Source organism: Demequina lutea, assembly GCF_013409005.1.
Lineage (GTDB): Bacteria > Actinomycetota > Actinomycetes > Actinomycetales > Demequinaceae > Demequina > Demequina lutea.
This window is the reverse complement of the sequence record NZ_JACBZO010000001.1, coordinates 2,175,569-2,406,254: the sequence shown is the minus strand read 5'-3', so window position 1 is coordinate 2,406,254 and position 230,686 is coordinate 2,175,569. Positions and strand designations below refer to the sequence as shown.

At 65.9% G+C, this 230,686-nt stretch carries 216 protein-coding genes, 3 tRNA genes, 1 other RNA gene, 1 pseudogene and 1 CRISPR repeat array (2 of these 222 cut by a window edge); of the genes and pseudogenes, 155 read left to right on the top strand and 66 right to left on the bottom strand.

Annotated elements, in window-relative coordinates; translation table 11 throughout:
• Positions 1–2,713 carry the 5' portion of a multifunctional oxoglutarate decarboxylase/oxoglutarate dehydrogenase thiamine pyrophosphate-binding subunit/dihydrolipoyllysine-residue succinyltransferase subunit gene (locus BKA03_RS11580; protein WP_373366734.1) on the bottom strand. The gene continues 938 nt to the left of window position 1, outside the view, so the window shows 2,713 of its 3,651 coding nt (coding positions 1–2,713); its start codon is at positions 2,711–2,713; its stop codon lies beyond the left edge, outside the window.
• 284 nt (positions 2,714–2,997) lie between these two features.
• Between BKA03_RS11580 and BKA03_RS15735 the strand changes: the two genes are divergently transcribed.
• From BKA03_RS15735 to BKA03_RS15585, 3 genes are all read left to right on the top strand, one after another.
• Positions 2,998–4,296 carry a hemolysin family protein gene (locus BKA03_RS15735; RefSeq protein ID WP_062074082.1) on the top strand — a complete coding sequence of 433 codons (1,299 nt, stop codon included), beginning with the start codon at positions 2,998–3,000 and terminating at the stop codon, positions 4,294–4,296.
• Positions 4,293–5,330 (top strand): hemolysin family protein, encoded by a 1,038-nt coding sequence (locus BKA03_RS11570; RefSeq protein WP_062074081.1) that lies wholly within the window; start codon positions 4,293–4,295, stop codon positions 5,328–5,330. Before BKA03_RS15735 ends, BKA03_RS11570 begins: the two co-directional genes overlap by 4 nt.
• Before the next feature lie 271 nt (positions 5,331–5,601).
• The gene (locus BKA03_RS15585; protein WP_218856028.1) at positions 5,602–6,669 is read left to right on the top strand and encodes a M15 family metallopeptidase; all 1,068 of its coding nucleotides are present in this window, start codon (positions 5,602–5,604) and stop codon (positions 6,667–6,669) included.
• Positions 6,670–6,813: 144 nt separating this feature from the next.
• On the opposite strand, the gene BKA03_RS11560 is transcribed toward BKA03_RS15585, so the two are convergent.
• The gene (locus BKA03_RS11560; RefSeq protein ID WP_062074079.1) at positions 6,814–7,020 is read right to left on the bottom strand and encodes a hypothetical protein; all 207 of its coding nucleotides are present in this window, start codon (positions 7,018–7,020) and stop codon (positions 6,814–6,816) included.
• A 158-nt stretch (positions 7,021–7,178) separates the two neighbouring features.
• Positions 7,179–7,251, bottom strand: a tRNA-Arg gene (locus BKA03_RS11555).
• Positions 7,252–7,347: 96 nt separating this feature from the next.
• Between BKA03_RS11555 and argS the strand changes: the two genes are divergently transcribed.
• The 3 genes from argS (at position 7,348) to BKA03_RS11540 (ending at position 10,662) form a co-directional block, all read left to right on the top strand.
• Positions 7,348–9,021, top strand: coding sequence for an arginine--tRNA ligase (gene argS, locus BKA03_RS11550; RefSeq protein WP_062074078.1), 1,674 nt, complete (start codon positions 7,348–7,350; stop codon positions 9,019–9,021).
• A 2-nt stretch (positions 9,022–9,023) separates the two neighbouring features.
• On the top strand, positions 9,024–10,352 hold the full coding sequence (gene lysA, locus BKA03_RS11545; RefSeq protein ID WP_062074077.1) for a diaminopimelate decarboxylase: 1,329 nt from the start codon (positions 9,024–9,026) through the stop codon (positions 10,350–10,352).
• A gap of 133 nt (positions 10,353–10,485) precedes the next feature.
• Entirely contained in the window at positions 10,486–10,662 is a 177-nt protein-coding gene (locus BKA03_RS11540; protein ID WP_179398088.1) for a hypothetical protein, read from the top strand.
• 53 nt (positions 10,663–10,715) lie between these two features.
• Here the strand turns inward: BKA03_RS11540 and BKA03_RS11535 are convergent, their stop codons facing one another.
• Positions 10,716–11,540, bottom strand: a complete 825-nt coding sequence (locus BKA03_RS11535) for a class II aldolase/adducin family protein (protein WP_062074076.1) — start codon at positions 11,538–11,540, stop codon at positions 10,716–10,718.
• 243 nt (positions 11,541–11,783) lie between these two features.
• Complete coding sequence (locus BKA03_RS11530) at positions 11,784–12,503, bottom strand: response regulator (RefSeq protein ID WP_202965704.1); 720 nt, start codon at positions 12,501–12,503, stop codon at positions 11,784–11,786.
• Between the two features lie 227 nt (positions 12,504–12,730).
• Between BKA03_RS11530 and BKA03_RS11525 the strand changes: the two genes are divergently transcribed.
• The 4 genes from BKA03_RS11525 (at position 12,731) to BKA03_RS11510 (ending at position 17,617) form a co-directional block, all read left to right on the top strand.
• Entirely contained in the window at positions 12,731–13,588 is an 858-nt protein-coding gene (locus BKA03_RS11525) for an ABC transporter ATP-binding protein (protein WP_083971089.1), read from the top strand.
• Positions 13,585–14,457, top strand: coding sequence for an ABC transporter permease (locus BKA03_RS11520; protein ID WP_062074074.1), 873 nt, complete (start codon positions 13,585–13,587; stop codon positions 14,455–14,457). Before BKA03_RS11525 ends, BKA03_RS11520 begins: the two co-directional genes overlap by 4 nt.
• A 71-nt stretch (positions 14,458–14,528) precedes the next feature.
• Positions 14,529–15,641 (top strand): ABC transporter substrate-binding protein, encoded by a 1,113-nt coding sequence (locus BKA03_RS11515; protein ID WP_062074073.1) that lies wholly within the window; start codon positions 14,529–14,531, stop codon positions 15,639–15,641.
• A gap of 311 nt (positions 15,642–15,952) precedes the next feature.
• Positions 15,953–17,617, top strand: a complete 1,665-nt coding sequence (locus BKA03_RS11510; protein WP_083971086.1) for an ATP-binding protein — start codon at positions 15,953–15,955, stop codon at positions 17,615–17,617.
• A gap of 89 nt (positions 17,618–17,706) precedes the next feature.
• On the opposite strand, the gene BKA03_RS11505 is transcribed toward BKA03_RS11510, so the two are convergent.
• The 5 genes from BKA03_RS11505 to BKA03_RS11485 all read right to left on the bottom strand — a co-directional run bounded on the left by BKA03_RS11505 (position 17,707) and on the right by BKA03_RS11485 (position 24,140).
• Positions 17,707–18,999 carry an alpha-hydroxy acid oxidase gene (locus BKA03_RS11505; protein ID WP_062074402.1) on the bottom strand — a complete coding sequence of 431 codons (1,293 nt, stop codon included), beginning with the start codon at positions 18,997–18,999 and terminating at the stop codon, positions 17,707–17,709.
• Between the two features lie 8 nt (positions 19,000–19,007).
• Positions 19,008–20,432 (bottom strand): rhamnulokinase, encoded by a 1,425-nt coding sequence (locus BKA03_RS11500; RefSeq protein ID WP_062074072.1) that lies wholly within the window; start codon positions 20,430–20,432, stop codon positions 19,008–19,010.
• Complete coding sequence (locus BKA03_RS11495) at positions 20,429–22,462, bottom strand: bifunctional aldolase/short-chain dehydrogenase (RefSeq protein ID WP_373366733.1); 2,034 nt, start codon at positions 22,460–22,462, stop codon at positions 20,429–20,431. The genes BKA03_RS11500 and BKA03_RS11495 overlap by 4 nt, the downstream gene beginning before the upstream one ends.
• 24 nt (positions 22,463–22,486) lie before the next feature.
• Positions 22,487–23,653, bottom strand: a complete 1,167-nt coding sequence (rhaI, locus tag BKA03_RS11490) for an L-rhamnose isomerase (protein WP_062074070.1) — start codon at positions 23,651–23,653, stop codon at positions 22,487–22,489.
• Between the two features lie 133 nt (positions 23,654–23,786).
• Positions 23,787–24,140, bottom strand: a complete 354-nt coding sequence (locus tag BKA03_RS11485) for an L-rhamnose mutarotase (protein ID WP_306457107.1) — start codon at positions 24,138–24,140, stop codon at positions 23,787–23,789.
• 88 nt (positions 24,141–24,228) lie between these two features.
• Here BKA03_RS11485 and BKA03_RS11480 point away from each other — a divergent pair, with 88 nt between their 5' ends.
• Together BKA03_RS11480 and BKA03_RS11475 are read left to right on the top strand one after the other, a co-directional pair.
• Positions 24,229–25,254 (top strand): LacI family DNA-binding transcriptional regulator, encoded by a 1,026-nt coding sequence (locus BKA03_RS11480; RefSeq protein ID WP_062074068.1) that lies wholly within the window; start codon positions 24,229–24,231, stop codon positions 25,252–25,254.
• 103 nt (positions 25,255–25,357) lie between these two features.
• Positions 25,358–25,666, top strand: coding sequence for a hypothetical protein (locus BKA03_RS11475; RefSeq protein WP_062074067.1), 309 nt, complete (start codon positions 25,358–25,360; stop codon positions 25,664–25,666).
• 28 nt (positions 25,667–25,694) lie between these two features.
• Here the strand turns inward: BKA03_RS11475 and BKA03_RS11470 are convergent, their stop codons facing one another.
• Entirely contained in the window at positions 25,695–26,243 is a 549-nt protein-coding gene (locus BKA03_RS11470; RefSeq protein WP_062074066.1) for an arsenate reductase/protein-tyrosine-phosphatase family protein, read from the bottom strand.
• A 72-nt stretch (positions 26,244–26,315) separates the two neighbouring features.
• Between BKA03_RS11470 and BKA03_RS11465 the strand changes: the two genes are divergently transcribed.
• Positions 26,316–27,068 (top strand): MBL fold metallo-hydrolase, encoded by a 753-nt coding sequence (locus tag BKA03_RS11465; RefSeq protein ID WP_062074065.1) that lies wholly within the window; start codon positions 26,316–26,318, stop codon positions 27,066–27,068.
• On the opposite strand, the gene BKA03_RS11460 is transcribed toward BKA03_RS11465, so the two are convergent.
• A complete protein-coding gene (locus tag BKA03_RS11460; RefSeq protein WP_238579354.1) occupies positions 27,065–27,931 on the bottom strand; it encodes a DUF817 domain-containing protein in 867 nt (288 codons plus the stop codon). The genes BKA03_RS11465 and BKA03_RS11460 overlap by 4 nt on opposite strands.
• Before the next feature lie 64 nt (positions 27,932–27,995).
• Here BKA03_RS11460 and BKA03_RS11455 point away from each other — a divergent pair, with 64 nt between their 5' ends.
• The 3 genes from BKA03_RS11455 to thrB are packed head-to-tail and all read left to right on the top strand — an operon-like array spanning position 27,996 to position 31,287.
• Positions 27,996–29,294, top strand: a complete 1,299-nt coding sequence (locus BKA03_RS11455) for a homoserine dehydrogenase (protein ID WP_062074064.1) — start codon at positions 27,996–27,998, stop codon at positions 29,292–29,294.
• Positions 29,295–29,296: 2 nt separating this feature from the next.
• Complete coding sequence (thrC, locus tag BKA03_RS11450) at positions 29,297–30,355, top strand: threonine synthase (protein WP_062074063.1); 1,059 nt, start codon at positions 29,297–29,299, stop codon at positions 30,353–30,355.
• Positions 30,356–30,363: 8 nt separating this feature from the next.
• A complete protein-coding gene (thrB, locus tag BKA03_RS11445; RefSeq protein WP_062074062.1) occupies positions 30,364–31,287 on the top strand; it encodes a homoserine kinase in 924 nt (307 codons plus the stop codon).
• An 86-nt stretch (positions 31,288–31,373) separates the two neighbouring features.
• Here the strand turns inward: thrB and BKA03_RS11440 are convergent, their stop codons facing one another.
• Together BKA03_RS11440 and BKA03_RS11435 are read right to left on the bottom strand one after the other, a co-directional pair.
• Complete coding sequence (locus BKA03_RS11440) at positions 31,374–32,330, bottom strand: endonuclease domain-containing protein (RefSeq protein ID WP_062074061.1); 957 nt, start codon at positions 32,328–32,330, stop codon at positions 31,374–31,376.
• 109 nt (positions 32,331–32,439) lie between these two features.
• Positions 32,440–33,195, bottom strand: a complete 756-nt coding sequence (locus BKA03_RS11435; protein ID WP_062074060.1) for a trimeric intracellular cation channel family protein — start codon at positions 33,193–33,195, stop codon at positions 32,440–32,442.
• A gap of 137 nt (positions 33,196–33,332) precedes the next feature.
• Between BKA03_RS11435 and BKA03_RS11430 the strand changes: the two genes are divergently transcribed.
• From BKA03_RS11430 to BKA03_RS11420, 3 genes are read left to right on the top strand one after another with little or no spacing between them, the layout of a single operon-like run.
• Positions 33,333–33,920, top strand: coding sequence for a TetR/AcrR family transcriptional regulator (locus tag BKA03_RS11430; protein WP_202965702.1), 588 nt, complete (start codon positions 33,333–33,335; stop codon positions 33,918–33,920).
• Between the two features lie 3 nt (positions 33,921–33,923).
• Entirely contained in the window at positions 33,924–35,681 is a 1,758-nt protein-coding gene (locus BKA03_RS11425; RefSeq protein WP_062074058.1) for an ABC transporter ATP-binding protein, read from the top strand.
• Complete coding sequence (locus tag BKA03_RS11420; RefSeq protein ID WP_062074057.1) at positions 35,678–37,552, top strand: ABC transporter ATP-binding protein; 1,875 nt, start codon at positions 35,678–35,680, stop codon at positions 37,550–37,552. Before BKA03_RS11425 ends, BKA03_RS11420 begins: the two co-directional genes overlap by 4 nt.
• Before the next feature lie 16 nt (positions 37,553–37,568).
• Here BKA03_RS11420 and BKA03_RS11415 read toward each other — a convergent pair whose 3' ends face one another.
• Positions 37,569–38,666: a LacI family DNA-binding transcriptional regulator gene (locus tag BKA03_RS11415; RefSeq protein WP_062074056.1), complete on the bottom strand. Its 1,098-nt coding sequence runs from the start codon at positions 38,664–38,666 to the stop codon at positions 37,569–37,571.
• Positions 38,663–40,546 carry a heparinase II/III domain-containing protein gene (locus BKA03_RS11410; RefSeq protein ID WP_062074055.1) on the bottom strand — a complete coding sequence of 628 codons (1,884 nt, stop codon included), beginning with the start codon at positions 40,544–40,546 and terminating at the stop codon, positions 38,663–38,665. Before BKA03_RS11410 ends, BKA03_RS11415 begins: the two co-directional genes overlap by 4 nt.
• A 203-nt stretch (positions 40,547–40,749) precedes the next feature.
• Here BKA03_RS11410 and BKA03_RS11405 point away from each other — a divergent pair, with 203 nt between their 5' ends.
• From BKA03_RS11405 to BKA03_RS11345, 13 genes are all read left to right on the top strand, one after another.
• Positions 40,750–42,789 carry a DUF2264 domain-containing protein gene (locus tag BKA03_RS11405; RefSeq protein ID WP_083971077.1) on the top strand — a complete coding sequence of 680 codons (2,040 nt, stop codon included), beginning with the start codon at positions 40,750–40,752 and terminating at the stop codon, positions 42,787–42,789.
• On the top strand, positions 42,786–44,111 hold the full coding sequence (locus tag BKA03_RS11400) for an extracellular solute-binding protein (protein WP_062074054.1): 1,326 nt from the start codon (positions 42,786–42,788) through the stop codon (positions 44,109–44,111). Before BKA03_RS11405 ends, BKA03_RS11400 begins: the two co-directional genes overlap by 4 nt.
• A gap of 67 nt (positions 44,112–44,178) precedes the next feature.
• Positions 44,179–45,093: a carbohydrate ABC transporter permease gene (locus BKA03_RS11395; RefSeq protein ID WP_062074053.1), complete on the top strand. Its 915-nt coding sequence runs from the start codon at positions 44,179–44,181 to the stop codon at positions 45,091–45,093.
• An 83-nt stretch (positions 45,094–45,176) separates the two neighbouring features.
• Positions 45,177–45,986: a carbohydrate ABC transporter permease gene (locus BKA03_RS11390; protein WP_062074052.1), complete on the top strand. Its 810-nt coding sequence runs from the start codon at positions 45,177–45,179 to the stop codon at positions 45,984–45,986.
• A gap of 4 nt (positions 45,987–45,990) precedes the next feature.
• The gene (locus BKA03_RS11385; RefSeq protein WP_062074051.1) at positions 45,991–46,674 is read left to right on the top strand and encodes a DUF624 domain-containing protein; all 684 of its coding nucleotides are present in this window, start codon (positions 45,991–45,993) and stop codon (positions 46,672–46,674) included.
• A 43-nt stretch (positions 46,675–46,717) separates the two neighbouring features.
• Complete coding sequence (locus tag BKA03_RS11380; protein ID WP_062074050.1) at positions 46,718–47,893, top strand: glycoside hydrolase family 88 protein; 1,176 nt, start codon at positions 46,718–46,720, stop codon at positions 47,891–47,893.
• A gap of 25 nt (positions 47,894–47,918) precedes the next feature.
• The gene (locus BKA03_RS11375) at positions 47,919–48,782 is read left to right on the top strand and encodes a fumarylacetoacetate hydrolase family protein (protein WP_062074049.1); all 864 of its coding nucleotides are present in this window, start codon (positions 47,919–47,921) and stop codon (positions 48,780–48,782) included.
• A 29-nt stretch (positions 48,783–48,811) separates the two neighbouring features.
• Positions 48,812–49,630, top strand: coding sequence for a 5-deoxy-glucuronate isomerase (iolB, locus tag BKA03_RS11370; RefSeq protein ID WP_062074048.1), 819 nt, complete (start codon positions 48,812–48,814; stop codon positions 49,628–49,630).
• Between the two features lie 10 nt (positions 49,631–49,640).
• Positions 49,641–50,405 (top strand): 2-dehydro-3-deoxy-D-gluconate 5-dehydrogenase KduD, encoded by a 765-nt coding sequence (gene kduD, locus BKA03_RS11365; protein ID WP_202965701.1) that lies wholly within the window; start codon positions 49,641–49,643, stop codon positions 50,403–50,405.
• Positions 50,402–52,057 (top strand): DapH/DapD/GlmU-related protein, encoded by a 1,656-nt coding sequence (locus tag BKA03_RS15580; RefSeq protein WP_062074047.1) that lies wholly within the window; start codon positions 50,402–50,404, stop codon positions 52,055–52,057. The genes kduD and BKA03_RS15580 overlap by 4 nt, the downstream gene beginning before the upstream one ends.
• The gene (gene eda, locus BKA03_RS11355; protein ID WP_062074046.1) at positions 52,054–52,698 is read left to right on the top strand and encodes a bifunctional 4-hydroxy-2-oxoglutarate aldolase/2-dehydro-3-deoxy-phosphogluconate aldolase; all 645 of its coding nucleotides are present in this window, start codon (positions 52,054–52,056) and stop codon (positions 52,696–52,698) included. Before BKA03_RS15580 ends, eda begins: the two co-directional genes overlap by 4 nt.
• A complete protein-coding gene (locus BKA03_RS11350) occupies positions 52,695–53,816 on the top strand; it encodes a sugar kinase (protein ID WP_062074045.1) in 1,122 nt (373 codons plus the stop codon). Before eda ends, BKA03_RS11350 begins: the two co-directional genes overlap by 4 nt.
• Positions 53,803–55,584 carry a glycoside hydrolase family 35 protein gene (locus BKA03_RS11345; RefSeq protein WP_308477976.1) on the top strand — a complete coding sequence of 594 codons (1,782 nt, stop codon included), beginning with the start codon at positions 53,803–53,805 and terminating at the stop codon, positions 55,582–55,584. Before BKA03_RS11350 ends, BKA03_RS11345 begins: the two co-directional genes overlap by 14 nt.
• Positions 55,585–55,734: 150 nt before the next feature.
• Here the strand turns inward: BKA03_RS11345 and BKA03_RS11340 are convergent, their stop codons facing one another.
• Entirely contained in the window at positions 55,735–56,799 is a 1,065-nt protein-coding gene (locus tag BKA03_RS11340; protein WP_062074044.1) for an ABC transporter permease, read from the bottom strand.
• Entirely contained in the window at positions 56,796–58,316 is a 1,521-nt protein-coding gene (locus BKA03_RS11335; protein WP_238579353.1) for a sugar ABC transporter ATP-binding protein, read from the bottom strand. Before BKA03_RS11335 ends, BKA03_RS11340 begins: the two co-directional genes overlap by 4 nt.
• A gap of 279 nt (positions 58,317–58,595) precedes the next feature.
• On the opposite strand from BKA03_RS11335, the gene BKA03_RS11330 reads away from it, so the two are divergent.
• The 3 genes from BKA03_RS11330 to BKA03_RS11320 all read left to right on the top strand — a co-directional run bounded on the left by BKA03_RS11330 (position 58,596) and on the right by BKA03_RS11320 (position 61,912).
• Positions 58,596–59,633: a substrate-binding domain-containing protein gene (locus BKA03_RS11330; protein ID WP_062074043.1), complete on the top strand. Its 1,038-nt coding sequence runs from the start codon at positions 58,596–58,598 to the stop codon at positions 59,631–59,633.
• Between the two features lie 81 nt (positions 59,634–59,714).
• On the top strand, positions 59,715–60,884 hold the full coding sequence (locus BKA03_RS11325) for a Gfo/Idh/MocA family protein (RefSeq protein ID WP_238579352.1): 1,170 nt from the start codon (positions 59,715–59,717) through the stop codon (positions 60,882–60,884).
• A 26-nt stretch (positions 60,885–60,910) separates the two neighbouring features.
• The gene (locus tag BKA03_RS11320) at positions 60,911–61,912 is read left to right on the top strand and encodes a sugar phosphate isomerase/epimerase family protein (RefSeq protein ID WP_062074041.1); all 1,002 of its coding nucleotides are present in this window, start codon (positions 60,911–60,913) and stop codon (positions 61,910–61,912) included.
• Positions 61,913–61,918: 6 nt separating this feature from the next.
• Here BKA03_RS11320 and BKA03_RS11315 read toward each other — a convergent pair whose 3' ends face one another.
• Positions 61,919–63,127 (bottom strand): ROK family transcriptional regulator, encoded by a 1,209-nt coding sequence (locus tag BKA03_RS11315; protein ID WP_062074397.1) that lies wholly within the window; start codon positions 63,125–63,127, stop codon positions 61,919–61,921.
• A gap of 378 nt (positions 63,128–63,505) precedes the next feature.
• Here BKA03_RS11315 and rho point away from each other — a divergent pair, with 378 nt between their 5' ends.
• A complete protein-coding gene (gene rho, locus BKA03_RS11310) occupies positions 63,506–65,302 on the top strand; it encodes a transcription termination factor Rho (protein ID WP_083971227.1) in 1,797 nt (598 codons plus the stop codon).
• Positions 65,303–65,411: 109 nt separating this feature from the next.
• On the opposite strand, the gene BKA03_RS11305 is transcribed toward rho, so the two are convergent.
• From BKA03_RS11305 to BKA03_RS11295, 3 genes are all read right to left on the bottom strand, one after another.
• Positions 65,412–66,344 carry an endonuclease domain-containing protein gene (locus tag BKA03_RS11305; RefSeq protein ID WP_062074039.1) on the bottom strand — a complete coding sequence of 311 codons (933 nt, stop codon included), beginning with the start codon at positions 66,342–66,344 and terminating at the stop codon, positions 65,412–65,414.
• Positions 66,345–66,454: 110 nt separating this feature from the next.
• A complete protein-coding gene (locus tag BKA03_RS11300; protein ID WP_062074038.1) occupies positions 66,455–66,943 on the bottom strand; it encodes an RNA polymerase sigma factor in 489 nt (162 codons plus the stop codon).
• Positions 66,940–67,662 carry a hypothetical protein gene (locus BKA03_RS11295; RefSeq protein ID WP_152649452.1) on the bottom strand — a complete coding sequence of 241 codons (723 nt, stop codon included), beginning with the start codon at positions 67,660–67,662 and terminating at the stop codon, positions 66,940–66,942. The genes BKA03_RS11300 and BKA03_RS11295 overlap by 4 nt, the downstream gene beginning before the upstream one ends.
• A 202-nt stretch (positions 67,663–67,864) precedes the next feature.
• Here BKA03_RS11295 and rpmE point away from each other — a divergent pair, with 202 nt between their 5' ends.
• From rpmE to BKA03_RS11205, 18 genes are all read left to right on the top strand, one after another.
• On the top strand, positions 67,865–68,071 hold the full coding sequence (gene rpmE, locus BKA03_RS11290; protein WP_062074036.1) for a 50S ribosomal protein L31: 207 nt from the start codon (positions 67,865–67,867) through the stop codon (positions 68,069–68,071).
• Positions 68,072–68,086: 15 nt separating this feature from the next.
• Positions 68,087–69,172, top strand: coding sequence for a peptide chain release factor 1 (gene prfA, locus BKA03_RS11285; protein WP_062074035.1), 1,086 nt, complete (start codon positions 68,087–68,089; stop codon positions 69,170–69,172).
• Positions 69,172–70,035, top strand: a complete 864-nt coding sequence (gene prmC / locus BKA03_RS11280) for a peptide chain release factor N(5)-glutamine methyltransferase (RefSeq protein ID WP_062074034.1) — start codon at positions 69,172–69,174, stop codon at positions 70,033–70,035. Before prfA ends, prmC begins: the two co-directional genes overlap by 1 nt.
• 88 nt (positions 70,036–70,123) lie before the next feature.
• Complete coding sequence (locus BKA03_RS11275) at positions 70,124–70,786, top strand: L-threonylcarbamoyladenylate synthase (RefSeq protein WP_083971072.1); 663 nt, start codon at positions 70,124–70,126, stop codon at positions 70,784–70,786.
• Positions 70,783–72,501 (top strand): Cg1360 family ATP-synthase-associated protein, encoded by a 1,719-nt coding sequence (locus BKA03_RS15575; RefSeq protein WP_083971071.1) that lies wholly within the window; start codon positions 70,783–70,785, stop codon positions 72,499–72,501. Before BKA03_RS11275 ends, BKA03_RS15575 begins: the two co-directional genes overlap by 4 nt.
• 82 nt (positions 72,502–72,583) lie before the next feature.
• The gene (atpB, locus tag BKA03_RS11265; protein ID WP_062074032.1) at positions 72,584–73,384 is read left to right on the top strand and encodes a F0F1 ATP synthase subunit A; all 801 of its coding nucleotides are present in this window, start codon (positions 72,584–72,586) and stop codon (positions 73,382–73,384) included.
• A 34-nt stretch (positions 73,385–73,418) separates the two neighbouring features.
• Entirely contained in the window at positions 73,419–73,658 is a 240-nt protein-coding gene (gene atpE / locus BKA03_RS11260; RefSeq protein WP_062074031.1) for a F0F1 ATP synthase subunit C, read from the top strand.
• On the top strand, positions 73,658–74,221 hold the full coding sequence (locus BKA03_RS11255) for a F0F1 ATP synthase subunit B (protein WP_083971068.1): 564 nt from the start codon (positions 73,658–73,660) through the stop codon (positions 74,219–74,221). Before atpE ends, BKA03_RS11255 begins: the two co-directional genes overlap by 1 nt.
• A 3-nt stretch (positions 74,222–74,224) precedes the next feature.
• Positions 74,225–75,037 (top strand): F0F1 ATP synthase subunit delta, encoded by an 813-nt coding sequence (locus BKA03_RS11250; RefSeq protein ID WP_083971066.1) that lies wholly within the window; start codon positions 74,225–74,227, stop codon positions 75,035–75,037.
• Between the two features lie 52 nt (positions 75,038–75,089).
• Positions 75,090–76,739: a F0F1 ATP synthase subunit alpha gene (gene atpA / locus BKA03_RS11245; RefSeq protein ID WP_062074029.1), complete on the top strand. Its 1,650-nt coding sequence runs from the start codon at positions 75,090–75,092 to the stop codon at positions 76,737–76,739.
• Between the two features lie 3 nt (positions 76,740–76,742).
• The gene (locus BKA03_RS11240) at positions 76,743–77,636 is read left to right on the top strand and encodes a F0F1 ATP synthase subunit gamma (RefSeq protein ID WP_062074028.1); all 894 of its coding nucleotides are present in this window, start codon (positions 76,743–76,745) and stop codon (positions 77,634–77,636) included.
• A 17-nt stretch (positions 77,637–77,653) separates the two neighbouring features.
• Complete coding sequence (atpD, locus tag BKA03_RS11235) at positions 77,654–79,180, top strand: F0F1 ATP synthase subunit beta (RefSeq protein WP_083971064.1); 1,527 nt, start codon at positions 77,654–77,656, stop codon at positions 79,178–79,180.
• Positions 79,181–79,183: 3 nt separating this feature from the next.
• Positions 79,184–79,441, top strand: a complete 258-nt coding sequence (locus tag BKA03_RS11230) for a F0F1 ATP synthase subunit epsilon (protein WP_062074027.1) — start codon at positions 79,184–79,186, stop codon at positions 79,439–79,441.
• Between the two features lie 11 nt (positions 79,442–79,452).
• Complete coding sequence (nucS, locus tag BKA03_RS11225; protein ID WP_062074026.1) at positions 79,453–80,148, top strand: endonuclease NucS; 696 nt, start codon at positions 79,453–79,455, stop codon at positions 80,146–80,148.
• A gap of 65 nt (positions 80,149–80,213) precedes the next feature.
• On the top strand, positions 80,214–81,659 hold the full coding sequence (locus tag BKA03_RS11220; protein WP_062074025.1) for a GH1 family beta-glucosidase: 1,446 nt from the start codon (positions 80,214–80,216) through the stop codon (positions 81,657–81,659).
• Positions 81,660–81,758: 99 nt separating this feature from the next.
• The gene (locus BKA03_RS11215; RefSeq protein ID WP_083971062.1) at positions 81,759–82,070 is read left to right on the top strand and encodes an Rv1322 family protein; all 312 of its coding nucleotides are present in this window, start codon (positions 81,759–81,761) and stop codon (positions 82,068–82,070) included.
• 16 nt (positions 82,071–82,086) lie between these two features.
• On the top strand, positions 82,087–82,812 hold the full coding sequence (locus BKA03_RS11210) for an alpha/beta hydrolase (protein ID WP_238579377.1): 726 nt from the start codon (positions 82,087–82,089) through the stop codon (positions 82,810–82,812).
• Complete coding sequence (locus BKA03_RS11205) at positions 82,809–83,570, top strand: alpha/beta fold hydrolase (RefSeq protein WP_062074023.1); 762 nt, start codon at positions 82,809–82,811, stop codon at positions 83,568–83,570. Before BKA03_RS11210 ends, BKA03_RS11205 begins: the two co-directional genes overlap by 4 nt.
• 11 nt (positions 83,571–83,581) lie before the next feature.
• Here BKA03_RS11205 and BKA03_RS11200 read toward each other — a convergent pair whose 3' ends face one another.
• Both BKA03_RS11200 and BKA03_RS11195 read right to left on the bottom strand, forming a co-directional pair.
• The gene (locus BKA03_RS11200) at positions 83,582–83,992 is read right to left on the bottom strand and encodes a hypothetical protein (protein WP_062074022.1); all 411 of its coding nucleotides are present in this window, start codon (positions 83,990–83,992) and stop codon (positions 83,582–83,584) included.
• An 18-nt stretch (positions 83,993–84,010) separates the two neighbouring features.
• Positions 84,011–86,401: a hypothetical protein gene (locus BKA03_RS11195; RefSeq protein WP_062074021.1), complete on the bottom strand. Its 2,391-nt coding sequence runs from the start codon at positions 86,399–86,401 to the stop codon at positions 84,011–84,013.
• 129 nt (positions 86,402–86,530) lie between these two features.
• On the opposite strand from BKA03_RS11195, the gene BKA03_RS11190 reads away from it, so the two are divergent.
• The 3 genes from BKA03_RS11190 to BKA03_RS11180 are packed head-to-tail and all read left to right on the top strand — an operon-like array spanning position 86,531 to position 89,370.
• The gene (locus BKA03_RS11190; protein ID WP_062074020.1) at positions 86,531–87,463 is read left to right on the top strand and encodes a hypothetical protein; all 933 of its coding nucleotides are present in this window, start codon (positions 86,531–86,533) and stop codon (positions 87,461–87,463) included.
• Positions 87,460–88,440 (top strand): DUF8094 domain-containing protein, encoded by a 981-nt coding sequence (locus BKA03_RS11185; RefSeq protein ID WP_062074019.1) that lies wholly within the window; start codon positions 87,460–87,462, stop codon positions 88,438–88,440. Before BKA03_RS11190 ends, BKA03_RS11185 begins: the two co-directional genes overlap by 4 nt.
• 27 nt (positions 88,441–88,467) lie before the next feature.
• Positions 88,468–89,370: a co-chaperone YbbN gene (locus BKA03_RS11180; RefSeq protein ID WP_062074018.1), complete on the top strand. Its 903-nt coding sequence runs from the start codon at positions 88,468–88,470 to the stop codon at positions 89,368–89,370.
• An 81-nt stretch (positions 89,371–89,451) separates the two neighbouring features.
• Here the strand turns inward: BKA03_RS11180 and glgB are convergent, their stop codons facing one another.
• The 3 genes from glgB to glgX all read right to left on the bottom strand — a co-directional run bounded on the left by glgB (position 89,452) and on the right by glgX (position 95,951).
• On the bottom strand, positions 89,452–91,620 hold the full coding sequence (gene glgB / locus BKA03_RS11175; protein WP_062074017.1) for a 1,4-alpha-glucan branching protein GlgB: 2,169 nt from the start codon (positions 91,618–91,620) through the stop codon (positions 89,452–89,454).
• 57 nt (positions 91,621–91,677) lie between these two features.
• Positions 91,678–93,675, bottom strand: a complete 1,998-nt coding sequence (locus tag BKA03_RS11170) for an alpha-1,4-glucan--maltose-1-phosphate maltosyltransferase (RefSeq protein WP_062074016.1) — start codon at positions 93,673–93,675, stop codon at positions 91,678–91,680.
• An 86-nt stretch (positions 93,676–93,761) separates the two neighbouring features.
• Positions 93,762–95,951, bottom strand: coding sequence for a glycogen debranching protein GlgX (gene glgX / locus BKA03_RS11165; RefSeq protein WP_062074015.1), 2,190 nt, complete (start codon positions 95,949–95,951; stop codon positions 93,762–93,764).
• 63 nt (positions 95,952–96,014) lie between these two features.
• Here glgX and BKA03_RS11160 point away from each other — a divergent pair, with 63 nt between their 5' ends.
• Positions 96,015–96,809, top strand: a complete 795-nt coding sequence (locus BKA03_RS11160; RefSeq protein WP_062074014.1) for an electron transfer flavoprotein subunit beta/FixA family protein — start codon at positions 96,015–96,017, stop codon at positions 96,807–96,809.
• Positions 96,806–97,777, top strand: a complete 972-nt coding sequence (locus tag BKA03_RS11155) for an electron transfer flavoprotein subunit alpha/FixB family protein (RefSeq protein WP_062074013.1) — start codon at positions 96,806–96,808, stop codon at positions 97,775–97,777. Before BKA03_RS11160 ends, BKA03_RS11155 begins: the two co-directional genes overlap by 4 nt.
• Positions 97,778–97,787: 10 nt before the next feature.
• On the opposite strand, the gene BKA03_RS11150 is transcribed toward BKA03_RS11155, so the two are convergent.
• Together BKA03_RS11150 and BKA03_RS11145 are read right to left on the bottom strand one after the other, a co-directional pair.
• Entirely contained in the window at positions 97,788–98,222 is a 435-nt protein-coding gene (locus BKA03_RS11150; RefSeq protein ID WP_062074012.1) for a DUF1003 domain-containing protein, read from the bottom strand.
• Between the two features lie 75 nt (positions 98,223–98,297).
• Positions 98,298–99,128, bottom strand: coding sequence for an oxidoreductase (locus tag BKA03_RS11145; RefSeq protein WP_062074011.1), 831 nt, complete (start codon positions 99,126–99,128; stop codon positions 98,298–98,300).
• A 99-nt stretch (positions 99,129–99,227) separates the two neighbouring features.
• Between BKA03_RS11145 and BKA03_RS11140 the strand changes: the two genes are divergently transcribed.
• On the top strand, positions 99,228–100,418 hold the full coding sequence (locus BKA03_RS11140) for a cysteine desulfurase family protein (protein WP_062074010.1): 1,191 nt from the start codon (positions 99,228–99,230) through the stop codon (positions 100,416–100,418).
• A 76-nt stretch (positions 100,419–100,494) separates the two neighbouring features.
• Here the strand turns inward: BKA03_RS11140 and BKA03_RS11135 are convergent, their stop codons facing one another.
• Genes BKA03_RS11135 through BKA03_RS11125 form a run of 3 tightly spaced genes read right to left on the bottom strand, consistent with a single transcriptional unit; the run spans position 100,495 to position 102,337 of the window.
• Entirely contained in the window at positions 100,495–101,247 is a 753-nt protein-coding gene (locus BKA03_RS11135) for a hypothetical protein (RefSeq protein WP_062074009.1), read from the bottom strand.
• Positions 101,244–102,140, bottom strand: coding sequence for an ABC transporter ATP-binding protein (locus BKA03_RS11130; RefSeq protein ID WP_062074008.1), 897 nt, complete (start codon positions 102,138–102,140; stop codon positions 101,244–101,246). Before BKA03_RS11130 ends, BKA03_RS11135 begins: the two co-directional genes overlap by 4 nt.
• A complete protein-coding gene (locus BKA03_RS11125) occupies positions 102,137–102,337 on the bottom strand; it encodes a PLDc N-terminal domain-containing protein (RefSeq protein WP_062074007.1) in 201 nt (66 codons plus the stop codon). Before BKA03_RS11125 ends, BKA03_RS11130 begins: the two co-directional genes overlap by 4 nt.
• A 232-nt stretch (positions 102,338–102,569) precedes the next feature.
• Between BKA03_RS11125 and mnmA the strand changes: the two genes are divergently transcribed.
• Entirely contained in the window at positions 102,570–103,655 is a 1,086-nt protein-coding gene (gene mnmA / locus BKA03_RS11120) for a tRNA 2-thiouridine(34) synthase MnmA (RefSeq protein ID WP_062074006.1), read from the top strand.
• On the opposite strand, the gene BKA03_RS11115 is transcribed toward mnmA, so the two are convergent.
• Positions 103,652–103,963: a hypothetical protein gene (locus BKA03_RS11115; protein WP_062074005.1), complete on the bottom strand. Its 312-nt coding sequence runs from the start codon at positions 103,961–103,963 to the stop codon at positions 103,652–103,654. The genes mnmA and BKA03_RS11115 overlap by 4 nt on opposite strands.
• A gap of 357 nt (positions 103,964–104,320) precedes the next feature.
• Between BKA03_RS11115 and BKA03_RS15845 the strand changes: the two genes are divergently transcribed.
• The 12 genes from BKA03_RS15845 to BKA03_RS11060 all read left to right on the top strand — a co-directional run bounded on the left by BKA03_RS15845 (position 104,321) and on the right by BKA03_RS11060 (position 116,216).
• Positions 104,321–104,911 carry a hypothetical protein gene (locus tag BKA03_RS15845; RefSeq protein WP_369345557.1) on the top strand — a complete coding sequence of 197 codons (591 nt, stop codon included), beginning with the start codon at positions 104,321–104,323 and terminating at the stop codon, positions 104,909–104,911.
• A gap of 57 nt (positions 104,912–104,968) precedes the next feature.
• Complete coding sequence (locus BKA03_RS15840) at positions 104,969–105,646, top strand: extracellular solute-binding protein (protein WP_500778310.1); 678 nt, start codon at positions 104,969–104,971, stop codon at positions 105,644–105,646.
• Between the two features lie 73 nt (positions 105,647–105,719).
• A complete protein-coding gene (locus BKA03_RS11105; RefSeq protein WP_062074004.1) occupies positions 105,720–106,748 on the top strand; it encodes a carbohydrate ABC transporter permease in 1,029 nt (342 codons plus the stop codon).
• Positions 106,748–107,599 (top strand): carbohydrate ABC transporter permease, encoded by an 852-nt coding sequence (locus BKA03_RS11100; protein WP_083971060.1) that lies wholly within the window; start codon positions 106,748–106,750, stop codon positions 107,597–107,599. Before BKA03_RS11105 ends, BKA03_RS11100 begins: the two co-directional genes overlap by 1 nt.
• Before the next feature lie 90 nt (positions 107,600–107,689).
• Positions 107,690–108,706, top strand: coding sequence for a LacI family DNA-binding transcriptional regulator (locus BKA03_RS11095; RefSeq protein ID WP_062074002.1), 1,017 nt, complete (start codon positions 107,690–107,692; stop codon positions 108,704–108,706).
• Between the two features lie 163 nt (positions 108,707–108,869).
• A complete protein-coding gene (locus tag BKA03_RS11090) occupies positions 108,870–109,568 on the top strand; it encodes a phosphatase PAP2 family protein (protein WP_062074001.1) in 699 nt (232 codons plus the stop codon).
• 85 nt (positions 109,569–109,653) lie between these two features.
• Positions 109,654–111,171 carry an amidohydrolase gene (locus tag BKA03_RS11085; protein WP_062074000.1) on the top strand — a complete coding sequence of 506 codons (1,518 nt, stop codon included), beginning with the start codon at positions 109,654–109,656 and terminating at the stop codon, positions 111,169–111,171.
• Positions 111,172–111,568: 397 nt separating this feature from the next.
• The gene (locus tag BKA03_RS11080; protein ID WP_238579351.1) at positions 111,569–112,786 is read left to right on the top strand and encodes an amidase family protein; all 1,218 of its coding nucleotides are present in this window, start codon (positions 111,569–111,571) and stop codon (positions 112,784–112,786) included.
• Positions 112,787–112,988: 202 nt separating this feature from the next.
• Entirely contained in the window at positions 112,989–113,948 is a 960-nt protein-coding gene (locus BKA03_RS11075; RefSeq protein WP_062073999.1) for an SseB family protein, read from the top strand.
• A 136-nt stretch (positions 113,949–114,084) separates the two neighbouring features.
• Entirely contained in the window at positions 114,085–114,603 is a 519-nt protein-coding gene (locus BKA03_RS11070) for a COG4315 family predicted lipoprotein (RefSeq protein ID WP_062073998.1), read from the top strand.
• Between the two features lie 207 nt (positions 114,604–114,810).
• Complete coding sequence (locus BKA03_RS11065) at positions 114,811–115,254, top strand: 2-oxo-4-hydroxy-4-carboxy-5-ureidoimidazoline decarboxylase (RefSeq protein ID WP_062073997.1); 444 nt, start codon at positions 114,811–114,813, stop codon at positions 115,252–115,254.
• Between the two features lie 305 nt (positions 115,255–115,559).
• Complete coding sequence (locus BKA03_RS11060) at positions 115,560–116,216, top strand: DsbA family oxidoreductase (protein WP_062073996.1); 657 nt, start codon at positions 115,560–115,562, stop codon at positions 116,214–116,216.
• Here BKA03_RS11060 and BKA03_RS11055 read toward each other — a convergent pair.
• The 8 genes from BKA03_RS11055 to BKA03_RS11020 form a co-directional block, all read right to left on the bottom strand.
• Complete coding sequence (locus BKA03_RS11055; protein ID WP_062073995.1) at positions 116,213–116,848, bottom strand: DUF4328 domain-containing protein; 636 nt, start codon at positions 116,846–116,848, stop codon at positions 116,213–116,215. The genes BKA03_RS11060 and BKA03_RS11055 overlap by 4 nt on opposite strands.
• Before the next feature lie 48 nt (positions 116,849–116,896).
• Positions 116,897–117,655: a heliorhodopsin HeR gene (gene heR / locus BKA03_RS11050; RefSeq protein ID WP_062073994.1), complete on the bottom strand. Its 759-nt coding sequence runs from the start codon at positions 117,653–117,655 to the stop codon at positions 116,897–116,899.
• Positions 117,656–117,732: 77 nt separating this feature from the next.
• Positions 117,733–118,548, bottom strand: a complete 816-nt coding sequence (locus BKA03_RS11045) for a COG4705 family protein (protein ID WP_238579350.1) — start codon at positions 118,546–118,548, stop codon at positions 117,733–117,735.
• A gap of 47 nt (positions 118,549–118,595) precedes the next feature.
• Positions 118,596–119,222, bottom strand: coding sequence for an HAAS signaling domain-containing protein (locus BKA03_RS11040; RefSeq protein ID WP_062073993.1), 627 nt, complete (start codon positions 119,220–119,222; stop codon positions 118,596–118,598).
• Positions 119,219–119,557 carry a PadR family transcriptional regulator gene (locus BKA03_RS11035; protein WP_062073992.1) on the bottom strand — a complete coding sequence of 113 codons (339 nt, stop codon included), beginning with the start codon at positions 119,555–119,557 and terminating at the stop codon, positions 119,219–119,221. The genes BKA03_RS11040 and BKA03_RS11035 overlap by 4 nt, the downstream gene beginning before the upstream one ends.
• Positions 119,558–119,629: 72 nt before the next feature.
• On the bottom strand, positions 119,630–119,941 hold the full coding sequence (locus tag BKA03_RS11030; RefSeq protein ID WP_062073991.1) for a hypothetical protein: 312 nt from the start codon (positions 119,939–119,941) through the stop codon (positions 119,630–119,632).
• Between the two features lie 201 nt (positions 119,942–120,142).
• Complete coding sequence (locus tag BKA03_RS11025) at positions 120,143–120,661, bottom strand: acyl-CoA thioesterase (RefSeq protein WP_062073990.1); 519 nt, start codon at positions 120,659–120,661, stop codon at positions 120,143–120,145.
• Between the two features lie 172 nt (positions 120,662–120,833).
• The gene (locus BKA03_RS11020; RefSeq protein ID WP_062073989.1) at positions 120,834–121,121 is read right to left on the bottom strand and encodes a hypothetical protein; all 288 of its coding nucleotides are present in this window, start codon (positions 121,119–121,121) and stop codon (positions 120,834–120,836) included.
• A gap of 246 nt (positions 121,122–121,367) precedes the next feature.
• Between BKA03_RS11020 and BKA03_RS11015 the strand changes: the two genes are divergently transcribed.
• From BKA03_RS11015 to BKA03_RS10995, 5 genes are all read left to right on the top strand, one after another.
• Positions 121,368–121,871 carry a Fur family transcriptional regulator gene (locus tag BKA03_RS11015; RefSeq protein WP_062073988.1) on the top strand — a complete coding sequence of 168 codons (504 nt, stop codon included), beginning with the start codon at positions 121,368–121,370 and terminating at the stop codon, positions 121,869–121,871.
• A 39-nt stretch (positions 121,872–121,910) separates the two neighbouring features.
• Positions 121,911–124,253: a catalase/peroxidase HPI gene (gene katG, locus BKA03_RS11010; RefSeq protein ID WP_062073987.1), complete on the top strand. Its 2,343-nt coding sequence runs from the start codon at positions 121,911–121,913 to the stop codon at positions 124,251–124,253.
• 88 nt (positions 124,254–124,341) lie between these two features.
• The gene (gene deoD / locus BKA03_RS11005; RefSeq protein WP_062073986.1) at positions 124,342–125,058 is read left to right on the top strand and encodes a purine-nucleoside phosphorylase; all 717 of its coding nucleotides are present in this window, start codon (positions 124,342–124,344) and stop codon (positions 125,056–125,058) included.
• A 116-nt stretch (positions 125,059–125,174) separates the two neighbouring features.
• A complete protein-coding gene (locus BKA03_RS11000; protein ID WP_062073985.1) occupies positions 125,175–125,462 on the top strand; it encodes a type II toxin-antitoxin system Phd/YefM family antitoxin in 288 nt (95 codons plus the stop codon).
• Between the two features lie 64 nt (positions 125,463–125,526).
• The gene (locus BKA03_RS10995; RefSeq protein ID WP_062074392.1) at positions 125,527–125,907 is read left to right on the top strand and encodes a type II toxin-antitoxin system RelE family toxin; all 381 of its coding nucleotides are present in this window, start codon (positions 125,527–125,529) and stop codon (positions 125,905–125,907) included.
• Between the two features lie 47 nt (positions 125,908–125,954).
• On the opposite strand, the gene BKA03_RS10990 is transcribed toward BKA03_RS10995, so the two are convergent.
• From BKA03_RS10990 to BKA03_RS10980, 3 genes are all read right to left on the bottom strand, one after another.
• On the bottom strand, positions 125,955–126,710 hold the full coding sequence (locus BKA03_RS10990) for a hypothetical protein (protein ID WP_062073984.1): 756 nt from the start codon (positions 126,708–126,710) through the stop codon (positions 125,955–125,957).
• Entirely contained in the window at positions 126,707–127,270 is a 564-nt protein-coding gene (locus tag BKA03_RS10985; protein ID WP_238579349.1) for an RNA polymerase sigma factor, read from the bottom strand. Before BKA03_RS10985 ends, BKA03_RS10990 begins: the two co-directional genes overlap by 4 nt.
• Before the next feature lie 293 nt (positions 127,271–127,563).
• Positions 127,564–128,916 (bottom strand): NRAMP family divalent metal transporter, encoded by a 1,353-nt coding sequence (locus BKA03_RS10980; protein WP_202965699.1) that lies wholly within the window; start codon positions 128,914–128,916, stop codon positions 127,564–127,566.
• Positions 128,917–129,460: 544 nt separating this feature from the next.
• Between BKA03_RS10980 and uppS the strand changes: the two genes are divergently transcribed.
• Both uppS and BKA03_RS10970 read left to right on the top strand, forming a co-directional pair.
• Positions 129,461–130,120 carry a polyprenyl diphosphate synthase gene (gene uppS, locus BKA03_RS10975; RefSeq protein ID WP_062073983.1) on the top strand — a complete coding sequence of 220 codons (660 nt, stop codon included), beginning with the start codon at positions 129,461–129,463 and terminating at the stop codon, positions 130,118–130,120.
• Positions 130,121–130,157: 37 nt separating this feature from the next.
• Positions 130,158–130,433, top strand: a complete 276-nt coding sequence (locus BKA03_RS10970; protein WP_062073982.1) for a hypothetical protein — start codon at positions 130,158–130,160, stop codon at positions 130,431–130,433.
• 70 nt (positions 130,434–130,503) lie between these two features.
• On the opposite strand, the gene BKA03_RS10965 is transcribed toward BKA03_RS10970, so the two are convergent.
• Positions 130,504–130,914 (bottom strand): MarR family winged helix-turn-helix transcriptional regulator, encoded by a 411-nt coding sequence (locus tag BKA03_RS10965; protein WP_062073981.1) that lies wholly within the window; start codon positions 130,912–130,914, stop codon positions 130,504–130,506.
• Between the two features lie 62 nt (positions 130,915–130,976).
• On the opposite strand from BKA03_RS10965, the gene BKA03_RS10960 reads away from it, so the two are divergent.
• Positions 130,977–131,768 (top strand): alpha/beta fold hydrolase, encoded by a 792-nt coding sequence (locus BKA03_RS10960; protein WP_062073980.1) that lies wholly within the window; start codon positions 130,977–130,979, stop codon positions 131,766–131,768.
• A 65-nt stretch (positions 131,769–131,833) separates the two neighbouring features.
• On the top strand, positions 131,834–132,538 hold the full coding sequence (locus tag BKA03_RS10955; RefSeq protein ID WP_152649451.1) for an alpha/beta fold hydrolase: 705 nt from the start codon (positions 131,834–131,836) through the stop codon (positions 132,536–132,538).
• Positions 132,539–132,731: 193 nt separating this feature from the next.
• On the opposite strand, the gene BKA03_RS10950 is transcribed toward BKA03_RS10955, so the two are convergent.
• Positions 132,732–133,268, bottom strand: coding sequence for a type IV toxin-antitoxin system AbiEi family antitoxin domain-containing protein (locus BKA03_RS10950; protein ID WP_062073978.1), 537 nt, complete (start codon positions 133,266–133,268; stop codon positions 132,732–132,734).
• Positions 133,269–133,556: 288 nt separating this feature from the next.
• On the opposite strand from BKA03_RS10950, the gene BKA03_RS10945 reads away from it, so the two are divergent.
• On the top strand, positions 133,557–133,817 hold the full coding sequence (locus BKA03_RS10945; protein ID WP_062073977.1) for a type II toxin-antitoxin system Phd/YefM family antitoxin: 261 nt from the start codon (positions 133,557–133,559) through the stop codon (positions 133,815–133,817).
• A 3-nt stretch (positions 133,818–133,820) separates the two neighbouring features.
• On the top strand, positions 133,821–134,078 hold the full coding sequence (locus tag BKA03_RS10940; RefSeq protein WP_062073976.1) for a type II toxin-antitoxin system RelE family toxin: 258 nt from the start codon (positions 133,821–133,823) through the stop codon (positions 134,076–134,078).
• Positions 134,079–134,593: 515 nt separating this feature from the next.
• Here BKA03_RS10940 and BKA03_RS10935 read toward each other — a convergent pair.
• Positions 134,594–137,449: a sensor domain-containing protein gene (locus BKA03_RS10935; protein ID WP_179398087.1), complete on the bottom strand. Its 2,856-nt coding sequence runs from the start codon at positions 137,447–137,449 to the stop codon at positions 134,594–134,596.
• Positions 137,442–138,104: an MEDS domain-containing protein gene (locus BKA03_RS10930; protein WP_202965773.1), complete on the bottom strand. Its 663-nt coding sequence runs from the start codon at positions 138,102–138,104 to the stop codon at positions 137,442–137,444. The genes BKA03_RS10935 and BKA03_RS10930 overlap by 8 nt, the downstream gene beginning before the upstream one ends.
• Before the next feature lie 242 nt (positions 138,105–138,346).
• Here BKA03_RS10930 and BKA03_RS10925 point away from each other — a divergent pair, with 242 nt between their 5' ends.
• Together BKA03_RS10925 and BKA03_RS10920 are read left to right on the top strand one after the other, a co-directional pair.
• Entirely contained in the window at positions 138,347–139,267 is a 921-nt protein-coding gene (locus tag BKA03_RS10925; protein ID WP_062076247.1) for a hypothetical protein, read from the top strand.
• A gap of 295 nt (positions 139,268–139,562) precedes the next feature.
• Complete coding sequence (locus tag BKA03_RS10920; protein ID WP_238579488.1) at positions 139,563–140,327, top strand: rolling circle replication-associated protein; 765 nt, start codon at positions 139,563–139,565, stop codon at positions 140,325–140,327.
• Between the two features lie 166 nt (positions 140,328–140,493).
• On the opposite strand, the gene BKA03_RS10915 is transcribed toward BKA03_RS10920, so the two are convergent.
• Positions 140,494–141,894: a recombinase family protein gene (locus BKA03_RS10915; protein WP_062076245.1), complete on the bottom strand. Its 1,401-nt coding sequence runs from the start codon at positions 141,892–141,894 to the stop codon at positions 140,494–140,496.
• A 222-nt stretch (positions 141,895–142,116) separates the two neighbouring features.
• On the bottom strand, positions 142,117–143,187 hold the full coding sequence (locus tag BKA03_RS10910; protein WP_062076244.1) for a threonine aldolase family protein: 1,071 nt from the start codon (positions 143,185–143,187) through the stop codon (positions 142,117–142,119).
• A 145-nt stretch (positions 143,188–143,332) separates the two neighbouring features.
• Between BKA03_RS10910 and BKA03_RS10905 the strand changes: the two genes are divergently transcribed.
• Positions 143,333–144,526 (top strand): Fic family protein, encoded by a 1,194-nt coding sequence (locus BKA03_RS10905; protein WP_083972117.1) that lies wholly within the window; start codon positions 143,333–143,335, stop codon positions 144,524–144,526.
• Between the two features lie 217 nt (positions 144,527–144,743).
• Here BKA03_RS10905 and BKA03_RS10900 read toward each other — a convergent pair whose 3' ends face one another.
• Positions 144,744–145,988: a mechanosensitive ion channel family protein gene (locus BKA03_RS10900; protein ID WP_062076243.1), complete on the bottom strand. Its 1,245-nt coding sequence runs from the start codon at positions 145,986–145,988 to the stop codon at positions 144,744–144,746.
• A gap of 182 nt (positions 145,989–146,170) precedes the next feature.
• Positions 146,171–146,590, bottom strand: coding sequence for a DoxX family protein (locus BKA03_RS10895; protein ID WP_062076242.1), 420 nt, complete (start codon positions 146,588–146,590; stop codon positions 146,171–146,173).
• Positions 146,591–146,785: 195 nt separating this feature from the next.
• Here BKA03_RS10895 and BKA03_RS10890 point away from each other — a divergent pair, with 195 nt between their 5' ends.
• Positions 146,786–147,226, top strand: coding sequence for a hypothetical protein (locus BKA03_RS10890; RefSeq protein ID WP_152649647.1), 441 nt, complete (start codon positions 146,786–146,788; stop codon positions 147,224–147,226).
• Positions 147,227–147,290: 64 nt separating this feature from the next.
• On the top strand, positions 147,291–148,127 hold the full coding sequence (locus BKA03_RS10885) for an aldo/keto reductase (protein ID WP_062076240.1): 837 nt from the start codon (positions 147,291–147,293) through the stop codon (positions 148,125–148,127).
• 108 nt (positions 148,128–148,235) lie between these two features.
• Here BKA03_RS10885 and BKA03_RS10880 read toward each other — a convergent pair whose 3' ends face one another.
• From BKA03_RS10880 to BKA03_RS10870, 3 genes are read right to left on the bottom strand one after another with little or no spacing between them, the layout of a single operon-like run.
• Positions 148,236–148,841 carry a mobile mystery protein B gene (locus tag BKA03_RS10880; RefSeq protein WP_062076239.1) on the bottom strand — a complete coding sequence of 202 codons (606 nt, stop codon included), beginning with the start codon at positions 148,839–148,841 and terminating at the stop codon, positions 148,236–148,238.
• Positions 148,838–149,332: a mobile mystery protein A gene (locus BKA03_RS10875; RefSeq protein WP_062076238.1), complete on the bottom strand. Its 495-nt coding sequence runs from the start codon at positions 149,330–149,332 to the stop codon at positions 148,838–148,840. Before BKA03_RS10875 ends, BKA03_RS10880 begins: the two co-directional genes overlap by 4 nt.
• A 9-nt stretch (positions 149,333–149,341) precedes the next feature.
• Positions 149,342–149,899, bottom strand: coding sequence for a nucleotidyltransferase family protein (locus BKA03_RS10870; RefSeq protein ID WP_062076237.1), 558 nt, complete (start codon positions 149,897–149,899; stop codon positions 149,342–149,344).
• A gap of 173 nt (positions 149,900–150,072) precedes the next feature.
• Here BKA03_RS10870 and BKA03_RS10865 point away from each other — a divergent pair, with 173 nt between their 5' ends.
• The 4 genes from BKA03_RS10865 to BKA03_RS10850 all read left to right on the top strand — a co-directional run bounded on the left by BKA03_RS10865 (position 150,073) and on the right by BKA03_RS10850 (position 155,076).
• Positions 150,073–150,516 carry a hypothetical protein gene (locus BKA03_RS10865; protein ID WP_062076236.1) on the top strand — a complete coding sequence of 148 codons (444 nt, stop codon included), beginning with the start codon at positions 150,073–150,075 and terminating at the stop codon, positions 150,514–150,516.
• A 259-nt stretch (positions 150,517–150,775) separates the two neighbouring features.
• Positions 150,776–152,152, top strand: coding sequence for a bifunctional glycosyltransferase family 2/GtrA family protein (locus tag BKA03_RS10860; RefSeq protein WP_179398086.1), 1,377 nt, complete (start codon positions 150,776–150,778; stop codon positions 152,150–152,152).
• Positions 152,149–154,278 (top strand): glycosyltransferase family 39 protein, encoded by a 2,130-nt coding sequence (locus BKA03_RS10855; RefSeq protein ID WP_062076175.1) that lies wholly within the window; start codon positions 152,149–152,151, stop codon positions 154,276–154,278. The genes BKA03_RS10860 and BKA03_RS10855 overlap by 4 nt, the downstream gene beginning before the upstream one ends.
• 66 nt (positions 154,279–154,344) lie before the next feature.
• Positions 154,345–155,076 carry a hypothetical protein gene (locus tag BKA03_RS10850; RefSeq protein ID WP_152649639.1) on the top strand — a complete coding sequence of 244 codons (732 nt, stop codon included), beginning with the start codon at positions 154,345–154,347 and terminating at the stop codon, positions 155,074–155,076.
• On the opposite strand, the gene BKA03_RS15730 is transcribed toward BKA03_RS10850, so the two are convergent.
• A complete protein-coding gene (locus BKA03_RS15730) occupies positions 155,073–156,710 on the bottom strand; it encodes a PucR family transcriptional regulator (RefSeq protein WP_238579482.1) in 1,638 nt (545 codons plus the stop codon). The genes BKA03_RS10850 and BKA03_RS15730 overlap by 4 nt on opposite strands.
• An 86-nt stretch (positions 156,711–156,796) precedes the next feature.
• Here BKA03_RS15730 and BKA03_RS10840 point away from each other — a divergent pair, with 86 nt between their 5' ends.
• From BKA03_RS10840 to BKA03_RS10695, 30 genes and pseudogenes are all read left to right on the top strand, one after another.
• Positions 156,797–158,284 carry a CoA-acylating methylmalonate-semialdehyde dehydrogenase gene (locus BKA03_RS10840; protein ID WP_062076177.1) on the top strand — a complete coding sequence of 496 codons (1,488 nt, stop codon included), beginning with the start codon at positions 156,797–156,799 and terminating at the stop codon, positions 158,282–158,284.
• Complete coding sequence (locus BKA03_RS10835; RefSeq protein WP_373366743.1) at positions 158,284–159,675, top strand: aspartate aminotransferase family protein; 1,392 nt, start codon at positions 158,284–158,286, stop codon at positions 159,673–159,675. Before BKA03_RS10840 ends, BKA03_RS10835 begins: the two co-directional genes overlap by 1 nt.
• A 146-nt stretch (positions 159,676–159,821) precedes the next feature.
• Positions 159,822–160,226 carry a rhodanese-like domain-containing protein gene (locus tag BKA03_RS10830; RefSeq protein ID WP_238579483.1) on the top strand — a complete coding sequence of 135 codons (405 nt, stop codon included), beginning with the start codon at positions 159,822–159,824 and terminating at the stop codon, positions 160,224–160,226.
• A 314-nt stretch (positions 160,227–160,540) separates the two neighbouring features.
• Positions 160,541–163,270, top strand: a complete 2,730-nt coding sequence (gene adhE, locus BKA03_RS10825) for a bifunctional acetaldehyde-CoA/alcohol dehydrogenase (RefSeq protein ID WP_062076179.1) — start codon at positions 160,541–160,543, stop codon at positions 163,268–163,270.
• Between the two features lie 253 nt (positions 163,271–163,523).
• Complete coding sequence (gene prfB / locus BKA03_RS10820) at positions 163,524–164,630, top strand: peptide chain release factor 2 (protein ID WP_062076180.1); 1,107 nt, start codon at positions 163,524–163,526, stop codon at positions 164,628–164,630.
• Positions 164,631–164,739: 109 nt separating this feature from the next.
• Positions 164,740–165,432 (top strand): cell division ATP-binding protein FtsE, encoded by a 693-nt coding sequence (gene ftsE / locus BKA03_RS10815; RefSeq protein WP_062076181.1) that lies wholly within the window; start codon positions 164,740–164,742, stop codon positions 165,430–165,432.
• On the top strand, positions 165,429–166,340 hold the full coding sequence (ftsX, locus tag BKA03_RS10810; RefSeq protein WP_062076182.1) for a permease-like cell division protein FtsX: 912 nt from the start codon (positions 165,429–165,431) through the stop codon (positions 166,338–166,340). The genes ftsE and ftsX overlap by 4 nt, the downstream gene beginning before the upstream one ends.
• Positions 166,337–167,653 (top strand): M23 family metallopeptidase, encoded by a 1,317-nt coding sequence (locus tag BKA03_RS10805; RefSeq protein ID WP_062076183.1) that lies wholly within the window; start codon positions 166,337–166,339, stop codon positions 167,651–167,653. The genes ftsX and BKA03_RS10805 overlap by 4 nt, the downstream gene beginning before the upstream one ends.
• A 102-nt stretch (positions 167,654–167,755) precedes the next feature.
• Positions 167,756–168,238: an SsrA-binding protein SmpB gene (smpB, locus tag BKA03_RS10800; RefSeq protein ID WP_062076184.1), complete on the top strand. Its 483-nt coding sequence runs from the start codon at positions 167,756–167,758 to the stop codon at positions 168,236–168,238.
• 74 nt (positions 168,239–168,312) lie between these two features.
• Positions 168,313–170,175 (top strand): DUF2207 domain-containing protein, encoded by a 1,863-nt coding sequence (locus tag BKA03_RS10795; RefSeq protein ID WP_062076185.1) that lies wholly within the window; start codon positions 168,313–168,315, stop codon positions 170,173–170,175.
• Between the two features lie 42 nt (positions 170,176–170,217).
• The gene (locus tag BKA03_RS10790) at positions 170,218–170,637 is read left to right on the top strand and encodes an acyl-CoA thioesterase (RefSeq protein WP_179398085.1); all 420 of its coding nucleotides are present in this window, start codon (positions 170,218–170,220) and stop codon (positions 170,635–170,637) included.
• 77 nt (positions 170,638–170,714) lie between these two features.
• On the top strand, positions 170,715–171,542 hold the full coding sequence (locus BKA03_RS10785) for a formate/nitrite transporter family protein (protein WP_062076187.1): 828 nt from the start codon (positions 170,715–170,717) through the stop codon (positions 171,540–171,542).
• 49 nt (positions 171,543–171,591) lie between these two features.
• Positions 171,592–171,960, top strand: a transfer-messenger RNA (tmRNA) gene (gene ssrA, locus BKA03_RS10780).
• A 148-nt stretch (positions 171,961–172,108) separates the two neighbouring features.
• Positions 172,109–173,272, top strand: coding sequence for a tyrosine-type recombinase/integrase (locus BKA03_RS10775; protein WP_062076188.1), 1,164 nt, complete (start codon positions 172,109–172,111; stop codon positions 173,270–173,272).
• A 47-nt stretch (positions 173,273–173,319) separates the two neighbouring features.
• Entirely contained in the window at positions 173,320–173,739 is a 420-nt protein-coding gene (locus tag BKA03_RS10770; RefSeq protein WP_062076189.1) for a hypothetical protein, read from the top strand.
• Positions 173,740–173,868: 129 nt separating this feature from the next.
• Entirely contained in the window at positions 173,869–174,108 is a 240-nt protein-coding gene (locus tag BKA03_RS10765) for a helix-turn-helix domain-containing protein (protein ID WP_062076190.1), read from the top strand.
• A gap of 348 nt (positions 174,109–174,456) precedes the next feature.
• Complete coding sequence (locus tag BKA03_RS15570; protein WP_218856026.1) at positions 174,457–175,659, top strand: DUF3631 domain-containing protein; 1,203 nt, start codon at positions 174,457–174,459, stop codon at positions 175,657–175,659.
• Positions 175,656–175,832, top strand: coding sequence for a hypothetical protein (locus tag BKA03_RS10755; RefSeq protein ID WP_179398084.1), 177 nt, complete (start codon positions 175,656–175,658; stop codon positions 175,830–175,832). The genes BKA03_RS15570 and BKA03_RS10755 overlap by 4 nt, the downstream gene beginning before the upstream one ends.
• Positions 175,833–175,846: 14 nt before the next feature.
• Positions 175,847–176,137 carry a WhiB family transcriptional regulator gene (locus BKA03_RS10750; RefSeq protein WP_062076192.1) on the top strand — a complete coding sequence of 97 codons (291 nt, stop codon included), beginning with the start codon at positions 175,847–175,849 and terminating at the stop codon, positions 176,135–176,137.
• Between the two features lie 264 nt (positions 176,138–176,401).
• Positions 176,402–176,671, top strand: a pseudogene (locus BKA03_RS10745) (integrase core domain-containing protein); the annotation flags it as partial.
• Positions 176,672–176,842: 171 nt separating this feature from the next.
• The gene (locus tag BKA03_RS15330; RefSeq protein WP_062076194.1) at positions 176,843–179,812 is read left to right on the top strand and encodes a CRISPR-associated helicase/endonuclease Cas3; all 2,970 of its coding nucleotides are present in this window, start codon (positions 176,843–176,845) and stop codon (positions 179,810–179,812) included.
• On the top strand, positions 179,802–181,439 hold the full coding sequence (casA, locus tag BKA03_RS10735) for a type I-E CRISPR-associated protein Cse1/CasA (RefSeq protein ID WP_062076195.1): 1,638 nt from the start codon (positions 179,802–179,804) through the stop codon (positions 181,437–181,439). Before BKA03_RS15330 ends, casA begins: the two co-directional genes overlap by 11 nt.
• Positions 181,436–182,152 (top strand): type I-E CRISPR-associated protein Cse2/CasB, encoded by a 717-nt coding sequence (gene casB / locus BKA03_RS10730; RefSeq protein WP_062076196.1) that lies wholly within the window; start codon positions 181,436–181,438, stop codon positions 182,150–182,152. The genes casA and casB overlap by 4 nt, the downstream gene beginning before the upstream one ends.
• Positions 182,149–183,279 carry a type I-E CRISPR-associated protein Cas7/Cse4/CasC gene (cas7e, locus tag BKA03_RS10725; RefSeq protein ID WP_062076197.1) on the top strand — a complete coding sequence of 377 codons (1,131 nt, stop codon included), beginning with the start codon at positions 182,149–182,151 and terminating at the stop codon, positions 183,277–183,279. Before casB ends, cas7e begins: the two co-directional genes overlap by 4 nt.
• Complete coding sequence (cas5e, locus tag BKA03_RS10720; RefSeq protein ID WP_062076198.1) at positions 183,276–183,992, top strand: type I-E CRISPR-associated protein Cas5/CasD; 717 nt, start codon at positions 183,276–183,278, stop codon at positions 183,990–183,992. Before cas7e ends, cas5e begins: the two co-directional genes overlap by 4 nt.
• Positions 183,992–184,645, top strand: coding sequence for a type I-E CRISPR-associated protein Cas6/Cse3/CasE (gene cas6e / locus BKA03_RS10715; RefSeq protein ID WP_062076199.1), 654 nt, complete (start codon positions 183,992–183,994; stop codon positions 184,643–184,645). Before cas5e ends, cas6e begins: the two co-directional genes overlap by 1 nt.
• The gene (gene cas1e, locus BKA03_RS10710) at positions 184,645–185,589 is read left to right on the top strand and encodes a type I-E CRISPR-associated endonuclease Cas1e (RefSeq protein WP_062076200.1); all 945 of its coding nucleotides are present in this window, start codon (positions 184,645–184,647) and stop codon (positions 185,587–185,589) included. Before cas6e ends, cas1e begins: the two co-directional genes overlap by 1 nt.
• Before the next feature lie 4 nt (positions 185,590–185,593).
• Entirely contained in the window at positions 185,594–185,998 is a 405-nt protein-coding gene (gene cas2e, locus BKA03_RS10705) for a type I-E CRISPR-associated endoribonuclease Cas2e (RefSeq protein ID WP_062076201.1), read from the top strand.
• 66 nt (positions 185,999–186,064) lie between these two features.
• Positions 186,065–187,435: direct repeats of the CRISPR family, unit length 29 nt; unit sequence GCCGTCCCCGCGCGAGCGGGGGTGATCCC.
• Positions 187,436–187,735: 300 nt separating this feature from the next.
• Entirely contained in the window at positions 187,736–188,425 is a 690-nt protein-coding gene (locus tag BKA03_RS10700) for an IS110 family transposase (protein WP_062075966.1), read from the top strand.
• A gap of 764 nt (positions 188,426–189,189) precedes the next feature.
• The gene (locus tag BKA03_RS10695; RefSeq protein WP_083972005.1) at positions 189,190–189,981 is read left to right on the top strand and encodes a DUF2510 domain-containing protein; all 792 of its coding nucleotides are present in this window, start codon (positions 189,190–189,192) and stop codon (positions 189,979–189,981) included.
• 318 nt (positions 189,982–190,299) lie between these two features.
• Here BKA03_RS10695 and BKA03_RS10690 read toward each other — a convergent pair whose 3' ends face one another.
• The 3 genes from BKA03_RS10690 to BKA03_RS10680 all read right to left on the bottom strand — a co-directional run bounded on the left by BKA03_RS10690 (position 190,300) and on the right by BKA03_RS10680 (position 192,123).
• Positions 190,300–190,878 carry a hypothetical protein gene (locus BKA03_RS10690; RefSeq protein WP_062075968.1) on the bottom strand — a complete coding sequence of 193 codons (579 nt, stop codon included), beginning with the start codon at positions 190,876–190,878 and terminating at the stop codon, positions 190,300–190,302.
• On the bottom strand, positions 190,875–191,159 hold the full coding sequence (locus BKA03_RS10685; protein ID WP_238579470.1) for a helix-turn-helix transcriptional regulator: 285 nt from the start codon (positions 191,157–191,159) through the stop codon (positions 190,875–190,877). Before BKA03_RS10685 ends, BKA03_RS10690 begins: the two co-directional genes overlap by 4 nt.
• A gap of 67 nt (positions 191,160–191,226) precedes the next feature.
• Positions 191,227–192,123 (bottom strand): VOC family protein, encoded by an 897-nt coding sequence (locus BKA03_RS10680; protein ID WP_062075969.1) that lies wholly within the window; start codon positions 192,121–192,123, stop codon positions 191,227–191,229.
• Positions 192,124–192,201: 78 nt separating this feature from the next.
• Here BKA03_RS10680 and BKA03_RS10675 point away from each other — a divergent pair, with 78 nt between their 5' ends.
• The 5 genes from BKA03_RS10675 to BKA03_RS10655 all read left to right on the top strand — a co-directional run bounded on the left by BKA03_RS10675 (position 192,202) and on the right by BKA03_RS10655 (position 195,544).
• Positions 192,202–193,164, top strand: a complete 963-nt coding sequence (locus tag BKA03_RS10675; protein WP_062075970.1) for an aldo/keto reductase — start codon at positions 192,202–192,204, stop codon at positions 193,162–193,164.
• A 118-nt stretch (positions 193,165–193,282) separates the two neighbouring features.
• The gene (locus BKA03_RS10670; protein ID WP_062075971.1) at positions 193,283–193,612 is read left to right on the top strand and encodes a PadR family transcriptional regulator; all 330 of its coding nucleotides are present in this window, start codon (positions 193,283–193,285) and stop codon (positions 193,610–193,612) included.
• Between the two features lies 1 nt (position 193,613).
• A complete protein-coding gene (locus BKA03_RS10665) occupies positions 193,614–193,979 on the top strand; it encodes a DUF1048 domain-containing protein (RefSeq protein WP_062075972.1) in 366 nt (121 codons plus the stop codon).
• A complete protein-coding gene (locus BKA03_RS10660) occupies positions 193,976–194,773 on the top strand; it encodes an ABC transporter ATP-binding protein (protein ID WP_062075973.1) in 798 nt (265 codons plus the stop codon). Before BKA03_RS10665 ends, BKA03_RS10660 begins: the two co-directional genes overlap by 4 nt.
• Positions 194,774–194,782: 9 nt before the next feature.
• Positions 194,783–195,544, top strand: coding sequence for an ABC transporter permease (locus tag BKA03_RS10655; RefSeq protein WP_062075974.1), 762 nt, complete (start codon positions 194,783–194,785; stop codon positions 195,542–195,544).
• Positions 195,545–195,681: 137 nt separating this feature from the next.
• Here the strand turns inward: BKA03_RS10655 and BKA03_RS10650 are convergent, their stop codons facing one another.
• The 3 genes from BKA03_RS10650 to BKA03_RS10640 form a co-directional block, all read right to left on the bottom strand.
• The gene (locus BKA03_RS10650; protein ID WP_062075975.1) at positions 195,682–198,537 is read right to left on the bottom strand and encodes a sulfide/dihydroorotate dehydrogenase-like FAD/NAD-binding protein; all 2,856 of its coding nucleotides are present in this window, start codon (positions 198,535–198,537) and stop codon (positions 195,682–195,684) included.
• Positions 198,534–203,567, bottom strand: a complete 5,034-nt coding sequence (locus BKA03_RS10645) for a 2-oxoacid:acceptor oxidoreductase family protein (protein ID WP_062075976.1) — start codon at positions 203,565–203,567, stop codon at positions 198,534–198,536. Before BKA03_RS10645 ends, BKA03_RS10650 begins: the two co-directional genes overlap by 4 nt.
• Positions 203,568–203,904: 337 nt before the next feature.
• Positions 203,905–204,981 carry a fatty acid desaturase family protein gene (locus BKA03_RS10640; RefSeq protein ID WP_062075977.1) on the bottom strand — a complete coding sequence of 359 codons (1,077 nt, stop codon included), beginning with the start codon at positions 204,979–204,981 and terminating at the stop codon, positions 203,905–203,907.
• Positions 204,982–205,152: 171 nt separating this feature from the next.
• Here BKA03_RS10640 and BKA03_RS10635 point away from each other — a divergent pair, with 171 nt between their 5' ends.
• The 21 genes from BKA03_RS10635 to trhA all read left to right on the top strand — a co-directional run bounded on the left by BKA03_RS10635 (position 205,153) and on the right by trhA (position 222,460).
• On the top strand, positions 205,153–206,115 hold the full coding sequence (locus tag BKA03_RS10635) for a calcium/sodium antiporter (protein WP_062075978.1): 963 nt from the start codon (positions 205,153–205,155) through the stop codon (positions 206,113–206,115).
• Positions 206,116–206,157: 42 nt separating this feature from the next.
• Positions 206,158–206,922 carry an ABC transporter ATP-binding protein gene (locus BKA03_RS10630; RefSeq protein ID WP_062075979.1) on the top strand — a complete coding sequence of 255 codons (765 nt, stop codon included), beginning with the start codon at positions 206,158–206,160 and terminating at the stop codon, positions 206,920–206,922.
• Positions 206,904–208,508 (top strand): hypothetical protein, encoded by a 1,605-nt coding sequence (locus BKA03_RS10625; protein WP_062075980.1) that lies wholly within the window; start codon positions 206,904–206,906, stop codon positions 208,506–208,508. Before BKA03_RS10630 ends, BKA03_RS10625 begins: the two co-directional genes overlap by 19 nt.
• Positions 208,509–208,545: 37 nt before the next feature.
• Positions 208,546–208,824 carry a DUF3039 domain-containing protein gene (locus BKA03_RS10620; RefSeq protein WP_062075981.1) on the top strand — a complete coding sequence of 93 codons (279 nt, stop codon included), beginning with the start codon at positions 208,546–208,548 and terminating at the stop codon, positions 208,822–208,824.
• Between the two features lie 73 nt (positions 208,825–208,897).
• Complete coding sequence (clpS, locus tag BKA03_RS10615; RefSeq protein WP_062075982.1) at positions 208,898–209,185, top strand: ATP-dependent Clp protease adapter ClpS; 288 nt, start codon at positions 208,898–208,900, stop codon at positions 209,183–209,185.
• Positions 209,182–209,820, top strand: coding sequence for a DUF2017 family protein (locus BKA03_RS10610; protein ID WP_062075983.1), 639 nt, complete (start codon positions 209,182–209,184; stop codon positions 209,818–209,820). Before clpS ends, BKA03_RS10610 begins: the two co-directional genes overlap by 4 nt.
• Complete coding sequence (murI, locus tag BKA03_RS10605; RefSeq protein ID WP_062075984.1) at positions 209,813–210,619, top strand: glutamate racemase; 807 nt, start codon at positions 209,813–209,815, stop codon at positions 210,617–210,619. Before BKA03_RS10610 ends, murI begins: the two co-directional genes overlap by 8 nt.
• Positions 210,616–211,392 (top strand): MBL fold metallo-hydrolase, encoded by a 777-nt coding sequence (locus BKA03_RS10600; RefSeq protein WP_062075985.1) that lies wholly within the window; start codon positions 210,616–210,618, stop codon positions 211,390–211,392. The genes murI and BKA03_RS10600 overlap by 4 nt, the downstream gene beginning before the upstream one ends.
• Positions 211,393–211,412: 20 nt before the next feature.
• Positions 211,413–212,138, top strand: coding sequence for a ribonuclease PH (gene rph, locus BKA03_RS10595; protein WP_062075986.1), 726 nt, complete (start codon positions 211,413–211,415; stop codon positions 212,136–212,138).
• Positions 212,138–212,770 (top strand): RdgB/HAM1 family non-canonical purine NTP pyrophosphatase, encoded by a 633-nt coding sequence (gene rdgB / locus BKA03_RS10590; RefSeq protein WP_062075987.1) that lies wholly within the window; start codon positions 212,138–212,140, stop codon positions 212,768–212,770. The genes rph and rdgB overlap by 1 nt, the downstream gene beginning before the upstream one ends.
• Positions 212,771–213,136: 366 nt before the next feature.
• Positions 213,137–213,571: a hypothetical protein gene (locus BKA03_RS10585; RefSeq protein WP_062075988.1), complete on the top strand. Its 435-nt coding sequence runs from the start codon at positions 213,137–213,139 to the stop codon at positions 213,569–213,571.
• A complete protein-coding gene (locus BKA03_RS10580; protein ID WP_062075989.1) occupies positions 213,568–214,485 on the top strand; it encodes a hypothetical protein in 918 nt (305 codons plus the stop codon). Before BKA03_RS10585 ends, BKA03_RS10580 begins: the two co-directional genes overlap by 4 nt.
• Entirely contained in the window at positions 214,472–215,764 is a 1,293-nt protein-coding gene (locus tag BKA03_RS10575) for a V-type ATPase 116kDa subunit family protein (RefSeq protein ID WP_202965765.1), read from the top strand. Before BKA03_RS10580 ends, BKA03_RS10575 begins: the two co-directional genes overlap by 14 nt.
• Positions 215,761–216,198 (top strand): ATP synthase subunit C, encoded by a 438-nt coding sequence (locus tag BKA03_RS10570; protein WP_062075990.1) that lies wholly within the window; start codon positions 215,761–215,763, stop codon positions 216,196–216,198. Before BKA03_RS10575 ends, BKA03_RS10570 begins: the two co-directional genes overlap by 4 nt.
• 7 nt (positions 216,199–216,205) lie before the next feature.
• The gene (locus tag BKA03_RS10565) at positions 216,206–216,439 is read left to right on the top strand and encodes a hypothetical protein (RefSeq protein WP_062075991.1); all 234 of its coding nucleotides are present in this window, start codon (positions 216,206–216,208) and stop codon (positions 216,437–216,439) included.
• On the top strand, positions 216,436–216,960 hold the full coding sequence (locus tag BKA03_RS10560) for a hypothetical protein (protein WP_062075992.1): 525 nt from the start codon (positions 216,436–216,438) through the stop codon (positions 216,958–216,960). The genes BKA03_RS10565 and BKA03_RS10560 overlap by 4 nt, the downstream gene beginning before the upstream one ends.
• A complete protein-coding gene (locus tag BKA03_RS10555) occupies positions 216,948–218,693 on the top strand; it encodes a V-type ATP synthase subunit A (RefSeq protein ID WP_062075993.1) in 1,746 nt (581 codons plus the stop codon). The genes BKA03_RS10560 and BKA03_RS10555 overlap by 13 nt, the downstream gene beginning before the upstream one ends.
• Before the next feature lie 140 nt (positions 218,694–218,833).
• Positions 218,834–220,195, top strand: coding sequence for a V-type ATP synthase subunit B (locus BKA03_RS10550; RefSeq protein ID WP_202965766.1), 1,362 nt, complete (start codon positions 218,834–218,836; stop codon positions 220,193–220,195).
• Positions 220,188–220,814, top strand: a complete 627-nt coding sequence (locus BKA03_RS10545) for a V-type ATP synthase subunit D (protein ID WP_062075994.1) — start codon at positions 220,188–220,190, stop codon at positions 220,812–220,814. The genes BKA03_RS10550 and BKA03_RS10545 overlap by 8 nt, the downstream gene beginning before the upstream one ends.
• Positions 220,811–221,248 carry a universal stress protein gene (locus BKA03_RS10540; RefSeq protein WP_062075995.1) on the top strand — a complete coding sequence of 146 codons (438 nt, stop codon included), beginning with the start codon at positions 220,811–220,813 and terminating at the stop codon, positions 221,246–221,248. Before BKA03_RS10545 ends, BKA03_RS10540 begins: the two co-directional genes overlap by 4 nt.
• Before the next feature lie 573 nt (positions 221,249–221,821).
• Positions 221,822–222,460, top strand: coding sequence for a PAQR family membrane homeostasis protein TrhA (gene trhA, locus BKA03_RS10535; protein WP_308477975.1), 639 nt, complete (start codon positions 221,822–221,824; stop codon positions 222,458–222,460).
• Between the two features lie 61 nt (positions 222,461–222,521).
• On the opposite strand, the gene BKA03_RS10530 is transcribed toward trhA, so the two are convergent.
• Positions 222,522–223,067 carry a DUF4916 domain-containing protein gene (locus BKA03_RS10530; RefSeq protein WP_062075997.1) on the bottom strand — a complete coding sequence of 182 codons (546 nt, stop codon included), beginning with the start codon at positions 223,065–223,067 and terminating at the stop codon, positions 222,522–222,524.
• A gap of 177 nt (positions 223,068–223,244) precedes the next feature.
• Between BKA03_RS10530 and trxA the strand changes: the two genes are divergently transcribed.
• Complete coding sequence (gene trxA / locus BKA03_RS10525) at positions 223,245–223,616, top strand: thioredoxin (RefSeq protein WP_062076059.1); 372 nt, start codon at positions 223,245–223,247, stop codon at positions 223,614–223,616.
• A 57-nt stretch (positions 223,617–223,673) separates the two neighbouring features.
• Here trxA and BKA03_RS10520 read toward each other — a convergent pair.
• Positions 223,674–223,755, bottom strand: a tRNA-Leu gene (locus BKA03_RS10520).
• 346 nt (positions 223,756–224,101) lie between these two features.
• Between BKA03_RS10520 and BKA03_RS10515 the strand changes: the two genes are divergently transcribed.
• Positions 224,102–225,229, top strand: a complete 1,128-nt coding sequence (locus BKA03_RS10515) for an EAL domain-containing protein (protein ID WP_062075998.1) — start codon at positions 224,102–224,104, stop codon at positions 225,227–225,229.
• A gap of 15 nt (positions 225,230–225,244) precedes the next feature.
• On the opposite strand, the gene bcp is transcribed toward BKA03_RS10515, so the two are convergent.
• Positions 225,245–225,712, bottom strand: coding sequence for a thioredoxin-dependent thiol peroxidase (gene bcp / locus BKA03_RS10510; RefSeq protein WP_062076060.1), 468 nt, complete (start codon positions 225,710–225,712; stop codon positions 225,245–225,247).
• A gap of 113 nt (positions 225,713–225,825) precedes the next feature.
• On the opposite strand from bcp, the gene BKA03_RS10505 reads away from it, so the two are divergent.
• The 3 genes from BKA03_RS10505 (at position 225,826) to BKA03_RS10495 (ending at position 228,532) form a co-directional block, all read left to right on the top strand.
• Positions 225,826–225,898 (top strand) — tRNA-Lys (locus BKA03_RS10505).
• Positions 225,899–226,130: 232 nt separating this feature from the next.
• Positions 226,131–226,334 carry a hypothetical protein gene (locus tag BKA03_RS10500; RefSeq protein ID WP_152649623.1) on the top strand — a complete coding sequence of 68 codons (204 nt, stop codon included), beginning with the start codon at positions 226,131–226,133 and terminating at the stop codon, positions 226,332–226,334.
• 41 nt (positions 226,335–226,375) lie between these two features.
• Positions 226,376–228,532 (top strand): alpha-galactosidase, encoded by a 2,157-nt coding sequence (locus tag BKA03_RS10495; RefSeq protein ID WP_062075999.1) that lies wholly within the window; start codon positions 226,376–226,378, stop codon positions 228,530–228,532.
• On the opposite strand, the gene BKA03_RS10490 is transcribed toward BKA03_RS10495, so the two are convergent.
• Positions 228,529–229,512, bottom strand: a complete 984-nt coding sequence (locus BKA03_RS10490) for a LacI family DNA-binding transcriptional regulator (protein ID WP_308477982.1) — start codon at positions 229,510–229,512, stop codon at positions 228,529–228,531. The genes BKA03_RS10495 and BKA03_RS10490 overlap by 4 nt on opposite strands.
• Before the next feature lie 496 nt (positions 229,513–230,008).
• Between BKA03_RS10490 and BKA03_RS10485 the strand changes: the two genes are divergently transcribed.
• Positions 230,009–230,686: the 5' portion of an extracellular solute-binding protein gene (locus BKA03_RS10485; RefSeq protein ID WP_218856025.1), read on the top strand. The gene runs 462 nt beyond the window's last position; 678 of the gene's 1,140 nt are visible here — the first part of the coding sequence; it begins with the start codon at positions 230,009–230,011; its stop codon lies off the right edge, out of view.

Sequence of the window (230,686 nt, the reverse complement as noted above, 5' to 3'; positions counted from 1 at the left end):
CCTGACCCGCCATCCTGATGGGCACACCCTCCTGCAACAGGGTGCCGAACGCAATCAGTTCCCCATAGCCCCAGTCGATGCCGCCCTCGCGGCTCATGAGCTCACGTCGTTCGAGCAATTTCTCAAGTTTGGGGTGGACCTGGAAGCCCTCCGGCGGGCGCATGTGGGCGCGCCCGATTCTTTCGATCTGGCTGGCACTCACGGCGGTGCGCCAGCCGACCATCATGCCAGCATCGGACGACTGGGAGGAGGGGAGTTCGAGCCCGGCGACGGTTTCGGGGTGGGAGGCCTTGAAGCCCTCCCGCGTCTCGAGGAACACGCGCTCGAGTTGAGCTAGGTAGTCCTGCGACATTTGCTCGGCCTCGTCGGTGGTGATGTCGCCACGGCGAATCAGCGCCTCGGTGTACAGGTGGCGCACCGATCGCTTTGCCTCGATGAGGTCGTACATGCGCGGCTGAGTCATCGACGGGTCGTCGCCCTCGTTGTGGCCGCGGCGGCGGTAGCAGACCATGTCGACGATGACGTCTCGACCAAATTGTTCGCGGTATTCGAAGGCGAGGCGCGCGGCGCGCACACATGCCTCCGGGTCGTCTCCGTTCACGTGGAAGATGGGGATCTGGTAGCCCTTGGCGATGTCCGTGCAATAACGCGTGGAGCGGCTGTCTTGCGGTCCGGTGGTGAATCCCACCTGGTTGTTGATGATGACGTGGATGGTGCCGCCGGTCTTGTAGCCGCGCAGCTGGGCCATATTGAGTGTCTCTTGGACGATGCCCTGGCCAGCGAACGCCGCATCGCCGTGGATCAGGATGGGCAAGATGGGGTAGCCGTCCGTCGTCGTGTCGGCGCCCAAAGCGTCGAGCTTGGCGCGGACGGTGCCGAGCAGCACCGGGTTGACGGCCTCAAGGTGTGAGGGGTTGGCGGACAGATAGACCCTGGTCGTCTCGCCGGTGTCGGCAGTGAAGACGCCCTCGGTGCCGAGGTGGTACTTGACGTCCCCGGATCCCTGCACGGAGCCAGGAAGCGCCGTCCCGTCAAACTCGCTGAAGATCTGGGAGTACGACTTTCCGGCCAGGTTGGTCAACACGTTGAGGCGACCGCGGTGGGCCATGCCCACGCACACCTCGTGGATTCCGGCGCGTGCGGCAGACGACAGGATCGCGTCCATGAGGGGGATGAGGGATTCGCCGCCCTCGAGAGAGAAGCGTTTCTGGCCCACGTACTTGGTCTGCAGGAACGCCTCGAATGCCTCTGCGGCGTTGAGGCGACCAAGGATGCGCAAGTGCTCCTCGCGGGCGGGCTTGGTGTAGCCGTGCTCGAGCCGCTCTTGGAACCATGAGCGCTGCTGGCGGTCGGCAAGGTGCATGTACTCGACACCCATGGTGCGGCAGTACGCGTCGCGAAGCCTGCCGAGCACCTCGCGCATCTTCCAGCGATGTTGACCGGCAAATCCAGGGGTCGCGTACGAGCGGTCGAGGTCCCACAGGGTCAGGCCGTGCGTCTGCACGTCGAGGTCGGGGTGCCTGCGCGGGCGTGAACTCAGCGGATCGACGTCGGCCATGAGGTGTCCGCGCGAACGGTAGGCGTGAATCAGTTCGGCGATGCGAGCGGGCTTGCCCTGTTCCGTGTCCTCATCGGGCGTGGTGTCGGCAACCCAGCGCACGGGTTCGTAGGGCACGCGCAACGCCACGAACACCCGGTCATAGAATCCATCTAGGCCGAGCAGCTTCTTGTGAACGAGCCCCAGGAACTCGCCGGATTGGGCGCCCTGGATGACCCTGTGGTCGTACGTCGAGGTCAGCGTCAGCACCTTGGAAACGCCCAGGCGGGCGATCGTCTCGGCGGACGCGCCCTGGAACTCGGCGGGGTAGTCCATCGAGCCGACGCCGACGATCGCGCCCTGCCCTTGCATGAGGCGCGGCACGGAGTGGACGGTGCCGATGGTGCCCGGGTTGGTCAGGGAAAATGTCGTGCCTTGGAAATCGGATGGCTGGATCGTGCCCCCACGTGCATGGCTCACGAGCGCCTCGTAGGCGTCCCAGAACTGCGCGAAGTCCATGTCGTCGGCGCCCTTGATGTTGGGCACCAAGAGTTGCCGTTGGCCCTCCGACTTGGGAAGGTCGATCGCGAGGCCGAAGTTGACATGAGCCGGAGTCATGATGGCCGGCTTGCCGTTTTCGGTCGTGTACGCGACGTTCATTGCCGGGTATTCGGCGAGGGTTTCCACGATCGCGTAGCCGATGAGGTGAGTGAAGCTCACCTTGCCGCCGCGGGTCCGCGCCAAGTGGTTGTTCATCACCACCCTGTTGTCCATGAGGAGCTTGGCTGGCACCGTGCGCACGCTCGTCGCGGTGGGCACGTCGAGGCTTGCCTCCATGTTGGCGACGACTCTCGCGGCGGGTCCGCGCAAGCGCTCGACACCTTGGTGCACATCGGTGTGGAGCCGTTGGGGGTGCTCGGGGCGCTGCAGGTATGCGGCGCTTGGGGCCACCGCCGTGGCAATGGGTTGGGTGGGCAGCAACTCGTGCTGCACGTCCGCTACGGGAGTGGGGGCCCGCTCGGTGACCGATGCGGGTGCCGACGCCTGGACGGCAGCGGCAGGAGGCGACTCTTCGGCAGGAGTCGCGTCGCTTGGTGGTTGTTCTGAAACTGGCTCAGCTGGCACAACGGTGGACGCATCGTCGCGTCCGGCGCCGCCGAGGACTAGCGACGCCACCGATGGCGCGCCGTCTACTCTTGCGACTGAAGTGCGGGCTTCCGAGTTGGGGTAGGTGGGGGACACAACCGGCCGCTCTCTTTCTCAACGTCGTCCGAGGAAAACAGGGATTTCCTTGTCATCCTCCAGCCTAAACGACCGCACCGGCCGCATCGTCGCGCTGTTTGGGGAAATCGTTACAAACTCTGAGGCTCGCAAGGACCTGCGGTGACAGAGGGCGCCCGGCTGTCTTGAGGGGCGCTCGGTTATGCTGAGTTCACGATGGCAGGCGAAAGGCGCACCTTGTGACGCAATGGCTCCTTGTCGCGCTCGGCGTGGGTCTCACGCTTGGCACGGCGCTTTTCGTCGCGGCCGAGTTCGCCTTTGTGGCCCTGGACCCGTCGAGCGTCGGTGACCAGGATCGAGCCACCCGCCGCGTCGGCACCGCCTTGAGATCGTTGTCTACCCAACTGTCGGGCGCTCAAGTGGGAATCACCTTCACGACAGTGCTATTGGGATATTCCGCGCAGCCCGCACTGGCGTTCCTTCTCCAGGGCCCCGCCGCCGCGACGCCCCTCGTGCGAGGAGCGTCGGTCACCGTTGCGACTGTCGTCGCGTTGGTCGTGGTCAATGCCTTCTCGATGATCGTCGGCGAACTCGTGCCAAAGAACGCCGCGATCGCCAATCCGTTGGGAACGGCCAAGGCGGTCGCCCCATTCATGCTCGCTTTCACCGTGGTACTCCGGCCGCTCATCGCCGCACTCAACGGCGCGGCGAACGCGGTCGTGAGGCTTGTTGGACTTGAGCCGCAAGAGGAGCTCGCTGGCGGGCGCTCGCGGCAAGAGCTTGCAGCGCTGGTGCGACGTTCCGCCGAGGTGGGGACCTTGTCGCCCGGAACGGCACTGCTTCTCAAGAACACTCTCGATCTCGATGACCTCGAGGCTGTCGACGTCATGACGGACCGAACGCGAATGCACACCGTCGGTGCCGACGCGTCGGCCGCCGATGTACTCGCGCTCGCCAGGGGCACGGGCCACTCGCGTTTTCCGGTGGTCGGCGAGGGCATCGACGACATCATTGGCCTGGTGCACGTGCGTCAAGCGATTGCGGTGAGCGCGCACGAGCGCGATACGACGGCAGCGCGGGATCTCATGGTCGCGGCACCCCGCGTTCCGGAGACGATGCCGCTGCGTCCGCTGCTGGTGGAGCTCAAGGATCTTGGATTGCAGTGCGCGGTGGTTGTCGACGAGTACGGAGGCACCGCAGGAATCGTCACTCTTGAGGACGTCGTGGAGGAGATTGTTGGTGAGGTCGCCGACGAGCACGACTCGCGTCGGGCCCAGGTCTTTAGGGCGCCAGGAGGTGCGTGGATCATTCCAGCCGTGCTGCGCCCGGATGAGGTGGCGGAACGCACCGGAATCACGCTTCCCACTTCCCACGTGTACGAGACGGTGGGAGGGCTCGTCATGGCGACGCTCGGCAGGCTTCCAAGGAACGGAGACGTCGTCGAACTCGACGCAGTGACGCTCACGGTCGAGCGTATGGAGGGTCGACGAATCGACCGCTTGCGGGCCGTAGTCGCTCCGGTCGAGGCGGCGCCATGAATATAGGTCTCGTTTTCGGCGTGATCGGGCTGCTGCTTGCCAATGCGTTCTTCGTCGGCGCCGAGTTCGCGATCATTTCCGCTCGTCGCAGTTCGATCGAGCCGCTCGCCCAATCGGGGTCTCGTGCGGCCCACACGGTGTTGTGGGCCATGGAAAACGTGTCGCTCATGCTCGCCACGGCGCAATTGGGCATCACGGTGTGTTCCGTTTCGCTGGGCATCGTTGCGGAACCCGCTATCGCCCACTCCCTTGAGGGGGTGCTCCACGGCGGCATCTCGGAGGCCGTCGCACATAGCATCGCAGTGGCGTTTGCGCTGTTCATCATCGTGGGGCTCCATGTGATCTTCGGCGAAATGGTGCCCAAGAACGCGGCGGTATCGAGCCCTGACAAGGCCGCGCTCCTGTTTGGTCCTCCCCTCGTGTGGATCGCGCGCATCGCAAGACCGCTCATCGCGGTCCTGAACGCGATGGCGAACGCGCTACTGAGGCTCATCGGCGTTGAACCGCGCGATGAGGTGACGTCCGCTTTTACGGCCGCTGAAGTGCAGTCAATCGTCGAGCGGTCAAGCCAAGAAGGCACGCTCACCGACGCGGAGGGCCTGCTCCAGGGGGCGATCGAGTTTTCGGATCACACGGCCGTCGACGTCATGGTTCCGCTGGATGACGTGGTGTGTGTGCGTGCGGGGGCGTCTGCTGAGGCGCTTGAGTTGCTGTGTGTCGAGACCGGCTATTCGCGCTTTCCGGTTCGCGACGCAGACGACACGGTGGTGGGCTATATGCACATCAAGGACGCGCTCCAGGTGCGCCCTGGGGAGCGGGAAGAACCCATGGCGGACTGGCGCATCCGGGACATCGCCGAAGTTGACGTTGACGAAGAGGTGGAGTCTGTTCTTGCGAGAATGAGGAGGTCCGGCGCGCACGTCGCCCTCGTCCGCCGAGACGCTTCGGTTGCGGGGGTAGTGTTCCTTGAGGACATCATCGAGGAGCTTGTAGGAGAAGTCCGGGACATTGTTGCCAGGTTCGAGGGCGACTAGTCGGGGTCCTGGGACTGGCCACAAAGGTCACAGAATGGTTACACTGCATCAGTACCGCCCGGTTGCACGTTGGGTGGATGGCGGGGGCCGGACGGATTTTCGGAGGGCGCGAGTGACAGCAGATACCTCTCTGCGGCTCGACGCTGGCGACCCCAATCCAGATATTGACCAGGTCATGAGTCTTTTGAGTGATACCACCGGACCGTCTACAGGGTCTTTGTCGTCCGCAGACACTTTGTTGTCCATGGGCACTTTGTTGTCCACAGATCTGGTGTCGACTGATTCTCTGTCCCTTTTCGTCGGCAACACGGCCGTCACGGGTGTGATCCCCGCGGGTCCATACCGCCCCATTGCTCAGCCGGTGGCCGCCACCCGCAGGTTTGCGGCGTCGCGCAGGATCAAGCGCCTCACGGAGACGCGCGAAATCAGAGTTCGCACCACACACAAGCGCCGCAAGTTTGTCGCCCGTGGCGGAGTGCTCGCTGGCTTCGGCTTGGCAATGGTCGTCTATCCGATTATGGGCAATGTGGTTGAGTATCACCGCAACGCCGCGGAGGCGGTCCCAGGTGTCGTCCTTGGCCAGAACCCGACGACGGGCCGCGCCCTGTTGGGTGACGGCCCCGTGTTGATTCCCACGGTGCTCGCCCTCCCAACCATCGACGAGAAGTCCAAGCTCGCCGCGATGGCCGACACGGCCTACATCGGCAGCTCACTGCTTCCCAATTGTGCCCTTCCTGTCAGTTTTGATGGCGAGGTCAACGGCGAGTTGGGCCTCGACCAGTTGTGCCTCTTGCCAGACGGAAAGAACTACTTGCGCGCTGACGCGGCCCAGAATTTCGCCCAAATGAACGCGCAGTTCAAGGCCGCGTTCGGCAGGGACATTTGCCTCCTTCAGGGCTACCGTACCTACGCCCAACAGGTGCAGATGAAGGCCACCCGCGGTTACTTGGCGGCGTCTCCCGGAACCTCGATGCACGGCTTCGGCGTGGCATTTGACTTGTGCGGTGGCGATGACCACGGCGCGCCGGACGCGTGGTTAAAACAGAACGCCGCCACGTACGGTTTCGACCACCCAGACTGGGCCGTGTTCCGCACGTACGAGCCGTGGCACTGGGAGTACAAGCCCGCGACGGACGCCATCTACGCCTCGAGAGGAATCACCGGGGTCGCCGATGGCGGAACGACAGCCATAGCTCCTGCACCTGCGACGACTGCACCTGCGACGACTGCACCTGCGACGACTGCACCTGCCTCGCCTGCACCTGTGGCGAAGGCCCCCGCGACGACGGCACCCGCCTCGCCTGCACCAGCGGCGACGAAGCCGGCGCCTGCACCGTAGCGACGAGGCAGGCGACTGCACCGTAGCGACGAGGCAGGCGACTGCACCGTAGCGACGAGGCAGGCGACTGCACCGTAGCGACGAGGCAGGCGACTGCACCGTAGTGACGATCCGGCGCGGTGAGTTTCCTGATCCCGCGAAGTGTCAACCGACCGCACGGTCCGCGAAGTCGTTGATGTGCTTCTGCAAGCCGGAGTCGGCCGTCACCGACACGGAGAAGGAGTTGCCGTGGTTCACGGTGCGCTCGGTGCGACTGATCCAGGGTCCGCCGCCGTTGATCGAGCAACCGACGAGCGCTCCTGCCGCGAATGCGGCGATCGCCAAGATGAAAAGTAGGTGGCACGCCTTCACGTGTTCTCCCTCGTAGACCTTCCGAAAGCACGTTGGCCAGGGTCGGCGACGCTCGGCATCGTCCGGGGGAGTGAATCGTGCGGGGACCGCGTGGGGGAGGACCTCTGTCAACGATGTCCCGACACATCGGTCAACGATGTCTTGAGACATCACAAGTGTGCCCTCGACAGGAATCGAACCTGCGACCTACGGTACCGGAAACCGGCGCTCTATCCTCTGAGCTACGAGGGCGACGATGACAGGGTACCAGCGGGCTCCCACTGGGCTTGCCGTCCGAGTGGCGTCGCACGCATCGGCCGCAGACCCAGGCGCGGATAGACTCGTACTGTGACCCCTGAAGAGCTTTCCGCGACCATTGCCGTCTGCATCGAGGAGGGCATCGCCGTCGGCGAGTTCGCTCTCACCAATGAGGACATCGTTGAGGTGCGCGTCGAGCGCCCGAAGGTGCGAGAGCACGGGGACTGGTCGACCAACGTCGCCATGCAACTCGCCAAGAAGGCGGGCACCAGCCCGCGTGCCTTCGCGGAGGCGCTCGCGGCGCGCTTGGTGACGGTAGACGGCATCGGCGTGGCCGACGTCGCGGGGCCGGGCTTCCTCAACATTCGCCTCACGGCGGGTGCCGCCGGGGAACTTGCTCGGGCGATCGTCGAGGCGGGAGACGACTTTGGGCGCGGCGTCTCCTTCGAGGGCACGCACGTCAACGTGGAGTTCGTTTCGGCCAACCCGACGGGCCCCATCCACTTGGGCGGCACGCGCTGGGCCGCAGTGGGCGACTCGCTCAGCAGACTGCTCGAATTCCACGGCGCGAAGGTGACGCGCGAGTACTATTTCAACGACCACGGAGTGCAGATCGACCGCTTTGCCGCTTCACTGCTTGCGGCGATCAAGGGTGAGGACGCGCCCGAGGACGGCTACGGGGGACAGTACATTCTCGACATCGCCGACCAGATCCTCGTCGATGCCATGGAGGTGGGCGAGACGAATCCGCTCGAACTCCCGCACGACGAGGCCCTCGAGTTCTTCCGCTCACGCGGGACGCTGCTCATGTTCGCCCAGATCAAGCAGTCGCTCAAGGACTTCGGTGTCGAGTTTGACGTGTACTTCCACGAGAACTCGCTGCACGAGTCCGGCAAGGTCGACCGCGCACTCAAGGAACTCAAGGCCTCAGGCTCGCTGTACGAGGCCGAGGGTGCCTGGTGGCTGCGATCGAGCGAGTTTGGCGACGAGAAGGACCGCGTGGTCATCAAGTCCGACGGCAACGCCGCGTACATCGCGGGCGACATCGCGTACATCCGCGACAAGCGCGAGCGCGGCGCGGACCTGTGCATCTTCTTGCTTGGCGCCGACCACCACGGTTACATCGCTCGCCTCAAGGCGGCCGCGGCCGCGCTCGGCTATGACCCCGACTCGGTCGAGGTCATCATCGGGCAGATGGTCAACCTGGTAAAGGACGGCCTTCCCGTGCGGATGTCAAAGCGCGCAGGCAACGTCGTGACGATGGAGGACCTCGTCGAGAACGTCGGCGTCGACGCGGCGCGGTATGCGCTCGCGCGTTCCTCGGCGGACTCGACTCTCGACATCGACGTTGACCTGCTCGCGTCGTCGTCGAATGCCAACCCCGTCTTCTACGTCCAGTACGCCCACGCGCGCACATGCGGAGTGGCGCGCAATGCCGCCGAATACGGCATTAACAGGGACGATGCCTTCGACGCCACGCTGCTGACGCACGAGTCGGAGTCGGCACTTCTCGGCCTGCTGAGCGAGTTCCCGCGCGTCGTCGCCCAGGCGGTCGACCTGCGCGAGCAGCACCGCGTGGCCCGCTATCTCGAGGAAGTGGCCGCCGCGTTCAACCAGTGGTACGACCGCACGCGCGTCACCCCGCAGGGCGACGAGGACGTCACTGACCTCAACCGCACGCGCCTGTGGCTCAACGACGCGACCGGCCAGGTGCTGCGCAACGGCCTGGGCCTGCTCGGCGTCGGCGCCCCCGAGAGGATGTAGCCGTGCCCGTCTGGTCGGCGACCGTGGTGCGCACCGACGATGGCGCGCTGGGCGTTGGCGGCTGCGACGTGCGGGCGCTTGCCGCCGAGTACGGCACGCCGGTCTACGTCGTCGACGAGGCCGACTTCCGCGCGCGCGCCGCGGGTTTTCGCGACCACTTTGCGGCCGCCTTCGGTCGCCACGGCGCGCACTGCGACGTGTTCTACGCGTCCAAGGCACTGCTGAGTTCGCAGATCGCTGGCTGGGTGCTCGACGAGGGCCTCGGCATCGATGTGGCGAGTGGCGGAGAGCTCGAGCTCGCGTTGCGCGGCGGCGCCCCCGGTGCCCGTATCACGCTGCACGGCAACAACAAGTCCGATGCCGAACTGATCCGTGCGCTCGAGGTGGGCGTCGGCCGCATCGTCGTCGACTCGATGACGGAGATCGGGGTGCTTGACGCGCTCGCCGCCGCCGCCGGTGTGGTCGCTCCCGTGCTGATTCGCGTGACGACGGGCGTGCACGCCGGTGGCCACGAATACATCGCCACCTCGCATGAGGACCAGAAGTTCGGGCTGTCGCTCGCGACCGGCGCGGCGCTCGATGCGCTGCGCGCAGTGCACGCCTCGCCGCACCTTGAGCTGCTCGGGATCCACACGCACATCGGTAGCCAGATCCTGTCGATCGGGGCCTTCAAGGATTCGGCCGAGCGGATGCTGCGCCTGCGCGCCGACTTTGCCGCCGAGACCGGCTTCGAGATGCCCGAGGTGGACCTGGGCGGCGGATACGCGATTGCGTACACGCCCGAGTCGGAGTCGATGGACGTCGAGAAGGCGTCCCTCGAGATCGCCGACGTCGTGGCGCAGGGCGTCGACGCGGCGGGCGGCGGCTGGCCGCACATCTCAATCGAGCCGGGAAGGGGTATTGCCGGGCCCGCGGGCATGACGCTCTACACCGTCGGCGTCACCAAGAACGTGTCGCTCGAAGAGGGCGGCCAGCGGCAGTACGTCGCGGTCGACGGCGGCATGAGCGACAACATGCGCACCATCACGTATGGCGCGGAGTACACCGCGGCGATCGCGTCGCGGGTGTCGTCGGCGCCGCCCGTGCTGTCCCGCGTCGTGGGAAAGCACTGCGAGTCGGGCGACATCCTCGTGCGCGACGTTCAGTTGCCATCCGACATCGCGCGCGGGGACCTGCTCGCGGTGCCCGCGACGGGCGCCTATGGCCGCGTCATGGCGAGCAACTACAACTCGGTGCTCCGGCCCGCGGTCGTTGGGGTGCGGGACGGGAAGTCGCGCGTGTTGATCAGGCGCGATACCTTGGCTGACCTGCTCGATTGGGACGTTCTTTGAGCGCGTGAGCGGTGACCCGCCGTGGTAAGAGGCGCATACTTGAAGTGGCTCCAACGTTCGACTTCGCCCCCCGTGGGGCCACGCGAGTGGCTCGTGCCGCTTGCACAAGGGACACACGAAGGAGGTTCGACTCATGAGCGAGTCAACGGAGAGCGAAGAGCAGTTCCAAAAGGCCACGCTGGCACTTGAGGCGATTGCGGAAGAGACCGAGCACGAGCGTGGAGTTCACGACGGAAAGAAGTTCGTGTTGCCCGAGGGTCAGCACGAGATCGAACCGCTGAAGGGCCCTCACCACACTCCTGCGGAGTAGCGGCCTACCGTGAGGGCGGTGCTGCGGCGGTTAGGTCCTGCCCGGCGCCGCGTCTAGAGCCAGGGCGAAACGATGCCGAACTCGTCGGCGACGGAGCGGATCTCGGCCTTGGACAGGCCCTCCGCGCGGCCGCCTGCAACGATATCCATGTACTCGTAATGCGCGGCGGTTTCCGCATACTCGACGCGGTCGACGGCGCGATACACGGAGACATCCGAGCGGGACATGGTGCCGTGCTTGCTCCACAGGACGATCTCGTGCTCACGGAGCCCCGCGACATTGGCCAGACCCATCTCGACAGAGCCGGGGATCATAAATTCGAGTACTCCGATGCCTTGCGAAAGACTCACGATGGTCTCCGGCTCCCAGCGCAGGATCGCGGCGTTTATGCGGGCCGTGTCGCGGTAGGCGGGGATGTGGCTGAGATACGTCAGGTGCGGCGGCTGGGCGTGAACCACGGCGTGAAAGTCGATACCACGGCGCGCCACCTGGTCCTGGTGCACGGCGAGGTGCGAGTTGAACTCGGACGTGAGCCTTGCGAATCGGCGGGTGTTCGACGTGTACAGAGTGCCCGTGACGCCATCGGCGTGCACGCGCACGGCTCCGATGGCGGACAGGGGTTCGTCCTTGATCTGGCGAAGACGACGGCCGGAACCGGTGACAAGCAGGGTTCCGCCTGCGAGCGCGGGTGCGGGATCGGGGAGGGTCATCTCCTCGGCGTTCGGGAAGTGGCGGCGGACCTCGATATCCCAGCCGATGTAGAGCGAGATGTTGCCCGCTCCGGCCTCGGAGGCGTCGATGTCGCAGATGCGGGCACCCGATTCGCCCATCTGGGCGATGAGCTCGTCGATGGTGGGGCGGGGCTGGTCGGTGGCCATGCGGGTTCTCCTTGGTTGGGCGCGCGACGCCGGTGTCGTGGTCGATACATGCCGAGATGAAACGATTCAATCACGCTCGAACGAAGGGGGAGTGCGCCCAACGTCCTTATCCGAGGAAGCTCGCGTTTGCGCCTCCTGGCGCGACTAGAGCGAACTGATGGTGTTGTAAGCCGTCGAGAGTTGCACACCAGGCCCGGGGGAGTGACCACGAGCACCCCGACAGCGGCTTACCACCTCGTACTCCTACGGCAAGGTGTATGTGTTCAGCGGCCGGCCGGTGCCGCCGTACGTGAGGTCCAGGATGAGCAGGCCCCGACGCTCCAGTGCGCCGAGGTAGCGCTGGGCCGTCGGGCGGCTGACGCCGAGTTGGTCAGCGATCTCCGCCGCGCCGACCGGACCACCGGCGGTGCGGACGGCGTTGAGCACCTTCTGCATGGTGGGCTGCAGGCGTGGTGTCAGGGTGGCGGGGCTGATCCCAACCGAGCGAGAGTTGTAGAGGCTGTCCACGGTTGCCTGGTTTGCGGTTGAGGCGGATGCCAACTCCTGACGCCACGTCCGGTACGCCTCCAACTGTGTTCGGAGCCGGTCGAAGCTAAATGGCTTCACGAGGTAATAGACCGCTCCGCTGGTCATCGCCGACTTGACGGTGGCCACGTCCTGGGCGGCAGTGATGATGATGCAATCAACCTGGGTTCCCGCCGCCTGCAGGGATCGCAGCAGGGAGAGCCCATCTTCGTCTGGGAGGTGCACATCCAGCAGGAGCAGGTCAGGGTCCAGACGAGCGATTGCCTCCCGCGCGGTTGCGGCGTTGTATGCCTGGCCCACGCATTCAAAGCCGTCGACCTTAGCCACGTGGGCCGCGTGAATTCCGGCGACCCTGAAATCGTCGTCAATCACCAGTGTCTTGATCAACGCCTGCGCGCGCTTACCTGAGCCGCTCGCGGCGCCTGGTCCGATAGTCACACGTCAAAGGTACCTCCGGCTGCGATATCACCTAAGGGGGCTCACCGGCCACGGCATGCCGACCGCGCACTTGCCCTGTTGCGGAAAACGCACACAACGTGCACTTGCGCGGAAAAGACGAACAACTGACTGAAGCCTTCCGGCACCAACGATCACCTCTTAGCGTTCACGGTAACTTCCGTGGTCCCCTCACGGTCGTGAAGCGAAAGACAAAGAGGTCTTTGCACATGGATGCTCATTTTGCGCACCGGCCGCCCGCTGACCGCGTGAGAGTCGACGAAGCGGCAGGAATCGACATTCGCGGCCTGACGAAGCGGTACCTCACGCCGAAGGGCGAGACGTTCACTGCTATCCAGGATGTGACGCTCACCGTCGAACCCGGCCAGTTCTGCGCCATCGTCGGGCCGACCGGCTGCGGAAAGTCCACGACGCTGGCGCAGATCTCCGGTTTGGAGCGGCCAAGCGCCGGCTCGGTGAGAGTCCGCGATCAGATCGTCGATGGCGTCACCAGCGGCGTCAGTTACATGTTTCAGGCGGATGCGCTCTTCCCCTGGAAGACCGTCCTCGACAATGTGTCGATCGGCCCCGTGCTTCTCGGCACGCCCAAGCGAGAAGCCACCACGCTCGCCATGGATTGGCTGCGCCGTGTTGGCCTGACCGGCTTCGAGGACCGCTTCCCGCACCAGCTGTCCGGCGGCATGCGCAAACGCGTCGCCATGGCAGCGGCACTGATCAACAATCCAAGAATCTTGTTGATGGACGAGCCGTTTGGCGCTCTCGACGTGCAAACCAAGGCCATCATGCAGAACGAACTGCTCCACCTCTGGGAGGAGCTGCGTCCATCTGTCTTGTTCATCACGCATGATCTCGACGAGGCGGTGGCGCTCTCCGATCGGGTAGTCATCATGACGAGCAGCCCTGGCACGATCAAGGACGTCTTCGATATCGACCTTCCCAGGCCGCGTGGCAACGTCCAGCAGATCCGTCATGAGAAGCGCTTCCTAGAGATACAGAGCCGGATATGGGAGTCCCTGAAGGACGAGGTCACCCGTGCCTATGAGCAAACTGCAGGTTCAGCAGCATGACTACCACCATGCTCAAAGACTCTCTCGCCCAGGAGGAGGCGGCTGAACTTCGGTTCTCTGCTCGGCGTGCCATGAAGAGGCGCGCGACATCGATCTGGCTTGGCCGGATCGGCTTCGCGGTGTTCATGATCGGGGGCTGGCAATGGTTCACCACTGAAGGGTGGGTCGACAAGTTCTTCTTCGGCCAGCCCACCGAAGTCTGGAACAGCTTGTTCCGGCTCTTCACCAAGGGCACGGTATTCGGCAGCATCTGGCTCAACCTCCGGATCACCATGGAAGAGGCGCTCTACGGCTTCGCTTTGGGCACGGTCGTGGGCGTCGTCCTTGGCATCCTCTTGGGTTCCAATAAGTACTTGTCTGCAGTCGCCGGCCCCTACATCCGCATGTTGAACGCCATCCCCCGCATCGTGCTTGGGTCGATCTTCTTCGTGGCATTCGGGTTCGGGATATTCCCCAAGGTGCTACTCGCGGCGGTGCTGGTCTTCTTTGTGGTCTTCTTCAACGCCTTCCAGGGCGTTCGAGAGGTAGACCCGAATCTGGTCGCGAACGTGCGCGTCTTGGGTGCATCGCCGCTTCAGGTCGCCGCCCATGTGACCATCCCCTCCGCGATGACATGGATCATCGCGAGCCTGCACACGGCATTCGGCTTCGCGATCGTCGGCGCGCTCGTCGCAGAGGTGCTCGGTGCCCAGCATGGAATCGGGCTGCTCATCACCGAGGCGCAGAACACGTTTGATCCCAACACCGTCTTTGCCTGCATGGTGATCATCGCTGTGGTCACTCTCGTGGCGGAGTACCTCATCACGTTGCTGGAGCGTTCGCTCCCGAAGTGGCGCCCACCGAACCGCTCCGAGGCCCACGCGATCTGACGATCGCCACGACTCATTGCACTGAGAACGCCCGAACTCTCGGGAAAGTCACAAGGAAAGGGACACGCACGATGAAGCACAAGATCTACGCGGTAGCCGCTACCGGAGCGATTGCGCTCACCCTCGCGGCCTGTAGCACCAACTCACCCGCCGCCAGCACTAGCGCCCCAGGGGCCAGCGCGAGTTCAACCGCCACTTCCACCGCGATGCCCACGGTCAAGATGATGGTGGGAGGCATCGACAAGCAGATCTACCTGCCGTATCAGCTCGCCGAAAGTCTGGGCTTCTACAAGAAGTACGGAGTCAACGTCGAACTCTCTACCGAAACGAAGGGCGGCGTCGGAGCGGAAGACGCGATGGCCTCCGGCAGCGTCGACATGGCTGGCGCTTGGTACGTCCACACCATCGACTTCCAGTCCAAGGGCAAGGACGTGATCAACATCATTCAGCTCTCTGGAGCTCCGGGCGAACGAGAGATGTGCGCCACCAAGAGTGGTGTTCATGCGCCAGCCGACTTCAAGGGCAAGACCATGGGCGTCACGGACCTTGGTTCCGGAACCGACGAACTGACCCAGTTCATCGCCTCCCAAGGTGGCGTCACCAGGAACGACTACACGACCCAGGCGGTGGGTGCCGGTGCGACCGCAATCGCCGCAATCCAGCAGGGTGCCGTGGACTGTGTGATGACCACCCAACCCACCGTCGGTGCTCTGACCGACAAGGGTCTGGCCTATAGCGCCATTGATCTGGCCACCGCGGACGGTGCCAAGGCCACCCTCGGAGGTGACTGGCCCGCGGCCGGCCTGCTCGCTCAAGCGGACTGGGTGAACTCCCACGAGGATGCCGTCCAGAAGGTGGTAGACGCGTTGGTCGACACCATGCACTGGATCGACACCCACACGGCAACGGACATCGCCAACGCGCTGCCGGCCGACTTTGTCGAGAACAGCACCATTAGCAAGGACAAGTACATTGCCGGGCTCACCACGGACAAGGGTCAGTTCCTGCCTGACGGCATCATGCCAGCCGGTGGACCGAAGGTGATCTTCGCCATGGAGAAGGCAAATGGTGTCGACACCTCCAAGGTCACCATCGCCAACACCTTCACCAACAAGTACGCCATCGCCGCGAACAAGCTCGAGGGCTACACCACCACGACGACGCCTGCAGGCGCCGACGGATGACGCAGCCTCCTCCTCACGGGCACAGACACGTCAACGTCACCATTGAGTGACACCTCGCGATCGGCCTGCGTGGTTCTCCACGCAGGCCGATCCGACCTGTCCTGTCCGTCGGCTGAAGAACGGGCACCGCTAGCAGCCGAGCCCCACCGTCGTCGGCCTTCGAAAAGCGATGGCGAAGGCGGCCGCGCACCACTCACCCCGCCGCGTTGGCCCCAACGCGGCGGGGTCGCGCGGCGGGATCACCTGTGAGAGTTGGAGCTGATACCTACGAAACGGGTGGCTCTATGCCTGTTTTTCAGCCATCCTGGGGTATGCGTCTGCACAGTAACGCGCTCTCGTCGCGAATTCTGGTTGCCGTGTTGGCAATCATCGCCGTCACGATGGCGATCGGGTTGGGGCTTTATGCTTCCCTGGCCAGGTCGACCGCCGACAGCAACGCAAGGCAGCGCGCGTCGGACATCGCGGCTGCCGTGGGCGACATGGAGGTGGTATCGACCGCGCTGGCCGCCGGAGACCCCCAAGGCATCATCCGTGGAGTTGCAGACAAAGTGGTGAAAGACACCGGCGCCGCGTACGTCGTGGTGATCGACGCAAACGGGACCCGCTACTCCCATCCCAACCCGGCGCTGATCGGAAAGCGGGTCGAGGAGCCGGTCGTTGCCCTCGACGGTCACATCCACACGGGAGTGAACAATGGCAGCCTCGGCCGGTCGGCGAACGCGCGCGCCCCGATCCGCGACAGCAGCGGAAAGCCCATCGGTGAGGTCTCGGTCGGGATCCTCGCGACCAAGGTGACGGCGCAGTTGGATCAGGCGCTGTTGCCCGCGATCCTCTACACCGGGTTGGCGCTGGCGGTGGGCTTCGTGGCGTCCCTGATCCTGGCACGGGCGATCAAACGGGCGACGTTCGGCCTCGAGCCAGCCGAGATCGTAGCCCTAGTCCAGGAGCGCGAAGCGACCCTGCACGGCATCCGCGAGGGCGTCATCGCTTTCGATACGCAGGGTCGAGTCAACGTGCTCAACGACGAAGCACGAAGGCTTCTCGGGATTGCCGGCGCCACGGTGGGGCAGCGACTCGACGATCTCGTGCCGCAGGGCCGGCTGCACGACATCCTTTCCGGAGTGGTGTCGGACGCCGACGCCGTGGCGGTCACCGACGAGAATCTGCTGGTGATTAATCGGATGCCGGTGACGGTGGCTGGGCGCGAGACGGGATGGGTGGTGACCATCAGGGACCGCACCGAGATGGAGGCACTGTTGAGACAGCTGGACTCGGTGGAGAGCATCACGAACGCGCTACGAGCCCAGGAACACGAGTACTCCAACCGCCTGCACGCGCTGTCCGGGCTGCTCGAACTGGGCGAGATCGAAGAGGCCACGGCGTACGCGGGTCAGTTGACCGCCCAGTCAGCCTTCGCGGCCCAAGAGATGCGGGACCGCATCGGCCCACCCGTAGTGGCCGCCCTCCTGCTTGCAAAGATGACCGTGGCTGCCGAACGGGGGGTCGAAGTGATGCTGGACCCCGAGAGTCGAATGCTCACAGGGGCCCGTGACCCCACCGCGCTGGTGACCATTTTGGGCAACCTCGTCGACAATGCCGTGGACGCGGTGGCAGGAGGCCCGAGTGACCGCCAACCTCGCCAGGTCATCGTGCACATCGAGGAATCCGACCAGGTAGTCAGTATTTCGGTGTCCGACACCGGGCCCGGCATTCCCCAAGATCAACTCGAGCAGGTCTTTGTCGACGGCTACTCGACGAAGACGCCAAGGGCGGGCCTGCATCGGGGCGTAGGACTCGCGTTGGTCCACCGCCTGGTTCTGCGCGCTGGGGGCTCGATAGTCGTCACCTCACAGGCTGGAGCACGGTTCGATGTCACGCTTCCGTTGGGCGGGCTGGACGGCGTGGGTGGATCGGCACCTTCGATAGGAATCGAACCGACGGCCTTCGGTACCGGAAACCGGCGCTCGATCCTCTGAGCACCGGGGGCTGACGCGGGTGAGCCCGCAGCAGTCGGGAACATCAGTAGGGGCCATCGCGGCTTGCAGAGCGTCGTCTGACGCGGTCATCAGCGAGAAGGGGCGTGCCTCGCCTTCGGTGCAGTGGAAGCGCCCGAGGCGATCGCGCGTGGTCCGGGCACGGGGACCAGGCGCCGCAACTGCGTCACGTGGTCGGGGTTGAGCTCGCTAACGGAGGATACCCCCAACAACTTCATGGTGCGCACAGTCTCGCTCCTGAGAATCTCGATCGCGCGGTCGACGCCTTCGCGACCGCCAGCCATGAGCCCGTACAGGTAGGCGCGGCCCACGAGGGTGAAGTCGGCGCCAAGCGCCAGGGCCGCCACCATATCGGCTCCGGACATGATGCCGGTGTCAAGAATGATCTCGGTCTTGCCCTTGAGTTCCGCGGCCACTGTGGGCAGGAGGTGGAACGGAACCGGCGCGCGGTCGAGTTGGCGGCCGCCGTGGTTTGACAGGACGATGCCGTCGACGCCCAGATCGACAACTCGCTTGGCGTCGGCGAGCGTTTGGATTCCCTTGACGACCACCTTGCCTGGCCATTGGTCGCGAATCCACTCGAGGTCGTCGAAGTCGACGGTGGGGTCGAAGAGCGTGTCGAGCAGTTCGCCGATGGTGCCCTTCCACTCGCTCAGCGAGGCGAATGTGAGGGGCTCAGTCGTCAAGAAGTTGAACCACCACTCGGGTTTCGGAATCACGTTCAACACCGTCTTGGGCGTCAACTGAGGGGGAATTGTGAAGCCGTTGTAGTTGTCCCGCAGGCGTGCACCGGCGACGGGCACATCGACGGTGACGAGAAGAGTGTCGAAGCCCACGGCGGCCGCGCGCTCGACCAACTGCATCGACTTGTCGCGATCCTTCTGCATGTAGAGCTGGAACCAGCAACGTCCGTCGGGGTTTGCCTCACGGACTACCTCGGGAGACTCGGTGCCCAACGTCGACAGCGAGAACGGGATGCCCGCGGCGCCGGCGGCGGAGGCGCCCGCCCGCTCGCCCTCTGCCTGCATCATGCGCGTGAACCCCGTGGGTGCAATGCCAAAAGGAAGGGCGGACCTTCCGCCCAAGATCTCGACGGAAGTATCGACGCGAGAGACGTCGCGCAGGATGGCCGGATGGAACTCGATCTCACGGAATGCGCGGCGCGCGCGCCCCAATGAAAGCTCCGCCTCGGCCGCGCCGTCGGTGTAATCGAACGCCCCCTTAGGGGTGCGCCGCTTCGCGATCTCGCGAAGGTCGGCGATGGTGTGCGCCCCCGACAGGCGCCGCGCGCGGCCGTTTAGCTCGAGCTTCTTGAAGTGGATGAGCGGGGCAAGGTCCGCCGGCCGCAGGAGTTTGCGTTTCATCTTCATGCTCAATGCCCTTTCGGTTGGAACACCCGCGGATTGAACGTACGTGCGACCAGGTCGCGCAGTGACTCGAGCGAGCCTTCGGTCGCGCCCAATGCCCGACCTTGCACCAAGACATTGCCGATCGCCGTGGCCTCGATGGGCCCGGCGATGACGGGCAGGCCGGCGCGGTCCGCCGTGCGCTGGCACAGCAGCGGGTTCTGGGCGCCGCCGCCCACGATGTGGATGCGGCGTACCTCCTGGCCGCTGAGCTCGCCCGCGTTGCGTATCGCGCTTGCGAATGCCGCCGCGAGGCTTTCGACGATGCTTCTGGTGATGTGCGCGCGGCTGGTTGGCGCCCAAACGCCGTGCTCGGTGCACCACAGGGCGATCCGCCCGGACATGTCACCGGGAGCCACGAACCGGGAATCGTTCGCATCGAACACGGGGACCGCGTCTTCGACCGCTGCCGCGGCATCCAGAAGAGCGCTCAGGTTGAAGGGACCGCCATCCTCCAAAATCCAGGCGGCGACCGTCTCATTGAGCAGCCACAGACCCATGACGTTGTGCAAGAAGCGAGTGCGACCGTCGACGCCGCCCTCGTTGGTGAAGTTGGCCTCGCGCGCGGCCACTGTCAGAACGGGGCTCTCGGTCTCGACGCCGACAAGTCCCCACGTGCCGCAAGAGATGTACGCCCCACCCGGTTCGGTCATGGGCGTGGCCACGACCGCGGACGCCGTGTCGTGCGAGCCCACGGCGATGACTGGAGTGCTGGCGTGCAGGCCGGTCTGGACGGCGACGTGGGTGAGTAGCGAGCCGATGCGGTCTCCGGGCTGGACGAGACTAGGGAACAGCGTGCGTTGCAGGTGAAGTCGATCCATGAGCTCGCCGTTCCAGCCATGAGTCGTCACGTCGAGCAAGCCGGTCGTCGAGGCGTTCGTGGACTCCGCGACCTTCTCGCCTGTGAGGTACCAGGCCATGAGATCGGGCACGAGAAGGACACGGTCCGCAACGTCGAGCATGCCCGTATCGCGTTCAACGGCCAACTGGTACAGGGTGTTAAACGGCAGGAATTGGAGGCCGTTGTGTGAGTACAAGTCGGCGAAGGGCACCTGAGCGTGCACCGTCTCCACGCCGCGTGCGGTCCGCTCGTCGCGATAGTGGAAAGGTTGGCCGAGCACGCGATCGCCACGGAGTAGCGCGTAGTCCACCGCCCACGAATCGATTCCGATCGACGCGATGGATGCGCGTGTCGCTGCCTCGCGCAGCCCGGCGAGGACGTCTGAGTACAACTGCTGAATGTTCCAGTGCAGACCGTCGGGGGTCGCCACTGGTCCGTTGGCGAATCGTGCCGCCTCTTGGAGACTGAGGATGCCGTCGCCAACGCGGCCGACCATGACGCGACCGGAGGTCGCTCCCAGGTCGACAGCTGCGACGGTGACGACACTCATCTGAGGAAGGCCGCCGCGACGCCCGCGTCGACGGGAAGGTGCAGGCCCGTGGTGTGGGTCATGTCGGGACCGGTGATGACGGCCACCGCGTTGGCGACGTGCTCGGGGAGCACCTCGCGCTTCAGGATGGTGCGCTGCGCGTAGAACTCGCCCAACTTGTCTTCCTCGATTCCGTAGGTCTTGGCGCGGTTGGCCCCCCAACCGCCCGCGAAGATGCCGGAGCCGCGCACCACGCCGTCGGGGTTGATGCCGTTCACCTTGATGCCGAACTCGCCGAGCTCCACGGCGAGCAGCCTCACCTGGTGCGCCTGGTCCGCCTTGGTGGCCGAATAGGCGATGTTGTTGGGGCCCGCGAAGACCGAGTTCTTGGACGCGATGTAGACGACGTCGCCGCCCATCTCCTGCGCGATCATCACCCTCGCGGCGGCCTGGGACACGAGGAAGGACCCCTTGGCCATCACCGCGTGCTGCAGGTCCCAGTCGGCCTCGGTGGTCTCCAGGAGCGGTTTGGAGAGGGACAGGCCCGCATTGTTGACGATGAGGTCCACGCCTCCGAAGGCGAGCACCGCCTCGTCCATCGCGGCGCGCACGGCGGCGGGGTCGGAGACGTTCGCGGCGACACCAATCGCCACGTCGGTGCTGCCCAGTTCGGCCGCGGCGGCCTGCGCCTTCTCGAGATCGAGGTCCGCGATGACCACGCAAGCGCCCTCCGCAGCCAGGCGGGTGGCGATTGCCTTGCCGATGCCCGAGGCGGCCCCCGTCACGAATGCCACCCGGGTGGCGTGGGACTTGGGGCGGGGCATGCGCTGGAGTTTGGCCTCCTCGAGTGCCCAGTACTCGATGCGGAACTTCTCGGCATCGGAGATGGGGGAGTAGGTCGACAGCGACTCGGCGCCGCGCATGACGTTGATGGCGTTGATGTAGAACTCGGCCGCGACCCTGGCCGTCTGCTTGTTGGCGCCAAAGCTGAACATGCCGACGCCGGGGACGAGGACGATGGCGGGGTCCGCGCCGCGGATCGCGGGGGACTCGGCGGTGGCGTGAGCATCGTAATAGGCCTGGTAATCATCGCGATATGCCTCGTGCAGCTCCTTGAGGCGCGCAATGCAGTCCTCGACAAACGCATCGGCAGGCAGACCGAGCACCATGGGCCTGACCTTGGTGCGCAAGAAGTGGTCGGGGCAGCTCGTACCGAGAGCGGCGAGGCGCGCGTGCGCCTCGTGAGACAGGAAGTCCAGCACGACGTCGGCGTCGGTGAAGTGGCCCACCATCGGCCTGTCGTGCGAGGCAAGCCCGCGGATCACGGGTGCAAGGGCGGCCGCCTTGGCGCGACGCTCAGCGACTGGGAGTGGGCCGTAACCGGCCAGCTCTGGCCCGAAGGGGTCGGCCTTGCCGTGCTGCGTGATGTACTCGGCGGCAGTGTCGATGATCTCGAGAGAGCGCGCCTCGCACTCGTCGGAGGTGTCGCCCCAGGCCGTGATGCCGTGGCCGCCGAGGATGCAACCGATCGTCTGCGGGTTTGCCTCCTTGATGGCCGCGATGTCGAGTCCGAGTTCGAAGCCTGGGCGACGCCACGGCACCCATGCGACGCGATCACCGAAGATGGCGCGCGTCAGGGCCTCGCCGTCGGCGGAGGCGGCGATGGCGATTCCGGAGTCGGGGTGGAGGTGGTCGATGTGCGCGGCATCGACCAGGCCGTGCATGGCCGTGTCGATCGACGGCGTGGCGCCGCCGATCCCGTGGCGGCAGTAGTCGAAGGCCGGGACCATCTCGTCTTCGCGGTCGACGCCGGGGTAGACGTTCACGAGCGCGCGCAGCCGGTCGAGGCGCAGGGTGGCGAGGCCATCGGTACCGAGCGTGCCCAGGTCTCCGCCCGAGCCCTTGACCCACATGAGATCGATGCTTTCGCCAGTGACGGGGTCAGTCGCGGTGCCCTTGGCGGACGTGTTGCCGCCCGCGAAGTTGGTGTTCTTCGGGTCGGAGCCGAGACGATTCGATCGGGCGATGAGTTCGGAGGCGGTGACGGGCACGGAGCCAATCCCTGAAGGCATGGTTCAGGCGCCCCAGCCGGCCTGTGTGCCGCCGACGCGGTCGGCCGCAATCTTCTGCTGGTAGCCCGAGGCGGCATAGGCGGCGATCGGGTCTGCGGGGAGTCCGCGCTCTTGGCGCCACGTCGCGAGATCTGGGCGCACATCCGTGTAGAAGGCGTCCATCATGGTGCCGTTGGCCGTGAGCACGTCGCCCGCAGCCTGGGCCGCGTCGAGCGACGGCAGGTCGATTAGCAATGCGCGCGCCGTCATCTCCTGGACGTTGAGAACCGAGCGGATCTGGCCAGGAATCTTGTCCTCAATGTTGTGACACTGGTCGAGCATGAACGCGGTGTCGCCTTCCTCCCCGTAGCCGCCGCCCCTGATCACCTCGACGATGATGCGGAACAGCTGGAACGGATCCGCCGCGCCCACGATGAGGTCGTCGTCGGCATAGAAGCGCGAGTTGAAATCGAAGGAGCCAAGCTTTCCCAGTCGCAGCAACTGCATGACGATGAATTCAATGTTGGTGCTCGGCGCGTGGTGGCCTGTATCGAGACAGACGACGGCGCGCTCGCCCAAGGCGGACACCTGTGCGTAACTGGTGCCCCAGTCGGGAATGTCCATGTGATAGAACGCCGGCTCGAAGATCTTGTATTCGAGGACAAGGCGCTGCTCGTCGCCGATGCGCGCGTAAATCTCCTCAAGAGATGCGGCGATGCGATCCTGGCGTCCTCGCATGTCGTCTTGACCGGGGTAATTGGTGCCGTCCGCGAGCCAGATCTTCAGGTCGCGTGAGCCGGTCATGTCCATGATGTCAATGCACTCGAGATGGTGATCGATCGCCTTGCGGCGGATGGTGGGGTCGCGGTGTGCGAGAGAGCCCAACTTGTAGTCGTCGTCCTGGAACGTGTTGGAGTTGACGGTGCCTAGAGCAACGCCGTGGTCCTCTGCGTGCTCGCGAAGTGCCGCGTAGTCGTCGACCTTGTCCCAAGGGATGTGAAGCGCCACGGTGGGGGACAGTCCCGTGTGCTTGTGAACCTGGGCGGCATCCGCGATCTTCTCGAACGGGTCGCGTGGCACGCCAGGCTGCGTGAACACCTTGAACCGGGTGCCGGAGTTGCCGAAGGCCCACGACGGCAATTCGATGGCCTGCTCTTCGAGGCGGGACGCGGTCTGGGACGTGAAGGCCATGCGGGCTCTCCTTTGAGGCGTGCAGGCGTCAAGCATGCCGGTTCGACAAATGAATCGTTTCAGATTCTAGGACGGCAGTGCTTGGCCGTCAAGCCAAAGGGGGTAGTCGATCGCAACTGGTCGCCTGCGGGAATCAGTCGTCGAGCGCGCCCAGTTGGTCCTCAAGGTGGAAAACCTCGGTCAGTTGCGGCATGCCTTGGTCGGCGCGCGCACCGCGGAGGTCAACGAAGAACCTGGCAGACTCCGCCTCCCAGGCCACGGTGCGCGGGTCCTCTGCCAATCGCCGCGCGGCCTCGGCGTCGTCGTCCGTCTCGTAGTAGCCCACGAGGGTGCCGTCGGTTGCGAGAAAGATCGAGTAGTTGCGGCGGCCGGCGTCGCGAATGGCCTCCAGCATGGTGGGCCAAACTGCGCGATGGCGCTCCACGTACTCGCCCATGAGCTCGGGGCGCACGCGCAACATGAAGCAAACTCGCGTCATGGTTCTCATCCTTTCAGCCTAGTTAGGCTAACGTGCAGAAAACGAGGGTGCGCGTCGGACCACGGCGTCGCCCGGAGTGTGAAGGTGAGCGAGCGTCATGACCGTGAGTGTGCGCGATGTCGCGCTGCACGCAGGTGTGTCGGTGGGCACCGTGTCGAACGTGTTGAACCGCCCCGACAGCGTGCGGCCGGCGACCTTCGCCCGGGTCTCGGCCGTGATCGCCGAGCTTGGCTTTGTGCCCAACGCCGCGGCTCGACAACTTCGCGCGGGCAAGTCCACCTCGATCGCGCTGATCGTGCTCGACATCGGCAACCCGTTCTTCACGGACGTCGCACTTGGCGTGGAAAGCCGCGCCGCTCTCGAGGGCATGAGCGTGATGCTGGCCAACAGTGGTGACAACCAGGAGCGCGAAAACCAACAGCTCGATCTATTCGAACGGCAACGCGTCGCGGGAGTGTTGGTGGTTCCGGTCGGGGATGCCGAAACCCGACTTCGCAGGTTGCGCGAACGCGGAATTCCCGTGGTGTTGGTCGACCGTCGATCCGGCGAGGGGTCGCTGCCCTCCGTTGCCGTGGATGACGTCGCGGGAGGCAAGATGGCGGCGAGGCACCTCCTTGACACGGGTCGCCGTCGGCTTGTGTGTGTGGGAGGTTTGCCGACGATCCGTCAGATCGTTGACCGCCGCGCGGGAGCCGCCCAGGCGGTTTCCGAGGTCCCGGGAGCCACGCTGGACATCTTCCCCAGCAACGATCTGACGCTTGACGCGGGCATGCGCATGGGTGAGGACCTGCGCGAACGGGTTGCGCGCGGCGAGATAGACGGCATTCTCGCCGCCAACGATTTGGTGGCCATTGGGATTCAACAGGCGTTGATGGCGGGGGCGACTCCTGTGCGTATTCCCGACGACGTGGGTCTCGTGGGTTACGACGACATCCAGTTCGCCGCCGCGTCCGTGGTGCCCATCACCTCGGTGCGCCAGCCGCGCGAACAGATCGGTGCCACCGCCGTCGAACTGCTTCTTGCCGAGCGCGGTCGTGCGAGCACCGAGCCGCCGCGGCACGTGGTCTTCACCCCGGAGCTTGTGGTGCGCGCGTCGACTGCGGCCGCCACGCTTCGTCCCTAGTAGGCGAGGATCAGGGACGCCATCGGAACGCTTCCGTTGACCTCTCCGTTGCCTGAGTGGGCGGTTTCCGCCCGCGATGGACAATCGAAAGGGATCAACGCCCATGAACGAGTCCAGCAAGGAATCACAAGAGGACCAGAAAGTGCACGAGGGAACCCAGGCGCTCGTCGACATCGCCAACGAGGTCGGGACGGAGCGCGCAAAGTACGGGCACACCGAGTTCGAGGCGATTGACGAGTCCGTAGGCAGGGCCATGTCAGACGAGGCCGCGTTCTCAGAGGACGACCCGGACGGCGCCGCCGACACGAGGGAAGACCACGGGCCCGGCGTAGGTGGCGGTGAGGGCAGCATCGACAGCCTGGTACAGGGCGTGCTGGATGTCGCGCCAAATTGGATAATGAAGTCCGACTAACGGGGCCCGGTCGCTCGGCGCCGCGACGTCAGCCCACGCGGGCCCAGGTCGTGAGCGCTGACACGGCTTCGAAAATATCGCCGATGACCCGGTCATAGGTCCCGGGGTCGCGCGCCCACGGGTCGTCGAGGCTACGCAGAGGTGCGGGCTCTCGGCGTTGCTCCGCGAGCAAAGCGGCCGCGGCGCCACGCAAGTGCTCGGCCGCAGTGTCCCCGCCGGGGGCATCGGCCCTCAACGCGAGCGCGGCAGCCTGCTTGAGCCCGAATACGTGATCCGGTAATCCGCCCATCTCGCTGGAAATCCAACGCGCATGCGCCTCGGTCGCCACCAGGACCAGGTCGGCGCGCGACACGAACGCGGCCGTCAGCTGCATCGGCCGATGCCTGGGAATCGCCAGGCCCCGATCGGCGGCGGAGCGGCGGATATCCGGCGTCGCGTCCATGCCGGTCTCCGCGTGGGTTCCCGCCGACGAGACCTCGGCGGCGCCCGCCCAGTCGCGAGCGGCGAGGTAATGCATCGCGGGAGAGCGGCAGATGTTTCCGGTGCAGACCATGAGGACGCGGGCGAGATCGGACACGGCACGACTCTATGGCGTGGGAGCGGGGCGTGGGTCGCGCGCGAGCGTGGCTCGGCAAGGCATGCTCGTCTTATGAACACCGTCACCGCAGCCCTGGTGGGTGGCCCCACCATCGTCCTCCGCTACGCGGGATTGACCATCGTCACCGACCCGACGTTCGATCCGCCCGGCCCCAACAGCTACCTGGTCAAGACCGAGGGCCCCGCGATCGACGCCGACGCGCTGCCGCCCATCGACCTGGCGCTCGTGTCTCACGACCACCACCCCGACAACCTCGACACATCGGGCGAGCAGGTGGCGCGCGGCGCGACCCTCGCCCTGACCACCGAGGCCGGCGCGGAGCGTAAGGCGGGCTTCAAGGGCATGGCGCCCGGCGACGTCGTGACGATCGATGGGCCGACGCCGGTGACGGTCACCGCGGTCGAGGCGTTGCACGGCCCCAAGGCGATCGCGCCGCTCGTCGGCCCCGTCATCGGCTTCATTCTGCGCGCGGAGGGTTGGCCCACCGTGTACTTCTCGGGCGACAACGCCCTGGTATCCGTCGCGAAGCGCATCGCGAAGGCTCACCCCGATGTGGCGATCGCCGTGCTGTGCATGGGTGCGGCGTCGGTGCCCACCCGCGGCCCCGTCATCCTCACGCTCAACGCCGACCGCGCGGCCAAGGTGGCTGCCCTGTGGCCCGAGGCCGCCATCGTTCCCGTGCACGTCGACGGTTGGGCACACTTCAGTCAGCGGCGTGTGGCCGCGCTCGCGGGCCTTTCGGCATACGGGCTCGGAAGCCGAGTGATCGACCTGCCACGGGGTATTGAGACGGCACTGAACTAGGCGGGTTCGTCTGCGATGCGCTCGTCCGCGATCGTCTCGACCGTGGGACGCTGGCCGCGCACGCCGTAGAGCTCGCCCTCGAAGCGTTTGATGGTCGCCACCAGCACAAAGCTGAGCGACACCAGCAGCGACCAGGAGCCGAACTTGCCCACGTGGACCGCCTCCCAGATCTCGCGCTGGTTGGGGTATTCCCAGGCGCCCATGAACGTGGCGGCATTTTCGGCGATCCATAGCCCAAAGCCGATGGCGACAAATGACACGGCGAGCGGCATGAAGTAGCGGTGAGTGCCGACCGTGAAGTGGACCATCGTGCGGCGCATCTCGATGACGAACAGCACCGCGATGAGCCAACGCAGATCCCAGATCCAGTGGTGGGTGAAGAAGTTGAGGTACGCAGCGACGGCCAGGATCGTCATCGGCAGGGGGCGAAAGTGCGTGACCCGTAGCTCCATGCGCCTCCACGCCTGCACGATGTACGAGCCCACGGCGGCGTACATGAATCCCGCGTACAGCGGCACGCCCGCGACCTTCGTGTACGCGTCCTCTGGATAGTCCCACGACCCTGCGTGCACCTTGAAGAACTCCATCGTCACGCCAAGGATGTGGAAGGCGCAGATGACGGCCACCTCCCGGCCGGACTCCCAACCCGCCCACCACAGCCCAAGGGTGAGCGCGATGCCGATGATGAGAAGCGCGTCGTATCTGGGGATGGGCAGCGAGACGACGCTGGTGATGGCGATCGCGGCAAAGACGACCAGGGCGAACACGAGGGACTGGAGCTGGAGCCATAGGAACCGGATGGCGAAGGCGGAGATCCGGGGCAGGGTCCAGCGCTCGCGCGCAAAAACCCGGCGATCCGACACTCGGCCATTGTGGCCGCATCGGGCTGTGGGCGGGCTGGGCGGCGCGCCCGCTAGAGTTGTGCGCGTGTCTGATACCCCCGTGAAGATCGCCCTGTTCGGCCCAGGAACCGTCGGTTCTCAGGTGGCCCGGCTGCTCACGGAGCAGTCCGCGGACCTTGCCAGCCGTGTAGGCGCCCCGCTCGAAGTCGTTGGCGTCTACGTACGCGACATCGGCAAGGATCGCGTGGGTCTAGACCCCGCACTGCTCACGGACGACGCCGACGCGTTGATCGCGAAGGCGGACGTCGTGGTGGAACTCATGGGCGGCATCGAGCCTGCCAAGTCGATCATCCTCAAGGCGATCGCCGCGGGCGCCGGAGTCGTCACCGCCAACAAGGCCCTGCTCGCCGCCCATGGCCCCGAGCTCTATGAGGCCGCCGACGCCGCCAATGTCGACCTCTACTTCGAGGCCGCGGTCGCGGGCGCCATCCCGATCATCCGGCCGGTGCGCGAGTCTCTCGCGGGCGACCATGTGCGCCGCATTCTCGGCATCGTCAACGGCACTACCAACTACGTGCTCGACGAGATGACCGCGCGGGGCCTCGACTACGAAGTCGCCGTCAAGCAGGCCCAGGACCTGGGCTACGCCGAGGCGGACCCCTCCGCCGATGTCGACGGTTTCGACGCCGCCGCCAAGGCCGCGATCCTCGCCAGCCTCGCGTTCCACCAGCGCGTGCCGCTGGGCGACGTGTACCGCGAGGGCATCTCCGCCATCACCGCCGCCGACGTCGCCGCGGCTACCGATTCCGGTCACGTCATCAAACTGCTCGCGATCGCGGAACGCACGGGGGAGGGTGGTGACGGTGGCGTTTCTGTGCGCGTGCACCCCGCGCTCGTCCCTCTGTCGCACCCGCTTGCGAGCGTTCACGGCGCCTATAACGCCGTCTTTGTCGAGGCCGAGGCTGCAGGCGACCTGATGTTCTACGGCCAAGGAGCGGGAGGAACGCCCACCGCGTCGGCCGTTCTTGGTGATGTCGTGTCAGTGGCCCGCCACATCGCTCGAGGCGGTAGGGGGCCGCGCGAGTCGCACTACGGTGACCTTCCCGTATTGCCCATCTCCGCATCGTCGTCGCGCTTCCAGCTGCGAATGACCGTTCCCGATCGGCCCGGAGTACTCGCGGCCATCGCGGCCATGCTGGCCCAGAGCGGCGTGTCGATCGAGACCGTAAGGCAACAAGCGGGAGGGGTGGGAACCGGACTGGCCACCCTGGCGATCGCGACGCATCGGGCACCCGAAAGCGACGTGACTGCGGTGCTTGATGCGCTGCGCTCCTCGGACGCCGTGACCGAGATCCGATCCGTGCTTAGAATCGAAGGAGAGTAGTCGTGGCTCACGTGTGGCGAGGGATCATCAATGAATACCTGGACCTCCTGCCGTTTGACGCGGCCGACCGCATCGTGACGCTCGGCGAGGGAGGCACTCCGTTGATCTACGCGGAGAAGATCTCCTCCGAGGTGGGCGCCGAGGTCTTCGTCAAGTTTGAGGGCATGAACCCCACCGGCTCCTTCAAGGACCGCGGCATGACATCGGCGATCACCCAAGTGGTCAAGGACGGGGACCACACGGTGGTGTGCGCCTCCACGGGAAACACCTCCGCCTCGGCCGCCGCGTACGCCGCCCACGCGGGGCTGCGCTGCGTCGTGATGATCCCTCAGGGCAAGATCGCGGCTGGCAAGATGGCGCAGGCCATCGTCCACGGCGCCGACCTCGTGCAGGTGGACGGCAACTTCGACGAGTGCCTCGACATCGTGCGCGAGCTCAGCGAGAACTACCCGATCGCGCTGGTCAACTCCGTGAACCCATACCGGCTCCAGGGCCAGAAGACCGCGGCCTTTGAGATCGTCGACCAGCTGGGCGACGCCCCCGATATTCACATGCTTCCCGTCGGGAATGCCGGCAACATCTCCGCGTACTGGATGGGCTTCAAGGAGTACGCCGACGCCGGGGTTTCGACGCGCCGTCCCAAGATTTGGGGAGTGCAGGCCGCCGGGGCCGCGCCATTCGTCGTGGGCCACCCCATCAAGGACCCCGAGACGGTCGCCACCGCCATCCGCATCGGCAAGCCGGCGTCGTGGGATCTCGCCATCGCGGCCCGCGATGAGTCCGGTGGCTGGATCCGGGCCGTGACAGACGAGGCGATCCTGTCCGCCCAGGCCCGGCTCGCCGCCGAGGTGGGAGTGTTTGTGGAGCCGGCATCGGCCGCACCCATCGCCGGTTTGCTCGCCGCCGCCGCCGCGGGCGAGGTGCCGCGCGGGGCCACCATCACGTGCACCGTGACCGGAAACGGGCTGAAGGACACCGCGACCGCGCTCGCGGGCCGCGAGGTCAACCCCGCCGTGATCCCCGTTGACGTCGACGCGGCCGCTGCCGTGTTGGGGTTGTAGGGCGCGCCATGCGTTACGCCACCGACCACGTCACCGTCACCGTTCCCGCGACCGCAGGCAACCTTGGCCCCGGCTTCGATTCGCTGGGCATGGCCATGGGCGTCACCGATGAGGTCGAGGTCTGGGCGCTCGGTTCGCCGCGCGTCGAGATCGAAATCGAGGGCGAGGGGGCGGAAACCCTTCCGCGCGACGAGACTCACCTGATCGTCCGCGCGATCCGCGCAGCGTCCGACGCGGTGGGCGTACCGCACACGGGCCTGCGCATCGTGGCCCGCAATTCCATCCCGCATGGGAAGGGGCTCGGCTCCTCGGCCGCAGCGGTGGTGGCGGGAATCGCGGCCGTCCGCGGGCTGCTCGCCGAGCCTGAGGTTCTCGACAACGAGGCGATGCTGCGCCTCGCCACCGAGTTCGAGGGTCACCCCGACAATGCCGCCCCGGCGATTTGGGGCGGGGCGACGGTGGCATGGCTCGACCATGAGGGCGCGCATGCGGTGCCGCTCGACGTGGCGCAGGGCATCGAAACCGCGGTGCTGATTCCACGCGCCGTCCTACCCACCAAAGAGGCGCGCGCGGTCCTGCCCGAGAAGGTGCCTCACCACGATGCCGCGTTCAACGTGGGACGCGCCGCGCTCCTGGTAGCCGCCCTTTCGGGCCACCCCGAGCGCCTGTGGGCGGCGACCGAGGATCGACTCCACCAGGGTTACCGCGCGTCCGTCATGCCGTCAGCAGCGGCGATGATCGAGTACCTGCGTGAGCGCGGTCTGCCCGCAGTGGTGTCTGGCGCGGGGCCGTCCGTGCTGGTGATTGGTACGGCTCTCGCCGCCGGAGGTCTGGTGACGGGAACGCCGGGGTGGGCCGAGGGCATCGGCGGGGACTCGTGGAGCTGCGTGCACACGGCGGGCTCCGTGCCTGGAGTCTCGGTCGCGCGTTAGAGCGTTGCCAGCCGGTCCGCGTCCCGCTCCAGCCGATTTTGGCTGCCCGGGAGCTTGATCCCCCCGTTTCACCACTGAGTCGGCGCTCATGCCCACTCAAACGCATGCGACGCGTCTGAGTCGCCGCTCATGCCCACTCGCGCGACCCCACGTCGCGCCGTCGCGCTCGTGACCATCGCTCTGCACCAGGCAGGCCGCTCCGTCAGATCGCGATACACGAAGCGAAGTGTCACGATGCCGATGGACGCGAGCCGCACGTCGCGGCGAGCGTCGCGCTCTCGTTGGCCCGCACCCCCGTGTGCGACGGCGCCGTCGAGTTCCACCGCGGTGCGTGTGACAGGGTCGTACATGTCGAGTCGGTAACTCGCGCCGTCGGCCAGGACACGGTGCTGGCGAATGAAACCCGCGAAGTCATTCGTCGAAAAGACGGCCCTCAGTCCGACGGTCTCCAAGTAACTCTCCGAACCGGCCGCCGCTGCAGCCAACGTTGATTCGAGCTCCCTCCGGTGGCGTACGGAACTCAGACTCGCGGCAACTTCACCGATTTCGCCTGGTGTGGCGAGCCCTCGCCGCACGGCGCGGTACACCATTTCGTCGGCTTGGTGGCGAGGCAGGTGGCCATACGCAGTGGCGATCGCCCACCCTGGCATGGCGACGGGGCACCCATGCCAGAGAGCGGACGGAGGGCGCTCGGCCAAGCGCTTGAGCGAGAGCCACGGGGGCACAGCGCGCGACATCGAGAGAGGTGCGGTCACCGTGATGACTCGCGGAGGCTCGCACAGTTCCCATGCCGATGCTGCGGCCGCTCCGATGACGACGGAGCCAGATCCTACCCACGTGGTCGCCGCATGCGCTCGCGTCAATGTTGACTCGGCGTGCTCTGTGGCGGCGTAGAGCGTCGGCAACAAACGCGTGACAGCGCCGCTGCGAACGGCCGCGCGCAGTGCTGCTCGGGGCCACCGGCGCTCGATCGCGTGTCGGTCGTGGGCGTGGGGTGTTCGTTTCAATGTCTCGACGAGCGTGACCGCGTCGTTGTTTCGCATGTACGAGGAGTACCGGACAAGGGGAGCGCGTGGTGCGGGATTAGGGCTGGTCTGTGGATAGTGGGTGGTCACCAGCGCCGACTACGACGCGGGCGGATGAGCGGCGGCGCTAGAGCGTTGGGCTGGTGCCGCTGTTGCTGCCGATGCCGCCGCCCGCACTGCGACGCACACGTCGCGCGTTGCGAGCCGAGCGCCGGGGCGTGAGGTTGCCCGCTCGCTTGAGTCTGAGTTCGTAGGCGCGCATGCGCGGTTGCGGCACGTTCATGTGGAACAAGGGGCCGGTGAGCCGCACCAGAACCGTGGCGATCACCGCGATGCCGATCGAGATCAGCGGCCGTGTGCCCGTGTAGAGCAGCGCGTATGTCACGGCACCCGCCAGGCCCGCGACCGCGTTGGGCGGGCCGACGTACATGATCGAGGATGGCCTTCCCTGCAGGAGGTCGGACAGAATGAGCCCGCCGACCGACGCGATCGTGCCGATGATGATCGCGGGCAACATGCCCAGATCCGCGATGAGCGCGGCGTTGGTGCCGACGCACGCGAAGAGGCCGATGACGATCGTGTCGATCGGCCACAGCACGGGCCCTAGCTTGCGTAGGTAGTAAAGGAACAGCATGCCGAGCCCGGCAGCGGCCGCCGCGACGATCAGGTACGAGGGATCGCGAAAGGCGGCAGGGGGCAGATTGCCAAGCAGCAGATCACGCACGAGCCCGCCGCCGAAACCCATCGCCGCCGCGAGCGTAAAGACGCCCACGAGGTCGGTGTGTTCGTCCTCACCCGCACGCAGGGTGCCGCCGAGGGCGCCAAAGAATACCGCTAGCAGGTTGATTGCAAGCGGGAGTTCAAGGACGTCGGGAAGTGGCACATGCCAAGGGTAGGCCCGGACGGTTGAAACAGTGGCGGAAGTCGCGCAGGGGAGAGGGGCAACACGGGCCACATCGCCGTGGACTGAACGCCCGCCTCGACTTGCGGAGTGAGCGCTCACTCACTTATGATTCTCGGGTGTCGACGCCCATTCCAAGCCGAGCCCCGCGCATGTCCGTCGAGGACAGGCGCGAGTCGATACTCGACGCCGTCGTCCCCTTGCTCCTCAGCCGCGGCGCCGATGTCACGACCAAGGAGATCGCCGATGCTGCGGGCATCGCGGAGGGCACCATCTTCCGCGCGTTCGCCGACAAGGACGAACTCATCCAACTGGCTGTCGCCAGGTTCATGGATCCGGAGCCGACCTATGCGGCTCTCGAGCGCATCGACCCCCACCTGGAACTTGAGGACAAGATCAGGGCGGTCGTCGAGGTCTTCAGGGAGAGGTTCGCGGGTGTCATCGGTGTGGTCTCCGCGCTCGGCCACCACAAGCCGCCGAGAGATCCCTCCCACAGGTCCGACGCCGATGTCCGCGCCAAGGCCATCTTCTCCAAGCTCTTCGCGCCCGATGCTGACAAATTTCGCATCGAACCGGGTCTCGCCTTCTTCTTCATCAGGCTTCTGACGTTCGGAACAGCGATGCCGATGTTCATGTCCACTCGCGACGTAGACACTGATCAGCTCGTCGACTTCATCATGCGAGGCATCACCAAGGAAGGCCAGTAACCCATGTTGTGGAAACTCCTCGTCACCTCGATACGCCCGTACGGGCGCCTTCTGTGGGGCGTCATCCTGTTCCAGCTCGCCCAGTCGATGGCGAACCTCTACCTGCCGAGCCTCAACGCCCACCTGATCGACAAGGGCGTCACGAACGTCGGCGCCAACGGCCTGCCGAACCCCAACATCGCCCTCATCTGGCACGACGGTGGCATCATGCTCGCCCTGTCGGTCCTCCAAATCACCTGCGCGATCGCGGCGGTCTACTTCGGCGCCAAGATGGCGATGAAGGTGGGCCGCGACCTGCGTGCCAAGATCTTCAACCGCGTCGGCAGCTTCTCGGAGAACGAGGTGCAGAAGTTCGGCGCCCCGTCGCTCATCACCCGCACCACGAACGACGTCCAGCAGGTGCAGATGCTCGTCCTCATGTCCGCGACGCTGATGATCTCCGCGCCGTTCATGGCGATCGGCGGCGTCATCATGGCGCTCCAGCAGGACGTCGGGCTCTCGTGGATCATGGTCGTGGCGATCCCCGTCCTCCTCGGGGCCGTCGGCGCGATCGTCTCGCGGATGGTTCCGCACTTCCGCAGGATGCAGAAGCGGATCGACGTGATCAACCGCGTACTGCGCGAGCAACTGACGGGCATCCGCGTGGTGCGCGCCTTCGTGCGCGAGCCGGTGGAGCGCGTCCGCTTCGCCAAGGCGAACGCCGACGTCACCGAGTCCGCCTACAAGGCCGGGCGCCTCATGGTGACGATGTTCCCCGTCGTCATGGTGGTCCTCAACCTCTCGAGCATCGCGGTCATCTGGTTTGGGGCCTCGCGCATCCAGAGCGGCGAGATGCAGATCGGCGCGCTCTTCGCCTTCCTCACCTACCTCATCCAGATCCTCATGGCCGTCATGATGGCGACCTTCCTCTTCATCATGGTTCCGCGCGCGGCCGTCGCGGCCGACCGCATCCAGGAGGTCCTCGCGACCGAATCGTCCGTCGTCCCGTCCGCCAACCCCGTGACCAGGCTCGATGCGACGGGCACGGTCGAGTTCCGCGACGTCACCTTCTCCTACCCCGGGGCCGAGAAGCCCGTCCTGTCGGGCATCACGTTCACGGCCAAGCGCGGGACCCGCACCGCGATCGTCGGGAGCACCGGCGCGGGCAAGACCACGCTGATCAACCTCATTCCGCGCCTGTACGACGCGACGGGCGGCCAAGTGCTCGTCGACGGCGTGGACGTGCGCGACGCGGACCTCGACGTCCTCTGGAAGAGCCTGGGGCTCGTGCCCCAGCGTCCCTACCTCTTCAACGGCTCCGTCGCCTCGAACCTCCGCTACGGCAACCCCGACGCGACGGACGACGAGCTGTGGGAGGCGCTCGAGATCGCCCAGGCCAAACCCTTCGTCACCGAGATGTCCGAGGGGATCGAGACCGAGGTCTCCCAGGGAGGCACGACGGTGTCCGGCGGTCAGCGGCAAAGGCTGAGCATCGCCCGGGCCCTGGTCCGCGAACCGGAGATCCTCATCTTCGACGACTCGTACTCCGCCCTCGACACGGCGACGGACGCGCGGCTTCGCGCGGCCATCCGGGCCAAGGTCAAGGACGTGACGATGATCGTCGTCGCCCAGCGCGTCTCAAGCATCGTCGACGCCGACCAGATCCTGGTGCTCGAGGCGGGCGAGATCGTGGCCCGCGGCACCCACTCCGAGTTGCTGAAGACGTCGGAGACCTACCGAGAGATTGTCAGTACCCAGCTTCGAGCGGAGGACGCGGCATGAGCGAGCGACAGAACGACGCGCCAGCGCGGCCGGCGCCGCGCTCCCATGGCCCCTTCGGGGGCATGGGCCTTCCCGCCGAGAAGGCCAAGGACTTCAAGGGCTCTGTCCGGCGCCTCGTGGGGCTCCTCGGGCCCGAGAAGGTCTGGGTAGGGCTCGTCATCCTCCTCGGCACCGTCAGCGTCGCGGCGAGCGTCTCGGGGCCGAAGATCCTCGGCAACGCCACCACGGTAATCTTCGAGGGCCTGACCTCGCCGACCCACCGGATCGACTTCACGCGCCTCCACAGCATCCTGTTCTGGGTGATCGGCATCTACATCGGCGCCGCCCTGCTCGGGTGGGCCCAGGGCCTCATCCTCAATGCGGCCACGCAGCGCGTCATCTACAAGCTCCGTTCGCGCGTCGAGGACAAGATCCACGTCCTGCCCCTCAAGTACTTTGACGAGCACCCGCGCGGAGACCTCCTCAGCCGCGTGACCAACGACATCGACAACATCTCGCAGGCACTTCAGCAGACCCTGAGCCAACTGTTCATCTCCGTGCTCACCGTGCTCGGCGTCGTCGGGATGATGCTCTCCATCTCCTGGCAGCTCGCGCTCATCGCGCTCGTGTCGATCCCGATCACGGCCGTGATTGTCATGCGCGTCGCGAAGCGCTCGCAGAAGATGTTCGCCGCCCAGTGGAAGGACACCGGCGACCTCAACGCGCAGATCGAGGAGATGTACACGGGGCACGCTCTCGTCAAGGTCTTCGGTCGGCACAAGGAGGTCGGGAAGCGTTTCGACGACAAGAACGACGAGCTCTTCAAGGTGAGCTTCGGCGCGCAGTTCGTCAGCGGCATCATCATGCCGGCGACGATGTTTGTCGGGAACCTCGTCTACGTCGCCATCGCGGTGGTCGGCGGGATCATGGTCGCCCACGGCTCCCTGCCGATCGGCGACATCCAAGCGTTCATCCAGTACTCACGCCAGTTCTCCCAGCCGCTCGCGCAGCTCGGGTCCATGGCGAACCTCCTCCAGTCAGGGGTCGCGAGTGCCGAGCGCGTGTTCGAGCTCCTCGACGCCGACCCGGAGTCCGCGGACCCGGAGCCCTCCGAATCGCCCAAGGAGCACCACGGCGAGCTGCGGTTCGAGCACGTCGCGTTCCGCTACGTCGCCGACAAGCCGCTGATCGACGACCTTTCCCTCGTCGCCGTCCCCGGCAAGACCGTCGCGATCGTCGGGCCTACGGGCGCGGGCAAGACGACGCTCGTCAACCTGATCATGCGCTTCTACGAGCTCGACGGCGGGCGCATCACGCTCGACGGCGTCGACATCGCGACCATGACCCGCGACGACCTCCGTGCCCGGACGGGCATGGTGCTCCAGGACACGTGGCTCTTCGAGGGGACGATCCGCGAGAACATCCTCTACGGCCGCCCGGACGCCACGGAGAAGGAGATGCACGACGCGGCGGAGGCGGCTTACGTCGACCGCTTCGTTCACTCCCTCCCCGACGGCTACGACACCGTGCTCGACGACAACGCGTCGAACATCAGCGCGGGAGAGAAGCAGCTCATCACGATCGCGCGCGCCTTCCTCGCCCGCCCGAGCGTGCTCATCCTCGACGAGGCGACGAGCTCCGTCGACACCCGCACGGAGCTGCTCGTCCAGCACGCGATGGAGAAGCTCCGCAAGGACCGCACGAGCTTCGTCATCGCTCACCGGCTCTCGACCATCCGCGACGCCGACCTCATCCTCGTCATGGAGGAGGGGAGCATTGTGGAACAGGGCACGCACACCCAGCTCCTCGAGGCGCAGGGCGCCTACTCGCGTCTCTACGAGGCCCAGTTCGCGGCGGCGATCGACGATGGCGCGACGGTGCCGTTGCCCTAGGGTGCGAATACGGGTGTCACGGTGGCGGGGTGGTCGACTCCCTGATGCGGAGCGACGGGGTGATGATTACCCGGTGCGCCGGCCGTCGAGGGTCCGCCAAGCGTGCGGACAGCAGCTCGATGGCGGTGCGGCCGAGTGACAGCCGAGGGGGACGAATCGCGGTGAGCCGCGGCGTAAAGAGCCCCGCAAACTCGTCGTCGTACGCGATGACCGACAAGTCACCTGGCACGCTGTGCCCTCTCGACTCCCACCGTTGCACAATCGCGGTGGCGGCAGCATCGGCGTGGATGAGGAGTCCGGTGATTCCCCGTGACTCGCACTCGTCAAGGAATCGGTCAGCGGCGTCGTCCCAGCCGGGGGACGCTGGCTCCGGTAGCTCGTGATCCACGGTGGCTTCTCTTGACAGGTCCAATTCCAGCCGGGCCTCGTGCCACCCACGGCGCACAAGGTTGCTGTGCGGACTCTTCATGTCGGCCGCCAATCCCACGCGCCGATGGCCCAGGCTCGCGAGGTGTCGCAGCGCGAGTTCTGCTCCTTGAGGGTGATCCGACATGACCGACTCGAGGGTCGTGTGGAGCGGCCCCACGGCTGCCGATCGTTCCACAAGCACGACCGGGACGCCCGTCTTCGTCAACCACTCAAGAGCTTCATGGGTATGGGCCGCCGCCATGTTGGGCGCGACAACAACTCCCCGTACGTGGTTGCGTTCAAGGAGTCGCTCTAGTTGTGGTTGCATGTCGTCTGCCTCGTAGGACGACCCGCGTAGCACCAGCCGGATTCCGAGCCGCGCGGCGGTCTCCTCGGCACCACGTATGACGCCTGGCCAGTAGTAGTCCATCGACGGCACGAGGATGCCGATCGGGGTGGCGTGTGCCTTGGCGGGAGGTTCGTCGGCAGCGGCGGGTTCTTGGTCCACGGCCGCGGCACCGCCGTGGACTCGCCGCAGTAGCCCTTGGTCGGCCATCGCTGTCACGTCTCGCCGAAGCGTCATGGGTGTGACGTTGAGCCGTTCTGCCAGGTCAGAGATGCGCACCACTCCCTCGATCGCGAGGATCGAGAGGAGTTCGTTCCTTCTGGCCTCCGCGAGGACGGACCGCGGCTCGGCGCCGCTCATCGGTCGACCCTCACTGTGAGAGCAATTTCGCCAGCGCCCGCTTCCGGGTGAGGAATGGCAAGCGTGAGTCGCGAGAGAGACGGCCCCCATACGTCGGCAAGCATCGGGTCCTCCAGTTCCTTCGTCTCCCAGCTGGCTTCGGCGACATCATCCCACGCAACGATCACTGATCGTCCTGACGCAGTGCCGATGCGGGCGAACCCAGCGCCTTGCTCGACGTCTCCCGCAATCATCCAGTGGGAGAGCGAGTCCGGAGTTGGCGCCGACGCCTCCCAGGCATCGACGATCCGCACCGCGCCTTTCGCGCGATCAAGTTGCACGACGCGTCGCCAACGGGTGATGGGGCTCACCGGGTAGGCGTTGATAAGGTCGATTTCGCACGTCGTGGCATCGCCGGTTTGGGCGCGGCGGGGCTCTGATGCAGCGAAGCCCGGACCTATTCCTTGGGAGTGGCCCGCGATACGGGGAACGCTGTGCCAGTCGGATTGCATGGTCCAGATTTCATACCGACGGGCCGAGAACGTGAGGCTCGTGTAGGTGGGCCGACCTGGATCAACGATGACGGGCACGCCGTCGAGGGCGACCGTGACCGAGCCCACATCGAGGTGGTTGTGGTGCTCGCCGTTGTGTCCTCCCTTGAGCACGGTAGCGAGACCCTCGGAACTGCCGTCCTCCTGGCGGGCCAGCCACACTTGTGTGGAAGGGAGCCAGACATCGCGCGGCAGCGGCGGTTGCCCGCCCGATGATTCCGCCCAGGTGGTGTCCACGAGGGCACCGAGGAGGCGTCCCAGTCCTTCGCGTTCGGTGGCTACCGTGCCCGATGCGGGGCGTCGCGACAGGGCAAAGCGCCGTGCCGAGTCCGCGCCCATATTCTTCGCCGCGACATACAGCGAGTGCCATGGCAGGTCACGGGGTGGCCGCGCCTGGCCGTCGCCGGCGGCGACGAACCAGTCGCCACCGAGGTGCATCAGGTGGGGAAAATCGACGGTCGCGCGCAGCGCGGGCACGGATCCGGCATCGAAGCCGCCCCAGGAAGCATCGAGCATGTCGATGGTTTCGAGCAGGCGGCATGCGCCGTTCCACCAGTAGGAGTAGCCCTCGTCTATCGCCCCATCGAGCGGCAGGGCCTCGACATAGGTGTCGACGGCGGCGATCGCCTTGCCGACGATTGCTCGCCGCCTTTCCGCGTCGTCCTCAAACTGGGTGGCTGCGGTAATGACATTGCCGAGGATCCACGGGTTCCAATTGTCGACGTCGTCGGGGGTGCCGAGCCAATGCCAGTCGTCGCGTTCGAGGAACGGCGAGGTGATGCGGGTCCTCACCTCTCTGCGCAGGCGAGCCCGAAGTCCGGGCGCCGCGACATCCAGTTGTTCGCCCAAGAGGTGGTCCGTCCATGCGAGTTGGGCGGCCATTTCGCCCGCACCAAGGTCGAGGAAGGGCCGATCGACATCGGGCAGGTGTGCGCCGGTCGTCCGGCGCGCGTCGTCGTGCGCTGGCCAACACCAGGTGGACTGCTCGCACAAGAGATAGATGCCGTCGACGACCTCGTCGATCCAGCCCGTATCGAGGGTGGATGCTGCTGCGATGACAGCGCGGGTGAGTCGTAACTGGCGAGCTCGCAACGCCGTTTCGTACTCTTCCCTGTCGCCGTCCCGGTGGTACCGCATCGCGGCGGTGGCCCGGAGTTCGGGCCACGGATTGACGGCCCGGGCGGTCTCCCGGGCAATGATCGCCGCACGAGTCTCGCGGTGCGCCGTGCCGTTCGTCAGATCCCAGGTCGCCCGATGAGACGCCGGCGGCACCGCGAGGGGGCTTGGCACCGTGCGGCTCCGTGCGGCCCACATGTGGGCGAGAGCCCCGCCCGTGGTGACGTCTGGCATGGTCGCTCTCTTCCATCGAGTTCTCGTGCAGTCGCGTTCAGTGTTCGTTAATGATCGAACATAGCATGTTACGTCTCGATTTGGAAACAAAACTTGACACAACCGCTCACTTCATTGTTCACTCTCAATGGATGGTCACCGTTGTGCTGATCCTCTCGTACGGCCTGATCATCTCGAATCCTCAATGACGAAGGGTTTCGCGAATGCGACAAGCGAACGCTGCAACTACGGCACCGAGCCGTCCGCGCGTTCCTGCGCTCGATCGTGACGCCCTCGAACTGATCGCACAACGCATCCTCCGCGGAGCGATGCACCACGGCTCCTCGGGCCACGCCCGCATTATCTACCCCGGCGCAGCGGGGCCTTTGGGTGCGGACATCGACGGACTTGAGGGCTTCGCTCGCACATTTCTTCTTGCGGGATTCGCGGTGTCCGGAGCACGCGGTGGCGACCCACTTGGGTGCCTCGACTGGTACGCCGAGGGCCTCTTGGCTGGAACGGACGCGCGTAGCGCCGAGCGCTGGCCGCGACTCGACGAGCACCCGCAAGCAAAAGTGGAGGCCGCGTCGCTCGCCTTTGCGCTCGACATGACGCGCCCCTGGCTGTGGGACCGCCTCGACGCCCGCCAGCAGCAGCAGGTTGTGGATTACCTGGCCCCCGCCGTCGGCGACGACACGTACCCGCAGATCAACTGGGTGTGGTTCAGGCTCGTCGTCCAAACCTTTCTCGCGTCGGTGGGCGGGCCGTCGTCTGAGTCCGAGATGCGCGCCGACCTTGCGACCCATGACTCCTTCGTGAAGGCCAACGGCTGGCTCTCCGATGGTGAGGAACGCGCTTTCGACCACTACGGCGGCTGGGCCCTACACACATTCCCCGCACTATGGGCGCGCATGGAAGGCGCGCGTGACCTTGCTGCGGAGCGCGCGGGCGTGGACGTGCAGCGTCTCGACCGTTATCTCGACGACGAGCTCGTTCTCGTAGGAGCAGACGGTTCCCCGTTGATCCAGGGCCGAAGCCTTTCCTACCGCTTCGCAGCGGCGGCACCCTTCTGGGCAGGCATCCTCTCCGGCGTACCAAGCCATGCACCTGGGCTACTGCGCCGAGCCGCAACGGGCATCGTGGGCCACTTTGCCGAGCGCGACGTTCCGGGGGAGGACGGGGTGTTGCCGGTCGGCTGGCATGACGCATGGCCGCCACTCGCGCAGGCGTACACCGGTCCCGGATCGCCATATTGGGCATCGAAGGGCCTCATGGGCCTGATGCTCCCCGCAGACCACGAGGCGTGGATTGCGCCTGAGCAGCCGCTTCCCATTGAGCGCGCTGATACGGTCCGTGCCATCACGGCCCCCGGCTGGTTGGTCTCAGGTACCGTCGCCGATGGCATCGTGCGCGTGATCAATCACGGCACGGACCACTCGGTCGAGGGCGCGCTCGTCGGGGATTCTCCGCTGTACGCCCGGCTGGGTTACTCCACGACCACCTTCCCGCTGCTCGACGAAGAGTCGTGGCGTAGCCCGCTCGATCAGACGGTGGCCTTTGTGGACGCCGACGGCGTGGCGACGCACCGCGCGGGGTTCAGATCGCTCGGGGTGGCCGTCGAACGCTCCGGACCCGTGGATGTGGGTATCGCAGGCTCGGTTGTCACGGCCCATTGGCTCGACGCCGACGCACGGCAGCAGCACCACGGGTCGGGTTACACCGGCCAGGCGACGGTCGCGGGCGTCATCACCGTTGTCTCGATAGTCCGCGGTCCGTGGGAGGCTCGGCTGGTCCGTGTCGACTCGATCGCCGACGACCGGATCCGTGCTCTTCGAGTTTCCGGGTGGCCGATCTCGGCTGCGACTCATGGCTCCACGGACGAGCGCGATGGCGCGGTGGCCGTCCAAGCTGCAGGCCTTCGCTCGAGCATCGCTTGCGACGGTGCCGAGGCGGGCGTCGCTCGTGTCGAAGATGCCAGTCCGCTCGGTCCTCACTCAAGTGTGCCATTTGCCCTCCTGCCCGTAGGGGCAGGGGAGTGGCACTTGCTCACCGTCGAGTTGTCGTCGTCTGGCTCCGAGCCAGCTGCGTCTCGTGCGGCGGTGAACTTCGCAAAGGGATCGGGGCAACCAGGGTCGCTTGTCTGGCCCGACGGAGTGGTGACCGACACCTCGCTTTCCACGTATCTACCCGGTTTGGACACCCGTCCGCCCGGCGAAACCAGTGCCCAAGGACGGGCCACCTATCCCCCAATGGAGGAAAAATGAAGCACCCGATAATTAAGAGCGTGGGAGTGGCGGCTGCCGTCGCGCTTGCGCTGTCCGCGTGCAGTTCGGGCGGGAGCACCACGCCAACCAGTTCCGCTGCCGCAGGTGCCACCAGCGCCGCAGCGGCGGCGCCGGTCACGCTGTCTCTCGCCGGTTGGAGCCTGTCGACGACACCCGAATTCCAGACACTCGCCGACGCTTTCCACGCGGCGCACCCCAACGTCACCGTCAACCTGAAGGAATACGACGCGACGAACTACGACACGCAGATGACGGCGGATCTCGCCGCCGGCTCGGCGCCCGACCTCTACATCCTGAAAAACCTGAAGAACTTCTTCACGTACCAGGATGGCGGACAACTCATGGACGTCTCGGACGTCGCCTCCCAGCTCAACAAGAGCACGAGCGGCCTCTCCGCGTATCAGGTGGCCGGCAAGACCTATGCCGTGCCGTACCGCCAGGACTCCTGGTACTTGTACTACAACAAGGACCTGTTCGACAAGGCTGGGGTGAGCTACCCAGACGGCAAATGGACGTGGGATGACTACGCCGCCGCCGCGAAGAAGCTAACCGCAGGCCTGGGCGGGGGCGACGTCACGGGTGCCTACGAGCACAGCTGGCAGTCGACCCTGCAGGGCTTCGCCAACGCGCAGGCCCCTAGTGCCGACATCCTCACCGGCAAGTTCGACTACTTCAAGTCCTATTACGACCGCGCTGTCGCCATGCAGGACCAGGGCTCGCAGCCCACGTTCGGCACGGTAACGACCAACAAGCTCACCTACCAGGGCGAGTTCGGCAAGCAGAAGGCGGCCATGATGCTCATGGGCAGCTGGTACGTCGCGACCCTGATCTCACAGGAGGGGACGGGCGATGCCGACACCTTCAACTGGGGCATCGCACCGGCGCCGCAGTTCGACTCCAGCACGACATCCATGCCGGTGACGTTCGGCGACCCGACCGGCATCGGCATCAACCCGGCCATCGACAAGTCCAAGGTTGATGCGGCCAAGCAGTTCCTCGCATTCGTCGGCGGTGAGGATGCCGCTAAGGCCCTCGCGGGGATCGGCATCACGCCGGCCTATGCGTCGAGTGCCGTCACGGATGCGTACTTCGCTCTCAAGGGCGCCCCCACCGACGCCCTCTCGAAGTTCACGTTCGGCACGCATGACACCAAGCCGGAGAATCCCGTATCCAAGTACACCGCGGCCATGCAGAACGTCCTCGGTGACATGCACACGGCGATCATGTCGGAGAGCTCGACCGTTGACGCCGCCATAGCGGACGCGCAGAAGCGCGCCACTAACGAGGTCCTCAACCAGTAGGTTCGATGGGTTCTGGCGCGCGTCCGAGGGCGCGCGCCAGAACCCTTCACCTCTCTGAGGAGCCCCTATGTCAACGATGACTACCGAAGGCCCCACGCGGTCCCGGCGCACGCTCAAGTTGCGCAACACGCTCACCAGCTGGTCCTTCATCCTGCCGAACTTCCTTGGCTTCGGAGCGATCACGCTCCTACCAGTGATCCTGCTGTTCTATATCTCCTTTACGAAGTGGAATGTCTTCGGCAAGGCCACCTGGATCGGCACCGCCAACTTCACGCGGCTGTTACATGATGCGAGCTTCCACAAGGCGTTGATCAACACCCTCTACTACAGCGCGCTGCACATTCCGCTCACGCTGGTCATCTCACTTTCCATGGCGCTGCTGCTCAACACCAAGATGCGCGGCGTCACCTTCTTCCGCACCGCCGCGTTCTTCCCCTTCATCACGTCCATCGTGGCCATCTCTGCGGTATGGAACATGCTGTACAGCCCCGACTACGGCGTGATCAATCAGGTGCTGCGGTCGGTCGGCATCGACAACCCGCCCGGATGGACCAATTCGAGCACGTGGGCCATGCCAGCGCTCATCATCGTGAGCGTGTGGCGCGACGCGGGCTATTACATGCTGCTGTTCCTCGCGGGCCTGCAGACGGTGCCCCGCGATCTCTATGAGGCGGCACGCACGGACGGCGCCAACGCGTGGCAGCGGTTCGTGAATGTCACCCTCCCGTGCCTGCGCCCCACCACGTTCTTCATCACCGTGATCCTCACCATCGGGAGTCTCAAGATCTTCGACCTTGTGCTGGTCATGACCAACGGCGGTCCCGGCCAGGCGACCACGGTGCTCTCGCAATTCATCTACAAGAAGGGATTCCTGGAGAACGACTACGGCTATGCCTCGTCTGCGGCGGTGGTCCTGTTCCTGATCAGCATCGGCATCACTGTCGTCCAGTTCGTCGTCAACAAGAAGCGGGATGAGTCATGACCGCCACAATGTCCCGTCTCGCGACGCCGCGGGATCCACATTCCCGCCCCCGCCGTCCGCTGCACCGTAGCCGGCTATACCCGATGTGGCGCGTGCTCGGGTATCTCGCACTGACCGCCGCCTCCATCGGTGTCTTGGTGCCCTTCTTCTGGATGGCGGCGTCGTCTCTCAAGCACAACAACGAAGTGTTCACGATCCCGGTCAAGTGGATTCCGAGTCCGGTGGTCTGGCACAACTACGTCGAAATTTTCGTCAAGTCCGACATGATCACGTGGATCAAGAACACGCTGTTCCTGTCCGTCGTCATCACCTTCCTGCAGGTGTTCACCGGCAGCTTCGCCGCCTACGGCTTCTCCAAGATGCGATTCCGCGGTAGGGACGTCCTCTTCCTCGCCTACATCGGGACGATCGCGGTGCCTTGGCAGGCGTACATGATCCCGCAGTTCATCATCTTTTCGAAGATCCATCTGACCAACACCCTCTGGGCGATGGTGGCGTTGCAGGCGTTTGGAGCGTTCGGAGTCTTCCTCATGAAGCAGTTCTTTGACTCGGTTCCCCATGAGCTGAGCGAGGCGGCCCGCGTGGACGGACTCAGCGAGTACGGGATCTACCGACGCATCATGCTGCCGCTGTCGGTACCGGCGATCGCGAGCCTGAGCCTCCTGACGTTTGTCAACGTGTGGAATGACTACCTCGGTCCGCTCATCTACCTTCGCTCCCACAGCATCTGGACAATTCAGCTCGGTCTCAACAGTTTCATTTCCCAATACAACGCCGACTACGCGCTGATCATGACGGGATCCGTGCTGTCGGTGCTGCCCATCGCGATCATCTTCGCATTCGGCCAGAGGTACTTCGTAGAAGGCATCGCGACCACAGGGATCAAGGGGTGACGCGATGAAATCCGGCTTCTATTCGATGTTCCAACAGTTCACGGGGACCATCTACATGGCGCTCGGCACCAACGTGCTGCTGATTATCGCGACCGCGCCCCTCGTCGCCGTCTACCTGCTGGGCGATCTCGGACGGTCGTGGCCGCTGTTGGCTCTCTTCAGCCCGCTCGTAGGCCCCGCAGTCGCGGCCGCCTTCACCGTCTTCCAGTCCTACTCGGAGCAGGGCGTCGCCACGGTGGTGCGCACGTTCGTGCGCGGATGGCGCACGACGTTCCGCCGGGCAATCATCGTTGGAGTCGCGACCTCCACGCTGTTGTTCATCCTGGCCGTGGATGTGGTCGCCGTGTGGGGAAAGAGCGTCGGGGCGTTCGCGATCCCGATGTTCGCCATGGCGGCCGTGCTTGTGATCGCAGTCTCCCTTCACGTCCTCGTGGGAGTCGCCGCCGACCCGGGTGTCACGCTCCGTACTGCCTGGAAGGCGTGCCTGTTCCTGGCGGTGCGCCGCTGGTACCTCACCGCGGTTTCGCTCGTGGTCGTCGGCGTACTCACCGCCATCGTGGCTGTACAGCCCGCTCTGGGCCTTGGCTTCATCGCTGCGCCGGTGCTCTACCTGGCCTGGGCGAATTCCTCGTACACCCTGCGTCCCGCGCTGGCGGTTCCCGAGCGTGAGCTCGCACCGACATGGTGACGCTTGATGGGCGGCCGTCGTCGCCCACCGAAAGGACATATCTATGAGTGACATTGGCGTCTCGCATGACCTCGGGGTGCGCGCGCGTGCCGCGACCGATGCGGCGCTCGCGGTCATTGACGCGAACGTGCGCACGTTCGCTGTTGGCTATCCGGACGACACCACCATTGGCGGCATCTATCACCTAAGGCGCCGCACCGGCCTGCCGGACGGTGCCAACACCGGCTGGACCACCGGCTTTTTGCCAGGCATGTTGTGGCTAGCGTCCGAGCTTGCCCCCGGTGACAACTATCGGCGACTTGCGCTGCGGCACATCGGCAGCTTCCGCGAGCGCATCGAGAACGCGATCGACATCGAGACCCACGACCTCGGATTCCTCTACACGCTTTCGTGCGCGATCGCATGGCGGGAGGACGGCGACATCGAGGCACGCGACGCGGCGCTGGCGGCTGCCAGGCACCTCATGACGCGTTACCACGAGAAGGCGCGCATCATCCAGGCGTGGGGCGACCTCGACAATCTCGAGCAGCGTGGTCGCACGATCATCGACAGCCTCATGAACACCCCGTTGCTCTTTTGGGCGTCCGAAGTGACGGGCGATGCCACCTTCGCGAACGCAGCGACGGCCCACGTGCGACAACTGCGCGACCACATCATCCGGCCAGACTCCTCGACGTTCCACACCTATTACTGGGACACGGAGACCGGCGCGGCGCTCCGCGGCGGTACCGCGCAGGGCCACGCCGACGATTCGTGTTGGGCGCGCGGCCAGGTGTGGGGAATCTACGGCTTCGCGATCAATTACCGGCACACAGGAGACGAGACCTTCCTCGAGGCCTCGCGCCGGTGTGCGGACTACTTTCTGGACCACCTGCCCGAAGACAGCGTTCCGTACTGGGACCTTGCGTTCGGCGAGGGCGCCGACGCGCCTCGCGACAGTTCGTCGGGCGCGATCGCCGCTACCGGCTTGCTTGAGCTCGCGGGAGCGTGTGCGGGACCGGATGCAGATCGCTACAGGGACGCAGCCTTCACGATCCTGTCGTCGCTCATGTCTCTCTATACCCCTTCGGCCGACGAAGACTCCAATGCACTCCTCGCGCACGGCGTCTACGACGAGCCAAAGGGAGTCGGCGTCGACGAGGGTAACCTCTGGGGCGACTACTTCTACCTTGAGGCGCTCACGCGTGTGGTGGTGCCCGATTGGACGCCGTACTGGTGAGCGCGCGGATTGAGAGGGACTTGTCGTGAGGCTCGTGACATTCGAGGCCGGTCGCGGCGCCCGCGTGGGTGTGCTGCTTGACGGTGGATCCACTGTGGTGGACATCGCTGCCTCTGTCTCCGGTGCGCCAAGCACCATGATTGGCCTGCTAGCTGCGGGTGAGGCAGGTCTGGAGATGGCCCAGGCGGCTGCCTCAGCGCCCACTCGCATGAGAATGCCGCGTGCCGACGTCACGTTGCTTGCGCCCATTCCGCGACCCGGCAAGATCGTGTGCGTCGGCTACAACTATCAAGGACATGGTGGTGATGGCCCCGTCGCGCCGGAGTTCCCCGAGATCTTCGTCAAGACGTCGAACGTCGTCGTCGGTCCAGAGGACGTCACCGTGCTTCCTGCCGTGAGCACTCAGGTCGACTACGAGGGCGAAATGGCCATCGTCATCGGGGCCACCGCGCAGAACGTATCGCGAGTCGACGCGCGAGGCTACATCGCGGGGTACACGGTGTTCAACGATGTCAGCGCCCGCGACATCCAAAAGCGCGGCACCCAATGGGTGCTAGGCAAGTCCTTTGACACGTTCGGGCCGATGGGTCCCGCCATCGTGACGCACGACGAGGTGGGGGAGCCACACGCCCAGACTGTGACCGTCGCGTGCAATGGGGAGACCACGGTGCGCGCGTCGACCGCCGACATGATCTTCACCGTCGAGTTCCTGGTCTCGTACCTCAGCAGTGTCATGACGCTCGAGCCGGGCGACATCATCGCTACCGGAACCCCAGGGAAGCTGCCTGAGGCCGGTGCCCAGAATCGCTTCCTCGCTCCAGGCGACGTCGTCACGGTCACGTTTGACCGCATCGGCACCCTGTCGACCACGTTCGTCGCCGAACCCTAAGCCGCCGCAACCGAATGAAAGGAACAGCCATGAAGAATCACTTCTACCTATCCGCCGACGAGGGCGTGAACTCGATTCCGAACAACCCGTGCTCGGTGATCGACTTTCAGACCGTGCGGCTCAGCAAGGGCGCGACCCACAAGGCCAGCTCGGGCGACCGCGAGATACTCGCCGTGGTTTTGGGCGGCAAGGTTGCCGTAACCGTCGGCGATGTCGCCTTCTCGTCGGTGGGCGGGCGGCCCAACGTCTTCTCTGGCAAGCCTCACTCCGTGTACATCCCGCGAGGACACGACTACACCTTCACTGCGCTCACGAACGTCGAAATCGCCATGCCGTCGGCGCCCAGTGACCTCGACACGGACCCGTACATGATCGCGCCGGACCAGGTGGCAGCGGGCCGATGGGGCGCGGCGAACTTTGGAAGGAACTTCCACCAGATCCTCACCGAGACCGCGCAGCCCGACCTTCCCGCGAGCCGTCTGATCGTGGGCGAGACCTACACCCCGTCGGGGAACTGGTCCACGTACCCGCCTCACCGTCATAAGAACGACAACCTTCCCGCCGAGGCCCAGCACGAGGAGGGGTACTACTTCCGCGTCAACCCTTCCGATGGGTTTGGCATCAGTCGCATGTACACGGACGAGGGTTACGAAGAGAACTTCACGATCCGCGAGCACGGCATGCAGATGATGCCCGAGGGCTACCACACTGTGGTGTCTGCCCCCGGATACACCACCTACTACCTGTGGTTCCTGGGTGGCGTGGGTCGCACGCAGGGTGCGGTGGACGACCCCAACGTCGGGTGGGTCAACCGCACTGTGTCCATGCTGCGCGACCTGGGCCACTAGGGAGTCCGCCGTGATCTTGGATAGTTTCAGACTGGACGGCAAGGTCGCGCTCGTGACCGGAGCCGGCCGCGGGCTCGGGCGTGCTTGCGCGCTCGGGCTCGCGGAGGCGGGAGCGGACATCGCGCTGCTCGACCGATCAGGAGCGTTGGAGGCCGCGGACGAGGTGCGCGCGCTCGGCCGCCGCGCCTACTCCGTGAAATCGGACTTCCTCACGGCCACGGCGACCGACCTTGCGGGCGTTGTCGACGAGGTGGTCGAGAACCTGGGCGGCCTCGACGTGCTCGTCAACAACGCGGGCACGATCCGCCGCAGCCCGGCGGTGGACTTCCCTCAAGGTGACTGGGACGACGTGATCGCGGTCAACCTCGACGCGGTCTTCTTCCTCTCACAGGCAGCGGGCAGACACATGATCGCGCAGGGCGGCGGGCGCATCATCAACGTTGCCTCGATGCTGTCGTTCCAGGGCGGCGTCAACGTGGCGTCCTATACCGCCACGAAGCACGCCGTTGCAGGTCTCACCAAGGCGCTCGCGAATGAGTGGGCCGGAAGCGGCGTGAACGTCAACGCGATTGCTCCCGGGTACATGGCGACGGACAACACTGCACCGCTGCGGGCCGACGCCGACAGGTCGCGAGGCATCATGGAGCGGATCCCTGCCGGACGCTGGGGCACGCCAGAGGACCTGCAGGGCGTCGCGGTGTTCCTCGCCTCGGACGCCTCCAACTACATGCACGGCGCCATCGTTCCCGTCGACGGTGGGTGGCTTGCGCGATGACCCCACCGCCTGGGGAAGAGACTCAGGGTGACTCCCTCGAGCCAGACTTTGCGGCGTGGTCCTTCTGGGAAATCGCGTCGGAAGATGCTCGCGCGGACCAACAGCGGCGACTCGCCGATCTTCGTGCACGCGGCTACCTCCTGGGCGATCGCGCGATGGTGTCGCGGCTCGCCGCTGTCCACCCGGAGAGGCTCTACCTCGGAGACCGCTCCTACATCGCTGCGCACGCTCACGTCAGTGGTGACGTCAGCATCGGCGACGACTGCTCCGTCAATGTGGGTGCGGTTGTTCGCGGCAACGTGAGTACCGGGCGGGCGGTGCGCATCGGCTCGTATGCGGCGCTGCTGGGCTTCAACCACGGCTTCGAGTCGATCGACACGGAGATGTTCACCCAGCCCCTTACCGCGGACGGCATTGTGGTGGGCGACGACGTGTGGATCGGCGGCCATGCGATCGTGCTCGATGGCGTGACGATTGGTAGCCATGCGGTGGTGGGTGCGGGCGCGGTCGTGACTCGCGATGTCCCTGCCTGGGCCGTGGTGGTGGGAAACCCCGCTCGCGTCGTGCGAGACCGCCGTGGCGCCGAGGACGTGCTCGCGCTGGGGCTGCAGGCATTCGCGGGGCGCGCCCGTGCCGACAGCCGTGGCATCCTTGCCCGCGCGTGGGACGGCGAAGCGTATCGAGATCACGCCGCGGCGGCGCCGACGGTGCGGGCACGCTGCGATGCCATCGAGATTGCGACGCTGCTCGCCGACGCGTCCCTTCTTGCCGATCGTGATCACGGCGGCGAGTTGAAGCGCCTGCAGGACGCCGTCCTTGGCCTGGTTCCCGAGTTCGGTGAGGACGTTCAGGCTCCTCCACCGGGAGAGCTTCCCGACCAAACGAGCTCCTATCACGTGCTCAGCGTCGGCTATGCGCTCGACCTCCTCCAGGAGTCGTTTCCTCATCCGGTTGCCGCGATAGTCGGGCTCGACGCGGACGGTCTCGGCCAAGCGCTCGCGCGGCTACCGCTCGCCGATGACGGGTGGTCGGCGGGGGCCCTCATCGACGCTGTCGGCACGGCCATCACCTGGTCCGCACGCGCTGGCGCACCCGAAGCCTCGCCGGTAGCCCCTCCCACCGACGGGCTGCTAGAGGTGGTCTTGGGATTCGTGACCTCAAGGCGCAATCCCGAAACGGGACTGGTAGCTCGTGGCCCGACTCTTCGTGACGCGGTCAACGGCACCTATCGTGCCCTGCGCGGAACGACCGCTCAATGGGACGAGCGCCGTGCCGACCCGCTCCTCGCCACCACCGTTGCCGACTATGAGGCAGGACTTGATTGGAGCACCGCGAACGCTTGCGATGCGCTCGATGTCGTGTGGCTGCTGTGGTGGGCCCGCGGCGACGAGTGCCTGAGGAATCGTTCGCGTTCGGTGGCGAGAACCGTCATTGACCTGACCCTTGCGGCATGGCAGCCGGAGGGCGGCCTGCCGTTTGAGCCTGGCGGCCCAGCCACGCTTCAGGGCACCGAAATGTGGTTGGCGACCCTGTGGTACGCGGCCGACCTGATGAACATCGCTGACGCGCTCGGCTACCGACCCGCAGGCGTGCATCGGCCGGGGCCCGCATTGAGATGGTCGCAGCCCGACCGCAGATGGAGAGCAACATGACAACGGAAGTTCTCGACAGGCTCGCCCACCATCGGCTCGTGCCGGTGGTGGTGCTCGACGACGCCTCCCGCGCGGACGGCCTCGCGGGTGCGCTAGTCAACGGGGGACTTCCCGTCGCGGAGGTGACGTTCAGAACGGCGGCCGCCGAGGAGTCGATTCGCATCATGGCAGCACGCGGTGACGTGCTGGTGGGCGCGGGAACCGTGCTCACCGTCGAGCAGGTGACCCTGGCGGTCCGAGCGGGCGCGAGCTACGTGGTCTCACCAGGGCTTTCGCGCGCGGTTGTCGAGCGATGCGGCGAACTGGGCGTGGCGGTGCTTCCGGGGGCGGTGACGGCAACCGAGGTGCAGGCGGCGCTCGAACTGGGCATCTCCGTAGTGAAGTTCTTCCCCGCGGGGACCTCGGGCGGCGCCAAGGCGATCGCCGCGCTCGCGGCCCCCTTCGGAGACGTCTCGTTCGTCCCTACTGGCGGCATCGGGCCAGCGAATCTACACGAGTACCTGGCACTTTCGTGCGTGCGTGCCGTGGGCGGTTCGTGGATGGTTCCGAGGGGCTTGGTCGCGGCCGGCGACTGGAAACAGGTGCAGGCATTGGTCGCCGATGCCGTCGCATTGGCTGCACACGAGGGAGACTCGCGATGACCGAACAGGCGCCCAGGCCCGTGATTGACGTCCGTCCTGCAGCGGCGTGCCGATACGACGCGGTTTCCCTGGGAGAGGTCATGCTCCGCCTCGATCCCGGCGAGGGTCGCATTCGCACCGCGCGCGAATTTCACGCGTGGGAGGGTGGCGGGGAGTACAACGTGGCACGCGGGCTGTCGCGCGCATTTGGGTATCGCACTGCGGTGATCACCGCGCTCGCCGACAACGAGATCGGGCGACTCATCGAGGGGCTCATCCTTGCTGGCGGCGTCGACGCCTCGCACGTGGTGTGGAAGGAATACGACGGCATCGGGCGCGCGACCAGGAACGGGCTGAACTTCACCGAGCGCGGGTTTGGCGTGCGCGGCGCCGTGGGGGTATCCGATCGCGGCCACACCGCGGCCTCGCAACTCGCGGCGGGCGAAGTGGACTGGGATCACCTGTTCGGCGAGCTCGGTGTGCGCTGGTTGCACACGGGCGGCATCTTCGCGGCGCTCTCGGAGACGTCCGCCGAGACGGTGATCGCCGCCGTGACCGCGGCGCATCGTCACGGAACCGTGGTGTCCTATGACCTCAACTACCGGCCGAGCCTGTGGAAGTCCATCGGCGGCAAGGACCGCGCTCAGGAGGTGAATCGGGCGATCGCGCCGCACGTCGACGTCATGATCGGCAACGAGGAGGACTTCACCGCGTCGCTCGGTTTCGAGGTGACGGGCGTCGATGACTCGCTTGCCGAGCTGGACATTTCCGGATTCGCGGCGATGATCGACGATGCGGCGGCCTCATATCCGAACTTCAAGGTCATCGCGACGACGTTGCGCGCCGTGCACTCCGCCACCGTCAATGACTGGGGCGCGATCGCATGGTCGCGGGACTCGGGCCTTGCCCGTGCCACTCAGCGCGACTCGCTCGAAATTCTCGACCGCGTCGGAGGCGGCGACTCCTTCGCATCGGGACTCATTCATGGGCTTCTCGAAGGGGAGAGCCTCGATGCCGCGGTGAACTACGGTGCGGCGCATGGTGCGCTCGCGATGACCACGCCGGGCGACACCACGATGGCCACCAAGGCCGAGGTTCACAAGCTTGCGAGCGGTGGAGGTGCCCGTGTCGATCGCTAGCTTCGAAGTCGGAGAGCACGACTTTCTCCTCGATGGCGCGCCCCACCAGATTCGCTCGGGAGCCATCCACTACTTCCGGGTGCACCCGTCCCTGTGGGAGGACCGCATCCGGCAGGCACGGCTCATGGGGCTCAACGCCATCGAGACGTACGTCGCATGGAACGTTCATGAGCCCGACGAGGGCGCGTGGGGGTTTGATGGCAACCGCGACCTCGGAGCCTTCCTCGACGCGATAGCGGCACAGGGGATGCACGCCATCGTGCGTCCGGGGCCATACATTTGCGCCGAGTGGGACAACGGCGGTCTTCCAGGGTGGCTCACGGCGATACCCGACATCGCGTTGCGATGCAGTGATGCCCGCTACTTGGAGGCGGTCGAGGGGTATCTCGAGCGGGTGCTCGAGCACGTGGTGCCTCGACAGGTTCCTCGGGGAGGCCCCGTGCTCATGGTTCAGGTCGAGAATGAGTACGGCGCGTACGGCAACGACAAGGTGTACTTGCGATCCCTCGTGTCGACGATGCGGCGTTGCGGGCTGGACACTCCGCTGTTCACTTGCGACCAGGCCAACGACGAGATGCTCGAGCGAGGCGGTCTTCCCGAGTTGCTGCATACTGCGACATTCGGCTCTGGGGCCGAGGAGCGGCTCGCGGTGTTGCGGCGCCATCAGCCGACGGGTCCGCTCATGTGCGTGGAGTTCTGGAACGGTTGGTTCGACAATGTGGGCGAGGCGCATCATGTTGCCTCCGCCGACCGCAATGGGTCGGACATCGAGTACTTCATGGCAAGCGGTGCATCGTTCAATCTGTACATGTTTCACGGCGGCACCAATCAGGCGCTGTGGAACGGTGCAAACGACAGGGGCTACTACCGACCGGTCGTCACCTCGTATGACTACGACGCGCCGCTGGCCGAGGACGGAACTGTCACGGACAAGTGGTGGGCGCTACGGGACGTGATCGAGCGGCACGTCACCGTGCCGCAACTGACAGGGGCCGATGTCCCCGCCGAGCGTGCCCTTGCTCCGCGGGCCGAGGTCTGCTTTCACGCTGCCGCTAGCTTCGATTCGATGATAGACGCGGAGGATGGCGAGTGGGTCGCGTCGGACACTCCTCCCACGTTCGACGACGCGGGCTTGTGGCAGGGCTTGGGGCTCTATCGAGCCGACTTGCCTGCCGATGCCGGGGTTCTTGCCGTGGGCGAGATCCGTGACCGCGCTTGGGTACGCCTTGACGGGGAACCGATCGCGGAGTTTGACCGTGCCTCGCGGAAGAACTCGGCGCCCGTCCCTCGACGGGGCGGACGGCTCGACGTGCTCGTCGAGAGTCGTGGCCGCGTGAACTATGGCCCGCGGCTTGGCGAGCCCAAGGGCATCGTCGGCGGCGTCCGGACCGCGCGAGGAGAACTACGAGGATGGCGGTTCTTGCCGCTGAGTCTCGCGTCGATCGAAGGGCGTATCGCGGTGGTGGTTCGCGAGCAACGTGACGCTGACGGGCCGATCGCTGGCCCCGTGGTCGTCTTTGGCTCGTTCGAACTCGACCAAGCGGCGGATGCCTTCTTGTCCGTTGCCGGATGGGGCTGTGGCTGGGTGTGGATCAATGGGGCAATGATTGGTCGGTACACCCGCGAGGGACCGGCCCGCACCCTGTACATTCCAGCGCCTTTGCTGAGGGCGGGTCGCAACGAGGTGACAGTCCTCGAACTCGCGTCCTCGGACGGGGGTTCGATGTCCCTCGTCGGCGCGCCCGACTTGGGTCCCACCGACTCCTGAGTGTCCGAGGGCCGTTGAAAGCAGGCGGTGTGGCCGACTCGGTGTCGACTGACACCGACCGGCGGCCCCGGTCACGCTTGACGCGGCCGTGGCACCCGAAGCGTCAATGCCTCCGCACACAGGCGAGGACACCGTCTAGGGCGCGCACCCCTAGGCGGTGTGGCCTCCCGGCGCGGCTTTTGCGCTCCCGCGGTCGCGGTTAGCAAAGCGTTGCTGGAGTAATACTGCGGCGACAATGATGATGCCCTTGGCGACGAGTTGCACCGAGGTCGACAGATTGTTCTGGATGAACACGTTGGTCAGGGTCTGGAACAACAGGACACCGAGAACCGTTCCACCGATCGTTCCGCGGCCGCCCACGAGTAGCGTGCCACCCACCACGACGGCGGCAATGGCATCCAACTCATAGAGCTGGCCGTGCGTTGATGTGCCCGCAGTGGTGCGCGAGAGCAGCATCGTCGCCGCTATGCCGGCGGTCGCGCCCGACAGCATGTACAGGTACACCGTGTGGCGCTTGACGTTGACACCTGCGAGTCGGGCGGCCGTGGCGTTGCCGCCGATCGCGACCGTGCGTCGGCCAAAGGTAGTGCGGTTGAGAAGGAACCACGCGAGCACCGCCACGATGGCGAAGATCCACACCACCCACGAGATGCCGAGTAGGTCTGCACGGAAGAAGTCGAGGAAGCCCTTGTTGTCGACGATCTGGGTGTGGCGCTGGGAAACGAGTTCCGCAACCCCGCGCGCCCCGACAAGCATCGCGAGAGTTGCCATGAACGCGACAACATTGCCGTAGGCGATGATCAGTCCGTTGACGAGCCCGGCGAGGATCCCTCCCGCGACGGCGACGAAGACCATGAGCGGCCAGAAGCCGGATGCTGCCGTCTGAATCGCGCCAAGGCTTGCGAGAACTGAGGCGAGGCCGAGCACCGAACCGACCGACAGGTCGATTCCTCCTGCGGTGATCACGAACGTCACTCCGATGGAGACCACGCCGATCACGGACGCGGACCGCAGTATCACCAGCAAGTTGTTGACGTTCATGAAGTTGTCGCCCGCGGTGATCGCGCCCACGACCACGAGCAGCAGCAGGGCGATCATGAGCCCGATGCTGCGCCCGGCCGGGCTTGCAAAAATGCGCTTCGCAGGGTTGTGGCTGGCTGCCGCGTCATCCGCCTGGGTGGCGTCGGCCGTGTTGGTGATGGTCGGCTCGCTCACGCGGCACTTCCCTTCATGACAAAGTCGAGCACGCCGTGCTCGTCGATTTCTGTGGTTGCCTTTTGGGCGACGACTCCGCCGTCGGAGATGACCAGCACACGATCGGCAAGGCCCAGGACTTCGTCGATCTCGCTCGAGACCACGACGATCGCCGTGCCCTTGGCCGCGAGTCGGCGAATCAACCCGTAAATCTCCATGCGGGCGCCTACGTCGACGCCGCGAGTGGGCTCGTCCAGCAATAGCACCTTGGTGCCGTGGATCAGCCAGCGCGCGAGCATGATCTTCTGCTGGTTACCTCCCGACAGGGTCCGGGTGATGCGGTCGGGCTCGGCCGGCCGCAACTCCAACGCCGTCATCTGTTCGCGGGTCGCGGCGCGTTCTGCTGGTTCATCGAGGAACGGTCCGTGCGCGAATCGGGTGAAGGTGGACAGCGTGGCATTGCGGTAGATCGGCTCCTCGAGCATGAGCCCTTGGCTCTTGCGCTCTTCGGGGGAGAGCCCCATGCCGGCATGGACCGCATCGCTGACCGAGCCTGACTTGAGCTGCCTTCCGGCGAGCGTGACAGTGCCTGCGGTGGCGCGACGCTCCCCATAAATGGTTTCAAGAATCTCGGACCGTCCCGATCCGACGAGCCCCGCGAGGCCCACCACCTCTCCGGCACGCACGGTGAAGGTCACGTCGCTGAACATTCCCGCTGCGGCGAGGCCGCTCACGTCAAGTACTACAGGGGCGTTGTCGGGCACTGCGACTCGAGGGGGGAAGACGTGCTCCATGTCGGTTCCGGTCATGAGCGAGATCAGCTGCCGCGTTGGCGTGGTGCGTGCCGGCAGCCCTGCGGCCTGTGACCGCCCGTCCTTGAGCACGGTGATGCGGTCCCCGACCCGCTCAATCTCTTCGAGTCGGTGAGAAATGTAGATCACCGCTATGCCTTGTGACGTGAGCTCGCGTACCACGCGGAAGAGGTTGTTGACCTCCTCCGAGTCCAACACGGCACTTGGCTCGTCCATGATCATGAGCTTGATGTCGTGGGAGAGTGCTCGCGCCATCGCCACGATCTGTTTGTTGGCCGCGGACAAGGTGCCGACCTCGCGCGTGGGGGAGAGGTCGCCGTGGCCGAGCCGCGTCATAAGGTCCCGCGCAGCATTGTTGGTCGCGCGCCCGCGCACGACGCCGCCCGCAGAGTTCTCGTGGCCCAGGAAGATGTTGTCTGCTATCGACAGGCCGTCGACAACATCGAGTTCCTGGTACATCGTCGCGATTCCCAGGTCGAGAGCGGCCACGGGGTCGGTGATCGTCACGGTTCGTCCCTGCCACACAAACTCCCCTGCGTCGGGCTGATGTGCGCCCGAGAGGGTCTTGATGAGGGTCGATTTGCCTGCACCATTCTGGCCGAGCACGCAGTGAACCTCCCCTGCGCGCACGTCAAAATCGACGCCCTTCAGGGCTTGGGTGCCGCCGAAACTCTTGGTGAGCCCGCGAACTTGCAGTAATGACGTCTGGTGGTCGGCTTTGATCACACGTTGAACTTAACACATGCGCAATCGATCGCGCGATCACCATTTGGCCAAGAGTCCAGACGCGAATACGTGCTCAGTTGCGCACAAATTGGCCGTAAACCCGTGACCGAAACGTTATGACGACAGACACGCAAAAGATGCGCACTGAACGCGAAGGTCTGCTAGCGTCGACGTGTCAGTGCGGACAGGTTGCGCGCGAGCCGTAGGAAAACCTTCGTGATTCGCGCCACGTGCCTTTCTCGCTGGCGACGACCAGAGTGACTCAACGAGGAGGAAAACATGACCGCATCCCGCACCATGCGAATGCGAACAATTGCGGCGGCCAGTGCCGCTGCTGTCATCGCGCTGCTGGCAGGATGCAGCTCCGATGGCGGAGGTACCGGCGGAACTGCAGCTGCTGGCGTCGACAACGCCGCTGCCGGCGACAAAGTCGTCATCGGTTTTTCGGGGCCCGCGGCCGACCACGGTTGGCTCGGCGCGATCAACTCAGCGGCCATCGCCGAGGCGAAGAAGTACGGCGACGTGGAGTTGCGGGTCGCCGAGGGCACGAACGACGCCAACTTGCAGATCAGCCAGGTCGAGACCTTTATCAACGACAAGGTTGACGTGATCGTGCTGCTGCCGACCGACGGCGCCGCTCTGACCGAGGCCGCCATCAAGGCGATGAAAGCGGGCATTCCGGTCATCAACGTCGACCGCGAGTTCTCGTCCACCGCCGCGGCACGCGTCACCATCCTCGGCGACAACTACGGAATGGGCGTGAGCGCGGGTACCTACATTTGCAACAAGCTCGCCGGACAGTCCGACGCCGTCGTTGCAGAGATCGCGGGCATCGACTCGCTGCCGCTGACGCAGGACCGCAGCCGCGGCTTCGCCGACGCGCTTTCGGACTGCGGGCTCAAGGTGAACGCTCGTGTGGCCGCGGACTTCACCATCGCGGGTGGCCAGGCGGTCACGGCGCAGTTGCTGTCGGCCAACCCCAAGATCGACGCCATCTGGAACCACGATGACGACCAGGGCATCGGAGTCCTCGCCGCGATCGACGAGGCTGGACGCAGCGAGTTCTTCATGGTGGGTGGCGCGGGTTCGCTTAACGCCATGAAGTCCATCAAGGCGGGTGACACGGTGCTCGAGGCGACCGTTATCTACCCGTCGACTCAGGCCGCAGACGGCATCGCTCTCGCGAGGCTCCTTGCTCAGAACAAGAACATGGGCGATCTCGCATCGTCGGGCATTCCCAACCGCATCGTCCTGAACGCCCCCGTGGTGACCAAGGACAACGTGGACGAGTACCTCCCGATCGGATTCGCGTCCTAGAACTACCGACAGGGGTGCCCGCCGGCTGGCGGGCACCCCGACCGGGACCCGAACTCCATGAGACAAGAAAGCGAGACAAGCATGTCAGCGCCCCTGCGCGTAGCAATGATCGGCAACGGCTTCATGGGAGCCGCACACTCCCAGGCCTGGCGAGTCGCCCCCCGGTTCTTCGACCTCGACCGCGAGCCGGAGATGGCCGTGATCGTGGGCCGCGATGAACAAAAGAACGCCCATCTCGCCGAGCATTGGGGCTGGCAAGAGGCGGCTTCGGATTGGCGCGAAGTTATCGCGCGCGATGACATCGACATCGTCGACATCGTGACCCCAGGTCACACCCATGCTGAGATTGCGATTGCGGCTCTCGACGCGGGCAGGCATGTGCTGTGTGAGAAGCCACTTGCCAACTCGGTGGATGAGGCCGAGGCGATGTCGCGTGCCGCGGATCGCGCTGGTAAAGCCGGCACCTTCGCGATGGTCGGCTTCACTTATCGACGTGTGCCCGCCGCGGCTTTCGCGCGGCAGCTCGTGCGCGAGGGCTTCGTTGGCAAGGTGCGACACGTCCGCGCCGATTACCTCCAAGATTGGCTCGTTGACGCCGAGTCGCCCCTCACGTGGCGGTTGGACAAGTCGAAGGCGGGCTCCGGCGCTTTGGGAGACATCGGCGCCCATGCCATCGACCTCGCACAGTTCATCACCGGCGAGAACCTGACTCGAGTCAGCGGAACGCTTGAGACCTTCGTGACAGAGCGACCCATTGTCGGAGAGCGTCAGGGCCTGTCGGGCACGGCCTCGGACGAGCGCGGGCAGGTCACGGTAGACGACTGTGCGCTATTTATGGCGAGTTTGTCGGGCGGGGGTCTTGGCACGTTCACGGCGACGCGTTTCGCGACCGGCAGGAAGAACGCGCTGCGGGTCGAGATTTCGGGGGACAAGGGCGCTATCGCGTTTGACCTCGAAGACATGAACAGTCTTAGTCTCTACGACGCGACCGCCCCCGCCGATCGGCAGGGCTTTACTAAGGTCTTGGTGACAGATCCGTCCCATCCCTACATGGCCGCGTGGTGGCCCGCGGGGCACATGCTGGGTTACGAGCACGGGTTCACTCACCAGGTGCGCGACTTCGTCACGGCGATCGCCGCGGGCGAGCAGCCCACGCCATCGTTCGCCGACGGGTGGCAGGTCCAGCGCGTACTCGACGCCGTCGAGCGCAGTGCAGGAGCCGGCAGCGCGTGGACTGACACGACATCCTAAAGACGACCATGGAAGGAATCACTGCAATGGCGCGACCGATTACTTTGTTCACCGGCCAATGGGCCGACCTGCCGCTCGAGGAGGTGGCGAAGCTCGCCTCCGGATGGGGCTATGACGGCCTCGAGCTCGCTTGTTGGGGCGATCACCTTGACCCCTGGCGGTGGGACGACGAGGACTACGTGCAGAGCAAGCTTGACTTGCTCGCGAAGTACAACCTCAAGTGTTGGGCGATCTCCAATCACCTCAAGGGCCAGGCAGTTTGCGACGAGATCGATCAGCGGCACCGCGACATGGTTTCGGACAAGGTGTGGGGCGACGGTGATCCCGAGGGCGTGCGCCAGCGCGCGGCCGAGGAGATGAAGAACACGGCACGCTTGGCCGCAAAGTTGGGGGTGAAGACGGTGGTGGGCTTCACCGGCTCGTCCATCTGGAAGTACTTTGCGATGTTCCCGCCCGTGGGCCAGGACGTCATCGATGCGGGATACAAGGACTTCGCAGACCGCTGGAACCCGATTCTGGATGTCTACGACGAGGTGGGTGTGCGCTTCGCACACGAAATCCACCCTAGTGAGATCGCCTACGACTACTGGACCATGGTGCGCACACTCGAAGCGATCGGGCACCGCGAGGCGTTTGGTATCAACTGGGACCCGAGCCACATGGTGTGGCAGGACATCGATCCGGTGGCGCTGCTGTGGGACTTCAGGGACCGGATTTATCACGTGGACTGCAAGGACACCCGCAAGCGCATGACGAATGGCCGCAACGGGCGCCTGGGTTCGCACCTTCCCTGGGCCGACCCGCGCCGCGGTTGGGACTTCATCTCCACCGGTCACGGTGACGTGCCGTGGGAGGACGCGTTCCGGATGCTCAACCAGATCGGCTACGAGGGTCCTCTATCGGTCGAGTGGGAGGACGCGGGCATGGACCGCCTCTTGGGAGCGCCGGAAGGCTTGGAGTTCGTGCGTCGACTCGCGTTTGATGCACCCGATGCCGCCTTCGACGCGGCGTTCAGTTCGCGCGAATAGGGGGCTCTACCGGGCGGTCGACGCCAACAACGCGTCGACCCGCTCGGGGGAGAGTGCGTGGTGAATGGCGAGCATGCTCGCCCCCAGAACGCCGGCGTTGGCTCCCGCTCGAGAGTTGGAAATCTGTAGTTGGCCCGTCGCGAGCGGCATGGAGCGCGCATAGACGACTTCGCGTGCGCCCGCCAGCAGATGTTCGCCTGCTTGAGCAATGGAACCGCCGAGGACGATCACGGCTGGGTTGATGATGCTGACGCACGCGGTGAGAACCTGGCCGATGGTGCGACCCGCCTCGCGTACCGCCCGGATTGCATCCGTGTTACCCGCCTTCACGAGGGCAATGACGTCGGCACTCGACTCGACGTCGAGTCCGGCGGCACGCAGTGTGCGCGCGATTGCGGGACCCGCGGCGAGCGCCTCGAGGCAACCCTTGTTGCCGCAGCGGCATGGCACGTCGTCGCCCTGCGGCACGTATACGTGGCCAATGTCGCCGGCGATTCCCTGAGCGCCACGCTGGAGAAGACCCCCAGAGATCACGCCCGAGCCGATGCCCGTCGCGACCTTGACGAAGATGAAGTGGTCGATGTGAGGCCACGACGCCGCGCGCTCTCCGAGCGCCATGATGTTGACGTCGTTGTCCACGAGCACGGGTACGCCGAACTGCTCGCCGAGGTTTTGCGGCACGTCATATCGGTCCCAACCGGGCATGATCGGCGGGTCGATCGGTAGCCCGGTGGCGTGCTCCACAGGGCCGGGCAGGCCCACGCCAATCCCGAGCAAGTCGGTCGATGCCGCGTTCGCCTTCTTGAGCAGCTCCCGCCCCGCGGTCGCCACCCATGCGAGAACCGCGGCGGGCCCCTCTGCCACCTCCATGGCGACGCTATCTTGAGCCAGTATCTTGCCGCTCAGGTCCGTGACCGCGATGCGCACATGGGATGCACCGACGTCGACGCCGAGAACGACTCGACCGGACGCGTTGAGCGCGAATTGGCTGGAGGGTCGGCCTCCGGTCGACACCGCATCGCCCACGGGGCGCACGAGGCCGAGTCTCACGAGTGACTCGACGCGCGAGGCGACAGTAGAGCGCGCAAGACCCGTGAGCGATGCGAGTTCGCTTCGCGTGCGCGGCCGGCCGTCACGCAGTATCTGGAAGAGGTCTATGCCTGCAGTGTCGCCAAGAGTGTCGCCATGAGTGTCGCCATGAGTTACGTCGAGCATGCTCATATGTTATCGCCTTGGGGAGCGTAAGTGCGCCAACTTACGGTGAATGGTTTCGGCGATTTCGGCGCAAGGATGGCGTGGGATTGGGGGACCCCCGCTCTTGACTAGGGTGGGCGAAGTGCGGCTCGGGGCGCCTCGCCGAGAGGGCGTTCTTTGCGTATCGAGAGCGCGCGATGCTACTGTGTAAGTGCTCCCCCGGACGGCGCCTATCGCCCCGGCGGACAGCAAACCACGTTCCGCGCGTCGGTACGACGTCGTCGCATGACGCGCCCGTGGAAGCACTCGCATCTCTGGAGCCACCGTGGCTCGTGCGAGGAAGGGAAACCCGTGACAGACACCACAGTCGCCGCCGGCACATCCGCGGCACTCAGCGCCATGAAACTGCCCCAGCTCCAGGCCCTTGCCTCTGAGCTCGGCGTTGCAGGCGTCACCAAGATGAAGAAGAGCGACCTCGTCGACGCGATCAGCAACGGGGGAGTCGCCAAAGCCGCGCCAGCCCGTACGAATTCCGCCAACGAGGCCCCGGCCCGGACGTCGCGTTCGTCGCGTTCGTCGCGGTCGGCGAGTTCCGCGCAGACCACGGTCGAGGCGTCTCCCTCGGCTGAGGCCGCCGTTGCACCCGCCTCGCCCGTCGGCATCGACTCCGACGAGTCGGCCGACGAGCGCGCACGCAGGGCGAAGGAAGCCGTCGCGATTGCCGCGACCGGCGACCAGGGCGGCGAGCGCAACCACAACGAGCGCAACCAGGGCGGTCGCAATAGCGGTCGCAACCAGCAGTCTGGAAACCAGCAGTCTGGAAATCAACAGCGCCAGCGCAACGATTCGGGCGAAGACTCCGGCGAGAGCGATAACCGCCGCCAGCAGCAGCAGTCGCAGCAGCCGCGTGGAGATGACGAGGACCGCAACGGCCGTCGCCGTCGCGGCCGTGGTCGCGGTCGCACCGCGGGCACCGGCGTGCGCTTGGATGGACGCCAACAGGGCGGCCAGTTGGAGTCCATGGACGAGGACGATGTTAGGGATGACGACGAACTGACTCCAGTAGGCGGCATCGTCGATGTCCTCGACAACTACGGCTTCATCCGGACCACGGGCTACCTGCCTGGTAAGTCCGACGTCTACGTGTCGATGAACCAGGTCCGCAAGTACGGACTTCGCAAGGGCGACGCCGTCAGTGGCTTCGCACGCCTTCCCCGTCCGGGCGAGCGCGGCCAGCGCCAGAAGTTCAGCGCACTTGCCAGCATTGACAAGATCAACGGCATGGATCCGGAAGAGTCCATGGATCGGCCCACTTTTGGTGACCTGACGCCCCTGTACCCGCAGGCGCGTTTGCACCTCGAGACGGACCCTCGCAACCTCACCAACCGCGTGATCGACCTGGTCGCACCGATTGGTAAGGGTCAGCGTGGACTCATCGTCTCGCCCCCCAAGGCCGGCAAGACGCTCGTGCTGCAGTCGATCGCCAACGCGATCGCGGTCAACAACCCCGAGGTTCACCTCATGGTCGTGCTCGTCGACGAACGGCCAGAAGAGGTCACCGACATGCAGCGCACGGTCAAGGGCGAGGTCATCGCCTCGACGTTCGACCGTCCCGCCGAGGACCACACCACGATCGCCGAGCTCGCCATCGAGCGCGCCAAGCGTCTGGTCGAGATGGGCCAGGACGTGGTGGTGCTTCTCGACTCGATCACGCGCCTCGGCCGTGCCTACAACCTGGCGGCTCCCGCATCGGGACGCATCCTGTCGGGTGGTGTTGACTCGTCGGCGCTGTACCCGCCCAAGCGTTTCTTCGGCGCCGCGCGCAACATCGAGCACGGTGGCTCACTGACGATCCTTGCGACCGCGCTTGTTGAGACCGGCTCCAAGATGGACGAGGTCATCTTCGAGGAATTCAAGGGCACCGGCAACATGGAGCTCAAGCTCTCGCGCCAGCTCGCCGACCGCCGCATCTTCCCCGCGGTGGACGTCAACGCGTCGGGCACGCGCCGCGAAGAGATCCTCATTAGCCCCGAAGAGCTCAAGGTCAGCTGGCAGCTACGCAGGGTCCTCACCGGCCTCGAGCAGCAGCAGGCGATCGAGCTGCTCATCGGCAAGCTCAAGGAGAACAAGACCAACGCGGAATTCCTCATGCAGGTGGCGAAGACCACGCCCACCAAGGAATCCGACAACGCCTAGTTTCTGATCACGCGCAGGGGCCCGATGCCGATGTTGGCATCGGGCCCCTGCGCTTCCTCCAACGCTTGAGCGCAGTCACCTAGTGCACGTTGCGGCGGGTTTTGGGCAGTCAGCGACTGCCAGCGCTCGGCAGCCGGGCCGCGAGGATCGCGAGCAGTCGTTCGCGGCACCAGTGCGGCCGTCGTGTCACGTCTGCCCAGCTGAAGCGCACCGTGAGAAAGCCGGCGGCGGCCAGGTCAACATCGCGTTCGCGGTCGCTCGCCAGCGCGTCCCCCGTCGAGTGGTACCGCTTGCCATCCAACTCGACGACAAGCATGGCCACACGGTGCAGCATGTCCGCCATGGCCCTGCGGTGACCGACTCTTAACTCGGCCTGCCACTCGAACTCGCGGAACCGAACGCCAGCGAATACCTCCCGCCGAGCCCTCACCTCGAGGGGTGAGGTCGCACCGTCGTCAAAGTCGGCGAGCAGTCTCAGCAGCGAGCGTCGTCCTGGAACCCGTGGCGCTCGCGCGATCTCGCGTGTGAGTTGCGTCGGTGTGCAGATACGTCGCCATAGTGCCTCGTAGACGAGGCCTTCTCCGCGCCCTGGCGGCGCGAACCTCCACGCGTCGAGCACCGCGCGTTCTGGGACAGTGCAACTGACGGAGCGAGGCATCCCGCTGGCGAGTGCTCGCCCGATCTGATGGACGCGCACCCAGTCGGGCGGATGGAGAGTATCTCCATTGTTGGTGACCAGATCGACGTGGCCCGCCGCGAATGCCGTCCCCGCGTAAAGGTCTAACGCGAGCGCCCCGGTCACGAGCGCGCGCGGTGCCCACAGGTTCAGGGCCTCGCCTCTGACCCAGCCTTCTTGAGCGTGTGGCGTGCCGCAATAGACGCCGGGAAGCAGGCGCACGATCACATCTGCGTGAAGGCCCGCGTCGAGCTGGCGTCGCGACCACCTGGTGACGAGGTCTGCGCGCGTGAAGGCATGCGGGTTGGCGTCGAGGAACGGTACGAGAGGTCCGTTGAGGCCTGTCAACCCGGCGATGGGGCGCATGAGTGGAATCTGACCACAGCGATGCGTCGCGTGGTAGCGCCGAGGTGAATCTGTGGATGGGGGCGCGAGCTAGCAGTCGACTAGTGCCCTTGGCGGCCCAAAACGGTCACTCATCGACTGCTTACTTGCAGGGTCATGGCGAGCTCCAGACGCGCCTGCTGGTAGCGACCGCGGGCCGTGGAGGCGTTGAGCCCCATCACGTGCGCGGCATCGGCGAGCGAAAAGCCCTCCCAGTGGACCAGCCGCACGAGTTCTGCCTGCTCCTCGGGGAGCGAGGCAATCGCCTGCTGCACGTCGAGTGCGATGTCGTCGTCCGGCCACACGACGGGTTCCACCAGACCGTGAAGCCGCACGGCCAACCTCAGCCGTCGCGACGCGTCGCGCCCGTGACCAAGCGCGGCCATGCGCGCGATGCCGAACAGCCACATGCGCGCTTGAGTCGCGTCGGCGGGCATGTCCTTGCCGCGTCGCCACGCGACGAGCATGGTCTCGCCAAGCACGTCGGGCGCCTCATCGCCGACCCGACGCTGGAGGTACCTCAGGAGGTCGGCCGCGTTTGCGCGGAGGGCGTCTGCGACCGCGTCGTTCCCGTCCGTCACTGCGAGACCTTGCAGGCGGTCTCGGGGTTGAGCGTCTCGTAGGGGTTCACGCCGTTGCGTTCGAGCGCGTCCAGCACAAGACGCGTCGCGGTGTTGTCGAAGAGTTCATTCGCCGCGGAACCAGGAACGACGCCGAGTTCCGTGTCAGCGATGGCGCCGCGACCAGAGGTCGCATCCATCCGAGCGACCGCAGCGTAGCCCGCATCGATCGTCGCCTCGAACGAGGCTCGGTCCCCTGACCACGAGAAAGTCCCGGAATCGAGATAGCCGAGGAACTCGGCGCGCACGGCCCCGTTGTCGCCGGCGAGGATCGCGGAGGGGTCGTCGAGGGTGGCGCGGATGGTCGCGGCCACGGCGTCGCTCAGGCCGAAGCCCGTGAGACGCTCGACGCATCGCGTGCCGTCGGGCAGTGCCACTGGCCATTCAAAGATGGTCGCGTCTTTTGACGCTTCGACCGTGAGCGAACCCCATGGTTGTGGGCCCGATCGCGCCTGGATGGTGGCCGCTGCCGCGAGCCCACCGCCGGTGAGGACGATCGCGGTCGCGCCAGCGATCAGCGCCGTGCGCACGGGGCGACGTCGCCACTGCGCGAGGCTTGGTCGCGCCTCGTTGATCGCTGCGGCAAGCACGCGGTCGCCGTCGACCGTCGGGCCCCCGCCCCGCGGCGCGGCGCAGGCGAGAAGGGCGTCGAGGTGGTTCGGCTCGGTGTCGTGTGTCATGGTGTGCTCCATATCCTTTACCCATGACATGCCGGAACCGGCCCAAAGTGTCCGCGGCGGCGCAAAACGACCCGCCGCCGAGCGGCGCGAGGGAACACCGAGTAGGCAGGTTGCGTTCAACTCTGGCAGAATAGAACGCTGGCCAGCCGGTTCACCGTCGCAAGGTATGCGCGCGGACCCGGCGGCACACTTAAGGGAGATCATGAAGAAGGACATTCACCCCGAGTACGTGGCCACCACTGTCACGTGCACCTGCGGTAACACTTTTGAGACCAGGTCCACCGTGCTATCCGGACAGGTCAACGTCGAGGTCTGCTCGGCTTGCCACCCGTTCTACACGGGCAAGCAGAAGATCATGGACACCGGTGGCCGCGTGGCGCGCTTCGAGCAGCGCTACGGCAAGAAGTAATCGCCGCGCGACGACGTGGCCGAAGCATTCGCAGCCGTCCAGCCCCTGCTGGAGGAGTACGCACAAATAGAGCATGAGCTCTCCGACCCCGCGGTTCACGCCGACGTGGGACGTGCGCGCACCCTAGGCCGCCGATTTGCTGAACTCGGCCGCGTCGTCGCGGCGCACCGCGTCTGGGCCGCCGCGTTTGACGACCTCGAAGCGGCCAAGGGTATGGCGGCCGTGGACCCCGAGTTCGCGGCGGAGGTCCCCGCCCTCGAGGCGGTGGTTGAAGAGGCAACGGAGACCCTGCGTCGCATCCTGATTCCGCGCGACCCCGACGACGCCCGCGACGTCATCCTTGAGGTCAAGTCTGGCGAGGGTGGCGAGGAGTCGGCGCTGTTTGCAGGCGACCTGCTGAAGATGTACCTCAAGTACGCCGAGCACAAGGGTTGGAAGACCGAGGTGCTCGAGGCCAACCAGACCGACATGGGCGGCTACAAGGATATTTCCGTGGCCATCAAGTCCAGGGGAACGGTTGCCCCGGAGGACGGCGTCTGGGCCCAGCTCAAGTACGAGGGCGGGGTGCACCGCGTACAGCGCGTGCCCGCGACCGAGTCACAGGGTCGCATCCACACCTCCGCTGCGGGAGTGCTCGTGTACCCCGAGGTCGAAGAGGTCACCGAGGTCAATCTCGACATGAACGACGTCCGCGTCGATGTCTTCCGCTCTTCAGGTCCAGGTGGCCAGTCCGTCAACACGACAGACTCGGCCGTGCGCCTGACTCACGTGCCCACCGGCATCGTGGTGAGCTGTCAGAACGAGAAGAGCCAGCTCCAGAACAAGGAGTCCGCGCTGCGCATCCTGCGCGCCCGCTTGCTTGCTGCGGAGCGCGAGGTGGCCGACGCCGAGGCCTCCGACATCCGCAAGTCGCAGATCCGCACGGTCGACCGTTCTGAGCGGATCCGGACGTACAACTACCCCGAGAACCGCATCGCGGACCACCGCACGGGCTACAAGGCGTACAACCTCGACCACGTGCTCGCGGGCGACCTGGGTCCGGTAATTCAGTCGGCGATCGACACCGACGAGGCCGCTCGCCTCGCGGCCCACGAGGACTAGTGCCGCACCTGCGCTCCCTCTTGGCGGACGCCTCGCAGCGCCTCGCCGACGCGGGGGTGCCCTCTCCCGATCACGACGCGAGAGAACTCGCCGCCTTCGCATTGGACGTCGATCGAATCCCCGTAGGCGAGGTAGAAGTGGGCCCCGACCAGGCGAGGCGCTTCGAGGCGCTCCTGGCCAGGCGCGAGGCCCGCGAGCCTCTCCAGCACATCCTCGGCTCGTCGGTCTTTCGCTACGTCACTCTCCAGGTGCGCGCAGGCGTCTTCGTGCCGCGCCCCGAGACGGAAGTGGTGGCTCAAGTGGCGATCGATGAGGCTGAGGCTATGGCGGCGACGGGCCGTCGGCCGCTCGTCGTCGACCTGTGTTGCGGAACAGGAGCCATCGCCCTGTCGGTGGCCACCGAGGTCCCCACAGCAGTGGTTCACGCGGTAGACACTTCACTCGATGCCGTCCAACTCGCGACCATCAATGCCGACGCCTCCCACGCGGCGAACGTCACCGTCGGCCACGGCGACGTCACTGACCCTGGCGTGCTCGCCCACCTTGACGGCAGCGTCGATGTGCTCGTATCGAACCCGCCATACATTCCCGCGGGAGCAATCCCGATCGACCCCGAGGTTCGCGACTATGACCCGCCCTCCGCGCTGTTTGGCGGAGGAGAAGACGGCCTTGACGTGCCGCGCGCCGTGGTTGCCGCCGCCGTTCGACTCTTGCGTCCCGGCGGGCTTTTCGTCATGGAACACGCGGACGTTCAAGGCGCTCCGACGAGGGAACTCGCGCTCCGCACGGGCGAGTTCGAGTCGATCGAGACTCGCGCCGACCTGACCGGGCGGGATCGAATGCTCGTCGCGCGACGCAGGTAACCGTCCAACTACGGTCCACCGTGGCAGGCGCTCGACACGGGCAACCCGGCGCCGCCGCCCGTCAAGTGTTGGTCGGCGTGCCAGACTGGTGCGCGTGATCCTGCCGGCCTTCGACCCCGCCACCTGGGGACCGTCGCTTGATGCGGCCGTCCACTCTGTGTCTCGCGGCGAGGCGATAGTCCTTCCCACCGACACCGTCTATGGCGTCGGCGCGGATGCGTTCTCGCCGGATGCGGTGGGGCGATTGCTCGCCGCCAAGGGCCGCGACAGGCAGATGCCGCCGCCCGTCCTCATCCCTTCCGTGCGCACGGTCGACGGCCTCGCGCGCGATGTGTCAACCGCGGCACGCGCCCTGATGGACGCCTTCTGGCCGGGGCCGCTCACCGTGATCTTGCACGCACAGCCGAGCCTTGCGTGGGACCTTGGCGAGACTCAAGGCACCGTCGCGCTACGCGTGCCTAACCATGAGGCCGCACTCGCTCTCCTCGCTCGCACCGGGCCACTCGCCGTGACGAGCGCGAACCTCACGGGCAGGGCCGCGGCCACGAGCGCCGAGGAGGCGCGCGAACAACTCGGCTCGGCGGTGTCGGTGTATCTCGACGCGGGCGACAGTCCGCTCGGCGTCGCTTCGACGATCGTCGATGCCACGGGGCCCGCGCTGCGCGTCTTGAGAGACGGCGGAGTGAGTTGGGACAGGCTCGTCGAGGTGGTAGGTATTGACGCCTTTGAATCTGCCGAGGATGCCGAGTGAAGGTATACCTCGCGCTTCTCGTCATCTCGGCCCTCGTGACCTACGTGGCGACCCCCGTGATGAGGCACATCGCCATTCGCGTCGGCGCGGTGACGGCCGTGCGTGCTCGCGATGTTCACGTGGTGCCGACCGCGAGACTTGGAGGGGTTGCTGTCTTCCTTGGCCTCGCCGCCGGGCTTGGCGTGGCGTCGACGATTCCCTTTCTGAACAGGGTCTTTGAGAATTCGCATGGTGCGTGGGCGGTTCTCGGTGGTGCCGCACTGGTGTGCGCGGTGGGGGTTGCCGACGACATCTGGGACCTCGACTGGATGGCAAAACTCGCGGGCCAGATCCTCGCCGCGCTGCTGATGGCGTGGGGAGGAGTCCAACTCGTCGCCCTGCCGATTGGCGGGCGCACCATTGGCGACAGCTACCTGTCTCTCATCGCAACGGTGGTCGTGGTCGTTGTGGCCATTAATGCCGTCAACTTTGTTGACGGCCTTGACGGGCTCGCAGCCGGAGTGGTCGCCATTGGCGGCACCGCTTTCATGGTCTACACGTATTTCCTTGCGCGGGGTGCCTCGCCGGGCGACTATTCGTCGCTCGCCACCGTCATGACGGCCGTGATGGTCGGTGCATGTCTCGGCTTTCTCCCGCACAACGTCCACCCAGCGCGCATCTTCATGGGTGACTCGGGGTCGATGGTGTTGGGGCTCGTCTTCGCCGCGGCGGCCATCACCGTGACCGGCCAGATTGATACCGCCGTGTTGGGCAGACGCGAGCAGATTCCCGCGTTCTTGCCGATCCTCTTGCCGCTCGCCGTGATCGCCGTGCCACTGATCGATATGGCGCTGGCGTTCATTCGCAGACTCGGGAAGGGACAGTCGCCCTTCAAGCCGGATGCCCATCACCTTCACCACCGCCTTCTGCGGTTTGGGCACTCACACCGTTGGGCCGTCGCGGTGTTGTGGCTGTGGACCGCTGTTCTCGCCTTCGGAACCGTGTCGATGGTGTTTCTGCAGCCCCGGTACTCGGTTGGGCTACTCGTGGCCGGTTTCCTCGTCGCCACGGTGACCACGTTCTTCCCGGCGTTCAGACGCCTGGCGTGGTACATATGGCGTGGCGTCGGGGTAGCATCTGAGCCCATACGCAGGGTGACCCTGGAGACGCACACCCGGACTTCGCAGGCACCCGTCCGCGGAGCCGAGCCACGCATCGACACGGAGGCGGGGACACCCACCGCCCAGGAGGCTTCAATGCATGAGGATGCGCTGGTCTACCGGACCGCCGCGAGATGGTCGGCGGTCGCGTTGGCGATCATCGCGGTGGTGGGAGTCGTGCTCGGCGCGGTCATCGACGGACGTCGCGGAGCGGTCAGCGCGGTGGCGGCTGTGGTGGTCGCGGCCGTGTTCAGCCTGACCACCCAGATCGCCGCCTGGCAGGGTGCGCGTCGAGGACCGATGGCCTTCGTCACCTGGGTGGTGGGCACCTGGTTGCTGAAGTTCATCCTGGTTTTGGCCGCGGTGATCGCGGCTCAGCATCAAGACTGGCTCCTGAAGCCCCTGTTCGGTGCGGTGCTGCTCGGTGGGACCGTGGCGGCGCTCATTATCGACATCGTCGCGGTGGTCAAAGCACGCATTCCTTACGTCCGTCCGGAGACGGCGGCCCGGGACCATCAAGACCCGGCGGCCCGGGACCATCAAGACCCGGCGACCCGGGACCATGAGGTACGCTAAGATCCTATCCTGAACCGTCTTGGCCCCGTGGCGTGCACCCGGGGCCCCAGCCCCCGGAGTGTTTGTGCTGCCTATCTGGCCTATGCTTCGTCTTGCCACGGATACAGGCAGCGGTGGCTTCCACGGTCCGTCGATTGCCGACTTTTTCCCGACCCCGATCTGGTTTGGTGGGACGTTCGCCGAGTTCAACCGCATCATGCTGGTGCGCGTCGTCATTGCCGTGGTTTTGGTGGCGCTACTGATGCTTGCCGCGCGCAACGCCAAGGTGGTGCCGAGCCGCGGCCAGAGCATCGTCGAGATGATCTTTGCCTTCGTGCGCACGACCATTGTGGACGCCGTGCTCGGAGAGAAGGACGGGCGCAAGTACGCACCCATGCTGACGATCATGTTCGTGAGTCTGGTGGCATTCAATTTCACTGAGATCATTCCCGGTCTGAACATCCCCTCGACCGGCATCATCGCCATGCCGATGCTGCTCGCGCTGACGGTGTTGATCGTCTACATCCACGCAGGAGTGCGTCGCCACGGCGCCGTCAAGTACGCGAAGTTGTCACTGTTCCCTGCAGGGGTTCCGCTTGTGCTGAAGCCGCTCATTGCGGTCGTCGACGGGCTGCAGACGCTTGTGATCCGTCCGGGAGCGCTCACCATCCGGTTGATGATCAACATGATCGTCGGGCACTTGCTGCTTGCGTTGTCTTATGCCGCCACTGACTACTTCTGGGTGACGGCTGCCAATGGCTTCAACTACGGCTATGGCGCGCTGACGTTCGTGGGTTCGATCTTCATGACGACGCTGGAGATCTTCGTCACGATACTGCAGGCTTTCATCTTCACGATATTGTCCGCCGTCTATATCAACATGGCGTTGGCGGAAGAACACTAACCGTCCAGGCTCACTGGACACGAAAGGAAACACCATGGCAGACATCATGGCGTTGAGTGATATTGCCCTCAGCGGCAACTTGAACACGATTGGTTATGGCCTCGCGGCAATCGGCCCCGGCATCGGCATGGGCATCTTGATCGGCAAGGTTGTCGAGGGCACCGCACGTCAGCCCGAGATGGCTGGCCGCCTGCAGACCCTGATGTTCATCGGTGTGGGTCTGATCGAGATCCTTGCCTTGATCGGTATCGCGACGCCGTTCTTCCTCCCGTGATGTTGAGCAACCATCTGGTCGCTGCGGCGGCTTCCGATGCGGCCGCTCAGCCGCACAACATCTTCTTGCCGGAGATGTACGACATCTTCTGGTCGATCGTCGTCCTGCTGCTCATCGGCGGTGCGATGTACTACTACGTGTTGCCTACCTTCAAGAAGGTGCTCGACGAGCGCGCCGAACTGATCGAGGGTGGCATCTCGAAGGCCGAGGAGGCTCAGGCTCAGGCCGCGGCCGCGCTTGAGGAATACACCGCTCAGTTGCGTGTGGCGCGGGCCGAGGCGGCGAGGATTCGCGAGGATGCTCGTCACGAGGCGGGCCAGATCATCGCCGATGGTCGGGAGAAGGCCTTCCACGACGCCGAGCGCATCGCGGAGACGTCGCTCAAGCAGCTCGCCGCCGAACGCCAGCAGGCCGTTGTGACGTTGCATGCTGATATTGCGGGGCTCGCCACCGAACTGGCCTCGCGCATCGTGGGGGAGGCCCTGACGAACGACGCCAGGCAGCAGCGCGTGATTGACGGATTCCTCGACGAGCTCGAGTCGACCACGAAGGCGAAGGCGTAACACATGAGAGGGTCGAGTCAGTTAGCGCGAGACAAGGTGCTTCGTGCCTTCGACCCCGTGGCATCGGCCGCGGGCAAGGAGGGAGTGCGCCTCGCCGACGAGTTGTTCGCGGCGGTCGATGCGCTCGATCGATCCGGCTCTCTGCTTCGCGCCTTCACCGACCCAGCGCGTGACGCCTCGGACAAGGCCGACCTGGCCTCGTCCCTGTTCGCCAAGTACGACCCGCGAGTCGTGACCGTCATTTCGGACCTCGTGACTGCCCGATGGGCCGCCGGAGCCGACCTGAGCACGTCCCTCGAGGATGCGGGCGTCCTTGCCTTGCTGGCGAGTGCCCAGTCATTGGGCGTCCTGTCCACGGTCGAGGAGGAGTTGTTCCTGGTCGAGCGTGAGCTGGTGGCTCATCGCAGTCTGCTGAGTGCGCTCGGTGACCGTGCGGCGCTTGGTGAGGGTCGTGTGGGCGTTCTCCGAGACGTGCTCCAGGGCAAGGTCCACGCAGTGACCTACGCGCTCGTGGCCCGCAAGGTGAGTGCTCCGCGCGGAGCGAGACTCCTCGGCGCGGTGCGTGGCCTTGTAAAGGCCGCGGCCGAACGACGTGCCCTCATGGTGGTGAGTGTGACCGCAGCCGTGGACTTGAGTGCGGCGCAACGGACGCGTTTGGCATCGATTCTCAAGGATGCGTACGGCCACGACATGCAGGTCAACGTCGCCGTTGACCCTGAGGTGCTTGGCGGAATCAAGATCCAGGTTGGCTCCGAGGTGGTTGACGGCACCGTCGTCTCCCGCCTGGCCGACGCACGACGACGACTTGTCGGCTGACCGCCGACGTATGACGCTCGCGCCTAGCGCGGCATCGACAGGAGAGACAAGAATGGCCGAGTTGACGATCAGCCCCGATGAAATCAGGGCCGCCCTCGACGCTCATGTGAAGTCGTATGAGCCCAAGGGCGCCATTTCCGAGCAGGTTGGCACTGTCACGCTCGCGGGCGACGGCATCGCTCAGGTCGAGGGCATGCCTGGTGTCATGGCGAACGAGCTCTTGCGCTTTGAGGACGGCACGTTGGGCCTCGCGCTCAACCTCGATGTGAGCCACATCGGCGTCGTGGTCCTCGGTGAGTTCACCGGGGTTGAAGAGGGCCAGCCTGTGTATCGCACAGGTGAGGTCTTGTCGGTCAAGGTGGGTGACGGCTACTTGGGTCGCGTGGTTGACCCGCTTGGCACCCCGATCGATGGTCTCGGCGAGTTGGTCACCACGGGCCGGCGCGCGCTCGAACTCCAGGCGCCCGGCGTGATGTTCCGCAAGTCCGTGCACGAGCCGCTCCAGACGGGTCTCAAGGCGATCGACGCCATGATCCCGATCGGCCGCGGCCAGCGCCAGTTGATCATCGGCGACCGCCAGACGGGTAAGACCGCGATCGCGATCGACACGATCATCAACCAGAAGACCAACTGGGAAACGGGCGACCCCACCAAGCAGGTGCGTTGCATCTATGTGGCCATCGGTCAGAAGGGCTCGACGATCGCGGCCGTTCGCGGAGCGCTCGAGGAGGCAGGCGCCCTCGAGTACACGACGATCGTCGCCTCGCCAGCATCGGACCCCGCAGGCTTCAAGTACCTCGCCCCTTACACCGGCTCGGCTATCGGCCAGCACTGGATGTACGACGGCAAGCACGTTCTCATCGTGTTTGACGACCTGTCGAAGCAGGCCGAGGCATATCGTGCGGTGTCGCTCCTACTGCGCCGCCCGCCGGGCCGCGAGGCATACCCGGGCGACGTGTTCTATCTCCACTCCCGCCTGCTCGAGCGTTGTGCGAAGCTGTCGGACGACTTGGGCGCTGGCTCGATGACCGGTCTTCCGGTGATCGAGACCAAGGCGAACGACGTGTCGGCGTACATTCCCACCAACGTCATCTCGATCACCGACGGCCAGATCTTCTTGCAGTCGGACCTCTTCAACGCCAACCAGCGCCCCGCGGTCGACGTGGGTATCTCGGTATCCCGCGTGGGTGGTTCGGCCCAGATCAAGGCCATGAAGCAGGTCTCGGGAACGCTCAAGATCGACCTGGCTCAGTACCGTTCGCTCGAGGCCTTCGCGATGTTCGCATCCGACCTCGATGCGGCCAGCCGCCAGCAGTTGACTCGTGGTGCTCGTCTCATGGAGCTCCTCAAGCAGCCCCAGTACTCGCCGTACCCCATTGAGGACCAAGTGGTCTCGATCTGGGCCGGTACCAAAGGCAAGCTCGACAAGATCGAGCTCGGTGACGTGTTGCGGTTTGAGCGCGAGATGCTCGACCACTTGCGCCAGTCGACCAAGGTACTCGACCACATTGCCGGAACAGGCAAGTTGTCTGAAGAAGATGAGGCCGAACTCCACACGTCGGTCGACAGCTTCGTGACGACGTTCCTCACCTCCGCGAACGCCGCACTCACCACCGACACGGCGATTGAGGGCGGTGGCGACGCCGAGGTTGAACAGGCACAGATCGTCGCCCAGCGTTCAGCGAAGTCCGCGAAGAAGTAAGCCATGGGTGGTCAGCAGCGTGTCTACCGGCAGAAGATCCGGTCGACCCAGTCGCTCAAAAAGATCTTCCGTGCAATGGAGCTGATCGCAGCCTCCCGCATCGGGAAGGCGCGCGCCAGGGTGACCGCTGTGGCTCCATATTCGCACGCCATTACGAGGGCAATTTCTGCGGTGGCGGCTCACTCCGATGTCAAGCACCCGCTCACGAGCGATCGGTCGGACACCAAGAAGGTGGCCATGCTCGTGATCACCGCCGACCGTGGAATGGCGGGGGCTTATTCGGCCAACGCCATTCGTGAGGCCGAGCGTCTTCGCGAGCGCCTCGAGGCTGAGGGCCATGAAGTGGTGCAGTATGCCGCTGGTCGCAGGGGAGTGTCGTACTACACCTTCAGAAACCGCGAACTTGCGGGTCGCTGGACCGGGGACTCTGACGCTCCCGGCCACGCGGTGGCGAACGAGATCGCGGCGGAGTTGTTGCGCGCGTTCTTGGCTCCAGTCGACGAGGGCGGCGTGTGTGAGCTTCACATCGTCTTCACCCACTTCTCGTCGATGGTGAGCCAAGAACCCCGCGTGATCCGCATGCTGCCTCTGGAGATCGTGGAGGGTGTGGTCGATCCCGGCGACGAAATTTCGCCGCTCTATGCGTTCGAGCCGGACGCCCAAGAGGTTCTCGATGAGTTGCTGCCGCGCTACATCGAGTCGCGCATCTATAACTGCCTGTTGCAGGCCGCAGCATCCGAGCTTGCCAACCGCCAGTCCGCCATGAACACGGCGGTCACCAACGCAGAAGACATCGTGCGTAAGTACACCAGGCTCGCCAACTCGGCGCGCCAATCCGAAATCACCCAGGAAATCAGCGAGATCGTGTCGGGCGCGGACGCGCTCGCCGCCTCCTGACCGGAAGAGAGCACCTCATGACTCCCACCGCCAAGACCGCGGCGACCACCGCAGCGAAGAAGCCGGCATCGAGCCGTTCGGGTTCCTCGGCCACGCCCGCGCACGATGCGGTCGTTACCGGCCGCGTCGCCAGGGTGATCGGCCCCGTCGTCGACATCGAATTCCCGGGCGATGCGTTGCCAGACATGTATAGCGCGCTCACCACGACAATCGACCTGAGGGCGCAGGGCGAGGACGAGGGCGTCATGCACATGACGCTCGAGGTCGCACAGCACCTCGGCGACAACATGATTCGCGCGATCGCGCTCAAGCCGACCGATGGCCTTGTGCGCGGCGCCATCGTCGTTGACACCGGCGCGCCGATCTCGGTTCCCGTCGGCGACGTGACCCTGGGTCACGTCTGGAACGTGACGGGCGAGCTCCTCAACGGCAAGCCCGGCGAGAAGGTCGAGATCACCGAGCGCTGGCCCATCCACCGCAGGCCGCCGGCCTTCGACCAGCTCGAGTCGAAGACGCAGATGTTCGAGACGGGCATCAAGGTCATCGACCTGCTCACGCCCTACGTCATGGGTGGAAAGATCGGCCTCTTCGGCGGCGCGGGCGTCGGCAAGACGGTCCTGATCCAGGAAATGATCTACCGCGTTGCCAACAACCACAACGGCGTGTCGGTGTTCGCCGGTGTGGGTGAGCGCACCCGTGAGGGCAACGACCTCATCACGGAAATGACCGAGTCCGGCGTGATCAAGCAGACCGCGCTTGTGTTCGGCCAGATGGACGAGCCGCCGGGCACGCGTCTTCGCGTCGCACTGTCTGCGCTGACGATGGCGGAGTACTTCCGCGACGAGCAGAAGCAGGACGTGCTGCTGTTCATCGACAACATCTTCCGTTTCACGCAGGCGGGTTCCGAGGTGTCGACCCTGCTGGGCCGCATGCCGTCTGCCGTGGGTTATCAGCCCAACCTGGCGGACGAGATGGGTCAGCTTCAGGAGCGCATCACGTCCACGCGTGGCCACTCGATCACGTCGCTGCAGGCCATCTATGTGCCCGCGGACGACTACACCGACCCCGCCCCCGCCACGACGTTTGCGCACCTCGATGCCACGACGGAACTCAGCCGCGAGATCGCCTCGCGCGGCCTCTACCCCGCAGTCGACCCGCTCGCCTCGACGTCGCGCATCCTCGACCCGCGCTACGTGGGCAAGGACCACTACGAGACCGCCAACTCGGTCAAGTCGATCCTGCAGCGCAACAAGGAACTCCAGGACATCATCGCGATCCTGGGTGTCGACGAGTTGTCCGAAGAGGACAAGATCATCGTGGCCCGTGCGCGCAAGATCCAGCAGTTCCTGTCGCAGAACACGTACATGGCGACGCAGTTCACCGGCGTGCCAGGTTCGACCGTTCCCCTCGACGAGACCGTGACGGCGTTCAAGGCCATCACGGAGGGCGCCTACGACCACATCTCGGAGCAGGCCTTCTTCAACATCGGCGGTCTGGAAGACCTCGAGAAGAACTGGGCTCGCATCCAAAAGGAGATGAGCTAGTTTATGGCGCTGTCCGTCGACATCGTCGCCCCCGACCGCACGCTGTGGGTCGGTGAGGCGTCGTTCGTCAGCGCGCCGAGCGTCGAGGGTTCGATCGGGCTGCTGCCGGGTCACGAGCCGATCCTTTCGGTGCTCGCGGCTGGGCGTATCAAGGTCGTCGAGCTGGGTGGCGAAGACCTCTTCATCGACGTCCTGAGCGGATTCATCTCGTTTGACCACGACGTCGTCACGATCGTGGCCGAACCCGTCGCGACCGCTTAGCGCACCGCGCCGTGCGGGTCGTCATCGCGCGTTGCTCCGCCCGATACTCGGGCCGGCTCAACGCGCACCTGCCGACCGCGACCAGGGCCATCATGGTCAAGGCCGATGGCTCGGTGCTCCTGCACTCAGACGGCGGCTCGTACAAGCCGCTCAACTGGATGAGCCCTCCGTGCACGACGCGCGTCGTCGGCGACGTGGACGACGCCGACGGCGTGGGTGTAGTGGAGCGGTGGGTCGTTCAGCACGACAAGACGGACGACCGCTTGGAGATCGATCTCTACGAGGTGTTTGCCGACACCGAGCACGAACTCGGGGTCGACCCTGGCCTCGTGAAGGATGGCGTCGAGGCTCACCTGCAGGCGCTCATGGCGGAACAGATTGTCGTGCTGGGTGCGGGCCACACGCTCGTGCGCAGGGAGTACCCTACGGCGATCGGCCCCGTCGACATTTTGGCGAGGGACGCGATCGGCAGGGCCGTCGCCGTGGAGATCAAGCGCAGGGGCGACATCGACGGAGTCGAGCAGCTCACTCGCTATCTGGAGTTGCTGAACAGGGACCCGCTCCTATCTCCCGTGGTCGGCGTGTTCGCGGCCCAAGAGATCAAGCCCCAAGCAAGGGTGCTTGCCGAGGACAGGGGCATCCGTTGCCTTGTGCTCGATTACGACGCGATGCGTGGCATCGACAACGCCCACACCAGACTGTTTTAGGGATCGCCCAGGCGCCCAACCGCGAGCGGACACCGGAATCGAAACGTTTCGGTAGACTCTCCGCCATGACCTCTTCTCAGTTCCCGGACGGCTTCCTCTTTGGCGCCTCAACCGCGTCCTACCAAATCGAAGGCGGGGTGGCCGAGGGCGGCAGGCTCCCGAGCATCTGGGACACGTTCTCGCACACTCCCGGTCTCACGTTTGAGGGCGACACCGGCGACGTGGCATGCGACCACTTCCACCGCTACGTCGACGACATTCAGGCGATGGCCGATCTGGGCCTGACCGCGTACCGGTTCTCGATGGCGTGGCCTCGCATTCGCCCCACGGGTGATGGGGAATTCAACGACGAGGGTTTTGCCTTTTACCACCGCATCCTCGACGAGCTCGAGAAGCATGGCATTGAGCCCCTGGTGACGCTGTACCACTGGGACCTTCCCCAGCCGCTCGAAGACCTGGGAGGCTGGCCCGAGCGTGCGACGGTCGATCGTTTTGTCGAGTACGCGCGCCGCACCGTCGAGGAATTCAAGGACCGCGTCACCTACTGGACGACCTTCAACGAGCCGTGGTGCACCGCCTTCCTCGGATACTCGTCTGGAGCCCACGCGCCCGGCCGCAGCGAACCCGCGGTATCGCTCGCGGCGGCACACCACCTGAACCTTGCACATGGCCTGGCCTACGCGGCGATCAAGGAGGTCAAGCCCGACGCGAAGGTCAGCATCGTGCTCAACTCTCACCTGCCTCGTCCGTGGAACCCGGCGGACCCCCGCGACGTCGAGGCGTCGGAGAAGATCGACGCACTGGCTAACCGCATCTTCATCGACCCGTTCACGGTGGGCGAGTACCCCGCGGATCTCATGGCCTTCACGTCGGATCTCACCGACTGGTCTTTCGTGCAGGACGGCGACCTCGACGCGATCAAGGGCACTCTCGACCTCGTCGGCGTCAACTACTACTCGAGCCACATCGTCAGGCACCACGCGGGTCCGCCGAGCAATTCGGGAGAAGACGGTCACAAGTCCACGATCCACCGCTGTTGGCCTGGGGCTGACGACGTCGAGTTCATGCCGCTCATTGGCAAGCGCACCACGATGAACTGGAACGTCGACCCCAGCGGATTCCACGCGCACCTCATGCGCATGCACCGAGAGTTTGGGCTCCCCATCATCGTCACCGAGAATGGCGCATCGTGGCAGGACGAGGTCAGCGAGGACGGACGCATCCGTGACGCAGACCGCTACACCTATCTCCACGACCACATGGAGGCGCTCCTACTTGCCGTTGCGGAGGGTGCCGACATCCGCGGCTATATGGCGTGGAGCCTCATGGACAACTTCGAATGGGCCTACGGATACTCCAAGCGCTTCGGTCTATTGAGGGTTGACTACAACACTCAGGCCCGGACTTGGAAGGATTCCGCGTATTGGTACGCCGAGACCATTGCAAACCGTGCACTTACCCCCGTTGTGGGGGTAGAGTTGCTACCAGAGACGCCCCCACGGGTCTATTAAATGTCCGGCGCCGCACCCACCCCCCCCTCGGGCGCGGCGCCGGCGCCTTTTCCCCCACAAGCGGTCAGCGCGTGCCGACACCTTTCGTAGACTCGAACCATGCCCTCGAAGAGACGCTCCACCAAGCGCCCCTACGGGCAACCGCATCAGGAACTTGATCTGGACAGGGTCCAAGGCAGTTTCGGGGCACGCCGGGAGACCGGTCCGGGTGGCGAGGAATACCTCGTTGCGGTGCCGCGGCCTTCCGAAAAGGTCTATACCTGTCCCGCTTGCGGCCGCGACATCCCCGGCAGTCTGCAACACGTCGTGGCCTGGGCTGCGGACGGGATCTTTGGTGCAGAGGTCGCGAGTGACGAGCGGCGACACTGGCACAGGAACTGCTGGGAAACCTTTGGGAGGCAACGTGGCTGACACCGAGATCGGTGCCATGACGGTGCTACCCGCGCATCGCGAAGAGATCGAGATCGTCACTGAGGATGGACTCACCTTGGTAGGAGAGCTCGCTCTTCCCGCTTCCGGTCGCATCGCCGCCACCCTGATCACCTTGCACCCGCTGCCCACCCACGGCGGATTCATGGACTCGCACGTCTTGCGCAAGGCCGCATGGCGCCTTCCCGCGCTCGCCGACATCGCCGTGTTGCGATTCAATACGCGCGGCACGTCCTCTCCGCGCGGAACGTCTGAGGGCCAGTTCGACGAGGGAGTGGGCGAAGCCGCCGATGTGCGGGCTGCGGTGAGCTTTGCGGTTGACAGGGGATTGCCCCACCGTTGGCTCCTCGGGTGGAGCTTCGGGACCGAGCTCGCGCTGATGTACGGCGCGGAGATGGAAGTCGAGGGCGCGGTCCTCCTGTCCCCACCACTGAGCCGCGCCACCGCGCCCAACCTCGAAGGCTGGGCGAGGAGCGGCAAGCCCGTCACGGTTCTTGTTCCCGAGTACGACGACTATCTGCCGCCTGAGCTTGCCGTTCCCGCGTTCGCGCCGCTCACCGGAGCTCGCGTGATTGCGGTCCCTGGAGCCAAGCACCTGTGGGTGGGGGAGAAGTACGTCAGAATTGTTCTGGACTACATCGTCGACGCCGTGGCTCCGGGTGCGGGGCCACTTCCCACGACCGTGCCCACCGAGTTTGTCACGGCCCTTGGAGGCCCCTCATGACCGCACGAAGCGCGAACGTCCCGCTCGTCTTCCTCAACGCGTTCCCTCTCGATAGTGAGCAGTGGGAGCCACTGCTGGCGGTCCTCGATGCGCCCGTCGGCGACATCATCACGTTCGACCCGCCCGGGATCGGCGAGATGCCCGCGACTGAAGAGGACCCCTCACTCGAACTCATCGCCGATGCGGCAGTCGCGGCCATGCGTGAGGCGACCGGATCGGTAGATGCGTTGTGGGTTGGCTGCTCGATGGGTGGCTACGTCGCCATGGCGATTCTCGAGAGGCACCCCGATGCCGTGGCAGGGATCGGGTTGCTCGCTACGCGAGCCGTCGCCGATTCCGACGCAACCAAGGCGCGGCGCCTCGAGGCCGCCACGGCGGCGATGGCGCACGATGGCCTAGTGGACCCCGAGGACACCGCTCGCGGGCTCCTGGGGGCCTTCAGCGGCGAGAGAGAGTCGCTTGTGCACTCGACGTCGGCCAACGTGGCGCGCCAGCGAGGCGAAGGCGTTGCCTGGTGTCAATTGGCCATGGCCTCACGTCCGTCCCGGCTCGAGGTTCTGCGCGGCGCCGACGTGCCCGCGTTCGTTGCGAGGGGTGACCAGGACGGCCTCACATCGGACGACGATGCCGCGGCGATGGCCGACGCGCTCGGCGTCGAACTCACGCGCATCGGCGCCGCAGGCCATCTGCTGGCCATGGAGGCTCCCGAGGCGGTTGCGCGCCTCATCGGCGCGCTGGCGACGGCGGCCAACGAGTAGCGCGAGCCGGACTAGTAGCCGCCGTTGCCTGCCGCGAGCCGCTTCGCAAGGGACTCGGTCAACGGCATCGATTCCCCGTCCCTAGCGCCCCTGCCGATCTCCAGGGGCGCAGGCGAGGGCTCCAGAGTCACGCCCCTGAGGCGCTCCTTGATTCCACCCGGAGCGTGGAGCAAATAGAAGTGTCCATCGACGCTGATCCCGACGCTGTGGTCCCTCTTGATGTACCAACCGGTGATGTTGGTGCGCATCATCGAGCGGCCCGAGTAGGGGCGCGCAGAGAGCCGCTCCGGAAGGATCCCCGCAGCGTGAGCGTCGCGAGCGAAGCCCTGGATGAGAACGGCGGCCTTTGCGTTCTCTGAGTCGCGAAGCCTGTCGAGGCGCGCCGCCAACTCGAAAGCGTTCCTATCGCGTTCCTCTGTCACAACACTTCTCTGCCGTGCTCATTGCTCGTCTTCAGCTGGCTCGACCGCGACATCCTTCGCCGCACGGTCCTTCACCAGCTTGGATGCAGCCGCGAGGTTGTGGATCGGGTCTGCCGAGAGCAACGACCGGAGGTCGTCGAGGTAGGAGGTGATCGACTCACGCTGCGTATTGAGTTCGTCGACCTCCTTGTTCGCGAGTGAGCGCTCGCGTTCGGCATCGGTCACGGCCTCGGAGATGATCGTCTCCGCGTGCTCGCGGGCGCCGGAGACAATGTCGTCCGCGTTGTGCCTCGCGTTGCTGAGAAGTGTGCGCGCGTGCTCCTCCGCATCGCGACGGGCCTGTTCGGCACGCTCGAGGGCCTCGGCGAGTCGCGCCTCCGCGTCGTCCGCACGCGTGCGGGCCTCGGCCACCATGGCGTCCGTTTCCGCTTTGGCGGCCGCGTGGCGCTCGGACAGCTCCTTTTGGGAGGACTCGCGACGCTGAGCAACCTCGACCTGCAGGTCCTCGCGCGTGCGTCGGGCGTCTTCCTTTGCGGCCTCCGCTTCGGCGAAGGCATCGCCGCGCACACGCTCGGACTCGGACTTCGCCGCGTCGAGCGTCGTCGACGACTCGCCCTTGGCTTGCTCCAGCAACGAGGCCGCTTCGGCACCCGCTTGCTCGCGCAGTTGCTTGATTTCGGCGGCGACTTGGGCTCGCAGGCTCGCCGCGTCTGCCTCCGCGCGCTTACGCAGGTCGGTCGTGTCGTTGTCTGTCCGGAGCCGCGTTTGTGCGTCGTAGTGGTCTGCCGCCGCCTTGGTTTCGGCGTGGTACTGATCCGCGTCGGCGGTCGTGTCCGCGTGGTACTGGTCGGCCTCGATGAACCTTGCGCCGTGGTACTGGTCGGCCTCGGCCACCTTGGTGGAGAAGTAGCGCTCTGCGGCGGTAGTGCGTTCTGTGTGAACGCGATGAGCCTCGGCGACCTTTGCCTCGTGAAGTTCGTCGGCCTCGGCGGTCTTGGTGGAGAAGTAGCGGTCCGCCTCGTTGACCTTCGCCCCATGAAGCTCGTCGGCCTCCGCGGTCTTGGCGGAGAAGTAGCGGTCTGCCTCGTTGACCTTCGCCCCATGAAGCTCGTCGGCCTCCGCGGTCTTGGTGGAGAAGTAGCGGTCTGCCTCGGTGACCTTCGCCCCATGAAGTTCGTCGGCCTCGGCGGTCTTGGCGGAGAAGTAGCGGTCTGCCTCGTTGACCTTCGCCCCATGAAGCTCGTCGGCCTCCGCGGTCTTGGTGGAGAAGTAGCGGTCTGCCTCGGTGACCTTCGCCCCATGAAGTTCGTCGGCCTCGGCGGTCTTGGCGGAGAAGTAGCGATCGGCCGTTGAGGTGCGTTCCTGGTGGTAGCGATCTGCCTCGGTGACCTTCGCGGAGTAGAACTCGTCGGCGGCGGAGAGGGTGGCCGCGTGGTGCTGGGCGGCCTCCGCCTTGAGGTTTTCCGCTTCGGATTGGGCGCTCGACAGCGCCTGAGCGGCCTGTCGCTTGCCTGCGGCGAGTGCCGAAGCGGCCTGCTTGTCGGCATCGGCCCTGATGGCCGCGGCTTCGCGCTGAAGAACTGTGGCCTCGTCGGTGGCGGCGGCGACGACGTTTGCGGCCTGGGTGGCGGCCGATTCAACTTGGTCGGCTGCATCTTGAGCGAGCTGTGCTGCGTCGACTCCCGCTGCCGCGAGCGCCTGCTGGGCCTCGTCGCGGAGCCTTTGGGCCTCGATTCGCGCTGCGGACAGGGTGCTGTCGGCCTCGGCGCGAGCCGCTTCAACGAGTTCCGTCGCTTCGCGTTGGCTCGCCACGCGAAGCTCGGTAATCTCACGCTCGCCGGTGGCGCGCAGGGAGTGAATCTCGCGCTCGGCGCCAGTGCGCTTTTCGGAAACCTCGGCGTCGAGCGACGACGCAATTCGTTCGGCTTCGCGGTTGGCCTTCGCGAGCAATTCGCTTGACTGGCGTTCGACGGCCTCACGCGTCGAGAGCGCCTCGGCCTCCGCCGACGTTTTGATCTCCTCGGCCTCGCGTCGGGACTGGGCGAGGATCTCCGAAACCTCGTTATCGGCGCGTGCCCGTAGCTGCTGTGCGGCGACGTTGGCGCGTGCGATCGTGTCCTGAGCGTGCGTGTTGGCGCGGTTGACAACGTCAGCCGACTGCTCTTCTGCGGACCTCAGCAGGTGCTCAACGCGTGCCCCGAGCCCCTTGTACGTCGGCTGGTCGCTCTCGCTGAGAGTCTCTTTGGCATTGTCGAGTGCTGCGCGTGCTTCGGCCGCCTGCTTGCGTGCTTTGTCTGCTTCAGCGTGCTCGTGAGCGACAGAGTCCTCAAGCCTCTTCACGTGCGCAGCGACCGCATCGCGGTCGTATCCACGCATCGCGACGGGGAAAGGAAGCAAATCGTCGGCCATCGGTTCTCCTCATCGCAGGGCCTCAGCGTCACCCCACACTAGTAGGGGCACCCGGGGGAAACAAAGCCACAAACGGAGGGTCATGAGCGTTGTCTCCTAGACTGTACGCCGACGAACGGAGAATTCGACGTGACACTACGCACCACAGCGATTATCGCGGGTGTACTTGGCCTGCTGATGCTCATCGCGGGGCTTGTCGCCAACGACGCCAGACCCGACCGCGAGGTCGTGACCACGGCTTCGGTCAATACGCCGGTGGTCGTTATCGGCCCCGAGGTCATCGCGCTCCAGGGGCTTGACCGGATCGCGGTGAACGCACATGGGGGCATCGAGGCACACACCGCACGTGCCGCAGATGCCGCGAGTTGGCTGAAGCGCCACTCGGCCACCTACGTGACCGGCTACATGGGTTGGGACGGTCTCGCCACCCGCACCGAGTCGGGGTTTGTGCCGCCGTCTCCAACCCCGTCTCCAAGTCCGTCGCCGAGCGCCACTGCCGAAGCGACCCCGGCTGCTTCACCAAGCCCCTCGCCGACTGCCAACGCAACTGCGCAGCCGGGCGACACCAAGGTGAGCGTCGACTACGGATCGACGGACGACTGGCGGTCCTCCTGGAGGGGCGTCAATCGAGTCTCCCTCGCCGTTGGGGCTGTTGCTCCGGGCGAAGTGCTGGTCGTGTACGCAGAAGATGGTTCGAACTTGGGCAGCGTGGAGTTCAGCGCGGTGCGACAGGTCAACGACGGGTGGATCAATCCCCTCATCTGGATTGGTGGCGTCCTCGCGATTCTTGGTGCCGTTGCGGCACTGTCTGGACTCATTGACACGAGGCCGGTCCAGGAACGCGCGGAGTCATGGCTACGCGGAAGGTCCAAGAGCAGTGGCGAGAAATCGGTCCATCCTGGGTCACGCCGCGAGCGCAGGCTAGCGGGTTCGTCCCTGCCTGACGTCGTTCTCGATGACCCGGAACCACTCGGATCGAATGACGACGGTCCGCTTGCGGTCAACGAAACGGACGTGGACGCCCCCGCTGAACCGACCACGGAAGAAGGAGGTGTCTCATGAGGCGCTCCATTCTCGTGTCGGCCGCCCTGGTTACGGCCGCGCTTTCTCTATCTGCGTGCGCCGCCGCGCCGCCGATTGTCGGCGTGACACCCTCGCCCGCAGCCAAGGCCGCTCTCCTCGATACCCAGGCGAAGTCGATCATTGACGACACCTTCACGGTCCTTGCCGTTGCCGACAAGGCGCAAGACGCATCGCTTCTCGACGCACGCTTTGAAGGCGACGCCGTTGCGGTGCGCGCCGCCGAGTATGCCGTGGCGAAGGCGGTGGCGGACGCGCCCGTATCGGACCTACCGTCTGGAGTTCAAGGCGTCTACGTGTCCAACGCGGAGACGTGGCCCCGGGTGCTCGCGGCGGTTTCTGATTCTCCCTCGGACAAACTGACCCCGGTGGTGTACTTGTGGGTCCAGGATTCGATACAGGTCCCGTACACCTTGAGGGCGTGGGCTCACATGATTCCGGGAGCGACTCTTCCTGCGATGGCAGGGTCCGTTGACGGGGCGACGCAGTTGGCTCTAGGCGAGACGGGCGTGGATCCCTCTCCCCGTGCCGCACTCGAGAATTACGTCGAGTTTCTGCGACAGGGCGCCGATAGCAAACTCGCCGCTGACTTCACTCCAGACAGCTACTCCCAGCAGTTGTTCACGGCTCGCACGGCTCTTGCGTCGGCCGCGGCATCGGCGGGAGGGGCCTACGTGGACACCGTCCAGCCAGACCTCACGCAAACCTACGTGTTGTCGACGTCAGACGGAGGGGCGCTCGTGTTTGCGCCCGTGCAGATCTCATCGTCTTTCTCGGTGAGCGGGGCGACGCTGAAGGTTTCCGATCGCGACGCGCCGCTTGTGCAGGGAACTATCGTCGACAAGGCGACCTACTTGTACCGCGATCTTGTCGTGCTGTCCGTGCCTGCCCCTGGTCTGAACCAGATTCCCTCGGTGGTTGCCGCGGAACACCACCTCGTATCGGTCAAGCCCGAATAACCCCACTACGAGCGAAGGGAAAAGCCTATGAACGCATCCACACCGTTTGCAGGGGCAGTCGACCTTGCGTCGCTTGCCGCCAAGGCAAACGCCCCCGCAACGGGTGCGCCAGGCGCGCCCCAGACGATGACCGAGACCAACGCTGGCCAGTTCGTCCAGGAGTCCCAGCGTCGGCCGGTTCTCGTGTTGTTGTGCTCGTCGCTAGAGCCGCAGTGTGCCGATCTGACCGCGAGGGTCACTGCCATCGTCCGTGAATACGGCGACTCGGTGCTGCTTGTGACCGTCGATGTCGACATCGAGGTGGGACTCGCTGGGGCCTTCCAAATTCAGGCGGTCCCCGCGATGCTCGCCTTGGTCGCCGGGCGACCCGTGCCGCTCTTCCAGGGAGCTCCAGACGACTCTCAAATTCGTGGCGTGTTCGCTCAGGTCGTCGAGGTCGCCAGGCAGGCCGGAATGGACGTGTCCGGGGCACCCTCGGCCGAGGCCGACGCGGGGCACGTTCCGGCGGAGGCGCCGTTGCCGCCACTGCACCAAGAGGCGTTTGAGGCCATCGAAAGGGACGATCTTGGCGGCGCGCTCGCGGCTTATGACAAGGCCCTGAAGGAGAACCCTCGCGATGCCGATGCGCGCGCTGGCAGGGCGCAAGTGGGCCTCATTGCCCGAGCTCGTGACGCCGATCCGGCGGTCGTGAGAGCGGCCGCAGCTGATGCACCTTCCGACATCGATGCTCAGCTTGCCGTCGCGGATCTCGACATTCTCGGTGGCCAAGTCGAGGATGCGTTCGCGCGACTGCTCGACGTGATCGTATCGACGACGGGCGACGATCGCGATCGCGCCCGGTTGCGTCTTGTGGATCTCTTTGAGGTCGTGGGTCCAACGGACGTGCGCGTGGCTACCGCGCGCAAGGTGCTGGCCAGCGCACTCAACTAGTAGCACTCTCAACGAGTGAGCGCACTCACTATTTAGAGGGTCCCTGCAGCGCTAGACGGCGCCTCACGGGACGGCCGCTTGCTAGTCGCCCGTCTGCGGGGCGGCCGACTGCGGGACGGCAGGCCTGAAGTACACGGCGCCCAGCGGTGGGAGCCGTACGGAAGCCGATGCCTCGAAACCCTTGTGGGAGGAACCTGTCGCCTCGATCCTGCCGAGATTGCCCACTCCCGAACCTCCGTATATCGTGGCATCGGTGTTGAGGGTCTCGTCCCACACGCCGCCGTGAGGGAAAGCGAGTCGGTAGCCCTCGTGGGGCACTCCTGCAAAGTTCACGGCTACCACGATCGGATTGCCTTCGTGGTCATACCTCACGTACGAAATGACGTTGTGAGCGCCGTCGTCTGCGTCGATCCACCGGAATCCGGCAGGGTCGTCGTCTCGGTTCCACAATGCCGGGCATGACCGATAGACGGCGTTGAGGTCGCCGACGAGTCGGCGAAGGCCGTCGTGGAGTGGGTCATCGGTGTGCCACCAGTCGAGCGAGCGGCCTTCCGACCACTCCGAGACCTGCCCAAACTCGCACCCCATGAAGAGGAGTTTCTTGCCGGGGTGTGACCACTGGTAGGCATACAGCGACCTGAGCCCGGCAACTTTTTGCCACTTGTCTCCCGGCACGCGCTCGTAGAGCGAGCCCTTGCCGTGCACGACCTCGTCGTGGCTCAGCGGCAGCAGGAAGTGTTCCGAGAACGCGTACATCAGGGAGAACGTCACCGTGTGATGGTGGTACGAGCGGTTGATCGGCTCCTCGGCGACGTAGCGCAGGGTGTCGTTCATCCAGCCCATGTTCCACTTGAGCCCAAAACCGAGCCCGTTGTGGGAGGTGGGCGCGGTGACTCCCGGCCATGCGGTCGACTCCTCGGCGATCATCACGATGCCTGGCACGTTCTTGTACGCGGTCCCGTTGACCTCTTGCAGGAAGGCGATGGCGTCGAGGTTCTCGCGACCGCCATGGATGTTGGGGCGCCACTGGCCCGCCTCGCGGGAGTAGTCGAGGTAGAGCATCGACGCGACGGCGTCGACGCGAAGCCCGTCCGCGTGGAATTCCTGCAGCCAGTAGAGCGCGTTCGCGACGAGGAAGTTGCGCACCTCGGCGCGACCGTAATCGAAGATGAACGTTCCCCAGTCGGGCTGTTCACCGCGCAACGGGTCGGGGTGCTCATAAAGAGGGGTGCCGTCGAAGCGCCCGAGCGCCCAAGCGTCCTTGGGGAAGTGGCCTGGGACCCAGTCCAGGAGGATGCCGATCCCCTGCTGATGGGCGCGGTCGATGAGGTAGCGCAGGTCGTCCGGCGTTCCGAAGCGCGCGGTCGGAGAATAGTACGACGTCACTTGGTAGCCCCACGAGCCGCCGAAGGGGTGCTCCATCACGGGCATCAGTTCCATGTGGGTGAAGCCCATGTCCCTCACGTAGTCGACCAGTTGGTCGGCCAGTTCGCGATAGCTCAGGCCCTGTCGCCACGACGCGAGGTGTACCTCGTAGATCGACATGGGGCTGTCGTGTGCGGAGTGCTTGGCCCTGTCCGTGAGCCAGGCCTCGTCCAACCACTCGTGGTTGCTCGCGGTGACGATCGACGCGGTGTTGGGGGGAACCTCGGTACGCCTGGCCATGGGGTCGGCCTGTTGCTTCCAGTGGCCGTCCTTCCCGAGGATCTCGAACTTGTAGTGCGCACCATCGGCGACGCCCGGGATGAAGAGCTCCCACACGCCGGAAGCCCCGAGAGACCGCATCGCGTGGCCGACTCCCTGCCAGTGGTTGAAGTCCCCGATCACGCGGACCGAGCGAGCGTTCGGCGCCCACACCGCGAAGGATGTGCCCGCGACCTCGCCAAGCACCGAAGGGAAGGTGCGCACGTGCGCTCCGAGTGCGTCCCACAGGCGCTCGTGGCGCCCCTCCCTGATGAGGTGAAGGTCCAGCTCGCCCAGAATCGGCAAGAAGCGGTAGGGGTCGTCCGTCGTCACCGGGTCACCGTCGTAGGTGACGTGCACCCTGTAGTCGGGCGCCTCTGTTCCCGGCAGGAAGGCCTGCCACAGCGCGTCCTCGACATGCTCCGCTGGGAACGTTCCTTCGAGGGTCTCGATGCTGATGGAGCGTGCGAGAGGGCGGAGGACGCGCACGATGACGCCGGCGCCTTCAACGTGGGGGCCAAGGATCGTGTGCGGGTCGTGGTGGGTGCCCGCCAGGATATCCGCCATTACAGTTGCATCGATGTCACGAGCCACGGACAGCCTCCGATTTGGTGGTGATCGTCGTCATGGTTCTATCGGCGCGATATGGACCAGCGTGAGTGAGGGGTCGAGTCGCACGTAAAACTCGCTTCCCCACGTGTAGTTGTCGCCGGTGATCGCATCCTTCACGACCACTCGGTCTTCTTCATGGCGGCCGATGGCCGTCATGTCTAGCGTGACGATCGCGTCGTGAGTCACATAGGGGTCGAAGGAGGCGACAACGATGACGGTGTCGGCCTTGCCGTTGGGAGACTCCTCGGCGCTCACGTGCCTCGAGAAGCACAGCACGTTGGGGTTCGTTGTCGGGTGGACGGTCAGCCCCCGCAACCTGCGCAACGCGACATGTTGGCGCCGCACGCGGTTGAGAGTCGTGAGGAGAGTCACCATTCCGTATTCGTCCGCTTGCGACCAGGCGCGGGGCTTGTACTCGTATTTTTCGTTGTCGATCTGTTCCTCGACGCCTGGCCGGGGGATGGACTCGATGAACTCGTAGCCCGTGTAGATCCCGTATGACGGGGCTCCCGACGCGGCCAGCGCCGCGCGCATCTTCCAGTACGGCGCACCGCCGCGCTGCATGTCCGGCGTGAGGATGTCGTGGGTTGTTGGCCAGAAGTTTGGGCGCATGAAGAAGGACGACGGACCGGTCAGTTCTGTGAGGTACTCGCCCATTTCGGCGGCGGTGGGGCGCCACGTGAAGTACGAATAGCTTTGGTGGAATCCGATCTTGGCGAGCGTGTGCATCATTGCGGGCCGCGTGAAGGCCTCGGCCAGGAAGATCACGTCGGGGTGAGTCCTGGCGATGTCCGCGAGCAGGCGTTCCCAGAAGGTGAGGGGCTTGGTGTGCGGGTTGTCGACGCGAAAGAGCGTTACGCCCGCGGCCATCCATACCTCAAGTACCGCACGAATTGCCTGGTAGATACCCTCGGGGTCGTTGTCGAAGTTCAGGGGATAGATGTCCTGGTACTTCTTGGGGGGGTTCTCCGCATACGCGATGGTGCCGTCGAGCCTCGTGGTGAACCACTCGGGATGCGTCGTCACCCATGGGTGGTCTGGCGAGCATTGGAGCGCGAAGTCGAGCGCCACCTCGAGGCCCAAGTCGCGAGCGGTGGAGACGAATGTCTTGAACGATCGCATCGTCCCCAGATCGGGGTGAATGCCGTCGTGGCCACCCTCGGCGGCGCCGATAGCGTACGGGCTGCCGGGGTCCGTTGGCTTGGCGGCGAGAGAGTTGTTGCGCCCCTTGCGGTACGTCGAGCCGATGGGGTGAATGGGCGTGAGGTACACCACGTCGAAGCCCATATCCGCAATCGCGGGCAGGCGCTTGGCGGCCGTAGCGAAGGTGCCCGATTTCCATTCACCGGTGCGCGTGTTGAGCTTGGCGCCCTCGGACCGGGGGAAGATCTCGTACCAAGCCGAGACGAGCGCCTTCTCGCGCTGGATGAGCAGGGGATACTCGCGCGACGAGGTCACGGATTCGCGCAACGGAGCCTTGTGGAGGATATCCCTGACCTTGTCGGATGCTGCGGCCGCAAAGCGGTCATCCGGCGGCGTGCGCCCATCCGTGAGTACTGCAATCGCCTCCGTGAGCGCCTCACGCGCTCGGGGAGGCCGACGAACCTCGTCTCGGGCTCGCGAGAGGATCTTCACGCCCTCATCAAGCATGAGTTGCACGTCGACACCGGCATGAATCTTGACCTCCGCCGCGTGCAGCCACGTGGCGACCGGATCCGACCAGGCCTCGACCCTGAACGAGTGCAGGCCCTCCTTGGTCGGCAAGTATTGCGCGACATAGAGTGCGTTTCCCCAGTCATTGAGGGGCATCGGGAACGAGTGAGACTTGCCGTCGGGACCGGTGACAACGACGGTCGCTCCCTCGGCATCGTGCCCCTCCCTGAAGATTGTTGCGGAGATGGGAACGGCCTCGCCTATGACGGCCCGGGCGGGCCAACGCCCCTCCTCGAGAGACGGTTGCACATTCACGATGGGCACTCGGCCCACCGAAGCCTCGACGCTTCGCTCCATAAGACGAACCTACCCGCCTTCGGTGGTGCGATCAAAGACGGGCAGGCCAGCGGTGGGAGTCATGAGGCGTCCGACTCCCGGCACCTTCACCTGCGCTCTTGGCCGGGTGTGGTGACGTAGAGGCGCATCGTCATGTGCTCCATTTCGGTGACCGATCCGGGCGCGACCATGTCCGCCGGGCGCTCGCTGGGTGACTCCCAGACGCTGTCCCACACGAGAGACCACGGCGCCCCATCGTCGGCCGGAATGGTGACGGAGGCCGACACGCGGGAGCCGTTGATAACCAGCAGGGAATCCGCCGCATCGGGGTCCGACAGCGATCGCATGAATTGCACCACTCGCGTGGTGGGGTCTTCCCACCAGTCCTCATGTTCGTGTTCTCCATCGATGGTGAACCATGCCGAGTCCGCCCGGTGGAGGTTGTCGCGCGGGTCCTCGTCAACTCCATCGTAGAACCGCGTGTGCCGCAATACGCGGTGCGCCTTGCGCAGGGCGATGAGGTGGGCGACCGTGTCGCGCACGTGTTCCTGCCATGGCTCGGTCTCCCAATTGATCCAGGAGATCTCGTTGTCTTGGCAATACGCGTTGTTGTTCCCGCCCTGGGTATGAGCAATCTCGTCGCCGGCGAGGATCATCGGTGTGCCCGCGGAGAGCAGCAGCGTGCCCATGAGGTTGCGTAGCGATCGCCGCCGGCCGCGCAACACCTCGGCGTCGTCCGACGGTCCCTCGACTCCGTGGTTATACGACCGGTTGTTGTCCGTTCCGTCCCTGTTGTGTTCGCCGTTCGCCTCGTTGTGCTTGCTGTTGTACGCGGTGAGGTCGTGCGCGCTGAACCCGTCGTGCGCCGTCACGAAGTTGATGGACGCCATGGGGCCACGCATCCCGTACGGCTCGGTGTGGCCAAAGAGGTCGGCCGATCCCGCGAGACGGGTGGCGAGCTCGGGTGCCGTCGCGTGGTTGCGTGCGCCGACAATTCCGGCGCCAAACGTGAGCCAATAGTCGCGGACGTAGTCGCGGAAGCGGTCGTTCCACTCCGACATCGGCGAAGGGAAGCCCCCGACTTGCCAGCCGCCCATTCCCAGGTCCCAGGGCTCGGCGATGAGCTTGGTCGATCCCAGCACGGGATCTGTGGTGAGGGCAACCAGGAACGGATGGTTGGTCGAGAAGCCGCTCATGGTGCGGCCCAGAGTCGCCGCAAGGTCGAAGCGGAAGCCGTCGACGCCCATGACATCGGACCAGTACCTGAGCGAATCCAAGGCCATCTTGATCACGGGAGGGTTGGAGAAGTCGAGGGTGTTGCCGGTGCCCGTTACGTCGTCGTAGTGCTGCGGGTTCATGGGGTTGTGGCGGTAATACGAGAAGTTGTCGAGGCCTCTCCAGCTCACGACACGGTCGCCCCAGCCGCCCTCACACGTGTGGTTGTAGACCACGTCGAGAATGACCTCGAGCCCCGCCTGGTGGAGGAGGTCGACCATTCCTCTGAACTCGTCCCGCACCGCGGCTGCACCTGCCGCCTGCGCCCTCGCGGTGGCGTATGACGCGTTCGCCGCGAAGAAGCTGAGCGTCGAATAGCCCCAGTAGTTGCTGAGCTCGAGGTTGTCGAGGTGCGGTTCCGACGCCGACGAATGCACGGGAAGAAGCTCGATCGTCGTAATGCCAAGGTCGGTGAGGCGCTTGATGGAGGCCGGATGTGCGAGTCCCGCGTACGTGCCGCGCAGTTCCTCGGGGACGTCGGGCATCAGCTGGGTGAAGCCCTTGACGTGCGCCTCGTAGAGCACGGTGTCGCGCCACGGAGTATGCGGCTTGGGGGTGGGGAGAGGGCCGTCGTGACTGGGCATCACCACGGACCGGGGCATGAACGGAGCGGAGTCGGTGCCGTCGCGGTTCGAGTTGAGCACGCTCGCACCGGGCGCGGTCGAGTCCGAGAGGAGGCCGTCGATTCCCCTCCCGTAGGGGTCGAGCAGGAGCTTCGCCTTGTTGTAACGGTGGCCGCGCTTGGTGGCCCAGGGTCCCGATGCGCGGAACCCATAGCGTTGACCAGCGGCGATCCCCGCGATAAATCCGTGCCAGTTCCCGTGCGACGGGCCGTTGAGAGGGACGCGCGTCTCCGCACCCGCATCGTCGAACAGGCACAGGTCGACGCCGGTCGCGTGTGCAGCAAAGACAGACACCGAGGCGCCGCCGTCGACGGGGTGGACTCCAAGACGGAATGGATCGGGTGCGGGAGGTACAGGGCCGGTGGCGGAAACCGGTGGCGCTGTTTTGCGGCGAGGCATGGCCCCATTCTGCACTGGTGTGGTTTCGCGGGCGTCATCCGTAGCCCCCGGTAGTCTTCATCCATGCGCATAGTGGTCACAGTCAAGTTCGTGCCCGACCTGCAATCCACCCGCTCGTTCACCGAGGGCTCCGTCACGCGCACTGCGGACGACGGAACCATGAATGAGTTGGATGAGAACGCTGTCGAGGCAGCCCTCCAACTCAGGGAGTCGCTCCCCGAGGGCGAGTGCGAGGTCTACGCGCTGACCGTGGGCGGCGCCGACGCCGTGGCGGCCGTGCGCAAGGCCCTCCAGTTGGGTGTCGATCACGCCATCCACGTCTCCGACGCTGGCATTGCTGGCTCGGACGTGTTTGGCACCGCGACGGTGCTCGCTGCGGCCGTGCGCGAGATCGAGAAGGACGGCGCCGTTGATCTCGTGATCACCGGCATGGCCGCGCTCGACGGGCTCACGTCGATGCTGCCCACGGCTCTCGCGGCCGAGCTCGATGTGGCCCAATTGACCCTTGCGTCGCACCTCGAGGTCGCCGATGGCACCGCGACGATCGAGCGCCACCTGCCCGATGCCCACGAGACCGTCACGGCGGCCTTGCCCGCTCTCGTGTCCGTCACCGACGAGGCCAACAAGGCTCGCTACCCCAATTTCAAGCTCATCATGGCGGCCCGTGCCAAGCCGGTGACGACGTGGAGCCTGTCGGACATCGGCGTCGATCCGGTGACCGTGGGCGCCATGGCCGCCCGCACCACCGTCGTCGACGCCTCCCCGCGACCGCCACGCGAGAACCGCGTGGTCGTGACCGACAAGGGCGAGGGCGGCCAGCAGCTGGCCGCATTCCTGATCGAGAGGGGGCTCGCATGACCGCGACCGTTGCCGTGCTCGTGGAGCACCGCGATTCCGAGAGTGCCGGATCCGGCATCGCTCAGCCCTCTTTCGAGGCGCTGACGCTCGCCCGCACGATTGGGCGTCCCATTGCCGTGTGGATGGGTGAGCAACCTCCCGCCGATGCGGTGGCCGCCTTGGGTGCGTACGGCGCGGAGGAGGTGCGCGTCCTCGCGATCGGCGAGCGGGCGCGTCACCCCAAGACCGCCGCGGCCGCGCTTGCCGCCGCGACGGGCGATGCCGCGCTCGTGCTGATGGTGTCGACGTTCGTCAATAAGGAGATCGCCACGCACCTCGCGCTCGCGACTGGTGCGGGCGTCGTCGTCGATGCCGCAGGTGCCGAGATGGTCGACGGGCGCGTCGAGGCGCTGCAGACGGTATTCGCCGCCACGTGGAACGTGCGCACGCGCGTCAACGCGGACCGTGCGATCGTCGCCTTGCGGCCCAACACGACCAAGGCCGAGCCTGCCGCGACCGCGGGAGCCGCCGAGCTCGTCGGCGTGCTCGCTGCCCTTCCTAAGATGCGCGAGACGCTCGCCTCGGTGACCCCCGTGGCGCGAGAGGAGGGCGTGCCTCTGTCGGAGGCCGCCGTCGTCGTTTCGGGCGGTCGAGGCACGAGCGGCGACTACACGCTCGTGCGCGAACTGGCCGACGTGCTCGGCGCGGCCGTGGGAGCGTCCCGCGACGCGACCGACGAGGGCTGGATCAGCCATGAACACATGGTGGGTCAGACGGGCGTGACGGTGACTCCCGCGCTGTACGTCGCGTGCGGAATCTCCGGAGCGGTGCACCACCGTGGAGGGATGCAGGCCTCCGGAACGATCGTGGCCGTCAACATCGACCCCGATGCGCCGATCTTCGAGATTGCGGACTTCGGCGTCGTCGGGGATCTGGGCGACGTACTGCCGCAAGCGATCGCCGCCCTGAAGGCGGCTCGCCTAGCCTGAGGGCCCCGCCCTACTTAGCGCTCAGCTTTGTCACGAGCGCGTGCAATTCTTCGATCATCTCGACCTGACGGTTGTTGATGGCGAGCAGCATCTCGATGTCCTTCTTGGCTGCCACATTGGTGTCGTAGTCGTGCTGGGCGAGTGCGGCCGCGATGGCATCCTGCCGCCTGGCGGCGATCAGCAGGATGGCACCCTGCATTCCTGCCAGCATGCTCAGGAACAGGTTGAGCAGGATGAACGGATACGGGTCCCAGCCCTTCGCGACCGAATTGGCGGTGGCCCACAGGATCATGAACACGATGAAGCCGGTGACGAAGCCCCAACTGCCCATGAAGTTGCGCATGGAGTCGGCGGCCCGTTCGCCTGAAGTGAGGTGCTCCTTGTGCGCCTGGTGCCAGTTCTTGGCGCGGACTACACGGGCACTGGTGGTCTTGTTCGGCGTCATGTTTTCAGAGATTACGCCAGCGCCCGACCGAAATTCGCAACGACCTTAGTTCGCGCCTTTGAAGCTCGTTCGCCCCTAGCCCGCGGGGCGATCGACGGAACGCGTGAGGTTTTCCCAGGTGTCGACGTCGGCCGTGAGGCGTTCGATCTTGGTGCGAGTCCCCGCGAGCGCGTGCGCTCCCGCAATGAAGTGAAGAGGGGGCTCGCCGGCGTCGACCAGTGCGAGCATGGCCTCCGCGAGGGCCTCGGGCGATCCCGGTTGTTTTCCGGGTAGTCCGTTGATGCGGTCCCAGAACGGGCGCATCACGGCCTCGTAGTCGGGGAGGATTTCTTCCTTTTTCGCGCCCGAGGGAATCCACAGTGAGCGAACGGGGCCGGGCTCTATCACGGTGACCTTGATGCCGAGATGTCCCACCTCCGCGGCGAGCGACTCCATGAAACCGGACACCGCAAACTTGGTCGCGCAGTAGTAGCCGAGGCCCACCGAGCCGCGCACTCCGGCGATCGATGAGACGGTGAGGATGTGGCCGGCGCGGCGTTCGCGGAAGTGCGGGAGCAGCGCCGTTGTCACGCGGGCCACACCCCAGAAGTTGGCCTCCATCATGGCGCGCACGTCGCCGGCGTCCGACTCCTCGATCGTCGAAAAGTATCCAATACCAGCGTTGTTGACCAAGACGTCGACGGGCCCGACGGCGGTGAGGGCCGCGCTGACCGCCGCGTCGACCGATGCTTCCTCCGTGACGTCGAGGGCGAGGGGGACCACGAGGTCTGGATACGCTGCGGCGAGGTCGTCGAGGGTTTCGGGCCGTCGGGCCGTCGCCACCACGGTGTGACCGCGGCGAGCGACCGCCTCCACAGTGGCACGGCCGATGCCAGTTGAGCAGCCGGTGATGAGCCAGGTGGCCATAGGGGAGTCCTTCCGAGGGAGTCTGCTGCCACGTTACCCGCGCGTTCGGCCGAGGGGCGTGCCCGGAGCCTTGCGGAAGGCCCCGCTTACGATGGCCACATGCGCCACTACCTCGACCACGCCGCGACCACGCCGATGCGGCCGGCCGCGCGCGAGGCCTGGCTCGAGGCCTCCGAGGAGGGCGGCAATCCCTCGTCGCTGCACGCTGCGGGTCGCCAGGCCCGGGCGCGGCTCGAGGACGCGCGCGAGCGCATCGCTGCGTCTCTGGGTGCACATCCCACCGAGGTGGTATTCACATCGGGTGCGACTGAGGCCAATAATCTTGCGATCAAGGGCGGGGTGTGGGCCAGCATCGATGCCGATCCCGGCCGCCGTCGCCTCGTCACCACGCAAGTGGAGCATCACGCCTCCTTGGACCCAGCTAGGTGGCTCGCAGTGGGTCATCAGGTACCCGTGGTCGAGCTCGCCGTGGACGCGACGGGGCTACTGGGGCTCGACGCTCTTGCGCGGGAGTTTGACGGGCATGCGTCGCAGACCGCACTTGTGTCGGTGCAGTGGGTCAACAACGAGGTGGGGACCGTGCAGCCGATCGGGGCGGTGGTCGCGCTCGCGACGAGCGCGGGGGTTCCTGTCCACAGTGACGCGGCCCAAGCGATCGCGTATGAGGGTGTGGACTTCGCGGCGAGCGGACTCGCGACGATGGCCGTAAGCGCACACAAGTTTGGCGGCCCGGTTGGTGTTGGGGCCCTTGTCGCACGGCGCGATGTCCGGCTCGTGCCCCTGAACCATGGGGGCGGGCAAGAAAGGCGCGTGAGATCGGGAACCCTCGACGTCCCCGGTGCGGTGGCATTTGCCGTCGCGCTTGAGCAGGCGGTGGCGACGCGCGAGGTCGAGCGCGCACGGCTCACTCGGCTCGCGACGCGCCTGATCGAGGGTGTGGGTACCTCTTGCCCCACTGGGGTGCTGAGTGGCCCCGAACCGGGTACCTCACGGCCCACTTCCGGAGGTGGAGTAGGCGTGCGGGCGCCGCACATCGTGCACTTCGCGTTCCCAGGCGCGAACGCCGACGCTTTGCTCTACGGCCTCGACTCCCGCTGCATCGACGCGTCCCAGGGTTCCGCATGCACCGCCGGAGTGGTGCAGGCGAGCCATGTGTTGATTGCCATGGGTCGTTCCGAGGCTGACGCGACGTCGACCATCAGATTCTCGCTCGGCTGGACGTCGACGGAGGCGGACGTCGATGCCGTGATTGCGGTGATCCCGGAAGTGGTCGAAAGGGCGAGGCGCTAGCCGCTCGTTACGTGCTCGGCCGCGAGCATCTCTCGCTGGCCATCTCGCGGGGTTTCTCACCGGCCAGGCGTGAGCGCTACGCCTCGCGACGACCGGCCCATGCGAACGCCGCCCACATCAGCAGGATTGTCGCGACCACCGAGACCCCCAAGGCGGGCCAGTAGTCGTTCAGCGTCCCTCCCGCCGGAAGGTCGGCGAGCGCGTTGGCGAGCGACGTGGGAAGCCAGCGCGCTATGGCGGGAGCGAGGCCCAAGAGCGGCATCGCGATGAGCACCACGAGTGACGTCATGACCGTGCCCAACACGGATCGCATGCGCTGCGCGACGGCGGCCGTGAGCGCGACGACGAAGGCGAGGAACGCGACCCCGAGCGCCGCACCCGCAAGCACCGGCGCGGTCGGTGGGGCGCCGATGAGCGCCCACGTCTCGTACCACGCGACCCCCGTGCCGAGCAGGAACGCGGCGGCGGCCGCGAGGAACGACACGACGACTCGCGGCACGAGGATCTTCCACGCGGGGCTCACCCTCGTGCGCAGGAACACGCCCATCTCGGGGATCGCATCAAACGCGAGCGCGCCTGCGGCCACGATCACGACGACGAGGGTGCCGATCTGGGCGGCATTCGACACGAACTGCACCATGCCATCGGCCGGGGTTGGGTCGGGCACTGTAATGACGGTGCCATCCGAACTCCCGACGCGAGACAAGATCTCCTTGATGTACCTGGCGGTGAGAGGCCCGACGAGGCCAAAACCGATGTACACGCTCGCGAGCGCCACCCACTTCTTGGTGCGAGTGAGGCGCAAGTATTCAAGTCGCCAGGGGCTCATGAGGTCAGCTCCAGGAATGCGCGCTCGAGCGATACCTCTTCCGGCCGCATGGACACCACCGAGGCCCCGGTCGCGGCGAGCGCGCCCATCAGGTGGCGTTCGGCGTCGGCAAGCGATCTGACTTCGACGTGCACGATTCCTCCTTCTGCCGCCGTAGCGGAACTCACCCAGGCCTCTCGCGAAAGGGCGCCCGCGACGGCATCGGCCCCGTCCCTGACGCGCAGCTCGTACCGAGGCACGGCCCGTCCCACGAGCAGATCGGAAAGCGGGCCCTGGAACAGCAGTCGGCCGTGGTGCAGGATCCCGACGGTGTCGCACACCTCTTGGACGTCGCCAAGGATGTGGCTTGAAAACAGCACCGTCGCGTGGCCGCGCAGCGTGTTGATGAGGTCGAGCACCTCCCGTCTGCCTTGCGGGTCGAGGGCGGAGGCGGGCTCGTCGAGCAGGATCAGCGAGGGCCGCGCCACCAGGGTGGAGGCGATCCCGAGACGTTGGAGCATGCCGCGCGAGTAGCCGCCGCAGCGCCGTCGCGCGGCGTCCGTCAACCCCGACTGCTCGAGGACCTCGTCGACTCGCTCTGCGTCCTCGCGGGTCGTCACGGAGTGAGTCCCCGAACCGAGCGTGAGCGCCAGCGCGACCACCTCCCTACCCGTGAGCCACGGGTCGAAACGCGGAGTGTCGGGGAGCACCGCGACCTCGCCGGTCTCCGCTGCGACAGTCACCTCGCCCTCCGTCGCCTTCCTGAGGCCCGCCAGGATTCCGAGCAGCGTGGTCTTGCCTGCGCCGTTGGGCCCTGCGAGTCCGTACACCGAACCGGCCGGTACCTCCAGGTCGACGCCATCGAGGGCCGCGTGGGTGCCGTAGCGCTTGACCAGCCCGTGCGTGCGGATCATGAGCGGTTCGAGTCTCGGCCGACGAGCAGGTAGATGATTCCTCCCACCGGGATGCTCGCGCAGGAGATCACGATCCAGGCCCACTTCGGGAGGTGCTTCACGTCGTGGCGCGCGATATCGACGATGCAATAGATCATGAAGCCGACGATCAGGACGGCTACGGGGATCAGTCCCGCCCAGGGAATGCTGGAGTTCATTGCTAGACCTTGCTTTCTAAAGACGGGGCTTTCTCAGGGCCGTGCCTTCTGACGACGTGCCATCGGGGTCGAGTCTCGGATAAACGGCACTGTTCTAGTATTAATAGCACAGTTTGAATAGCGCCGCCAGGGGAGCCCTCGCCTCCGTGGCCCTCCGGCTCGGCGCCCATGCGTGCAACGTGAATAGCCCCCGTACGATGGGGGGGTCCCCGTTGGTTCCCAGGAGTTCCCCATGCGCGTTCTTGCAGCCTTGTCGGGCGGAGTCGACTCCGCCGTGGCTGCCGCGCGCGCGGTCGACGCGGGGCACGAGGTCGTCGGCGTCCACATGGCGCTCAGTCGTAACCGCGACGAGTACCGCACGGGATCGCGGGGCTGCTGCTCGGTCGAGGACAGCAACGATGCGCGTCGCGCCGCGGACAAGCTGGGCATCCCGTACTACGTGTGGGACCTGAGCGACGAGTTCCACGACCTCGTGGTGACCGACTTCCTGAGCGAGTACTCAAAGGGCCGCACTCCCAACCCCTGCGTGCGCTGCAACGAGCACATCAAGTTCGACACGCTGCTCGCACGGGCCGACGCACTTGGCTTCGATGCGGTGGCGACGGGTCACTACGCCCGCATTGTGATCCGTGACGACGGGATCCGTGAGCTGCACAGGGCGGCCGATGCCGCCAAGGACCAGTCGTACGTGCTGGCCGTCATGGGGCCGCAAAAGTTGGCGCGGGCGATGTTCCCCCTCGGGGAAATCTCTTCCAAGTCGGAGGTGCGTGCCGAGGCCGCCGCGCGCGGGCTGGGTGTCAGCAACAAGCCCGACTCGTACGACATCTGCTTCGTGGCCGACGGCGACACCAAGGGCTTCCTTGAGCGTGCCCTGGGCCAGAACGAGGGCGAGATCGTCGATGAAACCGGCGAGGTCGTCGGCGCTCACACCGGCGCCTACGCGTACACGGTGGGCCAACGCAAGGGCTTGCGACTGCCGCGCCCTGCGGCCGACGGTGCGCCCCGCTATGTCACCGAGGTTGATACCGCGCGCAATGTCGTGGTGGTCGGTCCCGAGACGCTGTTATCGGTCCGTCAACTTGTCGGCGAGGACGTCGTGTGGCTCGCCCCAGACGTTCCCGCGGCCGACCCGACGCCCTGCCTGGCGCAAGTGAGGGCACATGGCGAGCCGGTCGCAGGGACCGTGACGCTCGCAGGTGACCGGATGCTCGTCGAACTCGATCAACCGATGCGAGGGGTCGCAGCGGGGCAGTCGTTGGTGGTCTACCAAGGGACCCGAGTGATCGCGCAAGCGACCATCGCCAAGCGCGAGGTCTAGCGCGGCGCCCGCCTGAGAATGGCGGGGCGGCCACTACGAGTGGGCGGAGTGCGCCGCACTCGCGGTGGCGCCTGGCGGGGGGTGCCTCGCTCCTCCGTGGCGATCGAGACCCCGTGGGGCTTCGCGGACTCGGACTCGAGGACCGTGATCGTCAGCACGTTCTCCTCGACGTCGAGCGCGGGGCCAAAGACCCCCGACAGGCTCGCGTCGGCGTCTCCTAAGGACTGACGGAAGGCCCGTTGCACGTCGTCCTGCCACTCGGGCAGTTCCCTGGCGGTCCCGAGGGGCCGCGCAACATCGCGCCTCATGATCGGTCATCTCTTTTTCACTCTTTACTTGGGGGGCGAGGCGAAATGCTCTCGAGCCGAAGGGTTGCGGGCCGCCATGAATGCACACCAAGGACCAACGGCCCAGCATTTGCTGGCAAGCGCGATTGACGCCGGTGATGCCCGGTTTTCGAATCGAACCGGGTCAAGTCCGAGTTCGACCCAACAATCGAAACTCATTGGTAACGATTCGATGACGAATCGGCTCCAAGGGGCCCTGTCGATTGACGTGCATGGCCGCCCAGACCTACCGTGAGAGCGATTCGAAAGAGCGCTCTCACACGGGAGTAGAGCGCTCTCATTGGGTCTGTATCATCCCTACATCACAAAGGAGTGAACGTGAGCTTCTCACGCCGCCACAAGGCCCTCGGCATCGCCGCTGGTGCCACGGCATTCGCCCTTCTCGTTGCTGGTTGCAGCAGCGCGAAGACAACGCCCAGTTCGTCGGTCGCCCCATCGTCGACCAGCCAGGCGCCCATCACGCTGCACGTCGCAACGTTCAACGACTTCGGTTACACCGATGCTCTGTTGGCTGAATACACGACGCTGCACCCGAACATCACCGTTGTTCAGGACGTCGCTGCGACGTCGAACGACGCTCGTACCAACTACTTCGCCAAGCTCGGCGCCGGCGGTCTTGATGACGTCGAGGCCATCGAGGTTGACTGGTTGCCCGAGGTCATGCAGTACGCCGACCTTCTCGCAGACCTGACCAACGGTCCCGATGTCAAGGGCCGTTGGCTTGACTGGAAGACCGCTGCGGCAACTGACTCAAAGGGTCGCCTGATTGCCTACGGAACCGACATCGGCCCCGAGGCTGTCTGCTACGACTCGGCTCTCTTCAAGGCAGCCGGTCTTCCGACCGACCCCGCCGCTGTTGCCACGCTGCTTACGGGCGGTTGGGACACGTACTTCAAGGTTGGTGACTAGTACACGAAGGCCACCGGCAAGGCGTGGTTCGACAGCGCTGGTGCTACATACCAGGGCATGATCAACCAGGTCAAGGCTGCTTACGAAGACCCGGCCACCGGTGCGGTCACCGCAACGACCAACCCTGACGTCAAGGCGATCTGGGACCAGTTGACGACCGCGTCGACCACGGAGTCCGCTCACCTCGCCGAGTGGTCCACTGACTGGGCAGCAGGCATGGCGAACGGCCAGTTCGCCACCATGCTGTGCCCAGGCTGGATGCTTGGTGTCATCAAGGGTGACGCCCCCAACACCACCACGTGGAACGTCGCAGACGTCTTCCCCGGTGGCGCTGGTAACTGGGGCGGTTCGTACCTCACCGTTCCTGCCGATGGCAAGAACGTTGCAGCCGCAACGGAACTGGCCGCATGGCTGACCGCTCCTGAGCAGCAGCTCAAGGCGCTGGCCGCAGCGGGCACGTTCCCGAGCCAGGTCAAGGCGCTTGACGACGAGGCCTCGCTGAACGCTGCAATGGCCGCGGGCGCTGCCCCGACCAACGCGACGTTCTTCAACTCGACCACCCTCGGAACGATCTTCAAGAACCGTTCTCAGGGTATCGTCGCACCGTTCAAGGGTCAGAACTACTTCAAGGTCAACGACGTCATGCAGAACGCGCTCACGCGTGTCGAGGATGGCTCGCAGGACCCCGCGACCTCTTGGGCTCAGGCAATGACGGAGATCAAGGCGCTCGGTTAATGTGCTCTGATCCGGGCCACGCCTTTAAGGGTGGCCCGGATCGTTGCGCCCTCAACTTTCACGAAGGACCTCCATGTCAAGCATCACTACTGAGCCTGACGGCGTGAAGACTCCCGGGGACCGGTCGCGCACCAAACTGCCGCTCACGTGGCGGCAGCGTCGCGGACGTTGGGACGTCAAGTATTCGCCGTACCTGTACATCGCCCCGTTCTTTCTCGTCTTTGCCATCACCGGGCTCTTCCCGATCCTGTACACCGCCTTCATCTCGATGCAGAACTGGGACCACATTCGTGGAACGGGAACCTTTGTCGGTCTGCAGCAGTTCTCGTGGGTCCTTCACGACCCGAACTTCTGGAAGGCCATGCGCAACACCTTCTCGATCTTCTTGTTGTCGTCCGTGCCCCAGATTGTCGCCGCCACGCTGATCGCCGCGATGCTCGACCAGAATTTGCGCGCCAAGACCTTCTGGAGAATGGGCGTTCTGTTGCCCTACGTGGTGGCACCTATCGCCGTGGCGTTGATCTTCTCCAACATGTTCGGCGACCAGCACGGACTCATCAACAACACTCTCGCTGACTTCGGTATCAGCCCGATCCTGTGGCACACCAGCGTGATTCCCAGCCATATGGCGATCGCCACGATGGTGAACTTCAGATGGACTGGCTACAACACCCTCATCTTGCTCGCGGCCATGCAAGCCGTCCCTCGAGACCTCTACGAGGCCGCCGAGGTCGACGGAGCTGGCGCGGTGCGTCGCTTCATTTCCTTGACGATTCCGCAGATCAGGCCCACGTTCGTCTTCGTGATCATCATGTCCACCATCGGTGGCTTGCAGATCTTTGAGGAGCCGTTGATCTACGACCCATTCGGTCGTGGTGGGGCAAACAAACAGTGGCTCACGATCACGCTGTACATGTACAACATGGGTTGGCTCGACTTCAACTTTGGTCGTGCGGCCGCGGTTGCTTGGCTGCTGTTCGTGCTCATTATGATCATCACGCTGATCAATACCTGGGTGGCTCGTAGGTTTGTCTCCGGCGAAGACGCCGTGAAGAAGTCCAAAAAGGTATCGCAGAAGATCGCTCAAGTAGGAGGCAAGTAATGGCGCCCAGGACCAGGAAGCCCCGCGGCGCCGGGCGCCCGTCGAACTTCGTCTATGTCGTGTTGGGCGTGGTGATTCTGGGCTCGTTGTTCCCCTTCTACTGGTCGTTCCTGATCGGTTCCGGTAACTCGTACACCATCAACGATCCCAACATGTCGTGGTGGCCGGGAGGCAACTTCCTGCACAACGCCTCTTATGTGATCAACAGCCCCTCCGTCCACTTCTGGAAGGCGCTCGGCAACTCCTTGATCGTGTCGCTGACGGTGTCGACGAGCACCGTGGCGCTGTCTACGTTGGCCGGCTTCGCATTCGCAAAGCTGCGGTTCAAGGGCTCCGGCCCGTTGCTCATTGCCGTGATTGCGACGATGGCCGTTCCGGTGCAACTTGGCGTGGTTCCGCTGTACATCCTCATGCAGAAGTACGGCTGGACCGGGCACCTCGGCGCGGTCATCATTCCGGCCTTGGTGACGGCGTTCGGCGTGTTCTGGATGACGCAGTACTTGACACAGTCGCTGCCCACCGAGTTGATCGAGGCGTCGCGCGTTGACGGATGTTCCATGATTCGTGTCTTCTGGCACGTGGCACTTCCCGCCGCGCGTCCGGCGGCGGCGATGCTCGGGCTGTTCACCTTCGTGGCCACGTGGAACAACTTCTTCTGGCCATTCATCGTGCTTAACAACCAGAACCCGACGTTGCCGGTGGCGCTGCGCTTGCTTCAAGCAGAGAAGTTCACGGACTACTCGTTGGTCTTGGCTGGCGTGGTACTGGCGACGATTCCGCTTCTCCTGCTCTTCTTGTTCGCAGGCAAGCAACTGATCGCTGGCATCATGCAGGGTGCTGTGAAGGGCTAAATTCATGAGAGTCCCTGGTGGGAGGGTTCGTGTCGCCAGTGCGCGACCGGGCCTCCACCGGGGCCCCCAACCTCAGGAGGCCGACGCAGTATGCGAACGCTAAAGGCGCCGTCCGCGCCCACGCTAGAAATGGTGGGCGCTCACGCAGGAGTGTCACGCGCAACGGTCTCGCGCGTGGTGAATGGTTCCCCCAAGGTTTCCGAAGAGATCGCCCGCACTGTTCGCGCGGCGATCGCGGAACTCGGATACGTGCCCAACAGGGCGGCGCGCTCCCTGGCTAGCAAGCAGGCACACGCAATCGCGCTCGTCGTGCCCGAGGACATGACCCGCTTGTTCGGGGACCTTTACCTGGCGACGATCATCGTCGGCATCAACGATCGGCTTCAAGAGTCCGACTACGTCCTCAACCTGATGGTGGCTTCCACCGATCCCCACGGCAAGACGATGCGCTACCTGCAAGGCGGAAACGTCGACGGCGCGCTCGTGGTCTCTCACCACACTGCCGACACATTCTTGTCGACCCTGACGAGCACCATCCCCGTGGTCTTTGGAGGGCGCCCGGCAGCGGGCATCGAAGGCGGATACGTCGTCGACGTGGACAACGTTGCCGGCTCGCGCACGGGAACTGAGCGACTGATCGCGATCGGCCGCAAACGTATAGCGACGATCACAGGTCCCAAGAACATGAGGGTCGGATCGGAGCGTGAGGCGGGATTCCTTGCGGCGCTCGCCGATGCGGGCCTCACGCCGGGACCCGTTGTCGAGGGCGACTTCACCTTGAGCGGGGGAGCCGCGGCCATGCGCACCGTGTTGGAGCAGGATCCCTCCATCGACGGCGTCTTCGTGGCCTCGGACTCGATGGCTGCGGGTGCGATGACGGTGCTCAGATCCATGGGCATACAAGTGCCTACGGATATCGCGATGGTCGGTTACGACGATTCGGAGGCCGCAAGGTCGACGGAGGTGCCCCTGACCACCGTGCGCCAACCTTCGGAAGAGATGGGCGCGGCAATGGCGGATATCCTGATCGCCGTGCTCAACGGGGCAGAAGACAGGCCGCGAACGACGATTCTTCCGACCCAACTGGTCATTCGCGCCTCTGCGTGAGCCGTGTATGCACCCTGGCCTTGCCGCCGCAAAGATAATCTGGCGCATATCCCCGACGTGATCGAGGTGAGTCCACTATGACAAATCAGCACGACGATTCGGGTGGTCCCTCGTCCGAGGGTTTCTTCCAGATGCTGTGGCGTCGGTTTGGGCCCGTGGGCCCGTGGGCACGGAGCTCGGGCTTGTGGTGGTGCTTTACAGCATCTACTCGATCATGCGGTCGGCCTCTCCAGACAGGTATTCGCTCGCGATGGGGCACGCCTTCGATATTGAGCGGGCCGAGCGGGGCCTTGGCATCAACATCGAGTCGGGCCTCAACGCGCTCTTTGTGAGGCATCAATGGCTCGCAGACTTTGGCAGCTATTGGTATCAGACCACGCACATGCTGGTCGCGGCGGGCGTGCTGATCTGGATGTGGAGGCGCAGGAAGCCCCAATACAGGATGATGAGAACCGCGTTGGCCATCGTCATGCTCGGTGGTCTTGCCACCTATTGGCTCTACCCGCTCGCTCCGCCGCGCTTCGCGCTCGCGGGCGCGCTCGACACCATGACCGTGCATCCCGTGCTGTTTTGGGGTGACAACGCGACCGGTCTTGCCAACCTTTATGCGGCGATGCCGAGCGTCCACGTGGCCTGGGCATTCTGGTGTGCGCTCACGGTGGTGCTTTTGAACCGTTCTAAGTGGAAATATCTTGCGTGGCTGTACCCATTGACCATGACGTTCGTCGTCCTCGGGACAGCCAACCACTATGTGTTTGACGCGCTTGCTGGCGTGGTCTACACGACGGTGGCCGTGGCCGTCTCGCGCCGAATGTATGGAGCGTCGCGCGCGAGCGTGGCACGGGTGCCGCTGGCGGCGTAGGGCACCCAACCGGTGCACTAGCGCCGGGCCGGTAGCGAGGCCATGGCCTTGCGGCGCGTGCCGCTGGCGGCCCTACGCTGTGTGCATGACCACATCTGCGCTGGTGATTGAGCGAGCCCGACTTTGGGGCGCCGACTCGCCGCACGTCGACGCCCTGGTGGACGTGCGTCTGTCCGGTGGTCGAGTCACGTCGGTGTCGCCGGCGGGCTCAGTGCGCGCTCGCCCCGATTCGGGGACGGAGCGCATCGACCTCGACGGGCGCTGGCTCATGCCGGGGCTCGTTGATCACCACGTCCACTTCACGTTGTGGTCCAAGCACAGGAATCGGCTGAGTGTCGCCGGACTGGCCTCCGCCGCCGAGGTGGTGCGTGCCGTCAGCGACGCGCTCGCTGGGATGGACCACGACGGCGGAACGATGTCGAGGCCGCTGGTCGCGAGGGGCTTCCAGGACGCCTTGTGGCCGGATGTGCCCACGGCGCTTGCCCTCGACGACGCGGCGGTGCTGGCGGGCCAGCGCGGCCGAACCATCGTGCTGATAAGCCACGACCTTCACTGCGTGTGGATCAATTCTGCGGCGGCGGCGCGTTACGGCGCGAAGCCGGGTCTCCTCAGGGAGCAGGCCGCTTTCGATCTGGAAATTGCGCTCGAGGCCGAAGAGGCGGCGGATGTGAAGGCCGTGGAGGCCCTGGTCGGCGACGCGGTCGCGGCGGCGGCGTCGAGGGGCGTTACGGGGGTCATGGACCTGGAGATGGCGGATAATCCGGAGACGTGGGCCGCACGCGTCGCGGGCGGCGTCACTCAGCTCCGTGTCGAGGCCGGCGTCTATCCGCAACACTTGGACGCGACCCTCGCACGCGGGGATCGCACAGGGAGGCGTGTTCAGGGCACTCGGGGGCTGGTCACGGTCGGTCCGCTCAAGATTTTCGCTGACGGCGCGCTCAATACGCGCACGGCCTGGTGCTTTGAGCCATATCCCCAGACTCATGACTTCGGGCATTCTGCTCACCCACGCGGGGACCTCGCAAGGGTTGTCGCCGATGCCCGAGATCACGGCTTTGAGGTGGCGCTCCACGCGATCGGCGACAGGGCCGTTTCGGAGGCGCTCGATGCCTTCGAACAGACCGGCGCGCGAGGATCGATCGAGCACGCTCAGTTGGTGCGCGATGAGGACTTGTCGCGATTTGCCGCGCTAGGGATTGCGGCAGGCATTCACCCGGAGCATGCCCTCGACGACCGGGAGGTGACCGACGCACTGTGGGTGGGTCGCACCGCAAGGGCTTTCCCGTACGCCGCTCTCGCCGCCGCAGGGGTGCCGCTGCGTCTCGGATCGGATGCCCCCGTGTCGGCCCTCGACCCGTGGTTGGGAATCTCGGCGGCCGTGCACCGCACGCGCGACAATCAGTCGCCGTGGGAGCCGGGTAACGCCTTGACGATCGGCCAGGCTCTGCGCGCCACGTGGGCGTTCCCGGCGGTGCGGGATGGCGTGCCTGCAGACCTGGTCGCCTTGGATTTCGATCCGGGCGCGTTGACGGCCTCTGCCTTGCGCGTGATGCCTGTCGCCCTGACGATGACGGCGGGCGCGGTCACGTACAACGCCATGTAGGGACTCGCGCGCGTCTCGCGTCGGCGGCTCCGTAATCCGGCTCCGTAATCCGAATGCGCCGTCCGGATGTGCGGTGGGGATGTGCCGTCCGGAAACGACGACGAGGACTGGGACGAACCCAGCCCTCGCGCCGACCGGAGCTCCGAGGGGGGATGGAGCGCCGGACACGAGCCCTATCGGCCGATGGTCCCGGGCGTACAGAGTTTCTCGGTGAATATTTGCCGGGTACATTCGCGGCCGCGTAGCCCACCGTCTCGCCCGGCCCGATCGCATGGTGGGGAAACGGTGCGGCGGTAATCTCGAAGTCAAAGTGGGGCGCTGTCCATTTCCCGCACGCGGGAGGCTTCACTCGTCTGACTTGCCCGGACCGCCGCGTTCCCCCATCGAAAGGCAGTCAATGGCTGACATCCCAGCGGTGCGCCCACCTGGCAACGGCGCGCCCTCGCAGGAAATGGACACCAGGGTGTGGCGAGTCGTGGGAGAGCCGCTCGTCAAGGGTTTGGGACTCGGTCCGCTGCGTGGGCGCACCGTGGCCGTCAAGGACATCTTCGCGATCGCGGGTCAGCGCATCGGCGCCGGATCCCGCGCGTACCTCGCCGAGGCGCCTGTAGAGCTCGAGACTGCGCCTTCCGTCCAGGCGCTGCTCGATGCGGGGGCGGACGTCGCGGGAATCGCGCAGACGGACCAGTTCGCATACTCGATTGCGGGGCTCAACCCCGACTACGGCACCGCGCCGAATCCTGCGGTGAGAGGTGGGATCCCCGGAGGTTCGTCGAGCGGCCCCGCAAGCGCCGTGGCTCTTGGCCAGGCCGACATCGGCGTCGGAAGCGACACGGCGGGCTCGATTCGAATCCCAGCTTCCTACCAGGGACTATGGGGGCTGCGGACCACGCACGGCGCCGTGACGCTCGCGGGGGTGCTGCCGCTCGCGCCGCGTTACGACACCGTCGGTTGGCTCACGAGAGACGGTTTTATGATGCTCGCAACGGCGACGGTTGGGCTCGAGCGGCGCATCGAGACCAAGCCTTCCGCGCGTGTGCTGATCTGCGAGGAGGTGAACGGTGCGGCCACTCCCGACGCCACCGCGGCCGTGAGGGACGTCGTCGCAGGGCTAGCGAGCGCCGGGGTAATAGAGGCCCCCGTGCGTGTCGGCCTTCCGCCCGTGCGCGAGCTTTTTGAGGCATTCAGAGTCACGCAGTCCGCGGAAGCGTGGCGGGCTGACGGCGCCTGGGTCGATGCCCACCCGGGCGCGCTCGCCCCCGACATTGAGGCCCGGTTCGAGTGGGCGCGGGCCGTGACTGACGAGCGGGAGGAGAAGGGTCTCGTCACCGTGCGGAGGCTCGCGGCGGAAATTGATGCGGCGCTCGGCGACGACGTGTTGGTGCTGCCTACCGCCGCGTCGGCCGCTCCGAGCGTCGGCGCGGATGCCGAGACCCTCAATGCCCTACGCGAGGCGACCCTGGGCATGACGGCGATCGCGGGGCTCACCGGGAGGCCCGCTCTATCAGTTCCCCTCGCGATGACCGATGCAGGCCCCATAGGGGTTTGCCTGGTTGGGCCGCGGGGCTCCGACCTGGCGCTGATTGAGCGCGCCATCGAATGGCAGCAACGGTAGGTTCCCCGCCCGCGCCGGTGCCCGCGCCCGTGCCGATCCCCCCGGCGACACGCCCGCCACGGTGTCACCGGCCCCTCCCATCGAGATGGCTTGATCCGTACCGGTTTTGGGCCCTGATCGTCCGCCAGTGGCGCAATCCGTTCCGGCGCACCCCTGGCGGCACGGGCTCGCCGCCGACGCTGTGGTTGCTACGGTGGTATATATGCCTCGACTCTTCCGCCGCAAGGCCGCTCACACTGCCCCCGAGACGGACTCGACTCCGGACGTCTCAGCCGACGAGGTCTCAGCCGACGACGTCCCAGTCGACGCTGGCGACCTCCCCGCGACCGAGGCGGAAGTTGCTCCGGCGGACATCGACGTGACCAGCGACTCGAGCATCGTGCCCGAGAACCTCGATGATCTGAGCAAGGCCCAAGTGGTCGAGGCGATCATCGCCTCCGGACGTCAGGACCAAGAGTCCGTCGTCGCGCTCATCGAGACACTGCTCGCGGCCGAGCTCCAGGTGCCGATGGGTGTCGACGCCGATGGCAAACCCGCGATCGGCGCGGTCATGACCGAGGTCGAAGGCGTGGTCTACGTCGCCGTCTTCACCTCCATGGACGCCGCCGCTCACGTGCGCGACATCGCACCCGAATTTGCGACGATGACCGGCAAGGAGGTCATCGGGACGCTGCGTGCCGACCTGGGCCTCGTGGTGGAAACTGGGGCCGGAAAGTTTGGTCTCATCCCGCCAATGCTGGCGTCGATCAGGGAGACGATCGAGTCTCGCGAGGTGTCATTGTCCCTGGAAAGATTGGCGAATCGGGTGAGGTCGGGTGTGGCAAGCATCGACGATCTGGTGGCCGCGCTCATGGAAGCAAAGGTGGTGATTCCCACCCCCGACGAGCCCAAGGGCGGCGGCGGATTCACCCCGGTGATCGGGATGGTTGATGGCATCCCGCGCCTGGTCGTTGCCACGTCGTACGAGGCCGCGGCTCGTTCGAGCGATGTGGCTCAGTTCGCGATGTCCGTCAAGGGCAAGCACATCTTCGCCATCGTCAAGGACGGAGTCGGCATTCAGCTCAACACGGTCGCTGGCTCGGTGGACTTCCCGCCGGAGTTGTGTGCCGCGGTAATCAAGAAGTACTCGCTGGACACGAAGTCTCCCGCAGCGACGGAGTAGGCGCGAGCCGCGGCCGACAGAACGGATGAATCACCTGATAGTGGACCGTTCGGCAAATTCGGTGAACCTAGGGGGACCTTGCGTCGTTTCCTCAGTGACCGTGCCCGCGGTCATGTTGATCGAAAGGAAATCCCCCGTGAAGTGGAAACTCGGTGTCGGCATAGCCATCGCCTCGATCGCGGTTTTGGGTTTGTCCGCATGCTCGGCTGAGAAGGGTAATGACGAATCCGCCGTTGGCGGACTCGTCGCGAACACTCCGGCCACGAGCGCCCCTGCCCCGACGGCGGGTACGACCAATGCCGCAGTCACACTCGGCACGGCCGTCACGTCGCTCGGCACGATCGTCGTCGACGGCAAAGGCCTGACCGTCTACGAGTACGGCAGCGATGTCCAGGGCAGCGGGGCGTCCACCTGCACAGGTCAGTGCGCCAGGAACTGGCTGGCCGTACCAGGCGCCAAGTCCGAGCCAGCATTCCCAGGCATTACTGGCCAAGTGGGCATGATCACGGGCGTGGACGGTACGCCGCAGATGACTCTCAACGGCTGGCCGCTTTACTACTACGTCGGCGACACGGCGCCAGGACAAACCAGCGGCCAGAGCGTCGGCGACGCGTGGTGGGTGCTCTCGCCCGCAGGTGACCCGATCGGCAACTGACCTCAGCAGGTGGGCCCGGGCGTTGCTGGTAGTCAGCGATGTCCGGCCGTCCGATCGCGACGTTCGGTAGGCGGTCGGTAGGCGGTCGGGAGGCGGTACGGATTGAGCCATTGGCGGCCGATCAGGGGCAAAAACCGGTACAGATTGAGCCACTTCCGGAGGGGGCGGGCATCAATCGCGCGAAGCCCGCACCAGTAGTCTATGAAGATGGTGAAACCCGATCGTGAGTCCCTGCTGACCTGCCTGCGCGTCGAGCGCTGGGCCGATGCCCTTGCGGGGCATCCCTTCGACACGATGCTGGGGCTTGAGCGCTCTGCCGTTGCGGCTGCGACGCCGCTCACCGAGGCCGAGGTGGACGAGGCGCTCGTCGGCGTCCCGCGAATGTCCGAGTCGCTGCTCGCGGTTGAAGCGCCCGTTGACGCCGACCTGAACCGCCGCGGCAAGCTGGGATTAGCGGCGTACGAGGAGCGCTACGGCCGGGTCTTCGCCATTCGCGCCGATGGCCGCTCCGTCGAGCAGATCGTGGCTGAACTCGAGCGTCGGCTGGAGAACAGCCCCGCGGCGGAACTCGCCGAGGTCGCTGATCAGTTGCGTGGGATCGCGCTCGTGCGACTGCGCGAGCTGTACGCGGCAGAGTTCGCCGCGGCCTGAGCCACAGTCACATCACCGCCCACGGATCGCGCAGGGGCGGACTCCAAGGGGGTTGCGAGGATCGGGTGATGTTTGGTGCATTCGTTAACGTGTTAATGAATTCGCCGAGGACATACCGGGTAGAGGCGGTGTGGCGCGAGGGATTCACGCACGATTCGCACCCGATGCGCGGATCGCGGGAATACGCCTGGCACCACTGCGGTTGATGCGTGCAGGAGGTTCGCAATGTCCCTGGCGAACCTCCTTAATTTTTGCCCCCGGCAAGCCTCAGCGCAGGCACAGGAGCCGCGCCACCTGGAGGTTCCATGATCACCGTTGATGTCTGGTCCGATGTGGCGTGTCGCTGGTGTTACCTGGGCAAGCACCGCCTGGAAGCCGCAATTGAGGCATCGGGCGAGGATGTCGCCGTGGTGTGGCACAGCTTCCAGCTTGACCCCACGATTCCCCACGGCCAGCACACGCCGCACGGCGAGGCGCTCGCGAAGAAGTTCAACACCACCCCCGAGCGCATCACCGAGATGAACCAGCGGCTCATCGACCTGGGTGCCGCCGAGGGCCTCGAGTACCGCTTCGACAAGTACATGCAGGCGAATACGCGTGACGCCCATCGGGTGTTGCATCTGGCGCAGGACCACGGGCTTGGTAACGAGATGAAGGACCGCCTGATGCGCGGCCAGTTCACCGAGGGTGCCATTGTGGACGATGCCGACACGCTGGTCGCCATGGCCGTCGAGGTGGGGCTCGACGCCGACGAGGTGCGCGCCGTGCTCGCTTCCGACAAGTACGACGACGCGGTGCAGGCGGACATCGACGAGGCGGCCGCGCTGGGCGCCACCGGCGTGCCATTCTTCGTGTTCGACCGGAAGTTTGCCGTGTCGGGCGCGCAGCCTGTGCGCACGTTTGCGGACGCACTGCGTCGATCAGCAGAGGCGCGCTCGGCCGAGGCCGCTGCGACGTCCTAGGGCAGCCAGGGAAGGGGTGTCGTGGTGGGCGCCCCACTCACGGACGCGCCCTGGGCTCCCTGGCTTACGGTCCAGACGATGCGCGCAAAGAGGAGCCACGACACCGTCAGGGCTAGCGCGTTGAACGGCGCCGACGCTAACGTCTGAGTCTGGGTCACCACCCCATCGATGGTGGTGGACTCGCCGGAATATGCGAGAGTGAGGGTGCCAAAGAGCCAGGCGGCCCACCAGAGCCCGACGTAGCGTAGGGGGAAGCCCTGGGTCGCGTCCTTCATGTACCTATAGGGCGCCCAGAGGTTCCAGATGGGGATCACCCAGCCCCACCATGCCACCCACGGCCGATGCTTCACGTAGTAGCCGTCTGCCGCGGCGGCGCGAGCGGCGGTGGCCATCCACTGCGCCACGAGTAGCCAGGCGAGAACCCCAAGCAGGCCGACCCCTGCCGACGAGTCAAAGGGGAAGTTCGTCCCCGCTGTGTGGACGTATGGATTCCCCGTGGCCACCGCGACGCCGAGGACGATTGCCTGCGCCGTGATCAGGCCAGTCACCACCAGGATCGCGATGCCGAGGCCCCGTTGCGCGGGAACACCCAGCGTGGGTGTGCCCGGAACATGTGTGGGCTGAGCCGTCATGCTTGGAGCGTAGCGTTGGCGACCTTCCGCCGCCCGTCGCGAGGGCGACTATGAGGCGAGCGCCCCCGCGAACACCTGCCATGCGAGCAGCGTCTTCGCGACGAGGCTCAGCACGATGTAGGCGCGCTCCCCGCGCAGGTAGTCGGCCCACTTGCCCTTGGCCCGGTACTGCTTCCATTGCACGATGGCGAAGCCGTTGAAGAACACGAACAGCGACATGATGATGCCGTAGACGAAGCCTGGCGGTGTGGCATTGCTGGTGCTGCCAGGCCCGATGAGGTTGATCACGATGATGAGCCACGGGACGATGCCGACCATGCTGCCGAAGATGAAGGGCAGCAGGTCCCCGTCGCCCGGGGTGGTGTAGCGCTCCTGGAGCCATCCAAACAGGATCATGCTGGCGTTGACCGCGAACAGTCCGGCGAGCGCGGCGTAGTCCGATACGCCGTTGAGCTGCAGTATCAGGAAGATCATGATGGACGACGAGAGCGAGTACTCGACCCACCTGAACGTGTTGTGGTGCTGGCGCAGTCCCGCCGTGTAACGGGGGAACGCCGCAGGCGAGATCACCAGCAAATGGAAAAACGCGGACAGCGCCAGGAAGGCGGCCACCGCGTAGCCGATGTTGATGTTGATCAGCGTGACGGGCGCGCCGAACGCGTCGGAACCGGGAGCGCCGTTGAGGTACGTGGCGCGCACGGGGAGCGAGGCGTCGTTCGCGAGAAGCAGGATTGCCGCCATCGACGCGAGGTGAAGCAGGGCTGCTACCAGGTTGAATGGTCGGAGCTTGGCCAGGGCGGCATCCATGAGGTCTCCTCAGTCGTTCGTCGTTGAACGTGTCTCTTGACCGTACACAACCACGACGAGTTGCGCTGGATTCCCGACTAGGCAGGCAGGGCGCCGACCACGGCATCGGCCCGCTCGCCGCTCCTCGCGCGAGACCAGGCCACCTGCAGCCCGGCGACGCAAGCCGCGATGACGAGCAGCCCGATGACGCTGACCAGCCGGGTGCCCCACGCGAGCCCGCCGCGGGAGTGTTCGACGGCGACCCAGTCGGCGAACGAAGCCCCGAGCGGACGGGTGACCACGTAGGCGGCCCAGAAGCTCAGGGTCGCGGGCAGTCCGATGCGATAGCCGATGCCGGGTGCGGCGAACAGCACGGCGAACATGACTCCCGAGCCGAAGTAGCCAAGGTGGAACGTGACGGCGGTGAGATCGCCCAGGGCGGTGCCGAGCGCGAAGGTCGCGAGCACGGCGGCCCAGTAGAACAGTTCGCGTCGCTGGGTGAAGATCGAGTGAACCGACAGGTCGCCCTCGGTGCGACGCCAGAGCCAGAACACGGCAACGAGAACGACCGCGAATGTGGGCGTGGACACCGCATAGGGCACGGCCAGCACGATGTGCGTGACGTCGGCGACCATGGTGCCGAAGACTGCGACGGCGGTCACGAACAGCCAGTACCTCCACGGCACATAGCGGCGCGCGCGAATCTGGATGAAGAAGCATCCTGCAAAGAGGACGCCGGCGAGCAGCACCATCAGCACGGGGTTGTAGGTCTTCACGAGGAAGTCGGACGTGGTCTCGCCCACGCCGGTGGTGAGTACCTTAACGATCCAGAAGACGGCGGTGACTGCGGGGACTCGCAGGGCCGCGTTGAGGGTGGGGACGCGGGTGGGCAATGACTGGGGACTGTTCTTCACCCGGCGATTTTAAGCAGACGAATGAGGGTCGACGAGCCAGTCCAGCGTCAGCCCTGGCTGGGGGCGGGTGCGTAGCTTGCGGAAGCCGGGACCGGCTCGCCGGGGACGCTGGTGACGTCGCTTCTGACGTTGAATAGAGCGAGGGAACCTGCCACCAGTAAGACGTTGACAACCAAGGTGGCGATTGAAACCGCCATGGTCGCTTTCAGGAAGCCGCGGCGTGGCGCTCCGCTTCGAAGAAGCACGATGGCGGCAACCAGGCAGCCGATCGCCAGCACCGCCCCGAACAGCGGGATCACGAGCGACACGATCGATGCGGCCAAGAGTGCGGGTGCCGCCCATCCTCCCTCTTGCTTCTGTCCGGTGGGCGATGCTGATGAGGGCGGTGTTGACGCGGGTGGAATGGAAGCGGGGGCGGCGGATGAGGGAGTGGCGGAAGCGGCGATCTGCTCCACGGAACCCAGTTCGTGAAGCACGGCCTTTACCCGTTCGGTTGTCGGCTCGGCTTCGGCGCCGAGCCCATCAACCCCGAGCGCATCCGTCAGGTGCTCGCGCACGGAGGCGATCGTGTCGATGCGTTCCTGCTGGTCGACGGACGACAACGCCTGTTCAAGGTCGCTGAGGTACGCCGCGACCAAGGGGTGAGAGAGACCGGCGCTCGGCGTCTGGTTCATGGGGTGTCCTCCAGGATGGCGGAAACATCGTCGCTGAACGGTCTCCAGGTCTCGGCAAACGCGGCCAGGGCGGTGGTGCCGTGGTCGGTGAGTTGGTAGTAGCGGCGCGGTGGCCCCGATGTCGATTCCTGCCAGGTGCTCTCAACGAGGCCCTGCTTGCGCAGTCGCGACAGCAGCGGGTAGAGCGTGCCCTCGCTGGTGAGTAGGCGCGCGTCGGTCAGCTGCGAGGCCAATTCCAGTCCGTATGCCGGTCGCTGCCTCAGGCAGGCGAGCACGCAGTACTCCAGCACGCCCTTGCGCAACTGGGTGAGAACGGCGTCTGCGGAGCTGTCCATATCGCGAGCGTATCAGGTAGCGTGTGGTGCAAGGTACTGATGAGTGATCGTAACCGTTTGCGGGTCATCGAATCAGGCGGGCGCCAGGGTGGCGGTGCTTCCGCTGACCACGATGCGCTGGTCTGGACACACCGGTCCGTGGAGAAGCACCTCCTGGCCGGAGGCAAACCTGATCGTGACATCGCCCGGCGTGCAGCCGTAGTCGAGAACGGAGAGCCCACCCTGACCGGGGACGATGAGCTCCTCGTCACCGGTCAGCACCGTCACGTCGCCCGGGCCGGAGTTGTCGATGCTGAAGTCGCCCTTGTTGCCACACGCCGTCAGGGTTATGGCCAGGACAACGCCGACGAGGCTCCCCGCCGCGAGCCGCGTCCTGCTTTTCATCGCATCCCCCTGTCTGTGCCATGCCCAGCCAACCTGCTCTCGTTTGATAGTAATCGTCAGGCTGGCGCTGGCGCTGGCTCCGGGCACGGAGGTGGAATTGCGCCTAGTTGTCGCCGATGCCTCGCGGCGGAGACTGGCGACGGCATTCACATCCTCGACATCTGGGTGTGCCGTGGCGACGGCGAGCGCGGGCTTCGAGGTCTAGACGGCGTCCTTGGTGGCCGCAGTCCATTGACGGATCCACTCAGGGACGTCTAGCGAGTCGGGGAATCCGCCCACGAACTCGCCCATCTCGTCGTGCTCCACGCTGCCGCTGCTCTTCTTGAGGAACCGCACCCGTACCAGCGCGTGGGCGTAGACGGTGTCCTCGCGGCGGAACACCTGCTGGACGTAGAACCAGCGCTCGTCCATGCCGAGTATGCGGCTCTCCACGTCGAAGCGTTGGCCCAGCTTGAGCGACTTGCGATACGTGATCGTCTGCCCAGCCACCACAGGGAACCAACCCTTGCGCCTGAACTTGTCCCACCACCCGGACCGCATCATCAGGTCGATGCGCGCCAGGTCCATGATCGCGGGGTACTTGGAGTTGTTGACGTGGCCCAGCAGGTCCAGGTCGCTCAGCGTCACACGAAAGGGCGTGACGGCCGTGTCCCACATGGAGAGCCGGCTGCGGCGACTCGACAGGAAACGGAAGAAGATCAGGCGCAGGTACAGATTCATGTGTAGTGATTACCTCAGGACATGTCGCTGGCTATGAGTTTGTCAGGAGTCGACAGGGACCCTTGGATGCTACGCCCGCGCATGCACCAGGAGGGCGCATGCTCCAGGGTCGGCGCTCATGCCCACTCGCGGGGGTCGCGCGCCTCTGAGTCGGCGCTCATGCCCACTCGCGCTAGGAGGGAAGCTCCGCGCCGAACTCGGCGTCGACCAGACGTCGCCATTCGTCGTCGGCCAGCCCGGTGCGGTCCAGCAGGTCACGCCAGTCCTGCTGGGCGTGCTCGACGGCGTCCTGGAACATCGTCTGGTTGCCGCGCGCGGCGATCAGGATGGCGGCGTGGATGCGCTCCGGATCCACCTGGGCCGCGACCTTGAGCCGTTCCATAGTGCTGAGCATGCGGGGCGCGGCGGCGCCAAAGTCGGCGGCGAGACGCTCTGCGATGCGGGGGCTGGGGACGGCCATGATGGGCAGTCTGGCACGCCCGACGGGGGGTTCCGGACGGCGCGGTGAGAGGTCCGGACGCGCTGTCGGGGTTCTGGACGCGCTGTCGGGGTTCTGGACGCGCAGTCGGGGTTCTGGACGCGCAGTGGGGGACACGGTGCGACACGGTGTGCTACGTGACGGTTCGCTGCGCCCTGCGCCCTGCGCCACGCCGAAACATCGGCGCCCTCAATTTTGAATTACTCAAGATTGTGACATAATTGGCGTATGACCACATGGACGCAGGCGCCGCTCGACGCGGGCATCGCCGACGTCATTCGTGGCGCGGGCCTCAAGTTCACCACGCCGCGGGGTGCGGTGCTCAGGTCTCTCCGCGATCACCCGCACGCGAGCGCCGACGAAGTGTTGCGAAGCGTCACTGCGGAGCTCCCCAAGGCAAGCCTCCAGTCGGTCTACAACGCCCTGAGCGACTTTGTCGCCGCCGGGATTGTGCGCCGCTTCGAGCCTTCCGGGAAACCCGGACTCTATGAGTTGCGGGTGGCCGACAACCACCACCACCTCGTCTGCACGCACTGCGGCGCGGTGGTCGATGTCGACTGCGCGGTGGGGCACGCGCCGTGTCTGACGCCGTCGGATGATCACGGATTCGTGGTCCACACGGCGGAAGTCACGTACTGGGGGATGTGCGCCGCGTGCGCATCGGCCGCCGCTCCCGCCACTCCCACCACTCCTACCCAGGCCACCACTCCTACCCAGACCACCACGGGCTGAGGGGCCCGCAACCTCACCATTCCTTGGAAAGGAAGCCTCATGTCAGACAACGAGAACCCCGCAGCCCCGGTTGGCGAGAACCCCGCCGACGTCGACCAGGCCGTGACGCCCATCGACACTCCCGTCGATGAGCGCGAAGACGGCGAAACCCGTCCGCGTCCGAACGAGGAGGCCGGCTGCCCCGTGCTTCCCGACGCGCAGCCGCACCCGACGAGCGGATCCGCGAACGAGCGGTGGTGGCCCAACCAGCTGAACCTGTGCATCCTGAAGAAGAACCCTGCGGTCGGTAACCCCTTGGGCGAGGACTTCGACTACGCGTCCGCCTTCGAGAGCCTTGACCTCGAGGCAGTGAAGGCCGACATCGCCGCGACGCTCACCACGTCTCAGGATTGGTGGCCCGCCGACTTCGGTCACTACGGGCCGCTCATCGTCAGGATGGCGTGGCACGGCGCGGGCACGTACCGCGTCATGGACGGCCGTGGCGGCGCCGGTGCAGGCCAGCAGCGGTTCGCGCCGCTCAACAGCTGGCCAGACAACGTGGGCCTCGACAAGGCCAGGCGCCTCCTGTGGGACGTGAAGAAGAAGTACGGCCAGTCCATCTCGTGGGGCGACCTCATGGTTCTTGCGGGCAATGTCGCGCTCGAAAACATGGGGTTCAACACCTTTGGCTTTGGGGGCGGTCGCGCCGACGTCTGGGAGCCGGACGACGACGTCTACTGGGGTTCGGAGTCGACCTGGCTTGACGACAAGCGCTACTCAGCCGATCACGACCTGGAGCGCCCTCTCGCCGCGGTGCAGATGGGCCTGATCTACGTCAACCCCGAGGGCCCCAGCGGCAACCCGGATCCGCTCGCGTCTGCCCAAGACGTGCGCGAGACGTTCAAGCGGATGGCCATGAACGACGAGGAGACCGTTGCACTCATCGCCGGTGGTCACACGTTTGGGAAGACCCATGGCGCGGCACCCGACTCCAACCTGGAGGAGAACCCCGAGGCGGCCGGCCTGGAAATGCAGGGACTGGGCTGGAAGAACAACAACGGCACCGGCAAGGGCGACGACCAGATCACGAGCGGCCTTGAGGTGACGTGGACGTACCACCCGACCCGTTGGGACAACGAGTTCTTCCACATCCTGTACGCCTACGAATGGGAACTGTTTGACAGCCCCGCCGGTGCGCATCAGTGGCGCCCCATCAACGGTGGGGGTGCCGACATGGTGCCCATGGCGCACGATGCCAGCAAGCACCGTGAGCCCCGCATGCTCACGAGCGACCTTGCCCTGCGCTTCGACCCCGAATACGACAAGATCTCGCGTCGCTTTGCGGAGGATCCTGTCGCGTTCGGCGACGCGTTCGCTCGCGCGTGGTTCAAGCTCACACACCGTGACATGGGCCCCCTCGCGCGCTATCTCGGACCAGAGGTTCCGCAGGAGGAGCTCATCTGGCAGGACCCTGTTCCTGCTGTCGATCACGCGCTCATCGACGCCGCGGATGCGGCCGAGCTGAAGAGGCAGGTCCTCGATTCGGGCCTGACGGTTGCCGAGCTGGTGTCGACCACGTGGGCGGCGGCATCGACGTTCCGCGGCAGCGACAAGCGCGGCGGCGTCAACGGCGCCCGCATTCGCCTGGAGCCGCAGCGGAGCTGGCCGGTCAACAACCCCGAGCAACTCGCCAAGGTGCTCTCCGTGCTCGAGGGCATCAAGGCCTCGTTTGATGGCGCCCAGGTCAGCGGCGCTCAAGCGAGCGGCGCCCAGGCAGGCGGCAAGAAGGTGTCCCTCGCGGACCTGTTGGTGCTGGCGGGCAACGCGGGCGTCGAGAAGGCCGCGAAGGATGGCGGCTTCGATGTCGAGGTGCCCTTCCACCCCGGCCGCACCGATGCGACGCAGGAGCAGACCGACGTCGAGTCGTTCGACTACCTGGAGCCCGTCGCCGATGGGTTCCGCAACTACTACGGCCCGCTCGCCACGCTTCCGCAGGAGCACCAACTGGTGGACAAGGCCAACCTGCTCACCCTCAGTGCGCCGGAGATGACCGTGCTCGTTGGCGGACTGCGCGCGCTCGGTGCCAACTGGGACGGTGCGCCCTATGGCGTCCTCACCGACCGGCCAGGCGTGCTGAGCAACGACTTCTTCGTCTCGCTCCTGGAGCTCGGCAACACCTGGAAGCCGCTGGATCCAAGCTCGCAGGCGTTCGAGGGTCGCAAGGATGGCTCGGATGAGCTGGTGGGCCGGGGCACGCGTGTCGATCTGCTGTTCGGCTCGAATTCCGAGTTGCGCGCGCTCGCCGAGGTCTATGCGAGCGACGACGCCGCGGAGAAGTTCGTGCGCGACTTTGTCGCGGCCTGGGGCAAGGTCACCGAACTCGACAGGTTCGACCTGCGCTGATCGAGGGGTGCGCGCTCCCAGGCTTGGCCATGCTGGAGCGCGTACCTTCCGGGGCGCACGACGCCGGACCACGGATAGGCTCGATGGCATGCCCACACCTCACATTTCTGCCGCCGACGGCGACTTTGCTCCCGACATCCTGCTTCCCGGCGACCCCCGCCGCGCCACCCGCATCGCCGAGACGTTCCTGGACGATGCGCGGCTGGTGACCGAGGTGCGTGGAATCGTCGGCTATACGGGCACCTACCAGGGGCGGCCGATGTCGGTGATGGCAACCGGCATGGGGATGCCTTCCGCGACCATCTACGCGACCGAGCTCATTCGCTATTACGGCGTGAGGCGGCTGGTGCGCGTCGGCACCGTGGGCGGCATCCACCCCGACCTCGAGTTGGGTGACGTGGTCGCCGCTTCGGCCGCGCACACCGACTCGGACATGACCGCGCATCGTCTCCCTGGCGTGCACTATTCGCACGCGCCGTCGTTCGCGTTGCTGCGCGCCGCCGCGGACTTTGCCGACGAGGCAGGGGTGAGGCTGCGCGTGGGCCCGGTGCTGACGTCGGACGCCTTCTATCACCCCGACGCGACGCTCGTGCCGCGCCTGGCGGCCTACGGGACACTCGCGGTCGAGATGGAGGCCGCCGGGCTCTACGCGGTGGCGGCCGCTGAGGGCGTCGAGGCGCTCATGGTCGGCACGGTGTCGGACCACGTGGTGCGCGGCGACTCGCTGCCGTCCGAGGGCCGCGAGAAGACTTTTGCCGCGATGGTGTCGGTCGCGCTGGGGGCGCTGGGGGCGCTGGCTCGCTAGCCCCCGCGCTGACGGCTCCGGCAGGGTGGGCGTCGCCCACTTGCCATGCGAACAATTATGCGTACGATTGTGCGTACACCGCTGTCGAGGTGTGAGCGGTGACGAGAGGATCAGTCATGAAGACCGATACGCGCGACATGGTCAGTGCGACTGTGGCCGCCCGCGACTTCAGCCGCATCTCGAGCGAGGCCGCGCAGGGGCGAACGTTCGTCGTGGTGCGCAATAACGAACCCACGGTTGCCATCGTGCCCGTGTCCCAAATGGAGCGACTCGACCGGATCGATGAGCTCGAGGATGACATGCGCCTGTTGTCGGTGGCGCTCGCGAGAATGGGCACCGACGACGGGGTGCGGCACTCGCTCGACGACGTCGCCGCGGAGTTCGGCGTCGACCTCGACGACTGAGTAGCTTCGACAGGGCGGCTTCGATCGAGTCACGTCGGCGATGAACAAGGGGAGGGGTGCCCGCATGGCAAGGGTGGTGTTGACGCCTGGGGCCAAGGACGACGTCCGCGCGCTCGACGGCGCCGCACGCAAGTTGGTCCTCAAGGCCATGAAGAAGCTCGAGGATCACCCCGAATCGCGCGGTGCGCCACTCGGGAGCCGGACGGGCTCCAACCTCACGGGCTTCCGCAAGCTCGTGGTGGGCGACCGCCAGTACCGGATTGTCTACCGCGTGGAAACCGACGGCTCGGTGTGCGTGGTCTGGGTGGTGGGTAGCCGCGTCGACGCCGAGTGCTACGAGGAGGCCAAATTCCGAGTCGAGAAGTACGCGAAGGACCCTGGTCTCGCCGCGACGCTCACGCACCTGCTGGATGCGGCCTTCGAGGTCCCACAGCGCGACGTGTGATCTGGGCGGGTGCCGCCCCGCCCGGATTGGCCACGCTCCGGCCCCGCCTAGGGCCTGGGGCAGCCGCCCGGGATCCAACTCCAGTCGGTCATGCTCCCTCCCGCAACGATCTTGGCTATGGGGGCGCGGGAGATCTCGCCAATATCGGGATAGTACGTCTGGACCACCTCGAGGTCGGGGAACTTCTGCACTTGAGCAAGGGCCGCTGCTGCCCGATTTGCGTCGTTTGCCTCGGTGGCCTGCACGTACTCGTGCAACCAGGCGCACTCCCAATCGGTCGCGGAACTGATCAACACGCTTTCCTTGGGGAACGGAACGCCGACCTCCACTGTGTGACCGTCTTTGGGATCGGGGCGGAGAAGACCGATGATGTACTCGGTGTCGGTCTCGGAGATGTACCTGCCGCCCAGATCCCCTGCCGCAAGGTAGGCGATACTTGGCGCGGAGACCCCGGCGGGGTAGGGCTCGCCGAACAAGGACATCGCCGGGGCCTGCGTCGGAGCAACATCCGGGGGCGCTTGGTCCGTTTTGCTGGATTCAACCGTCGCCGACGCCGACGCCGACGGAGTTGCCGAGGCCGGAACCGCGGGGCTGGCGTCCCCCCCGAACGGCATGGCCATGGCTGCGAACGTCACGCCGCCGACCACGGCTAGCGCCACGAAGGAGGAGAGCACCACGCGGCCGGTGCGGTGGCGCGCGATGCGTTGTTCCACCTCGTCCCAGTCCGCATACAGCGCGGTCGTATCGAAGCCTCGACCGGTGACGGCCTGAAGATTCTGGAATGCGTCCCTTGCGTCGCTCATCGTCCACTCCCATCCCGCGTCTCGATCGCCACGGTCTCCAAGTCGTCCAAGTCGAGTCCCGGCAGCAACGCGCGCAGCTTCTCCTTCGCATCGGACAGGTAGCGCTTCACGGTTCCTGGCGTGAGGCCCAACGTGTCCGCCACGGCACCGACCGTGAGGTCGTCCATGAAGCGCAACACGATGCAGGCCCGCTCTCGCGGGGCAAGTGTCAGTAGCGCAGACTGCAGATCCAGCGCGGACCCGACGTCGCCTGCATGATCTGGGGCGGCAGGCAGGGCCCACACCCAGTCCTGCAGGTCACCACCGGTGCCCGAAATCAACGGCCGTACCGCGGCCCGACGCGAGCGATCGATGAACGCAGTCGCGATGGCCCTCTTCACGTAGACGTGCGCGGCGTCGAGCGAGGATGCGGTGCGGCCGCCCCGGAAGGCGCGCACCAGAGCGTCTTGAAGCAGATCCTCTGCGTCATACCGGTCGCCCGTGAGCGCGTACGCATAGCCGAAGAGCGCACGCCCGCGTTCGCGCATCAACTGATCGAGCAGGCTCCTCCACGCGCTCACTGCCTCGCCCCCCGATCGCTCATGTCAGCATAAACGCAGCGGCACGCGAAAAGGGTTGGGGTCGGACCACGAAGTCACAATCCGCGGATGCGATGGACGCAAGTTCACTTTCCCCGGCCCCTCATACGGCGAACCCTGGCGTGGCAGCTGCCTCGCCGTAGTTGCCCTTGCCAACCTTCCACTGCGAACTCAGGCCCAGTGCCACCTGAGACCCGCCGACCTCCTCGGCAAGAGTTGCCGTGATCGCGGCGATGTGGCCACATGAGATCCACCAGATCCGCAGCTGGCTGGTTTCACAGGAATGAGATGAGGAGGGCGACTGCTGCGCTGCCCATAATCGCGAACGCGGCCCACAGGCCCAACTTCGACCAGTTCCCACTGGCCTGTTTGCCCATGACATCGTGGCGGCTGGAGAGTCGCACGATGAGGTAGATCAGTGGGACGGCGACGATCCCGTTGAACACGGCAGTGAGTACGAGGGCCTTGACCGGGTCAAGGCCGATGAAGTTCACTCCAAAACCAACTAAGGTCCCGGCGATGATGACGAGGTAGAAGGTGCGGGCTTGGCTGAACCTGCGGGACAAACCCTCCCGTACCTTGAACGTTTCGGCAATCGCGTAGGCGGACGAACCGGCAAGGACCGGGATGCTCATCAGCCCGATTCCGATGACGCCCACAGCGAAGATGAGTTGGGCGAGGTAGCCGGAGTTGGGGAAGCTGTGCACTAGCGGGCGGAGCGCTTTGGCCGCGTCCGCGGCAGTGACAATATTGACAACACCGGCGGCGTTCAGCACTACAGCACCGACGAGGATGATGAACCAGGCCACCATGTTGGAGAAGAACATGCCAATGACGGTGTCTACCCGTAACCGTCTGAGGTAGCGGTTGCTGATCCTCGGTACTCCGCCGTTTTTCCCGACCCTTTTTTCCGCGATCTCATCCTCGACGGTGTTGCTGGTCTGCCAGAAGAACAGGTACGGGGAGATTGTGGTGCCAAAAATCGCCACGACAATGAACAGAAAGTTGTTGTTGAATTCGACATGCGGGATCGCTGTGTTCTGCAGCGCTTTTCCCCAGGGGACGGTGACGAGGAACGCCGTTCCGATGTAGGAGAACAGGGCCAGCGCGAGCCATTTGAGAATGCGGATGTAGACCTTGTACGACACCAGCACCTCAAGCAGCACGATCATCACTGAGAAGCCGATCGCCAGCGCGGGAAGAGGAACCCCCGGCGCCAGGAGTTTGGTGCTCGCCGCCATCGCACCGATATCGGAGCCGATATTGAAGGTGTTCGCCGCAACCACCAGAAGCACGATCGGGTAGAGCACCCACTTCGGATACCGCTCCCGCACGATCGCCGCTAACCCCTTGCCGGTCACCGCACCGATGCGCATGCACGCATCCTGAACTGCGACCATCAGAGGGAACGTAAATAGCATCGTCCACAGGGTCGTGAACCCAAACTGGGCGCCGGCTTGTGAGTAGGTGGCGATACCCGACGGGTCGTCGTCGGCCGCGCCTGTCACGAGGCCAGGCCCCAATATCCGCAGCAGACGCCCCACGCGTCTCACGCGAGGGCGGGCCTCTGGCGTCGCGCCGGAACCGCCAGCCGGGTTAGCGGACTTTGCGCGCGGCGCGGTCGTCACGGGCTCAGTGTAAGCACCTGGCCCGGGCGCTCGACGCTGGCGAGAGTATGGTCGGACGATTCCTTGGCATGAGCAGGAATCTCCGGAGATTTAGCCACGAAGGCTGTCTGGATCACAGCGGGTTTGGTGGAGGGTTTGATTCCCCGAAAGGATGGGAGTCATGCCGCTACCTAAGGAAGTGTCGGCTGCACTCCGCGATCGGATACCTCACCCCGATCGAGAGGGAAGACCTGTACTGAGGTGAGAACAGAGTCCAGCAGCCGAATCGGCCGTCAAGGAACGGGTGCGTCCGGTACTCGCGGCGACCCGCCTTGGACGCTTGTCATGGCAAGATGGGTTCCATGCCACGGCAATCCGGGTGGCACGACAATCCGCAGGACCGCAGTCGGCTTCGCCGCCGGGGAGCGGTGATGTGGTGTAGCGACGCCACTCGGACATGCCACGCCAGCCTTGTAGCGGTACGACAGCGGCATGACATGCGGCTTCGCCCCGGCCGGATCAGGGGCAGCGGGCGGCCCGTCGCCGGCATACGCGAGAGGCCGCAATGAAGAGCTTTAGTCGGATCCCACAGCACATTGGCGTGATTCCCGACGGCAATCGAAGGTGGGCTAAGCACAAGGGGCTGCGGAAGCAGGACGGATATGAATCCGGACTTCGCCCAGGACTCGAGCTGTACGAGATGTGCTTGGAGTTGGGAATCAAAGAGTTGACCCTGTACGGATTCACAGTTGACAACACAAAGCGCCCAACCGTGCAGATCAAGGCCTTTCAGAAGGCATGTGTTGACGCCGTTGAATACCTGGCGAACAAGGATGCGGACTTGCTGGTGATCGGGAACACTGAGTCGAAATTCTTCCCAAAGGCACTGCTGCCGTACACGGAGAGAACCAGATTTGGGCGCGGTGGCATCAAGGTCAACTTCTTGGTCAACTACGGCTGGAACTGGGACCTGAACTACTCCGCGCGGGACGGCGCCACCGCCTCAAGTGGCAACATCGTCGACGGCATGGCTTCCGCGGATATCTCGAGAATCGACTTGATCATTCGCTGGGGCGGCGGGCGAAGGCTGAGTGGATTCTTGCCCATCCAGTCGGTCTACGCGGATTTCTATGTGGTGGATGAGATGTGGCCCGACTACGACAGTGAGCAGTTCTATAGGGCTTTGGAATGGTATCAACGCCAAGACATCACGTTGGGCGGTTAGCTGGGCGCCTTCGCACCAAGGCCGAGTACCCGCCGGGATGGCGGACCCCGTCACCTTCGTGGGTCGCACCGAAGCCCCCGTAATCGCGCATCTCGCGCTCGCGCATGCGCAATTCGAAACGATCCACCCCTTCGCCGACGAGTGGCGACAGCGCGTCTGGGCGCGCAAGGGCGCCTCCGCCTGGCGGCTCGCCGAGATTCTCCACGCCCATCCCGTTGTCACCGACGAGGTAGTCCTGCGCGCGCTGGGGGTTTCGGCGCCGACGGCCCACGCGGCGATCGACGTGCTCGCCGACGCGGCGCGGACGGGTTAGGACTGCACGGCGCGCGCAGCTGGACGACGACTGGAGCGGCTCGCCCAAACGGGGTCACGAGTGCCCCGCGCTAGTGGGCGAGGAGTCTCGCCAGCATCCGGCCGAGCGCGGCCGTCTCGTCCGCATCGAGCACCGAGAACGACTCGCGCACCACCTTCTCTGTCACGGCGCTCCCCGCGACGAATACGCGCTCGCCCTCTGGCGTCAGCTCGGGGCGGATCGCGCGCCCCGCCCCGCTCACGCGTCGGATCAGGCCGCGGGCCTCGAGCCTCGCCGCGAGCGTGCCGAACGCTTGATCGGTCTGAAAGGTCAACACCGCGAGATCGTGCAGCGATGCGCCGGGGTGAGCATGCAGGTGCCGGAGCGCATCCCACTGCACGAGCGTCACCCCCAGCGGTTCCAGGGCCTCGGTCGCGGCGCGGTGATGCTTGACCTGCAAGCGCTTCACGGATAGCCCGATTTCGGGGAGAGACATCGCCATGGGCTCATCGTATCGCATCGAGTCCACTTGCTTATATAAACATGATGATATAGCGTGAAGTCATGAGCAACCCCATCTCTCTCACCATCGGCACCTCGTTTGGCGACGTGCCACTCAGCGCAGTCCTGTTCAACGCAGACGAGCGCGGCACAGGCCGACCAGTCGTCATCCTTCATGGCGGCGCGGGGCCGGCCTCGGTCACCGGCTTCGCGGATCTCCTCGCCGACGCCACGGGCACGCGCGTCATCGTGCCGACTCACCCTGGCTTTGGCGGCACCAGCCGCCCCGAGGCACTGACGACGGTGGTCGGACTGGCCGAGGTCTACGCCGGGCTTCTCGACGCGCTGGGGCTCGAGGACGCCACCGTGATCGGCAACTCCATCGGCGGATGGATCACGGCCGAGCTCGCGGTGCGAGGTTCGCAGCGCTTGGGCCGCATCGCACTCGTGGATTCGGTGGGGATCGAGGTCGCAGGCCACCCTGTGGCCTCCGGCCTTACGCCCGCTCAACTGACTCAACATGCCTGGTATGACCCGTCAAAGGCGCCAAGCGTTGACCCGGCGACTCTTCCTCCCGCCGTGGCGGAGGTCTTGGCGGGCAACCGCGCGACGCTCGCGTTGTATGGCGGATCGATGTCCGATGCCACACTGCTCGGGCGTCTGGCAGGCATCGCGGTTCCCGCCCTGGTGCTGTGGGGCGAGGCCGATCGCATCGCCGATGTCGACTATGGTCGTGCCTTCGCGGCGGCCATCCCCGGCGCGCGCTTTGACGTGCTTCCGCAAACAGGGCACGTGCCGCAAATGGAGACCCCGGATGTGTTGCTCGAGGCGCTCAGGGCGTTCGTCGGCGAGTAACTCCCGCTGTAGGCCCTGTGTGTGGCGTTTTTGCGGGTGTCGGTCGTCGCATACACAATCGAGCGGTGCAGACAATCCTGGTTCCTCCTCTGATGTGTTCCCCCTCTGTGTATGAGCCGATCATTGACACCGCCTGGAGCCGCGGTGCCGTCACCTTGGCCGACACTCGCAGCGACGACAGCATCTCCGCCATGGCCGCGCGGATATTGGACGATGCTCCTGGGCAGTTCGCGCTGCTGGGGGCGAGCATGGGAGGCTACGTCGCCCTCGAGGTAGTCCGTCAGGCACCGGATCGGGTTGCCGCGTTGGCGCTGGTGAGCACGACGGCGCGGGCCGACACCTCGGCGCAGGTGGCGTCGCGGGAAGGTCAGTCGCGGATGGTGGAGGCCGGAGGGTTCGACGCACTGGTCGACGCGGTATTCGGTGTGATCGTCGCGAAGCAGCACGAGAACGACGCGTCGCTGCTGGAGACCTGGCGGAGGGCCGCGCGCGCAGTGGGCGCCGACGCGTTCCTGCGGCAGCAACGCGCCGTCATCACTCGCGCCGATTCCCTCACGCTGTTACCCACGATCACCTGTCCGGTCGTCGTCATCCACGGCGCCGACGACCGACTCATACCGTTCGCCATGGGCGCGGAGATCGCGTCCGCCATTCCTGGCGCCGAGCTGGTGACGATCGCCGACGCCGGGCACTTCCTGTTCGCCGAGCAGCCAGGCGCGGTCGACGCAGCCGTCGGGGCGTTTCTTGATCGGGTTCATTCGCAACTTTGATCTGCCGGTTCTGCGCGATCGAACTGTTCGCCTCTGCCGCTCCGCGGTCGGGTGAGCCGCTCGCGGAGATCTAAGTCCCGGCCGCCGCGATGCGCTGGACGAGGTTGGTGGCCCAGGTCGTCGTTCCCCTCCCGGTTGCGGAGCCGCTGCTCAAGCGAGCGCACGCTTGGTGGGGCGTCGTCGTACGTCACCGTCAGAGTCCTTTCTGCACCAGTTTCCACTCGGCCGTGGTCAGCAGGCCCTCTGCCCGGGCCTGCTTCGCAGCCGCCAGCAGGCGTGTGCTCTCGACGAGGCCACGACACTCCAGGATGGCGTCCGCTACCGGCTGCGACGCCAAGCCTTCATAGAACACGGTGCGCCCGTCGCCCGTCACCTGGCTCAGCTCAATAGAGGGGGGAAGCGTGGGTCGAGCACGCCTGGGGACGGCGACCTTGATCTTCCGAGGGTTGACGTCGGCAAGCCCAAAGAGCGCGAGGACCGACTCGCCGTGGAGGTAGGCGCCTTCGCCCACCCGCAGGAGTGCCTCGGCGAACTGGTCGAACTCGGTGGGGCGCACGTCGGCGACCCTGTACAGCCCGTAGGCGACATTCTCCAGGCCGCCGCGCGCGGCAAGCTTGGGAAGCTCACCCGCGGGAACGCCAGCCTCGGCCGCGTCCCTCGTGGTGACATACCCGTAGTGGTCGAGCGCGATCTCGCGCACGACGTCTCGGTACTTGGTAGTTGAGGCCATGTCACAACTATACCGAAAACGGTAGTGTTGTGACAAGCGCATATCGTAGGGCAACGGGTTCGCGGTGCCACCCGAGCATGGTGCGCGTAAGACCACCATTGGTCACGATGGACGATGCTGTACGCATGAACCTCGAACGCAGCGAGGACCCTGCAGCGCTGTCGGCGCGTGTGGCTGACGCTGCGCGAGTCTCAAAGCCAGATATGCGCCGAGTCGCACGAGCCGCTGGCCCGCCAAGTGCCGGACCGCCATTGCGTCGCGTGTGTACACAACGTAAACTATGTACACATGAGCACCATTGGTCGCCGCATCAGTAGTCGCGAGTTCCGCGCCGAGTTCTCGGACGTTGTCGGACACGTGGCGTACGGTGGCGAGCGCGTGGCACTCACGCGGAACGGAAAGGTTGCGGCGGTGCTCATTAGCAAGCAAGACCTCGAAACCCTGGAGCGCCTGGAGATGGCGGCGGATGTCGAGGCATACCGCGCGGCCAAGGCGGCCGACGATGGTGGACGGGTGCAACTTGAGGAACTCGACCGAGAACTGGGGTAGTTCGTGTACCGCGTCGAGTTCACGACGGCGGCCGCGCGCCAATTGCGGAAGCTCCCTCGCGAGCACAGGGCTCGCATCCAGGCTCGCGTCCGCGAACTGGCGAGCAACCCTCGGCCAACGGGCGCCATCAAACTCGCCGGTGAGACCACTGCGTGGCGCACCCGGATCGGTGACTACCGCGTGATCTACGACATCTTCGACGACGTGCTGGTGGTGACAGTAGTCGCGGTGGGTCACAGGCGCGAGGTGTACCGCGCGTAGGCTCCGCTAGCGGATAGGCGGGCCCAACGGGAGAACCCAAGTCGCCAACCCGGCCTGTCGTTAATCCACCCGGTGTGCGCCAGGCGTCGCGTCGGGGGCGATGATCCAGACGCGTTGCACGATGGTGGCGTTGTGGGTGTTCGTGGGACATTCTGGTTTGGTGTATCGGCGGATAAGCCTCAGGGTGGCACCCGGTTGATTTATCGTTTTTGGCATCTGAACAGGTGGGCGTCGCGCTGGCGAGCCGCAAGTTCTGCACGGATCCTCGTTACTTCCACTCCTTGATACCGCCACCTTGCCCGTCATGTTCTGGCGCGCTGACCTTCACATGATCGCACCGTAGCCGCCAACCCCAACGTGTCCATCCCGGCGTGCGGTTCCGGACGCGGAGCGGCACACGGGTTTGAGCCGTGCGCATGTGCCCCTTCCGCCAGACGGACCTACCCGCGCACCGCCAACGGGAACCCGGTGTCGACTCCCTCTGCGTTGTCGGTCCAGGCCTGCTGGATCCAGAATCAGGGGGGGAGGGGTGTGGTGGCTGGTTTGCCGAAGTAGTAGCCCTGTCCGTGTTCCCATCCCTGGTCGCGCAGGATGTTGGCTTGCATCTGGGTTTCGATGCCTTCGGCGATTCCGGTCAGATGCAGGCCCTTGACCAGACCGTTCACGCCCTCAGCGAGGGCGTTGGCTTGGCTGTCGTCGGCGGTGAGGTCGTGGACGAAGCGCAGGTCGAGTTTGACTCCGGTCACCGGCAGGTCTCGTAGCACCGAGATGGAGGAGTATCCGGTGCCGAAGTCGTCGAGGTGGATGCCGATACCGAGTTCGCGTAAGGATGTCAGTGCGGTTCGGGCGGAGTCCACCAGGCTCAGGACGGCGGTCTCGGTGACCTCGATCACGATCCGAGCGGGGTCGACCCGGTGGGTCGCCAGAGTGTCCCGCACGGTTGTGAGCCAGTCGGGCGCAGCCAGCTGGACGGCCGAAACGTTGACGCTGATCGGACCGGGTAGGTCCGGATGTTCGGCTAGCATCGCGCAGACCTGGTCCAGGACTTGGGCGCCGATGGCGGTGATCAGCCCGGTGTCCTCGGCGATCTCGAGGAACTCACCGGGGCTGAGCAGCCCGCGGTTGGGGTGCGCCCAACGTACAAGTGCCTCGTGTCCGACCACGTGGGCGTCGGCCAGGGCCACGATGGGTTGGTAAAACACCACGAACTGACTGGCGGTGATCGCCTCACGCAACTGGTCCTCTATGTTGAGACGGGCCAGAGCCTGGGCGTGCATCGTGTCGTCGAAGAAGTGCCAGCGCGCCCGCCCCGTGGTCTTGGCTTGGGACAGTGCGGAGTCGGCGTCGCGTAGCAGGCTCTCGGGTGTCGACGTCGAGGTCGAGGTGGCGATACCGATGGACGCGGTCGGCACGATCCGGTGGCCTCGCACCTGCAGATCGACGCCGATCGAGGCAGACACCCGCTCGGCGCAACGTTCCACCTCCAGGACATCCTGGAGGCCCTGGAGGCCCTGGAGGCCCTGGAGGCCCTGGACCACGATGACGAACTCGTCGCCCCCAAAACGTCCAACACGGTCCCCTGGGCGCAGGGCGGCCACGATCCGCTCCGCCACCGCGGCCAACACCTCGTCGCCGGCCGCGTGCCCCAGCGAGTCGTTGACGACCTTGAAGTTGTCCAGGTCCACGAACAGTGCCCCCACCGAATGCCCCCGCCGCTTGGCGGCGCGCAGATCAACCGCCAGGATGTCCAGGATCCAGGCCCGGTTGTGTAACCCGGTCAGCGAGTCGTGGAAGGCCTGGTAAGCCAAAGCCTCCTGAGCCTCGTGCTCCGCAGTGATGTCTTCCACCTGCATCATGAGCATGTTCGCCTCGCCGTCTCCGTCCCTGAGTAGCACCGTCACTCGACGCACCCAAACGGTGGCGCCGTCGGCCCGCACCAGGCGTACCGTTGTGGCGCTCTTGTTGATCGATCCGGCGATAACCCGGGTCCGGTCCAGAAGTGCCACCTCGAGGTCGTCGGGGTGGACGGTGTCCTGCAGCCGGTGTGCCAGGAAGTACGCCTCGTCATACCCAAGGAGGTCGCACAATGCGCTGTTGACAACACGGATAGAACCGTCCAGGCCAGCCAAGACGATACCAATCGAAGCAGAACCCATCACCGTACGGACCAGATCCTCCGCCGCAACCAGACTCCGGGCGGTCTCGGCCGCACGATTCTGCTCGGTTACGTCACGGGCTGCGGCGAAGACACCCAGCACTTTGCCGCCGGCGTCGCGATACACCGACGCGTTGTACAACACCTCGGTCAACGTCCCGTCCCGGTGACGCATCGTCAACGGGTAGTCCACCGCCATGCCCTGCTCAAAAACCAACTGGTAAATCGCGTTGGCCTTGACCGGCTCGGTGAAACACTCCGAGAACGCGGTCCCGATCAGTTCGACCCTAGGAATGCCGGTGACCTTGACAGTGGCCTCGTTGGCATCGGTGATCATCCCCTCCGGACTGATCGCCACCAACGAGTCCAGACTCGATTCAATCATCGAGCGGGCCGACTGAAACGCCTGCCTCGCTTCGGTTACGTCACGGGCTGCGGCGAAGACACCCAGCACTTTGCCGCCGACGTCGCGATACACCGACGCGTTGTACAACACCTCGGTCAACGTCCCGTCCCGGTGACGCATCGTCAACGGGTAGTCCACCGCCATCCCCCGCTCAAAAACCAACTGGTAAATCGCGTTGGCCTTGACCGGCTCGGTGAAACACTCCGAGAACGCGGTCCCGATCAGTTCGTCCCTAGGAATGCCGGTGACCTTGACAGTGGCCTCGTTGGCATCGGTGATCATCCCCTCCGGACTGATCGCCACCAACGAGTCCAGACTCGATTCAATCATCGAGCGGGCCGACTCAAACGCCTGCCTGTTCAGCTGTGCGGTCGCCGTGGCTAGGGAGCGGTCATTCTGTCGTTTCTCCAAGATGGTGGCGACCATGTGGCCGATGTTGACGAGAAACGGTTGGTACGCCTCAAACTTCGCCTCGTCGTCTATGACCAGTTGCAGGCAGCCGAATGCTTGACGTGGTGTACGCATGGCGACTAGTTGGATGTCCGGCCGATCCTCCGGCACACACAGCGGGGTCGAAGCCGACGGGCCTGCTGCCTTCGGACAGTGCAGATCCAGTTTTGCGATGGTTGCCTGGTCGGCAGAGGGGAACTCCCCGTTCAGACACATGAACGTGTTGGTGACGCCCGGGACTTCTCTCAGGGAAGACTGTAGGAACTCGGCCATCCCCTTCACACTGGGTAGGGCGTCGAGCGTCTGAACCGCGACGAGCAACTTGCCGAGAACCTCTGCAGCAAACCGAGTATCAGACATCTAGGGGCCGCTGGCGTGTCGCCAATTTTCCCAGGAAAACTTCCGCTTCGACGTAGTAGGGATTCCTGACCACTTGCCCGTGCACGATCATCATCGGGTGCACGCTCAAGATGTCGTAGAGTGTCGCCCCGTCGAAACGTTGCGCGTCATACTGGCACACCACAGTGATCGGCACAGTGCGCACGAGCACGTTGATGCGACACTCATACTCCGCTAGATTCTCCGACCCGGGATGGCCCCGTTGGACCCAGGTCATCTCTCCGGAAGCACGGGCGCCGGCGTAGCCTTCCCGGAGGCTGCGATTGTGCAACTCCCGCACGGTTTCGATCATGCGATCGACCTTGAAGGTGCCGTCAGGGCAGTACGCCTCCTCTGCGGCGACGACGCTGTATTGTCGGCCATCGAGCTCATCGGGCAGGGTCACACCGTGTTCGCGCATCCACTGTTTCAGGCCGTCGGGCGACATCGTGTCGACGAAATAGCCGACCTGCTCGTTCGCATCCAAGCCGCTCTGGACGTACTTCGACATCACCCACCGACGCTCCTCCTCGTCGTTGAAGATGAAGCAAATATGCGTTCCCCTGGGGTGCAACTCCTCGTCGAACCCGAGCGAAATCATCGGGCGACTCTCGCCACCGGCCTCCAGCATGCCCATCCCGGCCTCCTCGGGCAACCAATCATGAGCCAGCACGTGCTACATAGTGACTCTACTACCGGCCTGGGTTATCCAGCCAGGCAACCCGGCTTGTCGTCAATCCACACCTAAAGGGGCGCAGCGGCACACCCTTGTGCGCATTGGTCGCTATCGCGAGAAGAGTGCTGCACAGCGGCACTCCCAACGAAGCAGTTCATCAATACACTTCGGAGTGCGGCAGCCACATTTGTTAGTGTTGAGTAATGGCACGTGTATTTGACGTTGGCGGTTGGCCCGTTCGAAGGCTCGAACATGCGCGTCGTCGAATCGGTGACCTGAAGAATTCATTAGCGAGTTACACCGCATCCAATCCGCTCGGGACGGCACCCATCGAAGTTGGCGCTGGCGATGAGGCGGCCATCCATTCCACCAAGTGGCAACCGCCCGACGCGGCGGAGTTCGCGATCTTGATCGGCGAGGCGGCGCACTCATTGAGAAGTGCTCTCGACTCAACCATCTGGGACATCGTCAGGCAATCGAACAGTGGCGACATCGGCGAGTTTGAACACCTCCTGATGTTCCCCATCACGAGGAGAGACTCGAAGAGAGCGTGGCCCGCGAGCGCTGGCGACAAACTCAAGGGCGCGCCGCCCGCTCTCATCGATCGAGCCGGGCAACTCCAACCGTCGAAGGACCGCTCGGGCTACGCTCTTTCGATGCTGGAAGTGCTACAAGAGATCAACAACGCCGACAAGCACCGACTTCCTCTGGCGGCGACCGTGACTGCTACGGCTAACTTGGGCGCCGAGTTGCGCTTCAACTCGCTCGTAGAAGGTCGCGAGGTGTCCATGGATTGGATGCACGAGGGTCTTCGTCCGTTCGACGGTGAGCCGGAGTCCGGCCGCTTGCTATATGAGGTGCGGGTGCCCGAGTTTGTTGAGTACGCGAAGATCAACGTGGGCGTTGACCTCCAGTTAGCGATGGAGATTCCTGGCAGCGAGAAATTCCCAGTTTCTGAATTGCCGCGGCGCTATGACTTCGTGAGCAGTGCAGTGTCGTACCTCTACACCGGAAGTCGTGTGCATCGCGACTATCTACGGAGCCCCAAGGCTTACAAGCCGTCCTTTTCCATGGATCCATGGGACAAGGGGGAGGGCCCCGAGGACGGCCAGCCCGACGCTTGACTTGAAGCCCTCGAACCGTGGTGTCCGCGCCGTAGCCGCGCACTTCCCTTGAATCTGCAACATAACTCGGGGGCTTCTTGATCGGCGTCCGTTGTGGGTGCATACTGGATCTGCGCCGGGTACCGGACCGAAAAGGACTACCACCAAACGCCTCAGATGCGGGTCCCACACACATACAGCGCCATCGAACGAAGACCGGTTGAGACTTCTGCTCTCGGTCTTCGCGCTCCCAAAAGTTCCTAGACCCATAGGCAGTGGTCAGTCCTCTGTCCTTTCGGTCTGTGGAGTGCTGGTCGTGTTCCCGAATGAGTCGAACCGCGCTGGGTGGTTCCTGTCGCTGTACCCGTCTGCGGGTGAGGGTGGCGGGTGTTTCCGTGGGAGCGCCCCGCGCCGGGACTCGTCCACGTACGTGGCGAAGGGCAACGCGGTTGACCCGGTGCGGGCGGCTCAAGAGGCGGGTAGGCGTGCACGTGGCAGGCTTCGCCGCTACTGCTCCACGAATCGTCTGAACCGTTTGGGAACACTCACGTACGCGGGTGAGGGGTGTCACGACGTCGAGCAAGTGCGCTTGGATGTCGCGGACTTCTTCCGCAACCTTCGTACCGGTCTTGGTAGTGGAGCGTTGCCGTATGCGTGGGTGCCTGAGTGGCACAAGAGCCACGGTCTGCACCTGCATTTCGCGGTAGGCCGGTATGTCGCTCGGGGTCTGATCGATGAGGCGTGGGGTCGCGGTTTCGTCCACATCAAGCTTCTCGGGGACATGGGCCACGGGGCGACTTCTTTGGATGAGGCGCGAAGAGCTGCGGGCTACCTGTCCAAGTACGTGGCCAAGACCTTCACCGAAACCGACGCCCGCGTGCTGGGCCGTCACCGTTACGACCTGGCCCAGGGCTTCCAACCTGCGAAGGTCTCGCTCTATGCAAAGTCTCGCGATGGGCTGATCGACCTAGCGTCGCAGACGCTTGAGTCGCCCCCTACCTACGTGTGGACCTCGGACGAGACCCCGGACTGGCAAGGCGCGCCGGCGGTGTGGGCACAGTGGCCGGTGAGCCGTGACTGACAAGGTGACCGCGCACGGTTTCACAACTGCCCAAGTGAGTGCGTGGGTGGACTCTACCTGCGCTGCTCAAGGGGTGCCGGTGGTGGTCACTGACTTGGGAGTGCTGGCCCGTGTTGGCGTGCTGATAGGCGGGACGCGCCGCAAGCCGCCAGGCGGGCGCGACCGCCTACAGCCGCCACTGGGGAGCGACCCTTTCCGGGTCGAGACCTGCCCTGCCTCGGTGGACGACCGGCAAGATCACAATATGGTCGAGTACAGCCTTCACGATCGCCGCTTGGCGGGATAGGTTCAGGCCCTCCCACTGCTCGCGCAATGCCTCGCCCTGGCCCAGGTAGTTCTCGATCGCATCGTGTTCGGTGAGCCGAGTGAGTGTGCGACGGTTTGCCTGCACCCGAGCCTCGAGCCGGTCCCGCGCCAACTTCCACTCTTCAGTAGACATTGCGCGGTCCGCCCACAATTTCATGAGGTCCTCCATTTGGGCTGTGTCGGCGACGATCGCGTCACCAATGGCAGCAACCTCGGACCGTTCTGCGGTGCTCACCATCGCATCGACCAGGTGTGGTGAATCCAGACGGATGAGCACGGCGTGCGCGATAAACGCTTCGAGTTTGGCCGCATAGATGTACGTGCCTCCGCACCCCCGGAGTTCGGCGCCCTTCATGCACGCGTAGCCCCGCACGCCGCTCTTCGGCGCCGAGTACAACGTCCCCCCGCACTTGCTGCACTTGAGCAAGCCCGACAGGAGATACCGACGCGGGGCTCGGTGCGTGCCCCGCGATGGGTCCGTGAGGAGGAGTCGGAGTCGCTCACCTTGCTCAGGGGTGATGATGGGCTCCCAAGTGGCCTTGGCGACGATCTGGCCGTGGTGCGTGCGCATGCCCCAGTAGCGAGGAGCGAGTAGCAGCGCGCGTAACTTTGAGGGGGTCCACTGGTTGCCCTTGGCCGTATGGGCGCCCGAGGCGTCGAGCCAGCGGACGACCGACTGTAGCGATTCGCCAGCGAGCACGCGTTCGGCGGCTTCGTGAAAGTAAGCGACTTCGGCAGGTTCGTGCGTCACGAAGTCGCTTCGGAAACCGTAGGGCCGGGGCCCACCGGACTTCGGCTTGCCCGCTTCTGCCGTCTCCACCGCCTTCCTTTTCAGGCGGCGGCGCTTGCTGTCGGATTCATTCGCCGCCATAGCGGCCATCAACCGGGCCATAAAAAGGCCGTCGCCCTTGCCCAAGTCGTAGTCGCCGTGGAGCGTCACCACGTCACTCACATTTGCGCGCGTGCAGGTCGCCACAAACTGCTCTAACTCGATGGGGCGACGGTGCAATCGGTCCATGTGCCACACGATCACCGCGTCGCGCAGACCGTCTTCAATGTCTCGGAGCATCCGCTCATACGCTGGGCGAGCCTTCCCTGAGTATGCGGAGACGTCGTCGTCCACGTACTCATCTGCGACAGTCCAACCGCGCCGCTCCGCCTCCGCTCGACAGTCCTCAAGTTGGCGCGTGACGGCCAACTCATCGCCTGATCGGTCTTGGGAAATTCGAGCGTAAAGGGCAACTGCACCACGAAGTGTCATGAGGTCATATTAACGACATACGGGGAACCCGGCCTGCGTGTACCCACCAACCCCACAGTGCGCCAAGAAGTCGCTTCCGAGTCTTCAAGCCTGACCGCCGTGAGGGAGCGGCTTCTTGGCGCACACCCAAGTTGACCTAGCAGCGAAACAAGGCTCAAGCGTCGGCCGGGCAAGTCCCCACGCGGGCTCGCGCCAGTCGAGGCACCGCGTGGAGCGGCTGGATCAGGCGGCTGAGGTCTCGCGCGCTATCGCGGCGAGGAACGCGTCGATGTCGTCCTCTGAGGTGTCGAAGCTGCACATCCAGCGCACCTCGTTCTTGGCGGCGTCCCAGTCGTAGAACGCGAACACGGCGCGCAGGCGATCCGCCACGCCGTCGGGCAGGGTGGCGAAGACGCCGTTCGCCTGCGTGGGCTGCGTGAGGGTCACGCCCTTGATTGACCCGTCGGCGAGCCCCTCCTCGACACCGGCGCGCAAGCGCTGGGCCATCGCATTGGAGTGCGTGGCGTTGCGCAACCACAGGTCGCCCTCGAGCAGGGCGAGCAACTGAGCCGAGACGAAGCGCATCTTCGACGCCAGTTGCATGTCCAACTTGCGAAGGTACGTCAGGCCCTCCGATGCCTGGGGGCCCAGCACCACGATTGCCTCGCCGAGCATCGCCCCGTTCTTGGTGCCGCCATAGCTCAGCACATCCACGCCCGCGTCGCGCGTGAAGGCGCGAAGCGGCACTCCGAGCGAAGCCGCGGCATTGGAGATGCGCGCACCGTCCATGTGGAGGCGCATCCCCAGGCCGTGGGCGTGATCGGCGATCGCCGCGATCTCGTCGACGGTATACACGGTGCCGAGCTCGGTCGATTGCGTGATCGACACCACCAGCGGCTGCGCGCGATGCTCATTCCCCCAGCCCCAAGCCTCGCGGTCGATGAGTTCGGGAGTGAGCTTGCCGTCGTCCGTGGGGACGGCGAGCAGCTTGAGGCCGCCCACCTTCTCGGGCGCGCCGCCCTCGTCGGCGTTGATGTGCGCGGTGGTGGCCGTTACCACGGCGCCCCAGCGGGGGAGCATCGACTGCAGGCCGACGACGTTCGCGCCGGTGCCGTTGAACATCGGATACGCCTCGACGCCCGCGCCGAAGTGGTGGGCCATCACCTCTTGAAGGCGCGCGGTGTAGGCGTCTCCGCCGTACGCGCTCTGGTGGCCGCCGTTGGCGGCGACGATTGCGGCGAGCACCTCTGGGTGGATGCCGGAGTAATTGTCGGAGGCGAAGCCGCGCTTGGCGGGGTCATGAATGGTGGTCATGGTTGTCTAGTCTCCCAGGTCAAGGGGGCGCTGATGTCGGGGGCGGCGAAGCGCTGCGCACACCGCCCAGGTGGGATAGACACCTTGAAAACCTATCCTTGAATAACACGACATCCTATTTAAGGAGGTAGTAATATCCTTAAATATGGAGAGGTCATCTTCAGGGATCAAGGGCTGGCCAGCGCTCGACTACGAGCCTCGCCGGTGGATTCCACGCGCCGACGGAGTCTCGCGCAGAGCCGTCCTTGCGCACTCGGGACCGTATCGCGCCGCGATCACGCCGCGCATCACGGGCGCAACCGTTTCGCTGCCCAGCGCGGTCCAGGCGCTCGCGGAAGAGGCCTCCGCGCAGCTAGCGCGCGTCGATGCCACGTTGAGGACGTCAGGCATCGGCCCCTTGCCCGCGGTGCTGCTGCGCACCGAGTCCGCGTCGTCTTCGCAGATCGAGCGGCTGACGGCCTCCGCAAAGTCGCTCGCCGAGGCGGAAATCGGTGAACACCCTGGTGCGAATGCGCTGTTGGTCCTGGCGAACGTGCAAGCCATGGAGCGGGCGCTCGACTTCAACGGGGCCATCACCCTGGAATCGATCCTCGCCGTGCACGCCGCATTGATCGAGCCCGATCCACGCCACTCGCCGGGCCTGCGCGACGAACAGGTGTGGGTGGGAGGTGCCGTCGTGGGCCCGCACCGTGCCGACTTCGTGCCTCCGCACCACGACCGAGTACCCGCCGCGATGGCGGACCTCGTCGCCTTTGTGGGTCGCACGGACATTCCCGTGATCGCCCATCTTGCGCTCGCGCACGCGCAGTTCGAGACCATCCACCCCTTCGCCGACGGCAACGGCCGCACGGGGCGCGCGCTGCTACACATGATGCTCAGAGAGTCGGGTCTCACGCGCGGCTCCACCATCCCCGTCTCGGCGGGGTTGCTCCACGAGACCGATGCGTACTTCGCGGCGCTCACCGCGTATCGCGAGGGCAACATTGAGCCCATCATCGAACGCGTCGCATACGCCGCCATCTTCGCCTCAGCCCGCACGCTCGACCTCAACGACCGCCTGCAGGCGCTCGCCGACGACTGGAGACAGCGGGTCCGCGCGCGCAAGGGCGCCTCCGCCTGGCGTCTCGCGGAGATACTTCCAGCACACCCTGTGGTCACCTACGAGGTGGTTCAAGGCGCGCTGGGGGTTTCGGCGCCGACGGCCTACGCGGCGATCGACGCGCTCGCCGAAGCGGGCGTACTGGTCCCGCGAAGCGCCAACAAGCGCAACCGGGTGTGGGACGCGGTAGAGGTGCTCACGGCGCTCGACGAGTTCGCGGAAGAGGCCCGTAGGGGTTAGGGCGGCGTTGCTAAGCCGGGTTGTCGCCAATCCACCAGGCAGATGTGGCGCTGGTGACCACTTTTCGAGGCTCAGTGCACCTCAGTCGGCGCTCACGCCCACTCGCGGGGCGCGGCGAGGTCGTGAACCCGGCTTGCGTGTATCCACACCCAAGGCGACCGAGCAGCGCAACAAAGCCCAAGCGTCGGCCGGGCAAGTCCCCACCAAGCGCGGGAGGTCAGTCGGGGACGCGCGGGATCAGAGGCTCGGTGTCGTGCTGCCAGGCGGGGTCGTCGTCGCCCACGTCCTCGCGCGGTTGACCGTGCATGAACAGGCTCGCCCTCTCGACGGCCTGGATGCTCCCGGTGAAAAGCCCTGCATCACTCACGTGCTCGGGCACGGGGGTCTTCTTTGCGCGCGGCTTGGGTCGCGCGGGCTCGGCGTCGGCCCCATCAGAGGCGTCGGCCATCAGGATGCGTTGTGCGGGCGCGGCGTCGGGCGACTCGGACTGGATCCACAGCAGCATCGCCTCACGCACGTAGCAGCGCAGGTCCCACAGGCTGGGTGCGTCCTTCGCGGTCGCCAAGATGCGCACGTGCACGTAGCCCTTGGTCGCGTCGGTGACCTGTAGCACGCAGGTGCGGCCGTCATACAGGGGGGTCTCCGCGAGCACCACCTTCAGGTGCTCGCGCATGCGCTGGGGCGAGACGCGCCAGTCGAGGTCGAACTCCACCGCGCCGAGCAGCTCGGAGCCCTCACGCGTCCAGTTTTGGTACGGCGTGGAGGTGAAGTAGGTGCAGGGCAGCACCAGGCGGCGGTCGTCCCACAGGCGCAGCACCACGTAGCTCAGGGTGATCTCCTCGACCCTGCCCCATTCGTTCTCGGCGACAATGACGTCGTCCACGCGCAGCGCGTTGCTGAAAACTAGCTGAATACCAGCGAACATGTTGGCAAGTACCGATTGCGCCGCGAGGCCCGCGACCACCGAGATGATCCCCGCCGACGCGAGGATGCTCGCGCCGAGCGCGCGCACGGCGTTGAACGTAAACAGCGCCGCGCCGATCGCGATGACGATGACGAGGGCGGTCATCACGCGGCGCATGATCATGGTCTGGGTGCGCAGGCGACGCACGGCGATGTTGTGGGGGATGTCGATGCGGTGGCGGCCGAGCGCGAGGTCGGCGACGTAGCTCACCAGGGCGACGAGCAACCACGCGACGATCGCGATGGCGCCGATGGTGAACAGGTGCGACGCGGTCGGCCACCAGTCCTTCGCCTTGAGCGTGGGCGCCGAACCCACCCACAGTCCCATCCAGAGCAGCAGCGTCCAGAAGGGGCGCCGCGCCGATGCCACGAGGTTGCGCGCCCAGGCGAGCCGGCGTCCGGCGAGGTGCAACGCCAGGTGGACGACGAGCGCGACAAGGACGGCGGATCCGACACCAATTCCTGTCGTCTTCGCCAAGTCCAGCCAGTTGTCGATCATCGTTCTCCTTGGTGGTGTTTGCTACCCACGATCCTCAACGGATGGTGTTGCAGGGTTGTGACCGGCGGGTGGGGGCTTGCGCGTGGGTCCTGCCGAAGCGCCTCGGCTCCGGGCAAGCAAAAGGGGGAGGATGACCCGAAGGTCTTCCTCCCCCTCTGCGGGTTGAGCTCAGGTGAAGCTGGCTAGCTCAGGTGGAACAGTGGTCCCGTGATGGTGAGGCCCAGGTTCGCGTTCGTGACGGCGAACAGGAGGAACAGTGCGAGCGCGCCGCCCATGAGGCCGATGTTCTTGTTGAAGTTGGTCCGGTCCATCTGCTTGGCCTGAGCGTCGCTCACCTTCCAGTACGCGTGCATGAAGAAGCTGACAGGGATGAGGGTCGCGAAGACCAGTAGCGCACCGAGATCGCCGTAGATGCCCAACAGCACCATGATCGCTCCGAGGCCCATGGTGACGCCCGATGCGATGACGCCTGCCTTGCCACCGGGTGCGCCCTTGAACTTTGCGTACCCGGCCATCGCGGCGGCGTTTGTCATGTGCCCCATGGCACTGAGCAGGAAGATCAGGGCGAAGAGGATGCGGGCAATCAGGAATACGGCGTTCATGGAGATCCTTTGAGAAGTTGACAAGTCCACCAAATGTAGGAGGGCTTTGTTGCCATGTCAACCACATAGTCGCGCGTCCTATTCCAAAGGGGTCGAACGCATCCAGAGACGCGAAAAGGGGCCGAGCGCGCCGAGCGCAACTAAGGTTGCCAAGAGAGGGTGAAGGGCGGCTCTCGCAAGCTCATTGGGGGATCCATGACGAGGCTCTTCGCACTTCTTGTGGCGGTCGCGGTGTGCGTTTCCGGGTGCTCTGGAAGCACCGGGTGCGCGCGCGGTAGCGCGACTGTCGAGGGTGCGGTGCGGACCTTCCTGGTCGCCGTTCAGAATGGCGACAGGCCCACGGCGGAGTCCGAACTCCTCTACAACATGGAGTTGTCCGATCAGGAACTCGAGCAACTTCGGCAGGGCCTCGCAGGCGTCGATATTGGCTCGGTGTTCGTGAGCGTGTCGAGTGCGGTTCCTTCGACGTATCAGGTCTCGGTCACAAGGCAGGATGGCACTCTCGTTGGCCGCTACTCCGTATACGAGATGACCGAGCAGGCTCCGGGGTGCTTCGGTATGTACGAAGGACACGCCAGTGCCCCAGATCCGGGAGCAATCGTGACGCCGTCAGCCGCGTCGACGATACGTCCCTGAGTATTTGGCCCCCGCGAGAAGGTCGCCATGGATTACTTGGCCGTCGTCCTGCGTTGCCGAGACTATGACCTCACACATCACACTCAGCAATGGCACCACCATCCCCCAACTCGGATTCGGCACGTTCAAGATCGCTCCCGAGGATGCGGTCGAGACCGTGAGCACTGCACTCGACGTGGGCTTCCGGCACATCGACACGGCGCAGGGCTACCAGAACGAAGCCGAGGTGGGCGAGGCGATCGCGAACTCCGGACTCGCGCGCGAGGAGGTCTACGTCACCAGCAAGCTCGGCAACTACGTGCATCCTCGCGACGACTTGCTGCGCTCGTTCGACGAGACGCTCGAGAAGTTGCGCCTGGACAAGCTTGACCTGTTCCTCATGCACTGGCCCTTGCCCACGCGGTACGACGGTGACTTTGTCTCGACCTGGAAGGTGATGCTCGAGTTGGTCGAGGACGGCCGGTTGACCTCCGCAGGGGTGTCCAACTTTGAGCCGGCGCACCTGGCGAAGATCATCGACGCGACCGGTGTCACCCCCGTGGTGAACCAAATCGAGTTGCATCCCTACTTCCACAACGACGACGCGCGTCGCGCGTCCCAGTCGCACGGCATTGCGGTCGAGGCGTGGGGCCCGCTTGCGAAGGGAGAGGCGTTGCGCGACGCGGTGGTGGGTGAAATCGCCGCCGAGGTCGACCGCGCGGCGTCGCAAGTGGTGTTGCGCTGGCACCTTCAGCGCGGAAACATCATCTTCCCGAAGTCGATGCATCGCGAGCGCATGGTGGAGAACATGCAGATCTTTGACTTTGAACTCACCGACGGGCAGATCGCGCGCATTGACTCGCTCGACAAGGGCGCGGACGGTCGCCAGGGGCCCAACCCGAACACATTCGCAGGAATGTGAGTTGATCTGAGCGACGAAAGGGGCCGAGCGCTTGTCGGCGCCCAGCTCTTCGCTCCATGTCCCATGGACCAACGAAGGTCAGGCCTCACAAGGTCTGGCAGCCAGTCTCTAGGATCGGGCGAACGTCAACAGATCGGCCAGGTCGTCCGGGTCTCGGTCTGCACGCCGTAGCGCGGCCAGGTAGGCGGCACGGTCTGGCCCGCTGGCGTTGAGGTCCGCGCCACCCCAGGTGAACGGTTGGACGCCGATGCTCTGAGCCAGCAGGTCGGCGAACAAACGAGCGTGGCGGCCGTTGCCGTTGGGAAACGGGTGGATGGATACCAACTGGTGGTGCACGCGGATGCACGCCAACTCCGGGGTTGCCCACGCGGTTTCCGGCGCGACCCAGGTGCGGGCGTTGTCGACGAGTTCGCGCACTGCAACCGGGAGACGAGCGGGATCGACGCCGATGTTGTGCTCGGACGTGCGGTACGTCCCGGCCCAGCGCCACACCCTGCCGTACATCTGCCGATGGAGATCGCGAACGAACTGCTCGCTGAGGACGCGCTCAACGGTGTGGGCTGCGGGCGAGCGCGCGACCCAGGTGCGGGCCGCCGCGATGCCAGCTTGCTCGACGAGGTTGAGGTCCGCTCTTGTGGCGACGAAGGTGGGGATCAGGCCCTTGAACTCTTGGTCGCTGACGGGAGTAGCGCCGTCGGGCAGGGACTCGATCATGGCTCGGTCACCATGTACTGCTCTGTGCGGTACTGCTCTGTGCGCCACAAGGAGCGGGAGTCGATGAGTTCGGCGATCCGGTCCTCAACCAGGCTTTGCGTGGCCTGGGCGTTCAACGACTGGTCCTCGAGCGCCATGGTGGTGGCGACGGGGCCCAGCTCGGCGCGAGCCACCCCCTCGGCCTGCCGATGCATCTGCAGTTCCAGCGGGACTCTGGGCACGAGGGCATAGACGACGTCGCAGCCGAGCGCGTCGGCGGCCCGGGTGAGGGTGTCGAGCCCAATAGTGCCAGCCCTTTCGCTGGCCTCGAGCTTGCTGATCGCCATGCTGGTGACACCGAGGCGGGCGGCCATGTCGCGGGTCGGCATGCCCAGGGCATCACGCACGGCACGGAGCCAGCCCGCCTGCGGGCGCGCGAAAACCTCAGCCGGGAGCGTGTGCATTTGGCTTTTGCGCTGGTCGAGTTGCCGTCGGGCCCGGGGTTGCATCATCGTTGTCGGCTACTCCTCGACGACCTTGCCGCCGCCGAGGTCTGTGCAGTCCACGTCGGCCGTGAGGTGGGTTTCCAGGTAGTCGCCGATGCCCATGTCGCCCACGACGGTTGCGGCGATGTCGCCCCAGTGGTCGCGGCCCGCGAGCACGGGATGGCCAGCCTTGCCGTCGTAGTGTGCGCGTGCCAGCGTGCCGCGCGGATCGTCCACGGCGGCCCCGAGCACCTGTCGGCAGGCAGTCGCCGTCTGCTCGGGCACATTCACCAGCGTCAACAGCACCGCATCGGCGCTCGACGTGGCTGCGGCCGCAAGGCCCACGCGGAGTGCCGCAGCCTGTCCGCCCCTCCAGTCCGTCGCCACCACGGGTAGCGCGCCGCGCGGAACTAGAGCCATCGCGGCGTCGGCTCCGGCCCCCAGCACCACGATGACCTCGCGGCACCCCGCGTCGCGCAGTGCGGTGCACGCAATGTCGAGCCAGGGCGTGCCGTCGTCGGTCCTGCGAAGGGCGTACGGTCCGCCCGCTCCGACGGGCTCTCCCGCGGCAAGTACGAGACCGGTGACATCCATGCGATCCAGTCTACGGACGGCGCGCGGCGCGTGGCTCGAGGTAGCGACGGCCTTCGAGTCTTCGCGGCCGCCACCCCTTGCTCGACGCCGAAGCCCACGAGTAGGGTCATCGGGACGGGCGGACTGTGCGCCGGTCTTGAGGTCTTGCGGCCTACGTCGCAACGGGGGGCGTCGTGACGTTCAACTTTCGGTCCGGTTCGCGTGCGGTCGGGGCCCTCGGTTCTGTGGCTGCCCTCGCGCTCGTCACGGGGTGCGGTTCGGGTAGCTCGCAGGTGCGAATTGAGAATCACTGTGACGTGCCGATCCAGGCCACCTTTACGAACTTGCTGGCTGGATGGTCCGAGGCCGACGCCAGGACGAAACTGAAGTACGAAGTGGACGCCGACGGTGCGCTCGACGTGGCCGCAGGCGCGTCGTCGACTCTGGTCCTAGGGCCGCCACCCTCGCCAAAAACCCGTGTCAACGGACAAGCCTTCGTGACCATTCGTGGCGACCGTGGTGAGTGGATCATGGTGGCCCCCATGGGCGAGGAGGCGCCCCCGGGTAGCGATGTGGGATACATCAAGAATGGGGTCTTTGTGGTCGACGGCGTGCTGTGCTCGCAGGTGAGCGGCTGAGCCTCAGGCCCTGAATACGTAGCTCACCCAGGGACGCGAAAAGGGGCCGGGCGCTGCCTAAGCACCCTGCCCCTTTTCGCAGTAGAAATAGTTACGAGCGGTGCGCCTTGTAGTACGCGATGAGCGCCTGAGTCGAGGCGTCCTGGGAGGCCAGGGCGGAGTCGTCGCCCTCAACGGATTCCCGAGCGCCCGAACAACCCTGCGCCGTGCCACAGGATTCACTCAGTTTGCGCACAGGTTCGCACCCCAGACTCAAGGTATGTCAACGGCATCCAGCGCCTCAGCGCACACACCCGCACCGGCACGTGAACCTCGGACGGAGCGGCTCGGTGTCACCGCCGCCGCGGGACCCGTCCTTGATCTGGTCATTCCTGTCTTTAATGAGGTGGCGGGGCTTGAGGCGTCGGTTCGGGCCGTGTGTGCCTACCTGCGTGATGCGTTGCCGTTCAGTTGGCGGGTGACGATTGCTGATAACGCGTCGACGGATGGCACTTACGCGCTTGCGGAGCGCCTGGCCGCCGAGTTGCCGCAGGTTCGGGTGGTCCGCCTTGAGGCGAAGGGTCGCGGTCGGGCGCTGAGCACGGTGTGGTCCACGTCGGATGCCCAGGTGTTGGCATATTGCGATGTTGACCTCTCAACCAACCTGTCGGCCCTGTTGCCCCTCGTGGCCCCGCTTGTTTCTGGCCACTCCCATGTGGCGATCGGCACGCGCCTGTCACGCTCCTCCCGGGTGGTGCGCGGGCCCAAGCGCGAATTCATCTCCCGCTCCTACAACCTGTTGTTGCGCACCTCGCTTGCCGCACGGTTCTCCGACGCACAATGCGGGTTCAAGGCCATCCGTGCCGATGTGGCCCGCGAGTTACTCCCCCTTGTCCAGGACACCGGATGGTTCTTCGACACCGAACTCCTGGTGCTGGCCGAGCGGGCCGGGCTGCGCATCCACGAGGTCCCCGTCGACTGGGTCGACGACCCCGACTCGCGCGTCGACATCGTCGCCACCGCCATGGCGGACCTCAAGGGTGTGGTGCGTGTGGGCCGCGAACTGATGAGCGGAGCGCTGCCGTTACGCGAAATCGGTCAACACCTGCCGCTCGTCGGAGACTCGCAAACACGCATCGTCCAAGGCGTCGTCGTGCCTCCCGACGCGCCCCCACAAACCGCGCTGTTGCACCAGCTCGTACGATTCGCGGTCGTCGGCATCGCCTCAACCCTCGCGTTCGCGTTGCTCTTCCTCCTGCTGCGCGGCCCCATGGGCGCTCAGGCGGCGAACTTCAGCGCGCTCCTGCTGACCGCTATCGCGAACACGGCCGCGAACAGGCGAGTGACGTTCGGGTTCCGCGGTTCGACAAACGCGGCCCGCCATCAAGGCCAAGGCCTGCTCGTGTTCTTCTTCGGCTGGGCACTCACCTCCGGCTCCCTCGCACTTCTCACTGCAACGGCACCCACAGCACCCCACTCCGTTGAACTCGCCGTCCTCGTCATCGCCAACCTCGCAGCGACCGTGCTGCGCTTCGTCCTCCTGAGGCGTTGGGTCTTCCGCCCCCGCCCAGCGGCCACAACTGAAGGCGCCCGCACCGCTGTTGATCTCACCGACGCGCCCGCCGACAAGAACATCCCCGAAGGAGCACTCCGATGACCGCCTCCACAAGCGCTGACGTTCTCGACGTCGTGACACCATCCGCAGTGGTGCCCGTCGACCCGCCGACGCCGCAGGTTCACGAGCCTTTTGCGCCCGCGCCTCGCAAGCGCTGGGAGCGCCCGTCGCTCGCGGCTCTCCTGCTGGTCACCGGCGCAATGTACCTCTGGAACCTCTCTGCATCTGGGTGGGCCAACTCGTTCTACTCGGCCGCCGTGCAGGCGGGGTCGGTCAGTTGGAAGGCCTTCCTCTTCGGCGCATCGGATGCCGCGGCATCGATCACGGTTGACAAGCCGCCGGCCTCCCTGTGGGTGATGGAGCTCTCGGTTCGGGTCTTCGGGCTCAATTCGTGGTCGATGCTCGTGCCTCAGGCCCTCATGGGCGTGGCCACCGTCGGGCTCGTCTACTACTCGGTGCGCCGCTACTTCAGCGCACAAGCAGGGCTCATAGCGGGTGCCGTGTTGGCCCTCACGCCGGTCGCGGCACTGATGTTCCGCTTCAACAACCCCGACGCGCTCCTCGTGCTACTGCTCACGGGCGCCGTCGTCGCGACCCTGCGAGCCATCGAGAACGGACGCACCCGCTGGATGGTGCTCGCCGGCGTGCTCATCGGACTCGGCTTCCTCACCAAGCAACTCCAAGCAGTGCTCGTGCTTCCCGGGATCGCGGCCGTCTACCTCATCGCCGCGCCCGTGTCGCTATGGCGGCGCCTTCGCGACGGCCTCATCGCCGTCGTCGCGATGATCGTTTCCGCAGGTTGGTGGGTCGCGATCGTCGAACTCACCCCAGCCGCCAACCGGCCGTACGTCGGCGGCTCGACCGACAACTCCTTCCTCAACCTCACCTTCGGATACAACGGGCTCGGCCGGATCTTCGGCAGCGAGACGCCAACCTCCGCTGACGCGTTGGGCACGGCGCTCGGCGGGACCGCCTTCGGGGCAGCGGGTGGCGCGCCAACCGGGTTCGGCGGCGGAATGTTCAACTCGAACGTCGGCATCCTGCGGATGTTCACCGGTGACCTCGGCGGTCACATCGCGTGGCTCATCCCCACGGCCCTGATGCTCGGCCTCGCCGGTCTCTGGGTCATCGGGCGTCGTCCACGCACCGATGTTCGCCGCGCCGCCCTGTTGATCTGGGGTGCGACGCTCGTGGTCACCGGCCTCACGTTCTCCCTGATGAGCGGCATCTTCCACCAGTACTACACGGTCGCCCTCGCACCATCAATCGCGGCCCTCGTCGGCATCGGCGGCTGGCTCGTGTGGACTCGTCGGGCCGAACGCTGGGCCCTGCCGCTGCTTGCCGCAGTCTCGCTCGCCACCACCGGCTGGGCGTTCGTCATCCTCGCGAGGTCACCCGAGTGGAACCCGTGGTTGCGCTGGGTCGTGTTCGCGGTCGGCCTCGTCGCCGCGGCCGGTTTGCTTCTGGGCCGCCGGCTGGGGGCTACCGTGCTTCGCACCGGCGTCGTGCTCGCCATGGTCGCCGCCCTCGCGGGACCGACCGCCTGGACCGTGCAGACCGTCCTCAACCCCCACCAAGGTGGAGCCGTGACAACCGGTCCGGCCGTCGCGGGAACCATGTCCTTTGGCCCGGGCGGCATGGGGGCCCCGGGATTCCGGGGCGAGTTGCCCGGCGGCCCAAGCGGCACAGCCGGCCAAGTTCCTGGAGGTGCCGCCGATGGTCAGGCGGCGTTGCCAGGCGGGCAGCAGATTCCATCGCTGCCGATCGGCGGCGCGAACGGCGCACCGGGCATGCCCGGCGCCACGTCCGTCAGCGACGCGATGACTTCAATGCTCTTGGAGAATGCCGACTCCTACACCTGGGTCGCGGCCACCACGGGTGCCGAGAACGCCGCGAGCTACCAGCTGTCCACCGAGAAGTCGGTCATGCCGATCGGCGGCTTTAGCGGGTCAGACCCATCACCGACGCTCGCCCAGTTCCAGGCATACGTCGCCAACGGTCAGATCCACTACTTCATCGCCAGTTCGTCCGGCTTCGGTGGTGGCGGCCCCCAGATGGGTGGCGGCGAGGGCGGGTCGTCGTCTATTGCGACCTGGGTGAGCGCGAACTTCACCGCCCAGACCGTCGACGGGGTGACGTTATACGACCTCACGGCACCGGTCGGCTGAGTTCCGACGAACTGAGCGACGCTCGGGGGACCCGCAGCAGAGGGGATGGGCAAGGAACCCTGGTGCGTGGCCCCTCGCATTGGTACCGTCGATGCAGGAGGTTTGATGGGACTCAGCGGGACGAGCAGTTGGCGCCTTGAGTTGAATGACACTCAACTCTTGTATGTCGCGCTGTACATCAGAGATGTCGCTGGCATACAGGTTCCCGTCGATCCGAGCGTTCCACCGTCGTTGCGAAATGTCGCGCACGGCGTCGCGCCGGACCCTCACGTCGACGCGGCCGCCTTGAGCTCGCAATGGTTGGACTGGTGGCGGTCCCTCGTGGCCTTCGAAGTCGAGAACTTTGCGGCGGTCCGCGCGGCGCAAATGAGCCACGTGCCTGCGCAGGACCGGATGCGGGAACTCGCCGACGCGCATGCAGCAGTCTTCGACCCCCCGGAATTCGCCTCCCTCGCGGGCTCACCAGACATGCGCGAGGTTGCTGCCCTTCGCTTCAGAGAGGCGCTTGAGTGGTTCTCGGGCCGCTCTGGCACGCCGCGACACTCCCGCCTGGAGACTCCCGCGACTTCTCACGCCGTCATCGTGCGCGCGGCCGAGGGTGTCGCCGCCGAACGCGGCGTCGACCTTGACCGCCTCGACGCGGCCATCGAAGTGCTCGACGTGTCGGGCCCCTGGGTCCACGTCGCGGCGCCGGGCTACGTGTTGTGCTCGGCCGAGCTGGCTCGGGACGACGACGCGGCGGAGGACGTGGTCCGCAGGGCGTTCACCTCCGGGCTGGACGCGCCTCCCCGAACCTAGCGCCTGCCGCGTCGCGCGAGTAGCGCGATATGCAGCGCGGTCTGGGTCTCGCCGTCGTCAAGATCGGCGTCTAGAAGCGACGCGATGATCGCGAGGCGCTGGTAGAACACCGATCGCGACAAGTGCGATGCCTTCGCCGCCGCCGTGCGATTGCTTGGGTGCGCGAGCATCGCGGCGAGCACGAGTTCGAGGTCCCCGCCAGCACGGGCGTCGTGCTCAATCAGGGGAGCGAGCATGCGCTCGCCGTGGTCGAGCAGCCGGTGATCGTCTCGCAGACTGTTGAGCAGGTGCGCGAGCGGGCGCTCGTCTGCCCATCGCACCCGCGCGCCTGGACCGTGGTCCGCGCCAGCGTCCGCGGCATGATCGATTGCGTCCCGCATCGAGGCAAGTGCTTCGTCGACGCCCGAGGCGGCCCTTCCGATCGTGAGCGTCGTGCGCGGGCCATCACCGAGGGCCTTGAGCAACGCGCGGGCGGAGCCGCCGTCGAGGTCGTGCAATTGCGGCATGGAGACCAGGGCCACTGTCATGGCGGCGCGGCCGCCGTCGACGGGAAGCGCCCTCGCGACAGCACCGATCGCGCGGGCGGCGGCCTCGACAGCGGCGGCAGGGGCACTCGTGCCCGACAAGGCGATTCCGTACATGCGCCTGCCCGCAACGGGCAGTCCCGACGCCTCGAGCCTCGCTTCCGCGTCGGCCGTCGTCGCGAAGCGCCCCTCGAGAAGGCCTTCCAGCAGGCCCCTCCTGGCGATGCGATTCCATTCCTCGGCACCGCCCTCGGCGAGGCAGCCGATAGCGAGTGCGATCGCGCCCTGTTCGAGAACATTCCGTCGCCCTGCGGGGTGCGGCGCGCCTGGAAGGGCGACGAGGTTTCCCCACCTCGTACCTCGGGCATCGACGGGGACGATGAGCCAGTCCGTCTCCGCGGGTGCGGCCGCGCCGGCCGCTCGTGAACGACGCTCCCAATCGGCGAGGACGGCCTCGTCAGATCCGTCGACCACTTCCGCGGCGATCACCTCGTGGGCGAGGTTTTCCAGGATGACGGGAGACGCGAGAGTGCGCGCCAGTTGGGTGACCACGTGGTCGGCGGGAGCGCCACGGAGAGCGAGCGCGGTGAAGCGCTCCCTGACCTTGGCGTGCGCACGCAGTGCCTCCATTTGGCTGCCGATGATCCGGCTGTGGATCGCGGCGGTGAGGTTGACGAACTTCACCTCACTGCGCAAGACCGCAAACGGAAGGCCGAGGCGCGCCGCCGCCGTGCGTGCCGCGGCGGGGGCTTCGGCGTAGCGAGACCCGAGTTCGAGCACGAGCGCGGCCAGGCCCGCGGCGTGGAGACGTTCCACGAAGGTCTCGAGCGCGTCATCCTCGGTGGGCCACGCCGAGCCCGTGGAGAGCAGCATCTCGCCGCCTTCGAGCAGCCTGGCGACGTCGGCGCTGTCGGAGGTGTGTACCCAGCGCACCTTGGTGTCGAGTGCGGCGTGGCCCTCGATCACCTCGGGGTGGCCCTGCTTGAACGCGGGCTCCTCGAGGGCCTCGGCGACGGTCGGTAGTGCGTCGAGGCCCGACTGATCGGCATTCGTCGCATCCGTACGGAATGTCCGAATGGTGGTCACATCGCGACGGTCAGAGGAGGGCACGGCTCGATTCTATGTGCGAGTCTGGGCACATCAGCGGACCGAGGCTATCGGGCAATGTGTCCGGCGTACTTCATGAAGGGAAAGCCATGGGCGTTCTTCGCCATCACGTCGCGGGTCAGGAGTTCGGTTCGACCGAGCGAACCGGCACCATCTTCAACCCGGCGACGGGCGCCGTCGTGGGCGAGGTCGCCTACGCATCGGCCGCCGACGCGAACGCCGTGATCGCCGCGGCCAAGGCCGCACTTCCGGCGTGGGCCGAGACGGGCCTCATCAAGCGCGCCGACGTGTTCTTCCGCATGCGCCAGCTCCTGGTCGAGCGCCAGGACGAGCTCGCCGCGATCGTCACGCGCGAACACGGCAAGGTCCTTGCCGACGCCAAGGGCGAGATCAGCCGCGGCATCGAGAACATCGAGTTCGCCGCCGGGCTGGTGCACCTTCTCAAGGGCGAGTTTTCCCAGCAGGTCTCGCGCGGGGTCGACGTGCACTCGGTCAAGCAGCCGGTCGGAGTGGTCGCGTGCATCACGCCGTTCAACTTCCCCGTCATGGTGCCGCTGTGGATGACCGCATCGGCCATCGCATGCGGCAACACCGTGGTGCTCAAGCCGAGCGAGAAGGACCCAGGCGCCGCAGACTTCCTCGTCAGGCTCTTCGAGGACGCGGGCCTCCCAGCTGGCGTGCTCAACGTGCTCCACGGCGACAAGGTGGCCGTCGACGCGCTTCTCGAGTCTCCCGATGTCGCGGCCATCAGCTTCGTGGGTTCGACGCCCGTGGCGCGGTCGATCTACCAGCGCGGCACCGCCGCAGGCAAGCGCGTCCAGGCGCTCGGAGGCGCGAAGAATCACATGGTCGTGATGCCCGATGCCGACCTGGACGGAGCGGCCGACGCCGCGGTCTCGGCCGCGTACGGCGCCGCGGGGGAGCGCTGCATGGCGATCTCCGTGCTCGTGGCGGTGGGCGACACGACGGCCGACGCCCTGGTCGCCAAGGTGGCCGAGCGCATGGCCAAGCTTGTCATCGGCGACGGAACCGACCCGGCATCGGAGATGGGCCCGCTCATCACGCGCGAGCACCGCGACAGGGTCGCGTCGTACGTGACGGGCGCAGCGGCCGAGGGCGCTACGGTCGTGGTCGACGGTACTGCCCAGGAGTTCGAGGGCGACGGATTCTTCATTGGCGTGAGCCTGGTCGACAACGTCAAGCCGGGCATGCGGGTCTATGAGGACGAGATCTTTGGCCCCGTCCTCTCGGTGGTGCGCGTCGGGACGTACGACGAGGCGGTCGCGCTCATCAACGCCAACTCCTTCGCCAACGGCACCGCGATATTCACTCGCGACGGCGGCACCGCAAGGCGCTTCGAGGTGGACGCCGAGGTGGGAATGGTGGGCGTCAACGTGCCCCTGCCCGTGCCCGTCGGTGCGTACTCGTTCGGCGGCTGGCGCAACTCGCTCTTTGGCGACTCGCACATCTACGGTCCCGAGTCCGTGCACTTCTACACTCGCAGCAAGGTGGTCACGACGCGCTGGCCCCACCCGAGCGAGTCGCAGATCGACCTTGGGTTCCCTAGTAATCACTGATACCGACCAACGAGACAGGCACCAGGATGACCACCGAAGAAGAGGCCCTCGTCAGGGCAAACGACCGTTCACACGTCTTCCACTCGTGGAGCGTCCAGGGCGCCATCAACCCGATGCCCGTCGCGGGAGGCCTTGGGAGCGAGTTCTGGGACTACGACGGCAAGAGGTACCTCGACTTTGGTGCCCAGCTGGTCAACCTCAACCTTGGCCACCAGCACCCCGCGCTCATCGCCGCTATCCATGCCCAGGCGGACCGCCTCGCGACCATCCAGCCCGCGCTCGCAAATGACGTGCGCGGCGAGCTCGCGGCCCTGGTGACCGACGCGGCGGGGGAGTCCTTCGCCAAGGTGTTCTTCACCAACGGCGGCGCCGATGCCAATGAGAACGCGGTCCGCATGGCGAGGCTCTTTACGGGCAAACGCAAGGTCATGGCGATGTATCGCAGCTATCACGGCAGCACCTCGACCGCGATCTCGCTCACCGGTGATCCGCGTCGCTGGGCCAACGAGCCCTCCGACCCGTCCGTGGTCCACTTCCACGGCCCGTACCCATACCGCTCGCCGTTCTACTCGGACGGCCCGGAGCAGGAAACCGAGCGCGCGCTCGAGTACCTCGAGCAGACGATCGTGCTCGAGGGCGCCGCGACGATCGGAGCCATCCTGATCGAGACGATCGTGGGTACCAACGGCGTCCTGGTCCCCCCGCCCGGATACCTCAAGGGCGTGAGGGCCCTGTGCGACAAGTACGGCATCGTCTACATCGCCGACGAGGTCATGGTCGGCTTCGGCCGCACCGGCGAGATGTTCGCCTACCAGGCGCACGACGTGGTTCCCGACCTGGTGACGTTTGCCAAGGGCATCAACTCCGGTTACGTCCCGCTCGGAGGGGTGATCATTTCGCGAGCCATCGCGGAGTATTTCGACGACAAGATGTTCCCCGGCGGCCTCACGTACTCGGGCCACCCGCTCGCGTGTGCGGTGGGCGTGGCGACGTTCGGCGTCTTCGAGCGTGACGGCATTCTGGCCCACGTGAAGGACATGGGCGAGCGCGTGGTCGAACCCATCCTCAAGGGCTGGCTCGAGAAGCACCCGTGTGTGGGTGACGTGCGCGGCGTCGGCCTGTTCTGGGCCATCGAACTGGTCAAGGACAAGGCGACGAGGGAGCCACTGGTGCCGTTCAACGCTTCCGGGGCCGACGCCGCGCCGATGGCCGCGTTCGTGGCCGCGTGCAAGGCGGCGGGACTGTGGCCGTTTGCCCACTTCAACCGCACCCACGTGTGCCCGCCCCTGGTGATTACCGAGGAAGAGCTGCGTAGGGGTCTCGCCATCATTGACGACGCCCTCACGGTGGTCGACCGCGCACTCACCGTCGCCGATGCGACGACCGCGTAGACGCTCGAGCCTCCCCGGTGCGCGCCTCGACCGCCCACGCCGAGCGGGCGTGCGGTTCGGTCGATAGTTTGGTGGATCGGGAGTTGGTCCGCGCCGCATGGCAAGGCGCCAGGCAATAATACCCCCCGGGGTATATGATTCGGGGCATGATGACACGCACTCTTCGTACCGTTCTGATCGCAGCAATCGCAGCATTGGCCCTCTCGGCATGCTCCTCGGGGCCCTCCGGCCCGCCGGCGTTTGACGGCTCGCACGTCTCGGCATCGTCCTTTGCCGAGGCCGTCAAAGTCCCTGGAGCCACCGTGCTCGACGTGCGCACGCCCGCGGAGTTTGCGCAGGGGCACATCCCCGGCGCCGTCAACATCGACGTCGAAGACGCGACCTTCCCCGACAAGATCGCCAAGCTCGACCCGGCGGCCGACTACGCCGTGTATTGCCGCTCGGGAAATCGTTCCCGCGCCGCCATGGAGTACATGACGAAAGCAGGCGTGACGCACACCGTGGGCCTCGATGGTGGCATCGGCGCCTGGAAGGGCACCCTCGCGCAGTAGTCGCCGTCACCCCATCCCGAAAATGGCGACGGCTGCGGCCACCGCCACGACCGCGACGGCGCCTCGTCGCAACGAGAGAGCCCGGACCCTGCCAGGGTCCGGGCTCTCTCGCGTTTTCGACACCAGGACCCGAGACCTGACTAAGGTCCTAGCAACCAGGACCTTCGACTGGGCAAAATGGCCTACGTTGAGCCTGGAAAACGCACAAAGGGTGACCAAAGACCCGGGACCTAGGTTCGACAGTTTGTCCCGAGTTCGGTCATAGCGTCGTTCTTGGAAGGCCCGATAGGGCAATCACAAGGAGGACGATCCCCATGACCACCACCGCCCCCCAATCCGGCGCTCTTGCCCCCACCGACGCCACGTCGGTCGCCGCAGGAATCGACGTGCTCGTCGCGAATGCCATCAAGGCCCTCGCCGAGTACGCGTCGAGGACCCAAGAAGACGTGAACTACTACGTCAAGAAGGCGTCCGTCGCCGCTTTGAACCAGCACGGAGTTCTCGCCCTGCAGGCCGTCAACGAAACCGGCCGCGGAGTGTTTGAAGACAAGGCCGTGAAGAACCTGTTCGCGTGCGAGCATGTGACCCACTCGATGGCACCCATGAAGACCGTGGGCATCATCAGCGAGGACCCGATCACGGGAATCACCGAGATCGCCGAGCCCGTGGGCGTCATCGCCGGTATCACCCCGGTGACCAACCCCACGTCGACCGCGATCTTCAAGTCGCTCATCGCCATCAAGACGCGCAACCCGATCATCTTCGGCTTCCACCCGAGCGCTCGCGAGTGCTCGATCGCCGCCGCCAAGATCGTCCGTGACGCGGCCGTCGCCGCGGGTGCTCCCGAGCACTGTGTCCAGTGGGTCGAGATTCCCTCGCTTGAGGCCACCGGCGCGCTCATGAACCACCCCGACGTCTCGCTCATCCTCGCCACCGGTGGCAACGCCATGGTGAAGGCCGCATACAGCTGCGGAAAGCCCGCCCTCGGCGTCGGCGCCGGAAACGTGCCGGCGTACGTGCATAAGTCGGCCAACCTCAAGCGCGCGATCAACGACCTCGTGATCTCGAAGGCCTTCGACAACGGCATGGTGTGCGCCTCGGAGCAGGCCGTCATCCTCGACAAGGAGATCTACGCCGAGGCGATGGGGCTGTTCGACCGCCTGCACGCCTACAAGGTCACCAAGGACGAGAAGGCCAAGCTCGAGGAGTTCATCTTCGGTGCCACCTCGGGCGGCACCAACTGCGCAGGAGCCAAGCTCAACCCGAACGTGGTGGGCAAGAGCCCCCAGTGGATCGCCGAGCAGGCGGGCTTCACTGTTCCCGAAGAGACCTCGATCATCCTGGCCGAGGTCAGCGAAGTCGGCCCGAACGAGCCCCTGACGCGCGAGAAGCTGTGCCCGGTCCTGGCCGTCCTCAAGGCCAACGACACCGAGCAGGGCCTCACCTATGCCGAGCAGATGGTGGAGTTCTCAGGACTGGGTCACTCAGCCGCGATCCACGCGACCGATGAGGACCTCATCAAGGAGTTCGGCAAGCGCTGCAAGGCCATCCGCATCATCGTGAACTCTCCCTCGAGCCACGGCGGCATCGGCGACATCTACAACGCGTTCCTGCCCTCGCTCACGCTCGGCTGCGGTTCGTATGGCAAGAACTCGGTGTCGAACAACGTCACCGCTTTGAACCTCATCAACGTGAAGCGCATCGGCCGGAGGAACAACAACATGCAGTGGTTCAAGGTTCCCTCCAAGACCTACTTCGAGCCCAACGCGATCCAGTACTTGAAGGACATGAACGCCGTCGAGCGCGTCACGATCGTCACCGACGCGACGATGACCCGCATCGGCGTCGTCGACAAGATCATCGACGTGCTGCGCCGCCGGTCGAACCTCGTCTCGCTGCAGATCATCGACAACGTCGAGCCCGAGCCCTCCATCAAGACGGTCACGGCCGGTGCGGAGATCATGCGGGCGTTCAAGCCCGACACGATCATCGCCGTCGGTGGTGGATCGCCGATGGACGCCGCGAAGGTCATGTGGCTCATGTACGAGCACCCCGACATCGTGTTCTCGGACCTCAAGGAGAAGTTCTTCGACGTCCGCAAGCGCGCGTTCCAGTTCCCCAAGCTGGGCGAACTTGCCAAGCTGGTCTGCATCCCGACCACGTCGGGCACGGGCGCCGAGGTGACGCCGTTCGCGGTCATCACGGACACCGAGACGGGCCGCAAGTACCCGCTCGCCGACTACGCGCTCACGCCCACCGTCGCGATCATTGACCCGGTGCTCACCGCAAACCTGCCCGCGCGGGTCGCGGCCGACTCCGGCATGGACGCCCTGACGCACGCCACCGAGGCCTACGTCTCTGTGTATGCGAACGACTTCACCGACGGTCTTGCGCTCCAGGCCATCCGCTTGGTGTTCGAGAACATCGAAGAGTCGGTCGTCGTGGGTGGCACCGCCGTCAAGGCCCGCGAGAAGATGCACAACGCCGCGACGATCGCCGGCATGGCGTTCGGTAACGCGTTCCTCGGCCTCGTGCACGCCATGAGCCACGTCACCGGCTCGATGTACCACGTGGCACACGGTCGCACCAACGCGATCTACCTGCCGCACGTCATCCGCTACAACGGCAAGATTCCCACCAAGCCGACCTCGTGGCCCAAGCAGGAGTCGTACGTCGCGCCCGAGCGCTTCCAGGACATCGCGAAGATGCTTGGCCTCGCTCACGAGACGCCGGAGATCGCGGTGGAGGCCTACGCCGTCGCCTGTGAGGAACTGCGGGCCAAGCTGGGCATCGAGCCCTCGTTCCAGGCGGCGGGCGTCGATGAGGTCGAATTCATTGCGAGCCTCGACACGCTCGCCATGCAGGCCTACGAGGACCAGTGCGCACCCGCCAACCCGCGCATGCCCATGATCGAAGACATGAAGATCATGATGGAGGCCGCGTACTACGGCATCTCTTGGGACGACGTGAAGGCCCGCAAGGCCGACGCGGCCGTCGGGGATGCCCCGGCACCCGCCAAGGCCGCCAAGAAGGGCACGAAGTAACAAAAGATTCGCTCTAGACGGCGCCAGGTAAGGACCGAGGTCCCTACCTGGCGCCGTCTATTCACGGCATGCTTTCAGGTGGGGAGACGTTGGGAGGGGACACCCGACGCCTCGAGGGCCCGGCGCAATGGGGAGCCGGGCCCTTTCCTCATGTCTGGGCACTTTTTGGGGCGTGGCGTCGCCAGGCCCCTTGCGCAGTCGCCAAGCCCCGCGCGCAGGGAGCCGCCACCGCATCCCGGTAGACTTGATCACCATGGCCATTGACTTTCCCGCCGAACTCCAGGCGCTCAGCAGCACGTTCGGCCAGATCGAGGCGGTCCTCGACCCAGCGGGTCTTGAGAGGAAGATCGCCGAACTCGAGGTCGAGGCATCGGCCCCCGGCCTGTGGGACGACCAGGACAACGCCCAAGCGGTCACGAGCGCGCTCAGCATCGCCAAGGCAGACGTGGATCGTATTCAGGCCTTCGCGAGCCGCATTGACGATCTGGGCGTCTTGATCGAGATGGGTGTCGAGGGACACGACGCCGACACCCTCGCAGAGGCCGAGGCCGATCTCGCTGTCCTCAAGAAGGATCTGGCGTCCATGGAGGTGCGGACCCTGATGACGGGGGAGTGGGACGAGCGCGACGCCGTCGTCACCGTCCGGTCGGGCGCCGGCGGCGTGGATGCCGCCGACTTCACCGCGATGCTCATGCGCATGTACCTGCGGTGGGCCGAGCGTCACGGCTACGCCGCCAAGGTTCTCGACACGTCGTATGCCGAAGAGGCGGGCATCAAGTCCGCCACGTTCGAGGTGAGCGCACCGTACGCGTTCGGGCACCTTTCCGTTGAGGCGGGAACACACCGCCTAGTGCGCATCAGCCCGTTCGACAACCAGGGCAGGCGCCAGACCAGTTTCGCGGCCGTCGAGGTCATCCCGCTCATCGGCCAGACGGACCACATCGACGTTCCCGAAACGGACATCAAGATCGACGTGTTCCGCTCATCCGGGCCAGGTGGTCAGTCCGTCAACACGACCGACTCCGCCGTGCGCATCACCCACCTTCCCTCGGGCATCGTGGTGTCGATGCAGGATGAGAAGAGCCAGATTCAGAACCGCGCTGCGGCAATGAGGGTGCTCCAGTCGCGACTGCTGCTGCTCAAGAAGGCCGAAGAGGCCGCGCAGAAGAAGGAACTCGCAGGGGATATCAAGGCCAGTTGGGGCGACCAGATGCGCTCCTACGTGTTGCACCCGTACCAAATGGTCAAAGACCTGCGCACGGAGCACGAGACGAGCCAGACGGACAAGGTCTTCGACGGCGACATCGACGACTTCATCGACGCCGGTATTCGCTGGCGGCGAGCCCTGGAGAACGAATAGCCTCAGCCGGGCGCGACACGCCAGAAGCGGCGCGTGCTCCCGCCGAACGCCCGTGACCGTACTTACGATGCGAGAGGCGTGGGTCAGACCCCCCGTGCCTAGGACCGCCGTGATTCGACTTGACCATGTCTCCAAGCTCTACGCCAGGGGTGCCCGTCCCGCGCTGGACGACATCTCGGTGGAGATAGAACGCGGGGATTTTGTGTTCCTTGTCGGCTCCTCTGGCTCCGGAAAGTCGACCTGCCTCAAGTTGATTTTGCGCGAGGAGCGACCCACTTCCGGGGAGGTACACGTGGCGGGCAGGAACCTGGGCAAGCTCTCCAGTTGGCGCGTGCCGCTCTTGCGCCGCGAGATTGGCGCGGTCTTCCAGGACTTCCGTTTGCTGCCGAACAAGACCGTGTATGACAACGTCGCGTTCGCGCTCCAGGTCATCGGCAAGAAGAGGCACTACATCCAGTCGATGGTTCCCGAGACTCTCGAACTCGTCGGCCTTGCGGGCAAGGAGAAGCGCTTCCCTCACGAGCTTTCCGGCGGTGAGCAGCAACGCGTGGCCATCGCCCGCGCGGTTGTCAACCACCCGCCCATTCTGTTGTGCGACGAGCCCACGGGAAATCTTGACCCGGGCACGTCCATCGGCATCGTGCGCCTTCTCGACCGCATCAATCGCACGGGAACGACAGTGCTCATGGCTACCCACGATGACGAGATCGTCGACCAGATGCGCAAGCGCGTGATCGAGCTCAAGGGCGGGCAGTTGATCCGCGACCAAGACCGGGGCGTCTACGAGGTGGAGCAGTCATGAGGCTCCGGTTCATTTTCGGAGAGGTCTTCAGTGGGCTCCGCCGCAACGGCACCATGGCACTCTCGGTGGTGCTGGTCACGTTTGTTTCACTGACGTTCGTTGGTGCCGCGGCCCTGACCCAGATGCAGGTCGACAAGCTCAAGGGCGATTGGTACGACAAGGTCGAGGTCTCTGTCTTCTTGTGCCCCGACAACTCGCCCGACATCCAATGTGCCTCCGGCCTCGCGACCAAGGCTCAAGAGGCCGCTATCAAGGCGGTGCTCCTGGACGGCGCGGCGGCTCCCTACGTTCAGAGCGTCACGTACGAGTCGCGTGAGCAGGCCTTCGCGAGCCTTCGTGCTAGCGACACGGACAACCGATTTGCCTCGCTCACCGCGGATCAGATGCAGGCCAGTTTTCGCGTCAAGCTCAAGGACCCCACCAAGTTCGAGGTGGTCGCCGACGCGGTCAAGGGCGTTCCCGGGGTCCAGAACGTCAAGGACCAGCGCGAAATCTTCAAGGGGCTCTTTAGCCTGCTCAACGCTGCGACCCTGGTGGCCGCGGGCCTCGCCGCCGTCATGCTTCTCGCGGCGGTGCTACTCATCACCACCACCATCCGACTGAGCGCCTTGAGCCGACGGCGCGAGACGACGATCATGCGCATGGTGGGAGCCTCGCGCGGCCTCATCCAGTTGCCATTCATGCTCGAGGGGGCCGTAGCGGCAACCCTTGGCGCGGTGATGGCTGGCGCGGGTCTGTGGTTTTCCGTGCGGTACTTGGTCGAGGACTGGCTTAAGCAGTCGGTCACCTTCGTGAACTACATCGGCGGGGCGGACGTTCTCACCGTGGCTCCGTGGCTCCTGGTAGGTGCCGTGGGGCTTGCTGTGGTGGCGTCGCTCGCAACCCTTGGGAGGTACACGCGCGCATGAGAAAAATCTCTATCGTATCGCGCTCCATCAAGGTCGCCGCGGTGCTCGCGGTGGCGGCGATGCTGGGCGCATCGGCGAGCGGCGTGGCACAAGCCGAGGGCTCCGTTCACGCCTGGTCGAGTTACGATGACCAAATCGCGCAGGCAAACAAAGTAAAGGCGCAACAGCAACAACACTCGGCCGATCTTGAGAGCGCTGTGACCGCTACGGACACGGCAATCGCCGACGCGACTCTGAAGCTCCAGCAGCTCAACGACCAGTTGCCTGGGGTGCAGGAGGAGTACCGCCTGGCCCAACAGCAGTACGACTCAGCCGTGCTGCAACAGAAAATTGTCGCGAGCAAGTTGACGGCGGCGCAGGCCGAGGATGCGGCCCTTACTACGCAAATCTCGTCCGACGACGTCAAGATCACCGACCTGCGAAACATGCTCGCGGAAATCGCCCGCGCCGAGTACCAAGGCGCTCAAGACAACTCTTCGCTGAGCATCTTCTTTGGTGCGACCACCACCCAACAGTTCGTCGACGACTATGCCTACAGGGAGACCACAGCCCGCGTTCAGGCAAGCACCCTCGACGACGCGGAGCAATTGGCGGCCGTCAACCGCAACCGCAAGACGAGGCAAGCCGCCGTCAAGGTGTACATCGCGGAGCTCATGACGCAAGCCGACGCCCTGGTCGTCCAGACTAAAGCGGCGTCGGCCACCGCAGCGGCGAAGAAGGCCGAGATGGAGAAGCTCCTCGCCGACACTCAGGACCTCAAGACCTATCTCGATTCGCAGAAGGCGGCCTACCTTGCGCAGCAGGCGCAACTGGATGCCGACGCGGCCGCGCTTACGGCCGAGTTGGATACCCTGTGGAAAAACAAGCGCGCAGAAGAGGCCGTCAACGGCACGGGTTCGCTCGTCAAGGGCTTCTTGAGTGTGCCGATAGCCAACCCCTACATCACGTCTCCCTTTGGGATGCGTTTTCACCCGATCTTCCACGTCTGGAGGCTCCACTCGGGCACCGACTTTGGAGCCGCGTGCGGAACACAGGTCACGGCGGCCGCTGATGGCACCGTGGCGTGGGCGAAGTACATGTCGGGCAGCGGCAACCAGGTGCTGCTTGATCACGGCTATGTGAGCGGCAAGTGGCTGACCACGAGCTACAACCACTTGTCGAAGTTTGCGGTGTCGCCAGGTCAGAAGGTTGCGCGCGGTCAGATAGTTGGCTACGTCGGATCGACGGGCGACTCGACGGGGTGCCACCTTCACTTCGAAGTCAGGGTCAATAACCGGTATGTGGACCCGATGACCTTGCTCGCGGCCTGGTAGACCGATCACAGCGGGGTTCCAAACTCACCGTCTCGGCACGGGCGTAGACTGTCTGGTCGCGCCGCACGGGCGCGATTTGGTCGTACGCACGGGAGGTGAACCATGGCCGAAGAACTCAAGGTCGTGGCGAGCAACCGATCCGCGCGCCACGACTTCTTCATCGACGACGTCTTCGAGGCAGGGATGGTGCTCCAGGGCACCGAGGTGAAGTCGTTGAGAGAGGGCCGCGCCACCATCGGCGATGGCTACATCCACATCGAAAACGGGGAGGCGTGGGCGGAGAACCTCCACATCCCCGAATACCTGAATGGGACGTGGACCAATCACGCGCCCAGGCGCAAGCGCAAGCTCCTGCTGAACGCCAGCGAGCTCGACGAGCTGGCGATGAAGACCCGCGAAAAGGGATTCACCATCGTTCCCTTGCGTCTCTACTTCGTGAAGGGCCGCGCCAAGCTCGAGATTGGCCTTGCCCGAGGCAAGCACCTGTATGACAAGAGGCAAGCGCTCAAGGAACGACAGGACAATCGCGAGGCGCAGCGGGCCATGAGCACGCGCGGCCGCGAGGAGTCGCCGACGCGTCGTTGAGCCGGCGTCGTTGAGCCGGCTTCGTTGAGCCGGCTTCGTTGAGCTGGTGCCCTGGAACGGGGCATGATGTGGGGATGCGAATCCTGGGTGTCATCATTGCCGCGGCCTTTCTTGTTCTCACTCCGGTCGCCGCGTCGGCGGCAACGCCCGATGTGCCCGGTAGGCACATCACGAGGTGGGACGAGACTTACACCCTCCAGGCGGATGGCTCGGCCGACGTGCGTCTGGAGATCGACTTTGACTTCGGCAATAACCCCGGTCACGGCCCCTACCTGGTGCTTCCCACCAGGCAGAAGTACGGCAAGACGAGCAACGACAGGCTCTACGCCACGTCGGCCATCTCCGCGTCGAGCCCCACGGGGGCGCCCGCAGGGGTGAATCTCGATCAGGGCAGGAACTTCATCGACGTGAAGATAGGCGACCCCAACGTCGGTAACGTGTCGGGCACCCAGACGTATGTCATCACGTATTCCGTGGCGCACGTCATGAATGCGACCTCGTCGTCGGAAACGACGTCGGGGGCCGCGGGCGACGAGTTCTACTGGAACGCGGTGGGGGACGGCGCGGCCGTGCCCATCGCCAAGGCGACCGTGACCGTGGTGTCGCCGGTCGCGGCCTCGGACGCGCAGTGCTTCGCGGGCACGCGAGGCATCGCGGCCTCGTGTGACGGGCACACGGCGACCGGCACGAGCGTCACGTTCACCCAGGGATATTTGACGGCCGGCCAACCGTTCAGCGTCGACGTCCTCTACCCGCAAGGCACCTTCGCGACGGCCCCCGCGCTGATCCCGAGCAGCGACTTCAAGCGAGCGTTTGCCCTGAACGCGGGCACGATCGGTGGTGCGGCGGTCATCCTGTTTGCCGGGCTCTTCTTGCTGGTGCGGAACCTGCGCACCACCGCGGTCGACGAGCAATTCGCCGGGTTGACTCCGGGCCTCACTCCAGTCGGCCCGAGCAATGGAACCGTGACCAAGCGCAACTACAAGGCGCCCGTAGCCGTGCGCTTCGACCCCCCGGCGGGAATGCGGCCCGGGCAAATCGGCACGCTCATCGACGAGAAGGCCGATCCGCGCGACGTGACGGCCACTCTCGTCGACCTCGCTGTTCGTGGCTACTTGCGCATCGACGACGCGGGCGAGAAGAGGGCTGGTCTCTTTTCCAAGGAGCAGGACTACACGCTGGTGAAGTTGCGCGAGGGCGACGCGGCCCTCTCCCCGTATGAGGCGTCCTTGCTCGACGCGTTGTTCGCTGCCGGGCCGCAGGTCAAGCTCTCGGACCTGAAGACCACGTTCTCGACCTCGATGGCGCGCGTGCAGAAGGAGCTCTACGCCAACGTCACCTTGCTGGGTTGGTTCAGGCGCAATCCGCAGAGCGCCCGCGCGGCGTGGGCCGGTGCGGGCATCGCTGTCCTGGTCGCTGGCTTCTTGGGAACCTTCCTCCTCGCACAAGGCACGCGCCTGGCACTCATTCCCGTGCCGCTGATTCTGCTGGGTGTGATGATTCTCGCGACGACTGGCAATGCACCCGCGCGCACGGCGAAGGGCACCGCCGCGTTGCAGGACGCGCGCGGCTTTGAGTTGTACCTGACCAAGGCGGAGGCGAACCAATTGCGCTTCGAGGAGGGCGAGGACCTGTTCTCCAAATACCTTCCGTATGCGATTGCCTTCGGGGTCGCCGACAAGTGGGCCAAGAAGTTCGAAGAACTTGCCAAGCAGGGTCAGAAGCTTGCGGAGCCTACCTGGTACGGAGGCGGATTTGTCTACGGCGCGTTCTGGGCAAATGCGGCAGGGCTAGGGGACAGGATGAACCAGTTCGCGTCCTTTGCCGATTCCGCGATGACCGCGCCAACGCCTGGCTCGTCCGGCGGCTCAGGCTTCGGCGGGGGAGGCGGCTTCTCCGGCGGCGGTGGCGGCGGAGGCGGAGTCGGCGGCTGGTGACGGCTGTTCTTGCGCCACGCCCGTGTGGCGTAACCTCGGATCGTGCCTGCTATCCGTGTTCCACTTCAGTTGCGTTGGTCAGATCTTGACGCCTACGGACACGTCAACAACGTGGCGATCGTCGGGCTTCTTGAACAGGCGCGAGTCCTGGCCTTTTGGTCCGATGCCGATCCGATCCTGCCGCCGCTGACGGCCGAAGCGGACACCTGGGTCCTCGTGGCGAGCATCGAGGTGACGTACAAGAGGGTCATCGACCACCGCACCGAGCCGATCGTCGCCGAGGTCTCGGTGTCCAAATGCGCCGGTGCAAGTTTTGTCGTCGACTACCGACTGATTGTCGATGACGAGGTGTGCGTGACCGCCACGACGACGATGGCCTTGGTGGACCCCGCCACGAGCGCGCCGACGCGTGTCAGCCCGGAATTGCGTGCCCGGTTGCTCGAGTTTTCCGCCGCAGGCTGAGTAACGAGCGCCCCCGCTCCCGCGCTCTAGGGCCAAAGGGCGGCATCGGCGGCTTAGGCATGCCTTACGGTCAATCCATGCTCACGCTCCCCCAAACCGTGGACGTCCATTCCCACGCCGCTGCCCACAAGGTCGAACTCTTGCGCACCCCCTCGCGCTTTCTCGTGTCAGCGATGCTTGCTGGCATGTGGATTGGCGTGGGAGACGTGCTGATGTGGTCGGCGGGCGGTGCGTTCTTTGCCCAAGACAACCCCGCGACCAAGCTGGTCGCCGGCAGCGTCTTCGCCGCCGCGCTCACGATCGTCGTCTTCGCTGGTTCGGAACTTGCGACCTCCGCGATGATGATTCTCCCGATCGGCGCGCTGCGCGGTGCGATTTCATGGACGCGGGCGGGAGGCGCACTTCTTGCGGTGTTCTTCGGCAACATGATCGGCTCGTTCGCGTTCGCTTGGGTGATGATTCAGACGGGCGTGCTCAAGTCGGGGGCGGCGCACGACTTCTGGGCGAGCTACCTCGCGGGCAAGATCGAGCACACCCCCGCCGAACTCTTCTGGCGCGGAGTCATGTGCAACGTGCTCGTGTCGTGCGCCGTGTGGGCCGCGGCCCGTCTCAAGAGCGAGGCAGGCAGGGCGATCATCATCTTCTGGTGTGTGCTCGGCTTTGTCGCTTCCGGCTTCGAGCACGTCGTCGCGAACATGACCACGTTCGCGATCGGGCTGCTGGGTGGGGGAGTGGACGTGACGTGGGGCGACTTTGGGATCAACATGCTGACGGTTGGCCTTGGCAACCTCGTGGGAGGTGGGATCGTCATCGGTTTTGCCTACGCCTACGTGGCTGGCAAGGGTCGCCGTCAAGACGCCACAGCAGCGGCCGATGCACACGTGTCCGAGGACGTTCTCGCCTGACGCTAGCCGTCGTCGGTTCTCCCAGGTAGACTAGAGGCACAACTCCACAGGGGATGATCGGTTTCGACGTGTGTGTGTATTGCGAGAGAAGCGGGCCAAGGATGCTGGGTTATCTTGTGAACGCCCCCAGCAACTTATAGGTGCCGAAACTAAGCGCACCGACTTCGCCCTCGCTGCTTAAGCGAGCGCAATGAAGTCCGTCAGCCTAGGTGTGTTCTCGACCTAGTTCCTGGCGTCATCTAGAGAACTTGCTGGTTGCTGGCGTCACAGCGGCAACCGGGACTTGCACTGTGACTGGGCCCATCTCACTTGCTCGCCTGATGCGGGTGGGGGGCCGAGAAATAGCTCTCAGGCTGCGCCCGGAGAAGAATTGCTTTTGCGCATGCGGACGCGGGTTCGATTCCCGCCATCTCCACGACTATGCCCCTGGTGCCTACGGGTACCAGGGGCTTTCTCCGTTTACCAGCACATTTACTTGTCAGTGCTCATCGCACGACTAGGCACAGTAGCGCACAAGTCAGCAATTGGTTAGACTTGGACTAGTCCGGCGAGTCGAGGGAGAGTCCGTGGCGAAGCCCAAGAGCCTTCCCCAAGGCATCAGCCTGTCAGCCGAGGGCAAGTTCCGCGTCCGTATCTACTGGCACGACAAGCAACATTCCATCGGCAACTTCTGGACGTTGGGCGACGCCAAGGCAGCGATGTCTATTGCGCGTTCCGAAATGGCGCGCGGTATCTTCATCCCCCCGACGGAACTACGCCGCGAACGTGCCTCCCAGGACGTCATGGAGCGTATCGAGGCGACTACCGTAGCCGAGTGGGGGCCGGAGTGGCTTGGACGGCTAGAGGACGCCGGGCGCACTCCCGCGACGATCCGGTCCTACCGCTCGACGATGCACGCCCACATCATGCCTGCCATCGGCCAGTTGCGCCTTATCGACGTGACCAGTGCCGACATCGACGCGATGCTCGCCAAGCTCAAAGCTTCGCCTGGCGCGTGGACGAACGTTGCCCGCGTGACCCGGTCACTGTTCCTCGCAGCCGTATCGGCTGGCGCCGGAGGCATCACAGCGTCACCGTTTGCGGCACACGTCGAGTCGACCCGCAAGCGCCGCGATCGTGGACTCCCGGGCTCCGATCTCGCAATCCCGGCGGAAGTCGAAGCGATGGCTGACGCCATGCCGGAGGGGCTACGTGTAGCGGTCATGCTGGGAGCCTGGTGCGCCATGCGGCAGGGGGAAGTGCTGGGACTGCAACGGCGAGACTTCCGCCACCTAGACGACGCCGACAGTGCCACGGTTGTGATCGAGCGCCAGTGGAATGCGAAAGCGACGCCCCCGACCTATACGCCACCGAAAGCGGGCTCGGCGCGTGAGTTGTCGATCCCCGCGACGCTGGTTCCCATGATCTGTGAACACCTCGAGCGCTTCACGCCACCAGCCGCGGACGCCCCCGTGCTGCCCCGACATGGCCGTCCGCACCTTCCCATCTCGCAATCCGCGTTCGACTTGGCGTGGAGGAGGGCCCGTGAGACGGTGCGGCCCGGCTTCCGGTTCCACTCGCTCAGGCACACCGGTCTCACGGAGTACGCGCGCACCGGGGCGACACTGGCCGAACTCAAGGAACGGGGCGGCCACTCGAGCGCCGAAGTTGCGCTTCGATACCAGCACTCGAGCCTTGACCGCGACCGGGCCAACACGGCCAAGATGCAGATACCGACACCGGGGAAGTGAGCACATTGGATTCAGAGGACAACGCCCCGCCGAAAGTGCCTGTAGTCGTGACGATCGTGTGCGACCTCGAGGCTCACGGCCGTCTGCGGGTCGAGACAATGGAACGGACCTCGATCGCAGGTGTGCCGCTGTGGCTCGGGCACTCGACCAAGCGACGCGGCGTCCACATGTTTCGAGTGAACGAAGGCGTGAAGGTGACAAGCCTGTGGGGTGACAATCTCGCAAGTGCCTCGCCCCGCAAAATAGTCACGGACGACGGAGAGATCGACCGGGAAGCCTTTGAGGGACTGCGCGAAAACGCTGATATCAAGTGTTCCAAGTGTGACGACTCGATCAGGTTTCGCTACAAATGGGAACTGGAGGCGCTACTCGATGCCTTCGCCCAAGCCGGTCAGAGCGAGGTCTCGATAGCCACTCTCAGGCGCGCAAGGGAAGCCCTCCGGCCGGGGCGCGACACTTCTGCATGAGGCGGCATGTCGTTGCACAGATGCGCCGAGCCTGGGTACAGTAGGGGTGTAAGCGGTAGTCGGACTGCGTAGGCTGACACCATATGAGCCTCCGAGCAGGGGCATATTTGTCCTGCTCAGGAGGCTTTCGTGCTTCAGCAAACCCAACCCGCAACACTGCCGGCGTCGCTCTCGATTGCCGAGGTCGCGTCGCCCGCGTGCCTCAACTGCTCCGAAGACAGCGTGAGGCGAATGATCGCGCGGGGTGACCTGCCCGCGTATCGCGTGGGTCCACGCATGATCCGCATCAAGCGGCGAGACCTTGAGCGCATCATGCGCCCAGTCACGCGAATTGACCTTGCGAGCGCGAGCGGCGGTCGAGATGTCTAGCCCCAGAAACAGCGGCGCCCTCGCGGCTCCGAAGAACACCGAGGGCGACCACCTAGCAACCCCAAGTCTACCCGATCTGCGCGAGTGGGCAACTGCCGAGGGCAGGGCCGCCGCCCGCTCTCGGCTCGGCGAGATGGGGCCGCGCCCAAGGGCACGCGAAGCGTCGCGCGCCTTGTCTGAGGTCTTCGCGGACGATGAGGTCGCCGCGCCGCGTCACAGTGAGCGGTGGGAGCGCAACACCGCGAATCAACTCGTGCGCCAGGGGTTCGATCCTGAATACGTGGCGGCCCGTTTCAGCGTGCCACTCAAGCAAAAGGCGCCAGCGCCCGAGAGGACCCGTGCAGCAGCGTGAACGGCGCGGAGACGCTCGACTCAGTGCGTACCCATCTAGAGAGGTTCGTTGCGTACCCGAACACGTGGGCAGCCGACGCTCACGCGCTCTGGATCGCGCACACCCACCTCATGAACGCGTGGGAGTCCACGCCGCGAATCGCGTTCCTATCGCCGGAGCCGGGGAGCGGCAAGTCGCGCGCTCTCGAAGTAACCGAGCCGTTGGTGCCTCGCCCGGTATACGCGGTCAACACATCGCCCGCCTACCTGTTCCGCAAAGTCTCAGACGAGGCAGGACCGCCCACCATCCTCTATGACGAGATCGACACGGTGTTTGGTCCCAAAGCCAAAGACAACGAAGACATTCGCGGGATGCTCAACGCGGGGCACCGGAGAGGTGCCACCGCTGGGCGTTGCGTTGTCCGTGGCAAAGAGATATTCACTGAAGAGTTACCGGCCTACTGCGCCGTGGCGCTCGCGGGGCTCAATGACTTGCCCGACACGATCATGACGCGAAGCGTCGTCATTCGGATGAGGCGCCGCGCAAAGCATGAACGCGTGGAGCCGTGGCGGTTGCGCATCAATGGCCCGGAGTCTCAGGTGATATTCGATCACCTCGCACAGTGGGCGGCCTCCGTCGAATCCAAAGCGTCGGCTCAGTGGCCCGACATGCCCGAAGGCGTCGAGGACCGCAACGCCGACGTATGGGAAGCCCTTATATCTGTCGCGGACCTCGCAGGAGGTGACTGGCCGCAGCGCGCACGTGTAGCGGCTGTAACGGCTGTAACGGACCTGTCGCGGCAAAAGGGGGAAAGCCTGGGAATCCGACTCTTGAGTGACCTTCGCTCGGTATTCGCTGGCAGGGCTCGAATGTCGACTACCGAAGTCCTTGATGCACTCAACGGAATGACAGAGTCCCCATGGGGAAACCTACGAGGTAAAGAGCTCGATGCACGTGCGCTCTCCAGGTTCCTAAGCAAGTACGAAGTGCGACCAAGACTTCTACGCATCGAGGGCCAAAGTGGTCCGTTACACGGCTACGACGCCGCCGACCTCGCAGATCCTTGGGGTCGGTACGTCGCCCCCGTGCCGCGCCAAGAAACCGTTACAAGCGTTACAGGGGCTACGGCGCCCCCTTCCGCAGCGTGCACCGTTTGCCGCCCACCGCTCGCGTTCGATGACGGCACAGGTTGCCACGCGACATGCGAGGCCGTGGCATGAGCGGCGAGGCGTTCTACAAGCCCCATGTGCGCGTCATGGGCGGGTGCGGTGACTGCAACGCAGTGCAGGAGATGCGCGAGGCAGAGCCGGGCGTGTGGGTACTCGAGGTGCGCCACGATCCCACGTGCCCGACCTACCGGCGCATCGTTGCCAGACGAAACGGCGTGGCATGAAAGGCCTACCTGCAATGCCCGAAGAGCTGCACCATGACTGGCGCAACCTGTCAGGCCTCATCGAGGCTACGGCGCAACGCCAGACGATCCCGTGCCGCAACGGGCGCCAACCGCCTCCCGCGTGGTGGACGTTTGACGACATCACCGAGCAAGCCGCAGCGGCTGGGGCGTGCACCGCCTGCCCCGTGCTCGCTCAGTGCCTCGCGCATGGGGTCAAGCATCCCAAAGAGGTGGGCATCTACGGGGGGTTGACCGAGAAGCAGCGCGCCAGCGCCGCCCGAGAATTTGCCAAGGAGACACCATGAGGACGACCCACAACGCACCCGAGGCGATCGTATCGAGCCGTTCAGGCATCCACGTGAAAGTGCAATGCCCGTATTGCGGCTCTTCACTATGGATCTCGTGGACCGGTTGGTCTGGCTCTCTGATGGGCGTGGCGGCTTCCGACCGGCACTACACGTTGATACTGGAACTGGCTGCGGCACGTATGACCCACTCCTACACCGGCGGTCCTTACTGGCCTGCCCTTCAAGGGATTTGTCTACCTACCGCGGCTAGGGCACCGGCTACGCCAATCGGGCCTGCTGAGCTCCATGGGCAAGGTCGCCTCCAGCGCCGACAACGCCATGATGGAATCGTTCTGGTCAACCATGCAACGCGAACTCCTCGACCGCCACGCCTGGACCACGCGGACCGAACTGGCATCCGCCATCTTCGAATGGATCGAAGGGTTGTACAACCCCCGCCGAAGGCACACCGCCCTCACCGACCACCCCGGCCGATCCCTCAGCCCAGCGACCTTCGAAGCACTTCACACCCATGCCCGACATGCGGCATGATCAACACACACCCCGTGTCCGGAAAAGCGGGGTTTGGCTCTGGTCGCCGAACAGACTGTCAGCACCGACCATCATCATGAGACCATGAAAGTAGCCTGATGATCATCGGGCCGCCACCGAAGTTTCACGGAACTCGGGACACCCTCGGTGGCGCTCACAGGGGGAGGCGCCGTGGACCAATCTGCGGGCCAACTTGTCTGGGCGAAGTCCAGCGTGGACGCGTACGGGTGCGTCAACTCCTGGCTACCGCTGTGGCAACACCTCGACGACACCGCTGCCGTGGCGGCCCGGTTGTGGGACGAGTGGCTCCCGGTGCAGGTGCGACACCGCGTGAGTGCCGGGCTGGACGGTTCAGACAGTGCAGCGCGCTGCCTCCTCACCTTCCTGGCCGGGGTCCACGACGTGGGAAAAGCAACACCAGCGTTCGCGGTGCAGGTGCCGGTCCTGGCGGACCAGATGGTCCTCTCCGGTCTCGCGGTTCCTCGGCTCCTGCCTGAGGAACGCCGACGCCTTCCCCACTCTGTCGCAGGCGAGGTGCTACTCGAGCGCTGGTTGCGTCAGCGCCACGGGTGGTCGCGTGAGACAGCAAGCGAACTGGGCGTTGTCGTCGGCGGTCATCACGGTGTCCCACCAAGCAAGAGCACGATCCTGCGTGCGCTCGACCACCCCGAGCTTTTCGGCTCAGGGCCCTGGGAGGAGGTTCAGGTCGCCCTAATCGAGCGCGCCGCCCGCAGGACAGGGGCCGACCTGCAGCTGGCGCCGTGGAGAGACATGGCGCTGCCGCAAAGCGTCCAGATCACCCTCACTGCGGTCGTGATCGTCGCGGACTGGATCGCGAGTGACAGCGAACTGTTCCCGCTGAGCGCGCTGGGCGACCAACCGCGCGAGTCCGCCGAGCAGCGCGCCGCCCGCGCATGGACGGAACTTGAGCTGCCGCGACCGTGGCACGCGACCGATACCGGGCTGTCTCCCGACGAGCTCGTGCGCTCAAGATTCGGTTGGGGTGAGGCGGCCGTTGCCCGGCCAGTGCAGCACGCCGCAGTGGAGGAAGCGCGCGTGATGGACGTGCCGGGGCTGCTCGTGATCGAGGCGCCGATGGGGGAGGGGAAGACAGAGGCCGCCCTGCTCGCAACGGAGATACTCGTGGCGCGCTCGGGCGCGGGCGGGTGCTTCGTGGCCCTGCCGACTCAAGCGACCACGGACGCGATGTTCGACCGGGTGCTCGACTGGCTAGGCCGGGTTCCCGACGCCGTGATCGCCGCCGACGCCCAGTCCACGTCGGGGCATCGTGCGACCTCGGTGACGCTGGCCCACGGCAAGGCCTCGCTGAATAGCACCTTCCGCGAGCTGCGGACGCCCTCAACTCCGCAACAGATCGGCCTCGACGAAGAAGGAGCTCCGCTCTGGGCACACACGGGCCGCGACACGCTTGGCAGCCTCGACGGCGTCGTCCACAGGTGGATGACCGGGCGCAAGAAGGGCCCGCTGGCCGACTTCGTGGTTGGCACCATCGACCAGCTCCTGTTCACGGGCCTGCGCGCACGCCACCTTGCGCTGCGCCACCTCGGGATGGCCCGCAAGGTCGTGATCCTGGACGAGATCCACTCCTTCGATGCATACATGAACACATACCTGCAGTCGGCACTCGAGTGGCTCGGAGCCCACGGAGTGACGGTCATCATGCTGTCGGCCACCCTCCCGTCGAGCCTGCGTGAGGAGCTCGTGGCGGCGTACCGGCGGGGGATGGCGCCACCTGAGCCCGGCGGCGTAGATCGGCCTGCGCGGATCGACTGGGCCTCTAGAGCAGCGGCCCTGCGCGCCTCGATAAGCATCGACGCCGGTGCCGGTGCCGCGGCGAGTTCCGAACCGGAGGTTTTCGGCGACTACCCGGTCCTCACCTCCCTCCGCGCGGGCGAAGTCAGGCAGAGGACCGCTGCGCCGTCTGGGCGCGACACCGAGGTCCGCTTGGAGATCGCTCCCGACGACCTGGACGCTCTCGTCGCGATGCTCCGGGAGGCACTGTCCGACGGTGGGTGCGCGCTCGTGGTCCGCAACACGGTCGCACGCGCGCAACAGACAGCCCAGACCCTCACTGAGGTCTTCGGACAAGACGTTCGCCTGGTTCACTCGCGCTTCATCGGTCACCACCGGATGGTGAACGATGCGTGGCTCCGCCAGACCTTCGGTGCGCCCGGAAAGGGACGCGAACGCCCACACCGCGCGATCGTGGTGGGCACGCAGGTGGTCGAGCAGTCGCTGGACGTGGACTTCGACGTGCTGATCACCGATCTCGCGCCGACCGACCTGCTGCTGCAGCGCATCGGACGGTTGCATCGCCACGAGCGCGGGCCCGGCGAGTCGCTGCGACCGTCAAGCCTTCGGCAGGCGCGCTGCGTGGTCGTCGGGGTGCCGGACTGGTCTTCGGCACCGCCGGAGCTGGATCGTGGAGGTCGGGCCGTATACGGGGAGCATGTCTTGCTGCGGGCGGCGGCCCTTGTGATCGAGTGCGTCGGCGCGCACGGGGTCGTTCACCTGCCGCAGGACATCGCTCCGTGGGTGCAGCGGGCCTACGCCCACGGCCCCTTGGGTCCGGATTCATGGCAGGAGGCGATGGCAGTGGCCCGGCAGGAAGCGGACCGGGTGATCGCCTCCAAGCGCGAACGGGCGAGCGTGTTCCGCCTGGCACCACCACGCGCGGCAGGGGTCCCGGTCCTCGGGTGGATCGAGGGAAGCATAGGCGAAGCAGACGACACCGTCGCTGGGCAAGCTCAGGTGCGTGACGCGGACCAGTCGATCGAGGTGCTCGTCCTGCAGCGGGACAACGACGGTCAACTTCGTTTGCTGGATGGGGTCCCTGGGTTCGGGAACGACCTCGTGGACCCCGAGCGCGCACCGGACCCCGCCCTCGCGCGGGCCATCGCGGGTAGCGCCCTTCGGATCGGCGGCTGGCTGGTCCGCGGCACCGGCGCCGATCGCCTCATCTCCGCGCTTGAGAAGAACTACTTCGCGGCCTGGCAACGCGACCCGCTGCTCTCGGAACGGCTCGTCCTGGTCCTGGACCCGACCGGGATGTCACAGGTCGGTGACACACTCTTCAAATACGACCCCGTGCATGGTCTGGAGATGTCTCGTGCCACCTGAGGCCACCCCGTCTTTCAATCTCGTACGACGCCCCTGGATCCCCGTCGTCCGCATAGACGGCAGAGTCGATGACCTCTCGATCCTCGGGGTCCTCGAACAGGCCGCAGACCTGCGCCAGATCATCGGCGACGTCCCGACCCAGGTGTTCGCGATCCAACGGATCCTGCTAGCGATCCTGCACCGAGCATGGAACGGGCCCGAGAGCATCGCGGACTGGACCCACCGGCGCGAGCACTGGGACGACTCACTCGACGAGGTGCGCGACTACCTCGACGCCTTCAAGGACCGCTTCGACCTACGACACCCTCGCACGCCGTTCTTCCAGGTGGCGGGGTTGCACACCGCGAAGGACGAGCACTCGGGGCTCGAGAAGCTCATCGCCGACGTTCCCAACGGGCAACCGTTCTTCACGACCAGGATCGGCCGTGGCCTTGAACGGATCAGCTGGCCGGAGGCTGCCCGGTGGTTGATCCACGTCCACGCCTTCGACCCATCGGGGATCAGGTCAGGAGTAGTCGGGGACCCGCGGGTCAAGGGTGGGAAGGGCTACCCCTTGGGCCCGGGATGGTCGGGCCAGATCGGCGGCGTCAGCCTCGTGGGCGCCGACGTCCGCGAGACCTTGCTCCTGAACCTCCTGGTTCCTCAGGAGTGCGAGATGCCGTCCTCAGGTCACGACCTGCCACCGTGGGAGCGGCCGGCTGTCGGTGTCGAGGTCGAGGGCGCAGACAGCCGGCCCCCGACGGGGCACCTGGACCTCTACACCTGGCAGACCCGTCGCGTGCGCCTCGTGGGAGACGACAACGGTGTTGTCGGGCTGGTCCTGGCGCAGGGGGATCGTGCGACCCCCCAGAACCGGCAGGCCCTCGAACCGATGTGCGCGTGGAGGTTCAGCGAGCCACAGACCAAGAAGTTCGGCACCCCGACGTACATGCCACTCAAGCACAACCCGGAGCGCGCGTTCTGGCGTGGCCTGGCCGCGCTGCTGCCCGAGGTGGCGACGCCGGAGGCCTCCGGGGAACCCGCTCGCCGTCTCCAGCCGGGCGTCCTGAAGTGGGTAGCGGCGCTCCGCTACGCCGACGTGCTGGATGACGAGGCGGTCGTGCGCGTCCGGGCGACCGGCATGGCCTACGGATCCAACGAGTCGGTCGTCGACGAGATCGTCGACGACCTGCTGTCCCTGCCGATCGCGCTCCTACGCGCAGATGACTCCCGGCTGCGAACCGTGGCCGTTGAAGCCGTCGAGCAGGCCGACAAGGCCGTTCTCGCCCTCGCGAACTTGGCCGGCAACCTGCAGGCGGCCACCGGGGCCGGCGATGTCGACGGCCCGCGGGACCGAGCACGCGAGGTTGCCTACGCGGGCCTGGACGCACCGTTCCGCACCTGGGTGCTCTCGCTCCGCCAGGACGAGGACCCGCTGGAGGCCTCGGCGCGGTGGCAGCAACTGGTGCGAGCCATCGTGTGGAGCCTGAGCCGGGAGCTGATCGGGGCCACCGGACCGGCCGGGTGGATTGGGCGGGAAGTCCGCAACAGGCACGTCGATACGAGCCAGTCCGACGCATGGTTCCGCGGCCAGCTCGGGGCAGCGCTGCCCCGGGGTTTTGTCGAGCAGAAGGGGAAGATCGCATGAGCGAGCGACAAGACCAGCAAGGGCACCGTGCCGAGGGGGCACCTGCCAGCGACGCCAGAGCGAACCCTGGCGCGGCGGAGTACGCGCCGAAGCTCGGCGAGGTCGGGAAGCTGGTCCACTCGCGGGTCGCGCGACTCGCAGCGACCCGCGGCACGTCCGGGACCACCGCAGTCCTTGCGCGCCTGCGCCGGGCCGTCGGAAAGCCGCCCGGTTGGGACCCGGAACTCTGGGAGCTGACCCTCTCAAACGTGCCGGGCTGGGTCGTGTCCGATGCCCCTACCGTCGAAGAGCGCGCCGTGTACACGGCGATCACGCTCTACGCGGTGCACCAACAGTCTCGGCCCGAGCCCATGCATATGCGCGGGCACGGCCTCGGCAAAGCGGTGCGTTCGCTCGCGTCGGCCACGCAGGCTGAGTCCGCCGTGCGACGTCGCTTCGACGCCGCTGCCACGGCCACCTCTTTCGACGAGACGGTCCACCACCTCCGGGGCCTGATCACTCAGCTACGTTCGCACCGGGTACCGCTCGACTATGGGCTACTCGCTGACGACCTGCTCCAGCTTCAGGACCCTCGGACGGCGGACGCCGTCCGGCTCAGATGGGGACGCCAGTACTACCGCATCGACCGCGACAGTGCTCCAGGCACACCAGCGGGCACCACGAACCAGGGCCACGACGTCGCGGCCGACCAGGTCAGAGAGGACGCATCATGACCCGCACGATCATCGACATCCACGCCATCCAGACCGTTCCGCCGAGCAACATCAACCGGGACGACACTGGCAGCCCCAAGACAGCCGTCTACGGCGGCGTCCGGCGCTCCCGCGTATCAAGCCAGGCCTGGAAGCGGGCCACGCGCAAAGACTTCGAGACGTACCTGGACCGTTCCGACCTTGGGGTGCGGACCAAGAGGGTCGTCGAGCTCATGTCCGAGGAGATCGCGCGACAGGCACCCGACCTGGAACCGGCACAGCGGGACGAGATCAGCTCAGCGGTGCTCCGGGCCACAGGGTTGACGTTGTCCAAGCCGCGCAAGGGTGAGACCGAGGAGGCCGGGTACCTGGTGTTCCTCGGCCGACGCCAGGTCGAGTCCCTGGCCGCGCTGGGGGTGGACACCTTCCGGGCCGGCGGTCTGGCGACACTCGAGAAGAAAGCCACACGAGCACTCGTCAAGGACAAGAACGCGATCGACGTCTCGCTCTTCGGCCGCATGGTCGCCGACGTGACCGACCTGAACGTCGACGCCGCCGCGCAGGTCGCCCACGCCATCAGCGTGCACAGCGTCGAGACGGAGTTCGACTACTTCACCGCAGTCGACGACCACAAGAACGCCGACGCCGAAGAGGACGCAGGCGCAGGGATGATCGGGACCGTCGAGTTCAACTCCTCCACCCTGTATCGCTACGCCACCGTCGACGTGGACGCACTGCTACGCAACCTGGGTGACGTCGAGGCGACCGCCCGCGCGGTCGACGCGTTCGTGCGGTCCTTCATCACGTCCATGCCAACAGGCAAGCAGAACACGTTCGCCAACCGGACCCTGCCAGACGCCATCGTGGTGTCCGTCCGAGAAGACCAGTCCGTCTCACTCGTCGGAGCCTTCGAAGAGGCGGTCACCTCGACAGCCTCGAGCGGCCGGGTTCACGCCGCGGTCCAGGCGCTCGTCGCCTACGCGGACGAGATCGGCGCGGCCTACGGGACCCGACCGGTTGCGGTGTGGACAGTTGGTGTCGGTGCCCGCGCCGCAGCCCTGGACGAGCTGGCGCCCCGCACGTCGTTCGACCAGCTCGTGCTGGCGGTCGGTGCGATGGTGCGGGAGCGGCTGGGGAGCGAGAGGTGAACTGCCTTGTCCTGCGCCTGGCCGGCCCGATGCAGTCCTGGGGCGTGTCCAGCAGGTTCGTTCGGCGAACCACCGAGAGCCAACCGACGAAGAGCGGCGTCCTGGGTCTGCTGGCCGCAGCCGCGGGGCGACGCCGAACGGACCCGATTGAGGACCTGCTGGCGGTGAGCTTCGGTGTCCGAGTCGACCAGCCCGGTCGCCTCGTGCGGGACTTCCAGACGGCACGGACGATGGACGGCGCGCACTCGATGCCCCTGTCCTACCGCTTCTACCTCGCGGACGCGGCCTTCCTCGCCGTCGTCGAGGGTGAGCCGGGTTTCATCGACGAGCTCGACGACGCCCTGCGCCACCCGGTGTACCCGCTCTACCTCGGACGGCGGTCGTGCCCGCCTGCTGGACCGGTCACGCTCGGCATTCGCCGCGACGCGTCGGTCAACGAGGTTCTCAGCGATGAGCCGTGGCGAGCCGCGCCGTGGTGGCAGAAGACCTATCGGTCCTCGACCGTGGCGCTTGAGACGGTGGCCGACGCACAGCCGGGTGCCGAGGACTGGCTGACTGTCGCCGACCTTCCGATCAGCTTCGACCCGGAGCGACGTCTCTACGCCTTGCGGGCCATCGAGCGGGGCATCGTGACGGTGACCAACCCGACCTTCGCCGGGTTCACCTCCCACGACGACCCTCATCAGCCCATGGCCGCGCTCGGAGGAGCCTGATGCACCTGACGCAGTTCGAGATCAACCCAGCACGCCGCGGAGCCCAGAAGCTCCTCGGCTCACCCCAAGCGATGCATGCGGCCGTCCTTGCAGGCTTCCCGAGCGAGGATGCGAATCATGGGCGGATCCTGTGGCGCGTCGACTCCGGCCCACGCCACACGTACCTCTACGTGTCGAGCCCGCGTTGCCCGGACCTCACACACCTCGTCGAGCAGGCAGGTTGGCCCACGACCTCAACGTGGTCCACAGGTGATCTGGCCTCGCTGCTGGACAGCCTGGCCATCGGCCAGCACTGGGGTTTCAGACTCGCGGCCAACCCGACGCGGTCCACGCGCGTCGGAGATCGTGAGCGCTCCCAGCGCGTGGGTTGCGTCACCGCCCAGCAGCAGCTCGACTGGTTCCTCTCGCGGACCGCCAAGTGGGGAGTCAAGATCCCGACGACGGACGGGAACCCTGAGGTGGTCGTCAACGGACGCGGCGTGAGGTCGTTCCGAAGGCAGGAAGGACGCGTGACCGTCGCTACGGCGATCTTCGAGGGGCGGCTTGAGGTCGTCGACCCGGATCTGCTGCGCACCGCGATGGTCGACGGGATTGGCCCTGCGAAGGCGTACGGGTGCGGCCTCCTGACACTGGCACATGTGGATCGACACTGATGCCCAGCGGCGGTCCCCGACCAGCAAAGACCCCGGAGCTGCTGCGCGCCCAAGACCGCCTGACCTTCATCTACGTCGAGCACGCGGTCATCCACCGCGATGCGAACGCCATCACCTGTACGGACGCCCGGGGGACAGTCCACATCCCCGCCGCAACCTTGGGAGCCCTCTTGCTCGGGCCCGGAACAACGGTGAGCCACCAGGCCATGGTGCTGCTTGCCGACAGTGGATCGACCGCAGTGTGGGTGGGAGAGCGCGGGGTCCGCTACTACGCCCACGGGCGACCGCTGGCACGCTCATCACGGCTTCTCGACGCGCAGGCGCGACTCGTCAGCAACCGGGGCTCACGGCTCGCAGTCGCTCGCCAGATGTATGCGATGCGGTTTGAGGGTGAGGACACCTCAAGACTGACGATGCAGCAGCTCCGCGGCCGTGAAGGAGCCCGTGTCCGCGCCTCGTACCGTGCCGAGAGCGAACGCACCGGGGTTCCATGGCGATCGCGCGACTACCGCCCCGACGACTTCGAGGCATCCGACCCTGTCAACCAGGCACTCTCCGCAGCCAACACCGCGCTCTACGGCGTGGTGCACGCCGTTGTCGTCGCCGTCGGCTGCTCACCAGGGCTGGGATTCGTCCACACCGGACACGATCGTTCGTTCGTCTACGACATCGCGGACCTCTACAAGGCCGACACGTCGATCCCTGCCGCGTTCGAGATGGCCCGCCATGAGCTCGGAGACATCGGCGCCGCAACCCGCAGACACATGAGGGACCTCATGCACGCCGAGCACGTCCTCGAGCGTTCCGTCAGGGACGTGTACACGCTCCTGCTCGGCGAGTACGACGAGGGCGGCAGCTCCGGAGACGTCGACGTCATCTCGTTGTGGGACGGTGACGATCGCGCCGTCGCCGGCGGCACCAACTACGACGACCTCGACTGGTAATCGCGTGGTCGTCATCGTTCTGACCGCGTGCCCCGCAGGCCTACGTGGATACCTCACGCGATGGTTCCTCGAGGTGTCGCCCGGCGTCTTCGTCGGGCGCATACCGGCGCGGGTTCGTGATCGGGCTTGGGAGAGAATCATCGAGATGATCGGTCGTGGCCGTGCTCTCCTTGTCTACTCGGCGCAAGGTGAGCAAGGCCTGGCCTTCCGCACCTACGGTCACGACTGGAAGCCGGTCGACTTCGACGGGATCCAACTCATAATGAGGCGCGCGACCGGCGACGGACCCAGCGCCATCCCGGACGCGCCAATGACGCCGGAGGTGGGCGGTAAGTCGAACGTAGCCGCAGGTTGGAGCTCAACTGCGCGCCGGAGGAAGTTCGCCCGGTCGAGGTCCAGACCTGGCTAGCGCCGCGGGCGGTGGGAAGTGAAGGGCGAGACGACTATTGCGTAGGATCGACGCAGGTCAGGAAGTGCCGTCCCCGCGCGAGCGGGGGTGATCCCACGAGCGTGTCTCCCACGGACCACTTTGTTGCGCCGTCCCCGCGCGAGCGGGGGTGATCCGAAGGCCACGTCCGCAACGACTGCACAGGTGTCGCCGTCCCCGCGCGAGCGGGGGTGATCCCACCAGCCCCGCCGCCCTGGCGTGTCTGAAAACGCCGTCCCCGCGCGAGCGGGGGTGATCCCATCAAGCAGTCATACAACCAAGCTTTGCACCAGCCGTCCCCGCGCGAGCGGGGGTGATCCCGTGCCATACGTCGTCTCGGCGACGTAGCCAACGCCGTCCCCGCGCGAGCGGGGGTGATCCCAACGGGCACCGCACTAGCACCCTGGCGTCGACGCCGTCCCCGCGCGAGCGGGGGTGATCCCAACCGCACCGGTCGCGACGGCCGCGCCTTGACGCCGTCCCCGCGCGAGCGGGGGTGATCCGGAACACATGCAATGGACAGCATGACGCAGACGGCCGTCCCCGCGCGAGCGGGGGTGATCCGGAACACATGCAATGGACAGCATGACGCAGACGGCCGTCCCCGCGCGAGCGGGGGTGATCCGGAACACATGCAATGGACAGCATGACGCAGACGGCCGTCCCCGCGCGAGCGGGGGTGATCCCAACCGCACCGGTCGCGACGGCCGCGCCTTGACGCCGTCCCCGCGCGAGCGGGGGTGATCCGGAACACATGCAATGGACAGCATGACGCAGACGGCCGTCCCCGCGCGAGCGGGGGTGATCCGGAACACATGCAATGGACAGCATGACGCAGACGGCCGTCCCCGCGCGAGCGGGGGTGATCCGGAACACATGCAATGGACAGCATGACGCAGACGGCCGTCCCCGCGCGAGCGGGGGTGATCCCAGGTCGAGCATTGGGTCTTTGAGCATTGTGTCGCCGTCCCCGCGCGAGCGGGGGTGATCCCTAAGGAGACACCATGAACAACCTCTTGACGCTGCCGTCCCCGCGCGAGCGGGGGTGATCCCATGTAGCGGTGTGCGTTTTGGCACGCGAGGTGGCCGTCCCCGCGCGAGCGGGGGTGATCCGTCGGTCATGGCGTTCGGTGTCATCGCACTCTGGCCGTCCCCGCGCGAGCGGGGGTGATCCGTCGTTGGTGATGTTGAAGAAGGCACCCTGAATGCCGTCCCCGCGCGAGCGGGGGTGATCCGTGCCACCATTCGCGGTTGGCAACAGGGATAGGGCCGTCCCCGCGCGGGCGGGGGTGATCCCACTCCGGGGAACGTGATCGGGTTGACGATCAGGCCGTCCCCGCGCGAGCGGGGGTGATCCCAACGGCGCACCCGCAGGCACCCTTGACGGTGTGCCGTCCCCGCGCGAGCGGGGGTGATCCCGACAATAACTGGCTCTTCACTATGGATCTCGTGGACCGGTTGGTCTGGCTCTTTGATGGACGTGGCGGCTTCGGCCCGTTGGACGCAGGATGGTCTGGTGGGTGGGTCTGACTCACGGCTCTTGTGACGTCACCGGTTGGTGGCTGTCCTGCTTGCGACGTGTCGACCGGCTCGGCTCACTTTCGAAGTGCAGCCCGGTGGGCCGTGATGTCCTGATAGGAGTCTGGCGAGTCCCCGATAGTGAACTGACTGACGCCCGGCCGGGCTGCGCACCCGACAATACGGAAGGGCGCGGTTCCTATGGTGAACGACAATCAGATCGAGGTCTACGGCGGGATTGACACGCACGCAGATACACATCATGTCGCGGTGATCGATGCCGCTGGGCGGAGGTTGGCCGATGTCCAGGTGCCAACCACCGCAGCTGGCTATCAGGCGGCGTTACGGTTCCTGGGTTCGTGGCCCACGCTGGCAAGCGTGGGTATCGAGTGCACCGGCTCCTACGGGGCCGCAGTGACCCGCGCCGTGCGTGAGGCGGGCATCGGAGTGTTCGCGGTGAACCGGCCCAACCGATTTGATCGCCACCGCCGGGGCAAGACAGACGTCTTCGACGCCTACTCGGCTGCCGAGGCGGTGGTGTCTGGGCGTGCAACGGCTGCACCGAAGGGGGGCGATGGTCTGGTCGAAGCACTCGCACTCGCACTCGCACATGACGCAGGACTCACACACTGCCCGTGCTCCCTCGCGTGCAAACATCACCCCGGCCGCACTTGCGGCGTACGGCTCGACTACGAGACCACACGCGTGCCGAACTCAGCCGAACCCGACCACATCACACCCCACGCCCACTGCGGTCCCGACACCGTAGAGAACATGAGCCGCATCGTCTGCCGACGATGCAACCAAGCACGCGGCGACAAACCACTACACGCGCCCACCGTCGCGCCAGTCACGCGCGCCACATCGACGACACGCCTAGTCGCATGGTGACACGCGCGCCCAACCCCGCCACCGAGTAGGGGGGAGCCCCCTCCCCCCCCACCCACGAGTCGCTCCCAGGGTCAGAGCGATATCTCCCCCCGGCGTTTTTTTCCACAAGACTCAGCAGGTATCTGGCCGACCCGGTGCACGTCGGAGCAGGGTGAAGAGACTCCCACGCGAGGATCACGACCACCAGCGACCGAACTCGACGCCTCCGAGATGTTGGAAATGGCTCAACAGACCGACCACTTTGCCACGAGGAGAGGCGGGCTAGCAGGTCGAGGGTTCCCCCGTGGGGGTCCAGAGCCGCGCCTCCCGCACGATCACGGCGACGGAGGCCCGTGCGGAGGTGGGCATCAGACCACCTCCGGGAACAGAGAGAATCGGCGGGCAAACCCACCGGCCTTGGCCCCTGGGAGAACCTGCGTGGCTGGCCCCAGTCCCCGGGTGGGGGTTGTCGCGGCCCCAGTCGCGCCTGGGGTGAACCCGTTAGTGCGAGGTGGGGCGGCGTCTTGGTTGGGACTGGGGTCGTTTTCGGACCAGTTGCCACCCTGTCACCGCAGATGCGCAACCCACGCAGGAGCGGCAGAAGACCTGGCGCCCTTCAATCCTCCACGTAAACCGGAGCGGATCACTACAGTGGAGGCGTCGGCTGTTCCACCAGTTGACCCAGCCGGGGTGGCATGTGGGTCGCTATCGGGGCCCAGTTGCCACCGGGACTTGATGTCTCGCTGACGGTGACGAGATAGCGAAGCGCGACGAAGGAGAACGTCATGTCAGAACTTCCGCCCGCCCCCATGCCAGCAGGCTGGTACCCGGACATGTCTGACTCCGGTCTGTCTCGTTGGTGGGATGGGACAGGGTGGACTCCGTCGACGAGACCGGCGAGCGTCCCACCTGCCCCAGCCGCCGCCGAAACCCAAGCCGAAACGGACGCGCAGAAGAACGCCGTCGCGTCCGCAAAAAATGAATTCTATGCCGAGCTATCCCGGGACTCCCTCATCGCAACATTGCAGGTTGGCGGGTTCACCGACGCTGACGCGGAGTATGCCGTTGACACCATGAACGTGGACTGGAACGAGCAGGCGGCGAACTGGGCCAAGTTCTTGCTCGATTACAAAACCCGTAAGCCTGAAGGCAAAATCGGATCATTCTCCCGCTCCGAACTCATCACAGAAGTGGAGTTAAGCGGGTTCACGACCGAGCAGGCAACTTACGGTGTCAACGAGGCGTTCCTTACCGCTGGCACCCCCTACATCCAGCCTGCAACCCATGGCGTCAACGAGGCGTTGCCTGTCGCTAAGGCGACGGCGATACTCGCCGCACCGAATCGTCGTGACGTGGGAAAACTTCCGAGCCCTAACTCGCAGATGATCTGCCCGCATTGCCACGCACAAGGGCAGGTGTCTACCTCGATCGTCAAGCGCAAGCAGGGCATCAGCGGAGGCAAAGCAACCGGTGCTGTCTTGACTTTGGGGTGGTCACTCCTTGCCACAGGACTGTCGCGGAAGGTCGAGAGCACTCAGGCAAAATGCGGGAACTGTGGCGCGGTTTGGAACTTCTAGCAGAACACCCGAGGCGTCGACGACCAGATTGTGCGCCACCGCTTCCGCGCGGGTTCTGGCGGCCTGTCGGGTGCTGCGCGTACGGTTGTTCATGGCGGGCTCCTTCGTAGTCCGTCTTGCCCGCCTGATGTTCGCTCACCGAGGCGGGCACCTTAGTCTGTGACTGGACTGGTAACCCGTGAAACCACCAAAGGCCCTGCTAATCGCTTAAATGCGAGAGATTCCCGCCATCTCCACTCATCCCTGTTCGTTGAGACAGAGGCCGCCTCACCTTCGGGTGGGCGGCCTTTGTCATGTGCTCCCTCGCCTCGTCGCGCCTCAGCGCTTGCGGCGGATCAGACTGGTCGCCAGCGCCGCCACGAAGGCCACGATGCAGGCGAGCAGGATGATCCCCGCAAGCGCTCCGTGATCTGCGGCGGGAGGGACGGGTTGAAAGTTGTCCGCCGCGTCGAATGCCACTCCCCACGCCCACCACAGGTAGGCGAACGCGGAGGCGCCCAGGACCACGGAGGCGACCTCGACGGACCGGATGACTCGGCTGCTCACGCCCGCGTCGAGAAGGGCGAGAACGGTCAACACGAGGGCGCACGCCGCCACCAGGTAGAACAAGGATCCGAGCAGGGACATGGCGACAAGCAAGGCGGCCACGATGAGCCACGCCTTGACGAGGGCGCGGCGCCCGCGCTGGCCAAGCAGCGCGAGGCCCGCGTGTCGCCACCACAGGCGGCGCGACATCGACCGAGCGGCTCGCGCGACCTGCAAGGCGGCGGCGGCATCGGGCGCTGCGGCGACGTCGTGGCGCCACTCCTCCGCGTAGCGTTCGCGCTCCGTGGTCGGCAGTTTGCTCACCGCCTTTTCTACCATCGCCGCGGGGTCGCGTCCCGTTTTCTTTGTCACTTTCGCCCTCCTCGTTCGGTCACGGCGCGGGCCCACACGAGCCCGTCGTCGGTCAATCGGTAGAGGCGGCGGCGCGGCCCGCGGCGCTCGACCTCGTCTGTGTCCCATTCCGAGGTGAGGAGTCCATACCGCTCGAGCCTCTCCAGGAGGGGATAGACGGTGCCGCTGGGGCGACCTGTGCCCGCACAAATGGCGAGTCCCCAGGTCTGCTCCGGCCACGCGTCGAGCAGCGCACCGGCGACCGCGGCAAGCGCCGGTGTCACGCGGAGGAATGTGCCCACACCCGGAATCTACCTATGTAGTAACAGAAAGTCCAGCGGGAGTTTTCGATCGCCGGCGCGGCCGAAACTAGCCGCCCGCCGTTACCCGGATCTGTGAGCCCCACGGGTCGGGGAAGCGCAGCGTGAGGCCATCGTCGGCCGCCTGGACGCACTTGAAGGCGAGGCGTTCGCGCAGGGCGCCCAGGTCGTCGGCATCGGGGACCATGATGTCCATCGTGCCAAGACCAAGCGAGGCCGCTCGGGGACCAGCGCCCCGCGAGTTCCACACGTTGAGGCCCACGTGGTGGTGGTATCCGCCTGCGGAAACGAAGAGTGCGGTGCCCATGCTGAACGTCTCCTCGAAGCCGAGCGTGCCCACGTAGAAGTCCTTGGCCGTGGGGATGTCTCCCACCTGGAGGTGGACGTGGCCAACGCTCGCGATGCCTTGTGGGGCGGCGAGCTCGGCCTCGGCGACGTTCGCGTCGAGGTAGTCGTTCGGGTCGAGGTGCAGCGTCCCCATGAGGGGCTTGCCGTCCGCGCCGCGCTCCCAGGCATCGCGCGGGCGATCGAAATAGAGTTCGACGCCGTTTCCCTCGGGGTCGTCAAAGTAGAAGGCCTCGGAGACTAGGTGGTCGGCAGAGCCCGTGAAGCGGCCGATGCCCGACTGAGCCACGCGCAGCACCGCCGCGGCGAGCGCCGCTCGGGTCTCGAAGACGACGGCGGTGTGGAACAGGCCAGCGCCGCGACGATCGAACGAAGGCAGATTGGGGGAGTGGGCGAGGGTCACAGTGGGCACGCCGTGGCGGCCGAGGACGTGCGCCTGTCCTTCGGTCGCGATCTGGTCGAGCGCGATGACGTCGCGGTAGTAAGCGAGCATCGAGTCGAGGTTGCGAACGTGGAGTTCGACGGCTCCCATGCGCGTTCCCGCCGCGAGGGTGTCGTTGGCGGGCGACGGGGCGGGGCCGGAGAGGTTCGCGATATCCATGATGGCGCGTCAACAAGGAGCGGGCGGATCGCATTCCTGCGGGCAAGACGGTGCGTGGTCCGGGGTTAGCGTAGGGCCATGGAATTGCGAACTCTGGGCCGTAGCGGCCTCCTGGCATCGGCCGTAGGACTCGGCTGCAACAACTTCGGTCGCGCGGGGACGGTGACGCAGACCCAGGAGGGAAGCAGCGCGGTGCTTCACGCCGCGCTTGACGCGGGAGTGACATTTTTTGACACGGCTGACATCTACGGCGGCACGTGGGGACTGAGCGAGAGCCTGATGGCCGAGGTGTTGAAGGCACGCAGGGACGAGGCCGTCGTCGCCACCAAGTTTGGCCACACCGCGGTAGCGACGCCCCTCGACGAGCGTGGCCCCAAGGGCTCGAGCGCCTACATCAGGGCTGCCGTCGACGCCTCGCTCTCTCGGCTGGGCATCGACGTGATCGACCTGTTCCAGCAGCACATGCCAGACCCAAGCGTGCCGATCGAGGAGACACTCGAGGCGTTGGCGGAGCTGGTGGCCGCGGGCAAGATCCGTGCGTACGGCCACTCGCAATTTTCCGTCGAGCAACTGGGCGTCGCCGATGCCGCCGCAGCATCCCTGGGCGTGGCACCGTTCGTGACGAGCCAGGACGAGTTGAGTCTCGCCGCGAGGGCCGTCGAGGCCGACGGCAGGCTCGCGGCCGCAGAGGCGGCGGGAATGGCCTTCTTACCTTTCTTCCCGCTCGCCAACGGTCTCTTCACGGGCAAGTTCACGCGCAGCGAGCGGCCCACGGGGACCCGCATCGCAGATCTCAGGCCACAGGTGGCGGACGGCGCCGACTGGGACGCCATGGAGGCCTATCAGGCGTTGTGTGATGCCCGCGGAATCACGATGCTCGAGGCGACCTTCGGCTGGTTTCTGGCCAAGCCGGTGGTGGGGTCGGTCATAGCAGGTGCGACGAGGCCCGAGCAGGTCACGGCAAACGCCGCGGCGGCGTCGGCGTGGTCGCCGACCGCCGACGACATTGCGGCGATCGATCGGCTGTTTCCCGTCGCCTGACCAGGCTGGACGTCGCCACGCCGCGCGCCTCTGTCACGAGCCACTTGCGCTCCAGCTACTCAGTGCTACTATCTACTAGTAGTCATTACTACTGAGTAGTCAAGGAAGGGGCCGTGGCGTGGGCAAGCAAATGACGGAGATGCTCAAGGGCACGCTGGAGGGCATCGTGCTGGCGAGCCTGTCGGGCCGTCCCGCGTACGGCTACGAGATCACCTCGTGGCTGCGCGACCAGGGATTCGCCGATATCGCCGAGGGCACTGTCTACGCCTTGCTGATCAGGCTCGAGCAGAAGCTCCTGGTCGATGTGGAGAAGGTCCCGTCCGAGAAGGGGCCGCCCCGCAAGGTGTACACGCTCAACGCCGAGGGACTGGAGTACCTCGACGAGTTTTGGCGGACGTGGGGCTTCCTCGCGGACCGGCTCGCGCATCTTCATCAAGGAGGCAAGTGACATGGCATGGAAGTGGATCGAACTGTTCACGGGGTCGCTAGACCAGAAGAAGCGATACCGGCGGTACAAGGCCCGCATTGACGCCCTTCCGGAGCCGTACGGCACGGCCGCCAGCGCCTTCCAACGGTATTTCATGTACTACGGGGGCATCGTTGACGGCGAGACAAGCCTCAGCATGCTCGGTGACTTCGCCGACCTCTGGGAGCGCGCGGCCGCCGACGCCACGCCCGTCAGGGCCATCGTCGGCGACGACCCAGTCGAATTCGCCGAAGCCTTCGCGCAGGCCTACACCGGCAAACGGTGGATCGACAAGGAACGCGAGCGACTCATCGTCGCCATCGATCGCGCGGCGGGAGGCCAAGAATGACGGGAGAGGACGCGGAAGCCGCGCTGCCGGCCGACGAACTCCAAGAACCCGCGATCCGCGTGCGGGGTCTCGAGAAGTCCTACAAGGATCTTCAGGTGTTGCGCGGCGTCGAGTTCGATGTGGCGCGTGGAGGAATCTTCGCGCTTCTTGGATCCAACGGAGCGGGCAAGACGACGGTGATCAAGATACTGGCCACGCTGCTGAGGGCCGATGCGGGGTCCGTCACCGTCAGCGGCGTCGACGTGGCATGCGAACCGGCGCAGGTGCGTGAGTCCATTTCCCTAACCGGACAATTCGCTGCGGTCGACGAGATCCTGACCGGCCGCGAGAATCTGGTGATGGTCGCCCGGTTGCGGCACCTCCCTGGCGCTGGCGCGATCGCTGATGACCTGCTCGAGCGGTTCGCGCTGACCGAAGCCGGTGCGCGCAGAACCTCCACCTACTCGGGTGGAATGCGGCGCCGCCTCGACATCGCGATGAGCCTCATCGGGAATCCGTCGATCATCTTTCTCGACGAACCCACCGCAGGGCTTGACCCCGAGGGTCGCCTCGAGGTGTGGAGGGCCGTCAAAGAACTCGCTGTTCAAGGCGCGACGGTGTTGCTCACCACGCAATATTTGGAGGAGGCCGAGCACCTCGCCGATCGCATCGCCATTCTCCACGACGGACGCATCATCGTGAACGGCAGCCTCGCCGAACTCAGGCAACTGCTACCGGCCGCCACGGTGGAGTACGTCGAGAAGCAACCAAGCCTCGAGGACGTGTTCCTGTCCATCGTCGGTAGGGCCAAGTAAGGAGCCATCATGACCACTCACTTTGTCGGCGACACCGCCGTGCTGACCGGGCGTTCCCTGCGCCACATCACCCGAAGCATGGACACGATCATCACGACAACGCTGATGCCGATCGGCTTCATGTTGATGTTCGTGTACGTCCTCGGCGGGGCAATCAACGCAGGCTCAGACTCGTACGTCGCCTACCTGCTACCCGGAATTCTTGTCATCACGATCGCGACCGGTATCTCATACACGGCGTTCCGACTCTTCCTCGATCTGCAGGGCGGGATCTTCGAGAGGTTCCAGTCGATGCCGATAGCGCGCTCGTCCGTGCTGTGGGCGCACGTGCTGACCTCAATCGTCGCCAACCTGATCTCGGTGGTCGTCGTCGTGGTTGTCGCCCTCGTCATGGGATTCCGCTCGGGGGCTGGGGTGCTCGCCTGGCTCGCTGTCACGGGCATTCTGACGCTCTTGACCCTGGCGCTCACCTGGATGGCGGTCATCCCTGGCCTCACGGCCAAATCAGTGGACGGCGCGAGCGCCTTCTCCTATCCGCTGATCTTTCTGCCGTTCGTCAGCTCGGCCTTCGTTCCCACGAACACCATGCCCGGGCCGGTGCGCGCCTTCGCCGAGAACCAGCCAGTGACCTCCATCGTCGACGCGATCCGCAACCTGCTGGGCGGGCAACCAGTGGGCACCGCCATCTGGGTCGCGCTCGCGTGGTGCGTCGGGATCCTGGTCGCGGCCTACGTGATCGCCATGGCGATCTACCGTCGCAAGGTCGCTTAACGCGAGCCACCTGGGGAGTGCTCAGCTCCAGTTCACGCGTCGCCGCGGAGAATGACTCCACCAAGAGCGACAACGGCCGCCACACCCTTGCGGGTGGGCGGCCGTTGGCTTGGTCCGTTCGGGACCCGATAGACCGTCTATCGGGAGAGCCCCCGCTTGTCCATGCTCTGCTTCTCCTGGGTCTTGAACAGGTTGAAGCGGGGCAGGAACTTGTCCCAGTCGATGATGTGCGAGTCGAGCTCTGGGCCGTCGATGCACGCGTGCTTGCGCACCGGCTTGCCCTCGATCTCTACGGGCACCATGCAGGCGCCACACATTCCGGTGGCGTCGACCATGATCGAGTTGAGGCTCGCGACGCACCTGACGCCGTAAGGCTTGCTGAGGTCGCTCACCGCCCTCATCATGAACGGTGGGCCAATGGTGACGATTTCGGCGAGTTTGCGGCCCTTGCCGGCCTTATTCGCCTCGAGCATCTCCTCGAGAGGGCCAGTGACGAAGCCCTTGTAACCAAGCGTTCCGTCGTTGGTCGCGTAGACGACCTCAAGCTGGTCACCGTACTTGGCCTTGAGGTCCGTGACTCTTTCGCCCTCGCCCACCCAAAACATCAGGTTCTCGCTGCGGAAGCCCGCGATGAGTGTGACGTGGTTGCCCAACTCGAGGTGTTCCCTTGCGATGGGGTAGACGGGGGGAAGGCCGAGGCCTCCCGCCGTGAACACCACGGTGGAGTCGTCCGAGTAGCGCTCGACGTGGCTAGGCAGGCCCAGCGGCCCTGCGATTCCCGCGAAGGACTCGCCCACCTCCATCTTGTTCATGAGGATGCTCGTGGTGCCCATGCCCTGAATCACGAGGCAGATCGTGCCAGCCTTGGTGTCCCAGTCGGCAAGCGTGAGCGGAATGAGCTCGCCGCCGTCCGACATCAAGACGCGAACGAACTGGCCAGCCTTCGCGGCATCGGCTACGACCGGGGCGCGGACCGTGAACTCCACAATGCCGTCGCTCAGCTGCCTCTTGGCCACGATGGTCGAGGCCGTCAGGCAACGTTCCGTGTAGGTGAGAGCCTTCGACACCATGTCAGGAACCTGCTCGAGCGGCACGTTCAGGTCGCCCAGAATCTCCCTGGCTGCGCTCTGCCCGTCGCCGGCGGCGTTGACCGCCGTCGAACCTCCACGGGCAGCGTCGCCGCCCGTGTAGACGCCCTCAAGCGTGGTCTGTTGTGAGCCCGCGTTTTCGAGCACGATGGTGCCCCACTTGGACGTGGCGAGCCGTGGTTCGGAGTCCTTGATGATCGGGTTGGAGGCGTTGCCAAGGGCCATGATGACCAGGTCGGCCTTGATGGTCTCGGTGTTCCCTGTGCTGATGGGCGCTCGGCGACCCGACGCGTCGGGCTCGCCCAACTCCATGTGGTCGACGACCGCGGCCTTCACAAACCCGGTCTCATCGCCGATGAACTCGGTCGGAGAGGCGAGAGGCTTGAGTGCGATGCCTTCCTCCAGCGCGTGGTGGAGTTCCTCGACACGGGCGGGCATCTCGGAGCGGCCACGGCGGTACACGATCGTGACATTGCCGCCGAGGCGACGGGAGGTGCGCGCCGCATCCATGGCGGTGTTTCCGCCGCCGATGATGAGGATCTCCTTGTCCTTAATGACGGGCAGGGGAGTCTCGTACTCCTCCTTGAGGCCCTGCATGAGGTTCACGCGTGTGAGGTACTCGTTCGCGGACATGACGTTGAGGAGGTGTTCTCCCGGCACGTTCATGAAGCGCGGCAGTCCAGCCCCCGTGCCCACGAAGATCTTCCAGAAGCCGGCGTCGCGCAGATCCTGCAGAGTGGCCGTCTTGCCCACCACGAAGCTCATGACGAACTTGCCGCCCAAGAGGCGGATCTTCTCCACCACGTCGTCGATGAGGTCGTTGGGAAGACGGAACTCGGGGATGCCGTAGCGCAGCACGCCACCGAGCTTGTGGAACGCCTCGAACACCGTCACGGGGTAGCCCTCGACGGCGAGGAGGTACGCGTTGATGAGCCCGGATGGGCCGGAGCCGACGATGGCGATGGGGGGCTTGGTGCCCTGCTTCCACGGGTCGGCGAAGCCTGCGAAATGCTCCGTGTTGGCATCGGGGAAGAGAAGCTTCTCGCGCTGAGGCAGGAAGAACTCGATCTGGCCGATCGACATCGGCACCTTGAGGATGCATGAACCCTGGCACTGAAGCTCCTGGGGGCACACACGACCGGTGACGTCTGGCAACGGGTTCGAGCCCTGAATCAGCTCGAGTGCCCCACGGAAGTCGCCTTGACCGATGCGATCGATCATCTCGGGAATGTGAATGCGGACGGGGCAGCCCCCTATGCGCTCGTCCGTGTTCTTCGTGAGGCCCCCCAGCTCGCACGGGCGCTCCTCGCACTGCTTGTCGCGCAGCACCTCGAGCCACACGAGCACGTCCACCTCGCGAGGCGTCAGCCCTAGGTCCATGTACCCCAGGTAGCCCTTGTTTACCAGGTCGAAGTCCTCGGCGCGTACGTCGGGTTCCCTGATGTACGGAGGAATCGCGACGTTGGCAGGCCACGCCGCAGAAAAGCCCTTGAGCATGGGGTAGCGGTCCGACAGGACGCGATCCACGGCGCGGATGAACGAGCGCTTCTTGCCCACGGGGAGGCTCCAGATGAACCTCATGAAAACCGTGCTGGCGTCGCTGTCGCTCGTGAGGATGCCCCATAGCGTCTCGAGGAACTCATCGCTCAGCTCGGGCTGCTGGAACTCCCACGAGGCCGCGGCAATTCCATCCTCGATGAACAGGTCCCTGAAGGAGGACGGATCCTCCACGAGTCGCCGCTTGAGAAGATCGAGCTGTTGCTTGAAGGTCTCGACGCCTGCGGAACCCTCCAAGCCCTCCATCTCGTCAGCGGTGGTCTCGAGCGCATCCTTGGCGCCCAGATACCGACGCAGGTCGTCCCGAGGAGAACCCGAGGCCTTCACCGTGTCGTCGACGATGCTCATTTGATGATCTCCGCGTCACACGAGTTCTTGACCCTGTCCATGCGCTTCTGAAGGTCGGGCGTCAGCTGGACCGTATCGAGCGCACCGGGGACCATCGTGGCGACGGTCTGGGATTCGCCGTCGATGATCATGGTCTTCTTTTCGAAGAACTGAGGCAGCTCTTGGTAGCAGGTCCCGCAGTCGTTGCACTTGACCTCGTCGGCCGGGTCCAAGTAGATGGGGCCGGTGCCCCCCTCCGCAACCTCGGCGCACGACGCTGCTGCGGCCGCTGCCGGGGCTGGTGCCTGAGCCTGTGCCGTAGCCACGGAACTGCCGCTGGTGACGGTCAGGGGGAGCGACGTACGACCACGCGCGGGGGCCTTGCTCGATGCCGCGAGGGCCGACATGGCCGTGGCGATGTCGTCGAGCGAGCTCTCGCGCAGTTGCAGGACCTCTTCGTACTGGGCCTTGAGCGCCTCGACCTCCTTGCGGTACTTGTCCTCCATCTGGTCCTCGTGCTGGCCGGATAGGTACTGCAGCGTCTGCCAGAAGCGCTTGCGGTCCTCGACCAGGCTCACGATCGCCGCCGTGCAGGCCACCTTGATGAGGCGCTTGTCGGCGTCCGTCGCCCACACGAATGGCACGTGGCCTTCGCGAGCCGCAAGGCTCATCTCCACGTACTCCGCGACCGGGGTCGCGGTCACCTCGGCGTCCGCAGGCAGCTTGTGGAACTGCTTCTTGAAGCGGACCTCGCCGAGCGCGAACTCGGCGGGCGTGAGGGGCGTTTCCATCAGTTCGAGCTGGCCATTTTCGCCGATGTACTCGATCGTGCTGGTGGTCCACGTCTTGTTGATATCCGGGTTGCCATCGAGCGAGAACCGGTCGCGTAGCGTCGTCCCCTTGCTGGGGTCGTGCACAAAGAGTGGGCTCATCCTGCTCTCGACCGCGAGCTGCGACCGGGCGTTGGAAAGGTCCTCGGCGATGCCGTTCTCGGTGCCGCACGGGGTGTAGATGTCCATCACGGCGGCGCCCTCTTGGTATGCGAGCATCCGCATCGAGGTCGTCAGGAAGTGGCCGTGCATCGCGGTCGACGTGGCGCTTGCGAACACTCCAGGGTGGAACGAGGCGAGCAGCGCGAGGTCCTTGCGGCCCTCATGCTTTCCGCTGTGCGCCTTGCCAACCCTGGCGAGGTCGGAGTCTTGGCCGATGAAACTAGCCGTCGACGCCTGGCCTCCCGTGTTCGAGTAGGCGCCCGTGTTGAGCACCAGCATCTTGACGGGGGTGCCACTCGCGAGGACGCGAGACATTGCGCCGAAGCCGATGTCATAGCTCGCGCCGTCGCCGCCGATCGTGAGCACGTTTGGCATAAGCCTGCGCTCGTCCTCGGTGAAGTGGTGCCACGACAGGGTGCTGAGCGCCTTGCCGTCGACTTCGGGGTCGTAGGCATCCTCGAGTTCGAGTCGTGCCTGCCTGACGGCCCTGACCTCGCCGACCTGCGCGGTGGAGATTCCCTCGTAGATGCCCGACGCAAGCGGCTGGGCGTCTTGGAACAGGCTGTTGACCCACGGGTCGAGGTATGGCGTGAAGGGCATCGTCGATGCGTAGACCGAGGAGCAACCCGTCGCGTTGGCGACCACGGTGGGGGCTGGGCCTCCACCGGTGGGGCCGGCCTCCGAGAAGTACAGCGCCTTGTCCAGTTCGACCAACACGCGGCCGATGCGGTCGCGGCGGTCCAAGTCGCCGTCGGCGAGTCCGTCGCGCTTTGCGGAGAGGTTTTCGATGAGCTCTTCGAGTTCCTCGATGTACGCGGTTCGACGCTCGTCGCCGAGCGCGCGGCTCATGGACGTCACCAGGCGGATTGCGGTGACCTCGCCACAGCCCTTGCAGGCGCCGTGGCCACCCGTGGTCGCGTAGTAGTTGGTGTGATCGAGCAGCATGCGCTTGATGTCGCCGTCGGGGCTCGTGGAGCCCTCGGTGAAGCGCTTGGGAGTGTTGGGCAGCTTGCTCATGAACGTGAACTGAGCCTCGAGCGTGGCCAAGACGTCCTCGGTTTGGTCAACCGCGGTGAGGGCTCCGGCGCCGCAGACCTCGACACACTGGAGGCAGCCCGTGCACTTCCACGGGTCCACCGCTGCCGAGAAAAGGCCGCCGCTTCCGGGGACCTCCTTCTCCATCGAGTCGAAGAACGGCCGCGTGCGTGCCACGGGGAAGGTCGCCAGGGTGGTGACCAGTGCGTCCAGGTGGCGGCGCATCGACTTGTCTGCGTCGAGTCCCTTTGCGGACTCGGCGACGACGTCCGCGAAGCGACGGTCCGTCTTGTCCTGACGGTACGACTCGCGGACGCGTTCGGCCAGCGGGTAGACCTTCGCGCGCAGACTCTCGCGCTGGCCCTCCGTCGCGTCGATGCTCGCGATGCCGGTGAGGAGTAGGTCGTGAATCTCGTGAACCGTGTTGGGGATCGCGACGTCGGGGCACACCATCGCGCAGTCGAGGCAACCCGTGCACTTGGAGGCGTTGAAGACCGGCGCCACGCGACGGAACAGGCCCTTGTCCTTGGTCTGACCGGTTCCCACCGGCATGAACATGCCGGTACCAGGCAGAACGGGAGACTCGCCGATGGTGCCCTCGCGGAACGGGCGCGCCATCAGGTCCTCGTAGTAGGCGGGGTCGAAGAGGTTGCTTGCGCGCGGCTCGCTGGCCGCGGGGCACATCGAGGCGGAGACCGCTCCGGTGTTGAGCACCGGGACGGCGTGCTTGTCGTCGGCCTCGACGAACTCTGGCGCGTTGTAGTCCACCATCACCGTCGCGGCAATGCCATCCTTGATGACCAACATGTTGGCGTCGACGACCGCCGCGCCCTTGCCGCCGAACTTCTTGGAGATCTGGGCGCGGACCTTCTCGAGGATGGCCTCTTCCGAGGCGCCCGAGGACACCCTGTCAACGTGTCCTGCCACCGCGCCGATGAACGCGATACCCATCATGCGGGTCTGGAGTTCGGCGGTAGGGGCGTGCTTCTTTGCCACCGTGAACGCGTCGACGATGAGGAAGTTGATGTGCCTGTCGCGGATGGTTCGGCGCGCATAGGCCGGAAGACCGCGCCACACGTCAAGGGCGGCGAGGTCGGACTGCAGGATGAACGTGCCGCCCTCGATGAGGCCCTTGAGTGGGTTGGTGTGAACAAACGCCTGGTGGTCGGGGGAGATGACCACCTCGACATCCTCGAGCTCGGCGTTCGTGAAGAGCACCGCCTCGGGGCTCAGGGTGATGTAGTAGTTGGTGGGCGCGCCGCTCTTCTCGGAGCCGTACTTGGGCGCCGACTTCGAGTGCATGTCGAGCACGCCGGCGAGGATGTCGGTGAGGAGTTTGCCCGTCGCCACCGTTCCGTAGCCGCCCACGGAGTGGAAGCGGATGCGCAGCGCGGACTCGGGGAGCAAGCCCATGGGGTTGTCCTCGGTCTCGAGCGCCATCGCCTCGGTCTCGGGGTAGGCGGCGCGCAACTTGTCTTCGAGTACCGCGAGCGACTTCACCGAGTCCTTGCCGAAGAACTGCGAGCCCAGGTAGATGAGCGGGGTGTTCTTGCCGTCGGACATGTGCTTGAACGCGGCAATCAGGTGACGCGGCTGCACGTCGTGGCCGCCAAGGCCGAAGATCGCGGTGGTGAGCGACGGCGTCTTGGCCATCGCGGGGATGCCGTCGTGCTGCGGGCGATCGGCGTTCGCGCGGGCCTTGAAGAGTGACTGGGTCACGGCGCGGGTAAGTGCGGTTTCGTCGGAGCGCTCGAGAACCATCACGGACTTGGCCGATGCGAGGGCCTCGACCAGTTCGGCCTCGGGGAACGGCTGGAGAGCCTTGACGGACACGACGCCCACCTTGACACCCTGAGAACGCAGGTAGGGGAGCAAGGCGCGCACATCGTCGGTGATCGAGCCGAGGCCGACCATGACGTAGTCGGCGTCCTCGCAGTCATACGCCATGATCGGCGAGTAGGCCCTGCCGGTGAGCGCTGCGTATTCATCCATCGACTGGCGGATGAGTCCTGGCACGGCGCTCGCGAAGTGCGTGCGGTGGTCGACGGCACCCGCCTGGAAGTCGGGCTGGTTCTGCACGGTTCCGGTAATGCCGGGGTTGTGAAGGTCAACGAGCGCGGGAACGCGCTGCCTGGTGCCCTTCTCGTCGGAGTTGACCCACTGGCGGCGCCACTGTGCCTGGAGGTCCTTGGGGACCCACGCGAGGGTCGCGTCGACGAGGTCGCCAGCGTTGTCGGCCTCGATGGCATCAGCGGCGCCCTCAAGGTGTGTGCGCAGGGCGGTCAGCGCCTGCTCGGTGAAGTCGTCGGCGTGGCGGCCCAGGTATCCGTTCAACTGGAACACGCGCCCCTTGGCGCCAAAGAGCATCTCTTGAGCCACCGTCGGCGACTTGATGCGGCCAGACGGGTCGCCCAGGTAGTCGCGAAGCAGCGCGGGCTCGGGAAGCAGCGCCTCGCTCATGACGTGGCTTGTCGCGAATCCGTCCATCGCGTTGGTGACGGGGATGAGGGACAGTGCCGAGACGCGGTACGAAATCGCTGCGAGGTCCGCGGCCTCTTGCGGGTTCGATCCGAACAGGATGGTGTAGCCGGAAGGGAGCAAGGCGTAGACGTCGTCGTGGCCCGCCATGACATTGAGCGAGTGCTTGGACACCACGCGGGCGGCGACCTGCAGTACAAAGCCGCCGATCTTCTTGCCGACGGTCACGTAGTGCGACTCCATCGCATACAAGATGCCTTGGCTCGACGAGGCATTGGAGATGTACTCGCCGCCGGTGAGCGCCGCGCCCAGCGCACCGCTCTGTGCGGAGTGCTCGCCCTCGGTCTCGACGAAGAAGGGGTGCTTGCCCCACACATTGAGCTGGCCCTCGGCCCGCGCCTGCTCAAAGAGCTCCGCGATCTCGGTCGACGGGGTGATGGGGTAGCCGATCACGCCACCGCACACGTGCTTCATGACGTGCGCTACGGCGCCATTCCCGTTGATGACTGCGGGAAGGCCGGGGTACTGGGGGAGTTGTGAAGTCATGGGGGAAACCTGTTCGGTCCAACGAGCGCGGAACGAACGTGGACAGACCACTTAGGGAGCCATCGGCGCCTCACCTGGGATGTTCGACGGCTTTCGCCGTCCCCATGCGAGGCGATCCGTAGGCTGCGACTTAGCGATCCTCACGTCCGCGTGAAACACCTTCAGGCTAAGTCGCGCTCTACAGAATTTGTGTGCCGTTGGTCCCAAGTTTGCCTAGGAGGTCCCGCCCGGGACTCCCCTGCCAAGGTCCCGGTTATTGGCCCTGCACGCTTGCGATGCGGGACCATTGGGGGACCAAAGGCCCGAGCGTCGGCGTCAAGGCGCCGAGTGTGTGGGACTACCCGCGACCCAGAGCGACGCGTTCGGGGCAGTCGAACGGGTCCCGAGCGGCGAGGCCTACACGGTTGAGGTACGCGATGACGATTGCGTAGGAGTTCATCAGCGTGGTCTCGGTGTACTCGAGGTTCTCTTGTGCACAATGCTCGCGGACGATCTCGCGGGCACGCGGAAGATGTGGGCGCGCCATGTTGGGGAACAGGTGGTGCTCGATTTGGTAGTTGAGGCCACCGAGGAGGATCGACATCGGCCAACCGCCACTCACATTCCGCGACGTGAGCACCTGCCGGGACAGGAAGTCGACCTTGACTCCCTCGGGGATGATCATCATGCCCTTGTGGTTGGGAGCGAACGACGCTCCCATGTACACGCCGAACACGGCCATCTGGACACCCAAGAAGGCGAAGGCCATTCCGAGGGGCAGGAACCAAAACAGGGGCACGAGGTACAGGCCGAAGTGCAGCGCGATCGAGGGCAGTTCCGTCCACTTCTGCTTGCGCGTGCCGCCCGTCACGAGTGACGCAACCGAGCGGTAGTGAAGGTTCAGACCCTCCATGGTGAGCAGCGGGAAGAACAGCCAGCCCTGGCGCTTGACGATCTGCTTGACGAGGCCGGTGGCCGTCGACGCGTCCTGCTCGGTGAACCTGATCGTGTCGCTCGCGATGTCGGGGTCCTTGCCCATCGTGTTCGGGTTCGCGTGGTGCCTGCTGTGCTTGTTCATCCACCACTGGTGGCTGATGCCCACGAGCACGGTGCTCAGGAACCGTCCCACGCGGTCATTCGCGGGGCCAGAAACGAGGATGGCGCGGTGCGACGCCTCGTGGCCGAGAAAGGCAATTTGAGTCAGCACGACGGCGAGGGCGCCCGCAATGAGCAGTTGGAACCACGAGTCGCCCAACAGGATGAACCCCGTGATCACTCCGCCGAGCGCGACGGCAATCGCTGCCGCGTAGATGGCGTAGAAGCCATACGCCCGATTGAGAAGCCCCATGTCGCGCACCGTGGTGGCGAGCGGCGTGAAGGAACGCGTCACGTGGTTGACGGGGGGCTGGGTTGCTCGCGGAGCCGAGGCGGTCATTGCTCTCCTGAGGGTCGAACGGGGACTTCCCACCAGGACATGTGAGCTCTCGCTCGCGGTGCGAATGCCCCTCACCCTACGTGACCGTAGGTTGCGAGTCACGGGCTTGAGCCGAAAATCCCCCGCGCGGGTGAGGGACCAGCCGTTCCTGGTCCCGGGTAGGGTCATGCCGTGATTCTCGCGATCCTCGCCACCGTGATCGGCCTGGCGGCGCTCGCCTGGAGTGCCGCCAGATTTGTCGACGGCGCCGCGGCCGTGGCGCGATACCTCGGAATGCCTGCGCTCCTGGTGGGCATGCTCGTCATCGGATTCGGCACCTCGGCCCCCGAACTCGTGGTGTCCGTATTCGCCGCTGCGGGAGGCCAGCCCGAGTTGGCCTTCGGCAACGCGTTGGGCTCCAACATCGCCAACATCGGCCTGATCCTTGGTGTGACCGCGGTGGTGACCCCCGTTCTCGTGCATAGGGGAATCCTGCGCAAGGAACTTCCGGTGCTGCTAGGCGTCACCGTGTTGCTTGGCGTGCTGACCTTCGACAAGCACGTGAGCAGGGCCGACGCGGTGGTGCTTCTCGCGGTGCTTGTGGTCCTCATCGTGTGGTCGATCTTGGTGGCGCGACGTTCCACGGACGACGAGTTGGGCAAGCAGGTTGAGGCCGAGGCCGCCGCCCACCCGCTCACGCGCAGGGCGGCATGGGGATGGCTCATCGCGGGCCTTCTCCTGCTGGTCGTCTCATCGAGGGTGCTGGTGTGGGGGGCGGTGGCGATCGCGAAGGGCCTGGGATGGTCCGACCTCGTGATCGGACTGACGGTCGTGGCCCTCGGCACCTCCGCGCCAGAGCTCGCCTCGTCGATTGCCGCCGCGCGCAAGGGTGAAAACGACCTTGCCCTTGGAAACGTGATCGGTTCCAACCTCTTCAACACGCTTGGAGTCATTGGGCTCGCGGGAGTGATTTCGCCCGCGGCCATTTCTGCGGACCTCGTGATGCGCGATATCCCCGTGGTGTTTGCCTTTGCGTCGGCGCTCGTCGTGTTCGCCGTGTGGCCGCTCGGTCGGGGCAGGGTGACGCGCATCGAGGGTCTACTTCTTGTCGCCGCCTATGTGGCATACCTGACATTCGTCTTCACGTCCGCCTAGCGCCCGCGACTCGAGTCAGAATCGGACGCCTATCCTGTCGCTATGCCCTCAGATCGCCCTGCCCTCGGCCTCCACGGGCTGCGCAAGCGTTTTGGGTCCACCATCGCCGTCGACGGCATCGACCTAGAGATTCCCGCAGGCTCCTTCTTCGGGCTCCTGGGACCAAACGGCGCGGGCAAGACGACCACCCTGTCGATGGCGACCGGGTTACTCACGCCTGACGCGGGCGTCGTCATCGTCGACGGCGTCGACCTGTGGAAGAACCCCACCATTGCCAAGCCGATGCTCGGCGTGCTGCCTGATGGCCTGCGCACCTTTGATCGCCTCACGGGGTCCGAACTGATCTCGTACGCGGGCATCCTCAGGGGGCTCGATCCCGACGTGGTGAGGGAGCGCAGGGACGACCTCCTCGCCGCCCTCGACCTAGCTGCAGCGGGCAGCACCCTCGTCACCGACTTTTCCGCGGGCATGGCCAAGAAGATCGGACTCGCATGCGCGTTGGTTCACGCACCACGTGTTTTGGTGCTCGACGAGCCCTTTGAGGCCGTCGATCCCGTGTCCGCCACGGGGATCCGGAACATCTTGCAGTCGTTCGTGGCTTCCGGCGGCACCGTCGTGATCTCTTCCCACGTGATGGCGCTCGTGGAGAGGCTGTGCGACCGGGTCGCGATCATCGGCGCCGGCCGCGTCCTGGCGGAAGGCCCGCTCGACGAGGTGCGGGGCGATGGCGACCTTGAGGCGCGATTTGTTGCGCTTGTAGGCGACACGAGCGAGCAACGGGATCTGACGTGGTTGCAGCAATCCTGAGCCTCAGGTGGCGCATTCTGGTCAATCAGTTCAAACACGACTGGTGGCGGCTGGTGTTTGTCGGCGTCGGCGCTCTTTGGTCGCTCTCGATCGTGCCCGCGCTTGTGGCGGGCAGCTCGGCGCTCAGCAAGACCGGCTTCGATGTCAAGCAGAGTGCGCTCGTTGCACTCGCGGCGCTCGTGGGGCTCGCCTGGGTCCTTGTTCCCCTTCTGGCTACCGGGGTCGACGCCTCGCTCGACCCCGCGCGGTTTGCACCGTGGGGGATTGACGCGAAGCGCCTGATGCCTGGGCTGGCCATCGCGGCATTCACCACCATTCCGGCGATCGTCTTTGTCGGCGTCGCGCTGATCATGGCGGGGAGTTGGCGTGGCGAAGACAGGCAAGCGACCGTGCTCGTCGTGGCCCTCATCGGCGCCTTGTTGACGGCGCTGACCTGGGTGTTTTCGGCGCGAGTGGCCACCCTTTGGGCGGTGCGCCTTCTCGCGACGCGCGCAGCCAAGGTTGTCGTGGGCGCGTCCGTAGCCGTCGCGGCTATGGCGGGGGCCGCCGCGATAGTGCGAGTCCGTGCGGAGGGACTTGCGGGCCTTCTTCAGAACGAGATCGCGACCGCGCTCACCCAATTGGGGCGCACGCCCATCGGAGCGGGCCTGGCCGCGCCCGGATCAATTGTCGTGGGCGATGGGTGGGGCGCCGTGTGGCGCCTCGCCATGGTGGCGGCGTGGGCCGTCGTGCTCTACTTCGCGTGGCGCGATGCGGTCTCCCATGTGCTTGTCCACCCGGTGGCTCGTGGGGCGGGCGTTCGGCGCAGCCGCGACGCGATCCTCACATCGGGGCAGCGAACGGGACGCCTCTGGTCGCTCGTCCACCCGGTGTCCAGGGCGGTGTTCACACGGACGGCCCGATCGTGGCGAACCGATCCGCGTTACGTCACGCAACTCGTGGGAGCGCTCGCGTTTCCCGTGATGATGGGTGGGCTCGTCCTGAGTTTTGGCGGCGCCAGGCAGGTATGGATGGCCGTGCTGCCGGTTCTCCTCGGTGTCACTATTGGCTGGGGGCGCCACAACGACCTCGCGTTCGACTCGAGCGGCTCGTGGCTCGACATCGTCAGCGGGGTGCGAGGCTCCGACATCCTCGTCGGCCGGCTCCTCGGCGTGGTGCTGTGGGCGGGTCCCACGCTGGTGGTCTTGAGCGTTGCCGCCGCCGGTCTTGCCGGTCGGTGGGATGTCTTCCCTGCGGTGGCCGCGACCGCTTTGGGAACTCTCGGGATGGCGCTCGGCGTCGCCTCGATCACGTCTGTGCTGATGCCCTATCGCGTCCCTGCGCCAGGAGAGAGCCCCTTCGGCGCGGACGCGGGCTCGATTGGCGCGAGTCTCGCGGGGCAGTTGGTGTCGTCCGTGGGCACGAGCATCGTCGTCCCCTTCATCGTGGCCCCGTTGGTGTTCGCCTTCGTGTGGGGGGGCGCGTGGTGGCCGCTGTGCATCGTGTGGGGTCCGCTCGCGGGCGGGGTCATTGCGTGGTGGGGAACGTCGCTCGCGGGCCGGTGGTACGACGCGCGATCGGGACGACTCGTTGGCGCCGTTGGCTGACCGCAAGATCCGGTGCGCGAGCGCTTACGATGGAGACATGAGTATCACTCCTGACGCCCCCACGACCGGCGGCTCCTTGTCGACTGTTGAGCGCACGCGCGAACGCGAGCTCGTGGAACCCGGTGATGGTGAGCGCTTCTCCCACTACGTGCGCAAGGAAAAGATCCTCGAATCCGCCATGACCGGAGAGCCCGTGATCGCGCTCTGCGGCAAGGTGTGGCGCCCCAATAGGGATCCCCAGAAATTTCCCGTCTGCCCCGCCTGCAAGGAAATTCTCGACAGCGCATACGGACCTGAGGGCGACGGCAACGAGTAGCTTCCCCGGCGAAAGCGGCGCCGGCGACTGCGTCTTCTCGCTTGACGGTGCCTGACGGCCTTACCCTGAGACCGTGTCGACCCAGCCTCTCAATGCACCCGACGTCGATGTCGCGACCCGAACCGACGACGTGTGGGTGACCTTGGTGTGGAATGACCCAGTCAACCTCATGTCGTACGTGACGCACGTGTTCCAGTCGTACTTTGGATGGACGCGCGCAGAGGCGGAGCGTCGCATGCGTGAGGTTCACGAGAGAGGCAAGACCGTGGTGTCATCCGGTGCTCGCGAGCACATGGAGGTTGACGTCCAGGCCATGCACGGGTTCGGCCTGTGGGCGACGCTTCAAAGGAGCGGCGAATGAGGGGCTTCCAGGCGATGGCCGATGCGTCCGCGTCCGACGCGGCCGTCGCGGAACTTGACGCCGAGGAGAGAGCCGTGATCGCACGCGTCGTCGCCGACGTCGGGCTGCTCCTCGGGGGAGAGCCGTTTGGAATGGAACCAGAGGCCGACGACGAAGGCGACGACCCTCTGTTTCGCTATCTGCGCGGACTCGAGGACGCGCTCACCGATCCCGACGACCCGGCGGTGTTGCGAGTCCTGCCGAACGCCGCACCAGACGATCGCGAGGTGGCCGACGAATTCCGCCGCTTTACGGAGCCAGAACTCCGCACCCTGAAAGTCGACCGCCTGCGCATCATCTGGAGGGCGCTGAGCGATGACGGGCCCGAATGGGTCGTCCCCGCGGCCGAGGCGCTGAACACCGCCGCGGCGCTGACCGACATGCGGCTCGTAATCGCTTCGCGCCTTGGGCTCGAGACGGATGAGGACGCCGCGGATCTCCACGCTGAAATAGGCCGAGCCCACGACGCGGAATCGGGCGCCTATGCGGCGTCCGCAACTGAAAATCCGGAGCGAGTCTGGCTCGGGATGCTCTACGAAGCGCTGACATGGCTTCAGGAATCATTGATGAACTACGTAATGAGGGACGATGTCTGACGCGCCCATCGGGGTCTTCGATTCTGGGGTGGGCGGGCTGACCGTCGCCCGCGCGATCATGGACATGATGCCAAATGAGTCCATTCACTACGTGGGAGACACCAAGAATGGGCCGTACGGGCCGTTGCCCATCGCCGAGGTGCGTCAGCACGCGCTCGCGATCATGGATGCGCTCGTCGCCGACGGGGTGAAGATGCTCGTCATTGCGTGCAACACGGCGTCAGCGGCCGTGTTGAGGGACGCCCGCGAGCGCTTCTCTCGCGACAAGGGCGTGCCCGTGGTCGAGGTCATCGTTCCCGCGGTGAGGCGCGCGACGAAGACAACGCGATCGGGGCGCATCGGCGTCATCGGCACCGTTGCCACGATCAATTCGGGTGCTTACGACGACGCGCTCGTGGCAGCACCCGGCATCACGGTGACGTCGCAGGCGTGCCCCGACTTCGTGTCCCTTGTCGAGAGGGGGGTCACGAGTGGTCCGGAGGTCATCGACGTGGCGCGCGAATACCTGGCTCCGTTGCAGGCCGCCGACATCGACACCCTCATTTTGGGCTGCACGCACTATCCGATGCTCCAGGGCGCCATTTCGTACGTAATGGGCGAGGGCGTCACGCTCGTCGACTCCGCCACGGAGACGGCGATGGACGTGTACCGCGTGCTCGCGGCCGCCGGGCTCGAGCGATCGGCAGACGCCGCGCCCGAGCACCGCTTCTTCGTGACGGGCACTTCCGCGACCTTCGAGACGCTGGCACAGCGATTCCTTGGGCCCGTCGTGAAGTCGGTCGAGCAGTTGCACTCATGAGGCTCACCGTCATCGGCTGTGCGGGGTCCGTCGCGGGACCCGACAATCCGGCGTCGAGCTATCTCCTCGACGCCGAAGCGGACGGCCGCACGTGGCGGCTCCTCCTCGACCTGGGGTCGGGAGCGATCGGCCCGCTGCAAGCGGTCCTAGACCCGGCGACCCTCGACGGCATTCTCATCAGTCATGGGCATCCCGATCACTGCGCGGATCTCGCCTCGCTGTCCGTGCTGTTGCGTTATGGGCCGTCCTCGGGGACGGGACTCGCGCCGATTCCGCTGTGGGGGCCCGACGGCATCGACGAGAGGGTGCGTCAGGTCGAAGGTGCAAGCGACGACGCGGGGCTCGCACCGTTCGCGTGGCGGGCGCTCGCGCCAGGCGAGACGCGTTCGCTTGGCCCGTTCACGGTGACGGCCGCGAGGGCGTGGCATCCGGTGCCCGCACTGGCGTATCGCATCGAGGGGCCCTCCGAGTCGGGAGGGGCGGCCACGGTGGTCTTCACGGGGGACACGGACCTGTGCGATGACATCGTGGCGATCGCCGCCGACGCGGACGTCCTGCTCGCGGAGGCTGGCTGGGCCGACCGTGCCGAGAATCCGATTGGCATTCACCTCACCGGGGCCCAGGCGGGAGAACTCGCTCGCCGCGCGCGAGCGAAGCGCCTGGTGGTGACGCATGTGGCCTCGTGGGTCGACCCCACGGCAACGCTCGCCCAGGCGCGTGCCGAACACCCCCACGCGGTGCTGGCCGCACCGGGAGTCGTCTTCGACATCTGAGCCGCCGCTAGGCTCGTCGCATGACTCGCTTCGATGGACGCACCCCCGACCAACTTCGCCCCGTGGCCTTCGAGCGTGGCTTCCAACGCGCCGCAGAGGGCTCTTGCCTCGTGACCTTCGGCAATACCCGTGTGCTGTGCTCCGCATCGTTCACATCGAGCGTGCCGCGTTGGAAGAAGGGCTCGGGAGAGGGCTGGGTCACGGCCGAGTACTCGATGCTTCCTCGCGCCACGAACACCCGCAACGACCGCGAGAGCGTGCGCGGCAGGATCGGTGGCCGCACCCACGAGATTTCGCGGCTCATCGGCCGGTCGCTGCGCGCCATCATCGACGTGAAGGCGCTAGGGGAGAACACCATCGTGGTGGACTGCGACGTGCTGGATGCGGATGGCGGCACCCGCACCGCCGCCATCACGGGCGCGTATCTCGCGCTCGCCGACGCAGTGGCGTGGGGCAAGGCTCAGGGAGCGATCAAGGCCGATGCTGCGGCCCTTTCGGGCTCGGTGAGCGCTGTGTCGGTGGGCATCATCGACGGAGTTCCGATGCTCGACCTGCCGTACGAGGAGGACGTGCGTGCGGAAACGGATATGAACGTCGTCATGACGGGCACTGGGCACTTCGTGGAAGTCCAGGGCACAGCCGAGCGTGCCGCGTTCTCCAAGGCCGAACTCGACGCGTTACTTGAGCTGGCGGCAACAGGCACTGCCGAGCTCGCCTTGCTGCAGGCCATCGCGCTGGATCTGTAATGGCGGCGGTTTTCGTGGCCCCGACAGCCGCGCCCCGCGCCGTGTTTGCCAGCCACAACGCGCACAAGCGCGACGAGGTGTGGGCGATTCTCGCGCCGCTGTTGCCCGACTGGACGGAGGCGGATCTCGCCTCGGCGAGGGACTTTGACGTGCCGCCGCCCGTCGAGGATGGCGTGACGTTTGCCGAGAACGCGCTCGTGAAGGCCCGCGCCGTGTGTGCGGCCACGGGGCTGCCGGCAGTCGCGGACGACTCGGGGCTGGCAGTCGACGTGATGGGCGGGGCGCCGGGCATCTTCTCCGCGCTGTGGAGCGGGACGCACGGCGCGGACGAGGAAAACCTGCGGCTCCTCCTGGCGCAGCTCATCGACATTCCCGATGCACATCGCGGCGCGGCGTTCGTGTGCGCGGCCGCGCTCGTCACGCCCGAGGGCCTCGAGGTGGTGTGCGAGGGGCGCATGGAGGGAAGCATCGCGACCGCGGCGACCGGAGGTGGCGGCTTTGGCTACGACCCAATCTTCATCCCCGTCGGCTACGACGTGACCGCGGCCGAGTTGACGGCTGCGCAAAAGAACGCGATCTCGCATAGGGGAAAGGCCTTCGCCGCACTGGCCGCGCGTCTCGCGGTCCTCTGAGCGCGGGCACTAGCTAGGCAACACTCCACAATGCGCGAGCACGTGGCGAAGAAGCACGTGTTGGCCGCCGGCCACCTCGGCGGCGACGATCGCGAGGGTGGGGATCGAACGGCCACCCGGTGACATGGATGTGCCTTCCCTCTGCCCAACGGATGGTGCTGCGTGCGCAACGGGGAATCCGTTAGGCGACTCCGGAAGCGTCGCCCTGCGACGATTTCTCGTCCAGCGGTGGGCGGGCCTCGCGACATATTCACAGCACGCTGCCAGGTGGCAATCGGACAATAACCAGGAAGCACTCGGAAAAAGAGTGAGATAAAACGTGGCGTCGGCCCTCCCCGTCCGTACGATGGGAGATGGAGGCGTCTCATGACGTTGCTCAACATTCTCGACCGGTTCCGCCCCGCAGGCGCACCTGGCTCCGCTGGGGTGGTCGGCGTGCCCGCGCTCGACAACACCGGTCCCGCGAGCGAGTTGGCCCCGGTCTTCGCCGCCCTCGAGCCGGAGGTCGCTGCCTGCGCCGAGCAGGTGGCCGCGGCCAAGAGCGCCGCACGCTCGAGCATCGATGCCGCGCACGAGCGCGCCGCCGCACTCCTGGCCGAGGCTCACCTCCGGGCTGACGCAGCCCGCGCGGGGGCTGCGTCGGCGGTCCACGACGAGGCGACGGCCGGTGACGCCGCCCTGCTGACCGACGCCCACGAGCAGGTCGCCCGCGTCGAGGCCCTGGGGCAAGGGCGGGCTGCGGCTCTGGCCTCGCGACTGGCGGAGGCGCTCGTCGACCCGCGGACGGGGACGCTGCCGTGAACGCCGACTGGGTGGCCGCATCGGTCCGCGCGCGGGCGATGGCCCGCCGCCGGGTCGGGGCGGGCACCTGTCGTCGGATCGCCGGGCGGAGCAGTATCGCGGAAGCCCTGCAGGACCTCGAGGGCACCGGGTACGCCGGGTCTGGAGAGGAGGGGGGGCTTGAGGAGGCACAGCGTGCGACGTCCGACGCGGTCCTGTGGCAGTTGCGGGTGCTCGCCGGCTGGCTCCCGGCAAGCGGGACCCGCCTCGTGCGGGCGGCCGCGGCCGGTCTCGAGCGGGACAACATCCTGGACCTGGCCCGACATCTCGACGGTGGCCCCGAGCGACCGGAGCACGATCTCGGAGCGCTGGCGACGGCCTGGCCCCGGTTGCGCGGTGCGACCTCTCGCGAGGAGCTCGGCACGGCGCTGCGGCGTTCGCGCTGGGGAGACCCGGGTGAGGGCGGTCCGGCGAACCTGGCCGATGTGCTGCGGATCGGCTGGCTCCGGGAGCTTGCCGCTGCGGCACCGCAGGCCAGGCCGTGGGCGGCGACCGCCGCCGCCCTGACGGTGGGACGACTTGTCCTCGTCGACGTGTCCCGGCCGTCTGACCGGTTGCGTCGGCTGGTGCGGCCGCTCATCGGGGATGCTTGGGCCGAGGCCGCTGACCCTGCGGAGCTGCGGGCCGCGTTGCCGGTCGCCGTCCGCAGCGTGCTCAACGGGATCGATCGGCCGACGGACCTGTGGCGTGCTGAGGTCCGTGCCGTCGCGGCGGTCGAGGACGACGCATTCCGGCTGCTGCGCACGGCGATGCCGGGACCATCGGTGGTGCTCGGTGCGATTGTTGTGCTCGCGATCGACGCCTGGCGGGTGCGCGCCGCCCTGGCGGCCGCAGACGCCGGTGGCGGGAGCGAGGTGCTCGATGCCGTGGCGTGAGGACCTGAGCCCGGTCCGGATGGAACGGGTCGCGCTCGTCGCAACCGAGCCGACGTGCCGGCAGATGCTCGTCGAGGTCGCACGAAGCGGCACGGTCGAGTTCGACCTGCCATACCCGCCGGGCTCGGACGCCGGCGAGATCGACCGGGCTCAGGGGGCGGCCGTCCGGTCGGGGACCTTGACCGGGCTGGTCGGGTGGACGCCTGCCAGGAACCTGACGGCCCTGCAGGAAGCGCTCGGCCCGCACGGTGCCGCCGTCGTCCCGATCGCGCGCCCGCGCGGCGTGCAGCCGCCGACCCTGCTGACCGCCCCGGCGTCCCGCCGCCCGCGACTCTCCCGCACGCTCGTGGACACGTATGCGACGGTCCCGTACGCGGACGTCGACCCCTCGCGGCTCGCGGGCCTGGCCTATGTCGTGATGTTCGGGATGATGTTCGGTGACGTCGGGCACGGGGCGATCCTGCTGGTCGTCGGCCTGGCGCTCCGCGGGCGCCGGTCGGGGCGCCTCGCGGCCCTGGCCAGGACCTGGGCGTTCGTCGCGGGCGCAGGGCTCGCCTCGATGGCCTTCGGCGTGCTCTACGGCGAGGCCTTCGGGCCGACCGGGCTGATCCCCGTCGTGTGGCTCGACCCGCTCGAGAGCCCGATCGCGCTGCTCATCGCCGCCGTCGGGTTCGGCGCCGTGCTGCTCGCCATCGCCTACGGAATAGGGACGGTCAACCGCGTGCGGGAGGGCGGCTGGGGCTACGCCCTCTACGCGCGGACGGGCGTGGCAGGCTCCGTGCTCTTCGCCTCGGCGGCCCTGCTGACCTGGGGACTGGTCGCAGGCCTCGGCCCCGTCGTCGTGGTGGCCGCCGTGGTGGCGATCGCCGCGCTCGCCCTGGTCTTCACGGGACTGCTCATCGAGGCGGGCGGCGGGGGATCCGGAGTCATGCAGGCGGTAGTCGAGCTCTTCGACACCGTCGTGCGGCTCGGGTCGAACGTCGTCTCCTTTGCCAGGCTCGCCGCGTTCGGCCTGACCCACGGCGCCCTGCTGATGATCGTCTGGGACGGGACGACGGGTTTGTGGGGGCCGGGTTGGCGCGCGGTCGCCGCCGTGCTGCTCTTCGTCGTCGGCAACGTCGTGACGTTCGCGCTGGAGGCGCTGGTCGCGGGGATCCAGGCGCTGCGGCTGGAGTACTACGAACTGTTCTCCCGCATCTTCCAGTCCGAGGGGCGGCCTTTCCGTCCCTGGGCACCCACGCTGCCGGAGGGCAGCCCTGCTCAAGGAGAAATCTCATGACGCCCTGGCTCATTGGCATCCCTGTGGTTGCCCTGTTCGCTGTGACGGCGCTGGTCCTGCTGCGGCGACGCGGCAGAGCCGGGTTCGCCGTGGTGCTCGGCATCGACGCGCTCGTCCTAGTCGGGGCGGTCATCCTGCTGATGGGCGCGCTCGGCTCGGGCCCGGCGGCTGCGGCGGTCGGTACGGCGGCGGTCACGGCCGAGACGGCGGCCCCGGCGGGCATCGGTGGCTCCGCGCTCATCGCGGCAGCGATCGCGGTGGCCGGCTCGTCGATCGGTGCGGCGTTCGCCGTCGCCTACACAGGCTCGGCCGCGCTCGCAGCGATGAGCGAGCGGCCGGAGATCTTCGGCAGGGCGATGGTCGTCGTCGGGCTCGCCGAGGGGATCGCGATCTACGGGCTCGTCGTCGCGATGATCCTCATCGGGAAGGCGTGACTTCCTCATGGCGGACGTCGTGAGCGGTAGTGTCGCCGCACTCGGTGAGCGGGCCCTCGTCGAGGGCTACGGGCTCGCAGGCGCCATCGTGCTGCCCGCGGAGTCCGATGCTGAGGTGCTGCGCGCCTGGGCGGCGATGCCGACGGAGGTGAGCGCCGTGGTGCTCACCCCGCGTGCTGCGGCAGCGCTCGGGCCGGAGTTGACGGCGCCCGGTGCGCCGATGGGCGTGGTGATGCCGTGAAGGGGCTGAGTCAGGACGCGCTCGTCGCGCTGGACCCTCTGCGGGACGCGCTGCACGCGGCCGCCCTGGCGGAGGCGGACGAGACCGAGTCGCGGGCGGCCGAGGAGGTCGAAGCGGTCCTGACGGCTGCGCAGCAGAGGGCCGAGGAGGTCGTCGCCGACGCCGCCGCCCAGGGGACGGCTGGCGCGAGGGCCGCCGCGGCCCTGCGCTCCGCACGGGCACGGCGTGAGGCCAACGAACTTATCCTGGCCGAGCAGGAGGCGCTGCGTCGTGCGCTGGTGGACCAGGTGGTGCGGGCGGCCCAGGGCCTGCGCGGCGAGCAACGCTACACGGCGTGGGTCGACCACCTCACCCGGCGCTGCCACGAGGCGCTCGGCCCGCTGGCCACGGTGACGCCCAGCCCGTCGGGCGGCGTGATCGGTGAGGACGGCAGCCGACGGCTCGACCTGTCGGTCCCGGTCCTCGCGGCCGCAGCGGTCGAGGCGCACGCCGTGGAGGTGAGGCAGCTGTGGATGCCGTAGCGACGGGCCGCGCCGCCCACCCGGCGGGAACCGTCACCAGGGTCAACGGACCGCTGGTCGAGGTCGAGGGGCTCCACGGCATCGCGATGCGTGAGGTCCTCGCGCTCGGCCCGAGCGGCCTGGCTGCCGAGATCGTTGGCATCTCCGGCGGACGCGCCACGGTCCAGGCCTACGAGTACACGGGCGGGCTGACCCCGGGTCACCGCGCGACGGCGACGGGGGAGGTGCTGTCCGGGCTGCTCGGGCCGGGGCTGCTCGGCCAGGCGTTCGACGGGCTGCTCCGCCCCCTGACCGGTGCCCCGGTCTGGCTCACCCCGCAGCGGGTCTCCCCGGCGCAGGAGCGGTCGTGGTCCTTCGTCGCGGCCGTCGAGGTCGGAGCAGATGTGGCTCCCGGCCAGGTGCTGGGCACCGTTCCCGACTCCGGATCCGTCGAGCACCGCGTCACAGTGCCCTGGGGGGTCGTGGGTGCCGTGACGTGGATCGCAGGCCCTGAGCCGCGGGCGCCGACCGACGTGATTGCCCGGGTGAACGACAGGGAGGTGCGGCTCTCCGACCGGTGGCCGGTGCGCCTTCCACGGCCGTTCCGGGCACGGCTGAGCGATGTCGTCCCGCTGCACACGGGGCAGCGCGTCCTCGACCTCGTCTACCCGCTCGCACGCGGCGGGGCGGCTGCGGTGCCAGGCGGTTTCGGTACCGGCAAGACGCTGCTGCTCCAGCAGATCGCGAAGTGGTCGGACGCTGACGTGATCGTGTACGTCGGCTGCGGGGAGCGTGGCAACGAGATGGCCGACGTCCTCGAGGAGCTCGCCCGGATGACAGACGACCGCACCGGCGGTCGCCTGATCGACCGGACGGTCGTCATCGCGAACACCTCGAACATGCCGATGATGGCGCGCGAGGCGAGCGTGCATACCGGCATCACGGTCGCGGAGTTCTACCGCGACATGGGCTACGACACGGTCGTCATCGCCGACTCGACCTCCCGCTGGGCCGAGTCTCTGCGCGAGTTCGCCAACCGCAACGGCGACCTGCCAGCCGAGGAGGGCTACCCGGCCAACCTCGCCTCCGAGCTCGCGGCCTTCTACGAGCGGGCCGGGCGGGTGACGACGCTCGGCGGGTCCGCGGCGTCGACCACGGTGATCGGCGCCGTCTCGCCGGCAGGCGGGGACATGACCGAGCCCGTGACGACGGACACGCAGCGGTTCGTCCGCTCGCTGTGGGTGCTCGACCGCGACCTCGCGTACTCCCGGCACTACCCGGCCGTGAGCTGGAGTGGCTCGTTCGCGCGTGACGTCGAGGCCATCGGTGCGTGGCGCTCCGCGCACGGCGACCCCCAGTGGTCCGAGCACCGTGCCCGCGCGGCGGCGCTTCTCGCGGAGGCCGACCGGCTCGCCTCGCTCGCGGAGATCATCGGCACGGGCTCCCTGCCCGGGCACGAGCGGGTGGTGCTGCTCGGCGGTCGGCTGCTGCGTGACGGGGTGCTCATGCAGAACGCCCTGAGCGAGAACGACGCCTTCTGCTCGGCGGAGAAGGGCGCCGCGCTGCTGGGCCTCGTGCTCGACGTCGTCGACACCTGTCAGCGCAGGGTCGAGGCGGGCGTGGCGGCGACGACCCTCGAGGAGGCGGACCTCGGCGCGGTGCTGCGTGCCCGCGAGGAGGTCGGGCCGAGCGACGCCGAGGGTGTGCGCAGCCGCCGCGCGGGGGTCATCGCGATGCTGGAGGCGTTGACATGACAGGCCCGACGCAGGAGCCGGCCCCGCCGCAGGAGCCGGCCCCGCCGCAGGAGCCGGCCCCGACGCAGGAGCCGGCCCCGCCGCAGGAGCCTGCCCCGCTGGCGGAGGGCGCCCCGCTCGGCCAGGTCGCGCACGGGGACGTGCGGGAGCTGCGCGGCCCGCTCCTTGTCGTCGCCGCCGAGGGCGTCGGTTGGGACGAGTTCGCGACCGTCGACCTGCCGGACGGTCCGCGGCACGGGCTGGTCCTGGAGGTGGACCGCGACCTGGTGACCCTCCAGGTGCTCGAGGGCACCGGCGGGATGGTGCCTGGCGGAATCTGGGTGCGCTTCGACGGCAGGCCGCTGAGCATCCCCGTCGGGCCCGAGTGGTTCGGCCGCGTGTGCAACGGCCGCGGCGAGCCGATGGACGGCGGCCCGCCGGTGACGTGCGACCGGTCCCTGCCGGTGAGCGGCTGGCCGCTCAACCCCGTGCACCGCGAGCCCCCGCGCGACCCGGTCCTCACGGGGGTCTCGGTGATTGACGCGCTCATGACGCTGGTCCGCGGTCAGAAGCTGCCGATCTTCTCCGTCCCGGGTCTGCCGCATCTCGCGCTGGCGACGCAGATCGCCGCGCAGGCGACCGCGCACGGCTCGAGTTTCCGCGTCGTGTTCGCCGGGATGGGCCTGACGCACGCCGACATCGCCTTCGTCCGCGACCGCCTCGAGGAGCGTTCGTCCGCAGGCGAGCTCGTGCTGTTGCTCAACGCCGCCGACGACCCGGTGATCGAGCGGCTGCTCACGCCGCGCCTTGCCCTGACGATCGCCGAGCACCTCGCCTTCGCGGAGGGGCACGACGTGCTCGTGGTGATGTCGGACATGACGAGCTACGCCGAGGCGCTGCGGGAGGTCGCCGCCGCGCGACGGGAGATCCCGGCCCGCCGCGGGTACCCGGGCTACCTCTACAGCGATCTCGCGACGCTGTACGAACGTTGCGGCCGGATCCGTGGCCGCGAGGGCTCGGTGACGATCGTGCCGGTGCTCACCATGCCAGCCGGGGACATCACGCACCCGGTTCCGGACCTGACCGGGTACATCACCGAGGGTCAGATCGTGCTCTCGCCGGAGGTGCAGGCGCGCGGTGTCTACCCGCCCGTCGACGTCCTGTCGTCCCTCTCGCGGCTGATGCGCAGCGGTGCGGGTGCTGGCCGCACGCGCGAGGACCATCTGGGCGTCGCCTCGCAGGTCCTCGCGGCGATGGCCCGCGCCAGGCAGGCCGGCGAGCTCGGCGAACTGGTCGGCGTCTCGGCCCTGAGCGCGACGGACCGTGCCTACCTCACCTGCAGGGACCTGGTCGAGCGGGACCTGTTCGACCAGGGGGATACCGAGTTGCGCACGATGGAGGACTCGCTCGGCCGCGCCTGGACGGCGCTCGCAGCGCTGCCTCGCCAGGAGCTCACGATGCTCCCGCTCGCGATGCTCAAGGAGTACCTGCCCACCGCGGCACCAGGCGGTTCCGATGGCTGACACCGGGCGGGCGGGGCGGGTACGGCTGGAGCGTCGGTTGACCGTCGCTCGGCACGGTGCCGACCTGCTCGACCGCAAGCAGCGCATCCTCGCCGACGAGTTGGAGCGTCTCAAGATCGTCGCCTCGCACAGCGATGCCCGGTGGCAGGACCTAGCGGCAGTCGCTGCGACCTGGCTCCGGCGCGCGGCGGCCCTGGACGGGCGTGCGCAGATCGCGGCCACCGCTCCGCGCGTCCCTGCACGGGTTGAGGTCACCTGGGGCGGGGCGATGGGGGTGGCTTTCCCTCTCGAGGCCAGTGGCATGAGCATTCCGCCGACGACAGCAGGCGGCAGTTCGGCCCTCTCCTTCGCCGTCGCGGCGCACGCCGAGGCGCTGGAGGCAGCCGTCGAGCAGGCGGTGGCGACCAGGGCGGTGCAGCTCGTCTCGGCGGAGCTCGCCGCCACCCGAAGCCGCCTGCATGCCGTCGAGAAGCGCTGGATCCCTCGCCTCGAGGACCGGCTCATGGCGATCCGTCGTGCGCTGGACGCCCTCGAGCTTGAGGAGAGCCTGCGCCTGCGGTGGGCCGCAGGGGCGGCCGGAGCGGACGCCCGCCCGTCTGTGCGATCGGAGGGGTCATGATCGATGTCGTGCTCGTGGCCGTGAACGACTCGACGCCTGCCTTCGCGGCGGCGACGGTCGCCGTGGAGTACGCGGAGCGCCTCGGCGCCCGGGTGCATGCGGTGACCGTCCTCGAGCCATGGCTCGTCGGCCGGGTGCATGAGGATGCAGGGCTGATCGACATCCGGCACCGTCGTGAGCAGGCCGGCGACGCGGCCCTGCGGCACGTGGCCGCTCTGGGGGCCGCCGCCGGCGTCGAGGTCAGCGGGGTCCGACGGGAGGGCCCCGTCGCTGCAGCGATCCTCGAGGAGGCGGTATCGGTCGGCGCTGGCCTCATCGTGCTGGCGCGCGTCTCCCGGCGGGGGCATGCGCTGCCCTACGTCGGCAGCGAGACCCTCCGGGTGCTGGAGTTCGCGACCGTGCCCGTCCTGGTGGTGCCGACGCACCCGCAGTGATTCGACGATCGGGTGCGGGAGCGAGGTTCGCCACCGCCTCGGGCCCGCCCATCGGAGGACAGCCGTGCCCGAGCGCTCGTCCGCCGACCCGCGCGAGATCCGTAGCAGTGAGGACCTCGCCGCCGCTGGCAACCTTGGACCAGTTCTTGGAGGACTTCACCGTCGATCACAGGGAGGTGGCCGACGCGCTCCGCGGGGCGCCTGCAGGCGCCGCGGAGCTGGCACATGCTGCGCGCACTTCGCCGCGCTCGCCCCAACGACGGTTCGGTGCGTCCCTCGGCACGACCCCGTCGGTGTGGCGCCGAGCCGCTACCGCGTGGCCTTCGCGCTGCGCACCGGTTCCGGGACTCCCGGGAGGTCGACCTAGTCGGACCCGGGCGCCTCGGTCCTCGCCGGGCGGGTCGCGGCGTCCGCGGCCTTGGTGATCATTGGCCTGTGGGGGATGCGGGTCGGTAGGCTCTTGGAGGCGCGGAACGTCTGCGTGCTCTCCGGCTTCGCGCCGGTCGAGGACCCTGCGTCGCGGGAAGGCAGCGAGTGGAGACAGCACCGAGGAGCAGGGACGGCTCCGTCCATGTGACCGACGAGCGGTTCAACACCGTCTCGCACCTGTTCGCCGCCTGTTTCGCCCTGGTCGGCTCGGCGCTGCTGATCTCCCAGGCGAGCGCGCAGGGTGATCCCTGGAAGATCGTCGGCTTCAGTGTCTATGGGCTCTCCGTCGTGACCCTCTTCGTCTCCAGCACCCTGCACCACGCTCTCGACCGGAGCCCCCGGGTGAACGAGGTGCTGCGCACCCTTGACTACGACTCGGTCTTCCTGTTGATCGCGGGCTCGGTGACACCGCTCGTGCTCGTCCTGTTCCGCACCACCTACGGCTGGACGGTCCTGGGTGCGGTGTGGGTCATCGCCACGGTGGGCATCGTGCTGCGCTCGCTGCTGCGCGAGCTGCCGAAGCACCTGACGAACACGCTCTACATCGCGCTGGGCTGGGTGCCCGTCGTGCTGGCCGGTGCGGGCGGCTCGCTGCAGGTCGGGGCGGTGGTGCTGATGGCGGCCGGGGGCCTCGTTTACAGTGCAGGCTTCGTGCTCTTCGTGATCGAGCGGCCGAACCCGTGGCCGGGGGTGTTCGGCTTCCACGAGATCTGGCACGTGATGGTGGTCGTCGCGGCCGTCCTGCACTACCTGCTCATGTACCGCTACGTCCTGCCCGCCTGACCGGGCACTGGGCCCGCCCCTCAGCTCGCCATCCTCTACGCGCGCCATGCCCCGCAGTGAGCTAGGCGGGTAGCACCCCGCAGTGCGCGAGCGCGTGGCGTAGAAGCACGTGCTGGCCTCCCGCCATCTCGGCGGCCACGTCGTCGGTGGCGGCCTCTTCGGGGCTGAGCCACACGATGTCGAGCGCGTTTTGGCTCGGCTCACACTCGCCGTCGATCGCGACGACGTAGCTCAAGGCGACGGCGTGCTGTCGCGCATCGTGAAAGGTGCCGAAGCCCTGGGTCGGGAAGTACTCGGCGATCGCAAACGGCGTGGGGGACAGCGGGATCCGGGGGAGCGCGGCGAGTCCGAGGTCCTTCTCGAGGTTGCGGATGAGCGCATCGCGGATGGTCTCGTGGAACAGCACGCGACCGGCCACCAGCGCACGCGACATCACGCCCTCGTCGGCGCGCAGCAGTAGCCCCACCTCGGCGATCTGGCCCGTCGCATGGGTGCGTACGGGCACCACGTTGATGTAGAGGATGGGCAGTTCGGAGCGCACTTGGCGCAATTCCCTGTCCGAGAGCCAGCTTGACGGTTCTGGCGGCAGTTCGGCCATGTCTGTCATGGAACCATTGTGCAGGCTGTTGCGAAGGTTGTGGAGCCTCCTCGCCGCCTGCGTGTCGATCCCGGCCCGGGTGGCGACCCGACGCCGCGCACCGGACGTCGTAGAATGGTGGGAATACCCCCGGGGGGTATCGTCGTTACGTACGAGTCGGGCACGATGCTCGACGGAAAGGAAGCCATGGCAACGATTAACCTGACCGCTTCCACGTTTGATGAGGTCGTCGCGAAGGACGGCATCGTGCTCGTGGATTTCTGGGCCGAGTGGTGTGGCCCGTGCAAGAACTTCGCGCCGATCTTTGAGAAGAGTTCGGACGCCAAGGCCGAGATCGTCCACGCGAAGGTGGACACCGAGGCCGAGCAGGAGCTGGGAATGAAGTTCGGGATCACCGCTATTCCCACACTCATGGCCTTCCGTGACGGCATCATGGTCTTCAACCAGGCGGGAGCACTGCCGGCGCCCGCGCTGAACCAGCTCGTCGACGCCGTTGAGGCGCTCGACATGGACGACGTGCGCGCGAAGCTCGCCGAGCACGAGGCCGCTGACCACTAGCCGCCTCCACAACGTCGAAACGGCCCGGACCCCCGAGGGGGTGCCGGGCCGTTTTTGTGCGCGAGGGGGGACTTGAACCCCCACGTCCGAAGACACTGGATCCTAAATCCAGCGCGTCTGCCAATTTCGCCACTCGCGCGAACGAGCCAACATTACCCTCCCCGACGCTGCCCCCAGTAAGGAGGGCGCTAAGCGTCAATTGTGAGAATGTCCACAGGGGATTTGTCGGATTGCTGGCACGGTGTCGCATATTGTTGGAAGTGACTGTTGTTCGATACCGGACTGCGTATTGGGCACTTGCGTAACGAAAAGTGTGGACACTCGCGTTCGGCGGCCGATGGAGAGGGTATGGACTCGCAAGTTCGGGTGGGGCTGATGGCGCACTGCGCCACGCTCTCGCACGCGCGAAATCACCGCCACTTTCGCGCGATGGCCTGTGACCGCCTCGCGGTGACGGGGCCCTTGCTGGCTCTTGGGCAGGCGTCATGACAATTCATACTCACGGCCATGCCACCGACTCCAGGTGGACGCAACTCCTCGACGACGCAATCGCCGGAGTCGGAGTGCAGTGCTACTACCAGCCGATCGTCGACCTCGACCAGCGCGTGGTCGTTGGCTACGAGGCTCTCGCCCGCTTTTCCCACCCCGATGCTGGCGGCGTGAGCCCCGACGTGTGGTTTGCACGGGCGCGCGAGAGGGGAATCCAGGCGGATCTCGAGGCGGTGGTGCTCAGCATTGCGCTCGCGCGACGACCCGACCTACCTCAAGACTGTTTCCTCGCCGTCAACGTCGAGCCCGACTCCCTGCGCAACCCCAAGGTTCGCGATGTGTTCAACACGCAATCGGACCTTACGGGGCTGGTGCTGGAGATCACGGAGCACTCCTCCTGGGAGTGGGTCGATCTCGAGCCTTCCGTCAACGCGGTCAGGGCCAAGGGTGCGCTCATCGCCGTGGACGACGCCGGTGCGGGGTATTCGGGGCTCCAGCAAATTCTCGAGTTGCGGCCTTCGATTCTCAAGCTGGACCGAGCCATCGTCCAGGGAGTCGCCACCGACGAGGCCAAGGTGGCACTCGTCGAGATGATCGGACTGTTTGCTTCACGGGTTGACGCGTGGGTGGTCGCAGAGGGTATCGAAACTCTTGCCGATGCCAAGCGGCTCGCGGATATGCGCGTTCCTCTCGCGCAGGGGTTCCTCTTTGCGGTGCCCGCGCCCGACTTCACCGACATCGACGCCAACGTCGCGGCCCAACTCGCGGCGTTCGCGGATCAATCCGGCGACACGATGCACCGACTCCTGGAGACCGCCCCCACCATTCGGATGGATGAAAGCGTCGAACAAGCGTGGAGCCACGTCGACAGCCAGTGGGTGGTGGTCGTGGATCGCGAACAGCGACCTCACGGCCTCGTTAATCCCGCGGCAGCGATTGCGGGCGAACTCATCGCTACTCTCACGGTCAACGTCAACGCTCGGCCGGCCGAGGTTGCTCAGCGCATCAGCACGTCCCGGCAGGAACCGGGGGCACCTATCCTGGTGACCGACGACCAGGGCAAGTTCGTGGGCATCGTGACCGTGCGGCGTCTGATCGGGAAACTCAGCACGCTCGTCTCGTAGTGCAACCCGTTCGCCTCAGTCGCTTCCGAGGTCCCTACGGAGTTTCGCGACGTGACCCGTCGCCTTGACGTTGTATTGCGCGAGCGAAACCCGTCCGTCGACGTCGACCACGACCGTTGAGCGCAGCGAGCCCTCGACGGTCTTGCCGTACATCGACTTCTCGCCCCAAGCGCCGTAAAGGTTCTGCACGACGAGTTCCGGATCGGAAACCAAGGTGAAGTTCAGGCCCTCCGCCTCGCGAAACTTCGCGAGCTTCGCAGGAGTGTCCTTGGAGACGCCGACGACCTCGTAGCCCGCGGACTTCAATGCGGACAGTGAGTCCCTGAAGTCGCACGCTTGAGTGGTGCACCCCGGGGTCATCGCGGCGGGATAGAAGTAGACGATCACGTTCTTTCCGCGCAAGTGAGACAGGGTGAATGTCCCGGAGTCGGTGGGGGCGGTGAAGTCAGGCGCGGGATCTCCCGCGGTCAGTCGTGTGCTCATGATGTGGTCAACCCTCACACGAGCGGGACGATTCCCGCGGTTTGGTGGCGCCTTGGGGCGCCGATTTTTCTCGACGGCTACCTGCTGGTAAAGTGACGGGTCGCAGCAACGATGCACCTCTAGCTCAATTGGCAGAGCAACTGACTCTTAATCAGTGGGTTCCGGGTTCAAGTCCCGGGGGGTGTACGAACAGAAGGCCCGGTCCTCACGGACCGGGCCTTCGTCGTTCGTGCGGGACCGAGGAATCCTACGAGCCGAGCTCTCCGCCGGAGCATGGCTGCGAATTTTGGGGACACAACTAGCACGTCATGGGCATTGAGGCTGCCTTGTCGCGGGCAACACCCAGCGTGCTCGAGACTTCGCCGAGGGGTTCCGGCCGCAGGACGCGACAGATATTCGGCGTCTCTGGCGCATCCACGTGTCCGAGCGTCTGCTGGACGACCTTGATGTCCGCGCCTGTGTGACCCAGATTGAGCCAGGCAAGGTATTCGACCGCACGGTAGGCATGTCGCGGATTCCTGACGCCTCACGCACGATGGAGCGCCGTGAGGCGCTTGAGGTCGTGGGTGTTCCCGCACGTAACGCTGCGTGCGTGCGTACCGGGAGTCTGTGTCCGGACTAGGGTGTTCGTGCTCCCATGGTTCGCGTGGTGAGGAGGCCCGAATGACGAATGACCGTGTCCCGTCCGCCACAGTCCAGGACGAGTGCATCCGCTTGAGCGCGCCCGGTGTCGAGGTGCTCCTCGACGTCTCGTGCGGGTATCCCGTGGTCTTGCATTGGGGCGCCCCTACTGCCGACGTGACTCCGGCCGCGGCGCGGGTGTTGGCGGACGGCGGGGCCTCTCACGGCGATTTCGACGAGCCCGTGGAGCCGGGCATGCTGCGCGAGAGCGCACGCGGTTTCACGGGACGTCCCGCGCTCCGTGGCCACCGCGGTGCCCGCGACTTCTCACCCCTGTTCCGCGTGGACGACTCTCGGGTTGATGATGACCGTGTTGGACGCGCCGTGGCGGTGCTCCACCTGAGCGACACCGCTGCGGGCCTCGCCCTCGAGCAGCGCCTCACCATGACGCCGCAGGGCGTCTTGCTGCTCGACACCACGCTGACCAACACGGGCCACGGGGTATATACCCTCGACGAGCTCGCGGTGTGGCTGCCCGTGCCGGACCGCGCCATCCAGACGCTCGACTTCGCAGGCCGGTGGCTGCGCGAGCGTCAGCCTCACCGGCTGCCGATGGCGCCGGGCCTCAGGGTCCGCGAAGGACGCGAGGGTCGCACTGGTCACGACTCCACCATCGTGCAGTGCGCGGTGACCGACGCCACGACGACGGAGACAGGCGAGGCGTGGGGAGTCGCGCTGCTGTGGAGCGGCAACACGGTGCATATGGCCGAGCGCGACCAGGTGGGTCGTGGCGCGCTGGGAGCGGGAGAACTGCTTGAACCCGGGGAGGTGCAGCTGGCACCCGGGGAGTCATACACGGTCCCTACGGTGGCGGCGCTGTACTCGAACCATGGGCTTGACGGCATGGGCGCCAGGGCTCATGAGTGGTTGCGAGCCAGGCCCGAGCACCCCGACGCTGCCCGTCCGGTCACCCTGAACGTGTGGGAGGCGGTGTACTTCAACCACGACCTCGCGACCCTCACCGCGCTCGCGGACCGAGCGGCCCAGGTAGGGGTCGAACGCTTCGTCCTCGACGATGGCTGGTTCGGCGCGCGGCGAGACGACACCTCAGGGCTCGGCGACTGGGTCGTGTCGGCAGCCGTCTGGCCCGACGGACTGGCTCCCCTTGTAGACCACGTGAAGTCACTCGAGATGCAGTTCGGGCTGTGGTTCGAGGGCGAGATGGTCAACCCGGACTCCGACGTGTACCGCTTACACCCCGACTGGATCCTGCACGTGCCCGGCCGGGTTCCGCCGCTCGCTCGGCACCAGTTGGTCCTTGACCTCACCCACCCGGACGCCTACGCGTACGTCTTGGACGCCGTGCACGCGGTGATTTCCGGTTACGGGGTTGACTACATCAAGTGGGATCACAACCGCCGCCTGACCGATGCGGGGCACGCCGGTTCTCCCGCGACCCACAGCCAGACGCTCGCCATCTACCGGCTCTTCGACGAGCTGCGTCTCCGCAACCCGGGGCTCGAGATCGAGTCCTGCGCGTCCGGTGGCGGGCGCGTCGATCTGGGCATGGCCATGCACGCCGATCGGTTCTGGACCTCGGACCAAAATGACGCACTCGAACGTCAGCACATCCAACGGTGGACCTCGCTGGTGATCCCGCCGGAGATGCTTGGTACGCACGTCGGCCCTGCGCCCTCCCACTCGACGGGCCGAGTCCACAGCGTCAACATGCGGGCGATCACGGCGCTGTTCGGTCACGCGGGCATCGAGTGGAACCTGCTGGACGCCACCGACGTGGAGTTGGCGGCGCTCGCCGACTGGACCGTCTTCTACCGCGCACACCGCAGACTCCTTCATCGCGGCCGGGTGGTCCGCGTCGAGCATCCCGACCCGACCGCGCTGGTGCACGGCGTTGTCGCGGCCGACGGAGCATCGGCCGTATTCGCGTACGTCCAGTGCGCCACGACCTCGGGTACGCGCCCGTCGTCCTTCAGGCTGCCGGGTCTGCTGCCAGGTGTGCTCTATCGGGTGCGGGGCGTTACCTTCGGCGGGCTTGGCGCAGTGGCGCTGCGCGCGCCTCTGTGGGTCGAGCATGGGGTCGAGGCGACCGGGACCGCGCTTGCGACGATCGGCCTGCGTGCGCCCATCCTGTGGCCCGAAGAGGCGCTGTTGGTGGTCGTCGAACGGTCCGACGCTTAGGACGCGGGTGGCGGCGGCGCCGTTGACTTGCGGACCACGAGCTCGATCGGCACGATGACGTGGGGCGCGTGGTCGGCGTTCTCGTTGTTGATTTGGTCCACCAGTAGCCGCACCAGCTCCGCGCCGATGGTCCGAAAATCCTGCTTGAGGGTCGTCAGTGGCGGGTAGGAGTGCACGCCCAAAGGGATGCCGTCGAAGCCGATGACCGAGACGTCCCCTGGCACACGACGGCCCATGTCGTGCAACGCGTGCAGGACGCCAAAGGCCATCTCGTCGTTCGCGCAGAACACCGCTGTGACCTCCGGGTTTGCGGCGAGAGTGCGCCCCGCACGGAACCCAGATTCGGCCGTCCAGTCGCCGGGGAGCGGCTCGTATGCGATCGCCCCGCGTTCTCTGAGGCGGGCCCGCCAACCGATCTCGCGCCGCCGGGCCGGTTCCGAATCTTGAGGCCCCGCGACGTGGTGAACCGTGCGGTGTCCCAAGTCCATCAGGTAGTCGACCGCGGCGCGGGTGGCAGCAATCTCGTCGGCGACCACGCAGGGAAGCACGCCCTCCATGCGATGGTCGCTGACCACCACGGGGAATCCTGCAGGGAAAGTCAGCCGCTTGACCGATTCCAGTTCGTTGCGGATGACGATCAGACCATCGGTGGCTTGGTGCTGCAGCCGCTTGGCGGCGGGCGTCCACCCGTCGGCATCCGTCGACGGAACGGTCAAAATCGTGACGGTCAGGTCGTTCTCGGCGGCGGCGCGCAGCACGGCATCCGTGGTGGCGGCCTCGCCCGTGCGGTCGAATCGGTGCGCTAGGAGCCCGATGGTGCCGTAGCGACCGTGGCGTAGCGCCCGCGCGGCCAGGTTGGGTGAGTAGCCGAGCTGCTCCATGGCTATGAGGACGCGGTCCCTGGTCGCGGGCTTCACGGCGTCAGGCTGATTTGACACGCGCGAGACCGTTTGCCCTGATACTCCAGCCAAACGCGCCACATCAACGATCGATGGTCCCGAGCGTTGTGAACTGCGACGCGCTGTGTATGCCACGTCGTGATCCTAGCGGCACCTGCGTCGCAGAAATGTTGACGTTGCCAACGTAATGGCCTCCAGCAGCGCATTCTGGCCGACTGTTGCCGTTTCGTAACCTAAAGCCAGCCCGCGTCGGTACAAGACCGCGCTATGGTGACGTTAACATTTCGTCGACACCGTGCCGGGAGGTAATGACGCCGACAGTGTGCAAGCCCCGGTGGGCGTTCGACGTAGTTCGCCCGTGAGGCCGGACAGTGACTTCAATGACGAAGGGCCACAAATCATGAGATTCTTTCGCACCGGAGTAGCGGCAGCAGGGGCGGCGGCGCTTCTCCTGTCAATTGCTGCTTGTAGTACAGGTAGTACAAACAGCACCGCCCCGGCAACAGCGAGTGGCGGCGGCCCAAGCGGCAACACCCTGACCGTCTGGTGCTGGGACCCATCGTTCAACATCTACGCGATGAAAGAGGCCGAGAAGATCTACCAGGTGGACCACCCGGACTTCAAGCTCAACATCGTCGAGACCCCGTGGGATGACCTCCAGGTCAAGCTCACCACGCTGGCGCAATCGAAGGAATACGGCCAGCTGCCGGACATCATGCTTATCCAGAACAACGCGTTCCAGAAGAACGTCATCAACTACCCGGAGGTCTTCACGGACATCACCAAGTCGGGCATCAAATTCGACGAGTTCCCTGCCGGCGTGAACGGATACTCGACCGTTGGCGGAGCCCACTATGGCGTGCCGTTCGACTCGGGCACCGCGATCAACGCGTTGCGCACGGACGTCCTCACGCAAGCGGGATACACGGTCAAGGACTTCACCGACATCACGTGGGACAAATACATCACCATGGGTGAGGACATCCTCGCCAAGACCGGCAAGCCGATGCTGTCTGGTCAGGCAGGATCTTCTGACCAGATCTTGATGATGCTGCAGTCCGCTGGCGCCAGCCTCTTTGACAAGGACGGCAAACCCACCATCGTCGGCAACGTGGCTCTCGAGAAGTCCATCACGCTCTACAAGGAGATGGTCCAAAAGGGAATCTACCTCGAGGTCAACTCATGGGACGAGTACATCGCGACCCTCGTGAACGGCACGGTAGCGAGCGCGCTCAACGGCGTGTGGATCTCCGGT

Coding starts and splice junctions, on each gene's coding strand:
- BKA03_RS11570 (WP_062074081.1), top strand. CDS start 4,293: ATGAATATAGGTCTCGTTTTCGGCGTGATCGGGCTGCTGCTTGCCAAT.
- BKA03_RS11540 (WP_179398088.1), top strand. CDS start 10,486: ATGAGCGAGTCAACGGAGAGCGAAGAGCAGTTCCAAAAGGCCACGCTG.
- BKA03_RS11535 (WP_062074076.1), bottom strand. CDS start 11,540: ATGGCCACCGACCAGCCCCGCCCCACCATCGACGAGCTCATCGCCCAG.
- BKA03_RS11525 (WP_083971089.1), top strand. CDS start 12,731: ATGGATGCTCATTTTGCGCACCGGCCGCCCGCTGACCGCGTGAGAGTC.
- BKA03_RS11520 (WP_062074074.1), top strand. CDS start 13,585: ATGACTACCACCATGCTCAAAGACTCTCTCGCCCAGGAGGAGGCGGCT.
- BKA03_RS11515 (WP_062074073.1), top strand. CDS start 14,529: ATGAAGCACAAGATCTACGCGGTAGCCGCTACCGGAGCGATTGCGCTC.
- BKA03_RS11510 (WP_083971086.1), top strand. CDS start 15,953: ATGCGTCTGCACAGTAACGCGCTCTCGTCGCGAATTCTGGTTGCCGTG.
- BKA03_RS11505 (WP_062074402.1), bottom strand. CDS start 18,999: ATGAAACGCAAACTCCTGCGGCCGGCGGACCTTGCCCCGCTCATCCAC.
- BKA03_RS11500 (WP_062074072.1), bottom strand. CDS start 20,432: ATGAGTGTCGTCACCGTCGCAGCTGTCGACCTGGGAGCGACCTCCGGT.
- rhaI (WP_062074070.1), bottom strand. CDS start 23,653: ATGGCCTTCACGTCCCAGACCGCGTCCCGCCTCGAAGAGCAGGCCATC.
- BKA03_RS11485 (WP_306457107.1), bottom strand. CDS start 24,140: ATGAGAACCATGACGCGAGTTTGCTTCATGTTGCGCGTGCGCCCCGAG.
- BKA03_RS11480 (WP_062074068.1), top strand. CDS start 24,229: ATGACCGTGAGTGTGCGCGATGTCGCGCTGCACGCAGGTGTGTCGGTG.
- BKA03_RS11475 (WP_062074067.1), top strand. CDS start 25,358: ATGAACGAGTCCAGCAAGGAATCACAAGAGGACCAGAAAGTGCACGAG.
- BKA03_RS11465 (WP_062074065.1), top strand. CDS start 26,316: ATGAACACCGTCACCGCAGCCCTGGTGGGTGGCCCCACCATCGTCCTC.
- thrB (WP_062074062.1), top strand. CDS start 30,364: ATGCGTTACGCCACCGACCACGTCACCGTCACCGTTCCCGCGACCGCA.
- BKA03_RS11440 (WP_062074061.1), bottom strand. CDS start 32,330: ATGCGAAACAACGACGCGGTCACGCTCGTCGAGACATTGAAACGAACA.
- BKA03_RS11425 (WP_062074058.1), top strand. CDS start 33,924: ATGTTGTGGAAACTCCTCGTCACCTCGATACGCCCGTACGGGCGCCTT.
- BKA03_RS11420 (WP_062074057.1), top strand. CDS start 35,678: ATGAGCGAGCGACAGAACGACGCGCCAGCGCGGCCGGCGCCGCGCTCC.
- BKA03_RS11415 (WP_062074056.1), bottom strand. CDS start 38,666: ATGAGCGGCGCCGAGCCGCGGTCCGTCCTCGCGGAGGCCAGAAGGAAC.
- BKA03_RS11410 (WP_062074055.1), bottom strand. CDS start 40,546: ATGCCAGACGTCACCACGGGCGGGGCTCTCGCCCACATGTGGGCCGCA.
- BKA03_RS11405 (WP_083971077.1), top strand. CDS start 40,750: ATGCGACAAGCGAACGCTGCAACTACGGCACCGAGCCGTCCGCGCGTT.
- BKA03_RS11400 (WP_062074054.1), top strand. CDS start 42,786: ATGAAGCACCCGATAATTAAGAGCGTGGGAGTGGCGGCTGCCGTCGCG.
- BKA03_RS11395 (WP_062074053.1), top strand. CDS start 44,179: ATGTCAACGATGACTACCGAAGGCCCCACGCGGTCCCGGCGCACGCTC.
- BKA03_RS11390 (WP_062074052.1), top strand. CDS start 45,177: ATGTGGCGCGTGCTCGGGTATCTCGCACTGACCGCCGCCTCCATCGGT.
- BKA03_RS11385 (WP_062074051.1), top strand. CDS start 45,991: ATGAAATCCGGCTTCTATTCGATGTTCCAACAGTTCACGGGGACCATC.
- BKA03_RS11380 (WP_062074050.1), top strand. CDS start 46,718: ATGAGTGACATTGGCGTCTCGCATGACCTCGGGGTGCGCGCGCGTGCC.
- iolB (WP_062074048.1), top strand. CDS start 48,812: ATGAAGAATCACTTCTACCTATCCGCCGACGAGGGCGTGAACTCGATT.
- BKA03_RS15580 (WP_062074047.1), top strand. CDS start 50,402: ATGACCCCACCGCCTGGGGAAGAGACTCAGGGTGACTCCCTCGAGCCA.
- eda (WP_062074046.1), top strand. CDS start 52,054: ATGACAACGGAAGTTCTCGACAGGCTCGCCCACCATCGGCTCGTGCCG.
- BKA03_RS11350 (WP_062074045.1), top strand. CDS start 52,695: ATGACCGAACAGGCGCCCAGGCCCGTGATTGACGTCCGTCCTGCAGCG.
- BKA03_RS11330 (WP_062074043.1), top strand. CDS start 58,596: ATGACCGCATCCCGCACCATGCGAATGCGAACAATTGCGGCGGCCAGT.
- BKA03_RS11325 (WP_238579352.1), top strand. CDS start 59,715: ATGTCAGCGCCCCTGCGCGTAGCAATGATCGGCAACGGCTTCATGGGA.
- BKA03_RS11320 (WP_062074041.1), top strand. CDS start 60,911: ATGGCGCGACCGATTACTTTGTTCACCGGCCAATGGGCCGACCTGCCG.
- BKA03_RS11315 (WP_062074397.1), bottom strand. CDS start 63,127: ATGCTCGACGTAACTCATGGCGACACTCATGGCGACACTCTTGGCGAC.
- rho (WP_083971227.1), top strand. CDS start 63,506: ATGAAACTGCCCCAGCTCCAGGCCCTTGCCTCTGAGCTCGGCGTTGCA.
- BKA03_RS11305 (WP_062074039.1), bottom strand. CDS start 66,344: ATGCGCCCCATCGCCGGGTTGACAGGCCTCAACGGACCTCTCGTACCG.
- BKA03_RS11295 (WP_152649452.1), bottom strand. CDS start 67,662: ATGACACACGACACCGAGCCGAACCACCTCGACGCCCTTCTCGCCTGC.
- rpmE (WP_062074036.1), top strand. CDS start 67,865: ATGAAGAAGGACATTCACCCCGAGTACGTGGCCACCACTGTCACGTGC.
- atpB (WP_062074032.1), top strand. CDS start 72,584: ATGCTTCGTCTTGCCACGGATACAGGCAGCGGTGGCTTCCACGGTCCG.
- atpE (WP_062074031.1), top strand. CDS start 73,419: ATGGCAGACATCATGGCGTTGAGTGATATTGCCCTCAGCGGCAACTTG.
- BKA03_RS11255 (WP_083971068.1), top strand. CDS start 73,658: ATGTTGAGCAACCATCTGGTCGCTGCGGCGGCTTCCGATGCGGCCGCT.
- BKA03_RS11250 (WP_083971066.1), top strand. CDS start 74,225: ATGAGAGGGTCGAGTCAGTTAGCGCGAGACAAGGTGCTTCGTGCCTTC.
- atpA (WP_062074029.1), top strand. CDS start 75,090: ATGGCCGAGTTGACGATCAGCCCCGATGAAATCAGGGCCGCCCTCGAC.
- BKA03_RS11240 (WP_062074028.1), top strand. CDS start 76,743: ATGGGTGGTCAGCAGCGTGTCTACCGGCAGAAGATCCGGTCGACCCAG.
- atpD (WP_083971064.1), top strand. CDS start 77,654: ATGACTCCCACCGCCAAGACCGCGGCGACCACCGCAGCGAAGAAGCCG.
- BKA03_RS11230 (WP_062074027.1), top strand. CDS start 79,184: ATGGCGCTGTCCGTCGACATCGTCGCCCCCGACCGCACGCTGTGGGTC.
- BKA03_RS11220 (WP_062074025.1), top strand. CDS start 80,214: ATGACCTCTTCTCAGTTCCCGGACGGCTTCCTCTTTGGCGCCTCAACC.
- BKA03_RS11215 (WP_083971062.1), top strand. CDS start 81,759: ATGCCCTCGAAGAGACGCTCCACCAAGCGCCCCTACGGGCAACCGCAT.
- BKA03_RS11210 (WP_238579377.1), top strand. CDS start 82,087: ATGACGGTGCTACCCGCGCATCGCGAAGAGATCGAGATCGTCACTGAG.
- BKA03_RS11205 (WP_062074023.1), top strand. CDS start 82,809: ATGACCGCACGAAGCGCGAACGTCCCGCTCGTCTTCCTCAACGCGTTC.
- BKA03_RS11195 (WP_062074021.1), bottom strand. CDS start 86,401: ATGGCCGACGATTTGCTTCCTTTCCCCGTCGCGATGCGTGGATACGAC.
- BKA03_RS11185 (WP_062074019.1), top strand. CDS start 87,460: ATGAGGCGCTCCATTCTCGTGTCGGCCGCCCTGGTTACGGCCGCGCTT.
- BKA03_RS11180 (WP_062074018.1), top strand. CDS start 88,468: ATGAACGCATCCACACCGTTTGCAGGGGCAGTCGACCTTGCGTCGCTT.
- glgB (WP_062074017.1), bottom strand. CDS start 91,620: ATGGCGGATATCCTGGCGGGCACCCACCACGACCCGCACACGATCCTT.
- BKA03_RS11170 (WP_062074016.1), bottom strand. CDS start 93,675: ATGGAGCGAAGCGTCGAGGCTTCGGTGGGCCGAGTGCCCATCGTGAAT.
- glgX (WP_062074015.1), bottom strand. CDS start 95,951: ATGCCTCGCCGCAAAACAGCGCCACCGGTTTCCGCCACCGGCCCTGTA.
- BKA03_RS11160 (WP_062074014.1), top strand. CDS start 96,015: ATGCGCATAGTGGTCACAGTCAAGTTCGTGCCCGACCTGCAATCCACC.
- BKA03_RS11155 (WP_062074013.1), top strand. CDS start 96,806: ATGACCGCGACCGTTGCCGTGCTCGTGGAGCACCGCGATTCCGAGAGT.
- BKA03_RS11150 (WP_062074012.1), bottom strand. CDS start 98,222: ATGACGCCGAACAAGACCACCAGTGCCCGTGTAGTCCGCGCCAAGAAC.
- BKA03_RS11145 (WP_062074011.1), bottom strand. CDS start 99,128: ATGGCCACCTGGCTCATCACCGGCTGCTCAACTGGCATCGGCCGTGCC.
- BKA03_RS11140 (WP_062074010.1), top strand. CDS start 99,228: ATGCGCCACTACCTCGACCACGCCGCGACCACGCCGATGCGGCCGGCC.
- BKA03_RS11135 (WP_062074009.1), bottom strand. CDS start 101,247: ATGAGCCCCTGGCGACTTGAATACTTGCGCCTCACTCGCACCAAGAAG.
- BKA03_RS11130 (WP_062074008.1), bottom strand. CDS start 102,140: ATGATCCGCACGCACGGGCTGGTCAAGCGCTACGGCACCCACGCGGCC.
- BKA03_RS11125 (WP_062074007.1), bottom strand. CDS start 102,337: ATGAACTCCAGCATTCCCTGGGCGGGACTGATCCCCGTAGCCGTCCTG.
- mnmA (WP_062074006.1), top strand. CDS start 102,570: ATGCGCGTTCTTGCAGCCTTGTCGGGCGGAGTCGACTCCGCCGTGGCT.
- BKA03_RS11115 (WP_062074005.1), bottom strand. CDS start 103,963: ATGAGGCGCGATGTTGCGCGGCCCCTCGGGACCGCCAGGGAACTGCCC.
- BKA03_RS15840 (WP_500778310.1), top strand. CDS start 104,969: ATGATCAACCAGGTCAAGGCTGCTTACGAAGACCCGGCCACCGGTGCG.
- BKA03_RS11105 (WP_062074004.1), top strand. CDS start 105,720: ATGTCAAGCATCACTACTGAGCCTGACGGCGTGAAGACTCCCGGGGAC.
- BKA03_RS11100 (WP_083971060.1), top strand. CDS start 106,748: ATGGCGCCCAGGACCAGGAAGCCCCGCGGCGCCGGGCGCCCGTCGAAC.
- BKA03_RS11095 (WP_062074002.1), top strand. CDS start 107,690: ATGCGAACGCTAAAGGCGCCGTCCGCGCCCACGCTAGAAATGGTGGGC.
- BKA03_RS11085 (WP_062074000.1), top strand. CDS start 109,654: ATGACCACATCTGCGCTGGTGATTGAGCGAGCCCGACTTTGGGGCGCC.
- BKA03_RS11080 (WP_238579351.1), top strand. CDS start 111,569: ATGGCTGACATCCCAGCGGTGCGCCCACCTGGCAACGGCGCGCCCTCG.
- BKA03_RS11075 (WP_062073999.1), top strand. CDS start 112,989: ATGCCTCGACTCTTCCGCCGCAAGGCCGCTCACACTGCCCCCGAGACG.
- BKA03_RS11065 (WP_062073997.1), top strand. CDS start 114,811: ATGGTGAAACCCGATCGTGAGTCCCTGCTGACCTGCCTGCGCGTCGAG.
- BKA03_RS11060 (WP_062073996.1), top strand. CDS start 115,560: ATGATCACCGTTGATGTCTGGTCCGATGTGGCGTGTCGCTGGTGTTAC.
- BKA03_RS11055 (WP_062073995.1), bottom strand. CDS start 116,848: ATGACGGCTCAGCCCACACATGTTCCGGGCACACCCACGCTGGGTGTT.
- heR (WP_062073994.1), bottom strand. CDS start 117,655: ATGGATGCCGCCCTGGCCAAGCTCCGACCATTCAACCTGGTAGCAGCC.
- BKA03_RS11040 (WP_062073993.1), bottom strand. CDS start 119,222: ATGAACCAGACGCCGAGCGCCGGTCTCTCTCACCCCTTGGTCGCGGCG.
- BKA03_RS11035 (WP_062073992.1), bottom strand. CDS start 119,557: ATGGACAGCTCCGCAGACGCCGTTCTCACCCAGTTGCGCAAGGGCGTG.
- BKA03_RS11030 (WP_062073991.1), bottom strand. CDS start 119,941: ATGAAAAGCAGGACGCGGCTCGCGGCGGGGAGCCTCGTCGGCGTTGTC.
- BKA03_RS11025 (WP_062073990.1), bottom strand. CDS start 120,661: ATGAATCTGTACCTGCGCCTGATCTTCTTCCGTTTCCTGTCGAGTCGC.
- BKA03_RS11020 (WP_062073989.1), bottom strand. CDS start 121,121: ATGGCCGTCCCCAGCCCCCGCATCGCAGAGCGTCTCGCCGCCGACTTT.
- BKA03_RS11015 (WP_062073988.1), top strand. CDS start 121,368: ATGACCACATGGACGCAGGCGCCGCTCGACGCGGGCATCGCCGACGTC.
- katG (WP_062073987.1), top strand. CDS start 121,911: ATGTCAGACAACGAGAACCCCGCAGCCCCGGTTGGCGAGAACCCCGCC.
- deoD (WP_062073986.1), top strand. CDS start 124,342: ATGCCCACACCTCACATTTCTGCCGCCGACGGCGACTTTGCTCCCGAC.
- BKA03_RS11000 (WP_062073985.1), top strand. CDS start 125,175: ATGAAGACCGATACGCGCGACATGGTCAGTGCGACTGTGGCCGCCCGC.
- BKA03_RS10995 (WP_062074392.1), top strand. CDS start 125,527: ATGGCAAGGGTGGTGTTGACGCCTGGGGCCAAGGACGACGTCCGCGCG.
- BKA03_RS10990 (WP_062073984.1), bottom strand. CDS start 126,710: ATGAGCGACGCAAGGGACGCATTCCAGAATCTTCAGGCCGTCACCGGT.
- uppS (WP_062073983.1), top strand. CDS start 129,461: ATGAAGAGCTTTAGTCGGATCCCACAGCACATTGGCGTGATTCCCGAC.
- BKA03_RS10970 (WP_062073982.1), top strand. CDS start 130,158: ATGGCGGACCCCGTCACCTTCGTGGGTCGCACCGAAGCCCCCGTAATC.
- BKA03_RS10965 (WP_062073981.1), bottom strand. CDS start 130,914: ATGGCGATGTCTCTCCCCGAAATCGGGCTATCCGTGAAGCGCTTGCAG.
- BKA03_RS10960 (WP_062073980.1), top strand. CDS start 130,977: ATGAGCAACCCCATCTCTCTCACCATCGGCACCTCGTTTGGCGACGTG.
- BKA03_RS10950 (WP_062073978.1), bottom strand. CDS start 133,268: ATGGCCTCAACTACCAAGTACCGAGACGTCGTGCGCGAGATCGCGCTC.
- BKA03_RS10945 (WP_062073977.1), top strand. CDS start 133,557: ATGAGCACCATTGGTCGCCGCATCAGTAGTCGCGAGTTCCGCGCCGAG.
- BKA03_RS10935 (WP_179398087.1), bottom strand. CDS start 137,449: ATGTCTGATACTCGGTTTGCTGCAGAGGTTCTCGGCAAGTTGCTCGTC.
- BKA03_RS10930 (WP_202965773.1), bottom strand. CDS start 138,104: ATGGGCATGCTGGAGGCCGGTGGCGAGAGTCGCCCGATGATTTCGCTC.
- BKA03_RS10925 (WP_062076247.1), top strand. CDS start 138,347: ATGGCACGTGTATTTGACGTTGGCGGTTGGCCCGTTCGAAGGCTCGAA.
- BKA03_RS10915 (WP_062076245.1), bottom strand. CDS start 141,894: ATGACACTTCGTGGTGCAGTTGCCCTTTACGCTCGAATTTCCCAAGAC.
- BKA03_RS10910 (WP_062076244.1), bottom strand. CDS start 143,187: ATGACCACCATTCATGACCCCGCCAAGCGCGGCTTCGCCTCCGACAAT.
- BKA03_RS10905 (WP_083972117.1), top strand. CDS start 143,333: ATGGAGAGGTCATCTTCAGGGATCAAGGGCTGGCCAGCGCTCGACTAC.
- BKA03_RS10900 (WP_062076243.1), bottom strand. CDS start 145,988: ATGATCGACAACTGGCTGGACTTGGCGAAGACGACAGGAATTGGTGTC.
- BKA03_RS10895 (WP_062076242.1), bottom strand. CDS start 146,590: ATGAACGCCGTATTCCTGATTGCCCGCATCCTCTTCGCCCTGATCTTC.
- BKA03_RS10890 (WP_152649647.1), top strand. CDS start 146,786: ATGACGAGGCTCTTCGCACTTCTTGTGGCGGTCGCGGTGTGCGTTTCC.
- BKA03_RS10885 (WP_062076240.1), top strand. CDS start 147,291: ATGACCTCACACATCACACTCAGCAATGGCACCACCATCCCCCAACTC.
- BKA03_RS10880 (WP_062076239.1), bottom strand. CDS start 148,841: ATGATCGAGTCCCTGCCCGACGGCGCTACTCCCGTCAGCGACCAAGAG.
- BKA03_RS10875 (WP_062076238.1), bottom strand. CDS start 149,332: ATGATGCAACCCCGGGCCCGACGGCAACTCGACCAGCGCAAAAGCCAA.
- BKA03_RS10870 (WP_062076237.1), bottom strand. CDS start 149,899: ATGGATGTCACCGGTCTCGTACTTGCCGCGGGAGAGCCCGTCGGAGCG.
- BKA03_RS10860 (WP_179398086.1), top strand. CDS start 150,776: ATGTCAACGGCATCCAGCGCCTCAGCGCACACACCCGCACCGGCACGT.
- BKA03_RS10855 (WP_062076175.1), top strand. CDS start 152,149: ATGACCGCCTCCACAAGCGCTGACGTTCTCGACGTCGTGACACCATCC.
- BKA03_RS10840 (WP_062076177.1), top strand. CDS start 156,797: ATGGGCGTTCTTCGCCATCACGTCGCGGGTCAGGAGTTCGGTTCGACC.
- BKA03_RS10830 (WP_238579483.1), top strand. CDS start 159,822: ATGATGACACGCACTCTTCGTACCGTTCTGATCGCAGCAATCGCAGCA.
- adhE (WP_062076179.1), top strand. CDS start 160,541: ATGACCACCACCGCCCCCCAATCCGGCGCTCTTGCCCCCACCGACGCC.
- prfB (WP_062076180.1), top strand. CDS start 163,524: ATGGCCATTGACTTTCCCGCCGAACTCCAGGCGCTCAGCAGCACGTTC.
- ftsX (WP_062076182.1), top strand. CDS start 165,429: ATGAGGCTCCGGTTCATTTTCGGAGAGGTCTTCAGTGGGCTCCGCCGC.
- BKA03_RS10805 (WP_062076183.1), top strand. CDS start 166,337: ATGAGAAAAATCTCTATCGTATCGCGCTCCATCAAGGTCGCCGCGGTG.
- smpB (WP_062076184.1), top strand. CDS start 167,756: ATGGCCGAAGAACTCAAGGTCGTGGCGAGCAACCGATCCGCGCGCCAC.
- BKA03_RS10795 (WP_062076185.1), top strand. CDS start 168,313: ATGCGAATCCTGGGTGTCATCATTGCCGCGGCCTTTCTTGTTCTCACT.
- BKA03_RS10785 (WP_062076187.1), top strand. CDS start 170,715: ATGCTCACGCTCCCCCAAACCGTGGACGTCCATTCCCACGCCGCTGCC.
- BKA03_RS10755 (WP_179398084.1), top strand. CDS start 175,656: ATGAGCGGCGAGGCGTTCTACAAGCCCCATGTGCGCGTCATGGGCGGG.
- BKA03_RS10750 (WP_062076192.1), top strand. CDS start 175,847: ATGCCCGAAGAGCTGCACCATGACTGGCGCAACCTGTCAGGCCTCATC.
- casB (WP_062076196.1), top strand. CDS start 181,436: ATGAGCGAGCGACAAGACCAGCAAGGGCACCGTGCCGAGGGGGCACCT.
- cas7e (WP_062076197.1), top strand. CDS start 182,149: ATGACCCGCACGATCATCGACATCCACGCCATCCAGACCGTTCCGCCG.
- cas6e (WP_062076199.1), top strand. CDS start 183,992: ATGCACCTGACGCAGTTCGAGATCAACCCAGCACGCCGCGGAGCCCAG.
- cas1e (WP_062076200.1), top strand. CDS start 184,645: ATGCCCAGCGGCGGTCCCCGACCAGCAAAGACCCCGGAGCTGCTGCGC.
- BKA03_RS10700 (WP_062075966.1), top strand. CDS start 187,736: ATGGTGAACGACAATCAGATCGAGGTCTACGGCGGGATTGACACGCAC.
- BKA03_RS10695 (WP_083972005.1), top strand. CDS start 189,190: ATGTCAGAACTTCCGCCCGCCCCCATGCCAGCAGGCTGGTACCCGGAC.
- BKA03_RS10680 (WP_062075969.1), bottom strand. CDS start 192,123: ATGGATATCGCGAACCTCTCCGGCCCCGCCCCGTCGCCCGCCAACGAC.
- BKA03_RS10675 (WP_062075970.1), top strand. CDS start 192,202: ATGGAATTGCGAACTCTGGGCCGTAGCGGCCTCCTGGCATCGGCCGTA.
- BKA03_RS10665 (WP_062075972.1), top strand. CDS start 193,614: ATGGCATGGAAGTGGATCGAACTGTTCACGGGGTCGCTAGACCAGAAG.
- BKA03_RS10660 (WP_062075973.1), top strand. CDS start 193,976: ATGACGGGAGAGGACGCGGAAGCCGCGCTGCCGGCCGACGAACTCCAA.
- BKA03_RS10655 (WP_062075974.1), top strand. CDS start 194,783: ATGACCACTCACTTTGTCGGCGACACCGCCGTGCTGACCGGGCGTTCC.
- BKA03_RS10650 (WP_062075975.1), bottom strand. CDS start 198,537: ATGAGCATCGTCGACGACACGGTGAAGGCCTCGGGTTCTCCTCGGGAC.
- BKA03_RS10645 (WP_062075976.1), bottom strand. CDS start 203,567: ATGACTTCACAACTCCCCCAGTACCCCGGCCTTCCCGCAGTCATCAAC.
- BKA03_RS10640 (WP_062075977.1), bottom strand. CDS start 204,981: ATGACCGCCTCGGCTCCGCGAGCAACCCAGCCCCCCGTCAACCACGTG.
- BKA03_RS10630 (WP_062075979.1), top strand. CDS start 206,158: ATGCCCTCAGATCGCCCTGCCCTCGGCCTCCACGGGCTGCGCAAGCGT.
- BKA03_RS10620 (WP_062075981.1), top strand. CDS start 208,546: ATGAGTATCACTCCTGACGCCCCCACGACCGGCGGCTCCTTGTCGACT.
- BKA03_RS10610 (WP_062075983.1), top strand. CDS start 209,182: ATGAGGGGCTTCCAGGCGATGGCCGATGCGTCCGCGTCCGACGCGGCC.
- murI (WP_062075984.1), top strand. CDS start 209,813: ATGTCTGACGCGCCCATCGGGGTCTTCGATTCTGGGGTGGGCGGGCTG.
- BKA03_RS10600 (WP_062075985.1), top strand. CDS start 210,616: ATGAGGCTCACCGTCATCGGCTGTGCGGGGTCCGTCGCGGGACCCGAC.
- rph (WP_062075986.1), top strand. CDS start 211,413: ATGACTCGCTTCGATGGACGCACCCCCGACCAACTTCGCCCCGTGGCC.
- rdgB (WP_062075987.1), top strand. CDS start 212,138: ATGGCGGCGGTTTTCGTGGCCCCGACAGCCGCGCCCCGCGCCGTGTTT.
- BKA03_RS10585 (WP_062075988.1), top strand. CDS start 213,137: ATGACGTTGCTCAACATTCTCGACCGGTTCCGCCCCGCAGGCGCACCT.
- BKA03_RS10575 (WP_202965765.1), top strand. CDS start 214,472: ATGCCGTGGCGTGAGGACCTGAGCCCGGTCCGGATGGAACGGGTCGCG.
- BKA03_RS10570 (WP_062075990.1), top strand. CDS start 215,761: ATGACGCCCTGGCTCATTGGCATCCCTGTGGTTGCCCTGTTCGCTGTG.
- BKA03_RS10565 (WP_062075991.1), top strand. CDS start 216,206: ATGGCGGACGTCGTGAGCGGTAGTGTCGCCGCACTCGGTGAGCGGGCC.
- BKA03_RS10545 (WP_062075994.1), top strand. CDS start 220,188: ATGGCTGACACCGGGCGGGCGGGGCGGGTACGGCTGGAGCGTCGGTTG.
- BKA03_RS10540 (WP_062075995.1), top strand. CDS start 220,811: ATGATCGATGTCGTGCTCGTGGCCGTGAACGACTCGACGCCTGCCTTC.
- BKA03_RS10530 (WP_062075997.1), bottom strand. CDS start 223,067: ATGACAGACATGGCCGAACTGCCGCCAGAACCGTCAAGCTGGCTCTCG.
- trxA (WP_062076059.1), top strand. CDS start 223,245: ATGGCAACGATTAACCTGACCGCTTCCACGTTTGATGAGGTCGTCGCG.
- BKA03_RS10515 (WP_062075998.1), top strand. CDS start 224,102: ATGACAATTCATACTCACGGCCATGCCACCGACTCCAGGTGGACGCAA.
- bcp (WP_062076060.1), bottom strand. CDS start 225,712: ATGAGCACACGACTGACCGCGGGAGATCCCGCGCCTGACTTCACCGCC.
- BKA03_RS10495 (WP_062075999.1), top strand. CDS start 226,376: ATGACGAATGACCGTGTCCCGTCCGCCACAGTCCAGGACGAGTGCATC.